Annotated in this window: 203 protein-coding genes, 1 tRNA gene, 1 rRNA gene and 1 other annotated feature (1 of these 206 only partly in view); of the genes, 62 read left to right on the top strand and 143 right to left on the bottom strand. The window is 57.3% G+C overall.

The window, feature by feature from the left end:
* Positions 1-206: 206 nt before the first annotated feature.
* From MITSMUL_RS05765 to cysK, 6 genes are all read right to left on the bottom strand, one after another.
* Positions 207-1,001, bottom strand: coding sequence for a MurR/RpiR family transcriptional regulator (locus MITSMUL_RS05765; RefSeq protein WP_005840830.1), 795 nt, complete (start codon positions 999-1,001; stop codon positions 207-209).
* 90 nt (positions 1,002-1,091) lie between these two features.
* Positions 1,092-2,033, bottom strand: coding sequence for an AEC family transporter (locus MITSMUL_RS05760; RefSeq protein ID WP_040635593.1), 942 nt, complete (start codon positions 2,031-2,033; stop codon positions 1,092-1,094).
* A gap of 764 nt (positions 2,034-2,797) precedes the next feature.
* Positions 2,798-4,249 (bottom strand): TrkH family potassium uptake protein, encoded by a 1,452-nt coding sequence (locus MITSMUL_RS05755; RefSeq protein ID WP_005840828.1) that lies wholly within the window; start codon positions 4,247-4,249, stop codon positions 2,798-2,800.
* Between the two features lie 42 nt (positions 4,250-4,291).
* The gene (locus MITSMUL_RS05750) at positions 4,292-5,767 is read right to left on the bottom strand and encodes a TrkH family potassium uptake protein (protein WP_005840827.1); all 1,476 of its coding nucleotides are present in this window, start codon (positions 5,765-5,767) and stop codon (positions 4,292-4,294) included.
* 1 nt (position 5,768) lies between these two features.
* Positions 5,769-7,121, bottom strand: coding sequence for a Trk system potassium transporter TrkA (gene trkA / locus MITSMUL_RS05745; protein ID WP_040635592.1), 1,353 nt, complete (start codon positions 7,119-7,121; stop codon positions 5,769-5,771).
* A gap of 154 nt (positions 7,122-7,275) precedes the next feature.
* Positions 7,276-8,208 carry a cysteine synthase A gene (cysK, locus tag MITSMUL_RS05740; protein WP_040635590.1) on the bottom strand — a complete coding sequence of 311 codons (933 nt, stop codon included), beginning with the start codon at positions 8,206-8,208 and terminating at the stop codon, positions 7,276-7,278.
* Positions 8,209-8,400: 192 nt separating this feature from the next.
* On the opposite strand from cysK, the gene MITSMUL_RS05735 reads away from it, so the two are divergent.
* Together MITSMUL_RS05735 and MITSMUL_RS05730 are read left to right on the top strand one after the other, a co-directional pair.
* Positions 8,401-8,847, top strand: coding sequence for an RrF2 family transcriptional regulator (locus MITSMUL_RS05735; RefSeq protein WP_005840824.1), 447 nt, complete (start codon positions 8,401-8,403; stop codon positions 8,845-8,847).
* 358 nt (positions 8,848-9,205) lie between these two features.
* Positions 9,206-9,439: a hypothetical protein gene (locus MITSMUL_RS05730; protein ID WP_040635936.1), complete on the top strand. Its 234-nt coding sequence runs from the start codon at positions 9,206-9,208 to the stop codon at positions 9,437-9,439.
* Positions 9,440-9,512: 73 nt separating this feature from the next.
* On the opposite strand, the gene MITSMUL_RS05725 is transcribed toward MITSMUL_RS05730, so the two are convergent.
* The 20 genes from MITSMUL_RS05725 to MITSMUL_RS05630 form a co-directional block, all read right to left on the bottom strand.
* Complete coding sequence (locus MITSMUL_RS05725; RefSeq protein WP_005840822.1) at positions 9,513-10,964, bottom strand: glycoside hydrolase family 32 protein; 1,452 nt, start codon at positions 10,962-10,964, stop codon at positions 9,513-9,515.
* A 63-nt stretch (positions 10,965-11,027) separates the two neighbouring features.
* A complete protein-coding gene (locus MITSMUL_RS05720) occupies positions 11,028-12,914 on the bottom strand; it encodes a glucose PTS transporter subunit IIA (RefSeq protein WP_040635588.1) in 1,887 nt (628 codons plus the stop codon).
* A 112-nt stretch (positions 12,915-13,026) separates the two neighbouring features.
* Positions 13,027-14,355, bottom strand: a complete 1,329-nt coding sequence (gene dnaB, locus MITSMUL_RS05715; RefSeq protein WP_005840818.1) for a replicative DNA helicase — start codon at positions 14,353-14,355, stop codon at positions 13,027-13,029.
* 2 nt (positions 14,356-14,357) lie between these two features.
* A complete protein-coding gene (gene lonC, locus MITSMUL_RS05710; RefSeq protein ID WP_005840817.1) occupies positions 14,358-16,313 on the bottom strand; it encodes a Lon family ATP-dependent protease in 1,956 nt (651 codons plus the stop codon).
* A gap of 71 nt (positions 16,314-16,384) precedes the next feature.
* Complete coding sequence (gene rplI, locus MITSMUL_RS05705; RefSeq protein WP_005840815.1) at positions 16,385-16,828, bottom strand: 50S ribosomal protein L9; 444 nt, start codon at positions 16,826-16,828, stop codon at positions 16,385-16,387.
* Complete coding sequence (locus MITSMUL_RS05700; RefSeq protein WP_005840813.1) at positions 16,800-18,809, bottom strand: DHH family phosphoesterase; 2,010 nt, start codon at positions 18,807-18,809, stop codon at positions 16,800-16,802. Before MITSMUL_RS05700 ends, rplI begins: the two co-directional genes overlap by 29 nt.
* Positions 18,810-18,880: 71 nt before the next feature.
* On the bottom strand, positions 18,881-19,840 hold the full coding sequence (locus MITSMUL_RS05695; protein WP_005840812.1) for a YybS family protein: 960 nt from the start codon (positions 19,838-19,840) through the stop codon (positions 18,881-18,883).
* A gap of 149 nt (positions 19,841-19,989) precedes the next feature.
* Positions 19,990-20,916: a hypothetical protein gene (locus MITSMUL_RS05690; RefSeq protein WP_040635585.1), complete on the bottom strand. Its 927-nt coding sequence runs from the start codon at positions 20,914-20,916 to the stop codon at positions 19,990-19,992.
* 101 nt (positions 20,917-21,017) lie between these two features.
* Entirely contained in the window at positions 21,018-21,953 is a 936-nt protein-coding gene (locus MITSMUL_RS05685; protein ID WP_005840807.1) for a cation diffusion facilitator family transporter, read from the bottom strand.
* A gap of 289 nt (positions 21,954-22,242) precedes the next feature.
* Positions 22,243-22,656 carry a hypothetical protein gene (locus tag MITSMUL_RS05680; RefSeq protein WP_005840804.1) on the bottom strand — a complete coding sequence of 138 codons (414 nt, stop codon included), beginning with the start codon at positions 22,654-22,656 and terminating at the stop codon, positions 22,243-22,245.
* Positions 22,657-22,759: 103 nt separating this feature from the next.
* Positions 22,760-23,767 carry a hydrogenase expression/formation protein HypE gene (hypE, locus tag MITSMUL_RS05675; RefSeq protein ID WP_005840802.1) on the bottom strand — a complete coding sequence of 336 codons (1,008 nt, stop codon included), beginning with the start codon at positions 23,765-23,767 and terminating at the stop codon, positions 22,760-22,762.
* The gene (hypD, locus tag MITSMUL_RS05670; RefSeq protein WP_084778570.1) at positions 23,757-24,860 is read right to left on the bottom strand and encodes a hydrogenase formation protein HypD; all 1,104 of its coding nucleotides are present in this window, start codon (positions 24,858-24,860) and stop codon (positions 23,757-23,759) included. Before hypD ends, hypE begins: the two co-directional genes overlap by 11 nt.
* A gap of 14 nt (positions 24,861-24,874) precedes the next feature.
* Positions 24,875-25,138 carry a HypC/HybG/HupF family hydrogenase formation chaperone gene (locus MITSMUL_RS05665; protein ID WP_005840799.1) on the bottom strand — a complete coding sequence of 88 codons (264 nt, stop codon included), beginning with the start codon at positions 25,136-25,138 and terminating at the stop codon, positions 24,875-24,877.
* A 35-nt stretch (positions 25,139-25,173) separates the two neighbouring features.
* On the bottom strand, positions 25,174-25,782 hold the full coding sequence (locus tag MITSMUL_RS05660) for a HyaD/HybD family hydrogenase maturation endopeptidase (RefSeq protein WP_005840797.1): 609 nt from the start codon (positions 25,780-25,782) through the stop codon (positions 25,174-25,176).
* Complete coding sequence (hypB, locus tag MITSMUL_RS05655) at positions 25,779-26,447, bottom strand: hydrogenase nickel incorporation protein HypB (RefSeq protein WP_005840795.1); 669 nt, start codon at positions 26,445-26,447, stop codon at positions 25,779-25,781. Before hypB ends, MITSMUL_RS05660 begins: the two co-directional genes overlap by 4 nt.
* A complete protein-coding gene (gene hypA, locus MITSMUL_RS05650) occupies positions 26,448-26,789 on the bottom strand; it encodes a hydrogenase maturation nickel metallochaperone HypA (protein ID WP_040635583.1) in 342 nt (113 codons plus the stop codon).
* A gap of 81 nt (positions 26,790-26,870) precedes the next feature.
* Entirely contained in the window at positions 26,871-27,113 is a 243-nt protein-coding gene (locus MITSMUL_RS05645) for a heavy-metal-associated domain-containing protein (protein WP_005840792.1), read from the bottom strand.
* Between the two features lie 18 nt (positions 27,114-27,131).
* The gene (gene cybH / locus MITSMUL_RS05640; RefSeq protein WP_005840790.1) at positions 27,132-27,845 is read right to left on the bottom strand and encodes a Ni/Fe-hydrogenase, b-type cytochrome subunit; all 714 of its coding nucleotides are present in this window, start codon (positions 27,843-27,845) and stop codon (positions 27,132-27,134) included.
* A 35-nt stretch (positions 27,846-27,880) separates the two neighbouring features.
* Complete coding sequence (locus MITSMUL_RS05635; RefSeq protein WP_005840788.1) at positions 27,881-29,794, bottom strand: nickel-dependent hydrogenase large subunit; 1,914 nt, start codon at positions 29,792-29,794, stop codon at positions 27,881-27,883.
* The gene (locus MITSMUL_RS05630) at positions 29,791-30,888 is read right to left on the bottom strand and encodes a hydrogenase small subunit (protein WP_040635581.1); all 1,098 of its coding nucleotides are present in this window, start codon (positions 30,886-30,888) and stop codon (positions 29,791-29,793) included. The genes MITSMUL_RS05635 and MITSMUL_RS05630 overlap by 4 nt, the downstream gene beginning before the upstream one ends.
* 407 nt (positions 30,889-31,295) lie before the next feature.
* On the opposite strand from MITSMUL_RS05630, the gene MITSMUL_RS05625 reads away from it, so the two are divergent.
* Positions 31,296-31,371, top strand: a tRNA-Ala gene (locus MITSMUL_RS05625).
* 145 nt (positions 31,372-31,516) lie between these two features.
* On the top strand, positions 31,517-31,867 hold the full coding sequence (locus MITSMUL_RS05620) for a hypothetical protein (protein ID WP_040635933.1): 351 nt from the start codon (positions 31,517-31,519) through the stop codon (positions 31,865-31,867).
* 379 nt (positions 31,868-32,246) lie between these two features.
* On the opposite strand, the gene MITSMUL_RS05615 is transcribed toward MITSMUL_RS05620, so the two are convergent.
* From MITSMUL_RS05615 to MITSMUL_RS05585, 7 genes are all read right to left on the bottom strand, one after another.
* Positions 32,247-33,755 (bottom strand): phosphohexomutase domain-containing protein, encoded by a 1,509-nt coding sequence (locus tag MITSMUL_RS05615; RefSeq protein WP_005840782.1) that lies wholly within the window; start codon positions 33,753-33,755, stop codon positions 32,247-32,249.
* A gap of 164 nt (positions 33,756-33,919) precedes the next feature.
* Complete coding sequence (locus MITSMUL_RS05610; RefSeq protein WP_005840780.1) at positions 33,920-35,944, bottom strand: OPT family oligopeptide transporter; 2,025 nt, start codon at positions 35,942-35,944, stop codon at positions 33,920-33,922.
* A gap of 118 nt (positions 35,945-36,062) precedes the next feature.
* A complete protein-coding gene (locus MITSMUL_RS05605; protein ID WP_005840778.1) occupies positions 36,063-36,812 on the bottom strand; it encodes a sulfite exporter TauE/SafE family protein in 750 nt (249 codons plus the stop codon).
* Positions 36,813-36,936: 124 nt separating this feature from the next.
* A complete protein-coding gene (locus MITSMUL_RS05600) occupies positions 36,937-37,593 on the bottom strand; it encodes a D-sedoheptulose-7-phosphate isomerase (RefSeq protein ID WP_005840776.1) in 657 nt (218 codons plus the stop codon).
* Positions 37,594-37,659: 66 nt separating this feature from the next.
* Positions 37,660-38,334, bottom strand: a complete 675-nt coding sequence (locus MITSMUL_RS05595) for a hypothetical protein (RefSeq protein WP_005840774.1) — start codon at positions 38,332-38,334, stop codon at positions 37,660-37,662.
* Between the two features lie 41 nt (positions 38,335-38,375).
* Positions 38,376-38,654 (bottom strand): hypothetical protein, encoded by a 279-nt coding sequence (locus MITSMUL_RS05590; protein ID WP_040635579.1) that lies wholly within the window; start codon positions 38,652-38,654, stop codon positions 38,376-38,378.
* 90 nt (positions 38,655-38,744) lie between these two features.
* On the bottom strand, positions 38,745-38,921 hold the full coding sequence (locus tag MITSMUL_RS05585) for a hypothetical protein (RefSeq protein ID WP_005840769.1): 177 nt from the start codon (positions 38,919-38,921) through the stop codon (positions 38,745-38,747).
* Between the two features lie 143 nt (positions 38,922-39,064).
* Between MITSMUL_RS05585 and MITSMUL_RS05580 the strand changes: the two genes are divergently transcribed.
* Positions 39,065-40,831 (top strand): MutS-related protein, encoded by a 1,767-nt coding sequence (locus MITSMUL_RS05580; protein ID WP_005840766.1) that lies wholly within the window; start codon positions 39,065-39,067, stop codon positions 40,829-40,831.
* 717 nt (positions 40,832-41,548) lie between these two features.
* Here MITSMUL_RS05580 and eno read toward each other — a convergent pair.
* Entirely contained in the window at positions 41,549-42,850 is a 1,302-nt protein-coding gene (gene eno / locus MITSMUL_RS05575; protein WP_040635577.1) for a phosphopyruvate hydratase, read from the bottom strand.
* A gap of 337 nt (positions 42,851-43,187) precedes the next feature.
* Here eno and MITSMUL_RS05570 point away from each other — a divergent pair, with 337 nt between their 5' ends.
* Positions 43,188-44,552, top strand: a complete 1,365-nt coding sequence (locus tag MITSMUL_RS05570) for an alanine/glycine:cation symporter family protein (protein WP_005840760.1) — start codon at positions 43,188-43,190, stop codon at positions 44,550-44,552.
* Between the two features lie 118 nt (positions 44,553-44,670).
* Complete coding sequence (locus MITSMUL_RS05565) at positions 44,671-46,770, top strand: BglG family transcription antiterminator (RefSeq protein WP_040635575.1); 2,100 nt, start codon at positions 44,671-44,673, stop codon at positions 46,768-46,770.
* A gap of 64 nt (positions 46,771-46,834) precedes the next feature.
* Here MITSMUL_RS05565 and hxlB read toward each other — a convergent pair whose 3' ends face one another.
* The 5 genes from hxlB to MITSMUL_RS05540 form a co-directional block, all read right to left on the bottom strand.
* Entirely contained in the window at positions 46,835-47,374 is a 540-nt protein-coding gene (gene hxlB / locus MITSMUL_RS05560; RefSeq protein WP_005840756.1) for a 6-phospho-3-hexuloisomerase, read from the bottom strand.
* Positions 47,367-47,822 carry a PTS sugar transporter subunit IIA gene (locus MITSMUL_RS05555; protein ID WP_040635573.1) on the bottom strand — a complete coding sequence of 152 codons (456 nt, stop codon included), beginning with the start codon at positions 47,820-47,822 and terminating at the stop codon, positions 47,367-47,369. The genes hxlB and MITSMUL_RS05555 overlap by 8 nt, the downstream gene beginning before the upstream one ends.
* Positions 47,823-47,842: 20 nt before the next feature.
* Entirely contained in the window at positions 47,843-48,139 is a 297-nt protein-coding gene (locus tag MITSMUL_RS05550) for a PTS sugar transporter subunit IIB (RefSeq protein WP_005840752.1), read from the bottom strand.
* Positions 48,140-48,212: 73 nt separating this feature from the next.
* On the bottom strand, positions 48,213-49,583 hold the full coding sequence (locus tag MITSMUL_RS05545) for a PTS galactitol transporter subunit IIC (protein WP_040635572.1): 1,371 nt from the start codon (positions 49,581-49,583) through the stop codon (positions 48,213-48,215).
* Positions 49,584-49,593: 10 nt separating this feature from the next.
* Positions 49,594-50,112 carry an RpiB/LacA/LacB family sugar-phosphate isomerase gene (locus tag MITSMUL_RS05540; protein ID WP_005840747.1) on the bottom strand — a complete coding sequence of 173 codons (519 nt, stop codon included), beginning with the start codon at positions 50,110-50,112 and terminating at the stop codon, positions 49,594-49,596.
* A 233-nt stretch (positions 50,113-50,345) separates the two neighbouring features.
* On the opposite strand from MITSMUL_RS05540, the gene MITSMUL_RS05535 reads away from it, so the two are divergent.
* The gene (locus MITSMUL_RS05535) at positions 50,346-51,113 is read left to right on the top strand and encodes an AzlC family ABC transporter permease (protein WP_040635569.1); all 768 of its coding nucleotides are present in this window, start codon (positions 50,346-50,348) and stop codon (positions 51,111-51,113) included.
* On the top strand, positions 51,103-51,411 hold the full coding sequence (locus MITSMUL_RS05530; RefSeq protein WP_040635567.1) for an AzlD domain-containing protein: 309 nt from the start codon (positions 51,103-51,105) through the stop codon (positions 51,409-51,411). The genes MITSMUL_RS05535 and MITSMUL_RS05530 overlap by 11 nt, the downstream gene beginning before the upstream one ends.
* A gap of 77 nt (positions 51,412-51,488) precedes the next feature.
* Here MITSMUL_RS05530 and MITSMUL_RS05525 read toward each other — a convergent pair whose 3' ends face one another.
* The 6 genes from MITSMUL_RS05525 to MITSMUL_RS05495 form a co-directional block, all read right to left on the bottom strand.
* Positions 51,489-53,588, bottom strand: coding sequence for a sensor domain-containing diguanylate cyclase (locus MITSMUL_RS05525; RefSeq protein WP_005840741.1), 2,100 nt, complete (start codon positions 53,586-53,588; stop codon positions 51,489-51,491).
* Positions 53,589-53,702: 114 nt separating this feature from the next.
* Positions 53,703-55,265 (bottom strand): sodium/pantothenate symporter, encoded by a 1,563-nt coding sequence (gene panF, locus MITSMUL_RS05520; RefSeq protein ID WP_005840739.1) that lies wholly within the window; start codon positions 55,263-55,265, stop codon positions 53,703-53,705.
* Positions 55,255-55,542 (bottom strand): DUF997 family protein, encoded by a 288-nt coding sequence (locus tag MITSMUL_RS05515; protein ID WP_040635565.1) that lies wholly within the window; start codon positions 55,540-55,542, stop codon positions 55,255-55,257. Before MITSMUL_RS05515 ends, panF begins: the two co-directional genes overlap by 11 nt.
* 144 nt (positions 55,543-55,686) lie before the next feature.
* Entirely contained in the window at positions 55,687-56,982 is a 1,296-nt protein-coding gene (locus MITSMUL_RS05510; protein WP_005840735.1) for an O-acetylhomoserine aminocarboxypropyltransferase/cysteine synthase family protein, read from the bottom strand.
* Positions 56,983-57,089: 107 nt separating this feature from the next.
* Entirely contained in the window at positions 57,090-57,737 is a 648-nt protein-coding gene (locus tag MITSMUL_RS05505) for a hypothetical protein (RefSeq protein ID WP_147653109.1), read from the bottom strand.
* Between the two features lie 667 nt (positions 57,738-58,404).
* Entirely contained in the window at positions 58,405-59,310 is a 906-nt protein-coding gene (locus MITSMUL_RS05495; protein WP_040635562.1) for a YitT family protein, read from the bottom strand.
* Positions 59,311-59,536: 226 nt separating this feature from the next.
* Between MITSMUL_RS05495 and MITSMUL_RS05490 the strand changes: the two genes are divergently transcribed.
* From MITSMUL_RS05490 to MITSMUL_RS05480, 3 genes are read left to right on the top strand one after another with little or no spacing between them, the layout of a single operon-like run.
* Complete coding sequence (locus MITSMUL_RS05490; protein ID WP_248614811.1) at positions 59,537-60,310, top strand: DeoR/GlpR family DNA-binding transcription regulator; 774 nt, start codon at positions 59,537-59,539, stop codon at positions 60,308-60,310.
* 7 nt (positions 60,311-60,317) lie between these two features.
* Positions 60,318-61,226: a 1-phosphofructokinase gene (gene pfkB / locus MITSMUL_RS05485; protein WP_005840723.1), complete on the top strand. Its 909-nt coding sequence runs from the start codon at positions 60,318-60,320 to the stop codon at positions 61,224-61,226.
* Positions 61,227-61,258: 32 nt separating this feature from the next.
* The gene (locus MITSMUL_RS05480) at positions 61,259-63,184 is read left to right on the top strand and encodes a PTS fructose transporter subunit IIABC (RefSeq protein ID WP_005840721.1); all 1,926 of its coding nucleotides are present in this window, start codon (positions 61,259-61,261) and stop codon (positions 63,182-63,184) included.
* Positions 63,185-63,537: 353 nt separating this feature from the next.
* On the opposite strand, the gene MITSMUL_RS05475 is transcribed toward MITSMUL_RS05480, so the two are convergent.
* Entirely contained in the window at positions 63,538-63,999 is a 462-nt protein-coding gene (locus MITSMUL_RS05475; protein ID WP_040635558.1) for a CYTH domain-containing protein, read from the bottom strand.
* 202 nt (positions 64,000-64,201) lie between these two features.
* On the opposite strand from MITSMUL_RS05475, the gene MITSMUL_RS05470 reads away from it, so the two are divergent.
* A complete protein-coding gene (locus tag MITSMUL_RS05470; protein ID WP_040635930.1) occupies positions 64,202-65,479 on the top strand; it encodes an LCP family protein in 1,278 nt (425 codons plus the stop codon).
* Positions 65,480-65,795: 316 nt separating this feature from the next.
* Positions 65,796-67,046 (top strand): NAD(P)-dependent malic enzyme, encoded by a 1,251-nt coding sequence (locus tag MITSMUL_RS05465; protein WP_005840714.1) that lies wholly within the window; start codon positions 65,796-65,798, stop codon positions 67,044-67,046.
* Positions 67,047-67,117: 71 nt separating this feature from the next.
* On the opposite strand, the gene MITSMUL_RS05460 is transcribed toward MITSMUL_RS05465, so the two are convergent.
* The 3 genes from MITSMUL_RS05460 to MITSMUL_RS05450 are packed head-to-tail and all read right to left on the bottom strand — an operon-like array spanning position 67,118 to position 68,922.
* Positions 67,118-67,963, bottom strand: coding sequence for a type 1 glutamine amidotransferase domain-containing protein (locus MITSMUL_RS05460; protein WP_050751641.1), 846 nt, complete (start codon positions 67,961-67,963; stop codon positions 67,118-67,120).
* Positions 67,964-68,004: 41 nt separating this feature from the next.
* Positions 68,005-68,343, bottom strand: a complete 339-nt coding sequence (locus MITSMUL_RS05455) for a winged helix-turn-helix transcriptional regulator (protein WP_005840710.1) — start codon at positions 68,341-68,343, stop codon at positions 68,005-68,007.
* A 60-nt stretch (positions 68,344-68,403) separates the two neighbouring features.
* Complete coding sequence (locus MITSMUL_RS05450) at positions 68,404-68,922, bottom strand: SRPBCC family protein (RefSeq protein ID WP_040635556.1); 519 nt, start codon at positions 68,920-68,922, stop codon at positions 68,404-68,406.
* A gap of 211 nt (positions 68,923-69,133) precedes the next feature.
* Here MITSMUL_RS05450 and MITSMUL_RS05445 point away from each other — a divergent pair, with 211 nt between their 5' ends.
* Together MITSMUL_RS05445 and MITSMUL_RS05440 are read left to right on the top strand one after the other, a co-directional pair.
* The gene (locus tag MITSMUL_RS05445; RefSeq protein WP_005840706.1) at positions 69,134-69,628 is read left to right on the top strand and encodes a nitroreductase family protein; all 495 of its coding nucleotides are present in this window, start codon (positions 69,134-69,136) and stop codon (positions 69,626-69,628) included.
* Positions 69,629-69,679: 51 nt separating this feature from the next.
* The gene (locus MITSMUL_RS05440; RefSeq protein WP_156779534.1) at positions 69,680-70,309 is read left to right on the top strand and encodes a YczE/YyaS/YitT family protein; all 630 of its coding nucleotides are present in this window, start codon (positions 69,680-69,682) and stop codon (positions 70,307-70,309) included.
* 55 nt (positions 70,310-70,364) lie between these two features.
* On the opposite strand, the gene MITSMUL_RS05435 is transcribed toward MITSMUL_RS05440, so the two are convergent.
* Together MITSMUL_RS05435 and MITSMUL_RS05430 are read right to left on the bottom strand one after the other, a co-directional pair.
* On the bottom strand, positions 70,365-71,630 hold the full coding sequence (locus tag MITSMUL_RS05435; RefSeq protein ID WP_005840701.1) for an oligosaccharide MFS transporter: 1,266 nt from the start codon (positions 71,628-71,630) through the stop codon (positions 70,365-70,367).
* A 70-nt stretch (positions 71,631-71,700) separates the two neighbouring features.
* A complete protein-coding gene (locus MITSMUL_RS05430; RefSeq protein WP_005840699.1) occupies positions 71,701-73,182 on the bottom strand; it encodes a glycoside hydrolase family 32 protein in 1,482 nt (493 codons plus the stop codon).
* 273 nt (positions 73,183-73,455) lie between these two features.
* Here MITSMUL_RS05430 and MITSMUL_RS05425 point away from each other — a divergent pair, with 273 nt between their 5' ends.
* Positions 73,456-74,430 carry a LacI family DNA-binding transcriptional regulator gene (locus MITSMUL_RS05425; RefSeq protein WP_005840697.1) on the top strand — a complete coding sequence of 325 codons (975 nt, stop codon included), beginning with the start codon at positions 73,456-73,458 and terminating at the stop codon, positions 74,428-74,430.
* Positions 74,431-74,594: 164 nt separating this feature from the next.
* On the opposite strand, the gene gyrA is transcribed toward MITSMUL_RS05425, so the two are convergent.
* The 4 genes from gyrA to MITSMUL_RS05405 all read right to left on the bottom strand — a co-directional run bounded on the left by gyrA (position 74,595) and on the right by MITSMUL_RS05405 (position 79,671).
* A complete protein-coding gene (gene gyrA / locus MITSMUL_RS05420) occupies positions 74,595-77,021 on the bottom strand; it encodes a DNA gyrase subunit A (RefSeq protein WP_005840691.1) in 2,427 nt (808 codons plus the stop codon).
* Between the two features lie 239 nt (positions 77,022-77,260).
* Positions 77,261-78,154 carry a Ppx/GppA phosphatase family protein gene (locus tag MITSMUL_RS05415; protein ID WP_340139628.1) on the bottom strand — a complete coding sequence of 298 codons (894 nt, stop codon included), beginning with the start codon at positions 78,152-78,154 and terminating at the stop codon, positions 77,261-77,263.
* Between the two features lie 66 nt (positions 78,155-78,220).
* A complete protein-coding gene (locus MITSMUL_RS05410) occupies positions 78,221-79,219 on the bottom strand; it encodes a pyridoxal-phosphate dependent enzyme (protein ID WP_040635552.1) in 999 nt (332 codons plus the stop codon).
* A 260-nt stretch (positions 79,220-79,479) separates the two neighbouring features.
* Positions 79,480-79,671 (bottom strand): hypothetical protein, encoded by a 192-nt coding sequence (locus tag MITSMUL_RS05405; protein ID WP_005840685.1) that lies wholly within the window; start codon positions 79,669-79,671, stop codon positions 79,480-79,482.
* Here MITSMUL_RS05405 and MITSMUL_RS12720 point away from each other — a divergent pair.
* On the top strand, positions 79,670-79,837 hold the full coding sequence (locus MITSMUL_RS12720; RefSeq protein WP_005840683.1) for a hypothetical protein: 168 nt from the start codon (positions 79,670-79,672) through the stop codon (positions 79,835-79,837). The two genes, MITSMUL_RS05405 and MITSMUL_RS12720, sit on opposite strands and share 2 nt — an antisense overlap.
* Before the next feature lie 344 nt (positions 79,838-80,181).
* Here the strand turns inward: MITSMUL_RS12720 and MITSMUL_RS12320 are convergent, their stop codons facing one another.
* Both MITSMUL_RS12320 and MITSMUL_RS05395 read right to left on the bottom strand, forming a co-directional pair.
* Positions 80,182-81,468, bottom strand: coding sequence for a pilus assembly protein TadG-related protein (locus MITSMUL_RS12320; RefSeq protein WP_005840681.1), 1,287 nt, complete (start codon positions 81,466-81,468; stop codon positions 80,182-80,184).
* 138 nt (positions 81,469-81,606) lie between these two features.
* Positions 81,607-82,011 (bottom strand): type II toxin-antitoxin system MqsA family antitoxin, encoded by a 405-nt coding sequence (locus MITSMUL_RS05395; protein WP_005840679.1) that lies wholly within the window; start codon positions 82,009-82,011, stop codon positions 81,607-81,609.
* 188 nt (positions 82,012-82,199) lie between these two features.
* On the opposite strand from MITSMUL_RS05395, the gene MITSMUL_RS05390 reads away from it, so the two are divergent.
* The gene (locus MITSMUL_RS05390) at positions 82,200-82,403 is read left to right on the top strand and encodes a hypothetical protein (protein WP_005840677.1); all 204 of its coding nucleotides are present in this window, start codon (positions 82,200-82,202) and stop codon (positions 82,401-82,403) included.
* Positions 82,404-82,449: 46 nt separating this feature from the next.
* On the opposite strand, the gene MITSMUL_RS05385 is transcribed toward MITSMUL_RS05390, so the two are convergent.
* The 3 genes from MITSMUL_RS05385 to MITSMUL_RS05375 all read right to left on the bottom strand — a co-directional run bounded on the left by MITSMUL_RS05385 (position 82,450) and on the right by MITSMUL_RS05375 (position 86,751).
* Positions 82,450-83,679 carry an RNA-guided endonuclease InsQ/TnpB family protein gene (locus tag MITSMUL_RS05385; protein ID WP_040635549.1) on the bottom strand — a complete coding sequence of 410 codons (1,230 nt, stop codon included), beginning with the start codon at positions 83,677-83,679 and terminating at the stop codon, positions 82,450-82,452.
* Positions 83,648-84,265 (bottom strand): IS607 family transposase, encoded by a 618-nt coding sequence (locus MITSMUL_RS05380; protein WP_005840674.1) that lies wholly within the window; start codon positions 84,263-84,265, stop codon positions 83,648-83,650. Before MITSMUL_RS05380 ends, MITSMUL_RS05385 begins: the two co-directional genes overlap by 32 nt.
* A gap of 374 nt (positions 84,266-84,639) precedes the next feature.
* Positions 84,640-86,751: a BglG family transcription antiterminator gene (locus tag MITSMUL_RS05375; protein WP_005840672.1), complete on the bottom strand. Its 2,112-nt coding sequence runs from the start codon at positions 86,749-86,751 to the stop codon at positions 84,640-84,642.
* Positions 86,752-86,896: 145 nt separating this feature from the next.
* On the opposite strand from MITSMUL_RS05375, the gene MITSMUL_RS05370 reads away from it, so the two are divergent.
* The 5 genes from MITSMUL_RS05370 (at position 86,897) to MITSMUL_RS12120 (ending at position 90,809) form a co-directional block, all read left to right on the top strand.
* Positions 86,897-87,340, top strand: coding sequence for a PTS sugar transporter subunit IIA (locus tag MITSMUL_RS05370; RefSeq protein ID WP_005840671.1), 444 nt, complete (start codon positions 86,897-86,899; stop codon positions 87,338-87,340).
* A gap of 45 nt (positions 87,341-87,385) precedes the next feature.
* Positions 87,386-87,682, top strand: a complete 297-nt coding sequence (locus tag MITSMUL_RS05365; protein ID WP_005840670.1) for a PTS sugar transporter subunit IIB — start codon at positions 87,386-87,388, stop codon at positions 87,680-87,682.
* A 29-nt stretch (positions 87,683-87,711) separates the two neighbouring features.
* Entirely contained in the window at positions 87,712-89,058 is a 1,347-nt protein-coding gene (locus MITSMUL_RS05360) for a PTS ascorbate transporter subunit IIC (RefSeq protein ID WP_005840669.1), read from the top strand.
* 173 nt (positions 89,059-89,231) lie between these two features.
* Complete coding sequence (locus MITSMUL_RS05355; RefSeq protein ID WP_005840667.1) at positions 89,232-89,828, top strand: Flp family type IVb pilin; 597 nt, start codon at positions 89,232-89,234, stop codon at positions 89,826-89,828.
* A 411-nt stretch (positions 89,829-90,239) separates the two neighbouring features.
* Positions 90,240-90,809: a helix-turn-helix domain-containing protein gene (locus tag MITSMUL_RS12120; protein WP_005840666.1), complete on the top strand. Its 570-nt coding sequence runs from the start codon at positions 90,240-90,242 to the stop codon at positions 90,807-90,809.
* A 449-nt stretch (positions 90,810-91,258) separates the two neighbouring features.
* On the opposite strand, the gene MITSMUL_RS05345 is transcribed toward MITSMUL_RS12120, so the two are convergent.
* From MITSMUL_RS05345 to cpaB, 12 genes are all read right to left on the bottom strand, one after another.
* Positions 91,259-91,651, bottom strand: coding sequence for a type II toxin-antitoxin system HicB family antitoxin (locus tag MITSMUL_RS05345; RefSeq protein ID WP_040635925.1), 393 nt, complete (start codon positions 91,649-91,651; stop codon positions 91,259-91,261).
* A gap of 44 nt (positions 91,652-91,695) precedes the next feature.
* Complete coding sequence (locus MITSMUL_RS05340) at positions 91,696-91,887, bottom strand: type II toxin-antitoxin system HicA family toxin (RefSeq protein ID WP_005840664.1); 192 nt, start codon at positions 91,885-91,887, stop codon at positions 91,696-91,698.
* A gap of 273 nt (positions 91,888-92,160) precedes the next feature.
* Positions 92,161-92,514, bottom strand: a complete 354-nt coding sequence (locus tag MITSMUL_RS05335) for a DUF192 domain-containing protein (protein WP_005840661.1) — start codon at positions 92,512-92,514, stop codon at positions 92,161-92,163.
* Positions 92,515-92,526: 12 nt separating this feature from the next.
* On the bottom strand, positions 92,527-93,450 hold the full coding sequence (locus MITSMUL_RS05330; protein ID WP_005840659.1) for a type II secretion system F family protein: 924 nt from the start codon (positions 93,448-93,450) through the stop codon (positions 92,527-92,529).
* Between the two features lie 34 nt (positions 93,451-93,484).
* A complete protein-coding gene (locus MITSMUL_RS05325) occupies positions 93,485-94,891 on the bottom strand; it encodes a TadA family conjugal transfer-associated ATPase (protein ID WP_005840656.1) in 1,407 nt (468 codons plus the stop codon).
* A 16-nt stretch (positions 94,892-94,907) separates the two neighbouring features.
* Positions 94,908-95,372, bottom strand: coding sequence for a TadE/TadG family type IV pilus assembly protein (locus MITSMUL_RS12310; RefSeq protein WP_005840654.1), 465 nt, complete (start codon positions 95,370-95,372; stop codon positions 94,908-94,910).
* Between the two features lie 30 nt (positions 95,373-95,402).
* Complete coding sequence (locus MITSMUL_RS05320) at positions 95,403-95,621, bottom strand: hypothetical protein (protein ID WP_005840652.1); 219 nt, start codon at positions 95,619-95,621, stop codon at positions 95,403-95,405.
* 288 nt (positions 95,622-95,909) lie between these two features.
* Positions 95,910-96,869 carry a type II secretion system F family protein gene (locus MITSMUL_RS05315; RefSeq protein ID WP_005840648.1) on the bottom strand — a complete coding sequence of 320 codons (960 nt, stop codon included), beginning with the start codon at positions 96,867-96,869 and terminating at the stop codon, positions 95,910-95,912.
* A complete protein-coding gene (locus MITSMUL_RS05310; RefSeq protein ID WP_005840646.1) occupies positions 96,866-97,996 on the bottom strand; it encodes a CpaE/TadZ family protein in 1,131 nt (376 codons plus the stop codon). Before MITSMUL_RS05310 ends, MITSMUL_RS05315 begins: the two co-directional genes overlap by 4 nt.
* Positions 97,997-98,014: 18 nt before the next feature.
* Positions 98,015-98,851: a CpaE/TadZ family protein gene (locus MITSMUL_RS05305; RefSeq protein ID WP_040635544.1), complete on the bottom strand. Its 837-nt coding sequence runs from the start codon at positions 98,849-98,851 to the stop codon at positions 98,015-98,017.
* A gap of 35 nt (positions 98,852-98,886) precedes the next feature.
* A complete protein-coding gene (locus tag MITSMUL_RS12115) occupies positions 98,887-100,533 on the bottom strand; it encodes a type II and III secretion system protein family protein (RefSeq protein WP_005840642.1) in 1,647 nt (548 codons plus the stop codon).
* On the bottom strand, positions 100,530-101,606 hold the full coding sequence (cpaB, locus tag MITSMUL_RS05295) for a Flp pilus assembly protein CpaB (protein ID WP_005840640.1): 1,077 nt from the start codon (positions 101,604-101,606) through the stop codon (positions 100,530-100,532). The genes MITSMUL_RS12115 and cpaB overlap by 4 nt, the downstream gene beginning before the upstream one ends.
* 229 nt (positions 101,607-101,835) lie before the next feature.
* Between cpaB and MITSMUL_RS05290 the strand changes: the two genes are divergently transcribed.
* A complete protein-coding gene (locus MITSMUL_RS05290) occupies positions 101,836-102,489 on the top strand; it encodes a prepilin peptidase (RefSeq protein WP_005840638.1) in 654 nt (217 codons plus the stop codon).
* Positions 102,490-102,638: 149 nt separating this feature from the next.
* Here the strand turns inward: MITSMUL_RS05290 and htpX are convergent, their stop codons facing one another.
* The 4 genes from htpX to MITSMUL_RS05270 form a co-directional block, all read right to left on the bottom strand.
* On the bottom strand, positions 102,639-103,499 hold the full coding sequence (htpX, locus tag MITSMUL_RS05285; protein ID WP_040635919.1) for a zinc metalloprotease HtpX: 861 nt from the start codon (positions 103,497-103,499) through the stop codon (positions 102,639-102,641).
* A gap of 49 nt (positions 103,500-103,548) precedes the next feature.
* Positions 103,549-104,265, bottom strand: coding sequence for a YjbE family putative metal transport protein (locus tag MITSMUL_RS05280; RefSeq protein ID WP_310592179.1), 717 nt, complete (start codon positions 104,263-104,265; stop codon positions 103,549-103,551).
* Positions 104,266-104,464: 199 nt separating this feature from the next.
* Positions 104,465-105,673 (bottom strand): RNA-guided endonuclease InsQ/TnpB family protein, encoded by a 1,209-nt coding sequence (locus MITSMUL_RS05275; protein ID WP_005840630.1) that lies wholly within the window; start codon positions 105,671-105,673, stop codon positions 104,465-104,467.
* The gene (locus tag MITSMUL_RS05270; protein WP_147653181.1) at positions 105,612-106,259 is read right to left on the bottom strand and encodes an IS607 family transposase; all 648 of its coding nucleotides are present in this window, start codon (positions 106,257-106,259) and stop codon (positions 105,612-105,614) included. The genes MITSMUL_RS05275 and MITSMUL_RS05270 overlap by 62 nt, the downstream gene beginning before the upstream one ends.
* A 415-nt stretch (positions 106,260-106,674) precedes the next feature.
* On the opposite strand from MITSMUL_RS05270, the gene MITSMUL_RS05265 reads away from it, so the two are divergent.
* Complete coding sequence (locus tag MITSMUL_RS05265) at positions 106,675-108,408, top strand: sensor domain-containing diguanylate cyclase (protein WP_005840628.1); 1,734 nt, start codon at positions 106,675-106,677, stop codon at positions 108,406-108,408.
* A gap of 156 nt (positions 108,409-108,564) precedes the next feature.
* Here MITSMUL_RS05265 and MITSMUL_RS05260 read toward each other — a convergent pair whose 3' ends face one another.
* Positions 108,565-109,755 carry an MFS transporter gene (locus tag MITSMUL_RS05260; protein WP_040635536.1) on the bottom strand — a complete coding sequence of 397 codons (1,191 nt, stop codon included), beginning with the start codon at positions 109,753-109,755 and terminating at the stop codon, positions 108,565-108,567.
* A 1,011-nt stretch (positions 109,756-110,766) separates the two neighbouring features.
* Between MITSMUL_RS05260 and MITSMUL_RS05255 the strand changes: the two genes are divergently transcribed.
* Both MITSMUL_RS05255 and MITSMUL_RS05250 read left to right on the top strand, forming a co-directional pair.
* Positions 110,767-112,152: a replication initiation protein gene (locus MITSMUL_RS05255; RefSeq protein WP_005840625.1), complete on the top strand. Its 1,386-nt coding sequence runs from the start codon at positions 110,767-110,769 to the stop codon at positions 112,150-112,152.
* 366 nt (positions 112,153-112,518) lie between these two features.
* Positions 112,519-115,404, top strand: coding sequence for an EAL domain-containing protein (locus MITSMUL_RS05250; RefSeq protein ID WP_005840624.1), 2,886 nt, complete (start codon positions 112,519-112,521; stop codon positions 115,402-115,404).
* Between the two features lie 27 nt (positions 115,405-115,431).
* On the opposite strand, the gene MITSMUL_RS12850 is transcribed toward MITSMUL_RS05250, so the two are convergent.
* Positions 115,432-115,791 (bottom strand): hypothetical protein, encoded by a 360-nt coding sequence (locus MITSMUL_RS12850; RefSeq protein WP_169627141.1) that lies wholly within the window; start codon positions 115,789-115,791, stop codon positions 115,432-115,434.
* A 3-nt stretch (positions 115,792-115,794) separates the two neighbouring features.
* Positions 115,795-116,922 (bottom strand): ROK family transcriptional regulator, encoded by a 1,128-nt coding sequence (locus tag MITSMUL_RS05240; protein WP_005840622.1) that lies wholly within the window; start codon positions 116,920-116,922, stop codon positions 115,795-115,797.
* 238 nt (positions 116,923-117,160) lie between these two features.
* Here MITSMUL_RS05240 and MITSMUL_RS05235 point away from each other — a divergent pair, with 238 nt between their 5' ends.
* The 4 genes from MITSMUL_RS05235 to MITSMUL_RS05220 all read left to right on the top strand — a co-directional run bounded on the left by MITSMUL_RS05235 (position 117,161) and on the right by MITSMUL_RS05220 (position 121,688).
* On the top strand, positions 117,161-117,937 hold the full coding sequence (locus tag MITSMUL_RS05235) for an SDR family oxidoreductase (RefSeq protein WP_005840620.1): 777 nt from the start codon (positions 117,161-117,163) through the stop codon (positions 117,935-117,937).
* 110 nt (positions 117,938-118,047) lie between these two features.
* Complete coding sequence (locus tag MITSMUL_RS05230) at positions 118,048-119,640, top strand: xylulokinase (RefSeq protein ID WP_005840618.1); 1,593 nt, start codon at positions 118,048-118,050, stop codon at positions 119,638-119,640.
* A 14-nt stretch (positions 119,641-119,654) separates the two neighbouring features.
* Positions 119,655-121,049, top strand: coding sequence for a glycoside-pentoside-hexuronide (GPH):cation symporter (locus tag MITSMUL_RS05225; protein WP_005840616.1), 1,395 nt, complete (start codon positions 119,655-119,657; stop codon positions 121,047-121,049).
* Positions 121,050-121,091: 42 nt separating this feature from the next.
* A complete protein-coding gene (locus MITSMUL_RS05220; protein ID WP_005840615.1) occupies positions 121,092-121,688 on the top strand; it encodes a cytidylate kinase-like family protein in 597 nt (198 codons plus the stop codon).
* Positions 121,689-121,805: 117 nt separating this feature from the next.
* Here MITSMUL_RS05220 and MITSMUL_RS05215 read toward each other — a convergent pair whose 3' ends face one another.
* The gene (locus MITSMUL_RS05215) at positions 121,806-122,687 is read right to left on the bottom strand and encodes a L,D-transpeptidase family protein (RefSeq protein ID WP_147653099.1); all 882 of its coding nucleotides are present in this window, start codon (positions 122,685-122,687) and stop codon (positions 121,806-121,808) included.
* A 220-nt stretch (positions 122,688-122,907) separates the two neighbouring features.
* Between MITSMUL_RS05215 and MITSMUL_RS05210 the strand changes: the two genes are divergently transcribed.
* Entirely contained in the window at positions 122,908-124,833 is a 1,926-nt protein-coding gene (locus MITSMUL_RS05210) for an EAL domain-containing protein (protein ID WP_005840611.1), read from the top strand.
* A gap of 351 nt (positions 124,834-125,184) precedes the next feature.
* On the opposite strand, the gene MITSMUL_RS13205 is transcribed toward MITSMUL_RS05210, so the two are convergent.
* The 9 genes from MITSMUL_RS13205 to MITSMUL_RS05165 all read right to left on the bottom strand — a co-directional run bounded on the left by MITSMUL_RS13205 (position 125,185) and on the right by MITSMUL_RS05165 (position 130,126).
* Positions 125,185-125,307: a type II toxin-antitoxin system mRNA interferase toxin, RelE/StbE family gene (locus MITSMUL_RS13205; RefSeq protein WP_473741712.1), complete on the bottom strand. Its 123-nt coding sequence runs from the start codon at positions 125,305-125,307 to the stop codon at positions 125,185-125,187.
* Positions 125,249-125,470: a type II toxin-antitoxin system YafQ family toxin gene (locus MITSMUL_RS05205; protein ID WP_473741711.1), complete on the bottom strand. Its 222-nt coding sequence runs from the start codon at positions 125,468-125,470 to the stop codon at positions 125,249-125,251. Before MITSMUL_RS05205 ends, MITSMUL_RS13205 begins: the two co-directional genes overlap by 59 nt.
* Positions 125,467-125,727 (bottom strand): type II toxin-antitoxin system RelB/DinJ family antitoxin, encoded by a 261-nt coding sequence (locus MITSMUL_RS05200; protein WP_005840607.1) that lies wholly within the window; start codon positions 125,725-125,727, stop codon positions 125,467-125,469. Before MITSMUL_RS05200 ends, MITSMUL_RS05205 begins: the two co-directional genes overlap by 4 nt.
* Before the next feature lie 153 nt (positions 125,728-125,880).
* Positions 125,881-126,513 carry an NAD(P)-dependent oxidoreductase gene (locus MITSMUL_RS05195; RefSeq protein WP_005840605.1) on the bottom strand — a complete coding sequence of 211 codons (633 nt, stop codon included), beginning with the start codon at positions 126,511-126,513 and terminating at the stop codon, positions 125,881-125,883.
* A 234-nt stretch (positions 126,514-126,747) separates the two neighbouring features.
* A complete protein-coding gene (locus MITSMUL_RS05190) occupies positions 126,748-126,933 on the bottom strand; it encodes a MoaF-related domain-containing protein (protein ID WP_005840603.1) in 186 nt (61 codons plus the stop codon).
* A complete protein-coding gene (locus MITSMUL_RS05185; RefSeq protein WP_005840600.1) occupies positions 126,896-127,258 on the bottom strand; it encodes a hypothetical protein in 363 nt (120 codons plus the stop codon). Before MITSMUL_RS05185 ends, MITSMUL_RS05190 begins: the two co-directional genes overlap by 38 nt.
* A gap of 631 nt (positions 127,259-127,889) precedes the next feature.
* A complete protein-coding gene (locus tag MITSMUL_RS05180; RefSeq protein WP_248614809.1) occupies positions 127,890-128,198 on the bottom strand; it encodes a hypothetical protein in 309 nt (102 codons plus the stop codon).
* Positions 128,199-128,312: 114 nt separating this feature from the next.
* On the bottom strand, positions 128,313-128,858 hold the full coding sequence (locus MITSMUL_RS05175; protein ID WP_040635533.1) for a ferritin family protein: 546 nt from the start codon (positions 128,856-128,858) through the stop codon (positions 128,313-128,315).
* Positions 128,859-129,337: 479 nt separating this feature from the next.
* Complete coding sequence (locus tag MITSMUL_RS05165) at positions 129,338-130,126, bottom strand: ADP-ribosylglycohydrolase family protein (protein ID WP_005840591.1); 789 nt, start codon at positions 130,124-130,126, stop codon at positions 129,338-129,340.
* A 274-nt stretch (positions 130,127-130,400) separates the two neighbouring features.
* Between MITSMUL_RS05165 and MITSMUL_RS05160 the strand changes: the two genes are divergently transcribed.
* Complete coding sequence (locus MITSMUL_RS05160) at positions 130,401-133,172, top strand: zinc-ribbon domain-containing protein (RefSeq protein WP_005840587.1); 2,772 nt, start codon at positions 130,401-130,403, stop codon at positions 133,170-133,172.
* Between the two features lie 81 nt (positions 133,173-133,253).
* On the opposite strand, the gene MITSMUL_RS05155 is transcribed toward MITSMUL_RS05160, so the two are convergent.
* From MITSMUL_RS05155 to MITSMUL_RS05135, 5 genes are all read right to left on the bottom strand, one after another.
* Positions 133,254-133,478, bottom strand: a complete 225-nt coding sequence (locus MITSMUL_RS05155) for a hypothetical protein (protein WP_118176555.1) — start codon at positions 133,476-133,478, stop codon at positions 133,254-133,256.
* Between the two features lie 215 nt (positions 133,479-133,693).
* Positions 133,694-134,407, bottom strand: a complete 714-nt coding sequence (locus tag MITSMUL_RS05150; RefSeq protein ID WP_040635530.1) for an NAD(P)H-dependent oxidoreductase — start codon at positions 134,405-134,407, stop codon at positions 133,694-133,696.
* A gap of 240 nt (positions 134,408-134,647) precedes the next feature.
* A complete protein-coding gene (iadA, locus tag MITSMUL_RS05145; protein ID WP_005840582.1) occupies positions 134,648-135,838 on the bottom strand; it encodes a beta-aspartyl-peptidase in 1,191 nt (396 codons plus the stop codon).
* Positions 135,839-135,918: 80 nt separating this feature from the next.
* Positions 135,919-136,398 (bottom strand): YjiG family protein, encoded by a 480-nt coding sequence (locus tag MITSMUL_RS05140; RefSeq protein WP_005840580.1) that lies wholly within the window; start codon positions 136,396-136,398, stop codon positions 135,919-135,921.
* Entirely contained in the window at positions 136,385-137,074 is a 690-nt protein-coding gene (locus MITSMUL_RS05135) for a nucleoside recognition domain-containing protein (protein ID WP_005840578.1), read from the bottom strand. The genes MITSMUL_RS05140 and MITSMUL_RS05135 overlap by 14 nt, the downstream gene beginning before the upstream one ends.
* Before the next feature lie 290 nt (positions 137,075-137,364).
* On the opposite strand from MITSMUL_RS05135, the gene MITSMUL_RS05130 reads away from it, so the two are divergent.
* Positions 137,365-139,101, top strand: a complete 1,737-nt coding sequence (locus tag MITSMUL_RS05130; RefSeq protein WP_050751640.1) for a sigma-54 interaction domain-containing protein — start codon at positions 137,365-137,367, stop codon at positions 139,099-139,101.
* Positions 139,102-139,280: 179 nt separating this feature from the next.
* Here MITSMUL_RS05130 and arsA read toward each other — a convergent pair whose 3' ends face one another.
* The gene (gene arsA, locus MITSMUL_RS05125) at positions 139,281-141,029 is read right to left on the bottom strand and encodes an arsenical pump-driving ATPase (RefSeq protein WP_005840571.1); all 1,749 of its coding nucleotides are present in this window, start codon (positions 141,027-141,029) and stop codon (positions 139,281-139,283) included.
* Positions 141,020-141,373, bottom strand: coding sequence for an arsenite efflux transporter metallochaperone ArsD (gene arsD, locus MITSMUL_RS05120; RefSeq protein WP_005840570.1), 354 nt, complete (start codon positions 141,371-141,373; stop codon positions 141,020-141,022). Before arsD ends, arsA begins: the two co-directional genes overlap by 10 nt.
* 401 nt (positions 141,374-141,774) lie before the next feature.
* On the opposite strand from arsD, the gene MITSMUL_RS05115 reads away from it, so the two are divergent.
* The 3 genes from MITSMUL_RS05115 (at position 141,775) to MITSMUL_RS05105 (ending at position 143,909) form a co-directional block, all read left to right on the top strand.
* Positions 141,775-142,242 (top strand): hypothetical protein, encoded by a 468-nt coding sequence (locus MITSMUL_RS05115; protein ID WP_336507990.1) that lies wholly within the window; start codon positions 141,775-141,777, stop codon positions 142,240-142,242.
* A gap of 501 nt (positions 142,243-142,743) precedes the next feature.
* Positions 142,744-143,070: a zinc-ribbon domain-containing protein gene (locus MITSMUL_RS05110; protein WP_040635523.1), complete on the top strand. Its 327-nt coding sequence runs from the start codon at positions 142,744-142,746 to the stop codon at positions 143,068-143,070.
* A 212-nt stretch (positions 143,071-143,282) separates the two neighbouring features.
* A complete protein-coding gene (locus MITSMUL_RS05105; protein WP_005840565.1) occupies positions 143,283-143,909 on the top strand; it encodes a recombinase family protein in 627 nt (208 codons plus the stop codon).
* A gap of 51 nt (positions 143,910-143,960) precedes the next feature.
* Here MITSMUL_RS05105 and MITSMUL_RS12715 read toward each other — a convergent pair whose 3' ends face one another.
* Positions 143,961-145,088, bottom strand: coding sequence for a hypothetical protein (locus MITSMUL_RS12715; RefSeq protein WP_147653097.1), 1,128 nt, complete (start codon positions 145,086-145,088; stop codon positions 143,961-143,963).
* A gap of 110 nt (positions 145,089-145,198) precedes the next feature.
* Here MITSMUL_RS12715 and MITSMUL_RS05100 point away from each other — a divergent pair, with 110 nt between their 5' ends.
* The gene (locus MITSMUL_RS05100; protein ID WP_005840561.1) at positions 145,199-146,560 is read left to right on the top strand and encodes an IS701 family transposase; all 1,362 of its coding nucleotides are present in this window, start codon (positions 145,199-145,201) and stop codon (positions 146,558-146,560) included.
* A 35-nt stretch (positions 146,561-146,595) separates the two neighbouring features.
* Here MITSMUL_RS05100 and MITSMUL_RS05095 read toward each other — a convergent pair whose 3' ends face one another.
* The 3 genes from MITSMUL_RS05095 to MITSMUL_RS05085 are packed head-to-tail and all read right to left on the bottom strand — an operon-like array spanning position 146,596 to position 148,609.
* Positions 146,596-146,793, bottom strand: coding sequence for a hypothetical protein (locus tag MITSMUL_RS05095; RefSeq protein WP_005840560.1), 198 nt, complete (start codon positions 146,791-146,793; stop codon positions 146,596-146,598).
* Positions 146,790-148,289: a Y-family DNA polymerase gene (locus MITSMUL_RS05090; RefSeq protein ID WP_005840558.1), complete on the bottom strand. Its 1,500-nt coding sequence runs from the start codon at positions 148,287-148,289 to the stop codon at positions 146,790-146,792. The genes MITSMUL_RS05095 and MITSMUL_RS05090 overlap by 4 nt, the downstream gene beginning before the upstream one ends.
* 38 nt (positions 148,290-148,327) lie before the next feature.
* Positions 148,328-148,609 carry a DUF1294 domain-containing protein gene (locus MITSMUL_RS05085; protein ID WP_005840556.1) on the bottom strand — a complete coding sequence of 94 codons (282 nt, stop codon included), beginning with the start codon at positions 148,607-148,609 and terminating at the stop codon, positions 148,328-148,330.
* Between the two features lie 273 nt (positions 148,610-148,882).
* Here MITSMUL_RS05085 and MITSMUL_RS05080 point away from each other — a divergent pair, with 273 nt between their 5' ends.
* Entirely contained in the window at positions 148,883-149,998 is a 1,116-nt protein-coding gene (locus tag MITSMUL_RS05080) for a metallophosphoesterase (RefSeq protein WP_005840555.1), read from the top strand.
* Positions 149,999-150,076: 78 nt separating this feature from the next.
* Here the strand turns inward: MITSMUL_RS05080 and MITSMUL_RS05075 are convergent, their stop codons facing one another.
* The 3 genes from MITSMUL_RS05075 to dcuC all read right to left on the bottom strand — a co-directional run bounded on the left by MITSMUL_RS05075 (position 150,077) and on the right by dcuC (position 154,045).
* Positions 150,077-151,240 carry an MFS transporter gene (locus MITSMUL_RS05075; protein ID WP_005840553.1) on the bottom strand — a complete coding sequence of 388 codons (1,164 nt, stop codon included), beginning with the start codon at positions 151,238-151,240 and terminating at the stop codon, positions 150,077-150,079.
* Between the two features lie 170 nt (positions 151,241-151,410).
* Positions 151,411-152,724, bottom strand: a complete 1,314-nt coding sequence (locus MITSMUL_RS05070; RefSeq protein ID WP_005840551.1) for an amidohydrolase — start codon at positions 152,722-152,724, stop codon at positions 151,411-151,413.
* A 58-nt stretch (positions 152,725-152,782) separates the two neighbouring features.
* The gene (dcuC, locus tag MITSMUL_RS05065; protein WP_040635519.1) at positions 152,783-154,045 is read right to left on the bottom strand and encodes a C4-dicarboxylate transporter DcuC; all 1,263 of its coding nucleotides are present in this window, start codon (positions 154,043-154,045) and stop codon (positions 152,783-152,785) included.
* Positions 154,046-154,206: 161 nt separating this feature from the next.
* Here dcuC and MITSMUL_RS05060 point away from each other — a divergent pair, with 161 nt between their 5' ends.
* From MITSMUL_RS05060 to MITSMUL_RS12110, 3 genes are all read left to right on the top strand, one after another.
* Positions 154,207-155,436 carry a M20 family metallo-hydrolase gene (locus tag MITSMUL_RS05060; protein ID WP_040635517.1) on the top strand — a complete coding sequence of 410 codons (1,230 nt, stop codon included), beginning with the start codon at positions 154,207-154,209 and terminating at the stop codon, positions 155,434-155,436.
* Positions 155,437-155,679: 243 nt separating this feature from the next.
* The gene (locus MITSMUL_RS05055) at positions 155,680-156,654 is read left to right on the top strand and encodes an AAA family ATPase (protein ID WP_005840544.1); all 975 of its coding nucleotides are present in this window, start codon (positions 155,680-155,682) and stop codon (positions 156,652-156,654) included.
* Positions 156,647-157,735 (top strand): ParB/RepB/Spo0J family partition protein, encoded by a 1,089-nt coding sequence (locus tag MITSMUL_RS12110; RefSeq protein WP_005840542.1) that lies wholly within the window; start codon positions 156,647-156,649, stop codon positions 157,733-157,735. Before MITSMUL_RS05055 ends, MITSMUL_RS12110 begins: the two co-directional genes overlap by 8 nt.
* A 51-nt stretch (positions 157,736-157,786) precedes the next feature.
* Here MITSMUL_RS12110 and MITSMUL_RS05045 read toward each other — a convergent pair whose 3' ends face one another.
* From MITSMUL_RS05045 to MITSMUL_RS05030, 4 genes are all read right to left on the bottom strand, one after another.
* Complete coding sequence (locus tag MITSMUL_RS05045) at positions 157,787-158,575, bottom strand: protein-ADP-ribose hydrolase (protein ID WP_005840541.1); 789 nt, start codon at positions 158,573-158,575, stop codon at positions 157,787-157,789.
* The gene (locus tag MITSMUL_RS05040) at positions 158,572-159,537 is read right to left on the bottom strand and encodes an SIR2 family NAD-dependent protein deacylase (RefSeq protein WP_005840539.1); all 966 of its coding nucleotides are present in this window, start codon (positions 159,535-159,537) and stop codon (positions 158,572-158,574) included. The genes MITSMUL_RS05045 and MITSMUL_RS05040 overlap by 4 nt, the downstream gene beginning before the upstream one ends.
* A gap of 39 nt (positions 159,538-159,576) precedes the next feature.
* On the bottom strand, positions 159,577-159,846 hold the full coding sequence (locus MITSMUL_RS05035) for a hypothetical protein (protein WP_040635515.1): 270 nt from the start codon (positions 159,844-159,846) through the stop codon (positions 159,577-159,579).
* 149 nt (positions 159,847-159,995) lie between these two features.
* On the bottom strand, positions 159,996-160,610 hold the full coding sequence (locus tag MITSMUL_RS05030; protein WP_040635514.1) for a pyridoxamine 5'-phosphate oxidase family protein: 615 nt from the start codon (positions 160,608-160,610) through the stop codon (positions 159,996-159,998).
* A gap of 208 nt (positions 160,611-160,818) precedes the next feature.
* On the opposite strand from MITSMUL_RS05030, the gene MITSMUL_RS05025 reads away from it, so the two are divergent.
* The 3 genes from MITSMUL_RS05025 (at position 160,819) to MITSMUL_RS12105 (ending at position 167,367) form a co-directional block, all read left to right on the top strand.
* On the top strand, positions 160,819-161,799 hold the full coding sequence (locus tag MITSMUL_RS05025; RefSeq protein WP_005840534.1) for a Gfo/Idh/MocA family protein: 981 nt from the start codon (positions 160,819-160,821) through the stop codon (positions 161,797-161,799).
* A 172-nt stretch (positions 161,800-161,971) separates the two neighbouring features.
* Positions 161,972-162,430 (top strand): MarR family winged helix-turn-helix transcriptional regulator, encoded by a 459-nt coding sequence (locus tag MITSMUL_RS05020; RefSeq protein WP_040635512.1) that lies wholly within the window; start codon positions 161,972-161,974, stop codon positions 162,428-162,430.
* Between the two features lie 212 nt (positions 162,431-162,642).
* Positions 162,643-167,367, top strand: coding sequence for an EAL domain-containing protein (locus tag MITSMUL_RS12105; protein ID WP_005840530.1), 4,725 nt, complete (start codon positions 162,643-162,645; stop codon positions 167,365-167,367).
* 949 nt (positions 167,368-168,316) lie between these two features.
* Here the strand turns inward: MITSMUL_RS12105 and MITSMUL_RS05010 are convergent.
* On the bottom strand, positions 168,317-169,354 hold the full coding sequence (locus MITSMUL_RS05010; RefSeq protein WP_005840527.1) for an alpha/beta hydrolase: 1,038 nt from the start codon (positions 169,352-169,354) through the stop codon (positions 168,317-168,319).
* 222 nt (positions 169,355-169,576) lie between these two features.
* Between MITSMUL_RS05010 and MITSMUL_RS05000 the strand changes: the two genes are divergently transcribed.
* Entirely contained in the window at positions 169,577-170,122 is a 546-nt protein-coding gene (locus MITSMUL_RS05000; protein ID WP_040635509.1) for a glutathione peroxidase, read from the top strand.
* 128 nt (positions 170,123-170,250) lie between these two features.
* On the opposite strand, the gene MITSMUL_RS04995 is transcribed toward MITSMUL_RS05000, so the two are convergent.
* Both MITSMUL_RS04995 and MITSMUL_RS04990 read right to left on the bottom strand, forming a co-directional pair.
* Entirely contained in the window at positions 170,251-170,856 is a 606-nt protein-coding gene (locus MITSMUL_RS04995; RefSeq protein ID WP_040635908.1) for a DUF1847 domain-containing protein, read from the bottom strand.
* A 15-nt stretch (positions 170,857-170,871) separates the two neighbouring features.
* A complete protein-coding gene (locus MITSMUL_RS04990; RefSeq protein ID WP_040635507.1) occupies positions 170,872-171,255 on the bottom strand; it encodes a NifB/NifX family molybdenum-iron cluster-binding protein in 384 nt (127 codons plus the stop codon).
* A 323-nt stretch (positions 171,256-171,578) separates the two neighbouring features.
* On the opposite strand from MITSMUL_RS04990, the gene MITSMUL_RS12100 reads away from it, so the two are divergent.
* Positions 171,579-175,898 (top strand): EAL domain-containing protein, encoded by a 4,320-nt coding sequence (locus tag MITSMUL_RS12100; protein ID WP_050751639.1) that lies wholly within the window; start codon positions 171,579-171,581, stop codon positions 175,896-175,898.
* A 204-nt stretch (positions 175,899-176,102) separates the two neighbouring features.
* Positions 176,103-177,359 carry an ATP-binding protein gene (locus MITSMUL_RS04980; RefSeq protein ID WP_005840515.1) on the top strand — a complete coding sequence of 419 codons (1,257 nt, stop codon included), beginning with the start codon at positions 176,103-176,105 and terminating at the stop codon, positions 177,357-177,359.
* A gap of 139 nt (positions 177,360-177,498) precedes the next feature.
* Here MITSMUL_RS04980 and MITSMUL_RS04975 read toward each other — a convergent pair whose 3' ends face one another.
* Positions 177,499-178,107, bottom strand: coding sequence for a methyltransferase family protein (locus tag MITSMUL_RS04975; RefSeq protein WP_005840513.1), 609 nt, complete (start codon positions 178,105-178,107; stop codon positions 177,499-177,501).
* Between the two features lie 304 nt (positions 178,108-178,411).
* Here MITSMUL_RS04975 and MITSMUL_RS04970 point away from each other — a divergent pair, with 304 nt between their 5' ends.
* Both MITSMUL_RS04970 and MITSMUL_RS04965 read left to right on the top strand, forming a co-directional pair.
* The gene (locus MITSMUL_RS04970) at positions 178,412-179,107 is read left to right on the top strand and encodes a DUF542 domain-containing protein (protein WP_040635505.1); all 696 of its coding nucleotides are present in this window, start codon (positions 178,412-178,414) and stop codon (positions 179,105-179,107) included.
* A gap of 248 nt (positions 179,108-179,355) precedes the next feature.
* Positions 179,356-180,486: a S1C family serine protease gene (locus MITSMUL_RS04965; RefSeq protein ID WP_005840509.1), complete on the top strand. Its 1,131-nt coding sequence runs from the start codon at positions 179,356-179,358 to the stop codon at positions 180,484-180,486.
* A 352-nt stretch (positions 180,487-180,838) separates the two neighbouring features.
* On the opposite strand, the gene MITSMUL_RS04960 is transcribed toward MITSMUL_RS04965, so the two are convergent.
* Positions 180,839-182,107 carry an RNA-guided endonuclease InsQ/TnpB family protein gene (locus tag MITSMUL_RS04960; RefSeq protein WP_040635503.1) on the bottom strand — a complete coding sequence of 423 codons (1,269 nt, stop codon included), beginning with the start codon at positions 182,105-182,107 and terminating at the stop codon, positions 180,839-180,841.
* Positions 182,108-182,202: 95 nt separating this feature from the next.
* Here MITSMUL_RS04960 and tnpA point away from each other — a divergent pair, with 95 nt between their 5' ends.
* Positions 182,203-182,628: an IS200/IS605-like element ISMmu1 family transposase gene (gene tnpA, locus MITSMUL_RS04955; RefSeq protein WP_005840505.1), complete on the top strand. Its 426-nt coding sequence runs from the start codon at positions 182,203-182,205 to the stop codon at positions 182,626-182,628.
* A gap of 149 nt (positions 182,629-182,777) precedes the next feature.
* Here the strand turns inward: tnpA and MITSMUL_RS04950 are convergent, their stop codons facing one another.
* A complete protein-coding gene (locus tag MITSMUL_RS04950; protein ID WP_005840503.1) occupies positions 182,778-183,119 on the bottom strand; it encodes a winged helix-turn-helix transcriptional regulator in 342 nt (113 codons plus the stop codon).
* 148 nt (positions 183,120-183,267) lie between these two features.
* Here MITSMUL_RS04950 and ygiD point away from each other — a divergent pair, with 148 nt between their 5' ends.
* Entirely contained in the window at positions 183,268-184,044 is a 777-nt protein-coding gene (ygiD, locus tag MITSMUL_RS04945) for a 4,5-DOPA-extradiol-dioxygenase (RefSeq protein ID WP_005840501.1), read from the top strand.
* A gap of 260 nt (positions 184,045-184,304) precedes the next feature.
* On the opposite strand, the gene MITSMUL_RS12305 is transcribed toward ygiD, so the two are convergent.
* From MITSMUL_RS12305 to MITSMUL_RS04910, 8 genes are all read right to left on the bottom strand, one after another.
* The gene (locus MITSMUL_RS12305) at positions 184,305-185,774 is read right to left on the bottom strand and encodes a restriction endonuclease subunit S (RefSeq protein ID WP_005840499.1); all 1,470 of its coding nucleotides are present in this window, start codon (positions 185,772-185,774) and stop codon (positions 184,305-184,307) included.
* The gene (locus MITSMUL_RS04935) at positions 185,771-187,243 is read right to left on the bottom strand and encodes a class I SAM-dependent DNA methyltransferase (RefSeq protein ID WP_005840498.1); all 1,473 of its coding nucleotides are present in this window, start codon (positions 187,241-187,243) and stop codon (positions 185,771-185,773) included. Before MITSMUL_RS04935 ends, MITSMUL_RS12305 begins: the two co-directional genes overlap by 4 nt.
* A gap of 6 nt (positions 187,244-187,249) precedes the next feature.
* Positions 187,250-189,568: an EcoAI/FtnUII family type I restriction enzme subunit R gene (gene hsdR / locus MITSMUL_RS04930; RefSeq protein ID WP_005840496.1), complete on the bottom strand. Its 2,319-nt coding sequence runs from the start codon at positions 189,566-189,568 to the stop codon at positions 187,250-187,252.
* A 374-nt stretch (positions 189,569-189,942) separates the two neighbouring features.
* The gene (locus tag MITSMUL_RS12710; protein WP_211205214.1) at positions 189,943-190,095 is read right to left on the bottom strand and encodes a hypothetical protein; all 153 of its coding nucleotides are present in this window, start codon (positions 190,093-190,095) and stop codon (positions 189,943-189,945) included.
* Positions 190,096-190,146: 51 nt separating this feature from the next.
* A complete protein-coding gene (locus MITSMUL_RS04925; RefSeq protein ID WP_005840492.1) occupies positions 190,147-190,488 on the bottom strand; it encodes a hypothetical protein in 342 nt (113 codons plus the stop codon).
* A gap of 490 nt (positions 190,489-190,978) precedes the next feature.
* Entirely contained in the window at positions 190,979-191,359 is a 381-nt protein-coding gene (locus tag MITSMUL_RS04920; protein ID WP_005840486.1) for a VOC family protein, read from the bottom strand.
* Complete coding sequence (locus tag MITSMUL_RS04915) at positions 191,356-192,105, bottom strand: class I SAM-dependent methyltransferase (RefSeq protein ID WP_040635501.1); 750 nt, start codon at positions 192,103-192,105, stop codon at positions 191,356-191,358. The genes MITSMUL_RS04920 and MITSMUL_RS04915 overlap by 4 nt, the downstream gene beginning before the upstream one ends.
* Before the next feature lie 19 nt (positions 192,106-192,124).
* Positions 192,125-192,766 carry an MmcQ/YjbR family DNA-binding protein gene (locus MITSMUL_RS04910; protein ID WP_211205213.1) on the bottom strand — a complete coding sequence of 214 codons (642 nt, stop codon included), beginning with the start codon at positions 192,764-192,766 and terminating at the stop codon, positions 192,125-192,127.
* A gap of 1,368 nt (positions 192,767-194,134) precedes the next feature.
* Here MITSMUL_RS04910 and MITSMUL_RS04905 point away from each other — a divergent pair.
* From MITSMUL_RS04905 to MITSMUL_RS04900, 3 genes are all read left to right on the top strand, one after another.
* Entirely contained in the window at positions 194,135-195,760 is a 1,626-nt protein-coding gene (locus MITSMUL_RS04905; protein ID WP_040635499.1) for a hypothetical protein, read from the top strand.
* A gap of 443 nt (positions 195,761-196,203) precedes the next feature.
* Complete coding sequence (locus tag MITSMUL_RS12705) at positions 196,204-196,431, top strand: hypothetical protein (protein ID WP_211205212.1); 228 nt, start codon at positions 196,204-196,206, stop codon at positions 196,429-196,431.
* A 25-nt stretch (positions 196,432-196,456) separates the two neighbouring features.
* Entirely contained in the window at positions 196,457-196,819 is a 363-nt protein-coding gene (locus tag MITSMUL_RS04900; protein WP_005840473.1) for a hypothetical protein, read from the top strand.
* 151 nt (positions 196,820-196,970) lie between these two features.
* Here MITSMUL_RS04900 and MITSMUL_RS04895 read toward each other — a convergent pair whose 3' ends face one another.
* Positions 196,971-197,864 (bottom strand): LysR family transcriptional regulator, encoded by an 894-nt coding sequence (locus MITSMUL_RS04895; protein ID WP_040635497.1) that lies wholly within the window; start codon positions 197,862-197,864, stop codon positions 196,971-196,973.
* 115 nt (positions 197,865-197,979) lie between these two features.
* Positions 197,980-198,984: a carbon-nitrogen hydrolase family protein gene (locus tag MITSMUL_RS04890; protein WP_182406005.1), complete on the bottom strand. Its 1,005-nt coding sequence runs from the start codon at positions 198,982-198,984 to the stop codon at positions 197,980-197,982.
* 284 nt (positions 198,985-199,268) lie between these two features.
* Here MITSMUL_RS04890 and nagB point away from each other — a divergent pair, with 284 nt between their 5' ends.
* Positions 199,269-200,051, top strand: coding sequence for a glucosamine-6-phosphate deaminase (nagB, locus tag MITSMUL_RS04885; RefSeq protein WP_050751638.1), 783 nt, complete (start codon positions 199,269-199,271; stop codon positions 200,049-200,051).
* Positions 200,052-200,269: 218 nt separating this feature from the next.
* Here nagB and MITSMUL_RS04880 read toward each other — a convergent pair whose 3' ends face one another.
* The 4 genes from MITSMUL_RS04880 to MITSMUL_RS04865 form a co-directional block, all read right to left on the bottom strand.
* Positions 200,270-201,670, bottom strand: coding sequence for an MFS transporter (locus MITSMUL_RS04880; RefSeq protein ID WP_005840464.1), 1,401 nt, complete (start codon positions 201,668-201,670; stop codon positions 200,270-200,272).
* Positions 201,671-201,706: 36 nt separating this feature from the next.
* Complete coding sequence (locus tag MITSMUL_RS04875) at positions 201,707-202,486, bottom strand: TIM barrel protein (RefSeq protein WP_005840462.1); 780 nt, start codon at positions 202,484-202,486, stop codon at positions 201,707-201,709.
* A 209-nt stretch (positions 202,487-202,695) separates the two neighbouring features.
* Positions 202,696-203,904 (bottom strand): RNA-guided endonuclease InsQ/TnpB family protein, encoded by a 1,209-nt coding sequence (locus tag MITSMUL_RS04870; protein WP_005840461.1) that lies wholly within the window; start codon positions 203,902-203,904, stop codon positions 202,696-202,698.
* A complete protein-coding gene (locus MITSMUL_RS04865) occupies positions 203,843-204,493 on the bottom strand; it encodes an IS607 family transposase (protein WP_005840460.1) in 651 nt (216 codons plus the stop codon). The genes MITSMUL_RS04870 and MITSMUL_RS04865 overlap by 62 nt, the downstream gene beginning before the upstream one ends.
* A gap of 257 nt (positions 204,494-204,750) precedes the next feature.
* On the opposite strand from MITSMUL_RS04865, the gene MITSMUL_RS04860 reads away from it, so the two are divergent.
* Positions 204,751-205,113, top strand: a complete 363-nt coding sequence (locus MITSMUL_RS04860) for a heavy-metal-associated domain-containing protein (RefSeq protein ID WP_005840458.1) — start codon at positions 204,751-204,753, stop codon at positions 205,111-205,113.
* A gap of 67 nt (positions 205,114-205,180) precedes the next feature.
* Here MITSMUL_RS04860 and MITSMUL_RS04855 read toward each other — a convergent pair whose 3' ends face one another.
* The 8 genes from MITSMUL_RS04855 to thiD all read right to left on the bottom strand — a co-directional run bounded on the left by MITSMUL_RS04855 (position 205,181) and on the right by thiD (position 212,053).
* Positions 205,181-206,569 carry a GDSL-type esterase/lipase family protein gene (locus MITSMUL_RS04855; RefSeq protein ID WP_169627139.1) on the bottom strand — a complete coding sequence of 463 codons (1,389 nt, stop codon included), beginning with the start codon at positions 206,567-206,569 and terminating at the stop codon, positions 205,181-205,183.
* A 164-nt stretch (positions 206,570-206,733) separates the two neighbouring features.
* The gene (locus tag MITSMUL_RS04850; RefSeq protein ID WP_005840456.1) at positions 206,734-207,552 is read right to left on the bottom strand and encodes an SDR family oxidoreductase; all 819 of its coding nucleotides are present in this window, start codon (positions 207,550-207,552) and stop codon (positions 206,734-206,736) included.
* A gap of 69 nt (positions 207,553-207,621) precedes the next feature.
* Positions 207,622-207,990, bottom strand: a complete 369-nt coding sequence (locus MITSMUL_RS04845) for a PTS glucitol/sorbitol transporter subunit IIA (RefSeq protein WP_005840454.1) — start codon at positions 207,988-207,990, stop codon at positions 207,622-207,624.
* A gap of 62 nt (positions 207,991-208,052) precedes the next feature.
* The gene (locus MITSMUL_RS04840; protein WP_040635493.1) at positions 208,053-208,742 is read right to left on the bottom strand and encodes a PTS glucitol/sorbitol transporter subunit IIB; all 690 of its coding nucleotides are present in this window, start codon (positions 208,740-208,742) and stop codon (positions 208,053-208,055) included.
* Between the two features lie 78 nt (positions 208,743-208,820).
* A complete protein-coding gene (srlA, locus tag MITSMUL_RS04835) occupies positions 208,821-209,375 on the bottom strand; it encodes a PTS glucitol/sorbitol transporter subunit IIC (protein ID WP_005840451.1) in 555 nt (184 codons plus the stop codon).
* Positions 209,376-209,408: 33 nt separating this feature from the next.
* Positions 209,409-209,819: a transcriptional regulator GutM gene (locus tag MITSMUL_RS04830; protein WP_005840449.1), complete on the bottom strand. Its 411-nt coding sequence runs from the start codon at positions 209,817-209,819 to the stop codon at positions 209,409-209,411.
* A gap of 37 nt (positions 209,820-209,856) precedes the next feature.
* Positions 209,857-210,795 (bottom strand): sugar-binding transcriptional regulator, encoded by a 939-nt coding sequence (locus MITSMUL_RS04825; protein ID WP_040635491.1) that lies wholly within the window; start codon positions 210,793-210,795, stop codon positions 209,857-209,859.
* A 451-nt stretch (positions 210,796-211,246) separates the two neighbouring features.
* A complete protein-coding gene (gene thiD / locus MITSMUL_RS04820) occupies positions 211,247-212,053 on the bottom strand; it encodes a bifunctional hydroxymethylpyrimidine kinase/phosphomethylpyrimidine kinase (protein ID WP_005840444.1) in 807 nt (268 codons plus the stop codon).
* A 277-nt stretch (positions 212,054-212,330) separates the two neighbouring features.
* Between thiD and MITSMUL_RS04815 the strand changes: the two genes are divergently transcribed.
* Together MITSMUL_RS04815 and MITSMUL_RS04810 are read left to right on the top strand one after the other, a co-directional pair.
* On the top strand, positions 212,331-213,674 hold the full coding sequence (locus MITSMUL_RS04815; protein WP_005840440.1) for an MFS transporter: 1,344 nt from the start codon (positions 212,331-212,333) through the stop codon (positions 213,672-213,674).
* A 175-nt stretch (positions 213,675-213,849) separates the two neighbouring features.
* Positions 213,850-214,479 carry a flavodoxin family protein gene (locus tag MITSMUL_RS04810; protein WP_005840436.1) on the top strand — a complete coding sequence of 210 codons (630 nt, stop codon included), beginning with the start codon at positions 213,850-213,852 and terminating at the stop codon, positions 214,477-214,479.
* 57 nt (positions 214,480-214,536) lie between these two features.
* On the opposite strand, the gene MITSMUL_RS04805 is transcribed toward MITSMUL_RS04810, so the two are convergent.
* From MITSMUL_RS04805 to MITSMUL_RS04795, 3 genes are all read right to left on the bottom strand, one after another.
* Positions 214,537-215,904, bottom strand: a complete 1,368-nt coding sequence (locus MITSMUL_RS04805; RefSeq protein ID WP_005840434.1) for a prolyl oligopeptidase family serine peptidase — start codon at positions 215,902-215,904, stop codon at positions 214,537-214,539.
* 107 nt (positions 215,905-216,011) lie between these two features.
* On the bottom strand, positions 216,012-216,443 hold the full coding sequence (locus MITSMUL_RS04800) for a hypothetical protein (RefSeq protein WP_147653095.1): 432 nt from the start codon (positions 216,441-216,443) through the stop codon (positions 216,012-216,014).
* 73 nt (positions 216,444-216,516) lie between these two features.
* Positions 216,517-218,694, bottom strand: coding sequence for an ATP-dependent helicase (locus MITSMUL_RS04795; protein ID WP_050751637.1), 2,178 nt, complete (start codon positions 218,692-218,694; stop codon positions 216,517-216,519).
* Between the two features lie 183 nt (positions 218,695-218,877).
* On the opposite strand from MITSMUL_RS04795, the gene MITSMUL_RS04790 reads away from it, so the two are divergent.
* Both MITSMUL_RS04790 and MITSMUL_RS04785 read left to right on the top strand, forming a co-directional pair.
* Complete coding sequence (locus tag MITSMUL_RS04790) at positions 218,878-220,422, top strand: purple acid phosphatase family protein (RefSeq protein ID WP_005840428.1); 1,545 nt, start codon at positions 218,878-218,880, stop codon at positions 220,420-220,422.
* Between the two features lie 117 nt (positions 220,423-220,539).
* Positions 220,540-221,694, top strand: coding sequence for a YibE/F family protein (locus MITSMUL_RS04785; protein ID WP_005840426.1), 1,155 nt, complete (start codon positions 220,540-220,542; stop codon positions 221,692-221,694).
* 89 nt (positions 221,695-221,783) lie between these two features.
* Here the strand turns inward: MITSMUL_RS04785 and MITSMUL_RS04780 are convergent, their stop codons facing one another.
* The 5 genes from MITSMUL_RS04780 to rrf form a co-directional block, all read right to left on the bottom strand.
* A complete protein-coding gene (locus MITSMUL_RS04780; protein WP_040635488.1) occupies positions 221,784-222,029 on the bottom strand; it encodes a hypothetical protein in 246 nt (81 codons plus the stop codon).
* Between the two features lie 168 nt (positions 222,030-222,197).
* Positions 222,198-224,420: an SF1B family DNA helicase RecD2 gene (gene recD2, locus MITSMUL_RS04775; protein WP_005840422.1), complete on the bottom strand. Its 2,223-nt coding sequence runs from the start codon at positions 224,418-224,420 to the stop codon at positions 222,198-222,200.
* A gap of 28 nt (positions 224,421-224,448) precedes the next feature.
* The gene (locus MITSMUL_RS04770) at positions 224,449-226,440 is read right to left on the bottom strand and encodes an ABC-F family ATP-binding cassette domain-containing protein (protein ID WP_040635900.1); all 1,992 of its coding nucleotides are present in this window, start codon (positions 226,438-226,440) and stop codon (positions 224,449-224,451) included.
* A gap of 66 nt (positions 226,441-226,506) precedes the next feature.
* Positions 226,507-227,817 carry an LCP family protein gene (locus tag MITSMUL_RS04765; RefSeq protein WP_005840418.1) on the bottom strand — a complete coding sequence of 437 codons (1,311 nt, stop codon included), beginning with the start codon at positions 227,815-227,817 and terminating at the stop codon, positions 226,507-226,509.
* A 149-nt stretch (positions 227,818-227,966) separates the two neighbouring features.
* Positions 227,967-228,083, bottom strand: a 5S ribosomal RNA gene (rrf, locus tag MITSMUL_RS04760).
* A gap of 67 nt (positions 228,084-228,150) precedes the next feature.
* Positions 228,151-230,686 (bottom strand) — a sequence feature (mutual gap in cmsearch alignment for this rRNA model is longer than 100); it runs 1,724 nt beyond the window's last position.

Here is a 230,686-nt window from a genome sequence, read left to right as displayed (position 1 = left end):
GCTTGCTTACCGAGTCAGGTGATTGCAATCCCCCGATCACCCTCTCGGTTATCCTGTACCTAAAGGATACAAAAAAAAGCCCGCGAACGCAATAGTTTCGCGGGCTTCAGGCACAGTGCCCCTTTCGTGTACCATGGTACATTTAGCGTACATCGATACAAGCGAGGCGCTGCAAGGGTTTGCGGGCATTGCCCTTCCTTCTTCCTTTATATTGTTGACTGAATGTTTCTCTCTTTCAAGCGATGCACGTACATGCGGTACTTGACGTACCAGACCTCAATGAGCATGAAGTACGGCATCATCGACTTGAAGGAGATGTGCTTGCCGTCCTCGGCATCGTAGAGCTGGAACTCGGCCGGCGAGATGTAGAGGTTGACGGTCGAGAGGCTCGCGAGCGTGTTGTCGTGGAGCTTCGTGATGGAGATCAGCGGGATGTCGCGCAGCTGCAGCTCGCGGGCAAACTCGACGACGGCCGGCGTCTCGCCCGACAGCGAGACGATGATGAAGAGGTCATCCTTCGTCAGGGTCTCGAGTACGGAGTAGAACTCCTCGCGGGCCGGGATGTCGTAGAGGAAGACGTTGTCGTAGAAGAACAGGCGCTTGAGCTCCTGCAGGACGTTGGCCTGCACGTAGCCTGAAGCATAGGTGAAGACGCGGTTGGCCTCGTGCACGAGGCGGCTCGCGCTGTCGAAGTTGCGCTTGAAGATCTTCTCCCCCGTCTTGAGGTAGAAGTCACTGAGGTCCTCGAGCACATTCGAGCTGTAGCGCGGTGTCTCCTGCTCCTCCATCTTGAGGATGGCCTTGAGCTCGCCGAAGCCGTCTAGGCCGAGCTTCTGCGCAAAGCGCACGATGGTCGTGCTCGAGACGCAGCAGGCCTTCGCAAGCTCGTGGATGGAGATGTGGCGCGCCACTTCCCTGTGCTGCAGGATGTATTTCCAGATGACCATGTCGGTGTCGTTGAGCGACTGGCGGTGGGTATTGATGATTTCATCGAGACGCATGTCCGTTCCCCCTTAACGAATGCATTTCTTACTTCCTTCATTAGATGATACCATCCCTGCGAGGATACGACAAGGTGTTCCCAAAAAGCATCAGAACATGCCGAGCGTCTTGAGCACGAAGACCCAGCCGAAGATGGTGAAGCACGAGAGGCCCGTCGTGTAGACGACGCAGTTGCCGGCGAGGTCGGCATCGCTGCCCATCTGCTGCGCCATGGCGTAGCCGGCGACAGCGCACGGCGTCGCGAAGATGGCCATGAGCGTGACGAGCTCGATGCCGCGGAAGCCGAGGAAGATGGCCAGGCTCAGCATGATGGTCGGCACGATGATGAGCCTGCCGAGAATGCAGCCGATGAGCTGCGGCAAATGCTCGTGGTAGCTGCCGGCCTTGAAAGAAGCGCCGAGGACGATCAGGGCCATCGGCGTCGTCGCCGCGGCGAGCTGGCTGATTGGCTTGAGGATGACCTTCGGCAGCGGGATGCCGAGGACGAGGAAGAGCGTGCCAAAGATGGCACCGAGGATCATCGGGTTCTTGAGCACGCCCAAGAGGATGGTGGGCAGGTAGAAGTGACCGCCGCGGAAGGTCTCGAGGATGAAGACGGAGACGATGTTGTAGATCGGCACGATGATGGCAATCATCATCGTCGGGATGGCTAGCTGGTCGTCGCCGAAAATGTTGCTGATGATCGGGATGCCCATGATGACGAAGTTGCTGCGGAAGATGGCCTGGATCATCGCCCCGCGCCGCTTGTTCGACTTCTCGATGAGGCAGATGATGATGCCGCCGATCAGCGCCGAGGCGAGCACGCCGACAGCGCCAAACAGCATGAGATGCGGCCGGAACGTCTCGGCGAGGTCGGTCGTGTAGATGTTATAGAACATCATGAAGAAGAAGAAGATCTTGAAGACCATGCGGTTGACATGGGCGAGCTCGAGCTCCGTGAGCAGGCGCATCTTCTTGACGGCAAAGCCGACGAGCATCAAGAAAAACAACGGGATGACTGCGCAGATTGCGACAATCAGGTTACTGACCATAATGATTCCACCTTTCATGATGTGTTCAGTATAGCACAAAAAAAGCCGCTCTTGAAAGCGGCGATGTGGGATTTATCATTGACATGACTTGATTTTTATGAATTCTCTACAGCGCGTTCTAGATTTTTCTCGCGTGGCGGGGTGGACCTGTTCCGGCTTCGGACTGGGGTTTCTTCAACGCATTCTGGCATACTGCGTGGCGGTCGGGGGGATGTATTCTGGCTTCGTCGCTCCGCTAAATGTGCCCCATGACCATTCTTACCTCGATGACGATTCGCCGCCTGCCGCGGCGTTCCAACATAGTATCTCTGAAGTCCAGTCCTTCTGGGGGCACAGCCCGTTGGGCAATCGCTGCGCTCCTGCAGGCAGAATACATCCCCCCGCCCCTGAAGTCAGGCTATCCACATCTAGAGTAATTCTATGTTCTCGCCCAAACGGAGCGACGGGACTGTGCGATTCCCCCTTCGCCAAAAGTGGCTGCGTTCCATCTAGACAGCCAACACGAGCCCCGGCCAAGCACTGCTGATATGCCTAACAGGCGGGGGTACCTGTTTCGCCTGCAGGCGTGCAGTGACTGCCCGCAGGGCTGTGTCCCAAGGATGTCTTCCCTAGCGCGCCGATGTCAGAACGATGCGGCAGGCGGCGAAACAGCCTCAAAGGCAGGCGTACCATGGGACACATTAACGGAACGCCGAAGCCGAAACAGGTACCCCCGCCAGACGAGAATGTCACTCGACAACGTTTCGCAGCACCTTTTCCTTCCCTTACCAGCGGTTTCTGATCTTCCAGAATTCGGGGCTCAGCATGACGAGCAAGGTGAAGAGCTCAAGGCGGCCCATGAGCATCTCGATGCAGAGGATGCTCTTGGAGAAGTCGGAGAGGCCGGCGAAGGTGCAGGTGGCGCCGGCGATGCCGAAGGCGGGGCCGACGTTGCCGAGTGTGGTGACGCTAATGCCGAGGGCGTCGAAGGCGCCGATGCCGTCGAAGGTCAGAAGCAGCGCCCAAAAGACAATGCAAAAGATGTAGAGGAAGAAAAACTGCCCGACGCGCAGCAAAGTGTCGCTGCCGACCTCGATGCCGTTCATGTGCGCGCGGATGACGCGGCGCGGGCTGAGTTTCTGGTGCACGACGGCCCAGGCGTTCTTGGCGAGCAGGACGACGCGGGAGATCTTGACGCCGCTGGCCGTCGACCCGGCGCAGCCGCCGCTGATCATGAGCAGCATCAGGACGCCCTTTGCGAAGGCCGGCCACTGGTCGAAGTCGGCGGAGACGAAGCCGGTCGTCGAGAGCGAGCCGACCTGGAAGCTCGCATAGCGGAAGGCCTCGACGGGCTGCATGCCCATCGCATCGACGAGGTTCACGGTGATCAGCAGCATGGCCGCCACGAGGATCACGAGGTAGGCCCGGAACTCCGTGTTGTTCTTCAACACGCGCGGTCCCTTTTTCCAGACGCGGTAGTAGAGGCCGAAGTTGCCGCCCGCGAGAATCATGAAGAAGGTCATCCAGCCCTCGAGCGCGGGGTTGTCGAAGTGCATGGCGTTGTCGTCGTAGAGCGAGAAGCCTCCCGTGCCGAGCGTGCTCATCGCGTGCGCGATGGCGTCGAGGAAGGTGAGGCCGCAGCAGAGGTAGATGACGCAGGCCGTCATCGTGAAGACCATGTACATGAGGAAGAGCGAGCGCGTCATCTCGCGCAGGCGCGGCAGCACGCGGTCGCGCGTCGGGCCCGTCGTCTCGGCGTTGTACATGTAGATCGTGCTCTGGCCGGCCTGCGGCAAGAGCGCGATGAAGATGACGATGATGCCGAGGCCGCCGAACCAGTGCGTCATCATGCGCCAGAACAGGATACTGAACGGCTGTGACTCGATGCTCGTCATGACGGTCGCGCCTGTGCCCGTGAAACCCGAGATGCTCTCGAACAGGCCGTCGAGGAAGCCGAGCGAGCCGCTCAGGAGGTACGGCAGCATGCCGAGGAAGGTCGCGAGCAGCCAGCCGAGCCCCGTGATGGCCGCGCCCTCGCGCATCGTCAGCTGCTCGTTGCCGGAACGGCCGTGCACGCGCAGCGCGAGCCCCATGAGCACGCAGATGCAGATGGAGACGGCAAAGGCCGGCGCACTCCTCTCCCAGCTGTAGAGCGCCATGAGGAAGGGGATGCCGAGGATAACGGCCTCCGCGAGGACGAGGCGGCCGAGTACGTAACATATGATGTTCTGGTTCATGCCGTCAGTCCTTTCCCTTTCATTTTTACCGATAGAATCGCATCACCAATGGCGCCCGACGGAGCGGATGCCGCCATCGAGCAGCACGAAGAACGAGAAGAGCTCGATGCGGCCGATGATCATGATGAAGGTGCAGAAGAGCTTCACCCAGCCGGGCGCCTCCGCGAAGCTCCAGATCCCGAAGAGGTCGGCCGTCGAGCCCGCGCTCGTCAGGCAGCCCGCCGCGACGCCCATCGCCTGCATGAGGCTGATGCCCGAAAGCGAGATGACGAGCGTCGAGATGATGAAGATGCTCAGGAACAGGAAGAAGAACGACAGGATGCGGCCGACGATCTTCATCGGCACGGGCAGCCCGTCGACCTTGATGCTCACGACCATGTGCGGGTGCATCGTATGGCGGATCTCCGTCATGCTCATGCGCATGAGCACGAGCAGGCGCATGACCTTGAGCCCGCCGCCGGCCGAGCCGATGCAGCCGCCGACGAAGACGAGCACGAAGAGCATGAGGCGCGAGAAGTCCGGCCAGTCCCAGCACGGCGCGGAGACGAAGCCGCCCGTCGACAGGAAGGCCGCGACCTGGAACAGCCCGTAGCGCAGGCTCTCCGCCGCATCGTAGGTGCCCGTGCGGCAGAGATTCCAGGCGACGAGCGCGCCGCTCGCGAGGAAGAGCCCCGCGTACGCCTGCAGCTCCGTGTCGCGCAGCATCAGGCGGAAGCTCAGCCTGTCCCAGACCTTCCAGCAGAGCAGCGGGTTGAGCCCCGAGAGGAGCATCGAGACGCCGGCCGCAAGCTCCAAGGGGATGCTGTCGCGCGCGAGGAAGTAGCCCGGTTCGGCCGAGCCGCTTGACGAGAGCGTCACCATCGCCTGCGTCAGCGCCGAGAACGGGTCGAGCCCGGCGGCGAGGTAGAGCAGGCAGGAGAGCGCCGTGAGGCTGGCGTAAACGCCAAAGCCCTGGCGCGCCGACTCAGCCATCTTGTTCCAGACGGGGCTGAAGAAGATGCTCTGGCGCGCGGAGAGCGTCAGGCCAAAGCAACCGCTGACCTGCGGCAGGACCGTCGAGAGGATGATGATGAAATTGAGGCCGCCGAGCCAGTTGAGGATGCTGTGCCAGAGGACGAGGCCCCGCATCATGTCGCCGCGCGCGTAGTTGAGGCACGAGACGCCCGTCGTCGTGACGGCCGCCACGCTCTCGAAGAAGGCATCGACAGGATTCACTAGGATGCCGGAGAGCACGTAGGGCATCATGCCGAGGATGGAGAGCAGCGGCCAGACGAGCACCATGAAGAGCGCACCCTCCCAGACATTGATCTGGCGCTTGTGGTCGCGGCCGAGCCAGCTGAAGGAGAGGCCTAGCGCGATGGCGAGCACGGCGGGCACAAGGAAGATCCAGCCCTCTTCGTGCCAGAGCAGGCTGTCGGCAAACGGCACGAAGAGAGCGAGTCCCATGATCTCCGCGACGCTGCCCATGAGCAGCCAGAAGATGTCCAGCTGGCGTTTTCTCCGTTGGAACTTGATCATCTCATTCCCTGCCCTTGAAATACTGCATGACTTTCTTCGAGAACTGCGTCTGGATGAAGAGGATGGTCCGGTCGCCCGGCTGCAGGACGGTCGCACCGTTCGGGATCACGGCCTCCCCGTCGCGCACGTAGGCGCAGACGAGGCAGGCGCGCGGCAGCTTGGCCTCCATCAGCGGCTTGCCCGCGACGGGTGCGCCCTCCTGCACGATGACCTCGACGGCCTCGGCCTTGGCACCCTCGAGCAGAGAGACCGAGACGACGCCGCCGCGGCGCGCGAAGGCCAAGACCTCGCTCGCTGAGAGCAGGCGGGCCGAGAGAACGATGTCGACGCCGACCTTCTCCATGAGCTCCACGTACTCGTTGCGCGCGACGCGCACGACCGTCTTCGTCTTGTTGTGCGACATGTGGCGCGCGAGCAGTGCCAGCATGAGGTTGAGCTTGTCGTCCTCCGTCAGGCAGACGACGACGTCCGCCTCGGCCACGCCCTCCTCGGTCAGGAGGTCGATGTCCGTGCCGTCACCGCAGATGGCGATGCCGTCGACGAGTTTGTCCGCCATGAGGCGGCAGCGGTCCGGGTCCTTGTCGATGACCTTGACGCGCACGCCCTGCTTCTCGAGCATCGGCGCGAGCGCGCGGCCCGCGCGGCCCGCGCCGATGATGACGACGCGATGCAGCTTGCGGGCGTTGCGCTGCACGAAGGTCTGGCTGAACTTCTCGATCTCCTCCGGGATGCCGATGAAGTAGGCATTGTCGTGCGGCAGCAGGCAGTCGTCGCCGTGCGGGATAATCATGCGGTGGTCGCGGAAGATCATGCCGGCCAGCACGCCCTTCGGGAATTCAATATCCTTGAGCGGGATGTTCGCCAGCGGCGACGAGCGACGCACCTTCGTCTCGAACAGCCGGATCTTGCCGTGCGCGAAGTCCTCGACGTCGAGGGCGGCCGGCGTCATGAGGATGCGGTTGATCTCGTTCGCCGTGATGAGCTCCGGGTTGAGCATGAGGTCGATGTCGAAGTTCTCCTTGAGGTAGTCCTTCGCCTCGCTCATGAACTGCATGTCGCGGATGCGGGCGATCGTGTGGCGGATGCCGTGCTTCTTCGCGAGGATGCAGGCGACCATGTTGACCTCATCGCTGGCCGTCACGGCGATGAGGATGTCGGCCCCGCGGATGTCGGGGTCGTTCATCGTGATGGGGCTCGCGCCGTTAGCGAAGATGGTCAGCACGTCGAGCGTGTTCTTGACCGCCTCCAGCTGGCTTTCATCGTGATCGATGACGATCACATCGAACTGTTCTTTTGAGAGGAGCGCGGCAATGCTGTAGCCCAGCTTGCCCGCCCCGACCACGACAATACGCAAGACGGCGACCTCCTATACACGATACATACACTCAGACTCCCTCATTATACCATCTCTGCCCATATCCAACAAAATTTTGATGCCAGACAAAAAAGACAGGGGCCCTTGGCCCCTGTCTCTGGAGTGAGATATGTGGATCTTTGAGGTATTCTTCTTACTCAGCGAAAAGTTCCGTCGAGAGGTAGCGGTCGCCCGTGTCCGGCAGCAGGGCGACGATGTTCTTGCCCTCGAATTCCGGACGCTTGGCGAGCTCGATGGCTGCTGCGAGAGCTGCGCCCGAGGAGATGCCGATGAGCACGCCCTCGACATGGGAGAACTGGCGGCCATACTTGAAGGCATCGTCATTCGAGATAGCGATGACCTCATCGTAGACCTTCGTGTCGAGCGTCTCCGGCACGAAGCCAGCGCCGATGCCCTGGATCTTGTGCGGGCCAGCCTGACCCTTCGAGAGAACCGGGCTCGTCTCCGGCTCGACTGCGACGACGCGGATGTCCTTGTCCTGCTTCTTGAGGTAGTGGCCGACACCGGAGAGCGTGCCGCCCGTGCCGACACCAGCGATGAAGGCATCGACTTTGCCGTCGAGGTCGTTGTAGATCTCCGGGCCCGTCGTCGCCTCATGGGCAGCCGGGTTGGCCGGATTGGCGAACTGCTCCGGAATGAAGGAGTTCGGCGTTTCCTTGGCGAGTTCTTCTGCCTTGGCAATCGCGCCCTTCATGCCCTTCGAGCCGTCCGTCAGGACAATCTTCGCACCGTATGCCTTGAGCAGGTTGCGGCGCTCGACACTCATCGTCTCCGGCATCGTCAGGATGGCCTTATAACCGCGGGCTGCTGCGACGCTGGCGAGGCCGATACCCGTGTTGCCGGAAGTCGGCTCGATGATCGTTGCGCCCGGCTTGAGCTTACCATCCTTCTCAGCCTGCTCGATCATGGCCTTGGCGATGCGGTCCTTGACGGAGCCAGCCGGATTGAAGTACTCGAGCTTCACGAAGACGTTAGCCTTGAGGCCATTGGCCTTGATGAAGTTGTTGGCCTTTAAGAGCGGCGTGCCGCCAATCAGTTCCGTGACGCTGTTGTAGATTTTACCCATGGTGAATACCTCCATTTATCTGATTATGTTCAATGCTAAGTAAAAACATATATGATTAATATGTTTATATAGTAGCACAGCCCCTGCCGCTTGTCAATAGGGATTGACTTTTTCCTGCATTTTTAATATGATATAGTACACAAGCATGACATATATTTTCAATATGATTATCTGAGAAACGAGGGAATATAGATGAAGATTTCTGCTAAAGGCCGCTATGGCCTCGCTGCCATGACGTATCTCGCGCGCAATTACGCCGCTGGCACGCCGATCACGATTGTCAGCATCTCGGAGAAGCTCGGCATCTCCAAGATCTACCTCGAGCAGGTCTTTTCCCTGCTGAAGCGCGCCCGCCTCGTCAACTCCATCAAGGGCAGCCAGGGCGGCTACCAGCTGGCCCGTCCACCGCGCGAGATCACGCCGTACGACATCCTCTCCTCCATCGAGCTCTCCCTGATGGAAAAGACGGCTCCCGCCGCCCAGGAGAAGATGCCCGAACTCGACCGCGCCCTCGCCTCCTGCGTCTTCACGCCGCTCGACGAGGCCATCCAGAAGGCGCTCTCTGCCATCTCGCTCGACGACATCCTCACGGCCATCGACCAGGAGAAGTCGGCTGAGAGCCTCATGTACTTCATCTGACGTGCCCTGACCACGGGCCAACGGTGAACAATATATGCAAAATACGGCAAGACTTTGACTATTTCAGAGTTCTGCCGCATCTTTTACGCGAAATTATGCCCATTATGCAACAATTCATATAGAAAACGTTATCTGGATGAGATTAATTCCATAAAATGGACCAGTTTTCCAGCTATAGCCGTAAAATACAGGTTAACATCAGATTCAATCTGTAGTATAATAGCCGTAAGTTGTGAAGGAATACGCCCCTATCCCTATCATCGCTTACAACAGTCCGCAAGTTTTCTGTGCATGACAGAAGGAGCCGGTCCGTCCGAGTCCTGCTGTCATGCCGTCGGTTATGTTGGAGGTGTTTCCCATGATGATCGACAATATCCGCGTTATCATCGAACAGGGTCCCTTCTCCGCGGAAGACGCGCAGTATTATATCGAACGTATCAAAGCTACCACGAAATTCACATTGAAGAAAGTTACATTCACACGTTCCGATACTTATCTGGATATCCGCTATGCATTTGCAGAGATTCCATTTGAGCGTATCCGCCGAGTTGCGTTGGCGGCCCCACCAGAAAAACGTGCTGTAAATAACTGATCCCATCAGTTCTGTTTGCAAGAAAGCCCCGAAGCAGTTGCTTCGGGGCTTTTCTGTACGCTGTATCAGGGAATCAGGGATTGAAGTGGAAGGCGTCGAGCTCCCAGACGCGGCCCGTGACGGTCTCGAGCGGGGCGTCTGCCTCGATGCGCAGCTCGGGGCGGATGTTCTTCTCCGGGAAGACGAGCAGGCTCGCCGCTTCTTCGCCGTGCTGGAAGAACGCCTCAACGGCCACGCGGTCGACGAAGAGCTGCAGCGAGAGCACGTTGTCGACGAACATCTTGAAGCGGCGCACGCCGCGGCCGCCGTTCTTCATGCCCGTGCGGTCAATCGTCATGACCTGCGTCGTGCGGTCGTACGCGAAGACCGTCTTCTCGAGGCCATAGGCCAGCGTCATCGTGACCTTCTGCGCTTCGCCCAGCGTGATGTCCATAAGGACCTCCGAGCCATCAAACAGGCGCGTGAGGACCTTGCTCTCCATGTCGGCATCGATGTCGATGGCCGAGCTCTCGATGCGCAGGGCCTTGAGCTCTGCGGCCGGGCGCGAGAAGATGTGCCCCTGGCGCAGGGTCAGCACGCGCGGCAGCGTCAGGCTGTACATCCAGCCCTTCTCACTCGTCGGGTACTCGGCATCCTTGTCGGGCATGCCCATCCAGCCGAGCAGGATGTGGCGGCCTTCATGCTGGACGACCTGCGGTGCGTAGAAGTCGAAGCCGTGGTCAAGCTCCTGGAATTTCGTGTGCTGCATCATGTCCATGCTGTCGAGCGACAAGTGGCCTGCGATGTAGCCGGCCTGGTAGATGTTCTGGCGGTCGAACTCGCGCGCCTCGAGTCCCTGCGGGCAGAAGATCAGCGCATCGTAGCTGCCGAAGTGCAGCATGTTCGGGCACTCCCACATGTAGCCGAAGTCCTTAAGGCGCGTCTTGAGCTCGCCGAGATTCTGCCAGCCCTCTTTCGTCTCCTTGTAGATGAGGACCGTGCCGCGCGGCTTCTCCTCGTCAGCCTGTGCGCCGATGACGAAGTAGCGCTTGCCATGGCGATGGAAGAGATACGGATCGCGGAAGTGGCCCGTGATGCCCTCGGGGCTGTCCGGCACGACGATCGCGCCCTTCTCGACATGGCCGTCCTCCTGCAGCGTACCGAAGCGCTGCGCCGGCGTGCGCACGCCGTCATTCTTGGCGTTGCAGGTGTAGAAGACGTGGACCTTGCCCTTCTCCGTGAAGCCGCAGCCCGAGTAGCAGCCGTCCTTGTCGTGCTCGTCGCTCGGCCAGAGCGAGAGCTCCGGCATCGAGTAGTGGACGAAGTCGCGCGTCCGGACATGCGCCCAGCACTTGTTCTTGTGCTCGCAGCCAAGCGGATTCCACTGGTAGAAGATATGGTATTCGCCATCCGCGAACGTCAGGCCATTCGGGTCGTTGATGAGGCCGAACGGCATCTCGAGATGGAAGCGGTTGTGCCAGCGGTCCGTCAGTGGGAAGCCAGCCGCCACCTTAGCGTCGATGGCCTTCTTATCAAACTTTTCCATTAGAGAATCCTCCTTCTATAACAAGAAAAGGGCTGCCGTAACAGGCAGCCCCATCAGTAGTTCTTACGCTTCGTCCTCTTTTTCCGGGTTAAACAGCGTGAACGTCAGAGCAAACGCTACGGCGAAACCAACGACATTGACGAGGATGTACTGCGGCAGGTGATCGAGGTACAGGAGTGTACCCGGCAGGACCGTGATGCCCATGCCCGTGCCAGCGAGGTGCAGGAAACCGGCAATGCCGCCTGCGCAGGCGCCGCCGACGAGTGCATAGAGGAACGGCTTCATGAGGCGCAGGTTGATACCGAAGATGACCGGCTCCGTGATGCCGAGGAAGGCCGGTACGATCGAGGAAACGTAGAGAGCGCGCTTCTTCTTATTCTTCGTGCGCGCTGCAACAGCGGCAGCGGCACCGCCCTGTGCGATGATAGCGCCCGTGATGATGGCGTTGAACGGATCGACGCCCGTCGTGGCGAGCAGCTGGACCTCAAGGGCATTGAAGACGTGGTGGACACCGAAGACGACGATGACCTGATGGATGCCGCCAACGATGAAGCCGCCGACGCCGTACGGAAGGGCGAGGAACGTCTGGATGGCGCCGAAGACGGCGAGCTCGATCCAGTGCATGATTGGGCCGACGATCAGGAGGCCGAGGATCATGGAGATGAAGAGCGTCAGGAACGGCGTGACGATGAGGTCAATGACGTCCGGAATGAAGGTCTTGAGCCATTTCTGAAGCTTCGCGGCAAAGATGCCGAGGACGAGGGCCGGCAGGACGGAGCCCTGATAGCCGACGACCGGTACGCTGAGGCCGAAGATGTCCATCATGATCGGCTGTGCTTCACCGGCGGCAATCGCATAGGCGTTCGGCAGCTGCGGTGCGACGAGCATGAGGCCGAGGACGATGCCGATGACCGGCGTGCCGCCGAAGCGCTTCGTCGTGGACCAGCAGACGAGGGCTGGCAGGAAGGCGAAGGCCGTATCCGTGAGAATCTGGCTCATGCGCAGGACGTTGTCACTGAACTGGACGCCGAGGCTCAGGCAGGCGCCGCGCAGGCCCATGAAAAGACCGGTCGCGACGAGGACTGGGATAATCGGCACGAAGACGTCGCCGAGCGTGCGAGAGATCTTCTGGGCCATCGACATCTGTGCATATGCCTCAGCCTTGTTGTTGCTGGCACCAGCGAGGCCCGTGCCGGCGACGAAGGCGTCGTACACCTTGTCGACAAAGCCCGTGCCGAGGATGATCTGGTACTGAGCCGCTGCAAAGAACTGGCCCTTGACGCCGTCGATGTTCTCGATGGCCTTCGCGTCGAGCTTCGACTTGTCGTTGATGATCAGGCGCAGGCGCGTCGCGCAGTGCTCGGCGCTGCGGACATTGTCGTGGCCGCCGACGTACTTCCAGATGAGCTTCGCGACGCGTTCTTCCTTCGGCAGGTCGCTGTAGTCTTCCTCCGGCTCCGCCGACGCAGCGGCTGCATCCGCCTCCGGGGCGGCTTCTTCTGCCGGCTCTGCCGTAACCGTCGTGATCTCCTTATCGCCGAGCGCGACCGTGATCTTGTCGTAGTCGAAGGCGTTCGTCACGAGGACCGGCGTCGTCGTGTCGTAGGCGGCCGACTTGATGCCCTCCGGGTCGAACTCCAAGAGCAGCTGGCCCTTCTTGACCGTATCGCCCTGTGCAATCTTGGCGTCGAAGTACTTGCCGCCGAGGTTGACCGTGTCGATGCCGACGTGGATCAGGATGTCCGCACCGTCCTCAGCATGGATGCCGATGGCGTGCTTCGTGCCGAAGAGCACCGTGACCGTGCCGTCGACCGGCGAGTAGACCTTGCCGTCCGGGTCCTTGACGGCAGCACCCTTGCCCATCGCGCCGCTCGCGAAGGCCGGGTCCTTGACATCTTTCAATTCGATGAGCTGTCCGTTCAGCGGACTGTCCAAGCGAATCTCTTTCATGAAGATTTCCCCTTTCTTTATTCCTCTCGTTTGACTCTGATTCTTCGTTATGAGACCGTTTTCATAATCCAAGTGTATAACGAAGCGAGCGTTTTGTCAAGAAAAAAGAGCGTCATTCCTGAATCATATCGCGGAACTTCGTGTACTCCTTCTGGAAGTAGAGACGGACCGTGTCAACAGGGCCATTGCGGTGCTTGGCGATGATGACTTCTGTCTGGTTCTTCTTGTCCGTATCCTTGTCGTAGTAGTCCTCGCGGTAGAGGAACATGACGATGTCGGCGTCCTGCTCGAGGGAGCCGGACTCGCGCAGGTCGGAGAGCATCGGGCGCTTGACCTGGCGCGCCTCGACGGAGCGCGAGAGCTGCGAGAGTGCGATGACCGGCACGTTGAGCTCGCGCGCGAGCGCCTTGAGAGAGCGCGATATCTCGGAGATCTCCTGCTGGCGGTTGTCGCCGTTCTTGCTCGGCCTGCCCTGCATGAGCTGCAGGTAGTCGATGACGATGAGGTCGAGGCCATGCTCCGCCTTGAGGCGGCGCGCCTTCGAGCGCAGGTCCATGACGGTGATGCCCGCCGTGTCGTCGATGTAGATCGGCGCGCGGTTGAGCTTGTCGGCGACGGTGACGAGATGCGACCAGTCCTCGTCATCGAGCTGGCCCGTGCGCAGCATCTGGGAATCGATGTCACCCTCGGAGCAGAGCATGCGCTGCATGAGCTGCTCCTTGCTCATCTCGAGCGAGAAGAAGGCGACCTTGCCGCCGTGCAGGCCGACGTACGAGGCGATGTTCAGCGTGAAGGCCGTCTTGCCCATCGACGGGCGCGCGGCGACGAGGATGAGGTCGGAGGCCTGCAGGCCGCTCGTCAGGCGGTCGAGGTCCTTGAAGCCCGTCGGCAGGCCCGTGATGCCACCCTTCGACTCGTAGAGCACGTTGATATGCTCGAACGTCCGCATGATGATGCTCTTGAGCGACTCGAAGCCATTTGACGCCTGTGCGCCCGCCACGGCGAGGATCTTCTGCTCGGCCGCATCCATGATGTTCTCGACCGGCTGCGTGTCCTCATAGGCAGCGCTGGCAATCTCCGTCGCCGCGTCGATGAGGCGGCGCAGCTCGGCCTTCTCCTTGACAATCTTCGCGTGGTACGCAACATTGGCCGCCGTCGGCACGATGTTGGCGATCGTCGTGATGAACGGGATGCCACCGACCTTCTCGAGCTCGCCGTCCTTGCGCAGCTGCTCGGTCAGCGTGACGAGGTCGACCGCCTCGTCGTTCTCGGCGAGCTTCAGCATCGCATCGTAGACGCGGCGGTGCGCCTCGCGGTAGAAATCTTCCGGCTGCAGGATCTCCTGCGCCTCGACGATCGCCTCTTTCTTGATCATCATCGCACCGAGGACCGCCTGTTCTGCCTCGATGTTCTGAGGCGGCACACGCTCTGGTAATGCCATCTTTATTCCTCCTCGAAAATCAGCTGGAATGCCTCCTCAGCCGTCTCCACCGCATGGATGTCGAGGCCCAGGAGGTCTTCTGGGATGTCGCGCTCGTTCTCCTTCGGGATCACGAGCGTCTTGATGCCGGCCTGGCGTGCACCGTATGCCTTCTCGAAGACGCCGCCCACGGGGCGCACGCGCCCCGCGAGCGAGATCTCGCCCGTCACGGCCACGTCCTGGCGTATCCTGCGGCCCGTCACAGCGCTGACGATGCAGGCGAGGATGGCCGTGCCAGCACTCGGCCCGTCGATGTTGCCGCCGCCGATGACGTTGATGTGCACATCGTAGTCGTGGATGTCCTTGCCGGTCAACTGGCGCATGACCGAAGCGGCGTTGAAGACGGAGTCCTTCGCCATGCTGCCGGCCGTCTCGTTGAAGCGCACCGTGCCCTTGCCCTTCTCACGCGCAGAGAAGGCGACGGCCTCGATCTCGATGACGGAGCCGAGGAAGCCCGCGACGCCGAGGCCGAAGATGTGGCCCTGCACGGCGGTGTGGCGCGCCTTCTTCGTGACGAACTGGTAGAGGCGCGAGACCTGCGCGACCTCGTAGACGGCCGCGCGGCCGATCGTCAGGCCCTCCATCCTGCCATCGGCCTTCTCGAGCGCGAGGCTGTAGGCATCGGCGAGGATGTTGATGGCCTTGCGCCCCTCGACCGTGTACTCGGAAATCAACGCTGCGACGCCGGGCTCGAGCGCGACCTTGAGCTTCGCAGCCGCGTTCTGCACGATGGCCTCGATGTGCTTCGGCGTCAGCGGCTCGAAGTAGATCTCGGCACAGCGCGAGCGCAGCGCCGGATTGATGTGGCCGGCGTCGCGCGTCGTCGCGCCGATCAGCACGAAGTCCGCCGGCGCGCCCTCCTCGAAGAGCTTGCGGATGTAGGGCGGGACCTTCGGGTCCGTCGGATCGTAGTAGGCCGACTCGAAGTAGGCGCGCTTGTCCTCGAGGACCTTCAGGAGCTTGTTCTGCAACATCTCGTCCATCTCGCCGATCTCGTCGATGAAGAGGATGCCGCCGTGTGCCTCCGTGACGAGGCCCGGCTTCGGCTCAGGGATGCCGCTGTCCGCGAGCGTCTTCTGCGCGCCCTGATAAATCGGATCGTGCACCGAGCCCAAGAGCGGATTCGTGATGTCGCGCGGGTCCCAGCGCAGCGTCGTGCCGTCCGTCTCAACAAAAGGCGCGTCCTCGCGGAACGGCGAGGCCGGCTTCTTGCGCGCCGCTTCGAGCACGAGGCGCGCGGCCGTCGTCTTGCCGACGCCCGGCGGGCCGTAGAGCAGCAGGTGCTGCGGGTACGGCGAGGAGAGCTTGGCGAGCAGGGATTTGACGGCGCGCTCCTGGCCGACGATCTCGCTGAAATCGCGCGGGCGCAAGAGCTCCATGACGGACTGCGTCAGGTGGATGCTGTCGAGCTTTTCGAGCTTTGCGCGCTTCTCGGCATCCTGCGGCGTCTCCGCGTCCGGCTTCTCCTCCTTTATGACCTGCTTGCGGATGTCGTCAACGTAGTCCTGGTGCTCCTGCTCAAGCTTCTCGTTGACCTTCTTCTCGATGCGGTCTTCCACGTCCTTGCGCGCGCGCTTCTCGGCGATGCGCTCCGTCAGCTGCTGGAGCACGGCCGGCAGCTCCGCTTCGCGAGGAGCCGGATGCAAGAGCGGGTCCTCGTCGAGGATGCGCTGCAGGGCCAGCACGCGCTCACAGCGCCCCGTGGAGCGCAGAAGGTCCATCGCGTTCATGCGTCCGGCCTGGATGACGAGCGAATCCGCGCCGATGAGGTCGATGAGCGCCTGATAGAGCGCGTCGATCTCGCGGTCGATTGGCAGGACTTCAGGCCGCTGTACACCCTCTTCCTGCTCTGGACGTTCCTTCTGCCCGTCCTGCTTGTCCTGCTTATCCTGATGGAAAAAACGATTGAAAAAGGACATAGTCCCTCCTTTACTCGATGATACTGTGAACCAAAAAGCCCCCTCTTGCGAGGAGGCTTCTTCTTAGTCAATCACTCTGCGACGACGCTGACCTTGATCTTGCTCGTGACAGTCGGATGAACCTTGATGACCGCCTCGTAGACGCCAGTGCCCGTCACTTCACCCTGGATGGTGATCTTGCGCTTGTCGATGTCGATGTGCTGCTTCTTGAGTGCCTCCGACACGTCCTTGCCCGTCACGCTGCCGAAGAGCTTGCCGCCCTCGCCGATGCGGACCGGGATCTTGACCTCGACCTTCTCGAGCTGCTTTGCCATGAGCTTGGCCTCATCTGCGGCCATGGCCTCCTTGCGGGCCTTGGAGCCGGCCTTTGCGTTCGCCACGTTGAGGTTCTGTGCGGTGGCCAGCACTGCTGCCTTGCGCGGCAGCAGGAAATTGCGGCCGTAGCCCTCCGATACCTCGACGATATCGCCTTTTTTACCGAGTTTCTTAACGTCCTGCTGTAAGATTACTTTCATCTTGATCAAACTCCTCTATGTACTTCTTGGCAATCTCGATTGCCTTTTGCTTGATATCTTCGACATTGCCGCCCTTGATCTGGGCGCCGGCGACGTTCTGGTGGCCGCCGCCGCCAAACGCCTCCATGATGACCTGGACATTGAGCTCGCCCGTCGAGCGCGCGCTGATGCCCACCGTGTCCTCCGTGAGCTGGAAGACGACGATGCTCATGCGCACGTTCTCGATGCGCAGCAGCGAGTCTGCGACCTGCGCCGCGATGACCTGGCCGTTCGAGATGAGCTCGGGACAGGTCGAGACGATGAGGCCGCCCTCGTAGAACTCCGAGCGCGCCTCTGCCTTCGCGAGCGCGACTGTCGTCTCGTAGTCCGTGCGGAAGAGATGGCGGACCATGACGGGGTCAGCGCCGCTGCGCCGCAGGTAGGCCGCGGCATCGAAGGTGCGCACGCCCGTCTGCACGGCGAAGTTCTTCGTGTCGACGACGAGGCCCGAGTAGAGCGCCGTGGCCTCGACGCGCGAGAGCACGAGGTTATCGCTGAAGTACATCAAGAGCTCCGTGACGAGCTCACTCGACGAGCTCGAGGCCGGCTCGATGTAGACGAGCAGCGGGTTCTTGATGAAGTGCTCGCTGCGGCGGTGGTGGTCGATGACGATGACGCGGTGGATGCGCTCGAGTAGCGCCGGCGCCGCGACGAGGTGCGGGATGTGCGTGTCGACGACGACGAGCACAGGGTTGAGCGCCGTCATGTTGACGAGGTCACTTGCCCGCACGATGATGTCCTGGTATTCCTCGTTGTCCTTGAGGATATCGGAGAACTTGCCGATGCCCTCGTTCATGTCGGACAGCACAATCTTGACGGGCTTGCCGAGCTGGCGCGCCATCTTGGCCACGCCCATCGAGGCGCCGAAGCAGTCGAAGTCCTCGTTGTGGTGGCCCATGACGAAGACGGCGTCCGCGCCGTCCATGATCTCGCGGATGGCGTGGGCGACGACGCGCGCCTTGACGCGCGTGTGCTTCTCCACGGCCTTCGCGCGGCCGCCGAAGAACTGCGTCTTGCCGCCGATCTGCACGGCGACCTGGTCGCCGCCGCGGCCGAGCGCGAGGTCGAGCCCTGCCTGGGCCTGCGTGCCGAGGTCGGCCATGCTCTGGCAGTCGGCCACCGCCACGCCCATCGACAGCGTGACGGGCAGGCGGTTCGCGCTATGCAGCTGGCGGACCTTGTCGAGGATGTCGAAACGGGCCGCGATGGCCTTGTCGAGTGCCTTGCGCTCGAGGATGACGACGTAGAGGTCATCCGACACGCGCCGCATGAAGCCGCCGAGGCTCTTCATCCAGTTGTCGAGCTGCTGGTTGACCGAGAGCAAGAGCGCTGTGCGCGCCGCCTCGTCGAGGCCCTGGATGACCTCATCGTAATTGTCAATCTGGATGTAGGCGAGGACCGTACGGCTAAGCTTGTACGAATTGCGCAAGGTCTCGAAGCCCGTGATGTCCTGCACGTAGAGCGCCATCAGCGGCGTCTGATGCGGCGGCACGGGGACAGGCCGGTAGCGCACCTGATAGTAGTGGTCCTCATTGGCGAAGACGTACTCGCCGACTGTGCCCCAGACCGGCCCGATGATGATGGCGGGCCAGATATCCTTGACATCCGTATCCTGCTCCGGCTTCGTGCCGGCGTACTCCGCCATGCGCTCATTGCACCACTGGATGCGTCCCTCCTGATTGACGATCAGGATGCCCTGCGGCAGGTCCTCGATGGCGTAATTCATCATCTCATTGAGGTTGCGCACGACATTGCGGCAGTAGCGCTCAAAGCGCCGAGAGCGGTCGTGGCAGCGCTCCTTTGCGAAGAAGGCGAGGCAGAGCCAGACGACGAAGGAGATCGCGGCGATGAAATGATTGTAGCACGACAGGATGCCGATGAGCATCAGTATGACGAACAGATGTATCGAAAGATCGATCCATGCCGAGAGATTCCGCGGCATTGTTTCACCTCATTCCTATTATGTGCGACGACCTTGGCGGTCGCCGCACCCGTTCAGGATGTTCCGTACGTTCAGGACGTCTTCTTGCCGAAGCGGCGTCGATAATCGAACAACATATCGAAAAGGCCTGTGAAGGCCAGGATCTGCACGAGAACGCCGCCGAGCAGCACAAAGGCGTAGAGGCAGACGCGCATGACCTTGCCCACGCGGAAGCGGTCCATGGCATAGCTCATGAGCGAGAGGCCCTGGATGACACCGGCGCCCATCGCCACCATGTTGAGGTTGAAGGCCGCCTGATAGAGCGGCTGTATCTCACGCGAGCCGCCCCAGTAGATGCCGACGAGTGCAAAGCCGAGCAGGTACAGGAAGAACTGCGGCAGGCGCCACTCCGCGAAGGGCGGCAGCTGCGGCACGGACTCGCCGAGGCGACGCAGGACGCGGCTGCCGATGATGTAGGCGACGGCTGCGTCGAGCAGGCCCATGACACCGACGATGAACGGCAAGAGCAGGTTCAGGTAGGTCAGCGCCTCCTGGACCTGCGCGCGGCTCGCATCGATGGCGGCCTTGTCGAGGCCCATCTGCTCGTAGACGGCAAACGTCTGGTCAAAGCTCTGCTGCATGACATCCATCTGCATGTTGAGCGGATTGACAGAAGTCAAGAGGAACAGCAGGCCGAACGTCAGCAGCTTGCCGGCGACCGACGCGACGAGCGTCGTGCCGAAGGCCTGCGCGCCGGACCAGCCGTGCCGGAAGGCATAGCCGAGCATGAGGCCGGTCGGGCCGAAGGACAGGACCATGCGCAATGAGATCGTCGGCTCGATGAGCAGCGCCATGATGACGCCCGAGACGAGCACAGCCATGACGCCCCAGCGCAGGCCGTGGCGCACGACGAGCACGATGATCGGAATGGCCCAGACCAGCGATGCCACGACGCCGACAACTGGCAGATAGACCGCTGCCAGGGCCAGGATGACCGTCAGCGCCGACAAGAGACCGCTCTCCGTGAGTGGCGTGATTCTATGTGAAGTCATGTCTTCATCCTTTCCAAACTAAGACTATCCTTCATTATATCAGAAGAACCGTTCCCTGTCTTGCCAGCTGGTACTAAAGCAGCTGGCCCTGACAGGGAAAAAGAAGGCCCCGCGCCATGCGCGGGACCTTCTCCCATCGTCATCCTCTATCACTGTGCCTGCGTCGTCACGACACCGTAGAGCGTCGTGTCGGCCTTCGTCTGGATGTAGAGCTCCGTGCCTGCCGGCAGGCGAACATCCTTGCCGTGCACGAACGCGCCGGCGACGATACCAATCGGGCCGAGGACGGCAATGCCTGCGAGGCTTGCACCAGCGGCCATCGCGAGGTTCTTCATCTCCTTCTTGGCCTCCTCGCCGACGTAGGTGTCGACGTAGGTGCCATCGATGGACTTCGTCTTATTGAAGTCGATGTTGACCTCCGCATTGCGGCCGAAGTTGCGCGCCTGCTTGACCTTCGTCACCGTACCCTCGCCCGGCAGGCCCTTGGCAAAGACGAGCTTACCGTTGACGATGACGTCATCCGCGATCTTGTAGCGGATGGTATCGCCGACCTTGAGGTTGTCCGAGTCGACCGGCGTGACGAGCGCGACCTTAATGAGCGTCTCAGCCGGGACGCGCACCTGTTCGAGCGGCAGGACGGCCGTGCCGAACGAAGCCTTCGAGAGCGAGGCGAGGCGCTGCTTGTAGGTGCCCGTGCCCGTCTTGCCCGTCATGCTCATCTCGAGGTCCGCCATGCGGGAGTCGACCGGCTCCATGCTGACCTCATGGCCGATGTTCCACTCGACGGCGTTGAGGTCCGCGAGCAGCGACGGCTTCGTGCTGTTCGTGTAGACCTCATCGTAGATGGCGTTAACGCGCGCCATCATGCTGCCACTGCGGTGCGTGCCGTCGTAATCCTTCTCGAGCTTGTTGATGCGGTCGACGAGCGCGCCCGTCTGGACCGTGCCGTACGTGTCCTTCTCGATGGCCCCGAGCTTGTCCTGGACCGTCTCCGGCGTTGCGGCCGCCGTGATGCCCATGGACGAGACGAGGAAGACAGCGCTCATGACGGCGCTGATGAGCTTGCGGAATTTCATGTTCATTCTCCCCTTTAAGCCTGTATTGCAGGTTACGACCTGCCTGCTCATACTATCTGTGTCTATTCTGGCATAGTTTCTTGGAAATAGCAAGAAAGCCTTCAGGCTTTTTGCGGGCCACCGTCCGCCTGCGATTCCTCATAGAGGCTGACCTTCGTCTCGACATCGTGGTAGCCGGCCGGCTCTGGATGGATCATGATGTCGAACGTGCCAAACTCCTTGCGGATGAGCTGCTCGAGCTCGTCGCAGATCGCGTGGACCTGCGAGAGGTGCATCGTGCCGTCGAACAGCACGTGCACATCCAAGAGCTTGTACGAGCCCGAGCGGCGCGTTCTCAGGCAGTGGCAGCCCTTGACCTCCGGCACGCTCTCGATGATCTTGCGGATGCGCATCTCCTCTTCCTCTGGCAGGCTCGCGTCCGTCAGCTGCATCGTCGACTCGACGATCATGCGCCAGCCGGCGCGGAAGATGATGCCGGCGACGAAGATGGCGATGACCGGGTCGAGCCAAGCCCAGCCCGTGACCTGCATGAGCACGAGGCCGGTGAGGACACCGACCGACGTCCAGATGTCGGCGCGCAGGTGGAGGCCGTCGGCCTCGAGTGCCTGCGAGCCCGTCTTCTTCGCCACGACGATCAGGCGGTGCGAGACGAAGAAGTTGATGATGATGGAGAAGACCATGATCGCGATGCCGTAGCTCAGCGTCTCCGGCACGGCCGATTCGTGGAACTTGTCCACGGCCTCGTAGACGATGCCGAGCGCAGCCGCCACGATCAAGACGGCTTCGACAGCCGCCGAGAGGTTCTCGTACTTGCCGTGGCCGTAGTCGTGCTCCATGTCAGGCGGCGTCACCGACTTGCGCACGGCCCAGAAGGCGATGAGTGCAGCGATGAGGTCGACGCCCGAGTGGAGCGCCTCCGAGATCAGGCTGACCGCGCCGACGTAGATGCCGACGATGAGCTTGAGGACGACGAGCGTCGTATTCGAGATAATGGACAAATATGCTGTCCGCTGCTTCAGCGCAGCGTTTTTTGACATAGGAATGCCCCCTAAAAAATGTTCAAGGATTTGCGGCGAAAAGGCTGGACAAAGCCGTCCTGCCTCGCTATAATGAGTTTGTCGAGAGATCGACATACTCAAAAGCACTTATATTTCATATTGGATCTTGCTTTTTGGACGCAGCTGCGTCCTCTTTTTTTGTCTCTTTTCCCTGCCCCTGCGCTATGGCGCAAACAAGAATCCTTTGCAGGACCTCCAACTTGCAGAAAGAGCCTGCCCCATGGGGGCAGGCTCTTGTCATTTCATTGTCATTCCCGGTCATCCTCGGTCATTCGGTGCTCGAAGACTTTGCCGTCATGATGAACTGGACGATCTCATTCATCGGGGAAGTCACGAGGTATGGCCTCGGCGGTTCCGCCTGGTCACTCGACTGCAGCACGTCCTTCGTGTCGTAGCGCTGCACTTCCGAGGCAAAGATCTGGTACATCCGCTTGTCCGGGTCGAACTGCATCAGGTAGATGTAGCGGCGGTTGAGATCAGCCCGTATGACGGCGACGCGCGCCGTCCAGAGCGTCTTCTGCACGTCGTTCTCCACGACCTGGTCCGACGAGATCGAATCCGTATCCACATAATATCCAGTCGAGCCATTCGCATCGACAAACTGCATGTTCTCGGCATAAGCGCGGCTCATGAACACCATCAGGCAGACTGCCAGCAGGCAGCCGATCTTCCGGATTCCCATCCCGTCATCGTCCTTTCCTCGTTCCCATTCCTGTAAGCTCCTTGCAAACAGGATTCACTATCTCTACTATTATAGAAAAATCCCTTTGCAACGTCAAGCGCTGTCAGCAGATGCGCGGCACGAGATTGCCGAGCGGCATGTCGACGATGCGGATGCCGCCGATGGCCGTGCGCAGGCCGACCTGCCCCGGCGCCTCAGCCGTGACCTCGCCGATCAGGCAGGCGTCCTTGCCGTACGGGTTCTCGCGCATGACGGCGAGCACCTTGTCGGCTTCTTCAGCCGGCACGAAGGCGATGCACTTGCCCTCGTTGGCGAGGTAGAGCGGGTCGAAGCCCAGGATGTCGCAGACGCCGCGGACTTCCTCGCGGATGGGCAGGGCGTCCTCATCAATGAGGACGCCGCAGTGCGAGGCCTCCGCAATCTCGTTGAGGACGGCCGCCACGCCGCCGCGCGTCGGGTCGCGCAGCACGGCGATGTCCGGCGCTGCCTCGAGCATGGCGCGCGTCAGTGAATTCAGAGGCGCACAGTCCGTCTTGATGGTGTCCGGTAGCTCGAGCCCGTGGCGTCCGGCGAGCACCGTCGCCGCGTGGTCGCCGATGAAGCCGGAGAGCAGGACCTTCATGCCAGGCGTCACGTGGTGCGGCGAGATGGAAGTGCCCGGGATGATGTCGCCGATGCCGGCCGTGTTGATGAAGATGCCGTCGGCCTTGCCGCGCTCGACGACCTTCGTGTCGCCCGTGACAATGGCGATGCCGGCCTCATCGGCCATCTCGCGCATCGTGTGCGCGATCTTGCGCAGGTCCTCGATGAGGAAGCCCTCCTCAAGGATCATGCCGACCGAGATGTAGCGCGGTACAGCGCCCGTCATCGAGAGGTCGTTGACCGTGCCGCAGACGGCCAGCTTGCCGATATTGCCGCCGTTGAAGAACAGCGGCTGCACGACGTACGAGTCCGTCGTGAAGGCGACGCGGCCGCTCATCGTCACGGATGCGCCGTCGTGCAGTTCATTGAGGTACGGGTTCGCGAACTCCGGCAGGATGACCTCCTGCATGAGCTGCTGGCTCATCTTGCCACCGGCGCCGTGCGCCATCGTAATGCGTTCATCTGCCATATGAAAATCTCCCCTGACCGTATTTATACCAAGCCGCGCAGACGCCTTCGACCGAGACCATGCAGGGGCCGACGGCGTGCGTCGGCACGCAGGCCTTGCCGAAGAGCGGGCACTCCTTCGGCGTCACGATGCCGCGCAGCACCTCGCCGCAACGGCAGCCCGGCTTGTTCTTGCCCATCGGCACGTCGAGCGGCAGCAGCCGCTCGATGTCATAAGCCGCGAACGAGTCGCGCATGCGCAGGCCCGACATCGGGATGATGCCGATGCCACGCCAGGCCGCATCGGCCGGCTCGTAGACGAGGTCCGTCGCGCGCTGGGCGGCAGGGCTGCCGCCCTCGTGCACGACGCTGCCGTACTCGTTCTCGATGCGCGCCTCGCCCTTCGTCACCTGCTGCATCAGGCGGTAGAGCGAGCGCAGGATCTGCAGCGGCTCAAAGCCCGTGACGACGCCCGGCATGTGATACTCTTCCGTGAGGAATGAGAAGACATCCGTGCCCGTGATGACGGAGACGTGTCCCGGCAGGATGAAGCCGTCGACGCGCACTTCCGGGTCATTGAGCAGTGCCCGCAGAGCGGGCGGCACGAGCTTCTGGGCCGACAGCATGTAGAGGTTCTCGATGCCCTGCTGCTTGGCCGCGAGGACCGTCGCAGCAGCCGTCGGAGCCGTCGTCTCAAAGCCGACCGCGAGGAAGATGACCTTCTTGTCGGGGTTATCCTTTGCCACCTGGATGCTGTCGAGCGGCGAGTAGACGATGCGGATATCCGCCCCCTCTGCCTTCGCCTCCATGAGGCTCGACTTCGAGCCCGGCACCTTGAGCATGTCGCCGAACGTCGTGATGATGGTATCCTCGCGCAGGGCGTAGGTGATGGCCTTATCCATGTAGTCGTCCGGCGTCACACAGACGGGGCAGCCCGGCCCCGAGACGAGCTCGACGTTCTCCGGCAGCATCTGGCGCAGGCCCGCGCGGAAGATGGCCACCGTATGGGTGCCGCAGACCTCCATGAAGCGCAGCTTGCGGCCGGCCGTCTCGGCCATGCGGCCGATCTCCGCCACGAGGCGCTTGGCGAGCTCGCGCTCTTCCTGTTTCGTCATACCTGTCATATCCGTCATACCTGCATACCACCCGCTTCTTCCGGGATGTCCGTGACCGTGCGCGGCGCGCCGTTCATCTCGGCGAGCAGCGCATTCGTCTCGGCGACTTCCTCTTCCGTGACCTTCTGGATGGCAAAGCCGGCATGCACGAGCACGTAGTCGCCGACCTGCGTCTCCGGCAGCAGCATCAGGCTGATATCGCGCGTCACGCCCGAGATATCGACCTTGCCCACTGCATCATGGATTTCCTTTACCTTAGCAGGAACTGCCAAACACATAGCTATACCTCCGTGTCATTCCATCTCATCTAGTTTTATTTCATCTCTTCGCGGACACATTCCTCGGCGACGACGCCGTAGTCGAGCGAACGTTCCTCTGCTTTTTCCTTGACTTCAATGCCCCATTCCTTGAGGACATCGATGGCCTCCTGCGCGACGAGTGGCAGGAGCGCTTTCATCTCGGGGCTGAGCTCCACGCCGGCCTCGAGGTCGTACGGCTGCGCGCCGAGCACGACGACTTCCGGGATCTTGCGGCCCGTGACCGTCAAGAGCGCGAGGACATCCTGGATGCCGACCTCGTGCGCGCTGAGCTTATCCTGGAAATGCGTCATGATATCGTCATTGTGGAAGTGGAAGCGCGTGCCCGGCTCCTGCCCGCCGTTGATGGAGTCGATGACGAGCAGTTTCTTCGTGCCCGTCACGTATTGCGTGAGCTCGATGCCGAGCGTGCCGCCATCGACGACCTGCACCGACTCGGGGAAATCGTAATGCGCATCGAGGTATTCCGCGGCGCGCACGCCGAAGCCCTCGTCGCGCAGGATGACGTTGCCGACGCCGAGAATCGTCACGTCTGCCGGATGGAGCACATCGTCCATGCGAGGGTCTACCGCGCTGTCATTGCCGAATACGTCTGCCATGCTCATTCCCCTTTCTTCTGTTTTGCCGCGACGCGGCTGAGCAGCCACTCACACCACTCGTCGAGGCCCTGGTCCTTCGTGCACGAGACCTCGATGACATCCATGCCCGGATGCAGCGTCGTGATGTCTTCTTTGGCCGCCGCCATGTCGAAGTTGCAGTACGGCAGCAGGTCCGCCTTGTTCAAGAGCGCAATGGCCGACTCCTTGAAGATCAGCGGGTACTTCATCGGCTTGTCGTCGCCCTCCGTGATGGAGAGCACGACGCCCTTGTCGTCCTCACCGACGGCGAACTCCGCCGGGCAGACGAGGTTGCCGACATTCTCGACGACGAGCAGGTCGAGACCATCGAGGTCGAGCTTCTGCGCGACCTTCTGGACCATCGGCGCATCGAGATGGCAGCCGCCGGCCGTGTTGATCTGGATGACCGGCACGCCGTGCTTCTCGATGCGGTCTGCATCCTTGCTCGTGAAGAGGTCACCCTCGATGACAGCCATCTTGAGCTTGTCCTTGAGCTTCTCCATCGTCTTTTCGAGCACCGACGTCTTGCCGGCTCCCGGCGAGCCCATGAGATTGATGACGTAGACATTCTTCTCCGCGAACAGCGCCTGATTCTCAGCCGCCACGCGGTCATTCTCTCCCAGGATATTCTTCATGACCTGTATCTCAGCCATTTAATCCACCTCCAGATATTCAACTTGCATCTCGCGTCCCGATATCGTCTTGAGGACGCCGTCCTTGCACTCCGGGCACCAGAAATCGTAGTGCTCGATGTGGAATTCCTTCCCGCACTTCGTGCAGCGGCCGACGAGCGGCACGTGCTTGACCTTGATCTTCGCGCCTTCCGCGATCGTCCCCTTGGCAATCATGTCGAATGAGAACGTCAGGGAGTCGACGACGACGCCCGACATCTCGCCGATCAGCAGCCCGATCTCGCGGATGCACGTCGCATCGTTCTTCTTTGCGTAGTCGAGGGCAATGTCGAGCACGCCCTCGGCAATCGCCATTTCATGCATGGGATTCCCTCCACAGAAAAACGCCTTCCCCGCCATCTTACCTGACAGCCGGGAAGGCGTTCCATCAAATTACCGGTTCAATCACAGTGCGGCTTCGAGGTTACGAGCCTGCAGGACACCGAGGATGTCCATGAGTTTCGTCTTGGCAGGGCTGTAATCCACCGTCGTCTCACCGTCGTGCGCGTGGATGTGGACGAAGAGCACGCCCGGCAGGCCGAGCAGCGCCTTCTCTACTTCCTTCGCACTCTCTTCTGTATAGCCTTTGACTGTGAACTGGAGACGCGTATTGCCGTTCGTCTCGCCGCAGCCACATTCTTTACACATGAGTCTAAGTCTCCTTTGTCAATCCTTCTTCTTGGGCTTCGGGCCCTCTTCATTGATCTCCGGAGCATCGAGCGGTACATGCTCGAGGAACTTCACGCCGGAGAACATCGAGGATGCCTCGCCCTCGGCTTCCATGAGGTCTGCGCGCAGGACCATGTAGACATGGCCGATGGCGAAGACGATGATGAGCCAAGCGACGATGTGGTGCACCCAATGCGTGACCATCTCACCGCCGAGCACGACATTGACCCAGCCAAAGAGCATGCCGCCGATGTTGTTCGGCTCCGTCATGTAGTACATCGCAAAGCCCGTGAGGATCTCGATGAGGACCATCACGTAGAGGCCGACGTACGACGTGCGTGCCAGCGGATTGCGCAGGTACGGGTCGTGGCCCGGCTTCAGCAGCATGTAGTGCAGGGCGACGTCAATCGTATCGCGGTAGAAGTGGCCCTTCCAGACGCGCGGGAAGAGTCGGTCACCCGGATAGCGGATGTAGCCGTAGATGCGCAGGATGAAGGCTGCGCAGAACGTGAAGGCCGCGATGAAGTGGATATTCCTTACCCAGTCCATGGACATGGAAGTGTACGTCGGCTCAATGCCCATCACAGTCACCGGCTTCGTGATCAGGAGGCCGGTGATGAACAGCGTGACGATCGACAGCACCATGATCCAATGGAAGATCCGCAGAAACGGACTGAACAGGTAGTAGACTTTCCGTTTTTCTTCTTTCATTCTACTATTCCTTTCCTTTCCACCAGAACCCTGGCTCACTTCTCAACGTGCGTGCCAGAGTACGGGTCCGTCGTGATGACATTGATCTTCTCGCCCTTCGCATTGAACATGTGCGTAGCGCAGGCCATGCACGGGTCGAAGGAGCGGACGACCTTGACGATCTCGAGCGGCTTGTCTGCGATCTTGACCTGCGTGTCCATCATGGCCTTCTCGTAAGCGCCATGGCCGGCTTCGTCGTCGCGCGGGCATGCATTCCAGGTCGTCGGGACGACAGCCTGATAGTTGTCCGTCTTGCCGTCCTTGATGACGATGTAGTGCGAGAGCGCGCCGCGTGGAGCCTCGTAGAGGCCGACGCCCTTGGCCGTCTTCGGCCACGTCGACGGATCCCATTTCTCCATGTTGGCCGTCTTCGTGTCGCCCGACTTGATGTTGGCGATGAGCTTGTCAAAGAAGAACTTGTTGATCTCTGCGTTGAGCTGGCAGTCGAGGCCGCGGGCAGCCGTGCGGCCGACCATCGTCGGCAGCCAGACTTCCGGTGCAAGATTGAGGACCTTCGATACCGCGTCGATCTGGTCGAGCATCATCTTCTCAGCCCAGGTCGGCTCGCCGAGCATGCCCTTCTTGGCCTTCGTGTAGATGATGATGTAGCGTGCGAGAGGACCGACCTCGCAGAGCTTGCCGCGCCATTTCGGCGTCTTGAGCCAGGAGTACTTGCCCTGCTCGTTGAGCGCCTTCCAGTCCGTCGGCGTGCCTTCCTTCGGTGCCGTGAACTTCGGTGCCGTCACGCCGTCCCACGGATTGAGGTCGTGATCGCTGTTTGCGGGGTACTCATACCACGAGTGCTCGACGCCTTCCGTGAAGACTTCCGGCTGTGTGATATCTTCTGCATCGATCTCGTAGACCTTTGCCGCATCGATGCCCTTGCCGAAGTCCTCGACAACGCCGTTCGTGCGGATCAGCAGGTTCTTGAAGAAGTCGCCGTTCGACGTGCCGGAGAACGGCTCAATCGGATAGGAGCCGTAGCCGAGCACGCGCTCCTTGGCGAGACCGCCGCCGTCGACGCGGCCAGCCTTGACGTAGGCGGCGCCGATTGCGAGGACATCGGGGATGTAGAAGTTGTTGACGAGCGTGCGGCCGAGGTTGATCGCGCGGTCAACGATGCCGAGGCGGGCCGTGTTGACCGGCGCATTGCCATCCTCCAGCGAGATGGAGCACGGCATGCCGCCGACGCAGTAATGCGGATGCGGGTTCTTGCCGCCGAAGATGACCTGCGGCGTGACGAGATCGCGGTGCTTGTCGAGCATCTCGAGGTAATGTGCGATGGCCATGAGATGGACCTCAGGCGGCAGCAGCTTGTAATCCGGATGATCCCACCAGTTGGCCGAGAAGATGCCGAGCTGGCCGCTCTCGACGATGGCCTGGACCTTGCCCTTGATCTCTGCGAAGTACTGCGGCGTAGCAGCCGGGAATGCGTGGTCGTACGCTTCCGTCACCGACGTGCCCGGTGCGCTGAACGGCAGCTTGTAGGCGTTGAGTGCAGCGACCTGCAGGTTGGCCGTCGCGACAGGGTCAGCGGCGAGTGCCTCGACCGGGCTGACCCAGTCGAGTGCATGCAGGTGGTAGAAGTGGACGATGTGGTCCTGGACCGTCAGCGTCGCTGCCATGATGTTGCGGATGTAGTTGGCGTTCTTCGGGATCTTGATGCCGAGGGCATCCTCGACAGCGCGAAGGGAACCCAGAGCGTGTGCGCTCGTGCAGACGCCGCAGATGCGCTGGATGTAAGCCCAGGCGTCGCGCGGGTCGCGGTCCTTCATGACGAGCTCGAGGCCGCGCCATGCCGTACCGGACGAGATGGCGTCCGTGACCTTGCCCGAACCTTCATCGACCTGCACCTCAACGCGCAGATGGCCTTCAATTCTTGTGATTGGATCTACTACTACGTGTTTCATTTATTCACCTGCTCCCCGTTCTCTTCTTCCTTAGCGGCATCGCGTTTCTTCTTCTGTACGACACTGGCAACGCCATGTGCGGCGACACCGACAGCCGTGACACCGGCGATGGCTGCGCCGATCTTATCGACGTCGCCGATCGGCTGGCCGAACTTCGGCAGGCGCTCGCTCATCTTGCCCTCATCCCAGAAATGCGCATTCGAGCAGCCGATGCACGGTGCACCAGACTGAATCGGGTAGCTCATGCCCTGGAACCAGCGCAGGTTGCCGCAGGAGTTGTAGGTCTCCGGTCCGCGGCAGCCGAGCTTGTAGAGGCACCAGCCAGCCTTCGAACCCTCATCATCGTAGCTCTCGGCGAACATGCCGGCATCGAAGAACGGACGGCGATAGCACGTATCGTGGATGCGGTTGCCGTAGAACTGCTTCGGACGGCCCTGGCCATCGAGCGGCGGCACTGTGCCAAAGAGAGCGACGTGCATGATGACGCCCGTCATGACCTCTGGAATCGGCGGGCAACCCGGAACGTTGACGACCGGCGTCTTGCCCGTGAAGTTCGTGATGCCCGAGGACCCCGTCGGGTTCGGGTTGGCAGCCTGGATGCCGCCCGAGACGGCGCAAGTGCCGTAAGCGATGACAGCAGCAGCATTCTCTGCAGCGCGCTGCAGCGTATGCGTGAACGGATGACCGCCGCTCATGCAGTAGACGCCGTTGTCCTTCGTGCAGGCAGCGCCTTCGACGGCCAGGATGTACTGGCCCTTGTACTTCTGGATTGTCTCCTCGAGATGTGCCTCGAACGGCTCGCCGCTGGCAGCGGAAAGCAGATGATCGTATTCGAGCGCAACCTGGCTCAGGATGACGTCCGAAGCGTACGGAGAACCGGAACGGATGAAGGACTCATCGCAGCCCGTGCATTCGTGTCCGTGAATCCAGATGACGACTGGAAGCGGCTTCTTCTCGGCAGCCTCGACGACTTTGCTGAGCTTATCCGTGCTCAGTCCCATCAGAGACGTCAGTGCAACGCAGCCCTTGACAAAGCTGCGGCGGCTCATGCCTTTTCTGAGATATACATCCCACATACTCTCCCGTTTGTCCACTTTGTTACCTCCTCATGTAATCCTTGCGGATCCTGTGCGACTCCCCTGGCAACGGCGGCTCGTTTCCATTGCAGGCAGAAGGCAGACGCGTTATTGTGGCTTCTCATTTTATTATACGCTGAATGGCGTAAAATATCTATATCTATTCCCCCATCGATTCATTATAAATTCCGTTGATGGTTATCTAGAATAGTCCAGATGAATCAATAGATAAACAGGGATTATCCAATAGAAACTCGCTGGGGCGACTACGTTCTTGTTCGTCAGACGGGCAGTGTTTTCCTGCTCAACAGACCGGCTCCGTGCTATTCTTTCATTCCTTTTTTGCATTATATCAATATGTATTTTGAATCGTTTTAAAAAGACTTGAAATGCAGGACAAAACGCGCTATACTGTAACTTGTCTTGGGGACGTAGCTCAGCTGGGAGAGCGTTCGGTTCGCATCCGAGAGGTCGAGGGTTCAATCCCCTTCGTCTCCACCAAGCAGAATATCGAGCAGGCATGGCCTGCTTTTTTTATGTCCATTTTAAGATTTCTTTTGTAACTATTGACTTTACAATAATGGCGTGCTATCCTTGACATGTAAGATTTCCACGAAATCAGGCAATATCAGAAAGGATGGTCATCATGACGAAAGAAGAAGTATTGCAGCACGTACAGGGTGTCATCGACGCGCCGAGCGCCTATGCTGGCCTCAAGGACGTCGCCAAGGATTACCTCGCTTCTGTCGGCAAGGCGGATGAGAATGCCAAGGCCGAGAAGCTCATCGCCGCACTGAACGAGTGCGTCGAGAGCATCGACGATGTCCTGCCGTTCTTCGCCTCCGACAAGGCCAAGGAGCTCTTCGGCGAGGAGCAGGCAGCCGCCATGCTCAAGAAGGGCCAGGAGGTCAAAGCCGCCGGCGGCGACACCTGCTTCTGCCCGGCCTGCACCAACGGCAAATTCGTGCTCGACCATCGGGATCTGCTACTGGGATGAGTTAAGGGAAACGTGCAACGAGGGCAAGTGTGTTTACATCTCAGAAGGAGCGGGGGCATGTATTTCGGCTTCGTCGCTCCGTTGAATGCAGCCCCAGATCATCTGTGCTTTCAAGATGCTTCGCCGCCTGCCGCGGCGCTTTGACATCGATACATCAAGGAACTAGCGGAGTGGGACGCAGCCCTGCGGGCGGTCACTTCGCTCCTGCAGGCGAAATACATGCCCCCGCTCTCAGGTACGCTTCGGAGATGAGCCGCACGAGAGACCGCCTCTTGGCCCCCGCCCCTTTGCCTACCGTTCCTACACTGTCCCGAACTTCATACGAAAAAAGCTGCTGCACCATCGGATGCAGCAGCTTTTTTATGCTGATATGACGTTGTCAGTCCTTGAAGACGCTCATGTCGAGGCTCGTGAAGCCCTTGAGGAATTCCTGGACTTTCGCGGCGATCTCGGCGACGCCGCCCTTCTTGCGGCTCTCGATGTTGAGCGGCATCTGCGGGTCGTGCAGGCTCATGCGCAGCAATGCCCAGCCATCGGGGAAGACGAGGCGAACGCCCTCGTACGACGGCTTGGCCGCGCGGATGCCGGCCTCGGCAGCGCGCTCTTCGAAGACTTTGAGGACGTTCGCACCGTAGCTGCGGAAGTCGTCCTCGCCCATGATCTTCATGCGGTATTCGCGGCTCTCGACTGGTTCGCCGAGCTTCTTGACGAGGTCTGCGAGGTGACGGCCCTGTGCCTTTGCCTTGGCGGCGGCAATCAGCAGCTTGACGGCCAGATAAGCGCCGTCATCGAGGTAGTAGTTCTCCGAGAGGGCGCCGTGGCCGCTCGTCTCGATGGCCAGCGGCGAGACGGTGCCTTCTTTGTTGAGGCGGATGCACTCATCGATGACGTTCTTGTAGCCGCGCTTGAAGCGCAGGTGGCGCAGGCCGAGCTCGCCCTGCAGGAATTCGGTGAGCTCGTCGCTCGTGACCGAGTCCGTGACGATCGTGCTGCCCGGATAATCCGGCGCGAGGATGGCGGCCATCATGGCAATCAGGGCATTGCGGCTGATCTCCTTGCCGTTCTTGAGGACGGCGCTCATGCGGTCGACATCCGTGTCGAAGATCAGGCCGAGGTCGGCATGGCTGTCGAGCACGGCCTTGCGGATGGCGGCCATGGCCTGCTTGTTCTCCGGGTTCGGGATGTGGTTCGGGAAGTGGCCGTCCGGCTCGAGGAAGATGCTGCCCGACGTGTCGGCACCGAGGCGGCCGAGCACCTGCGTCGCAAAGAAGCCGCCCGCACCATTGCCGGCGTCGACGACGACGTGCATGCCGCGGAGCGGCGTGTCGCCCATGTTGAGCGCTGCGCGGATCTTCTTGCGCAGATGATGGCAGTAGCGGTCGATGAGGTTGTACTTCTGGACCTTCGCGAGGTCGCCCTTGACCTCCGGGCTGCGGGCTGCTGCCTCGAGGATGGCGATGATGTCCTCATGCTCGACGCCGCCGTCCTTCGTGAAGAACTTGAGGCCGTTGCGGTTGAACGGCAGATGGCTGGCCGTGATCATGATAGAGCCGTCCATCTTCGTCTCGGGGAGGACGATGGACATGAACATCGACGGCGTGGACGCAAGGCCGCAGTCGACCGTCACAGCGCCGGCATACGTCAGCGCTTCGAGCACTGCTTCCTTGAGCATCGGCGCCGAGAGGCGCGAGTCGTGGCCGACCGCGATGCGCAGGTCCTTGACCTTCTTGCCCGTCTTCTGCGAAAGGAAGTCGAGGAAACCGCTCGTGATGCGGTTGGCCGCCTCGGCATTGAGCGTCACCGGCTCGTCCGCCACGCCCTCAATCGAGACGCCGCGCACATCACTGCCATTGGCGAGTTTGAGCAGATTCTTTTCCGATATCGGCATATGATTACCCCCCTGCAAGACTCATTCTTGCTGTTTTCATGATATTGCTACTTCTTCTATTCCATAACTGCACCACAAAATCCTGCCTGTAGTGCACAACAAAAAGAGACATTGCCGGAGCAATGTCTCTTGAATGTGTCTTGATGGAAGCCGCAATCCGTCAATCAGGCCTTCTTGCTGCCGAGGACGATCTTGCTGAAGACGAGCAGGGCGAGCACGAAGACGGCGAGGCCGAGGTACTCGGCCGTGCCGGCGAAATCCTTGCCGACGATGGCCAGCGGGGCCTCAGAGCCGCCGTTCGTGACGGAGGCGACGATGACACCGGCGAGCACGACGCCGACGATGGACTCGCCGACAATCAGGCCAGAAGCGAACAGCGTGCCGCGGCGGAAGCCAGCTTTGGCCTCTTCCTCACCGTACTTGGCCTTCATGTGCTTGCGCAGGAAGTAGCCGAGCACGGCGCCGACGACGAGCGGCGTCTGCACGGAAGGCGGCAGGTAGATGCCCATGCCGACGGCGAGCGGCGGCAGGCAGAGATTGCGCGTATTTCGCTTGAGCAGCTGGTCGACGACGACGAGCACGACGCCGAGACCGAGGCCGATGTAGATGTAGTCCCAAGCCAGCGTGCTCGAGAAGATGCCCTGTGCAATCGTCGTCATCAGGGCTGCCTGCGGTGCGGCGAGCGCCTGCGACGGGTCCATGTCCGGACGCGGCAGAGCACCCGGGAAGCCGTACGCCTCGTAGAGCAGGTTCAGGACCGGTGCGATGACGAGCGCGCCGACGACGCAGCCGAGCAGCAGGGCGACCTGCTGGCGCCACGGCGTAGCGCCGACGAGATAGCCCGTCTTGAGGTCCTGCATGTTATCGTTCGAGATGCAGGCAATCGCCATGATGATGGACGTAGTGAAGATGGCCGTCGCTGTCGCGAACTTCTCACCGCCTGGCATGGAGAAGATGCCGAAGGACGAGCAGAGCGCGTACATGACGAGTGAAGCCACGATGATGGCGAGGATGCCGATGCCCGAGATTGGGCTCGAGCTCGTGCCGACGAGGCCGGCCATGTAGGCGCAGGCCGCGGCGACGAAGAAGCCCATGAGGACAGCGACGCCGACGCCGACAAAGGTGAACGTCAGGTTCTCCGAGACCGGCAGGCCCTCCGGGCTGACAAAGGCGTAGAAGATGCCCAAGAGGCCGACGACCGTCAGACTGAAGACCATGGCAATGCTCTGGATGCTCATGTCGATATCCATGCGATGCTTGCCCTTCTCCGAGTCCGGCGTGTGGAGCGCAGCCAGCGATTCCTTGACGCCGTCGACGACCGGTTTTGCGAGCATGATCAGCGTCCAGACGGCTGCGACGCCCATGGCGCCAGCGCCGATCAGGCGGACGCGCTCCTGGTAGACCGAGCCGGCGAACTTCTGCAGCGTCATGCCGTCCGGCAGCGGGCTCGTGATCGTGTAGTACGGCACGAAGCCAGCCCAGGCGATCAGGATGCCGACGAGCATCGAGAGGCCCGCCGCGATGCCGATGAGGTAGCCGGCGCCGACGAGCGCCGTCGAGTAGCCGAGCGGCAGCTGCGTCATACCGCGGCCGACCGGGATCCAGCAGGAAAGCTCAGAGCCGAGCACCTGCAGCGCGTTCGTGCAGAACGCGACGACGCCTGCAAAGATGCCGCCTGCGCCGATCTCCTTGACGCCCGAGCCGCCCTTCTCATCCGACTTATCGTGACTGCCGACCTTGAGGATCTCAGCAGCCGCAACGCCCTCCGGGTAGGCGAGGTCGCTGTGCACGACCATCGCGCGGCGCAGCGGGATGGTGAAGAGGACACCGAGGCAGCCGCCGCAGGCCGAGACGAGCAGCGTCTGCCAGAACTCGAAGCCCTGCCAGTAACCGATCATCAGCATGCCCGGGATGATGAAGATGATGGCAGACAGCGTGCCCGCGGCCGATGCCTGCGTCTGGACCATGTTGTTCTCGAGGATGTTCGAATCCTTGGCCATCTTGAGGATGGCCATCGAGATGACAGCCGCCGGGATGGCCGACGAGAAGGTCAGTCCGACCTTGAGTCCGAGGTATACGTTCGATGCCGTAAAGATAACCGTCAGGATGGCACCCAGGATCATACCGCGGACCGTGAGCTCAGGCAGCCGCAACTCGTGCCGCATGAACTCATTCTCTTCCTGTTTCATGATGATTACTCCTTATCCAGAAATTATCTTTGTGCACTATAGGTGCACAAACACAGAGTCTATTATATCATAATATTTGACAATGTAAATCACTTTTTCTAATAAGAAGCAAATCCACTCAGTGCAGCAGCACCGAAACAATCGTGTAGATGCAGGTGACATAGAGCAGGACGAAGATCAGGCGGCGGATGAGGGCCTTGGGCACGTAGGCGAAGGCGGCGTGGCCGATGAGGATGCCCAGCACGAGGGCCGGCAGCAGGTAAACGAACTCGCCGAGTGCCGGCGCGATTGGCAGGCCGCCGAGCTCATAGCTCGTCAGCGACGTGATGTTGCAGAGGAAGAAGAAGACGAAGCACGTCGCGCGCATGACCTCAACCGTCATCCTGCTGTGGGCGAGGTAGATGAGGAACGGCGGGCCGCCCATGCCGGCCGTGATGGACGTGAAGCCCGAGAAGATACCCGTGATGTAGGAATTGCGCGGGCATTCGCGGATGCGCAGATGCAGGGCCTGCATCGTGCCGAGCGAGAACAGCACGATGGCGCTGATGAAGACCTTGAGCATTGCGCTCGACGCATGGTCGAAGGCCCAGAAACCGATTGGCTGACCGCAGAGCACGCCGAGGTAGAGCCAGAAGACCAGCTTGAGGTTCGCCGTGCGCAGCGCGAAGAGACCCTGGAAGAAGTTGGCACAGCAGGCCAAGAGCAGCATGACCGGCACCGTGAGCTTCGGGTCGTAGAAGATCATCAAGAGCGGCGCGGCGACAATGACGAGGCCGAATCCCGTGATGGACTGCAGGATTGCCGAGAAAAAAATGACGAGAGCCGGCGCCAGATGGCCCTCTACGCCTGCCAGATACGCGGTCAGCATAGATATTCCCCCTGAAAAGACGCGATAACGACACGACAGAATGAACTGTCTCTATCATAGCATCACACCTACGGAATAGCAAAAGGGCCTGCTCCTTTGGAGCAGGCCCCGAAAATATCTGAGTTCAATCGCCGAAGAATTCGTTCTCTGCGGCGATGCAGAGCATGTGGTAGACCGGCAGGTGGAGTTCCTGGATGCGGAACGTCTCATCGTCCGGCACGCAGATCGTGATGTCCGCAAGATTGCGGCTCTTGATCTTGCCGCCCGACTTGCCCGTCAGCGCGATCGTGCGGACGCCCTTGACCTTTGCCATCTGTAGGGCGTAGATGACGTTCGTCGAGTTGCCCGAAGTCGAGATGGCGAGCAGGACATCGCCCTCGTCGCCCATGCCGAGGAGCTGCTGGGCAAACGAGAGGTCCGGTGCCTGGTCGTTGGCGAAGGCCGTGTTGAGTGCGACCTGATTGACCATCGAGAGCGCCGGCAGGGCGCCCTGCAGATTCTCCATGAAGTAGTCGGCCTCCTCCGGGCAGACGGCGCGCATCTTCTTCTCCATATCCGCACCGAGCTTGCGCGGCAGCAGGAAGCCCTTCATGAGCTCGCCGACGATGTGCTCGGCATCCGAGGCACTGCCGCCATTGCCGCAGGCGATGAGCTTGTGGCCGCCTGCATAGCTCTCGCAGATAGCCTTGACCGCCGCGATGAGGTCATCGCGGCAGACGGAGAGGACGGGGTAACGCGCGATGAGGTCGTCGACCTTCGCGAGCGTAGATGTTTTTGCCATTGGGTACACTTCTTTCTGAATGTGGGATACCGGCCTACAGGCTCAGCATCGTGATTGAGGAAATCATCAGCGGTTGCGGTAGCGGTCCGCCGTGGACTTCGGCTCATAGTCGTTACCGCGCGGCTTGATATCGTGGATTGGCGTGCGCATCTGCGGCTGACTGTCCATCGGCTGCTGGCGCATCTCGAGGTCCTGGCGGTAGTCACTCGGACGGCTGGCATTTGGCTTATTGCCGCGGAACTTATTCCAGAGCCAGCGCACGGCCATGATGGCGACGACGATCAGCAGGCCGTTTATCAAGAGGCCCATGATGTCGGCGAACATGCCGCTGCCCATGCCGAAGAGATGCGAGAGCATCGAGCCGAGCAGCATGCCGCCCGCAAAGATGCCGATGCCGCGCATGATGCTGCCGAGGCGGCTCGAACTCTGCGTGTTCGCATTTGCAGCAGCCGTATTCGACTTCGCATTCGCAGCCGGCGCGTTCTTCTCGAGGCTCTTGGCATCCTTAGACGGCGCATACGAAGAGCCATTGCCCGAGACGGACTTGCTCGTATTCGCGTTGCTCGTCGCGCCGGCAGCCGGTGCCTTCGGCGCCGGAGCCGACTTCGGGATGCTCATCTTCGCACCGCCCTTGGCCGCATAGGCCGTGCTCACAAAGGAGGCAGAGGCGGGTAGTACCGGTGCTGCGGAAAGAACCATGGCACCGACCATGAGGGCTGACAGTGTCTTCTTGATATTCATCAATGATTCTCCTTTATCTATAGAAACAAAATGTTTTAACGTCACTCTTCCCGATACGACTTGATATCCTCCGGGAACGCGTAGATCTCACCGATCGTGTCGAGCTCGCCCGACAGATAGCGGTCGATGTCATCGACATCGATGTAGAGCTTGCAGTCGATATCGAGATAGCCCTGCTCCTTGCCTGCAGACAGGTCACGGATTGCCATGAGCTTCTCGCGGAGCTTCAGGAGTTCACTGCGCGTCGCATGTATATCGAGCTTGATCTGCGGGACACCGTACTCCTTGAGCACTTCATCCATCGTCATGCGCTTTGACATATTGGTCATCCTCTCTTTGACTTTTTGATGTTTGTATTGTATCGAGCTTGGCTGAATACTTCCTGAAAAAATGAAAAGATCCTAAGGATTTCAGAGCGGCTTCTTCTCGTCCGCTTCCTTGGCCAGCAGGCGGTCCAGGATGCGCTGCAGCTGGCGCTTCTGGCGCAGGTGCGACTCGTACTCGAGGTCGTTCGAGTCGATGCGCATGCGTTCCTTGAGCATGTCGATGCTCGCCTGCAGGCGCCGGATGGCTTCATTCTCTGCCATAGTATGACTTCCTTTCGTGATTTGCTCTTATTCTTTATTATACAGGAAAACGAAGGCGCCGACAATCGAGCAGCACCATCAGCTTTTCCCCAGCCAGCCGTGGTATACTGATAGTCAGATTACGACACACTTGAGGTGATACGATGATTGATTTCCACGAATGGCAGCAACGCGACCTGCAGGCCATCAGGCGGCAAAAACAGCGCCTGCAGCGCCTCGTACTGCTTCGCACCGTCTCCTTCCTCGCCATGGTCTTCACCTTTGCCGCGGGCTTTGACGGCCATGTGCTCGGCACCATCTGCGGCGTCCTGCTGCTCGCCGCCTTCCTGCTGCTCGTCCGGCGCCACCAGAAGGCCAGCTTCGCGAAGCTGCTGACGGAAAGCCATCTCGGCTGCGTGCAGGCTTTCCTCGACCGAAAGTCGGGCAAGTGGCGCGACTTCTCCGATCACGGCCATGATCTCATGCGCGAAGACCGGCCGCAGGAAGCCGATCTGCCGATCTTCGGCAGGGCTTCGCTCTACCAGTACCTCTCGGCTGCGCGCACCAAGGCCGGCCGCGAGCGGCTCGCCGCCCTGCTCTCCCCCTTCCCCGATGCAGCCGACGCCATCCGCCTGCGCCAGCAGGCCGTCCGCGAGCTCAGCGGGAAGCCGCAGGAGCTCCTAGACCTCGAGGCCATGAGTCACCTGCTGCCGCTCGGCACCGACCTCTCGGATTTCTGCACGATGCTCGAGCAGGCGAGCATCAAGAAGAGCAAAGCACTGCGCCTGCTCTCCTTCCTGCTGCCAGTGCTCTCCCTCGCCACGCTCGCACTGGCCATCGCCGGACGGCTCGATGTCACCATACCGGGGCTGCTCCTCTCCTTGCAGCTCCTGCTCTCCTTCCTGCTGCTGCGGCGCAGCCAGGCCCTGCTCGCCCCACTCATGGCCCTACCGCAGGAGCTCAGCGTCTACGAGCAGCTGCTCGCCAGACTCGAGGAGGCCGACTACAGGAGCCCGCTCTTGCTCGCCATCCAGAAGGACCTGCGCGAGCAACGCTCCTCAGAGGGGCTGCGCGGCCTCGCAAAGCTCGCCGACCTCGCCGCCATGCGGCGCAATGTCTTCTTCTTCCTCGTCGCCAACACCGCCTGCCTCTGGGACCTCCACTGCACAGCGCGCCTCTTCGCCTGGAAGGAAGCAAACGGCCGCAGCCTGCGCCGCCACCTCACGGCCTGGGCCGAAGTCGAGGCCCTGCTCTCCCTCGCCACGCCGGCGCTCACGCGCCAAGCCGTCTGCTGGCCAGAGCTCTGCACGGGCGGGCCGGAGCTCACCGGCAAGGCCGTGACGCCATTGCTCATCGAAGAAGCGAAAGCCGTGCCGAATGACGCCTCCTTCACAGCTGGCACCTGCATCATCACCGGCTCGAACATGAGCGGCAAGACGACGTACATGCGCACACTCGCGACCTCCGCCATCCTCGCCTACGCCGGTGCCCCCGTCTGCGCCGAGCACTTCGCACTGACGCCGATGGCCGTCTACACTTCGATTCACGTCAGCGACGACCTCTCGCGCGGTATCTCGACCTTCTACGCCGAGATCCTGCGCATCCGCCAGATGGTCGAGGCAAGCCAAGAGGAGCGGCCGCTCTTGCTCTGCATCGACGAGATCTTCAAGGGCACGAACTCCGCCGACCGCATCACCGGCGCCGCCGAAGCCATCAAGCGCCTCACGCGCCCCTCCTGCATCACCCTCGTCACCACCCACGACTTCGAGCTCTGCGACCTCCAGTCGCCAAACGACCTGCCGATCAAGAACTTCCACTTCGAAGAATCCTACCCCGATGATAAGATCCACTTCGACTTCAAGATCCGCCCCGGCCGCTGCCACACCACCAACGCACGCTACCTGCTCAAGATGGCCGGCATACTCTCCTGAAACACATGAGAATCGCATCACAAAAGCGGTAAACTGCAAGTTTCTATGACTTGCGGCTTACCGCTTTTTCGTGAAATTGAGCGCGCAGGGAGATATTTCGGCTTCATCGCTCCGCTGAATGTGCCCTATGACAAGCCTTCCATAGAGGCCACCTCGCCGCCTGCCACGGCGTTCCGACATCGCATGCTAAGCTGCTCCGCGTCAGGGCACAGCCCTTCGGGCAAATCGCTCCGCTCTTGCAGGCGAAATACCTCCCTCCGCTCGAACGCCAGAGCAGCGCCGCAAGACGATACTGCCTGCGCAACCGCCATACCAGTAACTTACTATCGCGAGAATCGGATACCGTCACTTCCGCATGGAGGGGCAGGGTGGGCATAAACGGAGCGTTCGGCGGTCTGCGTGAAGAATCGATTTTTTCCCCACCAAGACCCTGACAAAAGAGCATCGTCCAAGCGAAGCGCGTTTCGCTCTTTTGTCAGGATGCATTGAAAGGGAAAAAATCGATTTAGCAGCCCGCCGTCGCGCAGTGTTGCCCGCCCTGCCCCTCCAGCCTGCGGGCGTGAGAATCCAAATCCATTTAGCGGAGCGCCGAAGCCAAAATACATACCTCCGCGCTCGCAACGGAGAAGTCCTCAACATGCTGGCACCAAAAAGACGCCACAAATCAATGTGACGTCTTTTGTCCACCCCGCCCCTTCGTGCGAGTAATACTACACCTTACTTCTGGAATCTAAAAGCCGCCTTGCCCGGATATACCGCGCTTGCGCCGAGCTCTTCCTCGATGCGCAGCAGCTGGTTGTACTTGGCAACGCGCTCGGAACGCGAGGGCGCGCCCGTCTTGATCTGGTTCGTATTGAGCGCAACGGCGAGGTCCGCGATTGTCGTGTCCTCCGTCTCGCCCGAGCGATGCGAGACGATAGCCGTGTAACCCGCCTCGTGTGCCATCTTGATGGCCTCGAGCGTCTCCGACAGCGTGCCGATCTGGTTGAGCTTGATGAGGATGCTGTTGCCGCAGCCGAGCTCGATGCCCTTCTTGAGGCGCTTCGTGTTCGTGACGAAGAGGTCGTCGCCGACGAGCTGGACCTTGTCGCCGAGCTCCTTCGTCATCTTCTGCCAGCCTTCCCAGTCCTCCTCATCGAGGCCGTCCTCGATGGAGTAAATCGGGTACTTCTCGATGAGGCTCTTCCAGTGCGCGATGAGCTCATCCGACGTGAATTCCTTGCCCGACTTCGGCTGCTTGTAGAAGCCCTTGCCCTTCTCGCTCTTCCACTCCGAAGAAGCCGCATCCATCGCCAGCACGAAGTCGCGGCCCGGCTCGTAGCCCGCATTGCGGATGGCCGTGAGGATGTGCTCGATCGTGTCCTCATCGCTCTTGAGATTCGGCGCGAAGCCGCCCTCATCGCCGACAGCCGTCGTCTGGCCTTCCTTCTTGAGCAGTGCCTGCAGTGCGTGGAAGACCTCCGTTGCCCAGCGCAGGCCCTCGCGGAACGACGGTGCGCCGGCCGGCATGATCATGAACTCCTGCGTGTCGACCGAGTTCGTCGCATGTGCGCCACCATTGAGGATGTTCATCATCGGCACCGGCAGGTGATTGCCGCTGATGCCGCCGAGGAAACGGTAGAGCGGGATGTCCTGCGACTTCGCCGCTGCCTTGGCCGCTGCGAGCGAGACCGCGAGGATGGCGTTTGCACCGAGGTTCGACTTGTCTTCCGTGCCGTCAAGCTTGAGCATGATGGCATCGACCGCATAGATGTCCGAAGCATCCGCGCCGACGAGCGCCGGTGCGATCTTCTCGTTGATGTTCGCAACCGCCTTCGAGACGCCCTTGCCGCCGAACTTCGACTTGTCGCCGTCGCGGAGCTCCAGTGCCTCGAACTCACCCGTCGAAGCGCCCGACGGAGCGGCTGCGCGGCCGACGGAACCATCCTCGAGCGTGACCTCCGCCTCGACCGTCGGATTGCCGCGCGAATCGATGATTTCACGGCCGATGACCTGCATGATCTGTAAATATGCCTTCATGGTGATTACCTCCTGATATTCATTCTCATTCATGTACTCAGTATAACATAGACGAGATTCATTTTCAACAACAGTTGCAAGCTTTTTGCTGCAACATCTTTTCTTTTTCCTTTCGACTTTATTATAGGAAACAGGCACAGCTGCCGCTGTCACAATTGCGACAAAATGCTATCCAAAATCACACAGTATGCAATTCGTTTAAATTTTTTCCTCGTTCTATGTATTTTTTCGCGAAAACGCGAGACAAATGTCCTTTTCTATGGTATTATAGAACCTATCACATACATGTGTACATCTATCAAGGACAAAAAGAACAAATGGACACTAGGAGGCTATCATGGAATCATTCATCCCTATACTCAATGCCATCGACTCCTTCATGTGGGGCCCGCCGCTCATCACGCTGCTCGTCGGCACGGGTATCTACCTGACCATCCGCCTGAAGCTCCTGCAGGTCTTCCGCCTGCCGAAGGCGCTCAAGCTGATCTTCAAGGCTCAGAACAACGGCCGCGGTGACGTCTCGAGCTTCAAGGCTCTCTGCGTCGCCCTCGCCGCCACGGTCGGCACGGGCAACATCGTCGGCGTCGCCACGGCCGTCAAGGTCGGCGGCCCCGGCGCCATCTTCTGGATGTGGGTCGCTGCCTTCTTCGGCATGGCTACGAAGTATTCGGAAGGCCTCCTGGCCGTCAAATTCCGCTCCATCGACGAGAAGGGCGAGATTGCCGGCGGCCCGATGTTCTACATCCGCAACGGCATGGGCGAGAAGTGGAAGCCGCTCGCGACGTTCTTCGCGCTCGCCTGCATTGGCGTCGCCTACTTCGGCATCGGCACCTTCCCGCAGGTCAACGCCATCGTCGACAGCATGCAGATTGCCTTCGGCTTCCCGAAACTCGCCACGGACGTCATCCTGACCGTCTTCATCGCCGCCATCACGCTCGGCGGCTTGCAGAGCATCGCCAAAGTCGCCTCGGGCATCGTGCCGTTCATGGCTCTGACCTACGTCGCCATCAGCCTCGGTCTGATCATCCTCAACCTCGACCAGGTCCCGGCCGCCATCGCCATGATCATCAGCGACGCCTTCACGGGTGCCGCAGCCGCCGGCGGCTTCGCCGGCTCCACAGTCATGATGGCCATGCAGAACGGCGTCGCGCGCGGCGTCTTCTCCAACGAGTCCGGCCTTGGCTCCGCGCCGATTGCCGCCGCTGCCGCCAAGACGAAGTGGCCAGCTGAGCAGGGTCTGATCTCGATGACGGGTACCTTCATCGACACGATCATCATCTGCTCCATGACGGGCCTCGCACTCGTGCTCACGGGCGTCTGGCAGGGTGACACCGCCGGTGCCGCGATGACGAGCGCTGCCTTCGCCAGTGCCTATGGCTTCTTCGGCAGCCAGCTGCTGACGATCGCGCTCGTGCTCTTCGCCTTCACGACGATCCTCGGCTGGAACTACTACGGCGAGCGCGCCTGCATCTACCTCTTCGGCAACAAGGGTGTGCTTCCCTATCGCCTGATCTTCATCGCGCTGATCGCCTCCGGTGCCTTCCTCAAACTCGAAGCCATCTGGATTCTCGCCGATATCGTCAACGGACTCATGGCCATCCCGAACCTCATCGCGCTGATTGCGCTCTCGGGCGTCATCGTCGCCGAGACGAACAAGTATATGAACCGCCATAAAGATGCAAAGCGCATCAACAGGAATTGATCCATCCCGAAAGAGCCTTTCCTCCCGGAAAGGCTCTTTTTATCGCAAAAATAGCGGCACATGGTATACTAGAACCAATGTAATGAACGAAAAAATACCGGAAGGAGCGATTCCTCACATGAATAAGCGCGTACTGGCCATCCTCGATGAGCTCATCACCCCCAAAGGTCCTCTGACACTGGCCGATCTCGCCTCCCGCAACCATGTCTCAGAGCGCAGCGTGCGCAACTATCTTGCGGAAATCGAGGCCCTGAGCCAATGTGAAGGTGTCGGCAAGGTCAATCTGCTCAATCGCACGGGGCAGGTCACTGTCCCCGATGGTTTTCCTCTGGCAGAACTTCGCAAAAAGGCCACCGACGATTATTACCATTACCATCTCAGTGCCAAAGAACGCCGTGCCATTGCCGCATCTCTGCTAGTAAACTCTACTGGATATGTCACACTGCAACAGATTGCCGATTACCTCTACGTGAGCCGCGTGACCATCATCAATGATCTCGATGCAATCCGCTCCATCATCGAAGCTGACGGACTCCTGCTGCATTCTCAGCCCAACAAAGGCCTAACTATAGAGGGCAGCGAGTCTGACAAGCGCCAGTTCCTGCTCGCGCATAAGCTCATCAATGCATCTTTTATCACAGGCGGCCATCTTGAACAGCACGACAATACCTCACTCGAGCACATCCTGTGCAAGATTGTCAATGAGCAGGAGCATGTCCACAATCGCACGTTGTCCGAAGCCGCTTTTACCCGCACCGTGCACTACCTCCTGATCTGCGTCAACCGCTGCCACTGCGGTGCTTATATCGAAGCTCCGACCGACGAGAATCCCTCACCCAATTATCTGGAATTGTCCCAGGAAATCATGAAATACGTGAGCCAGTACTGCCATTTGACCGTCACCCGAAACGAGCAGCAGGCTTTCGCTTCCTTTCTCGCCCGCCAGCGATTTTCCCGCGGTACACGAAGCGAAAAAGATTCCTTGCGTCTCCAACTGCTGACGCGCCAGTTCATTGAAGCCATCTCATCAGAGCTCACGCCATCCTTGAATTCTGATTTCGAATTCTTCGATAACCTCTCCAGCCATCTGATATCGACACTGAGTCAAGCAGGCACAGAAAGTGAATCAGCGCTCCATACCGTCGAAGACATCGCCTCCCGACATCCCAAAGCATTTCAATCTGTACAACGCCATGCTCCGCTTTTCGAAAGTTTCTCTCACCGTCCCTTGACCAGGATTGAGCTAGATTACATCACCGTTCATGTCTGTGCAGCGCTCGAGCGCGTCCGCAATGACTACATGGCGTTCCGCATTGTCGTCGCCTGTCACGCCGGTCTAGGTACATCCAAGCTTCTGATGGCCAAGCTTCACGAACACTTCAATTTCCACATTGTCGATGTTGTTGCCGCCCATGACCGCAAGGCGATGGAAGATGCATCTGCCGATCTCGTCATCGCCACAACGCCGCTTGACAGATGCCCACTCCCCTCCATCGTCGTCTCCCCGATCCTGACCGATGAAGATTACGTCCGTCTCGGTGAGAAGATTGACGAACTGCGCCTGCACCACCATGTACCGCCACGCAACACGCCCGAAAGGGACATAAACGCCGAAGCAATCATGCAGATCATCTCGCCTATCGCGGAAGAGATGCTGCCAGAAGAAACATCTGCGCCCATGCTGCAGCGCATGCATCGCGCAATCCGACGCCACTTCCTGGAAGCCAATGGCGGTGAACAGGCCGTCTTCCTGCCAGAACTCCATCATCTGCTCCCCGCAGCCCATATCCTGCTCGATGCTGAGGCGCACAATTGGCGCGAAGCCATTGAAGTCGGCTCCGCCTTACTGCTTCGCGACAGGAACATCGAGGACACCTACATCCGGGCGATGATCCAGACCGTCGAGCAATTCGGTCCTTACATTGTCATGGCCCCAAACTTTGCCCTGCCCCATGCCACGCCTGGCGCCGGAAGCAAGCGCCTCGCCATGCAATTCACCAGACTCAAGGAGCCGGTCTCCTTTGGGCACCCTAAGTTCGATCCTGTTTCCTTTCTCTGTGTCCTGAGCCCCATCGATACCAACACCCATCTCAAAGCAATGTTCAACTTGATAAGCCTCATGAAGAATGCGGCCTTCCGCAAGGACATCCTTGCCGCAGCGACCGCACAGGACGCCTATACTCGTATCCTTCAGCACGAATACCTGCTCGAGCCCTGATGCCCCAAGGCAGCAATCCCCTCCGCACAGCGTGGAGGGGATTGTCTTCATTCCAGATTCAATTTCATTCCAGGCTGGCGTGACGTCTTGCCATCTCGCCATCACCACCAGAGTCTCGGCTCATCCGGAGCACCACAGCGTCAAAATATACCAGCAGCATCTGTTCAAACAGACTACCGAGCGGCTGAACACTCGCCTCAGAATGGGCGAACTTCGTCCCTGCATCGAGTAGCAGAAAAGGCGGTACGATGGCAGACAAGCTGCTCTTTTCAGAAGCCGTCAGCGAGATGACAGTGACGCCAGTAGCCCTGGCCTTCTCTGCCGCTTGAACAACGCTGCCCGTCTCACCGGAAGCCGAGGCTACGAGCAGGAGGTCCCCCTTCTGCACAGAAGGCGTCGTCGTCTCGCCGACCACAAAGGACGTGAAGCCAAGCTGCATGAGGCGCATGGCAAATGTCTTGAGCATCAGTCCAGAGCGTCCTGTGCCACAAACAAAGATACGGGGATGCGTCTGGAGCAGCTGGATGAGAGACGTGATCTTATCTTCCGGGACCTTTGCCGCAGAACGCTGGATTTCCTCAACCACCGAAAGAATCTCAGTCATCCTGTGCCTCCTCTAGGCATTTGCCCACATATACAGCAGCCTTCTCAGGGCAAAGCGTCATGCATTCGTTCAGGAAGTTCTCATCCTGGAACAGTTGCATGAGGCGGCGCAGCATCACGAGGTGATTCTTGCCGCTCGATATCGCCAGATTGAAGACAAGCTGTACGGGGACGGTCTGTGTCGCATCCTCCATGCGACCAAAGGCGATGGGGGCCTTCGTGCGCAGCACGCTCACGCTGTCCTGCTGGACAAAATCGGCTCCGCCGTGCGGCATCGCGATTGCCTTGCCACCTCCGAGCGCCAATCCCGTCGGATATTTCGTCTCTCGCTTCAAGCAGGCATGGATGAAGCGCTCATCTACACATTGATGCTCCTTCAGGACGTTGCCTGCCGCATAGATTGCATCGACATCCGTCTCCGGATTCGCTTCTGTAAAATAAACCTTCATGACCATTCTCCTATCCGAATTCACGCTTTGAGGACCTTGTCGACATCCGCCAGGACGTCTTCTTCACCGATGCCCGTCAAGAGGCCGATGCCGACGATGACTGGGATTGTCACGTCTGGATTATCGATAACAGTAGAGGACAGCAGCAGGTCATAGCTGTTGATGCGCGCTGCACCAGCCGCACCACTGAGATCGATCAAGGATGCTTTATCAATCTGAGCTTCCAGGCCGATTTCCGAGAGATGGTCGCTGAGGACCGAGACCATGATGGACGAAGAGGCAATGCCGTTGCCGCAGACTACGAGTACACGTTTCATTTTGAATTTCTCCTTCCAATTTTTTCAACTTTCAAGTCCTAACTGATTTGATGCTTCCAAATGATGAAAATGGTCATTTCACTTCCTGATGTTCAGCAGCTATCGCCTGGCGCTGATGCTTCTTGAGCAGATAGCCGACGGCGACGAGCACCACAGCAATGGCGAGATACGCAAGGATACCGACTTCAGAGGCCGCCGCAAACAGTCCCGTGAATGGATTCGCCGATGGATTCAGGGAAGAGTAAATGACACCCTCCTTGCCGCCAGCACCGAATTTCAGGAAGACTTCGGTCGTCGGTGCAGCCATCCAAGAGGCAATCCAGAGACCGCCGCCAAAGCAGATGGCACTGGCCAGCCAGGTGTGGATGATGTTGCCGCGGAAGACCGGCACCATGCAGGCGATGAAAAAGACGAACTGTGACAGGTCGCCGAGCGGCATGACTGTGTTGCCCGGCAGGAACATCGCGATGACGACGATGGTCGGGATCAGGAGCAGAGCTGGCGCGATGACAGAAGGATGGCCGATGATCAAGGCTGTATCCATGCCCACCGTGATGTTACGGTTCGGAAAGCGCTTGACGAGCATCTTGCGCGCCGCATTCGAGAGCGGTACAAGGCCTTCCATCATGATGGAAGTCATCTTCGGCAGCAGCAGCATGACCGCTGCGAGATACATGCCAAGGCGCAGGCTCGCGATGATCGTGTGATATGGGTCATCCCAGCCATAGCCGAGGAAGCCGAGCAGGACACCCATGATGAAGCCGACGATGGTCGGATCGCCGAGCACGCCGAAACGCTTCTGGATGGTCTCTGTCGTCACATTCCAGTCACGCAGGCCCGGGATATGGCTGAAGAGCCAATGGAAGGGGTAGGCAAAAATCAAGTAGGTATTGGCGACTGGATGCGAGATGGAAACACCCGGCGGCAGGTGGAAAAACTGGTTGTTGTTCTTCGCACCGAGATCTGCCGCAATGAGCGCCCAGACGTGGAAGAGTCCAGCCGTCAGGACGCCGTAGAGGAAATTCCCCGAGAATGCATAGACAATTGCGCCCATTGAGGCATTTTGGTGCAAATTGAAGACGTCGACATTAACACAGTCGGTCAAGCGCAGCATCAGCATGACGACATTGATGATGACACAGAGCGGGATGATGATGGCACCGAGGCTGGATCCAAATCCCATGACAGCCGTAGCAGCACCGCCGACATCAATGGCATTGAGCTGCGTTCCCATATGAGAGGCCATGCCCTTGATGGCCGGAGCCATCGTATCGAGCATCAGGCCAATGGTCATCGTCAGCGCGATGAAGCCGATTCCGACTTTCATGGCCGAGCGGATGCACTCCGCGAGCGGGCGACCGAGCAATTTCATGAGAATCAGGAAGATGAGCGGGATGAAGATGAAATTGCCGAGGTCGTTGATGAACTGAGTAATAATCTCCATGATACCCTCCTCATTCTGCCTCAAAGCCCATATTCCAAGCAATGTAATCCGGCTTTTTCAAGAGCAGGTCATCGTTCTTCTTCGCCTCGAGCAGATTCTTCTTGGAATTCTCGCGCGCCGTGGCAAAGTCAAAGGGATTGTCGAGCCAGGCATCCAGGACCATTTTCGTGTACTCCATGCCGAGCACACGGCAGCCAAGGCCGATGATCTGCGCATTATTGCTGAGTCTTGCTCGCTGCGCCGTATAAGGATTGCTGACAGCCACCGCACGGATGCCCCAATGCTTGTTGGCCTGACAAGTAAAGCCGATGCCTGTGCCACAGATATAGATGCCCAGGCGGAATTCATCCTTTTGGATACGTGTCGCCATATCGTCAGCCAGTACAGCAAAGGTATTCTGCCCATCAGCAGGAACTTTGACAGGATCGTAAACGACTTCCATACCCTTCACTTCTTCGAGATAGTGGCGGACTTCTTCCTTGCGTTCAAAACCAATATCGTCACAAGCGATGCCGATTTTTACTTTCATGATGTGATGACCTCCTATTGGAATGGACTGTTTCCATTTATCTTTTGCTACCGGTCAGCTTTTGCTTACATCATGATGATACCATTCCAATCGATACAAAAACAGTCAAAAGGCTTTCCATGAAAATGCAAGCGTTTTTCAAGAAACAATCCGCGCTCTCGTCTCTTGCTTTCCCTTATTTTCGTAGTAGAATAAAAGTAATACGCATTCAGAAAGGGGTTCTTCCTACGGATATGACGGAATCATTTGAACCAGAGCTCACGCGGTCCACGCGCGAGGTCTTCCTCGAGGGTGTCCACGACGGCATGCCGATCGCACTCGGCTACTTCGTCGTCTCCTTCACGCTCGGCATCGCCGCCCGCAATGCGGGACTCGACCCGCTGCAGGGCTTTCTCGCCAGCTTCTTCAACAACGCATCGGCCGGCGAGTACGCGGGCTTCACGGTCATCGCGGCCGATGCGCCCTACCTCGAGATCATCCTCATCACACTCGTTGCCAACGCACGCTACATGCTCATGAGCTGTGCCCTCTCGCAGAAGTTCCCGCCCGGCACCTCCATCTGGCACCGCATCTTCGTCGGCTTCGACGTGACCGACGAGATCTTCGGCATCACGATTGCGCGCAAGGGTCCGCTCAATCCCTACTACAACTACGGGGCCATGGCGCTCGCGCTGCCGGGCTGGGCGTTCGGCACAGCCTTTGGCGTCGTCGCGGGCAACATCCTGCCGCCCGCCGTCGTCAGCGCCCTCTCCGTCGCGCTCTATGGCATGTTCCTCTGGGTCATCATCCCGCCGGCCCGCAAGAACCGCATCGTCGGCGCACTCGTGCTCGCGAGCTTTGCGCTGAGCTATCTCGCCTCCATACTGCCGGGACTTGCTGCGCTGTCCGCCGGCACGCGCACGATCATCCTGACCGTCCTGATCGCGGGCGTCGGCGCCGCCCTCTTCCCCGTCCCCGAGCATTGCCAGCAGCAGGAAGGAGATGACGGCCATGCAGCATGACATCTACATCTATCTGCTGCTCATGAGCGCCGTGACGTTCGCGATACGCATCGTGCCGCTGACGCTCATACGCGGCCAGATCCAGAATCCATTTCTGCGCTCCTTCCTCTTTTACGTGCCCTACGTGACGCTGGCCGTCATGACCTTCCCTGCCATCACCGAGGCCACGCAGACGCCCGCGAGCGGCGCCCTGGCCCTCGTCTTCGGCATCGGCCTCGCCTGGTACGGCGCGAGCCTCTTCAAAGTCGCCTCCGCCTGCTGCCTCGTCGTCTTCCTCACAGAGCTCGCACTGCTCTGATACAACAACACAAACACAAGCAAAAGTCCCGCTGCCGCGATTTCTCGCAGCAGCGGGACTTTTTTATCGATTCAACTTCACGCTTTGCACTCTCCATCGTCAGACGTCAGCTCCCGCAGGAAGCTGGCCTCCATGAGCGTCGCGTAGAAGACCTCGCCGTAGTTGGGATTGTCCGCCATGCGCCAGATGGCGAAGACCCGCTTGTCGAGCCCTTTCGCCGTGTGGATGCTGTACGACATGCAGTGCGGACGGTCCGGCTCGCGGGCAGACTGCTCCCAGACCATTTTCGTCATGCGCTCCCGGTCGCAGGTACAGACGACATTCGGCGCGTATTCCTGCGTGAACTCCATGAACTCGCGGATATTGCGGCATTCGAGCATCTCGACCATCGTCTTGTTGACGAACAGGATCTTGCCATCCGGCTTCGCCTCCGAGACGAGCAAGGCTATCGGCAGGTTCTTCGTGATCGTCTCGAGGTTGAAGCCGAGCGACGTGCGGTTGAGGTTCTCCATCGTGGGCTCGTAGGCGCGGTAATGATTGCGCCCGCGGAGCTTGACCGCGTAGAGCGCCGTATCCGACTGATGGAAGAGGCGCGAGAGCGACGTGCCGTCGCCCTTATAGAGCGTGTAGCCGATGGAAACCGAGAAAGCATGCGTCTCGCCGTCATACGTGAAGGTCTTCACCTTGCTGGAGAACGCCTTGATGACCTTCTCTGCCTGCTCCGGCTCCGTGTCCTTCATGAAGACGACGAACTCGTCGCCGCCGTTGCGTCCGATGATCTGGTCGTGGCCGAAGCTCTCGACGAGATCCCGCGCCAGGGTGCGCAGGGCCTCATCGCCCGCCATGTGGCCGTGCAGGTCATTGATGAACTTGAAGCCGTCGAGGTCGAGGCTGACGAGCGCGCCATGCGAAGCAGGATGCGCCATGAGCCAGTCCGCGACCTCCTTGTCGAGGCCCATGCGGTTGAGGATGCCCGTCAGCACATCGTGCTGGGACATGTAGGTGAGATTGCCCTGTGCGGCCGCGACCTTCTCTGCCATCGCCTGGAAGTTGCGGCTGAGCTCGCCAATGTCATCGGGCTGTGTGTCGTGCAGCTTGACATCGTAGTTGCCCTCGCCGACTTCCTTGGCCGCCTCGATGACGAGCTGCAAGCGCTCCGACAGGCGGCTGATCATGTAGAGCGGCAAGAGCGACGCGAGAATGCAGACCGCGATGAGTCCAAAGCCCATCTGCATGAACGCCTTGCGCGTGCGGTCGTAGATCTGCGGGATCTGGCGCAGGTCGATGAAGTTCATGCCGTTGCGCAGAGTCTTGATGCCCGCGATGCTCGGCTCGCCCGCCCAGGTGTACGTGAGCATTGTCCGATCCGTCTGCCCTGCCTCCGTGACCTTGCTCGGCGTATCCTTGAGATGGATGTCCTTGTCCACGAGCGGCACGCCGAGCGGTTTCTTCGGCGAATACTCCACGGTGCCCGTGGCATCGCTCAAGATGATCATACCGTGCTCCTCTCCCTCGGACGGTTTGGCGTAGAGCCGGTCGATGAAGGCCTGGAAGTCCAGGTCGACACCGATGATCGCGACCATGACGCCGTCCTTATAGACAGGGCTCAGGTACGAGATGATGTAGCGCTTGAGATACGTCGAGTAGTACGGCTGCGTCCACGACGCTTGCCCCTCATCCATCAGATAGGCAAATGAAAGCACATGGCGCGGGATGACGCGGCTGTTCTCATCCCGCTGCCGCTCCAGGACATCGTAGAAATGCTCATCGCGGTCATCCGAGGCCTTCCAGAGCGCCGAGACGTTCGCAGACGGGTAGTAGAGATAGTACGAGCAGATGATGTTGAGGTCCGTCTTGGCATTCTGGAAGTCGTTGTCGACGAACTCCGCCATGCGCTGCTGGAACTCCGGGTCGCGGAGCTTCGCGGGGTCCTTGATCTCGCGCGAGACAGAGTTTGCCGCATAGTCCACGACATTCTCCGAGCGCAGCAGCTCATCGTTGATGATTGTCGCCTTCGTGTCGACGATGTGGTTCATATTCTGGATTTCGTAGTCATAGGTCAAGTGTGAGATGGTCCAGAGGCTGATGCCTCCCACACAGAGAGCCATCAGGATCATACCAGCCAGACACACCGCCAGCACCTTTCGCTTGAGCGAGTAAAACAGCTTGAGCTTCATCAAGGATCCTTCCTGCCTGTCAAATATCAAATCTATGGATACAGATTATTCTTTCCAAACTTTTGTCCATAACATACTGTTTATAGTATTCTCCACACTGCATCAGGATTCCTGTCACTTTGTCAAGTATTTTTGCCCCCCCCCAAGCGGACACGGCTCTTTCTCCATGCCCCAATCCTTTGGATTGGGGTCATGGCTCTCGGGAAAGAACACCTGCAGCACCTTCGCTTCCTGCGGCTTGCCGAGATAGGCGCCGAGCAGGAAGAAGGCGAGCGAGACCGTGATGCCGATCGTGATCTGGTGGAGCCCCATGAACTTGAAGCCGAGCCCCTGCGTCAGGCAGTAGGCAATCGTGCCACCGCCCATCGAGAGGATAGCGCCGAGCTTGTTCGCCCTGCGCCAGAAGAGGCCCAAGAGCAGCGTCCAGAAGAAGGCCGTCTCGAGGCCGCCAAAGGCGAACATGTTGATGAGCCAGATGAGGCTCGGCGGCGTCAGCGCGATGCAGAAGACGATGACGCCGATGACGGCCGTCGCCGCCGTCGAGAGGCGGCGCAGCTGACGCCCCGTGACCGTGCGGCCATGCTTCTGCGCATGGTGCAGGTAGACATCCTTGACGATGGCCGACGAAGCGACGATCAAGAGGCCCGAGATGGTCGAGATCGACGCGGCGAGCGGCCCGATGATGGCAAAGCCGACGAGTGCGGGCGGCAGCGCCGCGACGATTGTCTTCGGGATGATGTAGTCGACGCCGCCGTAGCTCTCAAGCGGCCCCGTCAGCACGCCGTGCGCGAGGATGCCCGTGAAGTTGACGCCGATGTTCATGAAGCCGACGACGACCGTGCCAATCAGCATGGCCTTGTGCAGGCTCTTCGTGTCCTTGTAGCTGATGCCGCGCACGACCGACTGCGGCAGCGCGATCGTGCAGATGCCAACGAGAATCCACTGCGTCAGGTAGAGGCCAACCGGCATGTGGCCTCCCGAGAGCGGCTCGAGCATCTCCGGATGGTTCAGATGGATGTTCTCCATGATGGCCGCATAGCCGCCGCCCGCCTCGAGCACGTAGTAGAGCAAGAGCGCGATGCCGACCATCATCATGATGGCGCAGCACGTGTCCGTGATGGCCACGGCGCGGAAGCCGCCGATGCTCGTGTAGAGCACGACGACGAGGCCGAAGAGCAAGAGGCCCATCTCATAGCTGTAGCCCGTGACCGTCGCGAAGAGTTTCGCGCCGCCGACGAACTGTGCTGTCATCGTGCCGCAGAAGAACAGCACGATGATGAAGGCTGCCATCGCCGCGAGGCCGTCCGACTGGAACCGTTCACGGATAATGTCGACGACCGTGACCGCATCGAAGCGCCGTGAGAGCATGGCCACGCGCTTGCCGAAGATGCCGAGCACGAGAAAGATGGCCGTGACCTGCACGACCGCCATGTAGACCCAGCCGAAGCCAATCTGCCAGGCCATGCCCGGCCCGCCGACGAATGAGCTGACCGAGCTGTAGGTCGCCACTGTCGTCATCGCGAGCACAAAGCCGCCGAGGTCGTGATTGCCGATAAAATACGACTGGACGAAATTCTTGCCGGCGTTCTGCCGGCGTACCCAGAAGCCGATGGCCACCATGAATCCCATAAAGATAAGCAATGGCAGTAGCGCAGAAAGATTCCCCTCATTTATCATGATAGGCCTCCTCTCCCGCATCGACCGCATTCTCTTCATCCTCTTCCAGGCTCATGTCCACAAACACGGTCGCCGTCAGAAGCTTGACGCCGAGTATGGCAAAGAGCCAGAAGCCGATGGTCGCCGTCCATACCCAGAGCGGCAGATGGAAGAATTCCACCCGCACATCTGCCAGCCCAAAGCCAGCAGCAATCCAGGCCGCGATCAGGATCAGGAGCAGCAGCCCCGTGGCCGCCGCCTCTTTTCGTACCTGCCGGTACTTCTCGTAGTTGTTCATTCTGTTTTCCTCCTTGTACAGTCGCACCCCCATGGTGCGTACCGTCATCCCCTATGATGACACGAAGCCGAGGCTTTGTCAAAAAAAGAGAGGCCGCGGAAAAATTCCGCGACCCCTTTGGGTAGAGAAAAGTATATCAAACGGTCAGTCAAGGGCCTTGAAGGCCTGATCGAGATCGTAAATGATATCATCGATGTGCTCCGTGCCGATGGACAGGCGAATCGTCGACGGCGTGATGCCAGAAGCGGCGAGTTCCTGCTCGTTCATCTGGGAGTGCGTCGTCGAAGCCGGATGGATGACGAGCGACTTGACGTCCGCGACATTGGCCAGCAGGCTGAAGACCTTGAGGTGGTCGATGAACTTCTTGGCCGCCTCAGCGCCGCCCTTGATCTCGAACGTGAAGATGGAGATACCGCCGTTCGGGAAGTACTTCTTGTAGAGCTCGTGATCCGGATGGTTCGGCAGGGACGGATGGTTGACCTTATCGACATGCGGGTTCTTGGCGAGGTAGTCGACGACCTTGAGGGCGTTCTCGACATGGCGCTCGACGCGCAGCGACAGCGTCTCCGTGCCCTGCAGCAGCAGGAACGCATTGAACGGCGAGAGCGTTGCGCCCTCATCGCGCAAGATCAGCGTGCGGACGTACGTAGCGAAGGCCGCTGCGCCGACATCCTTGGCAAAGCTGATGCCGTGGTAGCTCGGGTTCGGGTCAACGAACTGCGGGAACTTGCCCGAAGCGATCCAGTCAAACTTGCCGCCATCGACGAGGACACCGCCGAGCGTCGTGCCGTGGCCGCCGATAAACTTCGTAGCCGAATGGACGACGATGTCGGCGCCGTACTCGAACGGGCGCAGCTGATACGGCGTTGCGAACGTGCTGTCGACGACGAGCGGAATCTTGTGCTTATGCGCGATATCGGCGACAGCCTGGATGTCGATGAGGTTGGCGTTCGGGTTGCCGACAGACTCGATGTAGACGGCACGCGTATTCTCCTTGATGGCCTCCTCGAAGACCTCGACGCCCTTCGTCGGATCGACGAACGTCGTCTCGATGCCGTAGTTCGGGAACGTGTGCTCAAAGAGGTTGTAGGTGCCGCCGTAGATCGTCGTAGCTGCGACGATGTGCTGGCCGTGATGGACGAGTGCCTCGAGCGTGTACGTGACAGCAGCTGCACCAGATGCGACAGCAACAGCAGCGACGCCGCCTTCGAGTGCGGCAATGCGCTTGGAGAAGACATCCTCCGTCGGGTTCGTCAGGCGGCCGTAGACGTTGCCGGCATCCTTCAGTGCGAAGCGGTCAGCAGCGTGCTGCGCGTTGTGGAACACGAAGGACGTCGTCTGGTAGATTGGCACAGCGCGCGCGTCCGTAGCGGGATCAGCCTGCTCCTGACCAACATGCAGCTGCAGTGTCTCAAAATGGTACTTTCTCTCTTCACTCATGAATAACGGCCCCTTTCTATCGGCAAACGTAGCTTAAACATATCTGATTAATATGTTTACATTATAGATGTAACTCTGTAACTTGTCAAGCCAGAAACCTGAAAAAATCAGGACTTTGTCGATACTTTTTTCGCATCATCCGCGACAGGCGTACTCCTGTCCAAAGGCCAGAGGAAGCCGTGCAGGTTAGCATCGTTGACGACACGCTCCATGCAATTGAGGGCGAGATACGAGGCCGTGCCGGCCGAGGAGTACTCATCGTCGAAGAAGTCGGATGCCTTCTTGTGGACGAGCTTGTCCTTCGTGCGGTCGTAGACGATGAGCTGTACTTCCGCGTGGCTGTGCAGGATCATGCCGCGGTCCCAGTACCAGCTCATGGTCGTGTACTGCTCGTACTCGGCGAGGACCGGGATGACGACGAGGTCCGCATTGAGCTTCTCGGCAATCGGCTTGGCAAGGTCCTTGATGCGGACCTTGCCCGTCAGCTGTCCCTCCGCCTCATCCCAGGCCGCGAGACAGTCTTTCTCGGGGATGAACTCGACCGCCTTGAGCGTGTCATTGAGCGGCACGTGCAGCGCGCGGTCAATCTTAGTCTCCAGCTGGTCCTGCACCGAAGCGTCCGGCTGCTGCCAGCTCTCGATGACGAGCGGGAACTGCGCAATGCGCTGCGGCTGCCGCCCCGCGGCAAGAGCCGGGACCGCGAGCAGGAGGAGCATCAGCATGGTGATGCAGGAACGAGTGATGATGTTTCGCATAAAGATACCTCCTTTGTTTTTGGCGATGAAGTTACGTTCGGCAATGGATGGGGATGACATCGGGGATGGAGGCGGGGATAGTGCGGCCGGGAAGGGCAGAGACAACGCTTCGTGGCGCAGCTGGCTAAAAGATTTTTCAGCCTTTAATTGAGCCTTGAAAAGGAACGAAAACGCGCTGCGCTTGGACGATCGTTCTTTTCAAGGAAAGTAGTGTAGGCTGAAAAATCTTTCTTGACGCCAGCTGCGAACACTCCGCTCCTGTCCCCGCCCCTCCCGGCATGCCACGCCGCACGGTCTCCTGCCTCGGGGGCGACCTTCGGATTGTCACTTGCCCCCGCCCCAGACAGGACGAGTTTCAGCCTGCGTTCCTAGACAGAGATATTTCCTCGGCCATGCTAAGTGGCGCAATAGATGCTCTCCAAGGAAATTTTCGGGAGAAAAAGGAGCCAAAGGCCGTGGCCGAGGCGCTGACGTAAGCGAAGCTTTGGCAATGGCCGTCAAGAAAATTTTTTCAGGCTACAAGCTGCCCTTGACGAGAATCGTCGTCCAAGCGCAGCGCGTTTAGATTCTCGGCAAGGATTGATTAAAAGCCTGAAAAAATTTTTAGGCCATTGCCCAGCGAAGCGTCGGCAGTGCCTCGGCCACGAGCCGCCTCACCTCGCAAAACTCAGTGAATCGCCTTCTTCTTGAAGCGCCCGCCGACGATGTCATGGACGGCGTTGATCGTGACGAAGGCGTTCTCATCTTTCTCGAGCACGATTTCCTTGAGCTTGTCGACCTCGAGGCGCGTGACGACGCAGTAGAGCACTTCCTTGGCCTCGCCCGTGTAACCGCCCTGCCCGTGCAACAGCGTGACACCACGGCCGAGTCGGTCATTGAGGGCCGAGGTGATCTCATCGTGCTCGTTCGTGACGATCATGACGGCGTACGACTCGTCGAGGCCCTTGATGACGACATCGATCATCTTCGAGATGACGAAGTATGCGACGAGCGAGTACATCGCCTTGTCCCAGCCGTAGAGCAGGCCCGCACTCGACAGGATGAAGAGGTTGATGAACATGACAACCTCGCCGACCGAGAAGACCGACCGGCGGTCCATGATGATGGCGACAATCTCCGTGCCGTCGAGCGAGCCGCCCGCGCGGATGATCAGGCCGACGCCGAGACCGTCGATGATGCCGCCGAAGATTGCCGCGAGGAACGGGTCATCCGTCACTTTCGGGATTGGCGCAAACACCGCCGACCAGACCGACAGGATACAGATGGCAATCGTCGTCGCAATCGCGAAGTTCTTGCCGATCTGCTTGTAGCCCAGATAGAGGAACGGGATGTTCAAGAGGACCAGGAACACGCCGAGAGACAGCCCTGTGATCGACGACATCATGATTGAGATACCGACGATACCGCCGTCGATGACATTGTTCGGGATCAGGAACAGCTCGAGGCCAATGGCCGCAATCAATGCGCCCATGAAGATCATCAGATACTTCTTGACGTAAAATGACGCCTTGCGGTGCTGGCGGATGACGGCCTTCGCCTCCGCTTTGCCGGGCAGGTGGTGGATATCGTTCATATGATTCTCTCCTACTTTCTCTTTCACTTTCTTCCTATTTATAACTTTATTATAGCGAAAAAGGATACAATCAGCCATGAAATTCTTATGAAAATGGCCAATTCTGTTACAGAAATCTTTTTGTATTGCTCATCCGTGAGAACCTCGTCGGGTTCTCGCTTCTTTCTCCGTATTTCTTCATATTGTTTGACGAGTATGATTGACTTTGATTGACTTTGATGATATTATGGAAGTACAGAAAGGTGTGAACGCCATGCTTACGGAAGAACGATATGCGACCATCCTGCGCATCCTCAAAGAGAAACAGGCGGTGACGGTCCCGGAACTCACCCGGGCGCTCTGCACATCGGAATCCACCATCCGACGCGACCTGACCGCGCTCCACAAGCGCGGCATGCTCTACAAAGTCTACGGCGGCGCGACTTCCATCGACAGCAACTACACCGCGATGGAAGAAGACATGCCGACCAAGAGCAGCCGCTGCACCGAGGAGAAGATTGCCATCGCGCGGCGGGCGGCCAGCCTCGTGACCCGCAAGGATTTCGTCTACATCGATGCCGGGTCGACGACGCTGCACATGGTGGACTTCCTGCAGGAGCGCCAGGCCGTCTATGTGACGAACGGGCTGCCGCATGCCTCGCGCCTGTCCCTCAAAGGCTTCAAAGTCTTCCTGCTCGGGGGGCGCCTCAAGGCCGTCACCGAAGCCGTCATCGGCACGGAGGCCCTGCGCAACCTGGAGCTCTACAATTTCACCAAGGGATTTTTCGGTGCCAATGGCATCAGCATCAAGTCCGGCTTCTCCACGCCGGACTCTAGTGAAGGGCTCGTCAAGAGCGAGGCCCTCTCGCGCTGTGAGCACGCCTACGTGTTGGCCGATCAGTCGAAGTTCAACAAGATCTCGCCGATCACCTTCGCCAACATCTCGAGTGCGACCATCATCACCGGACATCTAAGAGACAAGAAGTATCGGGATTGCACGACAATCCTGGAAGGAGAGTAAGAGAAGAATGATCTACACCGTAACTTTCAACCCGTCGCTCGACTACATCGTCCGCCTCGATTCCTTCACCGCGGGTGAGATCAACCGCGTGAACTACGAGCAGGTCCTCGGCGGCGGCAAGGGCATCAACGTCTCCATCGTCCTCGGCAACCTCGGCCATGAGAGCACCGCGCTCGGCTTCACGGCAGGCTTCACGGGCGAAGAGATCAAGCGCCAGCTCGACGGCTTCGGCGTCAAGCACGACTTCGTCCATCTGCCAGAAGGCTTCACGCGCATCAACGTCAAGGTCAAGGCCGAGAAAGAGACCGAGATCAATGGCCAGGGCCCGGACATCAGCGAGGCAAAGCGCGAAGAGCTCTTCGCCAAGCTCGACAAGCTCACCGAGGGCGACACCCTCGTGCTCGCCGGCTCCATCCCGAAGACGCTGCCGGATGACATCTACGAGAAGATCATGGCCCGCCTCGAGGGCCGCGGCATCCGCATCATCGTCGATGCCGAGAAGAAGCTCCTTCTCAACGTCCTCAAGTACCATCCGTTCCTCATCAAGCCAAACAACCACGAGCTCGGCGACATGTTCGGCGTCAAGCTCACGACGGACGAGGAGATCATCACCTACGCCAAGAAGCTCCAGGAGAAGGGCGCACAGAACGTCCTCATCTCGATGGCCGGCGACGGTGCCATCCTGTTGACGGCAGATGGCCAGCACTACAAGAGCCCGGCCCCGAAGGGCAAGCTCATCAACTCCGTCGGCGCTGGCGATTCGATGGTCGCAGGCTTCATCACGGGCTACACGGAGTCGCAGGGCGACTTCAAGACCGCCTTCCACATGGGCGTCGCTACGGGCTCGGCTTCCGCGTTCAGCGAAAACCTCGCCACGCGCCCGGAAGTTGAGGCACTCTTAAAGACAATCATCTGATTCATTCTATATATAGTTAAGGGGAGAAATCTATGCGTATCACTGACTTGCTCAAGAGCGAGAGCATCGCCCTTGGCCAAAAGCCTGCTGACAAGCAGTCAGCAATCCGTCAGCTCGCTGACCTCATGGCAGCCTCTGGCAATCTTTCCGACAAAGAACAGTACCTCAAAGACGTCTTCGCCCGCGAAGCTTCGGGCACGACGGGCCTCGGCGACGGCATCGCGACGCCGCATGCCAAGAGCACGGGCGTCAAAGAAGCCGGCCTCGCCGCCATGACGGTGCCTGCAGGCATGGACTTTGAGTCCATGGATGGCAAACCGGCCCGCCTGTTCTTCATGATCGCGGCACCGGATTCCGCCAACGACGCACACATCCAGATCCTGCAGCAGCTCGCCATGATGATCATGGACCCGGACTTCAAGGAAGCCCTGATCGCCGCCAAGACGAAAGAAGAGTTCCTGCACCTCATCGACCTCAAGGAAGATGGCAAGTTCGAAGCGCCGAAGGCAGAAGCTGAGGCAGCTGAGGGCGAAGCCGTCGAAGCTGCACCGGCAAGCGACCACATCCAGATCCTCGCCGTCACGGCCTGCCCGACGGGCATCGCCCACACCTTCATGGCAGCCGAGAGCCTCGAGCAGCACGCCAAGAAGCGCGGCATTTCTATCAAGGTCGAGACGAACGGCTCTGGCGGTGCCAAGAACATCCTGACAGATGCTGAGATCGCCGCTGCCGACGGCATCATCGTCGCAGCCGACAAGAACGTCGCCATGGCCCGCTTCAACGGCAAGAAAGTCGTCATCACGAAGGTCGCCGACGGCATCAACAAGGCCGATGAGCTCATCGACCGCGCCCTCAAGGGCGATGCGCCGGTCTACCACGCATCGGGCAGCGACACGGAAGAGAGCGCTGCTGACGTCCAGGGCGAGAGCCTCGGCCGCCAGATCTACAAGCACCTGATGAACGGTGTCTCGCACATGCTGCCGTTCGTCGTCGGCGGTGGTATCCTCATCGCCCTGGCCTTCCTGTTCGATGATTACTCCATCGACCCGAAGAACTTCGGTTCCAACACGCCGCTCGCAAAATTCTTCAAGGACATCGGCGGTGCCTCCTTCGGCTTCATGCTGCCGGTCCTCGCCGGTTTCATCTCCATGTCGATTGCTGACCGCCCGGGTCTCGCCGTCGGTTTCGTCGGCGGTGCACTCGCTGGCACGACGGGCTCCGGCTTCCTCGGCGCCCTGATCGCCGGCTTCCTCGGCGGCTACATCGTCAACTTCCTCAAGAAGGCCTCGAAGTGCCTGCCGGAGTCCCTCGAGGGCATCAAGCCGATGCTCATCTATCCGTTCTTCGGCATCCTGATCATGGGCTTCATCAGCCTCTTCATCATCGCGCCGCCGGTCTCCGCCATCAACGGCTGGATGGTCGACACGCTGAAGAACATGGACCCGTCGGCCCGCATCTTCATGGGCATGATCGTCGCTGGCATGATGGCCGTCGATATGGGTGGCCCGATCAACAAGGCTGCTTACGTCACGGGCACGGGCCTCTTGGCTTCCGGTGAGTTCCACGTCATGGCTGCCGTCATGGCAGGCGGCATGGTCCCGCCGCTCGCGATTGCCCTCTGCACGACGTTCTTCAAGAACCGTTTCACGGAGAGCGAGCGCAAAGCCGGTATCACGAACTACGTCATGGGCCTCTCCTTCATCACTGAGGGCGCCATCCCGTTCGCCGCAGCTGACCCGCTGCGCGTCATCCCGTCCTGCGTCGTCGGCTCGGCCGTCACGGGTGCCCTGACGATGGCCTTCGATTGCACGCTGCGCGCACCGCACGGCGGCATCTTCGTCGTCCCGACCATCGGCAACCCGCTGATGTACCTCGTCTCGATCCTCGTCGGCGCCGTCGTCGGCTGCGTAATCCTTTCGATCCTCAAGAAGCCGCTCAAGAATGGTGAAGACAAATAAACACATCCCGCTATAAGTAAAGAGCGCTGGACCGCGTCAGCCACGGTCCAGCGCTCTTTTTTGCTTTATTCTGTTTATCCACAAAGAAATCCACAGCTGTGGATAAATCTCATTTTCCTCGGTTTTAATCCGATTTCCTACTATAATATATACAGGCAGTTGTGCATATTGTGGTTAAAATCAACGACTCTTGTCCACAAATTCTGTGGATAATGTGGATAAATCCGTGGATAACCCCATATATACACCGTACTCCTGCCCGCAGCCCCATATATTGGGTTTCAGCCGCGCGATTTTCCCACGTCTGCCTGTGGATATCTAGCGAAGCGCCGAGACGACTTATACACAGCCTCTTACTTCCACTCCCGATACGGATGGTGAATCAGGCTCGAATTGTAGTAACGCACATCGCCCGAGACCTCCGCCCCAATCCAGTGGGGCTTTATGAACGCAGCATCTTCTGTGGGCAGCTCAATTTCCGCCACAACGAGCCCCTCATTGGCACCCGCGAACACATCGACCTCCCATGTAAAGCCGCCGTACGACTCGAGGAAGCGCCGCTTCTCGATCAGTGGCTGCTCGCAAAGAGCGAGCATGGCCTCCGCATCAAGAAGCGGGATCTCGTACTCGAACTCCGCACGTCGTGTGCCCTCGTTTCGCCCCTTGACCGTAAGGAAGCCCTTCTCCCCCTTGATGCGCACGCGCACCGTGCGCTCTGGCACCGAAGAGAGGTAGCCCTGCGCGATGCGCATCCCTTCTGTCTGCGGCTGCCAGCCCTCCTTGACAAGGAACTTGCGTTCAATCTCTGCTGCCATATCCATCATCCTTTCTGCCATCTTGTTTCATTCCTGTCCTTATTCTACCATCTATCCATCGATTTTTCAGGCTTGCCCGCTACGATATGGTGTGGATACGAATAAAGTAATTGCACATCCCACGCGCTTTCCTTATAATGTAACTATAAATGTGCCCTGCTAGAATAGCAGGGATTTATGCTTGATTTTGAGAAAAGAAGGTATCATTTTGCAAACGAATCCGATCCCGCCTCGCCAGCCGCGCCGTTCACGCCGCCGGCATCGAGGTCTCTTTTGGGGGCTCCTGATTGTCGCCTTTATCGCGGCGGCTGCCATGGGCGCGCTCTTCGCGTCGAACAGCCTGCTCGACAAGTCGGCCGATGACGTCGTTGAGGAGGGCCTGCTGACTTCCAAGGACAAGACGACCATCATGATCATGGGCGTCGACGAGCGCGATGACGACGTCGGCCGCAGCGACACGCTGATGGTCGCGACGCTCGACCCGAAGAAAGACCAGGCCGCGCTGATGTCCATCCCGCGCGATACCCGCGTCAAGATCAAGGGACACGGCTGGGATAAGATCAATGCCGCCTACGCCTACGGCAGCGCCAAGGGCGGCCCTGAGGCGGGCGAGAAGCTCGCACAGCGCACCGTCGAGGACTTCCTCGGCGTCAACATGGACCACTACGTTGTCGTCAACATCCAGGCCTTCCAGAAAATCATCGATGCCATTGGCGGCATCGACATCGATGTCGAGAAGCGCATGTACTACGAAGACCCGTGGGACGACGACGGCGGCCTGATCATCGACCTGCAGCCGGGCATGCAGCACATGGACGGTAAGACGGCCGTCACCTACGTGCGCTACCGCGACGAAGAGGGCGACATCGGCCGCATCAAGCGCCAGCAGAAATTCATGAAAGCCTGCATGGACAAGATCACGTCCCCGGCCATCATCCCGAAGCTGCCGAGCGTCATCGGCGAAGTTATGTCCTCCGTCAAGACCGACCTCTCCTTCCGCCAGCTGCTCGAGTTCGCCGGCACGCTCAAGGAAGCCCAGAAGAACGGGCTCAAGACCGAGATGGTCCCGGGCAAGCCGCTCTATATCGACGGCGTCAGCTACTGGATCCCGGACCTCCAGAAGCTGCGCACGACGCTGGCCGAGACACTCGGCATCACGCTGAACGCCAGCGAGAAGGCCCAGCTTGAACGCACGCAGCACGAGTACGAGAGCTCCATCCCGGCGGGTGCCACCTCTGCCCCGTCGACGACGAAGGCGAAGAGCAGCTCGAGCACGAGCAGTTCCAAGAATTCTAGCTCGAGCAAGAGCAGTTCGAGCAGCAGCTCCAGTTCGAGGAGCACGAGCCGCTCGAGCTCCGAGGGGACGAGCGACCACTCTACGAGCAGCTCGCATGCGGGCAGCACGCACACGACAGCAGCCCCGGCCGAGACGGCGCCAGCCGCTCCGACGCGCAGCAGCAACACAGCAAAGACACATTAAGACACCGTCTTTCGACAAGCATACCAATATGAGCCTTTCCTGCCAAACAAATTGTAGGAAAGGCTCATATTATTATGGCAACTTATTTCACTATTAACAAATTATATTTGTATTTTTATTTCAACAACAATATAATAATATGCAACACGTTTTTACAGTTTGAACATGGTTGTAACTAAAGTTTACTGTAAAATGTAACGTTTATCACAAGTATAACTCAATAACCCTATCATAAACGTCAGCCTTGCTTTCCCCATCGCCTGACGAGCGCGATTCTGCGCAGACAAGAAGCAAAGCAAGAAAGGAAGTATCCCCCATGAGCAAATTGACGGACCAGGCATTAGCCTTGCACAAGGAACACCACGGCAAGATCGAGATGCACAGCAAAGTCCCCCTCCAGAAGGCCAAGGACCTGACGCTGGCTTATTCGCCTGGTGTCGCTGCACCGTGCCTCGAGATCAAGAAGGACTACAATAAGATCTACGACTACACCAACAAGGGCAACACGGTTGCCGTCGTGACGAATGGCAGTGCCGTCCTCGGTCTCGGCAACATCGGCGCCGGCGCCGGCCTGCCGGTCATGGAGGGCAAGTCCATCCTGTTCAAGGGCTTTGCTGGCGTTGACTCCGTCCCCATCTGCCTCGACACGCAGGACGTCGACGAGATTGTCCGCGCCGTCGAGCTCATGGCTCCGACCTTCGGCGGCATCAACCTCGAAGACATCAAGGCACCGCAGTGCTTTGACGTCGAGCGCCGCCTGCGCGAGAAGCTCGACATCCCCGTCTTCCACGATGACCAGCACGGTACGGCCATCGTCGTCGTCTCAGCGCTGATCAACGCCTTCAAGCTCACGGGCCGCAAGTTCGAGGAGTCGAAGTTCGTCCTCAACGGTGCCGGCGCTGCCGGCCAGGCCATCACGCGCCTGATCCACAGCATGGGCGGCCGCGACATCATCCTCTGCGACCGCATGGGCGCCATCTACGAGGGTCGTCAGGAAGACATGAACCCCTACAAGGATGATATCGCCAAGATCACGAACCCGCAGCACGAGAAGGGCCAGCTCGCCGATGTCATCAAGGGTGCCGACGTCTTCATCGGCGTCTCCATCGCCGGTGCCGTCACGCAGGACATGGTCCGCTCCATGAAGAAGGACCCGATTGTCATGGGCATGGCCAACCCGACGCCGGAGATCATGCCGGACGAGGCCTATGCTGCCGGTGCCCGCATCGTCTGCACGGGCCGCAGCGATTACCCGAACCAGGTCAACAACCTGCTGGCCTTCCCGGGTATCTTCCGCGGCGCCCTCGACGTACGCGCCAAGGCAATCAATGAAGAGATGAAGATGGCCGCAGCAGAGGCCATCGCCGATCTCATCGACGAGAAGGAGCTCGACGAGCAGCACGTCATCACAAGCCCGTTCGACCCGCGCGTCGCCCCACAGGTCGCAGCAGCCGTAGCAGGTGCCGCCATCAAGACCGGCGTCGCCCGCCTCACCGACATCACGCCCGAACAGGTCGCCGAGCACACCCGCCAGCTCCTCGCAGACGAGCACGCCAGCGAGGCCTGAGCCTGACAGCATAAATACACAAAAGAGCCGGATACCAACAAGGGTATCCGGCTCTTTTTATAGGCTTGGCATCACTCAGCCTGCAAGGTCTTGTCCAGCTCTTTGGCCAGTTCGATGTCCGAGGACGGATTCTGGCCTGTGATGAGCTCGCGGTCATGGACGACGTGGCTACCGTACATGCCGTCGACGCGCATCTTGCCGCCCGCAATCTGCAGAGCTTGCTCGACGTGAAACGGCATCTCCGTGCCTTTTGCGACTTCACCCGGCCATTCCTCGGCATCTGAGAGAACCGTCATCTCGTAGCCGCTGTAGATCCAGCCCTTGGCAGCAGCCATGGCTCCCTTCGCATCATGCGAGACAAGCGCCTGACGGTAAGCTGCGGCATCCGGCAGAGCTGCAAGCATCGCAGACGGGCCATGACAGATGAACGCCGTCGGCTTCTGCTTCTCGTGGAAGTAGCGCAAGATTGTGCCGAGATCCTTATCCTGCATGAGGTCCGTCATCGGCGCATGGCCGCCCGGCACAAAGATGGCTGCATACTGGTCGAGGCCGCCCTTGATGGCGTCCTGCAGCGAGATGGGCTTGAGACCATTGACGAACGCCACAGCCTTGGCGCGCGCTGCTTCATCGCCGCCAAAGAACTTCTTGTCGTTCGACCCCTTGTCCATGACGGGCATCTCGCCGCTCGGCGTGGCAAGCACGATCTCATAGCCGCGCTCTGCCAGATACTCCGTCGGCACGGCGAATTCATTTAGGAAGAAGCCGACATTCATGATGCTCTTATCGGCGAGCTCCATCTGAGACTGGCTCGAAGCCACGACGAGAATCTTGCCCTTGCTGGCAGCAGCCTCCGAATGGCCGCCAAAGAATGGCAGCATCAGCAGCGCGGCCAAGCACAAGAAAAGAAGACGCTTCATAAAAATCCCTCCTGTTGATCTCATCTCCTGCCAGAGAGCCGTCATTCCTCAGCCCCGGGCAGTATTCTCTGCTTCATATTCACCTTGCCCCATTCGCACATCGCCTCGATGATGGGAGACAAGCTCTGGCCGAACTCGGTCAGGCTGTACTCCGTGCGCGGCGGCACGACGGGGTAGACCTCGCGGTGTATGACGCCGTCTGCCTCGAGCTCGCGGAGCTGCTGTGTCAGCATCTTCGGCGTCGCTTGCGGAATCAGGCGGTGCAGTTCGCCATAGCGGTGCGTCCGCTGCATCAGGTGCCAGAGGATGATGCATTTGTATTTGCCGCCAATCAGGCTCAGCGCTGCCTCAACCGGGCAATGGAACATTGCTTCCTTCATCAAACGCTCACTCCCATCTGCCAACACCTTCTACAACCATCCGGCCAGCTCCAGCAACATTCATGCCTGATGTGCCGCCAATACCGTAGCAGCGAGGCCGCGAACCCATTCCTGATGACCGATATTCATCGGGTCCTTCGGATCTTCATGGAGCTCAGCCGCCGGCTTGCCCTTCTGCGACTCCTGCGTCAGGATGCGCACGCGACCCTCCGATAGATCCTCGATGAGCCAGGCGTGGATGACATCAAGGCGATGCTCTGCGTCGCCTTCAGCCCAGCCATGCCATGCCAGGCGGCCCGGCTGACCGTCATGCGGTGCCTCAAACTCCGTAATCTCTGCCTCAATCGGGAAACCGAACGTCTTGAAGCGGAAGCGCGTATCCGGTGCCAATTTCGTGCCCTCCGTATTGTCGAACTCGACATCAGCGACATTGCTGTAGTACGTCGGCCAGATGCTTGTATCGATGAGGTTCGCGAACGTCTCCTCTGCGTTGATGCCTCTGACGATGACCTCATTCGAGGCGAAGTTGTCCGTGAAGCCCGGCAGGTAGTCATGCGGCCAATTGATTTCGTTTAACATAAATATCCTCCATCTATTTCGTCGTATCTCATAGGTTTTCCTTTTGCCGTAGCGGCTCATTTCAGCTGATGTGTTCATTGTATCCGCAATCGCATCCTTTGTGAAGAATGCACTTTATTGTATGATAGTAACCAAAAGGATAGTATTGAGGAGAGAGCCACATCTGCTATAATGAAAATAGATAACGACAACAGAGAAAGGATATGATATCATGAACGCCATCTTCACCCGTACGAGCGTCCGCAAGTTCGAGGACCGTCCCGTCGAGAAAGAGAAGATCGAGAAGCTGCTGCAGGCCGGTTTTGTCGCGCCGTCGGCGGGCAACCAGCAGCCCTGGGAATTCTATGTCGTGACGAAGCGCGAGACGATTGAAGCGCTTGCCAAGACGAGCCCCTATGCCGTATCGGCCGCTAAAGCTCCCGTCGTGCTCGTCATCGCCGCCCGCAAGGACGTCATCTTCCCGGGCATCACCGACATCGACTGCGCCATTGCCACGGAGAACCTCTGGCTTGAGCTCGAAGAACTCGGCCTCGGCGGCATCATGATGGCCGTTTCCCCCGTCCCGGACCGCATTGAGAAAGTCGGCAAGATCCTCAACCTGCCCGACAACCAGTACACCTTCGCCCTGCTGCCCTTCGGCTACCCCGTCGGCAAGAAACCACAGGTCGACCGCTACGACGCCAAGAAGATCCACTGGGTCGAGTAAATACATCCTCATGAAAGAAGGAATTGTTTGTCTACCTCAAAACGCTATCTATTGCTGGTCATAGCCGTCATGATCCAGTCAGCTGGCATTGCTCTCGTGGTCAAAAGCCTCTTGGGCACATCGCCAATCTCGAGCCTGCCGTATGTCCTGAGCCTGATCTCGCCGTTCACCTTTGGCCAGACGACGTTTGCCGTCAACATGGTCTTCGTCGTCTTTGAGCTCTTGATGCTGCGGCGCGATTTCCCGGCTGTCTTCTGGCTGCAGATCCCCGTGACGATCCTCTTCGGCTTCTGCATCGACTTCTTCATGCAGCTCTTCGCCATCGTACCGGAGGCCTACGCGCTCAAGCTGCTGCTCTGCCTGCTCGGCACGGCGCTCGTCGCGCTCGGCGTCGCGGGGCAGGGCATCGCCGATGTCCTCATGCTCGCCGGCGAGGGTGCCGTCTACGTCTTCGCGCGCAAAACAGGCATCGACTTCGGCAAGGTCAAGGTCGGCAACGACATCAGCCTCGTCGTGCTCGCCGCCATCGTCTCCGTGCTGACCATGGGCACCATCGAGGGCATCCGCGAAGGCACGCTGATTTCCGCGCTCTTGACCGGCATCATCGCCCGCTTCTACCTGCGCCACCTGAGCCGCATCGACGCCCACGGCCGCATCTATCTCGCGCCGCATAAATCATAAAAAAGACTCCGCTTCTGATGAACGCGGAGTCTTTTTCCTGTCAATATGTCGTATCTCAAAGCGGCTGGCCGTCGACCTGCTGGTCGTCTTTCTTGAGGATGACGAAAGCGTAGAGGCTGGCCACACAGACGATGCCGGAGATGACGAGGAAAGTGCTCTGGTAGCCGATGCTGTCATGCAGGGCGCCGAGCGGCGTCGAGAAGATAATCTGGCCGACCTGTGCAGCGATCTGGAAACCGACCATGTAGAGCGTCGCCGAGATGCGCGTGTCAAAGTGCAGCGTGAAGTAGCGGAAGACAGCGAGGATGAAGAGCGCCGTTTCCGGTGCGTGCAAGAGCTTGATGACGGCGACGCCAAGAGGATTCGTGACGAGGCCGCAGCCGCCGATGCGGACGATCATGATGGCGCAGCCGAGCAGGATGGCCTTGCGAACGCCGATACGGCGCATGAGGATCGGCACGAGGCCCATCATGAGGAATTCGAGGAAGACTTCGATGGAGTTGAGCACGCCGTAAGCCTGCTGGCCTGCTTCTGGCGTCGCGAAGAAGCGCGTGAAGAACTCCGGGAACATCTGCTGGTCAAAGACGGTGTAGAACGTCCAGCTCATGATGACGAAGACGATCATCTTCCAGACCTCGATGAGCTTGAACACGCCGACGATCTCGCCGAACGACGGCGTCTTGCTCTCCTTGATGCTCTCTGCCTTGACCTCGTACTGCGCCGTAAGCGAAGCGTCGTTCTCCGGCGTCATCGAGACCAAGACGATAAGCTGCACCGCCGCCACAGCGGAGCCCGTCCAGAAGATCAGGTTCGGGTTCATCGTGAAGAGGAAGCCTGCGCAGAGCGCTGCCACGGCATAGCCGAACGAGCCCCAGGCTCTGGCCTGGCCGTACTCAAAGGAGTAGCGGCGGCTCAGGCGCTCTGTGACCGCCTCAAAGACAGGGCAGGCCGCGAGGAACGCCACCGCGAGGTAGACGGCACCGACGACAGCGCCGACGTAGAAGTTCGCGGCGAGCATCGGCACGTAGACCCAGGTGAAGAACGGGCCGACGAGGATCTGGCAGACGGCGAAGAACTTCAGCATCGTCTTCTTCATGCCGAGCTTGTCCTGCAGGGAGCCGTAGACGAACATCAGGACGAGCGCGACCGCGCTGCCGAAGGAGTAAATCGTGCCGACCTGCGCGCCCGTGAAGCCCTGCTTCGTCGTCAGCCAGATCTGAAAGAACGACCACCAGATGCCCCAGCCCGCGAAGAACAGCAGGATCTCAAGCGAGCTCGTCCTGTAGAACGGATTCGAAAATGCCTTCAAGAGATTTCCCATGATGTGTTTCCCCTTTCCCCAAAAACACAAATCAGAAAAGCTAGATAAATGAGATTGACATCAGCAAGACTCAGGCGAAGATGTCGTCGAGCTCATAGAAGACGCCATCCGTCATGCGCACCGTGCCTTCCTGCGGCTCGAGCACGACGACGCGTTCCTCCGTCTTCGGGTAGAAGCGCGTGCTCATGACGATATCGCCGTCATTGAGGAAGAACTCCAGCGAGGAGCGGTCCTCGTAGACGCGCAGCGAGAGGTGCTCCTCGCCCGCCGGCAGCTGCGCGTAGCGCTCTTCCTTGCGCCCCGTTGCCGCCGACTTGCGCGAGAGCGTCACGAGGCCGCTCTCCTTCTCGACCATGAGCGATACGGTATCTTCAAAGCCGGCCGTGAAATGGAGGGCCACGCCCTTGGCATCGGTGAGATCGAGATCTGCGCAGAGCTCGCCCGTCTCATACGACCAATCGCCGAGGCTCGTCTCCTCGCTCAGGATGCATTCCGGCATCGTGTGCGCGGCCTTGCGCAGAGCCGTGAGCTCGCGTGCTGGCGGCGTCACGAGTCTGTCCTTGCGGTAGTGCAGCTCGCGCGGCACCGTCATCTGGCACGACCAGCCGTCGGCCTGCTCCGGCATCGCGCTCTCCCACATCGCGAGCCAGCCGATCATCACGCAGCGGCCGTCCGGCGTCTGCGTGACCTGCGGCGCGTAGAAGTCGAAGCCGTGGTCGAGGATGTGGAAGGCATCGTGGTAGAAGATGCCCGACTCGTAGTCCATTTTGCCGAGCATCGAGACCGACTGATGCAGGTTGAGGTAGCGCTTGCCCTCCGGATTGACGCCCTGCGGCGAGAGGATCAGCGCCTCGTGACCGTCGAACTCCGCGAAGTTCGGGCACTCCCACATGAAGCCCTGGTTGCCGTGTGCCTTGGCCATGACGTGCTTGAACTGCCAGTTCTCGAGGTCCTCCGACTCGAAGACGAGCACCTGGCCCACCTCGTCCGCCGTCTGCGCGCCGACGACCGCGTAGTAGCGGCCCTCGTGCTGCCAGACCTTCGGATCGCGGAAGTGATGGTCCTCGCCCGTCGAGACGCCCTCCGGCAGCGTGATGACCGGATTCTTTTCCGACTTCTCGAAGTGGATGCCATCGACGCTGACCGCGAGGTTCTGCGTCTCGATGCGGTCCGGCTGGCCTGGCTTCTTCAGCAGGTCGACATGGCCCGTGTAGAGCAGATAGAGCTTGCCGTCCTTCTCGATGCCGCTGCCCGTGAAGCAGCCATCTGCATCGTACGGATGGTCTGGGAAGAGGGCGACCGGTTGGCGCTGCCAATGCACGAGATCCTTGCTCGTCGCATGCGCCCAGTGCATCGGCCCCCATTTTGGCTCGTACGGGTAGTACTGATAGAAGAAATGGTACTGGCCGCCAAAGTAGGCAAAGCCATTCGGGTCATTGCACCAGCCGACGCGCGGCGCGATGTGGAAGCGCGGATACCAGCGCTTGTTGACCTCCGCCTCATGTGCCGCGATGAATGCATCCGGCGTGATCTCTTGCTGTTCGTCTGTCATCGTCTTCACCTCGTGTAGTTCTTATATCGAACCGATTCGATAAATACGTCTGGAAAATCGAAGCAGTCTTCTCGCATTCAGTCGCATGTCGAACCGCTTCGATGCTTTTATTATATTCACTTTCATCGTACATGTCAATCATTTCATCGTATTTATTTTTCTTGTCATTGTCATTCAATTTATCTGAAAATACTGTTTCTATAAGTAAAAGATATGCAACAAAACCGAGATTGTGATAGACTAAACACAAGACCAGATGAAAGGACTGCTCCTATGGCAAGAATCAAAGATGTCGCCAAGCTCGCTGGCGTCAGCACCAGCACGGTTTCTCTCGTGCTCAACAACAAGGGATACGTCTCAGCCGCCACGCGGGCCAAGGTCGAGGCCGCCGTCCAAGAGCTCCACTACGTGCCGAGCGAAGTCGGGCGCAACCTCTCGCTCAACCGCACGAACCTCATCGGCGTCATCATCCCGGACGTCGCTCACCCCTTTTTCGCCGCCCTGCTGCACGAGATTGAGATAGCTCTCTACGATTACGGCTACAAGACGATGATCTGCTCGACGGGCGAGAAGAAGAACGCCGAGCTCGCCTTCCTCGACATGCTGCGCCGCCATACGATGGACGGCCTGATCATCGGCGCCCATGCCCTGCACATCGAGAACTACCAGCACATCGAGCTGCCCGTCATCGCCTTCGACCGCTACCTCTGCGACGAAATCCCGATCATCCGCGCTGACCACCATCAGGGCGGCCAGCTGGCCGCCAATGCGCTGCTGAAGCGCCATCCGCACCATGTCGTGCAGATCACCGGAGCTCCAACCGTCCACACGACGGCCCACGAACACGAGGACATCTTCGCGCAAGTCATCAAGCAGGCCAGCGTCCCGCTCGACACGATCGTCATGCCGGCCAACGCCCTGCAGCCCAAGGATTTCTCCATAGCCGCCCGCGAGGTCTTTGAGCGCTACCCCGACGTCGACGCCATCTCCGGCACGGACCTCGGCGCCATCTGCGCGTTGCGTGAGGCCAGCCGACGCGGCCGCCGCTGCCCCGACGACCTCTCCATCGTCGCCTACGACGGCACCTACCTGACGCGCCTCGGCCCGCAGACCATGACTGCCGTCGTCCAGCCCATCCCCACCCTTGGCCGGCGTGCCGCCGAAGCCATCGTGCGCCGCATCCGCCACAAAGAGCTCCCCTCGCTCCAGCCGCTCCCGATGGGTTTCCAGCAGGGCGAGACCTGCTGATTCACCAATACGAATAGAGAACATCCTGATACAGAAAAGGGCTATCCCCGAGCAATCTTGCTCGAAGGGATAGCCTTTTCTATACTTGATTCATTTACTGAGCATCCTGAACATCTTGAACATCCTGTATACTGAGATACTGAGCATCCAAGAGCGGAGCGCACTCAGTTCTTCTGGTCCATGACGGCCATCGAGGCGACGATGTCGTTCTCGCCAGTCGACATGAGCTTGACGCCCTGGGTATTGCGGCTGATGACGGAGATGTCGGAGATGTTCGTGCGGATGACGATGCCCTCCGTCGTGATGAGCATGAGCTCCTGGTCCGGATGGACGACGCGCAGTCCGATGACATCGCCCGTCTTCTCCGTGACCTTGAGGTTGATGAGGCCCTTGCCGCCGCGGTTCTGGGCGCGGTACTCGCTCGTCTCCGTGCGCTTGCCGTAGCCCTCAGCCGTGACCGTCAGCACCTCGGCGTTTGGCGAGAGCGTATCCATGCCGATGACCTCATCGCCGTCGTTAAGGCTGATGCCCTTGACGCCGCGGGCCGCGCGGCCCATCGCGCGCACATCGTCCTCACCGAAGACGATGGCCATACCCCACTTCGTGCCGAGGATCATGTCGCGCTCGCCGTCCGTGAACTTGACGCCGATGAGCTCGTCATCGTCGTCGAGGTTGATGGCATTGAGGCCACCCTTGTGCAGGTTCTTGAACTCGACGAGGCTCGTCTTCTTGACGATGCCCTTCTTCGTCGCCATGAACAGGTAGGCGTCCGGATTAAAGCCCTTGACCTGGATGACGGCCGTGATCTTCTCGTCCTTCTCAAGCTGCAGCAGGTTGATGATGGCCGTGCCCTTCGCCGCGCGGCTTGCCTCTGCGATCTCGTACGCCTTGAGATGGTAGACGCGGCCGCGATTCGTGAAGAACAGGATTGTGTGGTGCGTCGTCGTGATCAAGAGGTTCTCGACGAAATCCTTCTCCTTCGTCGGCATGCCCTTGATGCCCTTACCACCGCGATTCTGGCGGCGGTAGGTGTCGAGCGCCATGCGCTTGATGTAGTTGTTGTGCGTCAGCGTGATGACGACATCTTCCTCGGCAATGAGGTCCTCGACGTCGATCTCGCTCGTGTCGACCGTCAGGCGCGTACGGCGCGCATCACCGAACTTCGCCTTGACTGCCTTGAGCTCATCCTTGATGATGGCGAGGATGCGGCCCTCGTCCGCGAGGATGGCCTTGTACTCCTCGATGGCCTTCAGGACTTCCTGATACTCCTCCTCGATCTTCTCGCGCTCGAGGCCCGTCAGGCGCTGCAGGCGAAGGTCGAGGATGGCCTGAGCCTGCTTCTCCGAGAGCTTGAAGCCCGAGATCAGGGCTGCGCGCGCGATGTCAGCCGTGCGGCTCTCGCGGATCGTCGTGATGACGGCATCGAGGTGGTCGAGGGCAATCGTCAAGCCCTCCAAGATGTGGGCGCGCGCCTCTGCCTTCTTGAGGTCGTAGCGCGTGCGCCGCGTGATGACATCTTCCTGATGCGCGATGTAGTAGTGCAGGACTTCCTTGAGGTTCAGGATCTTCGGCTTGCCGTCGACGAGCGCCAGCATGATGACGCCGAAGCTGTCCTGCAGCTGCGTGTGCTTGTAGAGCTGATTGAGGATGACGTTCGCGTTCGCGTCGCGGCGCAGGTCGATGACGATGCGCATGCCGCCGCGGTCCGACTCATCGTTGAGCGCCGTGATGCCCTCGATCTGCTTGTCGCGCACGAGCTGCGCGATCTTCTCGACGAGGCGCGCCTTGTTGACCTGATACGGCAGCTCCGTGACGATGATGCGCGGCTTGCCGTTCGACAGCGTCTCGATGCGGGCGTTCGCGCGCATCTTGATGACGCCGCGGCCTGTCGTGTACGCCTGGCGGATGCCGTCCTGACCTAGGATCAGGCCAGCCGTCGGGAAATCCGGTCCCTTGATGACCTTCATGAGGTCGTCAATCGTCGCATCCGGATGGTCTATGAGCATCAGCGTGCCATCGATGACCTCGCACATGTTGTGCGGCGGGATGTTCGTCGCCATGCCGACCGCGATGCCCGACGTGCCGTTGACGAGCAGCTGCGGGAACTTCGCCGGCAGTACCTCCGGCTCCTTCAGCGACTCATCGTAGTTCGGCGTGAAGTCGACCGTTTCCTTGTCGATGTCCTGCAGCATGAGCTCCGCAATCTTCGACATGCGGACCTCGGTGTAACGCATGGCAGCCGCCGGGTCGCCATCGACCGAGCCGAAGTTGCCGTGACCATCTGCGAGCATGTAGCGCATGGAGAAATCCTGCGCCATGCGCACGATTGCATCGTAGACCGACGAATCGCCGTGCGGATGATATTTACCGAGGACTTCACCGACGATACGGGCCGATTTCTTGTAGGGCTTGTTCGAGCCCATGCCCGCCTCCTGCATCGCGTAAAGGATGCGGCGGTGTACTGGTTTCAAGCCGTCCCGGACATCCGGCAGAGCACGCGCGACGATGACACTCATAGCGTAGTCGATGTACGAGTTCTTCATCTCGTGTTCCAGGTTGACCGGCACGATCTTTCCCTGACCAAAATCCACAATCTCACCTCAAAATCTCAAAACAAAAACATGTATTCTAGCAAAATCATTTAGCATTTAATTATACCATTTTTCTAGGAGAAAGTCCATCAGAGCGCATGATACACGGGACTTTCAAGATCTTCCCGGAAATAGCGAGGCCCATCGGTCAGTCACACCGATGGGCCTTTGTGTTTCATGATGTTGTCCGACATCACTCTATTAATATCCTAGGTTAATATGGATATTTCGTCAATATTTTACTTCAATACCTCCGAATAGATGTAGCCCTCGCGCACGCCGGAATCGCTGTAGGTGATCTCCTTGCAGTGGAAGCGCGCGGCGAGCACCTCGGCGATGATGAGCCCCGGAATGACTGTGTGGATGCGGTCCGGCACCGTCTTCATCAACATCGCCGTCATCGCCTCATTGATGCCGTGTTCGTCCGTGAAGCGCTCGATGAGCGCCTCGAGGCGGGCGGCTTCCATCTTCACATTGTCGATGGGCTTCTCGTACAGCGCATTGTAGAGCGCCGTCGCGCCCTTGAACGTGCCGCCGATGCCCGCGATCGACGCCTCGCGGACGTCCGCGAAGGCCGTGGCCGCTCTGAGCGTCGCCTCCGCCTCCTCGCGCATCGCCTCGCATTCCGCCTTCGTCGGCAGCATGCCGTGCACGTACTTCGTGCGGAAGGCCAGCGAGCCGATTGGCAGGCTGATCTTCTGCTCGATCTTGCCCGCGCTGTAGGAGACGATCTCCGTGCTCGCGCCGCCGATATCGATGAGCAGGCCTGCGTCCTCATTGAGGTCGTGCGTCGCGCCGATGAAGTCGTACGTCGCCTCCTCGTCGCCCGTGATCACGCGGATCGGCAGCCCCGTGCGCCGCTCGATCTCGCCGACCGCCGCCGCGCTGTTCTTCGCATTGCGCAGCGCCGCCGTCGTGAACGCCACGACATGCGTGATGTTGAAGGCGAGCAGGAAGGCCCGAAACTCCTTGAGGATCTCCACCGCCTTGTCGATGCCCTGCTGCTGCATGACGCCGTCCCTAAGATACGCCGCCAGCCCGACCGTGTGCTTCTTCTTCATGAGCATCTCGACATGCGTGCCTTCGATGCGATAAATCGCCATGCGGACCGTGTTCGATCCGATATCAATCATTCCGTATAACATGGTACTCCCCTCGGCTCACTGCCCAATCCTCTCAATCCCAGATGCCCAAGCGACTCAACGCTTCAGGCCATTGCCCGTCAGCGGGATGACGACCTTGTAGTTGTCCGGCTTGCCGTTCTCGAAGAACTGCACCGCGCCCGCGAGCGCCGCCGCCGACGTCATCTCGACGTAGATGCCGCGATGGCTCAGGTATTTCTGCGCCTTGAGGATGTCCTTGTCCGGCACCGTGATGACATCGCCGCCCGAATCGCGGATGGCCTTTACCATCTCCTTGAGGCGCTTCGGCTTCGTGATGCGGATGGCCTCCGCGATCGTCGTGCGCTTCGGCGAAGCCGGCACCTCATGGTACGCCTCGTAGAGCGGCGCGCACTTCGACGACTGCACCGCGACGAAGTGCGGCAGCCGCCCGATCTCCATGAAGCCGAGGAACAGCCCGATGAGCATCGTGCCATTGCCGACCGGCATGAAGATGTAATCCGGCACATGGTGGCCGAGCTGGTCGTAGAGCTCATGCGCCATCGACTTGATGCCCTCAAAGAACAGAGGGTTGTAGACGTGCGACGCGTAGTACGCATCGCCGAGGTTCTGCTTGACCGCCGCGCACGCCTTCATGCGGCCATTGGCCACCTTCACGATCTTCGCGCCGTACGCCTCAATCTGCTTGACCTTCTCCTGCGAGATGTCGTCCGGCGTGTAGACCGTGCACTCCATATCCGCAGCCGCCGCATACGCCGCCATCGAAGCGCCCGCATTGCCCGACGAGTCCAGCGCGATCTTCTTGATGCCGAGGTCGTGCAGCGCATTGATCATGCCGCAGGCCCCGCGGTCCTTGAACGACCCCGTCGGCAGCAGATGCTCCATCTTGAGCAGGAAGTCGAGCTTGCCGACCTGGAATGGCACGAGCGGCGTCACGAACTCGCCGAGCGAGATCTCGTGCTTCACCACCGCCTCATGCGGGTCCTTGTGCAGGCGGAACATGCCGCCGCAGTCACATTTGTACGAATGCGTATTCAATGGGTATTCTTTCTTGCAGTCTTCACAGTAGAAGTACATGCGGATCGCTTCCTTTCCCTTGACGAACATGTACGATGAATTGACGTTCCACGTCCGGCCATTCGTCTTGCCTATACCTAAAGAGATTCGTCACGCGGGCCCCCATCCCCTCTAAAATCTTGTGCATCTTGTTAAAAATCTTTGCCGGCCGCTGAGATTAACCGACTTCTCATCCTGCCTCTAATTTTTGCTTGAGAATCATTTGCTATCAACGAGACGGGCACCGGTGTCAAGCAGGACTACACCAAGGCGCGACAGCTCTATGAGAAAGCCGCCGCGCTCTCCGGCACCAACGAGACGAGCACCATCTCCGAGGAATCCGGCCGCAAGATCACGACGCGCGTCAGCCCCGGCAGCGCCCTCGACATCCAGGACGGTGTCACGAAGATCGACACCTCCACCATCTGGACACCCGTCACCGCCATCGACTTCTCCGCCCAGCACGACACCATGATCGAGAACGCCGACGGCAAGACCCTCTACCAGCGCGGCCGCGTCCGCCCCGGTGACGAGACCAAGAACGCCCCCGAGACCATCCCCACCGGCCAGCGCATGGTTTACACCATCGACGGCTTCCCCGTCACCTACATCGAGCCCACATCAACCAGCAGCAAATAACAAAATTTCTCAGCCCCTATTGAAATGCTCCCCCATTTGTTGTAATATAGTCATGGGAGACCTACTACATCTAGTATGTGGTAGGTGGCAGAAGGTATAGAGGCGGCAAAAGCGGGAACGTTCGGTTGTTCCCGCTTTTGTATTGCACAAAATAAGTCCAATGGGCCATCCCAGATAAAACACTTGCCCTAGCAAGCAGATATGATATACTAGAGACTGTAGGATATGCACGAGAACACCATTATACTAAAAAGGCACCTCCAAGGACGGTAACCCAGGAGGTGCCTTTTTGCATCCTTATAAAAAAGGATTTTAGAAATTCCGTACAGAAATACAATGCCTGATTATTTAATTAACGACACCTTTTTCTCTCCGCTAGTTCCAGGTAATCCAGATTCTTCTTTAAAAAAATTATATCCAGTAATTTTCTGTCCCCCGGATGACATGTACAGTGTTTGTGCAACAATACTACCACGCACATGAGCTGCATTACCATTAATTGTAACAGTTCCTTCCGGAGCATAAATCATAGCATTAAGTGGGATATCATTAGGAACGGTAATACTTCCGTGCAATGATATAAGTACTAAATACTCATTATCTTTAGGTGGTGGAGAATGCTCAAAGCTAGCACTAATATTTCCACTTACGATTATCACTCTATAATACCTATTTTCAGGAGGTATTCCTCCTGCATCATCGATGCTTACTATTGTATCACCCTGAGGACATAAATCCGGATAAACTCCTGCATGTGATGAAGAAAAATTGTAATCTTTATTAGGTCTATCATCGTAATATATGTGTTCTTTTTCTCTATCTTTTATAGCCATATCACGATAATTACGAATCATTTTTTCAATTCCGCTATTAGAGTCTATCCTAATATCAGCGATTCCGTTATTTTTATTATAATCATGGATATCTGTAAATGTTTTTCCATCTGGCGTAGCAAAAGCTAATGGTTTGTTATCCCATGCTTTATTAGACCAAACCTGTTTATTTAATGGTACAGCAGAATAAATCTTCCCATCTAAAGTATTGACTCTATCATTCCAAAATAATATTGATCCATTAGTTAATATATTTCCTTTAATATTCATTCCTGATGACACCATAAATATGCTAGGATTACCAGTTTCATAAGATTTATTAGCAACAGTTATTGCATAATTAAACATATCATCAGTAGGTAATGATTCTTTTTCCTTTGAGACTTTAGCCTTTGCTGTAGCATATACTGGTATCGTATCGATATCAAACAACTTCAAGAAGGATGCTTCTACACTGCTCCGCAATGTTACATCCAATTCATCTTTCTGTTTATCCGTATGATAATTCAGCGTTTCGAACTTATCTGGGAAGTCATCGCCTGTCTGATACGAATAACTAGTAAAATGTGGATCAAGATTCGTCTTCAGATACTTAAGGACGACATCATCGGCCTGGTTGTCGTCAAGGTGATATGCTCCGGCCAAAGCAGCTGCATCTGCTGCGTTCTGCAGCTGCGAGCGGCGCACATAGGCGCTGCCAAAGTCAACGGCCATCCCCGTGAACGCGATGATAAAAGGCAGCAGAAAAGCCGTCAGTACCAGGATTGCCCCCTGCTGTCCTCTGCGATGTCCCTTCATCTCTGCGCCCTTCTTTCCTAAAACCGATTGTTCTCTTCTAGTATAGCAGTCCGCCCGCCCCGCCGCAACGAAAAAAGGACTGCTCCATCGAAGCACTCCTTCATCCGCCCGCACACTGACATACCGAGTACCTCGTCATCACATGATGGTCTGCAACAACGACGGCTGGACAGCTAAGACACGCAACAGGTTCGAGATAGCACGGCTCGGCAGGATCTCATCGCTTTCGTACTTCTGGAAAGCCTTCTTTCCGCCGCCAAGAATCGTACCGGCCTGCACCTGCGTCAACTTCAATTTCTTGCGGATGGCACGGATCTCCATCGGCTTCAAGAGATGCTCTGATTCCGCTTTCAACTGATTCAGCGCCTTGTCATAGACCTTCATGTCATCATCCGTAAAAGTCCCCTCATCATTATCCTTCGGATACCAGCCTGGCATCGAGAAGGTCATCTGATGCCCTGCATACGAGATAGTCATGGGCCGCACATCTCTCACAAGCTCCTCGCCAGTCTCAACATCGTACTTCTTTTCCTTATCATCCATCAGTATCACCTCATTTTTCCATAATGCTCTTTTCAGGTACTGCGCATCCTACTCGAGCAGAAAGCGCTGTTGTCAATCCCCACGAATCCTAGTAGAATGGAGATAGAAAGGCAGGTGGGAGAATGAGTTTATCGGAAGAAGCGCTGTACGGCAACCGCAATGCTGCCTACGATTAGGCGGCGAAGAAGGTGCTTTCCCAGAAGAAGATTCTCGCATTCATCCTGAAGCGCATGGTCGAGGAATTCAAGGACGAATCAGTACAGGACATCATGACGAAGTACATCGAAGATACACCGCGCATCAGTCAGGTGCCGGTTCACCCGGATGAGACGAATCAGGAAATCGAGCGCATCCAAGGCAACAACGTTATATTTATTATAAATAACAAATAATGATATTCGTATTTTTAATAAATTTTACTGTTCACTCTTTCTCGCATCAGGCGCAGCCGGAGCTGCAACAAGTGCTCATCGAAAGGGCTACTACAGTTGGGCGTAACGCTACGCCCTCTATCCCGTCTGCGTTCACGTTCGGGAATACTTTTCGCATGATCTGGTAGGCACCATTGATGTCGGCATTGATTTTCCGGCCATCGTTTGCTTGGAACAGTCCGCGATGAACACGGCGTGACTTGTCATAGCGGTCTTTGGCCGGAGCCTCGCCATCCAAAAACGACGTGCCGCTCGTATAGCTTTCCTCAGTCAGCACGACCTTCATACCGATTGCCTCAGCCTTGTACTGGAGCATCTGGATGAAGCGGGCGAAAGGCAACTGCACGAAGTTCTGGTTGACTTTGCGGCCAAGATTTGCTTTCTGTTTCCAGCCCTTATTCTTGCCGACGACCAGTACCGACACATCCTGCTCTGCGCACAAGTCAATGACCTTGCGGCTTGCTTTATGCAGGTAATCCTCGACCTTGCGATTCCGCTTCGCTGTGAGCCGCGCGATTCGCTTGGATGAATGGCGTCCATTCATCAGCTCACAGATGCTCCTGCGCTTGGCCATCTGCTTGTTGTAGTACTGATTGACTGACTTGAGCGGCGTCCCCTTGAGCAGGACAGGTCGCTCGCCTGTGTTCCAAGCCAGCGCCGCGAGATTGTCGACGCCGATATCGATGGCGGCATACTTTCCATTGTCGGCTTTCTCCTCGACTTTCGGCAACTCATAGACGAGCGCCAGATCAATCTCCCCACCATGCGGGATAATGCGTGCCTGCTTGAACACAGCTTCTGGCTGACTGGCGAAGATGGCCTTTACCGTGAATCCTTGGAAGGTTCGAGGAAAACGGATGACTCCGTCCTTGAGCTTGCAGTTCTGATTTGTCAGCACCAGCGGGAAATAGCCGTCTTTCGGCTTGTACTTCTCGGGATGCGCTTTCCAGTCCTTGATGGCCGCGAAGAAGGAGGTCCAGTTCTTGTCTAGCAGTCGAAGCGTCTGCTGTGCCGTCTGCGCAGTCGGCATCTCCCGATAGTCGGGGTAGTCTTTATCAGCCTTCAGCAAACGGTCGACTTCGCCATAGCGCAGCCATTTGCCATCTTCAATGAATGTTTGACGAATCAGGAAATTTCCGTGATTGTACAGATTCTTAGAACGATGACAGAATTCGCGCAGCATGGCGTAGAACGGTGAAGAAGGTTTAAGCCGGTGGCGTTCCACTCGTTTCATCATCCTCTATCGCCTCCTTGTTCTTCTTCGGCTTCCTATGGCTGGAATCCAGCTTCATGGAGTAACAATGCAGAAGACTCACCATATCCTCGAACACTTCTTGAGAGTCAAGTTTTTCAGAGCCGACCTCACTCATGACGACCAGCTCACAGTTGTATTTCTGGAACAGATAGTCGAGCAAGTCATATGCATCGCGTGAAAGCCTATCCTTGTAGGTTACGACTATACGCTCGACACGCCCAGCAAGGACATCATCCAAAAGGTCGAACAAGCCCTTCCGCTTCTCGAAGTTGATGCCACTGGCAATATCCGAGAATACGCCATTGACGGTGTAGCCCTTCGTGAGACAGAACTGTTTGAGCTGCTGGATCTGGTTCTTGAGGTCAAGTTTCTGCTTGGGCGTAGCGACACGGGCATAGATGTAGGTCTTGCGCTTTTCCTTCTTGTTGAGGAACTTGTAGACATCTTCCTCGTTGTAGTCATAATGGCCATTGGGCATGACATGGACACGGATAATCCCTGTCTTGACATACTTCGTGAGTGTCGGTCTGGTAACTTGCAAGATGCGAAGAACATCTTTAGAAAACATATGGACTCACCTCCTTATAGATAATTATAACATATTTTAATATAATTATCTATAGATTTGGTGTGGTTGATTTTATATCTTTACTATATAATAAAGCCGTTAGAAGGAATGTCTAACAAGACGTATACCAACTGAAAAGACCTCAGCCGGAGTGATAACCGGCTGAGGTCTTTTTGCATTTGGCTCCTCTTGCAGCAATGTTTAGGTAGAGGCCGATTTTCTTTGCGCGGACCTGTAGTGATTTTTGGCAAAGGCTCGGGTAGGCGCACTTCCGCATTTCAGCACCTGAAATGCCCTCTGAACCCAGACGTGGTCTGGCTTCGCAGGCCTTGAAAATACTGTCGGCGACCTTCGTCCCCTGAACCTGCCGTTGGCTATTGATTTGCGTTTGCGTCTACGGTCGCCCAGATAAAGGATTCTAGTTCCTGCTGGCTGTTTCTGGTGAACAGGGTCTTGCACCACTCTGTGTCGTTCAGCTTTTGGAGCAGCAGTGCCAAGAAATCGAGATGATCGTTCTGGTTCTGTGGGGCCAGGCAGATGATGCAGCGGATTTCTTTGCCGCTCTGCATCGTGATGGGCTTCTCGAATAAGGTGAGTGCAGCGGAGCTGGCGAGGACGCCGTCTTTTGTCTTGGCATGTGCGAGCAGGACGCCTTTGCCGAGCACCATGTAATCGCCGTAACGGGCGAGCAGCGCAATGATGCGGTCGATGTAACTTTGGACGATGAAGTGGCCCTGCAGGAGCGGCTGGCATGCGTACTGGATGGCATTTTGCCAGGCTGGTTTCGCATGTTTCGCGGCGGCAGGAATCTCGCCGCTGCAGTAGGTTACGTACTTCAGCAGGGAGTCCGACTGACTCTGTCGACTGCGGATTTTCATCTGATGGTTCTTCCGGTAGAAGTAGTCGTTCAGTCCTCTTAGCAGGCCATTCATGTCTTCGATCTTTGCATAGTCCGAGATGATAGCGACGATTTCTCGCACGTTCTCGCGCAGGCCGGTATCGATGGGAAAATCCAATTCGGCCAGGCGATTGTGAAGTTCCTCCCATTCCTGTGTTGTCGGCAATGGCGATATCGACAGCACGGGGCAAGGGATGTTTTGGAAATACTGCCGTGATGTTGTCGTGATCACGAGGCCGACGTCATCGAGTGGGAACTGCAGGCATTCGGCGGTGCTGAGCGGACCGGTGAAGTGCACCTGCGGATAGCGGCTGCGCAGCTGCAGCAGCAGGAACTGTGATGTGCCGATGCCACTGGAACAGACGACGAGGATTTGGCGCTGTTGGAGTTCTTCGGTTTGCTGGACAACTGCGCCACCGAAGTAGGTCGCAATCAGGGCAATCTCATCATCTGAGAAGTCGGCGTGCCAAAGGTATTCCTGTGATTTGACCGCTGTTTTGGTCAGATAGAACAGGCTCTGGTAGTCCTGCTTGATTTTAGACAGCATCGGATTGTGGTAGCGGATTCCGTTCTGCAGACGATGATAGGCCGAGATGAGATGGACCGTCAGACGGTCTACGAGGACCTTTTGCTCCTGCGTGATGTCCAGACCGGAAAGCGAGGCAAAGCGGCTGGCCAGATGGTCGGCAAAGTGATGCAGACTGTCGTAAAGTGCATCCTTCTGTGAGACGGAGGTCACTGCCTGTTGGCGCATGAGGCGACACAAGTATTGGCACTCATCCGTGTCATTTATGTCGTGGCGAGCGAGAAAGGCTTCGGCCCAATCGCGTATCCGGTCCTCTTCTTCGGACCATGTTGTCTGCGTCAGGGATACCCGATCTCCGTTCACCAGCCGCTGGTCGTACCAGGTGAGGAAGTACATCATGAAATGATGGGCGTCGTCGGTCAGGCTGCTGCCCACGAGGTCTTCGTACGACTGCAGCAAGGCAGGAAGATCGGGCGAATAACTCAAAGTATAATATTTTTCAAGCAAGTGCAAGATGGCGGCGAAGTTCTCGATGATCCATCGCCTTTTTGCCAGCTCACTTCCTTCTATGATGCGTCCGCGCGGTGTGACGCGGACTTGGAAGGAAGCTTTTTTGTTGTAGACTTCCAGACGGCGCAGTTCCTGCAGGACGGTGTTCCGCGCGACTTGGAAGATGTCCATGAAGTCTTGGAGCGAGATGCCGGGTTCTGTGATCAGCATGTAGTCCAGCAGTCGGTTGCGGTCGTCTAGATGAAGGTCTTTCAACGGAATCCGCATCTCCTGCGGATGCGTCAGGACGTTGCAGACGACGGGCTCTTGCTCATAGCTGCGCAAGGCGTTCTTCCCCTGCTCTTCCAGATAATACCCCTGTCCCTTCTTGTTCTGGATGATGGGGATACCCTGCTCGGACAGGGCGTGATTGACTTTCTTGATCAGGTAGAGGATGCTGCGCCTGGACAGCTGCAGCGCCTCCTGAAGCCCCTCGATGGATATAGCATGGTCATTTTGCTGCAGCAGATTCAGCAGCTTATCACCGTTCTTGAACGGACAAAAGGATAACATGATTTGGCCCCCTGTAGGTTGATAGCATCATCATAGTTCAGTTATTGCACTTTTGTCAAATCCTTATTGCACTTGTTTGAGCCTGCGGTTGCGTCTAAAATAGGCACTGTAATAAGGAACAAGCCACAGTGAAAGGAGGAAATGCATGATGGAGCTATTCAGTGAACAATATGTTCAGTACATCGATCAGGAGCATGTATCTTGGCAGAACATGATCCAGATGGCTGGTCAGCCGCTCCTGGACGATGGCTTGATTGCACAGGAGTACGTCGATGAGATCATCACGACGTGCACGGAAAAAGGGCCGTACATGAACATCGGGCCGAACATCGTGTTGGCACATGCAAGGCCGCTGCCTTCCACCAAGAAAGCCGTGATGGCACTGCTGCTAAGCAAGCAGCCGGCAGCCCTGCTGGATGACCCAGCCCATACGGCGCGCCTCTGGATTTTCCTGGCGACTCCGGATGATCGGAGCCACATCGAGTTGATCCAGAAACTGGCTACCTTGTTGATGGACGCCGATCGTGTTCAGCGTGTTTTAGCAGCAAACTCGCAGGAAGAACTGCTCGGCAGTCTTCGTGCTGAATAAAGAAATCATTTACCATCTGTCATTCATAGTTTAGGAGGAATTACAATGAAATTCTTATGCATTTGCCAGTCTGGTCTCGGTAGCAGCTTTATGGTCCAGATGAACATCCAGAACCTGCTCAATTCTGAAGGCGTGACAGAGGAAATCTCCGTCGAACATGCAGATGTTGGTAGCACGACGGCGGATATGGCGGATTACTTCTTTGTCGAAAAGACGCTTGGTGACGCTGTGTCCGGCCTGCCGCAGGATCGCGTTGTCCTGCTCAACAGTCTAATCGACCAGAATGAAGTTAAGGCAGCCGTCAATAAGATTCTCGACGACAATAACATTGCCCACGACTAAGGGATAAATCCCAAAGGAGGAATTTGTCTATGGTACAGAATCTTTTTGTCAGTATCGTCCAGACACCAGCCTTGCTCGTCGGCTTGCTGGCCGTCTTGGGACTTATCTTACAGCATAAAAAGACGACACAGGTCATTCAGGGGGGTATCAAGACCTTTGCAGGATTCCTGATCCTGACTGGTGGTGCTGGCATCCTTGTCAATTCGCTAGATCCATTTGCAAAGATGTTCCAGTTCTCGCTCGGTGTTCAGGGTGTTGTGCCGAGCAATGAGGCCGTAGTCGCCATTGCTCTGGTGGATTATGGCTCTGTAACGGCGATGATCATGTTCGTCGGCATGCTGGTCAACATCGCGCTGGCCCGCTTCACGAAGTTTAAGTACATCTTCTTGACTGGCCAGGCTATGCTCTATGTATCCTGCTTGACCGCCGTCATCCTCGTATCCGCTGGTTTCGGCAATGGCCTCTTCACCATCCTGCTCGGCGGTCTGTTTGAAGGCACGCTGCTCACCGTTACCCCGGCACTCTGTCAGCCGTTCATGCGTGTGATCACCGGCGGCGATACCGTCGCCATGGGCCATACGGGCAACATCGGCTACGCTCTGGCTGGCTGGTGCGGCAAGTGGTTCGGCAACAAAGAGCACAGCACGGAAGACATCAATGTCCCGAAGAGCATGTCGTTCCTGCGTGACTCGACGGTCTCCATCACAATCGTCATGGCTATCGTTTACATCATCCTCGCTCTGATGACGGGCCAGCAGTTCGTCGAAGAAAACCTCAGCAAAGGGACGAATTACATCATCTATGCCATCGTGCAGGCCGGTACGTTTGCTGCAGGTTTTGCAGTCGTCCTGCAGGGCGTTCGCATGATCTTGGCAGAAATCGTCCCAGCTTTCCAGGGCATTGCCATGAAGCTCGTGCCGAATTCGAAACCGGCACTGGATGTTCCAATCATCTTCCCGTACGCCCCGAACGCTGTTCTGCTTGGCTTCTTCGTCAGCTTCATTGTCGGTACGATCTCGATGTTCGGCATGGTTGCCCTTGGCACGGTCGTCATCATCCCAGGCGTTGTCGGTCACTTCTTCTGCGGTGCCGCAGCTGCCATCTACGGTAATGCAAAAGGCGGTCGCCGCGGTGCGATCATCGGCGCTGCCGTTAACAGTCTGCTCATCAGCTGGCTGCCGCTGTTCATCCTGCCGGTCCTCGGCAACCTGAGCCTTGCAAGTTCGACCTTCGCAGATACCGATTACCTCATCCCGGGCATCATCCTCGGCAACATCGGTGCGCTCGGCGAAACGGCCCTGCTCGTCGGCATCATCGGCTTCACGGCCCTTGTCTGCCTGGCAAGCAAGCTCATGAAAGAGCCGGAGAAAGCTTAACCACATTGCATATAGAATCAGCCTTGATCTCGCAGGTCAAGGCTGATTTTTCTTTTGCCTCTTTGTAACAGTCCACCAGTACCATGACTGGTATTGCAGATTGTTTTCGAGTATAATAGAAGATGATGTGTTTGACGTTCAAAAGACAACAATGAGTTAGGAGATGAAAATAGATGTGGAAGCAGAAAGGGCAAGGTATTGTTGAATATGCGTTGATACTGGCTTTCGTTGTAGGTATTGGGGGCGTGCTCTTTGCCAATGGGAACTTGGCAGACTCCATCCGCTCTGTTTTCAGCAATGTCAATATTCAGCTTAGTGCGGCCACTACAGCACAGAACATCATTGAACGGCTTCGGCAGGGGCGGTATGAAGGACTGGCTGATGAGCTGCAGGGGAAACCTAGCAAAACGTTGGAAATTACATCAGATAGCGCAGAAGGAGAGAAACTGGCCAAGGAGCTGAATATCCAGGCTAAACCGGGAGATGCCTGGTTTGTCAGGGTCACTACCACTGGGCACACGGTGTTCACTTATTATTCGGCAGATGCTAATGGCGGTACGACCTACGATGCATTGAAAGCGTCTTACAAGAATAATCCCGGCTATTATTATACGAAGAAGGATGGGAATTCTCACCCCGTTAAGATTTATGAAGGAAATTACAATGGAACTGGATCAGGAACATACTATCCTAACGCCACAGGCTGGGTGGGTCCTTCGCCAAGTGGAAACGGGATAATCATTGACCCAACCCCAATAAACAGGCTGTAAACAACCTTCAAGCAGTTCTTAGGAATGGAGAAACGTCAGTCTTGGTCAACGAGATTAAGGCTGATTTTTTTGGAAAAAAATTCGACGGGTGAATTTCCTTTACCATGATGAAGGAAATTCACCCGTCGAATTTTTAATACCGTATCGTATCGGCTCAGCCCTGATTCGGATTCCAGCTGCTGGCACCTAACGGCTCGATCGGATGCGAGTCGCTGAACGGAGCCCCGCAGTTCGGGCAGCCCGTATTCTCACCGCAGCTGTCTCAATATAGCGTGCCGAAGTTGCTATACTCGTATAAGTTCGCACCATCCACATCGTCTAAAAAGCACAATTTGTGAATAAAACATCATTGTTCGTTGTCACAAAATGTGGTAATATTAAAAAAAGTTACCGCAAAAGGAGTGGATCAAGATGGTATTTGCCGATAGACTGAGGGCCCTGCGCAAGAAAAGTGGGCTGACGCAGGACGAATTCTCAAAGCAGACTGGCATCGGTCGGAGTGCTGTTGGCATGTATGAATCGGGGAAGCGCGAGCCCAACTATACAACGCTTTCGAAGGTGGCACGCTTCTACCATGTCTCGACCGACTACCTGCTGGGCCGCACGGATACGCCCGCAGAGCCACCCACACGCAAGACAGAGCCCTCCGCCCGCAAGCCGCACGACGTCCAGCAGCAGCTCCGCTCCTTGCTTGCCGACCTAGCCCCAGACAGCAGCTGCACTTTCTGCAACGGCCACGAGCCCTTGGACGATGTCACACGCGACTTCCTGCGCCGCTCACTTGAGAACATCCTGCTTACCGCCCAGCAGCTGTCCAAATCCCAGGCCACATCACACGCCAAACCCGGGGAAGATGACACCGCCACCCGCATCGGCAAGAAGATTCTCGCCGCCACCCCCGCTGCCCAGATTGCCATCAGCCAGATCATCAGCGCAGATAACAACAATCACGCAAATGCACATAAAGGTCAAAACATCTAAAAGCGTCGAATTCGACACGTTTAGAACCCCGATGCACGAGGAAATATCCGCGATGCCGCCAATCTCGTCGAGCTCATCGTCCTGTCTAATCTAGAAAACCTCAATGCAGAATTCATCAAGACAGGCCTGCCTCAAGCTGAACGCTTGAAGCGCCTCCATGATACTGCCATCTCCCAGCTGCGCTCTATCGCTGCTACAGCCAGTATCCAGCGACTCAAAGACCGTTTTGACGAAGAGTAATCCTATTGCAGCAAGCCATCCACGCTCACGGGGATGGTGCCGAGCTTGCGAGGCGGACGAGATCCATCCTTCTTGTTTAGCATCTGCTCTCGTGGTATGATAGAGCTAGGATTTGAGGTGGACATCGCTCTACCAAAAGGAAGTGCCCTCCGCGGTTTGGTCACCGTGGAGGGTACTTTTGCGCAGCCAGTTCCGTAATCAATCATGAATCATGCGATATTCAATTCTCTGCGGATAGCGTTCTGCAAAACGTTCGACAAGTTCAGATTATGATCTTTTGCCAGAGCATCCATCCATGCTGGAATAGAGACGCTCTTGCGGACAGCTCTTGTATCAACTTTCCGGCTGTATGCCAGCGTATCGGCACGTACAAGAGCTGTTGTAGATCCTTCTGGAATCCTAAGCGATGCGAGCGGCGTCGGTGGATGAATTTCTTTATGCTGTTCTTCCATCGTAAGCAGCATTACATTCAGGACATCTTCCGCGTTGTCGAGCGCTTCCTCGATGGTAGCCCCATCCGCATAAGCTCCCTCTACATCAGGAAAAGATACGATGACACCATCATCTTCTGGCGTCAAGATTGCTGGATATACATATTTCATGATAATGACCTCCTTGTTCTCGTGGTTATTATGAAAGCAGTCCATTATTTCAATGGGATTCCCGCATCCTTGAGAATCTTCTTGAGCGTCCCAGTTCGGACTTCTTCTTTTGAGTGACGTCCCACGGAAAACAGTTTCCCCGTGACGGGACTTTGATAGATGTCGTGGTTTGCTCCGTTCCGCACCATGTAACATCCATGCTTCTTGAGCAATCGTATAAGCTCAGCCGTTGTCATGTCATCACCTCTACGACTATTTTATATAATATTACATAATATGTCAACGTTTTATGTAATATTATATAAAAAGTCCTCGTCGCTATCGCTAGCATCCAACGGCTCAAGGGATGTTTTGACGAGGAATGAGTAAAATAGGCACTTTTCTGACATCACACGATTATATATAATTATGTGGTGGGAATCACACAATTATGTAGAATCATGTGCGCACATGCACGTAATGATATAGGACAGCGAAAAAGTCAGGCACGATATTTTCGGGCCTGACTTTTATTTTGCTTCTTGAATTGTAAACTTTTGCCCTGTATGAAGTCCTAGGGCGTCTGCCTGTCCTGCTGTCATTTCGAGGACGCTGTGAGCGCGCCAGCAGGCGGAGAGGCCGATCCAGGGGCGCAGGTGGCTGGCAATCTTGAGGATCTTGCCCTGTTTGTCGAGGTAGACGGCGTCGATGGCGAAGCACATGAAACACATGTGGATGCTGTTGCACGGCGCGATGAGCAAGGCCGTGGCGGGCGGCAGGGTGCTTCTCAGCATGAGGCCGCGGAAGCGCTGCCAGAAGTTGGTCGCTAGATGGACGGTGAGGGTGGTGTCGGCCCCTTCTACCTGAAATGTTTTTGTCTGCATGATTATTTCTTTCTAGAGGTTCTTGAGCAGGTACAGCAAGCTCGGCACGAGGGTGACAACGAAGATGGCTGGGAAGATGAAGAGGACGAGCGGGAAGACGATCTTGACCGGGGCTTTCATGGCTTGGGCCTTAACGTATTGGCGGCGGCGTTCGCGGATGTTGTCGGCCTGGTTCTTGAGAGTCTTGCCCATGCTGGTGCCGAGGCGCTCGGCCTGGATGATGGAGGTCATGAAGAGCGAGACGTCCTCGAGTCCACAGCGGTCGGCCATACTGCGCATGGCGGTGCGGCGCACGACGCCCATGCGGATATCATCCTGCATGCGGCGGCATTCGTCGATAAAGGGGCCCTTCATACGCGCCGTGATCTTCGAGAGCGCGGCGTCGAAGGAAAGTCCCGCCTGCACGCTGACGCAGAGCAGGTCGAGCACCTCTGGCAGCTGGTGCTCGATCTGCTTCTGGCGGCGCTGGATGGTCGTATTGAGGAATACGACGGGCATGAGGCCGCCTAGGAGCCCGAGCAGGAAGACCATCATGGCCTTCTGTACGGGCGCATATGTAGCCGTGCGGACCATCACCAGCGCAAACAGCCACATGACAACGGCGCCGAGCAGGCAGCTGCCGAAGAACTCGGCGACGCCCCACTCGCGCGACTTGCCTGCGAGCATGATGCGCTTCTGGATGATGGGGCGCAGCCGCAACGGTGTCAAGGTCGTCGCCAATGCGCCGAGCATCTGCTTGATGCCGCCCGCTGGCTTCCTGGCCTCGGGCTGTGCCGCTTGCGGCTGTCCAAAGGCCCCCGGCTGCACGTCGAGTGTCTCCAGACTCTCGATACGCTGGCGCATCGTCGACTTCGGCTGGACCTTGCTGCGAATCAGGCCGAGCAAAATCAAGAACAACACAGCCGTCAGGGAGAGGACAAACAGCAGCTTCAGCATCGTCTCAATCCTTTCTCAAATCGTAAATTACGCCTCAGAAGTGGCCGCCCTCGAAGGCGATGTCATTTGTACCGGCGGCGGTGAAGAAGCCGTCGGGCAGCTTGATGCCGCTGATCTCGAATTTCTCGAGGAAGCTCGGCTGCAAGCCGGTCGGCACGAAGTGACCAAGGATCTTGCCGTTGCTGTCGAAGCCAGTCTGATCGAAGCGGAAGATATCCTGCGTCGTGATAGTCGTGCCCTCCATCTTCTGCACCTCGGTGATGTAGGTGATCTTGCGGCTGCCGTCGCGCAGGCGCGCCTGATGGATGATCAGGTCGATAGCCGACGAGATCTGCTCGCGGATGGCACGCTCTGGCAGCTCGAGGCCGGACATCATGACCATCGTCTCGAGTCGCGAGAGGACGTCGCGCGGGCTGTTGGCATGGGCCGTCGTCAGCGAGCCATCGTGGCCCGTGTTCATGGCCTGCAGCATGTCGAGCGCCTCGCCCGTGCGGACCTCGCCGACGATGATGCGGTCGGGGCGCATGCGCAGGGCATTGCGCACGAGGTCGCGGATGGTGATGGCACCCTTGCCCTCGAGGTTGGCCGGGCGCGCCTCGAGCGTCACGACGTGCTGCTGCTGAAGGCGCAGCTCGGCGGCATCCTCGATGGTGACGATGCGCTCGCCCTCGGGGATGAACGACGAGATGACGTTGAGCGTCGTCGTCTTACCGGAGCCAGTACCGCCCGAGACGAGGATGTTGATGCGCGCCTTGACACAGGCGCGCAGGAACGTCGCCATCTTCTCGTCCATCGTGCCGAAGGAAATCAGGTTGTCGACGCTAAGCGGCGTCTTGGAGAACTTGCGAATGGTCAGGCACGGACCGACGAGCGAGAGCGGCGGAATGATGATGTTGACACGCGAGCCGTCCTCGAGGCGCGCATCGACGAGCGGCGACGATTCATCGACGCGGCGGCCAAGCGGTGTCAGGATACGCTCGATGATGTTCATGAGATGCGCCGTGTCGTGGAACTTCGCATCCGTCAGCTCGAGCTTGCCCATGCGCTCGACGAAGACCTGACGCGGGCCATTGACCATGATCTCGGTGATGGCGTCGTCCTTGCGCAGCGCCTCGATAGGACCGAGGCCGAGCACCTCGTCGCGGATGTCCGCGATGAGGCGCGGCTTCTCGCCCTGCGGGATGGCAAACGGATTCTCGTCGAGCACGCGCTGGCAGTAATCCGTGATGAGCGTCTCGACCTGATGCGGGTCCTGATGCACCGAAGTCAGCATCAGCTGCTCCTCCGGCGTCATCTCATCGACAATGCGCTGATGGATACGCTGCTTGACTTCCTGATACGAGCGCTCCGCCGCCATATCCTGGCTGTCCTCACGGGCACCAAAAATATTGACCTGACGATTCTCACCAGCCGCCCGTCCCAGGCGCGTCAATAACGACATCGTACCTCACCTCTCATTATTCTTGTTTGTTCTCACTACGCATTTCGTACGTTATTTTTAAATCAAAACTTTCTGTGATATCTTTATCACTACCAATAAGTTTTCCCAAACCATTTACAATATGAACAAAAGTAGAACCGCTTGTATTTTCTGTTATTTTTGCCCAAGCTTTTACTTGTACATTTCCAGATGATTTTACATAACTGACATTAAAATCATTGCGATTATCGGGCGACCATTCATAAAAATTTAACGGTAACTTTGCATCACTATAGTTTTTGTATACATCACTGTATCCTATCTTTTGATAATCTTCAGTAGTTATAACAGATGCTGAACGAGCACTATCACGAACAATAGAACTAAGATATAAATAATCGGCAAAATAAGAGCATAAATAAAAAACAAAATAGAGAACAAAAAGAAAAAAAGGCAGGATAAATGCAAATTCCAAAATGGATTGTCCTTTCTGGAATTTCATAAATCCCGCCCCCTTACATACAGTACCCTATCAGCTTCCACTTACAACAGTGTGTGTTCCTGTAAGCTCTTTTACTACATTCCCAAATGCATCTTTGAGCCCCTGAGCTAAGCTTGTACCAGTCGTAGTATTGAACAGTACCGCTGCCGCTACAGCTACGACAAAAACCAGCAACAAGGCATACTCCGTAATGCCCTGAGCTTTTTCATTAAGATAGCGGACTTTCATGTACTTAAGAATTTCTAACATAAATACTCCTCCTTAATATTATATTATTTATTTATTATGCAACTCCTTATGGAGAATACATACATGTAAATATAAAATAAAATTTAACTTACTATTTTATTTATTTCTCCTATTATTTGTAAATAAATCAAGCGATACCGCAACCTAAAATATGGACTCATGAAAAAAGCAAAGATTCCTATCAAAAAAATTAATAACAGAGCATATTCAACTATTCCCTGTCCTCGTTCGGATAAGTAACGTCGCTTCATGTACGATAAAAGTGATATCAATGACAATATCTATACCTCAATAACGAATATCTGTGATTTTCTTGATAAAAAAGATGCCAATGAGTTCTGAAACTATGGCTATGCCGATAATGATGCGGCCCACCTCATCTTCAAGCAATGGCTTCAGATAATCCGGCTTGATGAAGGTCAGGATACCTGCCATCGCAAATGGCAAGATAGCCAAGACAATACCGGAGAGTCTTCCCTGAGCCGTCAATGTCATGACCTCTCTGCGCATCCTAACTCGCTCCGCAATCGTCTCGCTGATCGTATCGAGGATGCTGGCGAGGTCGCCGCCAACTTGTCTCTGGATGAGCACGGCGGTGACGACGAGCTCGAAGTCGGGGCTGGCGACGCGGCGCTGCATGTTGTCGAGCGCGGACTCGAGGGTGTTGCCAAGGTTGACCTCATTGACGACGAGCTGGACTTCGCGGCCCATCGGGGCGTCCATCTCGCGGGAGATGAGCTCGAAGGCCTGCATGAAGCTGAAACCGGCGCGCAGGGCGTTCGCGACCATGGTCAGCATGTCGCCGAGCTGGTTCGTGAATTTCTTGCGCCGTCTGCGGATGCGCAGGCCCAGTAGAGCAAAGCCCATCAGGATGCCCACGAAGGCACCGACGAAGAACATCGCGCCCTTGAGCGTCACGAGGAAGGTGACGAGTCCGACGAGCCCGCCCCAGAGCAGCAGGATGGCTTCGAACTCGGTGCCGCGTATCGGCCAGTCCGCCTGCTGCATCATGAGCTCGATGCGCTTGCCCTGCTGCAGCCGCCCGAGGCCATTGGCGATGCCCTCAATGCAGTTATAGAGCAAGGCTTTCGGCGTGAGCTTCTGCTTCTGGCGCTGCGCCTGTTCGCCGCCGGCGAAGTAGTTGAGGCGCTCCGTCATGACGCGGTCTTCGCGCGAGCGGATGGATAGCAGCCCGAGGAGCAGGGCAAAGCAGAAGACGGTGATCAGAATGGCGAGAAGTGCCTTCATGACGACCACCTCGCTGCCTGCGGGGCGCGGCTGCCGATAATCTGCTCGGCGAGCCGGTCGACGCTCTTGGCGAGCGGATTGTCCGGCTGCAACTCCGTCGCCATCTGGCCGTTGTCGGCGGCCTGCGAGACGACGAGGTACTCATTCGGGATGATGGCCGCGACGGGGTGGCCGAGCTCATTCTCGAGCTCGCGCCGCTTCTGCTCCGTGCATGGCGAGACGCGCGTGAAGATGACCCTGGCGCGCTCGTCGGCGTCATCCCAGTCCTGGAAGATCGCCAGCGCCCGGCGCATGTGGTCCATCTCGAAAGCGCCGTTGATCATCGCGCAGAGGTACGTCACGCTGGAGTTCTCCGCGGCGGCAATCGACGTCGGGTTGAAGCCCGGCGGCACGTCGATGAGCAGGTAGCGGAAGAGGCTCTTGGACATGCGGATGATGTTCTCGAGCTGCGGGATGGAGACCTTGTCGATGTAGTTCGGCTTCGTCGTACCGCAGAGCACGTGGACGCGCTCGGAGACGGGCACGTAGTAGCGCTTGAGCGTCACGGGGGAGAGGAACCTGACATCGCGGGCCGCCTCGACGATCGTCGACTTCGGCGCGAGGTTGAAAAAGACGGCCATGTCGCCGAACTGCAGGTCTGCGTCGATGATGCCGACCTGCTCGTGCGAGCGGCGCGCCAGAGCCTCGGCGAGGTTGGCTATGAGCGTCGTCTTGCCACTCTTGCCCTTGGGGCTGAAGAAGACGAGCGTCTCGCAGTCCTTCTCGCTGCCCTCCGTGACGAATTCGCGCACAGCCTCCTGCAGCTCGACGCCGGTGAACGGCTTGATGAGGCAGCCGCGCGCACCCGCACCGATGAGGTGTGTCGCGCTCTCGGGGCGCCACTCAGCCGCCATGCCGAGGATGTCGGCATTGGGGTAGGACTGGTGGAAGGACTCGATGAGTGGGATGGCATTCTCGTTGTCGATATCGAGCAGGATGAGGTTCGGGTCGAACATGCGGCCCTGGCCCAGTGCGTCCTGCTTGCTCTGATAGCGTACAGCCATCGTGAAGCCCGGCGTGCGCTCGATGACGGCGCTGAGCTTGGAGAGCATCAGGCGGTCTTTCTCGACCAGCATGACACGGTACATCGGGAATGCCTCCTTTCTTTAACCGAAGATGCGGCTGAGCCAGGATGACTCTTGCTGCTTGGCCTCTGTCTCGGCTGGGGTGCTGCTGTGGTTGGTGTAGCGGTCGACGAGGGCCCGGAGGGCATCGCCAAGGGCCGTCCTCTGCGGCGCCAGGACGAGCGGGATGCCGTCTCGTATCGAAGTGCTCGCGGCGCGGAAATCATTCGGCAGGACGTGGTAGAAGGGCTCGCCGAGGAGCTTCTGCACGTCCGCGAGGCTGATGCGCGTCTTGGCATCACTGCGATTGAGCACGAGGCGGATCTTGTTCTTATCATAACCCAGTGTTTTAAGGGTGTCCATACCTATTTTCATGTTTTTTATCGTCGGCAAGAAGTCGACGATACCGAGGAAAGTCACGATGGTCGACTGGTCGAGCATGGCAAGATTCAGCGTGCTGAACATCGAGGCCATGTCGATGAGGATGTAGTCGAACTGGCGCTGCAGCGCGCGCACTGCGCGCACGGCGTAGTCGTGGTGGATGTTGTAGGCTTCCTCGAGCAGCTTCGGCGCGGCCAGCACGGAGAAGTGCACGCCCTCGCGTTCATACGGCGTCAGGAATTCCTGGACGCGGCACGAGTCGCCCTCGACCTGCATCGTGCGCTGGAGGTCGGCCAGTGTCTTCGTCGGCTGGAGCTGCAGGTAGTGGCAGACGTCACCGAACTGGAGATCGAAATCGACGAGGCAGACGCGGTAGCCCTCGCGGGCCAGCTCGGACGCCATGTTGCAGGCGACGAGCGTCTTGCCGACGGCCGAAGCCGTGCTGAAAAAGGTGATGACAATGCCGTTGGCAGACGTCGGCCGGGGTTCCGTTGACATGGGCATCACTCCTTTCGGTAATTCAGGGATTCATCTTACTTATCCATGCGGTCGAGGATGTCGCGGGCAGTGGCTTTAATGCGGTTGCCCGGCAGGTCGGCCGTTGGCTCGGCGGACTGGTCGATGGCAGGGGCTTTGGCCTGTGCTTTGGCAGCTTTCTTCGCGGCCTTGGCGGCGTCTTTGGCTTCCTTGGCCAGCTGCTCGTTCGACTTCTCGGGAATCTCGCCGTTGACGTCGACCTGCTTCATATCGCGTACCTCGCGGCGGCTGTCGTTGTAGGCATCCTCCATGTCCGGCGACATGCGCGCCGGCGTCTCTTCGCTGACGACACGCGGCGTGATCAGGACGACGATTTCGGTCTTCTGACGCGACTTGTTGTGATACTTGAAGAGCTCGCCTAAGATAGGGATGTTGCCGAGGAGTGGCACCTTCTGGATGGTGTTGGCATCGTTGGAATTCAGCAGGCCGCCAATGACCATCGTCATGCCCGAAGGGATGTTGACGGTCGTGTAGGCAGAGCGCGTCGCGATGCCCGGCATGCGGTAGCCGTCCTTGGTGACGGCGTTGTTCCAGTCGAGGCGGCTGACCTGTGTCTCGAGTTCGGTCGTGATGTTGCCGTCCTGATCAACCGTCGGTTTCCAAAGTTGGATTCCTATTCCATATGTCTTATAAGATGTTGTGGTCGAACCAAAACCATTAGATTCTTGATAAGGAACCTCGCCACCAATAAGAATGCTTGCATTTTTACCACTCATGGTAGTGACATTAGGGCGTGAAATGACGCGGGCCTTACCATTCTCAATTAATGCGTGGATTTCAGCATTAATTTTCGAAAAATGTGTGAAAAGCCAATTACTGTTATACCAATGGTTGCCTCCGCTACGTTGACGGCCATATGACTCCCCGGCATAATAAGTGCCAACATCATTCATTTTGATGCCACTACTATCTGTATCGCTCATATCCTGTGATGCATAATTGATACCGAGATTTTTGGCATCCGATGTCCCCAACTCAACAAACATCGCTTCAATGTTGATTTGGTCCGGATTCGTCATTTCTAGTAGATTAACCACAGAATCGCCAGTACTGCCGCTAGTATCTCTGGGCGTACGTTGATACGAATCATTAGTTACTGTTTTATTCTCATATCGACCATCTGGGGTCATACTACTTTTACTCTCTGTAGTCGAAACATATTGACCCTGATCCTGACTAGGACTAGAATTAGAACCCTTTGCATAAAGTTTAGCAATAGTGTACGCCAAATTGCGCTCATACTGGTTCTTTACCGTACCGCGCAGCAATATCTTGCCGCCAATCATCTGGACGCGCACATCTGGCAGGCCGATGGCGTCTTGGACGATCTTGGCGAGGCCGGAGTCCTGATCGGAGACGGTGATGCGGTACTCGTAGCGGTAGCCGTTCGACGCCCAGACGTTGAGCGTCGTCGTGCCCGGCGAGATGCCGATGACGTTTAAGGACGTGCCGTCCAAGAGGCTCACGTCGGCAATCTTTGGATTGGCGATGGCAACGCGCGTGATATTGCGGCCCGTGTTGAGGTAGTACGACTGGTTGAGGTCGATGGAGAGCGGCGTGAACTGCGCGTAGGCGGGGGCCGGGGAGAGGATGGCTGCTGCTGCAATGACAGTGGCCGTCAGGCCGTAGATGGCGTTTTTCATTGGACTCCCTCCCTCGTCGATGTCACACCGCGGATGACCTCGATGGTCCGCCCGAGGACGGGCATCGAGCTGGCCGAATCGCCAGAGCTAGAGCTGCTCGGCGCGCTGTAGCTGGAGCCGCCACCCGAATAGCTTGGGGCACTCGGCGCGCTCTGCGGTGCGCTGTAGGCCGGTGCCGGAGCTGGCTGCGGCGCACTCGGTGCGCTCGAGCTCGATGCGGCCTGACCGTTGCCCTGTGGCACGCCGGCGTAGTCGGTGTCGAACGTGTACATGTCGCGCGGCTTGAACGGGCGCAGGACGAGGTACAGCGTGCCTTCCTGCGACTCGGCGGCGAGCTTGAGTGCGTCGGCTGGCTTCAATGCGACGGTGGCGGTGGCCATCGTGTCGCTCGAGGCCTTGGTGTTGACGCTGCCGACATTGGCCGTGCCGGAGCTTGCGTCCTGCTTGTCGCTCTGTGAGCCGTCTTTCTTGCTGCTGTCGCCGGTCGGCGTGTTCGGCAAGTCAGCCGTGCGGTTGATGCCGAGCAAGAGGACGTCCTGCAGGATGATGCGACCGTTGATGCCGTTCTCCTTCGTGCCGGTGATGACCATGATGTCGACGTAGTCGCCCGGATGCGCGAAGCCCGAAACGCCGGTGACGTCGTTTATCGGGATGGTCACGGCACGGCAGTCGGGCGGAATGATGCCCGTGAAGCCCGCCATGCGGATGTCGACGTAGACTTTGCGCGAGGTCATGATGTCGCCCTGCTGTATCGCGGTGCTCGTCGGATGGTCAATTGCATCGGCGACGTCGTGGAAGGCGCCCTCGGGCACGAGCTCACTCGGGACCTCTACGACCTTGAGCATGTCCTCTTTGACGACGGTGCGCTCGGGGATGTCCTGCTTGGCGGCGACGACCTGCACGAGGTTGGTCTGCGGCTTCTCGGCCGCTTTCTGGTCATCGCCGGACATCGCGAGGTAGACCATGAGGCCGAGCAGGATGCTGACGACGCCTGCCGCCACCACCCATTGACGATATGTGATTTTGTCGAGGAACTCACGGATGCGCTCCATGGGTTTCAGCTGATTTGCCATACTGCCATTCCCTTACTTATCTTTTCATGAATCCCTAATATGGGGTTCAACTGCAACGGCTGCTGCGACCTGCCCTGCCTTTTATAACAAGGCGTTCTGCAATCTTTATCTTATGCCAATAAGTATACCATATCTAACGCAATTTGTTCTTAGAAATTTTGACGTATCGCTACGTTTTTGCTAGGATAAGGTCAGCATGTAACTCTTTTTTATAAAAGGGGTGTTTGGAATGATATTTACCATAATGAAATGCCTGCTCTCGGTACTGCTGGCGGTGGGCGGCGGGCTGCTCGGCAGCCGCTGGATCGCGGCGAGCTACCGCCAGGCGAAGGGCACGGAGGGGCTGCTGAGCTTCCCGGAGCGCATCGAGGAGCAGGAGAAGAAGCGGCCGGGGCGCTTTGCGGTCTGCATCGGGTTCTTGTTCTGCTTCACGATGCTCACGCTTCCGTACGTGCATCTGACAAAGCTGGTGTTCTTGATGATCTTCCAGTACTTCATGGTGCTCTACACGTGGACAGACTTAGAGCAGCGCGTGATCTTTGACCGCATGCTCATACCGTTCGCGGTGATGGGGATCATCTCGATCCCGCTGCTCGACCGCGTGCTGACGGACCATCTGATGGCGGCGGCTGTGGGCGGCGTCGTTTTCCTCGCGCTGGCGGTGCTGACGAAGGGCGGCATCGGCGGCGGGGACATCAAGCTCGTGGCGGCGCTCGGGCTCTGGCTCGGGTCGGATATGCTCATGACCGTCGTGATTGCGGGCATCGTGCTCGGCGGGATGGCGGCGCTGATCATGCTCGCGACGGGGAAGCGCAAGAAGGGGGATTACTTCGCCTACGGGCCTTACTTCACGATCAGTGCGCTGCTGTTTACGCTGCTGTGAGCGGCGAGATACGGTCAGCAAGGGGGCCGGGGGATGTATTTCGGCTTCGTCGCTGCGCTCCTGCAGGCGAAATACATCCCCCGGCCCCTAGACACAAATCAAAAACGAGGTACCGTTGCGGTACCTCGTTTTTTATGCTCGTCATTCGATTAGCGGACGCGCATCTCTCTGGCCTGTTCGCGCAGGCGGGCAATGCGTTCGGCTGTATCGGGGTGGGTGCTGAAGAGTTTGGTCAGGGCTTTGCCGGTGCCTTCGAAGGGGTTGACGATGTACATGTTGGCGGTAGCGGGCTTGGCGCTCGGCAGGGTCTCCTGAGAATGGGTCACGTAGTACTCGATTTTCTCGAGGCCGTCGGCGAGGTAGTTGGGGTTGCCGCAGATCTCGCCGCCGTCGTGGTCGGCTTCGTACTCGCGGGAGCGGGAGATGGCCATCTGGATGAGCATGGCGGCGATCGGGGCGAGGATCATCATGGCGATGGCGGCAATCGGGTTGACGCCGTCGTCGTCGTCGCTAGAGCCGCCGAAGAACATGAAGAACTGGGCGGCGTAGGAGATGACGGTGGCCATCATGGAGGCGATGGTGGAGGTCAGGATGTCGCGGTTCTTGACGTGTGCGAGCTCGTGGGCGAGGACGCCAGAGATCTCGTTGTAGTCGAGGACGCGCATGATACCGGTGGTGACGGCGACGGCTGCGTGGTTGGGGTTGCGGCCGGTGGCGAAGGCGTTGGGCTCGTCGGCGTCGATGATGCAGACTTTGGGCATCGGCAGTCCGGCGCGGTTCGCGAGGTTCTCGACGAGGGCGTAGAGCTGCGGGGCTTCTTCGCGCGTGACTTCCTGGGCGCCGCTCCAGCGCAGGACGAGGGAGTCGCTGCACCAGTAGCTGTAGAGGTTCATGGCGATTGAGAAGAAGAGCATGATGGTCAGGCCGGTCCGCCCGCCGACGAGTCCGCCGATGAGCATCATGATGACGGCCATGAGGACCATGAGCATCACGGTTTTGATATTATTCATGTTCATGATTATTCCTCCTAGGATATATCTCATTTATCTTGTATATGCTTCAGCCTTCGTGCTGCCGTTCGCGGCGACGGTTGATGGTGTAGCCGATGAGCAGGACGGCGGCAACGAAGAGGACTTTGAGCTCGAGTGAGTAGGGGGCGAAGTAGACGCCGAGGGCCTTGTCCTCGGTCATGAGCTCGGCGGCGGTCATGCCGAGGATGCCGGCGCCGAGGTAGATGAGGGCGGGGACCTTGAGCATGATCATCAGGAAGATCTGGGCGCCGAACAGGACGATGGGGATGGAGATCATGAGGCCGCAGATGATGAGACTCCACTTGCCCTCTGGCACGGTGTTGGCGACGCCGGCGAGCGAGAGGATGTTGTCGATGCTCATGATGAAGTCGGCGATAAGGATCGTGCGCACGGCCTGGCCGAAGGTGGTCGGATGATTGCCGCTGTCGTCGACGCGTCCGTCGCTGTGGTCGGTGACGAGCTTGATGGCGATGAAGACGAGCGCGGCACCGCCGATGAACTCGATGTACGGCGAGGCGAGCAGCCCGGTCGCGAAGAGCGTGCAGACGATGCGCACGAAGACGGCGCCGAGGCCGCCGACGATGATGGCCTTGCGGCGCATCTCATGCGGCAGGTTCTTGCAGGCCAGGGCGATGAGGATGGCGTTATCGCCGGAGAGCAGCAGGTCGAGCAGCAAGATGCCCGAGAGCGCTGCAAGCCATTCCGGCGAGAACATCCCCGCAAAGAATTGTTCCAATCGATTCACTGCTACTAAAAACATAGACAAAAATGTGCATGTCTTAGAAAAATTCCTTATTCATCGTGTATGCTTTTATCCAGGCAAGCCTGAGACTACTCACAAGTTCTTGTACACTCCAAAGGCGTTGGCCGTGTTCCTTGCCTCGCAAGGCAACGGCCTGTTCCCGACTAGCCATCGGTACATTTATCGAGATGTGAAACGTGAATCAGGCGATGCGATAATTCTTCGTATCGCGCAGATTCAACGCTGCATTCAAATCGCGGTCCTCCGTGAAGCCACATGCGGGGCAGACGTAGACGCGGTCTTTGAGTTTCAGGCCGCTATGCACATGTCCGCAGGCGTGGCAGGTCTTGGAACTCGGGTAAAAGCGGTCCGCGATGCGAACCTCAATCCCGATGATCTCTGCCTTGCGCCGCAGCTTTTCACGGAAGGAATAGAAGCGCTGATCTGACACTGCCTTCGAGAGATGACGATTCTTTATCATGCCGGTCACGTTGAGGTCTTCCACCGTGATGAAGCGTGGTTTTTGCTCCACCAGTGCGTGGATGACCTGATTCTCGTGATTGCGGCGGAGATTCGCCAGCCGCTGATGCAGTCTCTGTACCGATAATTTCTTTTTCTCTATATTTGCAGAGGCAGTAGCAGTACTACCACCTTTCTTCTTTCGCATCTCGTACTTGCGGCTGAGACGCCTCTGCTCTCTTCTCAGCCGCCTCTCGAGCCGTCTGGCCCGGGAAGTCCTATTGATATTCTCAAAAATCCTGCCGTCGCTGACAATGGCAAGCGATTTGACACCAAGGTCCACACCGATGCCATCCGACCGCGGATGGTACGATGCCTCTAGGTCATTGTTATAGCGGCTCATCTCCTCAATCTCGGCTGTGACCGAGACGTAGTAACGACCCGCTTTATAGGAGACATGCCCATTCTTGATGGTCACGCCCTGCGGCAGATAGCCAAATTCTTTCAGGCGCGCTTTGCCGATAGTCGGAATCTGTATCTTGTGACGCCAGATGGTCCAATCGCCCTTATTGTTCTTCGGGAAGTAGAGCTTCACGTTCTGCTGGTTTTTCCGCTTGAAGCGCGGGAAGTGCGCCTGTCCTTTGAAGAAACGCCTGAACGCCTGCTCCGCATTGACGAGGATTTTCTTGCGCGCTTTGGACCCGCACTGGTCTATCCAGGGGAATTTCTTCTTCAGCACATGGTTGACGTACTTGTCGAAGTCATTGGCGGTAACGAAACGGCGCTGTTTTTCATCGAGGACGCCGCGCTGATACAGGCGGTACAGCCAGATGTTGCGGGCGATGTACTGGTTCGCGAGAAAGCGGCAGATGCCGAGTGAACGGCGAACTTTATCCTTCTGCCGTTCGGTGAGACGGAGCTCTGTCTTGAATGCCTTCAGCAAGTTCCTCATCTCCTTCAATCTGCTTCTTGTACTTACGTAACCCATAAAGCCGACAAGAAAATACATGAAGTATACTGACGATATCCTGCACCAGCTCTTCCTGCGGGGACAGCTTCTCGTTCTTCACGACCACGATCTCCACGTTGAACTTCTTGCAGAACCGCTCAAACCAATCGAACCCGAATCGGACAAAACGATCGCGGTGTGACACGAGGATTATCCTGACCTGATTTTCCATGACAGCATCTAGGAGCTGATTCCATTTCTTACGGTTATAATTCAGACCACTGCCATAATCTCGGACGATGGTATCGACAATCAAGCCTTTAGCATTCGCGTATTGCTGGAGGAAATCCACCTGGTTCTCTAGATCATCTGCCTGCTTCCGGCTCGATACCCTGGCATATAGAACAATCTTACGCGAATCCGTATCTTTCTCGATGCCCTTGAATTGCAAGTACTGGTCGTAGGTATAATATCTTCGATTCGTGGGCGTCCTATTTGCAACCAATATCTTCTCACGATCCCAGCGTTGAAGCGTTTTGACCGTGACATTCAATAATGCGGCAAATTCTTTCGGTTTGTAATTCGTGATATTGGGTATGCGCATAGCCATATCCCTCCTCTGTTTATATAATATCACGAATATACATGTTTGTCTATATAATTAATAACCTAAGAAAACTCCTTCTCAACTGAACAACTATAATTAGTTGTTCTACCATGCAAGAGAAAATCCTGCCAGCCATCTTTCCTAGCAGTCCAACTCTTAGAGAATCCCCCTCGACTGACTGGGGCTGTTCCAGTCGGTCGAGGGGGGGATTTTTTTTGGCCGAAGCAGCGAATATGGGATGGTCGAAACAATTCGCTTGTACGTTCTATGCCATAGCATGGTATAATAAAACCATAAGTGTTACTATCGATGCCCGGCGCGGTGGCGGGACCGCTGGCTGCTCTCGGCATTGTACGGGGCACGGTGTCACAGGGGCACCGCGGAGAGGGGGCTGTCTATGCGACGCAGCATCATCACCACCATCGTCTTTGTCGTAGGCATGACGGTGTACCTATTGCTTCTCGGGCATGTTGTGGAGAACCAGCAGGCCATGCAGCGCGAAGAGTGCGCGCAGGCCGCTCAGATCTATGCAGACGAGCTGGAGAAGGACTTCAACACGAGCAGCTCGGTGACCGAGACCTTGGCCTACATGATCGCCGACACGGGGACGGTCCCCGAGCACTTCGCGGACGTCGCCAAAGAGATGATGGCGACGCGGCCCTATGTCGCAAGCATCCAGCTGGCGCCGCAGGGGCGCGTGACGGACATCTATCCCAGCGATGCGGCAGGAGCGGGGAAAGTGGACCTCTACTCCCTGCCCGACCGTCTGGATAGCCTCCATTACAGCCGCGACACGGGCATAGCGACCATGCAGGGTCCATTCAACCTGACGGATGACTATCAGGCGATTGCCCTGCGCCAGCCAATCTACCTGACGGATGCCGCGGGCAATCGCACATTCTGGGGCTTCGCGATTGCCGTCCTCAAGGTACCGGATGTCTTTGACTCGACGGTGACCGACCTCCAAGAGACGCGCCACGCCTACCGCATCTCCAAGACGGCGCCGGGCCGCGACGACTACCATATCGTCCTCGCCTCCAACAATCTCCCCGACCAGATGGAGAAACAGGTCTTCTCCTATGGTGGCTGCCAGTGGAAGCTCGAAGTCGCCCCGGCAGATGGTTGGCACATCCCGCTTCCGCTGGCCGTCACGCTCGCCGTCGGATTGCTGCTCGTCTTCGTCCTGACCTTCCTGACGCATGTGCTCGTCACACTGCAGAACCGCCGCCGCTACCTGCGCCAGCTGGCCGACACCGACGTCCTGACCGGCCTCTACAACCGCCAGGGCTTTGATACCGCCGTGGACGCCTACCTTGACCGCTACCCGAAGGCCAAGGCCGTCGGCATCATGATCGACATCGACGACTTCAAGCGCATCAACGACCTCTACAGCCACGACGCCGGCGACGCTGCTTTGCGCAGCATGGCCTGCAGTCTCAGCGAGACCTTCCAGCATCCCGCCATTCTCGGGCGCAACGGCGGCGACGAGTTCTGCATCTTCCTGCCGGACTGCACGGCCGCAGAAGCCGACCCATTGCTGCGCAAGTTCTCGGCACGCCTGCAGGGCTTCAGCTATGAGGGCCACTCGCACACCTACACGATCTCGATGGGATACGCCGCCTACCCCGAGCAGGGCAGCTCCCACGCCGAGCTCTTCCGCTGTGCCGATGCCGCGCTCTACGCCGTGAAACTCCGCGGCAAGAACGGCGTCCTGCCGTACACGATGCACATCAGCAAGGAGGACCGCAGCCAGCTGGCCTTCGGCCTCAAGGACATCATCCTGAATTTCCCCGGCGCCATCCTCATCTACAAGGCCACGGGCAAAGAAGAGATCCTCTTCTCCAACCTCGAGCTCATCCAGCTCTTCGACTGCACGACCCTCGAAGAGTTCCAGCAGCATACCGGCGGCACCTTCCGCGGCATCGTCCACCCTGACGAATACGACGCCGTCGAGCAGAGCATCTGGGAGCAGGTCAAGAAGCCCGGCAGCGAGGGCAACGACGCCGTCCGCTACCGCATCCTCACCAAGACCGGCAAAGTCAAGAACATCCTCGACAAAGGCCGCCTCGTCGACACCGACGTCTACGGGCAGATCTTCTACGTGCTGCTGATCGACGAGAGCAATTGGTGACCGCATTTTTTTCATAGGTTCAGTTCCGCGCTGAAACGGCCGCGTCTCCCTTCCGAGACTCGCAGCACCGCAAATTTTTCAGAGGTACAGATTGCAAGAAAGGCTCTGGAGGCCACGCATCATGCGTGGTTCCAGAGCCTTTCTCGCGTGGAGCCGCTATCCGCGCCGCTCCATGCGATGGCACCAGATGGCGTCGACGAGCAATAGGATGGCGACGAGGAAGAACATATGCCGCAGTCCGAAGAAGGCAGCGAGATGCCCGCCGAGGAACGCGCCCGAGAACATGCCAATGAACTGGAACGACTGGTTAAAGCCGTAGATGCGCCCCATGCAAGAAGACGGTGCAAGCTGGCGGATGAGGTTGTTGATGGAGGGCATGAGGCCCGCGACAGCGATACCATGCACGAAGCGCAGCAGGGCGAGCTGCCACGGTGCCGTCACGAAGCCTTGCGGGATGGAGACAAGCCCTGCGAGCAGCAGGCAGGCCGGCAGCACGCGGTTCGAGCCGACACGGTCGGAGATGTGGCCGAGCCGCGAGGCAAACAGCATGCTCGCAAAGCCCGCGCTCGAGAAAACGGCACCTGCAATCACAGCGAGGTGATCCGTCGTCGGCGCAAGTTCCTTGACATAGACCGTCAGGATTGGCTGGATACAGGTCAGCGAGAACTGCATGATGAGCGTCGTCAGGAAGAGTCCGACGATCGCGCCGCGATGTGGCAGAGCAGCAAACAGCTCGCGCAATCCGACACTTGCCGTTTGCTTAACCGGTCGATGTGTCTCGCGGACACGCGTCAGTGCAAGGCAGCCGAGCAGGCAGAGCGCGCCGATGAGCAGGAAGCTCTGGCGGATGCCGATGCACTCCGCGAGGAAACCGCCGAGCAGAGGCCCCAGGAGGCCGCCTGTGACCTGTGCCGAGAAGAACATACCCATCGCCCAGCCCGAGTGCTCCTTCGGCGTCTCCTGCGCAATCAGCGGCACGACAGCCGCCTGGAAGCCCGACAGGCATCCCTGCATCAGGCGCAGCGCCACGAGATGCCAGACCGACTGCGCAAACGCCATGCCGATCATGATGACACCGAGCCAGCACGACGCGCGCAAGATCATCGGCTTGCGTCCATAGCGGTCCGCCAAGCGCCCCCATATCGGCGAGAAGATCGCGAGGCTGATGAAATTACAGCCAAAGACAATGCCCGACCACCGCGCAATCTCCCCTACGCCCTCCACACCGAGCTGTGCGATGTAGAGCGGCAGAATCGGCGCCATTTGGCTCATCCCTACCGACACCACAAACGAAGCAACGCAGCAGATGTAAAGATTCCGCCGCCATACCTGTAGATTCGATTCCATTCCATCACCTGTACTTCCCTTTTCCATAAAACACCTTCACGGCCATTCGATACACCATTCGGCAACCGCAAATTTTTCATAGGTTCGCCACCTCAGCCATCCAGCCAACGAAAAGGGTCCGAGCGGTGACCGCATTTCTTTCATAGGTTCATCATCCCGCCAATCAGTATTCTCAAGGTCTCTGCGGGCAACCGCAAATTTTTCATAGGTTCGATACCTCGGTCATCCAGCCAACGAAAAGGATCCGAGAGGCAGCCGCAACTTCTTCGTATGTTCATTTCCCACCAACCAGCGTTCTCAGGGCCTCTGACGGGCAACCGCAAATTTTTCATAGGTTCATCAACTCGGCCATCCAGCTCATGAAAAGGCCTGAGCAGTCACCGCATTTTCTTCACAAGTTCAGCACCATTCTTCAGGATAATTTCCTGTTGATAACTATGTGGATATCCTGTGCATAACTAAAGGCAGCTTGTGGATAAAACAACCGAACGCGACACCTTTCTCAACCAAACGCGACACCTTTGCAAAAATCCTCAACCAAACGCGACACCTTTAGGCTGTCGTTTTTTTTGTTACATCAAAGAAAAAAGTGAGCAATATCAAGGCTTCGCGGAGTTGTCAGAATTGTGCCAGGTCCTCACGTTTTCCCGTAACAACCGAACACGACACCTTTCAATCCTGTATTTTGGGCCAAAAATCAAGTAATATCAAGGGTTTGCGGGCATTTTCCTGCAACAACCAAACCCGACACCTTTCAACCAAACTAGACACCTTTCCGTTCTGCTTCCGGCAGGTAAATGTGCAAGAATCTAGATTTTATGCGGCTTCGCGGCAACAACCAAACCCGACACCTTTGCCACTACTATACTATACTCTATATATATAATACTGTAATACGCATATTGCAAAGGTGTCTAGAAAAGTTGTTGCGTCGTCTTCTTTTTCCGAGTAAGGCCCTGTATAATATTCATAGAAAGAGAAGTCAGGCATGCATGAAAGGGGCACGATTCCATGTCGGCACAAGAAGAGACGCAGTTGGTCCATCGCCCGGTGTTCCTGATCCCCAAGGATACAGGCCCGATGACAATTGCACAGGAATTCGCTACGGCAAAGTACACACTGAGCAAGAACCAGCTCAAGGCTTGGTATCTCTTCATTGCTTCGATGGATGAGAATCATGTACCAGAACAGAGCACGACATACGTCTTCGATGCGCTCCGCTTTGCCGATAAGCTCAATATCGATGCACGCAAGGCGCGCGGTATGATGGTCGCGGAGATCTTCACCAAGCTCTCCCAGAACTATATAGACCTTCGGTCGCGAGGGGATGACAATGGAGAACAAGACATCTACCACGCCAATTTCATCTCAGAGCTCTCGTACAATCGCAAGACCCACATCCTTGAGGTCAGCATCCCTCCACGACTCAACCAGTATCTGTTCAATCTCCGCGAGGGAACGTACCTCTCGATGGACATCGAAGACATCCTGGCACTCGATACGATTGTCTCCATGCGCCTCTTTATTTATCTGCGCAATCTCGATTGTCTGAACATCCATGAACTTTCAATCGAGCGGTTTCGCAGTGAAATCGGAATCTATCCTGAATCATCTTACAAAGAATTCAAGCGGAAAGTTCTCACGGGTTCCATCGAGGAAATCCGGAACCGTACGAAGTACAAAGACTTCTTCATCGATGACGACGGCGGGCCTGGCCGCAAGGCCACGACGATTGTCTTCGGCTTTACCAAACAGGCCATTGCGGATACCTACTTCCCCAATCTCGCACCGGCACTTGTCAAGCAGCTGCGGGAGAAGTTCAGCGAGCGCATCCTCGTCCTCTTCAGTATGGCCTGTGAAGAAGGCTTTGAGCCAAGCTACATCAAGGACAACTTCGACGGAATCCCGGAAGACCGCATCGTCAGCAACTTCCACCTCGTCTTTGACCGCATCACCAAGGACGAGCGCATGGGCAAGAAGAAGGAGCTGGATGTATACGGCCGCTATTTCATCGCAGCCGTCAAGCAGGATTGGGCTGGCGCATCGCATCAGACGAAGACAGCCTTGAAGAAAGGCATGGCTCGCATCGAGAATAAGCAGCTCGAGGAACGCATGCGCGAAGTGCAGGAGCAGGAAGAGAATCAGGACCGTGCAAATTTCTACCTGAAGCACGCTAAGGACTATGTCGCTGCCATGACGCTGTCGGATCTCCTCTCCTTCATGAAGCGCAATGCTTCTCAGCTCGACTATCTGGCCGGCCGCAGGGGCTTCAACCGCGAGCATGCCTGCTCACGCAAGAAGACGTACCGCGAATACCGCCTGCTGACACAGGTCGTGCTCGGAAAGATGATGGCAGGCGAGATTCCCACTCCGAAGACCAACTCGCTCTTTGAATGAACACCACCCTATATCTAAACGAATCCCAAAGCAGCCTCTACCGTTCATCACGGTGAAGGCTGCTTCTTTTTATCTATCGCCTGATCTTGCTTCATGAGCATCAGGAAGCCGATGATGTCAGCCCCAGCATAGGTCCTGCACGAAAGTTTTTGCACTTATACTGTAAAAACTTTCACATCTCAGTGCGCTGCCCTTGCCCTTCGCACTGTGCCATCCTCCTGTAGCTCTATAAAGCAATTTGCTCTGAGAAAGTTGTCCTCCCATCTTCTTTTTCCAAGAGACTCACTGTATAATAGAGATAGAATACGATTGTGAAAGTCTACTGGGGGGGACAAGGAGACTCCCCTGCTTGAATGAGGCATATTTATGACAGAATCAACAGAATCGGAGAAACACACGATTGATTTACGGCAGTTCCCTGGTGTCATGGAGAACCTGCCCTGCTGTTTCTATATTGCGGAAGGCAAGGAACCGTATCGCCTGCTCTATGCGAATGAGCAGACGATACGGCTGCTTGACTGCCGCGATCTTGAGGACCTCTACCGCCATACGGCGGGCATGGCATTCCATTTCATCGCGATGGACGACCGTGCGCGCATCAAGCAGGACATCCTGCATGCGCTGGCGAAAACGCCGGAGGGCTTCAACCATGCCCGCGGCCATCTCTTCACGCGCACGAGCCGCATCCGCTATGCGGATGTCTCGGGACGCCGTGTCCAGACGGAGGCGTACGGGCCGGTCTACTATTGCACAATACAGGAAATCGATATCCCGCGCCCGGGTGTCGTGGTCGACCGCGATATCCGCGATCGCGTCATCGCGCACCTCGATGAGGCCATCGAGAAGCATTGGATCCAGGTTTATTACCAGCCGGTCATCCGCACGATGACGGGCGAGCTCTGCGGCATGGAGGCCCTGGCTCGCTGGATTGACCCAGAGATCGGCTTCCTCTCGCCCGGGTCCTTCATCCCGGTCCTCGAGCAGGTGCGCCTCATCCACCGCCTCGATGGTTTCGTGTTTGAGGAGGTATGCCGCATGCTGCGCCAGCGGCTCGACGAGAACCTGCCCATCACGCCGGTCTCGTTCAACCTTTCGCGCTACGACTTCGACATGATGGATGTCTTTGCCTTCATCGAGAACACGCGCAGGAAGTACGCTGTGCCGCGCGATTTCCTGCATGTTGAGATCACGGAGAGCGTCCTGGCGCAGGATTCGCATGTCATCCAGCAGGCCCTCACGCACCTGCGCCAGGAGGGCTATGAGATCTGGCTCGACGACTTCGGCAGCGTCTACTCCTCGCTGAACATCCTCAAGGATTACACGGTCGACCTCATCAAGCTCGACATGGGCTTTTTGCGCAACTTCACCGAGAAGTCGCGCAGCATCATCAGCTCGGTCATCGCCATGGCCAAGGATCTCGGCATTAAGACACTCGCCGAGGGCGTGGAGACACAGGAACACGCCGACTTCCTCGCTTCGATTGGCTGCGGACGCCAGCAGGGCTTCTTCTACGGCAAGCCACGCCCGCTGGCGGGGACGCTCGCACATATCCGGGAAGAGCGGCGCGGCATCGAGCAACGCAAGTGGTGCCATTACTATGACGTCGCGAGTATGGTCATCCGCCAGACGGACCGGACGAGTGCACTCTTCGATGCGCTGGAGAGCGGCCACATCCGCTTCCTCTACACCAACAGGGCTTACCGCGAGCAACTCCAGGCGCTCGGCTACCGACTGCAGGATGTTGAAGAAAATCTCAGCATCAAGGGAAAAACCGAGGTCTATGATTTCTTCTGGGAAGGCATCAACCGCTCGCGCCAGAGCCATAAGGAGGAGGCCTTCTACTACATCGACAGCGGCAACTACGTCAATACTCGACTGCGCGTCGTCTACGCGATGAATCACCATCTGCTTGTCCATGTCGAATTCCAGAACATCTCGCGCAGCATCGAGGGCCTGCAGCAGGGCAAGCTTGACGCCCATCTGCGCTACCTCTACAGCATCTTCGAGCATGTCTGCATCGTGGACTTCCAGCAGGACACGATCGACCCGCTCTACGTACAGGGAGGCATGATGGGCAATGACGGCAAACCCGGTGTTACCCACGATATCCGAAAGGCCCTTCAGGAGGTCGCGCAGGAATTCGTCTACGAAGAAGACCGCGCGCGCTACCTTGCGTTCTGTGACACAGAGACGGTCGTCGAGCGCATCCGCAAGAGCCCATACGGCCGCATCTCCTGCCGGTTCCGCGTGCGCGACCGCCAGGGCAAATACGAATGGCGCGAGTGCATTGCCATCCTGCTTTCTAGTGGTACGCATCCGCTCATGCTGACGGCCACCTGGGTGGTCGAAGCGCCGACGCTGCTGCCGGAAGGCACTGCTGCCACCAGCAAGGATTTCGCGGCTCTGCTCTGGCAGAGTTTCCAGCGCAATACGCGCTTCCGCTATTTCTGGAAAGACAAGGAGCGCCGTTTCCTCGGTGCGACGAAGTCCTTCCTGAAGTATTATGGCTTCCAGTCCGTGGACGAGATTGTGGGCAAGACCGACGAGGACATGAACTGGCACGTCGACAACAACGCTTACCGCCTCGACGAGCTCGATGTCCTGCATAAGGGCAAGACCATCGAGAACGTCGTCGGCGAGTGCATCATCCAGGGCGAGTTGCACCACATCACCTGCTACAAATGGCCCCTCTACCAGAATGGCGAGATCATCGGGCTCATGGGCGTCTTCGTCGACGTAGATGCGATGTACCGCGACCTTCATCAGAAACTGCCGTCGCCATTCGAGGACACCATCACGGGGCTTCACAACCGCCAGGGCTTCCTCAGCGACCTGACCCGCTACCAAGAGGCCTATACGATGGACAAGCAGGATTACGCGTTGATCCTGCTCGAGAGCCGCTTCGACAAGCACATCCAGGACTCGTATGACTCCTCGTTCCTGCGCGTGCTCGTCCGTGAGGAGGCGGACATCCTGCGCCGCCACACGGGCAAGGGTGCGGCCATCTCGCGCATCCAGAACGCGACCTTCGCCATCCTGCGCCGCGAGACAAGCCACAAGGAGTCGGAGGAGCTCGCACGCGAGCTCCAGTATCGGCTGCAGGCCATCCACGAGGTCGCAGGTAACCCCGTCACCATCACCTACGGTTACAGCATCGTCCACTCCGACGAACCGGCTATCCACCACCTCTCCGATACCAGCATCAGCCACATCTACCGCCTCGCGCTGGAACGGCTGCGCCATAAGGACTGAAAAAAATTTGGCGTTCTCAGGTAAAAATCAGGATTGCCCGGTAGAATACAGCCAATCAAGCATTTGACATGAAAACCAGACAACTAGAAAGGATTTGATTTCTTCCCGATCCCGCCCCGCCTGACAGCGGCCATGCTGTTCCTCGCACTCGTCGTCTTCCCCTACCTCGACGCCGTCCGCACGCTCGCGACCAACGCGGCCGTCACCTTGTACGCCACCGCCGTTGTCGCGGCTCAGCAGCAGGAGGCCCCACAGCCCCCGCGCCTTAGAGGGCCCTTGCGCCGCTTCGTCATCCCGGACAGGCGAGCCTTCGAAGAAACGAATCCGTCGATACGAATCTAAGATAAAAAAACGAGAGACCATCGTGTCTCTCGTTTTTTTGTGCACAGGTCAGACTTGTTCCAGAAACTGCTGTACATAGGGGAGTGCCGCGCCAATGGTGATGTTGTGCTTTGGCATGCGGCTGATCTCCAGGAAGTCGTGTGCTTCTGGGAAAGGCGTTTGCTCGGCAATCTCCTGGTAGAGATAGTCGATGTCGGTCTGTTGTAGATACGGAGCGAGGTAGCCACCGAGGATGAACGTCTTGTCGTAGACAAGATGGAGCATGTTGATGGCCCGTGCGAGGTTCTTGAGATACGTGATCCAGATTTCCTGTGCGCGCCGGTCTGCGGAACGCACTTTCTCGAAGAATGTATCGAGGTCCTCGAGGTCACATTGGAGCGTACGCAGCGAGCAGAGCGTCTCAAGACAGCCACGTCTGCCGCAATAGCAGCGCTCGCCGTCAGGGTCCATCTGGATGTGCTCAATCGTGGCACTGTGGCCATGGCGCCCCGTGATGATCTTGCGGTCTAAAATCAGTGCGGCGGCGAGATGGCGGCTCAACGAGAGGTAGAATGCATCTTTGAGGTTGGGCGCAGCCCAGAGCTCTGCGATGGCCGCGCTGTTTGCATCATGGATGAAGCGGCAGGGATACGGCAGGTACTTCTTGACAACAGAGACATGCAGCCCCGTGCAGCCGAGGATCTTCCCGTAGATGACGCGCTGACCGTCGGGCGAAATCAGGCCCTGCATGGCAAAACCGACGCCGAGGATCTGCTCATCGCGGATCTGGCAGGTGTCCTTGAACTGCAGGATATGGGAACAGACATCCTGGAAGTACGCATCCGTTGGATGGAAGTCCACTTCGAAGACTGAGCGATGGATCTTCTGCCCGTAGAGGTCGATGGCGATGATCTTGATCAGGTGGCTCAGGAGCTCCACGCCAATGCTGACGCGGTACTGCGGCTGGATGGCATAGGCGCTCGGCTTTCGTCCGACGACTTCGCTCTCGAGTTGGCCTGCCTCATGGATGAGACCTTCTTCCTTCAAGGCATTGAGGTTTGTCGTGATGGTCGGACGACTCAGATGAAGGTCATAGGCAATATCCTGTTGCGAGACAGTCTGCTTCTGATAGATGTATTGGTAGATTCGCTGGCGATTCGTCTGGCGGATCTCAGATGGTGTGATACTCTTCTTCATTGGAAATGAGGACCCTCTCTTTTTACAAAATGGCTTTTCTTAATCACTGTTATCATTATAGCACAAGCCCCTTGATAACGCCATATTGCACTCTTTTCTTGGAAAACAATCCAATTCCTATCGTATTGTCTATGATTTTTTCATTTTCTCTCTTGACAATGTGCTGGTATACGGTTATTATATAAGCAGATTTGAAAAATGATTTTACAAAATAGCTAAACAGAAAGGAAGTTGTATCATGGGTATCCTTGAGAAAATGGCATTGACGGGCAAGAAGGGGTTCGTTACGGGCGCTGCGCGCGGCATCGGTAAATGCACGGCTACAGCGTTTGCTGAGGCAGGTGCAGATGTGGCTATCGTTGATCTCGACATCGAGACGGCGAAGAAGACGGCTGCGGAGCTGGCAGAGAAGACGGGCCGCAAGGTCATCGCCATCCAGACGGACTGCACCAGCAAGGAGCAGGTCGACGCCATGGTCGAGGAAGTCGTCGCGAAACTCGGCGGCCTGGACTTCTGCCACAACAACGCAGGCATTTGCATCAATGCACCGGCAGAGGAGATGAGGTATGAACAGTGGCTGAAGGTCATCAACATCAATCTCAACGGTATCTTCCTGACGGATATTGCGGCTGGCAAATACATGCTGGCACACGGCGGCGGCTCCATCATCAACACGGCTTCGATGTCGGCTCACATCGTCAATGTTCCACAGCCGCAGTGCGCTTACAATGCCTCGAAGGCGGGTGTCATCCAGCTCACGAAATCCCTGGCCATCGAGTGGGCCAAGAAAGGCGTCCGCGTCAACTGCATCAGCCCGGGCTACATGGCAACGGAACTCACGATGAACTCCCCGACGCTGATTCCGTTGATCGAGAAGTGGAATGCGATGGCACCAATGGGACGCATGGGCAAGCCGGAAGAGCTCGAGTCCATCTGCGTTTACCTGGCTGGTGATACGAGCACGTTCACGACGGGCACGGATGTCATCGTCGATGGTGCATTCACCTGTTTCTGAGCAGTGTTCCAGGACATCCCTGATATACGGATGCAAGATGAGCCAGCAGTCTGCTGCTGGCTCATCGTATCCTCGCATTGTATCGCATCGCTTAGAAAAGGAGGACCATCATGAAAACGAAAGAAGCAATCCGCCAAGGGAAGACTGCTCTGGGCATCGAGCTCGGCTCGACGCGTATCAAGGCGGTCCTGATTGATGGCGCGGGAAAGGTGCTGGCCGTCGGCATCTACGACTGGGAGAATTCCTTCGAGAACGGGATCTGGACGTATCATCTGGATGAGATCTACAATGGCCTGCACCATTGCTACCATGTGTTGAAGCAGTCCGTCAAAGAGCGGTACGGCCTCACACTCACGCGTGTCGGCTCCATCGGCGTCAGCGCCATGATGCATGGCTACATGGCCTTTGATGCAAAGGGACAGCTCTTGGCACCGTTCCAGACCTGGCGCAATACGAACACACAGGAAGCGGCAGACTGCCTGACCGAGTGCTTTGACTTCAATATTCCGCTCCGCTGGACCGTCGCGCATCTCTATCAGCGCATCTTGGACGGCGAAGACCATGTGAAGCACCTCGCCTACGTCTCTACGCTGGCCGGCTTCATCCACTGGCAATTGACGGGGGAGAAAGTCATCGGCATTGGCGATGCCTCGGGTATGTTCCCTGTCGATCCTCTGACAAATGACTATGTAGAGCCGATGGTCACAAAATTTGATCAGCTGTTGCAGCCCTATGGCTTCTCGTGGCACCTGCGCGATGTCTTCCCGCGTGTCCTAGTCGCCGGCCAGCCGGCTGGTCGACTGACAGAGCAGGGCAGCCACCTCTTAGATGAGGAAGGCGATCTCCAGCAGGGCATCCCGTTCTGCCCGCCAGAAGGCGATGCGGGGACAGGCATGGCGGCGACGAACGCCGTTGCGCCGCGTACGGGCAATGTGTCAGCAGGAACGAGCACCTTTGCCATGATTGTCCTAGAGCGTCCGCTGAAGAAACTTCATCGCGAGATTGACATGGTCGCGACGCCGACAGGAGCTCCTTGTGCAATGTCACATGCCAATAACGGCACGACGGATCTCAATGCCTGGGTCCGCCTCTTTGGTGAGTTTGCCAGCCTTATGGGGATTCCTGCCAGCACGGGAGACCTGTTCAACAAGCTGTATACAAACTCTCTGCAGGGCGACCCGGACTGCGGGGGGTTGCTTCCGTACGGCTACTACTCCGGCGAGAACATCACGATGATCAATGAAGGACGCCCCATCTTTCTGCGGACGACGACGAGCCGCTTCAATCTCGCCAACCTCATGCGGGCGCATCTTTACACCTCGCTGGGCGCCGTCAAGATTGGCTTGGACATCCTGAAAGAAGAAGGCGTCGAAGTCGACCGCATCATGGGGCATGGCGGTTTCTTCAAGACAAAGGGCGTCGGTCAGCGCTATCTGTCGGCAGCCTGCCATGCACCTGTGACCGTTATGAATACGGCCAGTGAAGGCGGTGCCTGGGGCATTGCGCTCTTGGCGGCCTATTTGATTGACCAGCAGCCCGGCGAATCCCTCGCTGCGTATCTGGAGCAGCGCATCTTCGCGCATCTCGATGGTGAGACGCTGATGGCAACGGACGAGGAGATGAAAGGCTTTGAGTCGTTCATGCAGCATTATCGGGCTGGGCTCTGTGTCGAGAAGGCTGCGATTGCAGCCTTAGATTGGTAAGGGAGGTTCAAATCATGATGAGTAAGTGGCGGGTTCGCATCGGGTACGGCATGGGCGACCTGGGCTGTAATCTGGTGTTCAGTACGATGGCCTCGTATCTGATGGTATTCTACACCGACGTATTCGGCATTGCAGCGGCAGCCGCTGGCACGATGATGCTGGTGACGAAGTTTATCGATGCCATGACGGATACGATGATGGGCATCATCGTCGATCATACCCATACCCGCTGGGGGCAGGGGCGTCCGTATTTCCTGATTGGCGCCATCCCCTTTGCAATCTTTACGTTCCTGACGTTCTATATCCCAGATTTTGATGCGACAGGCAAGCTGATATGGGCGTATGTCACTTACTGCCTGCTCTGCACAGCGTACACCGTCGTGAATATCCCACTCAATACCATTGTCCCGCGGCTGACCTCGGACATCCATGAACGCGACATTCTCGTGTCTACCCGCATGATCTGTGCCATGATCGGTACAGCCATCGTCATGTCCATTACGGCACCGCTCGTCGATTTCTTTGGCGCAGGGGATGAGGCGCAGGGGTATCTCGTCACGATGACGCTTTACGGCATCGTCGCCATGTTCATTTTCTTCTTCACCTTCTCGAGCACGAAGGAAGTCGTCCCCCCGACGGTCAACAATGCGCATATGAGCCTGAAAGACAGCTTCAAGGGACTCACGGGACAGGCATGGATCCTGTTCTTCCTGAACCTCTTCTACTTCTCGCTCTACGTCGTCCGCAACACGACGGTCATCTACTACTTCAAGTATAATCTGGACCGCTCGGATCTGCTGGCACTCGTCGGCCTCCTCGGCATTCTCTCCGGCCTGCCGATGCTCCTGGCACTGCCGTCGCTCGAGACGCGCTTCAAGAAGCGCAGCCTGATGTTCTTCAGCGTTGCGCTCTATATAGCAGGCGACCTGCTGATTTACTTCGGCCAGTCTTCCATCTTCTGCCTGCTGGCCGGCCTCGTCATCACGGGCCTCGGCATCTACGGCATCTTCGGTGTCACCTTTGCAATGCAGCCGGATGTCATCGACTACTCCGAGTACAAGAAGAACCAGAGTGTCGCCGGCCTCATCGCCGCTTTCCAAGGCTTCTTTGTCAAAGGCGGCATGGGCCTGACGAGCTTTGTCGTTGGTCTGTTCCTCAACATGGGTGGCTATGTCCCGAATGCCGTGCAGAGTGCCTCGGCGCTCTCAGCGATCGAGACGTGCTTCATCTGGATCCCGATTGCGCTCTGCGCCATCATTGCGGCCCTGATCTACTTCTACAAGCTCGACTACATCCGCACCGATATGACCGCTGAACTTGATCTGCGCCGCCAGATTCTGGCAGGGCAATCCGAGACGCCGGACATCATCCAGGCTATGCCGCAGTATGACCCCGAGGCAAGGCGCTGATGTTTGGCGAGACCTGTACAGAATCAATACGGAGGAATACCTATGGAAAAGACACTGATCACGATTTCCCGCCAGTTCGGCAGCGGCGGCAGAGAGATTGCTGAGCTTTTGACCAAGAAACTGCACTGCCATCATTTCAACAGCAAGATCGTCGAGATGGCTGCTGCGAACTTGCACGATGGTGTATCTATCAACGAAGCGATTGCACGCTCATATCACACTCCTGAGGAGGCGCAGGGGAATCTCGATAAATACGAGGGCTTCGAGCGCATGGTCGAGAATAACCGCATGTATGTGGAACAGGCCAAAGTCATCCTGAATGTGGCTGAACGGCCAGAGAGTGCCATCTTTCTCGGGCGCTGCGCGGACTACATCCTGCGGAACCGCAAGGATGTGTTCTCCTTCTTCATCTATGCCGACGATGATTTTCGCGCAGAGCGCGGCAAACTCAAGTACCATGGCATGAGCCTCAAAGAGCTCAACCGCGAAGAGAATCGCCGCAAGCAGTACTACGAATTCTACACCGGCCAGCGATGGGGCGACCCGACGAACTACGACATGATGATCAACACGAGCGGAATCTCTCTGGAGACTGCTGCCAATACAATCCTGGCGTATATCCAGTTCTGCCGGAGCTGAAACACAAAGAGAACAAGCAAAAAGCAAAGAGACCGCTGAAGCGCAATGCAGTGTTTCAGCGGTCTCTTGTATATTACCGGTATAGGATGTTGACTGATCGTCTGGTTAGCAGGTGGGTCAGTAGACGATGACCGGCGTGTTCTTGTCGACGTTCTCGTAGATCTTGGCGGCATTGGCTGGCGGCAGGTTGATGCAGCCGTGGGAGCCGTTATTCTTGTAGATCTGGCCGCCGAAGGTCTTGCGCCATGGGGCGTCGTGGAGGCCGACGTTGCAGTTGAACGGCATCCAGTACTTGACCTTGGAGTCGTAGCCCTCGCCGCTCAGCGTCGCGTCGCGCGTCTTGTAGGTCAGGCCGTAGATGCCTTTCGGCGTGGCATGGCCGCGGGTCGGGTTGCCCGAGACGAAGTAGCTCTCGAGGATGCAATGGCCGTCCTTGTAGAGCCAGAGGTACTGGTCCGTCAGGCTGACTTCGACATAGGTCGTGCCCCAGTCGTTCTTGGCGTGGACCGCGGCGGTCTGTGCGTAGATCGGCTCACAGACCGCACTCTGTTTGGCGGCGAGCAGCTCCAGGAGGTGCTTCGTCTCGGCCTCCTGGTCGATGCGCCAGCCGTAATCGCCCTGCGCGATCTGGATGTCGCGGCCCCCCGTCGTGTGGAAGGTACGCGTTGTGTAGGCCGTGTCGTACTTCTCGGCGAGCTCCTTGACAAAAGCCTTGGCCTGCTGCTCGTCGATGGCGACGCTGCCGTCCTCCTGTTCCTTGAGCCACGAGAGGATGCGGTCATTGTCTAAGACCTCACTCTGATCGCCGAATTGGTAGGTGACCGTGACGCCTGCCAAGTCCTTCTGGGCCTGCTCCATCGGCGTCAGCGGCACGGGCTTGGCGCTGCGCGCGGCGAACGCATCCAGAGGGGATCTCCCAATGCATCCCAGCACCCCCGTGACCAGCAGGGCAATCACGCAGAAGGCGCCGAGAAGCATATAACATTGCTTTCGTTCCATCAAAAATCCGTCCCTTTTCCAGCAGGCGAACCAATCACCTGCATCTTTAAAGCACTATGAAAAAACGATTCTTCCAACAATGTACCACATTCTACGAGGAAACGCAAAATTTAAGGCACGGAGACGGCCTTGGGAATGGTCTCCCTTTCTATACTGTGGTAAAATGTAAAAGCAATATGTTTTGCACACAATAGTTTTATCTTATTTTGGGAGAATTTTCATGATCTACCATTATGAATTCGCGCTGTCGTCCTTCGTGGTGCTCATCCTCCTCTGCATCCTGTCGTTGCGGCGCGAGTATCTGCCAATCCGGCGGAACCGCTTCTTCCGCGCGCTGCTCGGCATGGAGGGGCTGACGCTCATCTTCGACATCGTGTCGAGCGAGATGGATGCGCATTACCCGCAATTCTCGAGTGGGGCGCTCTATCTCGCCAACATGCTCTTCTTTCTCGGCTTCATCTGGCGCACCTACCTCGACTTCTCGTACATCGAGTCGCTCATGCGCGAGCGCGGCGTCATCGCACTCTTCCCGCGCTGGCTCGTCGACCTGCCCGCCATCCTCTCGACGCTCGTGCTCCTCAGCGCGCCGCTGACGGGGCTCGTCTTCTCGATCGACGCGCAGGGCTACCACAGCGGGCCGCTCTACCGCATCATCTACGCGAACGCCTACTTCTACCTGCTGCTCATGATCACGCTGTCCATCATCGGTCTGCGGCGCTTCTCCTGGACGCGCATCGAGCAATTCTCGCTGGTCGGGGCTTGGCTCGTGCTCTGCGTCGGCTATGTCGTGCGCATGTACGCCTCGCCCTACCTCGTCATGGACTCCTTCTACATGCTGGGCATCCTCATCCAGTACTTCGCGTTCCAGAACCCCGACATCTTCCTGGACCGCAGGACGGGAGCTCTGAGCCACGCGACAGCAGTGCCCTATCTGCAGGAGCTCAATGACCGGGGGCCGTTCTTCGCGTTTGCCATCGGGATCAACGACTACATGGAGAGCTGCTCGCTCTACGGCGAGCGGCAGATGACGAAGGGACTGCGCGCCATCACGCGCTACCTCAAGGCAGTGTTTCCCGACTGTCAGGTCATCTACGCGGCCATGGGGCGCTTCGTCCTGCTTTCAACGAAAGAAACACCGTTCACGAAAGTCCATGAGGAAGTCAATGCGCACATGCAGGCCCCGTGGGTCGACAAGCACGCGCACCTCTACCTGACGGCCAGCTACGCGATGTTCCAGGGGCAGCTGAAGCGCCGCAAAGACATCGAGCTCTTCTTCGACTACACGGCCACGGCCCTGCACCGCGCCGAGGAGCAGCACGACGTCATCGTCATGGAGCAGTCGCTCTTCGACCAGGCCCGCATGAATGCCAGAGTCCGTCTGGCCGTCGACCGTGCCATCGAGACGAACGCCGTCGAGATCTACTTCCAGCCGCTCTACGGCACGCAGCAGCACCGCATCATCGGCGCGGAGGTGCTCGCGCGCCTCCACGACGAGGAGCTCGGTTTCATCCGGCCCGACATCTTCATCACCGTCGCCGAGCGCAGCGGCAGCATCACCCAGCTCGGCGAGCAGGTCTTCGAGAAAGCCTGCCTGTTCCTCGCCGAGCATCCGCTCCGCGAGCTCGGCCTCGAGCGCCTGAATCTCAACCTCTCGCCCATCCAGTGCCGCGACAGCCACATGGCTGAGCGGCTCTGCCGCATCGCGCAGCGCCACAAGGTGCCCATCCACAGCTTCCGCTTCGAGATCACCGAGTCGGCGCTCTCCTATGAGCAGCGCCTGCAGCAGAACATGGACATGCTCATCGCGCAGGGCGCCGTCCTCTCGCTCGACGACTTCGGCACCGGCTACTCCAACCTCATGCGCGTGCTGAAGTTCCCGTTCGAGGACGTTAAGCTCGACATGAGCTTCGTCCGCGCCTACTTCGACCAGACCAACAAACTGCTGCCCGCCATCATCGAGGGCTTCCAGTCCTTCGGCGTCCAGATCACCGCCGAGGGCATCGAGAACAAGCAGATGGCCGAGACCCTCACACGCCTCGGCTGCCGCATCCTGCAGGGCTTCTACTTCGCAAGGCCCCTGCCCATGGACGAGTTCCTGCACTACCTCAAGACCACCGCTCCAACCGTCCGCACCAATACCGACTGAATAACAGAACCCTCCCGACCGTCAGCAGTCCGACCGTCCGACCATCCCCCCATCCGATAGTCGGCACGCCGACAGTCGGACTCCCGACCACCACCCAAAAGTCCAGCACCAGCAAAAAGTCCGGTGCTGGACTTTTTCATAGAGAGACGCATTTTAACCGTACCAACCGCACCTGCTCTAAAGGTAGCCGCATTTTAACCAAAAGGCCGCCTAAAGGTAGAAATCCCCTGCTCGTGACGTCTACATTTCCCCAAGATTGCCTCAGATAACAGGAAAGGTAGCCGCATTTTACCTCAGTCCGCTCGTTTCAGAGTCGGTGGAGGTTAAAATAGGGCTACCTTTGGAAGTTCGTCAATAACCTTTGAAAACATCGTCATGTGTTCCGGTCCTGGCCAACACCAGGATCAGGCGGTCCTCAATGATCTTGTAGATCAAGAGCCAATTTGAGAGAATATGGCATTCGCGATACCCCATGTATTCCCCACTCAATGCATGATCTCGATATTTTTGCATCGAGTGGTTTACGAGCCTGTAAGGTGTTAATGACCTCTTTCAGCAGGGCCATGTCGAGACGACGCTTCTTAGCTCGTTTGATATCACGCTTGAACTGCGTATAATATTGGATTTTTAGTGTCATATCCCTAAATCCTTGTAAAGCTCGTCAGTATCCTGATACACCTTGCTCAGTCCGACACCTGCCTCGATATCCTGGACTGCATGATGTAGATCATTGGGCCGGTCGACAATCTCGAAGGGAATCTTCCCCTGGATGTCAATCTGATGGAGCAGTAGGTTCACTGCGCTGCTAGTGGTCAAGCCCATACGTTTCAGCTTCTTATCCACACGATGCTTCAATTCTTCATCGACACGTACCTGTAATAACGCTGTGGACATTAGCGTCACCTCCTCTTTTATCTGTAGTATATCGCAATTACATTGTAATTACAATATACCTTCGAATAGTAAACACCCCCGGTCGACTGGTGGGGAATCCAGTCGACCGGGGGTATCTTTGTCTTTTAGGGAAATTTTTTGGAGAAGAGGGAATCAGGCGCGGACGACGGAGATGCGCTGCTGGATGTGGTGGCCCTTCTCAATCTCGTCGACCATGGCGATGGCGTAGTCGGCGTAGGAGATGACGGACTCGTTCTTGCTGTTGAGCGTGAACTCCTCACCAGCGAGGATGTACTTGCCCGTGCGCTCACCGTCAGCCTGGAAGTCGGCTGCCGGGCTGATGTGCGTCCACTTGACGTCTTTGCGTTCGCGCAGTTCGTCGAGGGATTTGGCCATTGCCTTGGACAGCGGCAGATAGTCGGCCGGGAAATCCGGTGCATCGAACAGCTGCATCGTATGCTCTGGATTGAGGTAAAGGGAGCCGGCACCGCCGACGATCAGCAGGCGCGTATCCGTGCCCGAGAGGATATCGGCGAGGTGCTGCGTTGTCGTGGAATAAAGCGGCAGCGTCTCTTCCTTCCAAGCACCGAATCCATCAACGACGGCGTCAAAGCCGGCGAGATCTTCCTTCGTGAGGTCGAGGATGTCCTTCTGGCGGTAGTCCTTTGCCTGCGTGTTGTTCTCCGCATGGCGTCCAAAGGCGACGACCTCATGGCCACGGCTCAGCGCCTCGGCGATGACTTTTCTAGCGACACGGCCATTTGCTGCTACAACTGCGATTTTCATAGTGATTTCTCCTTTTCGTATACGGGCCAGCGCCCTCAATCATTATTGGTTTTGTAACTATCGTTATTTCATCTGACAGCTCATACTATACCATAGGGGTGTTTTAGTGTCAATATCTTTATTACAACAATGGCAAAATTTTTTCTGAAAGAGAAATCCCCAGCGGACCTGCTTCATGCCGGTCGGCTGGGGATGGCTCACCCTTTGGACGCAGCAAGGGGCGTTTCTGTATGCTTACTTGTTGGCTTCGTGGATGGTGAAGGTGCCGCGATGGAAGATCGAGGCACGGTTGCCGCGCTCGCCTTCCTTGTTCCAGGTCATGTAGGCGAAGACCTTATGGGTCTTGAAGTTGATGACCTGCGAGATGACGACACCCTTCTGCTCAATCCAGTTGACCTGATAGACGTCCTTGCCGATCATACTGCTCGTTGTCGGACGGCGCGAGGGAGAGGCCAGTCGTCGGCGTCCATCTCAGCACGCCGACTTCTGGATAGTCGATGTTGAACTTGAAGCCGCTGTCATAGCTCACAGAGATGGTCTTGCCCTGGACATGCTTGAAAAAGGCTTCTTTTTCCTTCTCGGCCGTCGCAGCCGTGGCGATCTTGCTCTTCTCCGCCGCAGCCTGTGCCGCTGCAACCTGCTCAGCCGTCGGTACGACGCTCTTGGCATTCGTGTCCGCTGCCGAGCAGATGCTAGCAAAGGAAAGCGCGGCAAGCATGGTGACAAGTACTTTTTTCATTTTCATGATAAAACCTCCCGATGGATGTGAAGTGATTGATTTAATTAGTACGATATGGTATTATCATAAGCCCTTTTTGTCCGTTCATCAAGAAGGATTTTTTGCTTGCGTCGGTATGGAATGCTTGCGTATCGGTGCAATGTCGCTCAAATAGCAAACACCCCCGGTCGATTGGTCTGGTTCCCAGTCGGTCGGGGGTGTTCACTCACTTTTTAGGAAAGGGATTCTTGACACTCCCCATGCGTAAACGCAGGGGATTCTTAATTCAACGACCGTTGCGAATCGACCTAGGCCTATTCGTCTTACACAATCTCCAAAAGCGTAAATTCCCGTGTGTCCCACGGTATTTGTGTATGTGAATGCTTGTTATCTTTACAGCCGCAAGGTCTTTAAATTACGACAGGTTGATACACGCAACCTCAACCCGCTAAGAACTGGTTGCCCGTAGGCCTTGGTTTTCGATTCGTCCAGTATCTATTATGGCGAGGCTTCTCCTTTCTCTCGTATTCTTTAGGTTAAGCTTATCATACCACGAAAGTTAGCAGTTGTCCGCCTCCAACACTTACGTGAAGTCGGCAGACGCGCCTTATATCCCCAGCCCTGAAGGAACGGGGTTTTACGGCGCATTTTGATAAGATTAACGTGCGCCAGCCTTGGGGTATTCGAACGTGTAGCCTACGCCGAAGTGGAGCAGGTACTCTTCGTGACCGGCAACGGGGATCCAGTAACCATAGGCCTGACCTAAGGGAGTCTCATAGGTGATGTAGACGGCCTTCTTCTCGTCAGCTGCCTTATTGCAGAGGCAGCCGTGATGCGGCTCTGTGCCAATCTGGGAGCATTTCATCTCGGTGTTGAGGCCCATCGACGCTGCCTTCTTGTTGACAGCGTAGATTTGGCGGCTCTTCTGGATGAGCATGACGGGTTCGGGGAAATTGTCCCACATCATGTGAAATGCATCGATTACGTTCTGGTTATCCATTGCTTTTGCACCTCAATCTGCTTTTATTGGGAGTTTTGCAGCCGAGGGGGATCGGCTGCATGATGTGTTATTCTGTAGGGGTTACTTCTTCAGGACGAAAGCGCTCTTCGGCTGGCCGCAGAGCGGGCAGACGTAGGAGTCGTCCTCGTCGTTGATGTCGCCGACGTATTCGTAGCCGCAGACGGGGCAGACATAGACTTTCTTGCCGGTCGTATCCGCTTTCTTCGGCTGGTACTTGTCGAGCATGGCCTGCAGGCGGACGCCGTGGCCGCCTTCCTGACGTGCGAAGACGTCCATCTGATCGGCTGCTTCTGCAAAACCGGCGGCGCGGACTTTGTCGGCAATCGCCTTGACCTGTGCTTCGCCGTTCGCTTCTGCTTTCTGTACCGTGCGCACGAGGCCCCAGAAATCGGACGGGTATTTGCCATTGAGCACGGCATAGAAGCCAGCGTGGACAGCCTCTTCATTGGCTGCAGCAATGAAACCCTCTGCCACATCTTCGAGGCCCTGCTCGCGTGCGAGCTGCGCTAGTGCGTAGTACATCATGACGCCATTGGCCTCTGCCTGCATCAGGCTCTTCATCATGCTCTCAAATTCCGTACCTTTCGTGATCCCGTTCAAGCTCATCATCATGTCCTCCTAAAATACATACACATATCGGTTGTTTATAGTATGACTTTATTATATTGCACAAAATCAATTTTGTCAAATATAAAATGGCAAATTAATAAAAACTGTATATCTATGCAGGATTGTTCGATAAAATAGTATGTTGCATTACAGAAAAGCCAAAATATTTCGCGAAAATACTTGACAATGTTACGCAATCCTGCTACAATAAAATCAAGCAAAAGGAAGAAAGCCATACGAAAACCAAGGATGACTTCTTACCGGACGCGAATAGCTTAGCCCACTGGGGCGGGCAAGTGGTTTCTCCAAATTCTCCAGAAGGAGGGGAGTCCGATGGGCCAGTAAAGGTTCCATGCGGTAGACATTAACATGGACAATCAAACAGAAAGCAAATAGCCGTTCAGTCGAAACAGATTGAGCGGCTTTTGCTTTATAAGAAAGACCTCCACGATCAATAAGCGTGGAGGTCTTTTGATTCAGTTTGGATAGGCCGACTCGAACTCGGTCACGATCTGCTGCAGTGGCGCGTCGAGGAGCTGCATGGCGGCTTCGCGCAGGTCAGCGGGGATGCCGTAGTGGGCTTCAGCAATGCTGCCGGCAATGGCGGCGATGGTATCGCTGTCGCCGCCAATCGAGATGGCGTTGCGGATGGCGTCTTCAAAGCCCGTCGAGGAGAAGAAGGCGACGAGCGCCTGCGGCACGGAGCCCTGGCAGGCAGAGCTGAACTCATAGGTCGGCCGGATCTCGTCGAGCGTGAAGTCCAGCGGGTAGTAGCGGTCCTGCGCGAGCTCATGCAGATCCTCCATCGCCATGCCCTGGCGCGCATGGTAAATCAGGACGGCTACAGCTTCTGCGCCTTTGATGCCCTCTGGATGGTTGTGGGTCACGGCTGTGACGGCAAGGGAGAGCTTCTGGGCTTCTTCTTCCGTGCGCGCCGCAAAGCCGGCTGGGCTCACGCGCATAGCCGAGCCATTGCCGAAGCTGTTGTAGGGCTCCGGGTGGTCACACTGCAGCCAGGCGCGAAAGCCGCGGCCATAGCCGGCCCTCGGATAGGCGCGCCCGAGCTCCTGCATCGCCGCCACTGCCTTAGCGGGCAGATCCTCATAATCCGGTCGCGCCGCTAAGATGGCCTTCGCCACCGCCAACGTCATGATGCTGTCGTCCGTCGGACGGCACTTCGGATGGAAGAGTGTGAAGTCCTTGTGACGGTAGTTGTGCCACTCGAAGCGCGAGCCGACAATGTCACCAATGATAGCTCCCATCATATCGATCACCAATCCTTTCTGCTGCTGTTTGTCTTAGTCGGATGCCTCAGAATGCATATGAGGCACAGGAGCGAAAAAGTCCAGTGCTGGACTTTTTCGGGTTAGATTCAGTTACTGCAGGGATTCGTCGGGCTGCTGCCTGAATCCTGCTGTGTCTTTTTCATTCACGGCAGGCAGCGTCGGCGAAGCGCAGCGTGAGAGGAGGATTTCCGGCGGCAGACGGCGAACCCCTTCTTATCATAAAACGGACTTTTGGACGGAAGAGGTGGAGACGATGTTTTGCATGAACTGCGGCACGAAGCTGCCGGATCACGCTAAATTCTGTTTTAACTGCGGGGCCAAGGTCCCGGATGGTCTCGGCGATGGCGAGGCGGCATCTGTTGCTCCGGAAGAGCAGGTGCCAGATACGAAGACTCCTGTGACAGAGCCGCAGGAGGAATCTGTTCCGGGCAGCCATTTCACAATTCTCGGAAAATACAAGGTAGAGCTGCCGCGCGGCACGGCGGTATACAATCAGCTCTGGGCGCCGTTCAACCGGGAGGGGACGCGGCTTGCCCTGCTGGCCCGTCATGAGATCCGCAAGCACCTGAAGGAACACACGGTGGAGAATCCCGTCGAGTTCTCGGCACAGGTGCTCGCGTACTGCATGAGCGCCTGCGGGCCGCTGTTTGAGCAGGCCGTGGACCTCCTGATCGACCACGATATCGACTATGTGACGAAGAAGGACCTCTGGGACCGGCTCGATGATTCCGTCAAGTCGACGGACCTCGTCCAGGCCATGCTGGCGGACCAGGCGGCCATCGAGGACTATGAGAAGGACCTGGCCGTGGAGAAGCAGGCCGACAAGGCGAGCTGGCGGGGTGGCGGCTTCGGCATCATGGGAGCCATCACGGGCACGATCAAGGCGTCGATGATGAACACGGCGCAGGATGCCCTGAGCTCTCTTGGACGCAGCATCACGGGCAATTCCTATTCGGACCGGCTCGAGAACTTCATCCGCGACCGCAGTGCAAAGCGGAACTATCCGGCCATGGCCTGCGATTTCATCAGCACCATTTGCCGGTTTGACCTCTTTACCGAGGTGCATCGGCTGCTGGTCGCAGAGTGCGATCTGCCGGAAGCGTCATTTGAAACGGATAAGGCCGACAGCCGGCGCAAGAACCTCTTGGAGCGCTTTGCCAATGGCAAGATCGAGGAAGAGGATGTGTTCAAAGGGCTTTGCAGCTGTCTGGAAATCACGGGGAACACGCTGCCGGTCTACAAGGCGCTGCTGGAGCTGGAGCCTTCTGCCGCAAGGGATGTGTTCCAGATGGCAGAGGCCGAAGGCGAGGAGCTCGATCTGGCCAGGTCGGTCTGGCAAACGTACATGAAGAACAAGAATGTCGGAAAGGTGTTCCATTTCCCCGACTGGGTGCCGAACTTCCTTTCCCGACCGTTTTATCCGGTGGCCGGTCCGGCTATGCTGCTGGCACTGCTGATCGAGCTCCGCGACCTGCCCCAGATGTTCCGCAGAGAGGAAAGCCCTCATGTGGACATCGCTCTGGCGGCCGGCACGTATTGGATTCCGGCGGATGCCGCTGATGTGAGCTTTTGGGGCATGGACAGCGAAGTACTGCTGGAGCTTGAGAAGCCAGAGCAGACCGACTGGGCTGCGCATGATGTCCACTTCCATCTCGTGCAGTTCACCGGTGCCGCAGAGGCATGGTCTAATGGCATCCGCGAGAAGAAACTCCGAGAGGCGCAGGAGGCCCTCGAAGCCGGTGACAAGGCGCATGCGCTGCTGGCGTTCCAGCTTGCTGCAGAGATGGGCAGTGCCGAAGCGGCCTGGCAGGCGGGAATCCTGCAGGCGAGAAGCGGCCAGCAGGATGAAGCGCAGTGGTCCGCTGTGGAAGCGGCCGTGCTGGGCAAGAAAGATGCTGCTTGGGTGCTGTACCAGTATCTGAAGAAGAAACAGAACGAGCAGTGCGCTGCTTACCGGAGACTGGCCGCCAAGGACGCGCAGGAGCTGGTCGCGCAGGGGAAATTCGCCGAGGCGCTGGACTGGTACGAGAAACTCGTGGCCGAAGGCGATGGCACGGCCTGCTTCTACATCGGCCAGATGGCCGAGCAGGGTCAGGGCATGGAAGAAGATAAAGACAAGGCCATGGCGTGGTACGAGAAAGCCAAGTCCCTTGATTGCGAAGAAGCGGGGACTGCCATCGGCGCGCTTGCCTTTGCGCAAGGCCAGCAATGGGAAGAAAGAGCCAGTGCAGAGACGGGCGAACAGGCCATGGCCGACTGGCAGCAGGCATGGCAGTCGTATCAGCAGGCTCTGGCGGAGCAGCATCCGGGGGCAGACGAGAAGATCCGGACAATTGGGCTCCAGCTCGGCAAGGCGATGGAAGCGCAGGGCGAATCGGTAAAAGCACTGGATTACTATCAGGCGGCGCTGGCGCAGGGCAGTCAGGAAGCGCTGCTGGAGGCGGCCCGCCTGTGTGTCGACCCGCGCAACGAAACGTTTGACTTCCAAGAGGCATGGCATCTCTACCAGAAGGCCGCTGAGGATGCTGAGACCGAGGCGGATGAGGAAGCCGTCCAAGCAGAATGGGACAGCCGCAAGGCGCTCGTGCCGCTGGAGGAGCGCGTGGCCTGCCTGACGGAAGCCGTGGCAGACCAGATGGCAGATGCCGCTTACTACTATTGGGGCGAGAAGCTGTCCAATCCGCTGGAAAATGCCATGAAGTCCTACGGATCGCAGGCCGGTGTCGAGGCGGATGAAGTCGTCGTGCTCGGTGACTCGACCCATTCCCTGTTCTGGGGCAAGGGCGAGGAAGGCTTCCTGATCACCGAGGACGGCCAGCTCATCAGCTCGCTCGGCACCAAGATCTCGCTTGACGAACTGGGCCCTGTAGCATACCGCGAAGAAGAGCTCGTGGCAACCATCTCCGGCACCGTGCTGGCCCGCTTCAAGGGGCAGTCGGATGAAGACCCGGTGTTCTGCGGGCTCCTAAACGAGATCGTGCTGCTGTTGCATCCGAGAAGAGGCGATACAGGCCAGATACTTTAACACATGATACTGAAAAAGCTCCGTGGCCACGGACATCTCTCTGAGGAAGATGTTCGTGGTCACGGAGCTTTTCTGGTAAAATCAGCCCTGATTCGGATTCCAGCTGCTGGCACCCAACGGCTCGATTGGATGCGCGTCGCTGAACGGAGCCCCGCAGTTTGGGCAGCCTTTATCTTCGCCGCAGCTGTCGCAGTAGAGCGTGCCGCAATTGCTGCATTCGTATAAGAGTTCTTGCTGTTCTTCCTTCTCCTGTGCACCGCAGTAGCTGCAGTCATCCTGCAGGACAAATGCATTCTTGTCAGCCATGGTCATCACATTCCTTTCTTTGCTCAGGGTAGTTCTGTTTCGGTTATCCCTTCAGCTTTCGTCTCGGTGGGCCGGGTTCGTTTGCTCTTTACGGTTATCAGTATACAGATTTGCCGCTGCTAGTTCTGTAACGTTAGCTACACAATCCGATTTCCTTACGGTATCAGTACGCTGGGTACGGTACCGTCTTTATAGGGAAGGCGTTAAAAAACGGCTCATTTCCAGATGATGGATTCTTCGAGGGGACGACGGCGCTTGTCGCGATGCGGTACTTCGCCGCGATATCCGAGAGCAGTCATGCAGGCGACACCGAAGTGCTCGGAATCGTAGAGATGGTAGGTATTCGCTAAAACCGTCTCGATCTTATCCTTCGTGAAGCCTTCGACCGGGCAGGAGTCGATGCCGAGGTAGGCTGCTGCAAAGAGGACGTTGGCCATGACGATATAGGCCTGCTTTGCTGACCAGTCGAAGGCTGCACGATCGGACTCGAGAATCTTATGCTGGTCGCGGCAGAATCCCGTATAGGCCTTCTCGAACATGTTGTATGCCTGCTCGGGCAGTTCCATGATGTCGTGCGTGATGTGCTCAAGGTAGGGCGAGCCGAAGGTGATATCCGCCTTTTTCCGTGCCAGGAACACCAGAAAATGGCTGGCATCCTGCAGCGCGGCATCTGCACCCCAGGCATATGGCCGGATGGCCTGACGGATTTCCGGGTCCTGCAGGACGATGATCTTCCAAGGCTCAAAGCCGAACGATGTCGGCGCAAGGCGTGCCGCCTCTAGAATCGTCTGCATGTCCTCGTCGCTGATCTTCTTGTCCCTATCCCATGCCTTTGTCGCATAGCGGTACTTCAGGACATGCAGCAAATCCTCGCGGCGCAGCTTTGGCTGTGCCACCTTTACCGTTTCGATGATTGCTTTCTCGTTCATATCACGCGTCCCCTTCCTTTTATCGTGTTCGCTAGATTTCATTCTATCATGAAGATCGTCATTCGTATGTGATTCAGTATCTTTTGGGGCATCTTGCTGACGAGTGGGATACCGGATTGTCTCAGCATAGCAACTAGAAAAAATTCGACGGGTGAATTTCCTTTAATACAATGAAGGAAATTCACCCATCGAATTTATTACTGATGCAGGTGTGAAGGGGGCGACTTGCACCAAGCAGGATTAGGACTCGAAGGTACCCTTGACGATGGCTTTGCCAGCTTCTACCATCTGCTGGCCTCTTGCCCAGACGTGCTGGAGCTTGAAGTCGTCGGTGATGACGATGAAGTCGGCATCACTCTGTGGAGCTAGGATGCCTTTCTTCGGATAGATATGGAGTGCCTTGGCGACGTTGGTGCTGAGAATCTGGACGGCCTGGTCGATGGCGATGCCTTCTTCTTCGACCATATCGCGGAATTCTGTGAACATAGAATGCTGATCGCCGACGCCGACGCCAATCGGGTTACCGGCTTCATCGAACACCGGCATGCTGCCGTTGCCATCGGAGCTCATGGTGATATGGGAAAGAGGAACACCGGCATCGAGAGCTGCTTTTGCGGCTTTGCTCGGTTTCACAGCATTTTCGGAGCCCGGATGGCTCGGGTCGATGCCGGAAGTGATGTCCATGTAGCCACCTTGTTTCGCCCATTCAATGCTTTCAGCAAAGAGGTGCTTATTGCGGTTGACATGCGTCGGCAGGAACTGTGTCTTAGGGATCTCGCCATCTTCTGTGATCTCGAAGAGGTATTTCATGCCGTTGCGGCCATCGCCCATATGCATATTGATGATGCCGGCTTTGCCGCTGATCATGCCGCCGACGCGCGTCTCGGCAGCGAGACGGCGGTAATCCTGTGCCGTTGGCTGACCGGAACGATGATCGCTCATGGCAATCTCGCCAGCACCGATGATCTTGTCGATCATGACGATATCCTTGCGGACACTGCCTGTGATGGTCGGTGTGGGCAGCTCGTAAGCACCCGTGTAAATATAGGTGGACAGGCCCTCGTATTCCAGACCACGCGCTTTGGCGAGCAGGCTCTCGACGTGGCGTGTCGTACCATCGGTACCGAGCAGGCCGCAGACGGTCGTGACGCCAGAGGTCGTTACTTTCGAGAGCAGTAGCTCCGGTGTGCGCGTATGGTAGCCGCCTTCACCGCCGCCGCCAATCATGTGGACATGGCCGTCAATGAAGCCTGGCAGTACACGTGCGCCCTTGAGGTCGATCTCGCGGCATTCGATGCCTTTCGGTGCTTCGATACCTTTGCCGATGCCGGCAATCTTCTCTCCGGCAATCAACAGATCTTGGATCCCTTGGTCTTCAGACGCGTAGAGATGCGCATTGCGCAGCATCGTGAAAAATGGCTGGTTCGACATAAAGTCATCATCCTCTCATAAAAGTGCTTATGCATGTACCATGTACTTGGATATGTTGTTGAGATGCCCTGCTGCGGTCCTCAGATGAACAGCAGGATAAGGCGCATTGCCCAGATCGAGAGCAGTGCATTGATGAAGCAGATGCTGATGATTGCAACGTAGTGCTTAGTGTTGACACCAGAGATACCGAGGCAGCGGCCGACGTTCTGTACCGGATTGCCAATCAAGTAGATTGCCGGGACAAGGATGGTGAGCTGTGTCGGATCCAGTATGCCGCTCGTGAAGAGGCTCATCGCAACACCGATGCCACCACCCATGCTCATGATTGCCGTGACGAGCACGGTTGCAGCTTCTCCGGGTAGTCCCCAGAGTGCCATGATTGGAGCGCAGATCACGCCGATGATGTGCAGGAGGCCTGTGACATCGAGAATGCGGATGATGACGAAAGCCATGATGACATTCGGCAGCAGGCTCGTCGTGCCAATCGTAAAGCCATTGCGCGCACCGTCGATGAAGAGGTCAAGGACATTTTTCTTTTTTGCAGTTTCAGGCGTTGCCATTTGCATTCCCTCCAGTCGTATCTTTCCGGTAGAACATCTTCAAGTACATGCGCATCAAATTGCCGCCGATGATCTTGAAGACGAACATGACGATGATTGGCACGATGATTGGTGCGACCATGTAACTGAATACGGCTGCGCCAGATGAGAAGTAGTTGGTGATAAAAGCGGAAGCACTGGTTTGATAGGCAATCAGGATGGAGCGCTCATTGTCTGTAATCTCGCCTTGGTCGTAAAGTTCCTTGACCATGCCGGCTGCGGCGTCTGTGCTCTGCATGTTGGCGATACTGGCAAGAGCCGTGATGCCCGGGATGCCGAGCAGAGGCTTCAGGATTGGCGTCATGAGCTTCTGTGCTGCACGCAGGCCGCCGAGGCCATCAATGACATTGACGATACCGAGAGCCAAGATGACAGCTGGAATGAGCTCAATGGCGAACAAGAAGCCATCGCGGGCACCTGTACCGCCAGCACCACGGAAGTCCAGAGCCTTTTCGGCTCCCGGCGGAATCGTGCCGAACTTACCGTTCAGCACATTGAAGTCGAATACCTTGAGCCAGCTATCCGATGATGAGAAAATACCAGAGAAGATGATGATGGCAAAGATGAAAGCAGCGTAGCCTACCCATCCAACCTTGATTTTCGGCGTTTCGTCCTTGGGTGTCTTATTCTCTCCCATAAGAATCTCTCCCTTGCTGATGTTGCTTGATGCATATACGTTCTAAGATATGGCCACGTCTATTTATAATGCAAGATAGGTGCCAACTTTTGAACGATGGACATTTTTCGCGAAAAAAATGGGCTTTAGTCGAAATTTGGGATGTAAAACAATATTTGTGCGTTGTGTGAGTACATATAATGATGTTTTGAATCAATATGTATACACAGTGACAATAAAAAGCAGTATAATAATGGGAATGGGATAACATTTTATGGGATATACCCCATTTTATAAGGAGAAAGTCATTCATGAAACATATTGCTTTAATCGCTCTCGGCAGGGATACCTCATATTGTTGCCGTGAGCAGCTCCATAGGCTGCTGGATAATCGCATCAATATCAGCAACTATTATGTAGAGGGCAACCTTCCGCAACGGATCAAAGCGGACTTCGCCATTTTTACGAGCCGTCTGGCCTATCAGAAAGCCCATACGCATCTGTCGCAGGGCGTCCCCTATCTGATTTCGCGGCGCTCCATCAACTATCATGAGGTCGACAAGCTGTTCGAACTGCCTGCTGGTACGAATGTCCTGCTCGTCAATGACTGCCTCCAGAGTGCTAACGATACCATATCCTTGTTGCAGACCCTTGGCATCGATCATCTCAACTACTATGCGTTTGCGCCTGGGATGGATGATCCGAAGGTGGCAAAGGTAGCGATAACACCCGGGGAGTCTCGCTTTGTGCCGCCTGCCATTGAGAAGATCGTTGATATCAAGACACGGCTCATCGATATCACTTCGCTGGGTGAAATGCTGTCACGCATGAGGATCTTGGACCATTATGCCGATTTCCTCTCGGCACAGTATGTCCGCGATATCATTCAGCTCATCGATAAGAATCAGCGTTACAAGAATCGAGCTGCGCAGCTTGAACAGGAACTCAGTCGTGTCGAGTCCTCCCGAAGCCATCAATCCCCCGATGTCAACCTGCAGGCAGTCTATCACTTCGATGATGTTCTGGGAAGTGCTCCTTCGCTACTGTCAGCGATTCGCATCGCCAAGCGCTTTGCTGATTCGGTCTCCACCGTGCTCATCCAGGCGCAGAGTGGTACGGGAAAGGAACTGATGGCGCAGAGTATCCATAATGCTTCTGGTCGTGCAAACGGTCCCTTCGTAGCCGTTAATTTTGCTGCTATCACCGAGTCCCTGCTGGATTCGGAGCTTTTCGGCTATGTGGAGGGAGCCTTCACAGGAGCATCGAGACATGGTGCGAGCGGACTGTTCGAACGGGCCAATCATGGGACGATCTTCCTCGATGAGATTGGCGATGCCCCGCTTTCTTTTCAGGTGAAGCTCTTGCGCGTCTTGCAGGAGCGTGAAATCCGTCGTGTGGGCAGCGCCGTTCCCATCCATATCGATGTGCGCATCATTGCAGCGACAAATCAGGATCTTAAGGAACTCGTCCGTCAGGGAAAATTCCGTGAGGACCTTTACTATCGCCTAAGCGTCCTGCCGCTGACGCTTCCACCACTCGCCGAACGGAAAGAGGATATCCCCGTGCTGGTCTCTACCTTTCTCCAATCGTTCTTCCTGGACATGGGCGTGCGAGAGACACGGGCGTGGATGGAGGGAATCCTGCCGATTTTACTCCAGTACAGCTGGCCGGGCAATATCCGCGAATTGCAGAATGTCGTCGAATATCTGGCTAATGTCTGTGACAGCAATCCGCGCCCGGAAGATTTGCCACCGAACTTTTCTGCTGCCATTGCATCCGTGCGGAATCGGCAGGGGAAACAAACTGCCGGTGGAGAGACATTGAAGACGGCTGTCCTGCGGGAGCTAGCAATAGCCGCGCGCATTGGCCAGCACTTGGGACGCCGTTCCTTAGCACGAAATCTGGAGGTCCCAGAAAGTCAGATCCGCCATGTCTGTCAGGAGCTCGTGACAGAGGGCGAGATTGTCCTCAAACCTGGACGCGGCGGCATTCAGCTCAAGAGAAGCTGGTCAGAGATCTTGGCTGCGGATGAGGATGCTTTGCAGTAGAAGGGTCTATTCGATAAGATTGTGCCAAAAGTGGGGCTTTTTGCACGATGACGGTGGAGATGCACGACGATGACAAAACGGAAGGATGTTTGATGATAAACAAAAATTCGACGGGCGAATTTCCTTTACCATGATGAAGGAAATTCACCCGTCGAATTTTTTGCTGTGGCATACAGCGATTACAGGGATAAGAGCTTATCGCCTTTGACTTTTTCTGGATGCCAGGGCAGCAGCACGGTCTTACCGTGTGTATGCTGATCTACCTTGTTGATCCATTCTGCCTCATTATTGGCTTTGACTGCCAGTGTTCGGTTGCTGCTGCCAGTAAGCGCGAAGGATTGGTTGATGACCCACCAGTTTGCTGAAAGGCCGGCTCGCTTCAGGTCGTCTTCCAAGCGCATTGCCTCATAGACTGGCGTTGCTTCGGGGAGGGTCACGATGATGACTTCGGTTTCTTTGCCCTTCAATCTCGGTAGCAGATGCTTGACGGATTCGGGCGTCTCTCCCTTTGTGCGACGGATTTCGCGATCATAGTTTTCCGTGGACTCCAGCAGTAGCAGCGTATGGCCCGTGGGTGCGGTGTCGATCACGATGATTTCATCATCTGCTTTCTCCACCACTTCGGCAAAGGCGCGGAACACGGCAATCTCTTGCGTACAGGGAGAGCGCAGGTCTTCCTCGATATAGGCGATATCCTCGCCGGATAGGCCGTTTTGCCGCGCTTTTGACAGCACTTCTTCCTGATACTTTTTCAGTTCGGCAGCTTCGTCGATGTGGCTCATGGTGATACCATCCTGTTCGGACAGGACGAATTTCAGATGTGCGGCGGGGTCGGTGGTCGTCAAATGGACTTTCTTGCCGCGCTTTGCAAGTCCCAGCGCGATCGCGGCGGCAATCGTTGTCTTGCCGACGCCGCCTTTGCCCATGGTAAAGATGACTTTTTTGTTCTCTGCGTCCAGCGTGTTCACGAGGTCGTTCAGCCGATGCAGCTTTGTCCGATCAATCTCAGCCTGCTGTTGCTGCTCGAAGCAGTCCTCTGTCAGCATGGCGCGGATGTTGGCAATGCCGGTGATGGGATACGCGCGAAGCGGTACGGCGTATTGTGTCAGCTTTTTCAGTTCCGCAGGCATATCGGCAAGCGCGGCTTGCTGCTTTCGGTACAGCTCAGAGGACAGCGCATCATCATGCTGCATGAGCACGCCGTTGACGATCAGCAGCTGATTCTGGATGCCAAGTTCCCGCAGTTCGCAGGAGGCGCGATTGGCTTCCTGCAGCGGCGCGGTTTCCGGTCGTGTCACTAAAAGCAGCATGGTCTTGCCGCCATCTGCCAGGGTATCAACTGCCGTTTTATAGACGGCTTTCTTTTCTTCCAGACCGGACAGCTGCCCAAGGCAGGAGGCACCATGGGTGCTCTCGTTGATGAAATTACTCCATGCGGACGGCAGCTGCAGTATCCGCAGCGTGTGCCCTGTGGGAGCCGTATCAAAGATGATGTGATCGTAGCTTTTTTGGATGGCTTCATCCGTGATGAAGTTGGCAAATGCGTTGAACGTTGCGATCTCGATGGTGCAGGAGCCGGAAAGCTGTTCTTCCATGTTGGCAATCGCCGCATCCGGTAAAACCCCGCGATAGGGGGCAATCACGCTTTCGCGGTACTCTGCCGCCGCTTCGATGGGATCCAGATTGGCCGCAGAAAGTCCCCGCACTTCTGTGATCGGCGTCGGTTTGCTATGAAGCTCCATGGCGAAGACGTCCTGCAAGTTGGAGGCAGGGTCGGTGCTGACGAGCAGCACGCGCTTGCCACTGTCTGCAAGGCTGGTGGCCACTGCACAGGCGGTAGAGGTCTTGCCGACACCACCCTTGCCGGTGAAGAACAGGTACTGCGTCAGATGGAGCTTGCTCAGTGCAAATGGTTCCATCAGCAGCATCCTCCATCACAGCAGCACTCCTGCTTGCCGAGCAGATCCTGCGGCAGGGACAGCCATTCGGTAAATTCTTCGTTGGTCGGGTAGCGGCCGGAAATGGCAAGCTCGCTATCCACAACGGTAACAGGCAGGCGATCTGCTCCATAGACTTTGACGAATTCACTGACCACCTTATTTTTGACGAACTCCATCGGGGCATTGGTGAGATTGTAGCGCTTGACCTCGATGCCTCTCTCCTTCAGTGTGTTGAGCACCGTGGAGATCCGCAGCAACTCTGGATCAACACTCACGCCGCAAAGTCCGGTAGAGCAGCACATAGCAGGTTCAAAAATCTCGATGTTCTTCATGAGAATCCCTCCGTTAATCCGTATTATTCATAAATTCAAATACATCAATATATAAGTTAGAAGAAAAATCAGGCGTCTTATTCCTGATTGTCTGGCTATGTCATATTGATAAATTTCTATGCGTCTATTATAGGATACACATAGATGATTGTCAATATGATTTCTGCTAATATGTCAGCGTTGGCGCTATGAAAGATGTCTACCGTCAGATGCAAGCGAAATCTTTCGCAGGTATTTCCGACATGATTGGCAAGAGAAAGCAGTTCTTCCGCTATTGTAGCCGTGCTGGAACGGTATCATTTTTGAGCGCAGTCGCTGTTTCATGTAGATTCCATATAGATAATGTATATTGAATAAAAAGAGATTATTTTATTAAATGCATGAAAAGGGAGATGATCTTGATGAAAAAATGGATTCCTTCACTGGCTGTTGGTGCTGCCTTGACGATGAGCACGACAATCTGCGCGGCTGCTGTCCCGTCGTCAGCGCTTGTTGCTGGCGGGATTGAGTACGGCGCTTCTGCGGATTATGTCCAGCAGGTATACGGCACGCCGACAGAGGTAGAGACGAAACACCATTCGCTGTGGAATGGCGAGGTCACGGAATACGAGTACGGTGATTCCTTCGAATTGAAGTTCGTAGACGGCTATGTGCGCCACATCGAGATTTCCCGCCACAATGGCATTAAGACAGCTGCCGGCATCGAAGTCGGCTCCACCCTTGATGCCGTGAAGGTAGCCTACGGTGAGCCCGACAAGATTCGCGGCGACAAGTACATCTACTACTGCGATGAAGACAAGAGTATCGGCCTAGTCTTCGAGATCGAGAACAACAAGGTCGACGAGATCGAGATGGGCTATCTGGATTGACGTCTTCTTAGATAGCAGTGCTTGCAGGTCCGAATGGCTTGTGTTACCATCAGACATAGAAAGGCCAGCTCCGCCGGTGCATCTAGTATGCCGCGGAGCTGGCTTATTTCTTTCTGAAGAGATCTTGAGGCGCTACACGAGCAGGATAAAAATTCACCGGGTGAATTCCCTTTACCTAAATGAAGGATGTCATCCGCAGTGATACAGAATAGCTATATATATTGCGATAATTTGTAAGATTATCAGCAATTTGCCCGCTGGTTGGACTCATATGTCTATTTCCTGGGTAACATGACTAGCCTTGCCAGCTTTTTTCGGGTATAATAAAGAGGACACGTCCCTCAGTAGGTTTTCACGAGTGATGGATTACATCCTAGCAATAGCTAAGGGCAATCCCTTTCGCTCTTGTATCCGTGCTGGAACGATCTGCTGCTGGACCTAGAGAATTCACCGGGTGAATTTTCTTTGCCGAGTGAAAGGATTTCCGGAAGGGAGATGTATATGATGTATTGTAAGAACTGCGGTACCAAGATGCCGGATCACGCTAAATTCTGCTCGAATTGCGGGGCGGGGCTCTCGGACTCGATGCAAGAAGCGCATCGAGTCGCAATCGCATCTGAACAACCTATCGATACCTCCGAGCCATTGGAAAGCGATATTTCGGCCTTAGAGGCTTCTGAGGACGAACTGGATATCAAAGAACTGCCTGCCCTTGCGGATCAACGATTCACGTTTTTTGGATCGTACCAAGTGAACTTATCCCATACTTCGAAGGAAAAAAAGAGGTTGAAGGAGGCCACCTCAAAGGATGAGAAGAAATTGATGTGAGCACCGAAGGCATCGAAATTATAAGGAATAGCAAAAGGCACGTGCTACAGAACTGTAGTACGTGCCTTTTTGCGTAGTATAAAATTAGCGCGTGCCCTATTTTGATAGGTACAAAATGCATTTACAGTGCGAATCAAATTGTAAAATATGCTATAATGAACAATATATCATAGTATGTCTAGAAGTTCTTTTATACTATAGAGGGAATATTCATGAAAATTGGCTATGTCAGGGTCTCAACAGTTGAGCAGCACGAAGAACGGCAGATCATCGAGTTGAAGGAGAAGGCAAATGTAGAACGTATTTATAAAGATAAATTGTCTGGCAAAAATACCGAGCGACCACAATTGAGAGCTATGATCGATTTTGCGCGTGAAGGCGATACCATCTATGTATCGGAATTTTCACGCTTGGCTCGCAGCACGAAGGACTTGCTCGATATCATCCAGGACCTTCGCGAGAAAGGTGTGCAGGTCATCTCGCTCAAAGAGAATTTTGATACATCCACCCCTGCCGGCGAATTGGCGATGACGGTCTTTGCGGCCATTGCCACCTTCGAGCGCAAGATCATGCTGCAGCGTCAGGCCGAGGGCATCGCCGTCGCCAAGGCTAAGGGCATCTACAAGGGCAGGCAGAAAAAGAAAAAGCCCGCCGACTGGGACGAGCTTGTCAAAAAGTACCAGAACCGCGAGATCCACTCCGTATCCGAGCTCATGCGCATCTGCCATGCTTCACGGCCTACCGTGTACATGTGGCTGAAGGAAAGCGGTGTGGTCTTCCATGAGTTGGATTGGCAGAGACGGTCGAGTCGATTAAAGATAAGGGGCCAAAAAGATTGACAGTTCCTTCGATTCGTTCCAATCTGCTCACCACTTTTTTAACGAAACGTTTTACTCCATACCAATAATTGTGATACGCGTGATAGTATGTTGCTGATTTGTAGTAAATACTACTTTAGGTGAATACTGCGTGCGATACACATAGTTCCGCTCAATACTTTTTGCGGAATTTATTCGCCATGGCATGCCAAAGTTCTTATAGACTTCCCCGATAGATGAGCCGACTTTTATTCCACATGGCATTGCTAATCCGTTATTGGCAGTGGAAGCAATATCAATGACTTCTTCTGTGCCATCCGAATTCTCGACTACACTGAGCTTAAAGGAATCACCGTATGTCATGTCGTAAGCGTATAAGCCATCATAAAGGTAATTCTTTCCTCTTTGGCCTACATATGTAGGCTCACCATAAATGGATTTTACGTAGTCTATTGAGTCACCAATGCCGATGCCACCAATTCTAGCTTGATCCATCGGCATACGCGGCGAGTACTGATTAATCCGTGATGACGATGCAGAGCCGGTACTCGATGATGTAGCACTAGAGGATGAATTCTCGGATAAAGAATATACATTGAAGTTATGTTTTGAATCATCCCAACGAATGCCGGCTCGGAAAACAGTTGTTAACGGGGCCTGTGCCATACTTTGATCTGGTCGCGGCATCCCTTCATGCTTACTGGTTAGATAGATTGCTTCATCACCTGTCGCAACAATACTCAGACGCTGAGGCAAACTAAGGTCATAACCTGCACGGCCTAATGTTTCACGCGTTACAAATGGTTTCCATTTACCACCTTCCTCGCCTATAATCCAAAAGCCAGTATTCATAGGATGAACGCCGATGGTTACATTTATGACGAAAAAAGTTCGAGTTGGATCCTGCATATCCAATTTTGTAATTTCATAAACAGCGTCATGGTCTGTTGATGTTAGATTTCCTTGGAATGCCATCAATTGATTTCCACCTGCATCAGATAGATACAGTATGCCATTTTGTGAACGTGTAAAGGAAATACTCCCACTTGTACTATCGAAATATTGCGTACCTTTATTAACCATATAAATAGGTTTAGATGGTGCTGTTATTTCTGTGGCATATCCTATAGGTTGCACAACACAGGTTGTCAGAATAAATGTACTTCCTAGTGCGATAAATCCTTTCGTCCCTATTTTCATAAGAATCACTCCTGACAGCAGTTTACAGCTTTTGAGACATAATAAAATCACGTAGCCCCTGCTGGTGTATAATAGATTCACCACAAACCAAACACGAGAGGTGCTACGTGATGTCTCAATTATACACCAGTCAGTCGACAGTTGACAAACTCTTGACGATTTTTTCTTCCTTGTTTCTCGCTGCAACGAGACCGACGCGCCATCTGCTGGCGTGGCTCCTCATCGCTCAGCTGGCTCTGGAGTCGGCTCCGTCGGTGCGCTGCCTGTTCCGGCAGTTCCTGTCGAAGCAAACGGACGCATCGCTTAACAGCTATTACCGTGCCCTCAGCAACGGGCTTGTCACAGATGCATCCATTCGCCAGGCCTTGGCGCTGCGGGCGCTTGCCATAGTGCCAGAGGCACTGCGGCAGGAGCCTATCCTGCTCAGCGTGGACGACACGTCCATTGCCAAGTGGGGCAAGCACTTCGACGGTGTAGGCATCCTGTACGACCACGCCAAACACGATGGCAAGTCCTATTTCAATGGCCATGCCTTCGTCAGCCTGACGATGAGCGTGCCGGTCCTCCATGAGAACGCAGGCAAGCAGCAGATTCGTTATATCGCGGTACCGATTGGCTACGTCATGAGCAACGGCGAAGCCTCGAAGTTGACACTTGCCTGCCAGCTTCTCGATGAAGTCATGCCAATCCTTGAAAAACGCCAGGTCATCCTGCTCTTCGACAGCTGGTATGCCAAGCGTGAGCTGCTCGCGCTTGCACTCCGCTACCCGAATCTCAACATGATTTGCAATGCACGTCGCGATACGGCCATCTTTGAGCTGCCAACTTCGACGGCAGGCCGCCGCGGCCGTCCGCCAAAGTACGGCAGGCGCTTGAAGCTGGACGAGATTCCCGTTGCGCCCGAGAACTACCCTTACAAAATGGATGGTTATCTTGTCTCCCACCGGCTGGTGAAGACACACATCTTTGGCGACCGAACCGTCCATACCTATGTGACGCTGAGCAAGAGCGGTTCTTGCCGTCTCTTTTTCAGCACCGTGGACCCGATGGCCCTGCACATGAGCATTGCATGGCAGGAGAGCAAGACCCTCCGTGACACCAGTTCCAAGCTCATGACGTTTTACCCGCTCAAGCTTTACAAGCTTCGCTGGGGCATTGAGACGAATTACTACGAGCAGAAGATGTTTTGGGAGCTTGGCAGCTACAAAGTTCGCACAAAGACTGCGATTGAGCGTCTACTGAACCTTACGAATGCCGGGCACGCTCTCATGAAGATCCTACCGTACGAGGACGAGAAGTTAAGCACCTACCGGGACAAGAGCCCGCAAGAGCTGCGGCACGCGCTGAGTCAACAGATCCACAAGGAAGTATTTTTCGCCACTTTGGTGTCCAAAGCCCAAAGTAGCATAAATTCAAGCGCTCTGCTCAAAGCCTTGCAGGTCTTGGCCTGGGGCGATGGGCAAGCGGCTTAAAAGCTGTAAACTGCTGACTCCTGAATGAAACAACATTATATCTTGCGCGTAATCTCGTCTTCATGCCTTTGTATCGTCTCTTTGACGACTTCTTCGTAGCCGGTCAGGGCTGCGAAGGGGGCGAACTGTACGGCTCGTTTTTCTATGGGCATGCGTGGGTGGCATCTTGTCTCTGGTCGCGGCAGGTTGATAATGTCGCTGTACTGCTCTATTTTTCGCTCGATTTTCCTCATGCCTTATGACCTCCAATTTCGCTATTGCGGGCAATGGTGCGGGCTTCTTCTTTGAGATTGGTGGCTTTCAGGATGGCGTTCTTACCGAACTTGTTCTTGATGGCGATCATGGCGTGTTGCAGGGATTTTTCCTTTTGCTCTGCATGTTCGGCCGCTTCGCTCTCCTTGGCCTCTTTCTCTGTATCGCTGAAGAGATCGAATTGGACAATATCTTCGTTTTTCTTGGTAGCGCTGTCTTCGTCTATGAGTTTCCCCATTGTGATGGTGATGCGGCGCACCATCAACGTGGGACTTACGATGCGGTCGTAAAGAGCCAGTGTCTCATGAAGCAACTGCTTTGTCGAAGAGCTATGCTTCTTCAGGCTTACCGTGCCATGGGCTGGCTTGGGCACCCTTCTACCGTAATGGTCGATATGTACGGGGCCAGTGTAGCCCTTGGCGATGTTTTCGATATCGTAGCCTATGTCCAAGACAATCTGACTTGTCATGAGCTTCTTGGCAACGAGGTCCAGTATCATCTGGTCGGCCATCTCCCAGACGATGAGCCTTGCCTGCTCATTCGTGTAGGGGCAGTGAAGTACCTGGCCACTGCTGACGCTTGTGGAGGCGGGGCGATACGCCTTGATGGCTTCCATCGTGCAGGGCTCATAGCCCCAGGCATGGTCGATCAAGAGTTCGGCATTGACGCCGAAGACGCGGTAGAGTTCCTTCTCTCCCTGCGCATCTAAGGAACGGCGGGCAATATCGCCCATGGAATAAAGGCCCATGTTGGCAAGCTTTTCGGCATAGCCCTTGCCCACGCGCCAGAAGTCCGTTAGCGGGGTATGCGCCCAGAGCTTCCGCCGATAGCTTATTTCATCGAGTGCGGCAATCCGCACGCCATCCGGATCTGGCGGCATGTGCTTTGCGACGATATCCATGGCGATTTTTGCTAAGTACAGATTCGTGCCAATGCCTGCGGTAGCGGTGATGTCCGTCTCTTTCAGCACCTCTCGCATGAGCTTCATGCCTAGATCATGCGCCGTCATCTCATAGGTGCCGAGATACGGCGCGGCGTTGATGAACACTTCATCGATGGAATAGGTATGTATGTCCTGCGGCGCGATGTAGCGCAGGTACACCTTGTAGATGCGTGCACTGTAGTCCATGTAAAACGCCATGCGAGGCGGTGCCACGATGTAGTCTATGGCGAGATTTGGATTGTTGGCCAGTTCGGTCGCGTCATGCGACGTTCCTGTGAGCTTCCTGCCCGGTGCGTAGAAGCGGCGCATGCTGTTAGCTGCTTTGACTTTCTGTATGACTTCGAAAAGCCGTGCCCGTCCTGGCACACCATATGATTTGATGGCCGGTGTGGCGGCAAGGCATATGGTCTTTTCCGTACGACTCTCATCGGCTACCACCAGATTAGTAGTCAGCGGATCAAGCCCACGCTCCACACATTCCACTGATGCGTAGAATGACTTAAGGTCAATCGCGATGAAACAGTTTTTCTTCATATATGTCCTTCAACACCACTTCACGCTTCTGTATCGCATTATCTCGGCATGTGCAGATAGACAAGGGCCGCTACCTGCAGCACCAGTATCAGCGGCACGCCGTACTTGAATTTCAGATGCAGTGTCTTGTGGTGAAACAGCTTCATCGCCAGCAGAGCCCCCACGCTGCCGCCAATGGCTGCTATGCCGAGCAGCGTTAGCTCCGGTACACGCCACCACTTGCGGATGGCGCACAGTTTGTCCCAGCCATAGGCAGCTATGGCTGCTGCATTTATGATGGTAAAGTACCAGGCAACAGTATCATGTAGATTTATGTCCATCGCATCCTCCGATAGTTACAATTCCGTATCATTCTGTATGGATACGATTCGCCATGCTGCTCAAAGTTTCCTGCCATAACAGCTGTTGTGTATCCAGTAAGGTTGAATTTGGCGCCCGAAACGTCCAGCACTGGACTTTTTGATGGAACATCGTTGGGGTTCTCTGTAGCAGCTGTCAGCAGGATTTTGCGGCATTCTGTCGAATCAAGACGGAGATGAGCGTGTGAATCGCTCTCATCGTTCTGTTGCATACATAAAGTCTGGAGAATTGTATTGAAACATCGCTATACCTTTTATTGGATTCTCTGGGGGCTCGGCGAGCTCTCGGGACTGGGGCAGTGGCTTCTCTTGCGCTGGGCGCTGCCGGTCCTGGCGCACGGCCTGCTCCTGATTTTCCTCTTGCTGCCGTTCATCTATCTCGTGCCGAACATTCTTGCGAATCACCTGCCCCTGCAGGTGTCGCGGCTGCTGGCGCGGATCGGCGGCTATTGGTTTGTCTACGGCTACTATATGACGATGCTGCTCGTGCCCGCCTTCATCGTCTGGCTTGTCTGCCTTGCTGAGCCGTTGGGCTTCGGGGTTGACTGGTGGCAGTCGGTCTTTGCCGTTCATTACGGCAGGGCTGCACTGCTGGGCCTTGCCCTGTTGCTCGCAGCCGGCAGCTGGCGCGCGCGCCAGCCGGTGGTGCGCATCGTCGAGGTGAAGACGGCGAAGCCCATTGAGCGGGAATTCTCGGTGGCTTTTGCGAGCGACATCCACCTCGGCGCGGTGCTCGGGCGCTCGTTCGCGGTAGAGCTGCGCCGCGACATGATGAAGCTGCGGCCGGACCTCATCCTGCTCGGCGGCGACATCATCGACGGCAACCTCGACTATGTGCTGCGCGACCGCAGCTTCAAAGGCTTCGAGGGGCTAAAGGCGCCGTGGGGCGTCTACGCGGTCTTCGGCAACCACGACACGTACGGGCTGAACCTCCATAAAGAACAGCGCCGGCTGCAGCGGAGCGGCGTGCGCTGCCTGCGCGGCGGCACGGTGCATCTGGCGGCCGGCGTCTCGCTCGTCGGCTTGGAGGACTATAGGATCGCCCCGCATGCGGAGTTTCCGCAGGCGGAGCCGGACGCTTTCACGATCGCGATGGAGCACGAGCCCCTGCGCATCGAGCAGGCATCCTCCTGCGGCATGGACCTCTACTTCGCCGGCCACACGCACGCCGGCCAGTTCTGGCCGAACCGCTTCGTGACGAAGCGCGTCTTCCCCCTCGATTACGGTGCCCGCCACTTCGGCCATCTGCTGGCCATTGTCTCCAGCGGCTACGGCGCTTGGGGCCAGCGCTTCCGCATCGGCCCGGCACCGGAGATCGTGCTGGTGAAGGTCGTGAAACCATCTGCGTAAACAAAGAGAACGCCTTGGAAGGCAGATCTTCCGAGGCGTTCTCTTTTTGTATGCGTTTATGATAGGCAGACTATATCATCAATCTAAGATATGACGATAGACATAGGCGGCGATGATGGACTGCAGCAGCACGAGGAAAGCGAGCAGGCCGAAGGCGGTGTAGAGGCTGGTCTGATGGGCGATGAAGCCGATGACGGCGGGGCCCATGAGAATGCCGAGGTAGCCGAGCGTGCTGACGGCTGGCACGGCGAGGCTGACGGGCATGACGCGCTGCTTGCCGAGCAGGGAGAAGAAGACGGGCACGACGTTGGCGCAGCCGATACCGATGGCGAAGAAGCCGAGGTAGAGCAGCGCAGGCTCAGCGGCGAAGATGACGAGCAGGAAGCCGGCGACGGCCAGCAGGCTGCCACCGATGACGACGCGCTCCTGGCCGAGTTTCTGCACGGTCCAGTCGCCGAGCAGGCGCATCGTCAGCATGGCCGCCGAGAAGACGGTGAAGGCCGTTCCGGCGAGGGACATGTCGAAATGGCGCACAGTCGTCAGGAAGACACCGCTCCAGTCCATGATGGCGCCCTCGACGAGGAAGGCGATGCAGGCGATGATGCCGACGAAGGTCACGATGCCCTTCGGCAGCGCGAGCAGCTTGCCGCCGGCATCGCCGCCGTAGGGCAGCAGATGGCGCGAGGCCGCGAGCGTCACGAGCACCATGATGGCGGCCGCGATGATGGTCGAGAGCAGCGGCGTCAGCGAGAAGGTGCCGACCCAGATGCCGAAGAGCCCGGCCCCCGCAAAGCCGCCGACACTCCAGAGCGCATGCATGCCGCTCATGAGGCGGCGCCCCGCTGCGTTCTCGACGATGACGGCCTGGATGTTGACGACGACATCGATACAGCCCATCGTCGCGCCGAAGATCAGCAGCAGCGGCACGGCCATGCCGAACGACGATACTGTGCAGAGCAAGAGCAGCAGAGCAGCGTAGACGATCCCCGCCGCTGTCAGCACCTTGCGGCAGCCGAGTCGGACTGCCGCCGCACCCGACAGCGGCATTGTCAGCAGCGAGCCGATGCCGATGCATAAGAGCAGCATGCCGAGCACGTCCTCTGCGATGCCGAGCCGCGCCTTGAGGAGCGGCACGAGCGGCGCCCATGAAGCCGCACCAAATCCCCCGACAAAAAAGATGGCCCGCGTTGCATGCTGCTCGGGCACACCTGGTTGTCTCTTTTCGGATATCACGAAATACATTCCCCTTTCTGTTGTCTGAACAGGGATATTATATCATGGATGAAGTCTTTTTCCTATGAAAAAAGTCCAGCACTGGACTTTTTAGGTCGGACTGGACTTTTGAGATGACGAAGGAGTCGGCTGGTAGTCGGACGGTTCGCCTCGTGATGCGGTTGTGGTGATGGCAGGTATCACTTGCTCAGCAGCAGTTTGCAGACGGCGCAGCCCATGAGCTTGAGCGAGTAGCCAAGGGCGCGCTCATCGAAGTCGAAGTGGGAATCGTGGTGGCCTGCCGCTAGGTCGGCGCCGACCATCATGTAGGCTGCCTGGCCGCCATGCGACTGGACGCGTTCCATGAAGTAGGAGAAGTCTTCACTGGCACCGAACGGGCACTCGCCGACGACTTTATCGAAGATGCCGAGGGCGTTGGCCTCTTTCTCGAGGAAGGCCGCGAGCTCTGGCGAGTTGCTGCCGCCAGCTGCACCGCCGACCTTCTCGATATCGACTTTGACATCGTACATCATGGCCGCAGCCTTGAGGATGCGCTGGGCCTCGGTCTCCATGAACGCATTGATCGCGCTCGTCGCACCGCGCGTCTCGAGGCACACAAGGGCCTTGTCGCCGATGACGTTGCGGCCGCTGCCTGCGTCGAGCCGGCCGACATTGATGCGCGAAGCGCCGGCGGAGTGGCGCGAGATGGCGTGCAGGTTGAGCGCGGCGCAGGCAGCGGCCAGCAGCGCGTTCTTGCCCTGTTCTGGCGCAGCGCCGGCGTGTGCCGGGACGCCCTGGAAGTGCGCGTCGTACTTGCTCGTCGCAAGGAAACCCGTGACGTTGCAGGCGACGGTGCCCGTCTTGCGCATCTTGAAGCCGAAGTGCGCGCCGAGCATGTAGTCGACATCGTCGACGATGCCGCTCTCGACCATCGCATGCGCACCGCGCACGCCTTCCTCTGCGGGCTGGAAGCAGAGCTTGATCGTGCCGCGCAGCTCCGACTTGAGGCTGGCCAGCAGTTTGGCAAGCGCCAGCCCGACGGTCGTATGGCCGTCGTGGCCGCAGGCGTGCATGGCCCCCGCATGGCAGGAGGCAAAGCCCTCTTTGTTGGCGCGGTGCGCGGCTTCCGTCGTCTCCGTCACATCATTGGAGTCCATGTCAAAGCGCACGGCGACGACTGGACCGTCTTCGGAGAACTTCATGACGCCGAGCACGCCCGTGCGGCCGCCGTCCATCTTCTTGACCCAGTCGGGGTCGGCCCCCTCTGCGATGGCGCGCTGCTGCTCCTTGGCGAGCTTCTCAGCCGACGGCACGCCCATCATGGCATCCTCGCGGATGGTGTCGGCTCCCGTCTTGACCGTGTAGCCGAGCTCGGCGAGCGTCTTGGCGACTTTGGCTGCCGTGCGGAATTCCGTCCAGCCCGGCTCTGGATGCGCGTGCAGGTCACGGCGGCAGGCCACCATATCGTCCTGCACATCATCGGCGAATTTCAGGATTGTCTCTTTCAAGTCCATAATGATTCCTCCTTATAAAAAGAGGTGCCGCTCCGCAGCACCTCGTCTTGTCTGTATATCAGAAGAGCAGGATCAGCATGCCGACCGTCAATGCGCAGAGCATCGGGATGGCATTGCGTTTTGTGATCTCCATCGGGTTGACACCAGCGATACCGGCGCAGATGATGGTCGCGCCGGCAATCGGCGACATCGTGCGGCCCAGCGTGCCGCCGAGCGTCGCCATACTGCCCATCTGGACCTGCGACATACCGAAGTCTGGTGCGTACGGCGTGATAGCCTCATTGAAGGCGAAGGTCGCCGCATCGCCGGAGCCTGTCAGCAAGCCGAGCAGGAACGGTCCAAAAGCGGCGCAGATCTTGACGATGGCCGGGTTGTTGAGCATCGCATCGATGAACCATTTGACGAGGCCAATTGAGGTGAGGCCGGCAACAAAGACGCCAGCTGAGATGATGATACCGATGATGCTGCCGTACGCCTTGCCCATGCCCTCAAAGAACGCATCGCAGAGCGCTTTCGGCTTCGTGCGCGTGACGACGAGCGTCAGCAGAGCACCGATGATCATGGCCTGCGGCACGCCCATCTTGAAGAGGGGGACAATCTTGGTCGAGCCGAGCAGCAGGATGACGATCGGGACGACTGGCATCAGCGCGTAGAGGTAATTGACCTTGAAGTTCTTGTCCACCTGCAGATGCTCGGGGACATGGCCTTTATCTTCCTTGAGCACATGCGCGATGACCGTGATGCAGATGGTCGCGACGACGAGGGAGGCGAGATTGGCCTTGTAGTGGAATCCGATGACATCCATGACATCGACACCGGCAATCTTAGCGACGAACGGGTTGTGCGCAAGGCCCGGATTCAGCATGCTGCCGTACGTGCCGCATTTGACGGCGGCTGCCGCGAGCGCCGGGCCGACACCTGCTGCCATGAGCAGCGGGATGAAGATGGCGCCGGCAGCAGCGGCCGTGCCGGCGGCACTCGGCAGCGCGATGTTGACGAGATACGTGCAGATGACGACGCCCGGAATCAGGAAGAAACGGACGCGCGAAATCACGGAGGCCATGGCATTGATCAGGTGCTTATCGCATTCCGTGAAGCGGACCGCCAGCGCAAAGCCCATGACCGAACATACGGCCTGTATCAGACCGCTGTTCGTCATGCTCTTTGCGAAAGCGTCGAGAGCAGCCATTGGCACACCGCCGATGGCCGCCATGAGGATGCCGGAACCAATCAGCGTGATGCGCGCATCCGCACCCTTGACGAGTGCGTAGACGACACCACAGACAATGATGGCACCGACAATCAGCATGAGTGTTAGCATGCAGATTCCACCTTTCATAATTAAAAGTAATTATACCATTTGGTTTATTATAGGATTGCGGTATAATGATTGTCAAGAAAGGCGAAAGGAGATTCGAAGAAGTATACAATATATAGAGAAGATCGAGATAGGAGTTTCATTGTAAGATGGGAGGTATTTTTATGATTTCAAGAACGCGCTTGCAGCAGCAACTCGCAGATCTGCAGGACATCACGGCGCCGGGGAAGGGCATCAACCGGCTGGCGTTCACGGATGCGGATTGGCAGGGGCGCGCGTATCTGATGGGCTTGATGCGCGAGGCGGGCATGGAGCTGCGTGAGGATGCCTTCGGCAATGTCATCGGCCATGTGAAGGGCGCAGATGAGAGCTTGCCCGCTGTTATGTTCGGTTCGCATGGCGACAGTGTGCCGGAAGGCGGCAACTTCGACGGCATTGTCGGTATCCTTGCGGCGATCGAGACGGTCCGCTCGATGCAGGAGGACGGCTTCACGCCGCAGAGGCCGCTTGAGGTCGTCTTGTTCCTCTGTGAGGAGTCGAGCCGCTTCTCGGCGGCGACGCTCGGCAGTCGGGCCATGCGCGGCGAGCTCTCGCACGATGACCTGTTGCGATTGCACGACAAGGAAGGCCATACGCTCTACGAGGTGCTCAAGAGCCGTCATCTTGCCCCTGACCATATCGAGTCGGCCCGGTACACGAGGCCCCTGCGCGCCTTCCTCGAGCTCCACATCGAGCAGGGCAAAGTCCTCGAGCATGAGGGCCTGCCCATCGGCCTCGTCACGGGCATTGCAGCGCCGACGCGCTTCTACGTCAACTTCCACGGCAGTGCCGATCACAGCGGTGCGACACCAATGAACCTGCGCCACGATGGGCTCTGCGCGGCGTCAGAAGCCGTGCTAGCCGTTGAGCGCGAGGCCTCGTCTTACACAGAAGCGCCTGTTGTCGGCACGGTCGGCATCCTGCAAGTCACGCCGGGCGTCATGAATGTCATCCCGGGTGAAGTCCGGATTGGCGTCGACATCCGCAGTATCTCCGCAGAGGCCAAGGATGCCGTCGAGCAGGCAGTCCGCCAAGATATCGAGGCCATCGCTGAGCGGCGTCAGCTGACCTACGACATCGAACCAGTCAGCAAGGAGCAGCCAGCCCGCATGGACGCGGCACTCGTCGATCTGCTCGAGGAGACGGCCAAGGAGCTCGCCATTCCCTGCCGCCGGATGATGAGCGGCGCGGGCCACGACAGCATGCACTGGGCCGACTATGCGCCAACGGCTATGCTGTTCATCCCGTGCCGCGCGGGCATCAGTCACAACCCAGCAGAATTTGCCAAGCTCGAGGACATCGTGCGCGGTACCGAGCTGCTCTCTGCCGCCGTGCGCAAGCTCGCAAGCGACTGAGCCACGACCATCGGAGTTCGGCAAAAGTCCGACAGTCGTCCGACGATAGTCTGACCACAGTCCGACAGTCCGACCATACGAACCTCAAAAAGTTCAGTCCGACAAAAAAGTCCAGCACTGGACTTTTTTGCATCTGCATTGTCTTTCCCCCGCGAAGATGGTATAATTTTTGTATGAAGGTTTTGTACTGTAATAATGCAGAGCCGTACACGAACTCGAAGATTTTCAGGAAGCAGGGGGAGTATGTCGCGAAACAATCCCCGGACCCGGTTCTCGACGTCGGTGTCGAAGGTGCTGTACGAGAAGCTCGACCGCATTGCGGAGGTGACGGGCACACAGAAGACGGCACTCGTCGACGAGGCGCTCGAGCTCTTGGTCCAGAAGTACAGAGGCCGCGTTCTCGCGAGCGGCGGAGAAGGAGTATCTATCTTTATGGCTAAGACTATCGCATTCTGTTCACACAAAGGCGGCGTCGGCAAGACGACTTCGGCGGCGGCCTTTGCGGACCTCTTGGGGCGCCGGGACTACAAGGTCCTGCTCATCGACGCGGACCCGCAGGGCAATCTCTCGAAGCGCTTTGGCTACCATCCGAAGGAATACCGCGGCGCGGTCCAGCTGAGCGCGGCGGTGCTCAACATCCTGTCGGACGACCCGAAGCCGCTCCGCGATTTCGTGCTCGCCACGCAGAACAAGAATGTCGACATCATCCCGAACGACGACCGCTACACGGCCACGACGAAGACGCTTCTCGAGGCGGTCATGCTCGGCATCAATGCCTACAAGGTGCTCATACAGGAGCTCGATGGCCTCTACGACTACATCATCTTCGACTGCCGTCCGGCCGTCGACAATGAGATTGCCCAGATCATGCGCGCCGTGCAGTACCTCATGATCCCGGTCAATGCGGCCGACGACTCCGTCGATGGCGTCGACACGGTGCTCGGCTACGCTTCGAAAATCCGTCATGCGAATCCCGACCTCTGTGTCGCGGGCATCTTCTTCGAGGCCGTCAACATGCGCACAGCTGTCGCGCACGACTACGTGCCGCAGATCCGTGCGAAGTACGCGCCGTTGATTCTCGAGACCATCGTCCCCCATTCCGAGGACGCCCACAAGGCCGAGAGCCGCCATCTGCCCGTCACGGAAGCCTATCCGTCGGGCAAGGCGACGCGCGCCTATTCCAAACTCGTAGAGGAGGTATTGACTCGAATTGGCTAAGCGAAAATCATTCTTCATCTCCACCAAGAAGACGCCGGACTTTGCTGACGTCGGCGCCATGTCCAGCGCGCCGTCGGCCGCGAGCGCGATGTCGCCGGAGCGCATCGCCGCGCTCAAGGAACTGATGGCTAAGCCCGCCGCAGCCGTCGCGCCGCAGCACGCGGAGGAGCCCGCCCGCGTCGACACGCTGCTGCCCGCACATCACGAGCAGCTCATCGACCTTGATAAGCTTCACCCCGCGCCGGATGATTGGAATTTCTTCAGCCGTCCGCAGCCGGACCAGTACGCGCTGATCTTCCAGTCCATCTACAAGTACGGCCTCTGGCATCCCTGCACCGTCTGGGAGCAGGAGGACGGCAGCTACATGATCCTCGGGGGCCACACGCGCACGCTCGTCTACCATGAGCTCTACGAAGTCACGCACGACGAGAAATACCTGCGCATTCCCTGCAAGGTCTACCAGCACGGGCAGATCACAGCGCCGACGGCGCGCCGAATCGTCATCCTGACGAACATCGCCCAGCGTGCCAAGGAGGACTCCGCCATCCGCGTCCGCTGCTACAGCGAGATGGCCCGCCTCGAGAAGGAAGAGTCCTTCTACGGCTCCGGCGTCGACGTCAACACGGCCGTCTCGAAGCTCTTCGGCGTCAGCCGCTCGACCGTCTTCTTTTACCGCCGCCTCGAGAAGCTCATCGCGCCGCTGCTCGACGCCTACGACAAGCGCCAGATCACGCAGGCCGTCGCCAACATGCTCTGCGACCTCCCGCAGGAGCTGCAGGAGTACATCTACGAGCAGCGCTACCACCTGCTCATGGATCCAGCCATGCGCTACGTGATGAAGAAAGTCACGACAAAAGAGGAAATCGACGCCATCATCAAGGGCCGCCGCAAGCCGCGCGAGAAGTTCGAGTACCTCGTCGCGACGAAGATCGCGAAGCCGAGTAACTTCGACCTCGTGCCACTGGCCGTCGACCACAAAGAAGTCGACGCCTTCAAGGAATTCCTGAACCAGGCCCTCGACCTCGCCGACGGACTGTCCGACCATACGAAGCAGGTCATCCGCAAGATGCTCCAGCAGTAAAAATCATACAAAAACGCCTGACTCGAAACGGTCAGGCGTTTTTTATTGACATTATGCGTTCAGTAAATTTTCGTAAATCCGACGGTCGGCATCCTCGAAGACATCGAAGATGACGCGTTTGATGGAGGCTGCGGGATGCACGTCAAGCCAGTGTTGCACGGTGCGGACGGCGATATGGGCCGCCGCGTCTTTCGGGAAGCGGAAGACGCCCGTCGAGATGCAGCAGAAGGCGACGCCTTTGAGACCATGCTCTGCTGCAAGCGTGAGACAGGACTCGTAGCACGAGGCCAGAAGCCTGCGGTGCTCATCTGTCAGGCTGCCCTGCACGATGGGACCTACCGTGTGCAGGACGAAGCGCGCGGGAAGATGGTAGCCAGACGTGATCTTGACCTTGCCTGTCGGCTCATCGTGGCCCTGTGCCTGCATGAGTTTGTAGCAGTTGTAGCGCATCTCGACGCCTGCCATCGTCTGCTCGATGTTGTCGATGCAGTTATGGTTTGGCAGGAAGCAGCCGAGCATCTGCCTGTTGGCCGCATTGACGATGGCATCGATGCGCAGTCGCGTGATGTCGCCCTGCCAGAGCACCAGACGAGGGTCTAGGCTAGATGCGGACAGCCCCATGCCATTGACGATGCCCTTGGCCGCCGTCATTGCCTCCAAGAGCGCTCCTTCGATGCGCTGGAACTCCATTGGCACCGGCGCAGGCGGCCGGACGTTGAAGAGTGCGCGCAGGAGATGCCACTCCCCTTCTTCATCGTCGGGGATACGGTAATGCGCATATTCCGGCATTTCCTGCTGCAGATAGCGGATGAGCCAGAGGCGCTGTTCCTCCTGTGTCATACGATCACCCCTTCTCCAGACGGCACCTTCCCCATGCGGGAGAGGTCGTGCAGGACCTTGCCGATATCGGCCTCGATGCAGAGGCTGCGCTTGCGGATGGAAGATGAACACGCTGCGCCGCTAAGGTTGATGCTAGTGTAGAATGCGTTCGGATTCATCTTCGTGTAGTACCAGAACGGATACTTGATGATGACCGGCGTGTTGAGTCCGACGCCGAGCTCCAGATAGAGGATGGCATCGTCTTCATGCGCGGCGAGGAACGCCTTGTAGCGCGCCTGCGCCGCATGCCAGCCATCGTCCTCGACGAAGCGCCCGTCGCAGCGGACGCTGACCATCATCGCACGGCCATCGTCCGGACAGACCGGCACGAGCTCTTTCGGCACGACCATCTTGAGCTTGCCCGATGACGGCACCTCAAAGATGCTGTCTGCCCCACGGACGAAGCCCTGCGCCTCGAGCATGGCCTCGACCATCTCGCGGTTGTCGTACGTCTTTGCCACTTCCGGCTGTACACTCTGCAGCAGTCCATAGTCGCCCTGCGTGTAGAAGAGCCGCCGCTTGTCGAAGCCGCTGCGCTGGAACTGGTGGTCGACATTTGTCGTCAGCACGAAGTAGTCCTTGTCCTCGACAAGATGCCGCAAGGTCGGATAGACATCGCTCGGTGCATCGACATAGCGATTGAAATAGATGTGGCGGCTCCACCACGCCCAGTAGATCTCCGGGCTCGAGAAGGGGTAGAACCCACCCGTGTACATGTCGCGGATGCCGTACTTCTCGGCAAAATCCGCAAAGTACTTCTGGAAGCGCGCACCGCCGTACGATAGTCCGGCTGCTGTCGAGAGGCCCGCCCCGGCCCCCACGAGCAGAGCATCCGCCTGCGCGAGCTTCTCCCGCAGCACCGCCAGCTGTTCCTCATAGGGAGCGGCTTCTGGATATATGACTTTATCGGAAAAACCAAACATGGTTACCACCTCTTCTTCTCTCTAGTTCTTGGGTCGACATCAGAATCCCTGCTTTGCTCCCGTGATCGGCATCTGCGAATAGTGGACATGGACAATCTTCCAGCCGTACTCATTGCCGCGCGGTTGGATGAACATCGTGCGATCGTCCGTCTGCCAGATGCGCTCCGCTTCCTTCAGGTTGTAATTCGTGATGGAATCCGCATATTGGCCGATGACTTTCTTGATGGCCGCGATGTCCTGAGCCGAGCCCGTATTCGGGATCGCTGCTTCCTGCTTTTCCGGGAACAGGGCTGCTGCCGTCATCTCCAAGTCGTTCTTACCCGCGTAATATTCCTCCTATCGGCCGCCGGTCAAGCCGCCGTTCTTTTATCGTAAATCTCTTTTTGTAATTAATGATATTACATCTTGTAGTTTTACTATAACACGCCCTGTCTTTGATGTCAACGCAAATATTACATTTATCTTTCAGGACGATGAATCGCCTGTACCGGGCAAACTTCGGCACAGCGGCCGCAGCTCAGGCAGTGCGAGTCCTCGATGTGAGCGCAATCATTCTCTCCCATGGTAATGCAGGCTTGCGGGCAGACGGACAAGCAGCGCCGACAGCCGACGCAGGCTTTGCTGACCTGATAGCCTGTCGCGACTTCTGCCGCCTTGCCAATGACAAAGCTGCCGCGCTTGATATGCGCGGGATTCGAGATATCAAAGAACTCGCCTGTCCCCTCGTAGAGCTGGAAGACCTCGAGTACTTCGCACGTATCGCCCGGATAGATCTTCCCCATGTAGGGATTGTGGGCGAAAATCTCCGCCAGCTTCTTGTGGCCGATGTTCCGGACTTTGCCGTCGACGCGCACGGCCCGCTTTGCTTTCGTGCCCGATAGGCTGACATAGCCCTGCTGCATCAGCTGACGGTAGAACGATTTGCCGCGGGCCGTCAGGAAGTAGAGCCCCTGCTCATCGTAGAGCATCATGTCAATGACGCGCGTCTCCGGGCGTCCTTCTTCGTTGAGTGTTGCCACGACGACCGAGTGAATCTCTTCGGTCAAAATCTGTAAATACTTCACTGTCTCCATCTCCATTATCTGAATCGTATCGTTTATAAATGTAATAATATTAATTACACCAATAGATTCATCGTATCATCTGGGAAAATATCTGTCAACATTTCAGTGGCAACCAATAGGAATGGCGGCTTTGGCACAGCCAGGCAGGGAAGGAGCTGCGGACCGTCGAATGAAAATATGATATAGTTAGACCGCCAATCTGGTAGGAGGGATTCTCATGAAATTAGCTATGCTTGGCACGGGGAAGATCGTGCAGGACGCGCTCCTGGCGCTGCGCGAGGTGCCGGAGATTACCGTGGACAGTGTGTTTGCACGGCCGCAGAGCCGCGCGAAGGCGGAGAAGCTTGCGGCAGAGTGGCAGATTCCGCATGTCTACACGGATATGCAGGCGCTGCTTGCAAGCGACTGCGTCATCTACGTCGGGCTGGCCAATCGCGTGCATGTGCCCTATGCGGAACTGGCTTTGCGTGGCGGCCATGATGTCATCATGGAGAAGCCCTTTGCGCCGTGCGGCAGCGATGTTGCCGCTATCCGCGCGCTGGCCAAGAAGCAGGGACAGCTCATCATCGAGGCGGTCACGCCGTTCTTCCTGCCGAACTTCGCCGTCATCCGCGAATCCCTGCCGAAGCTCGGCCGCATCCGCGCCGTGCAGGCCAACTACTCGCAGTACTCGAGCCGCTACGATGCCTACCGCGCAGGCACGGTCCTGCCCGCCTTCGACCCCGCACGCTTTGGCGGTGCGCTCTACGACATCAACATCTATAACCTCAACCTGATCATCGCGCTGTTTGGCAAGCCGCAGGAGGCCCGTTACACGGCGAACTGCGGCTTCAACGGCATCGACACCTCAGGCGTCGCAACGCTGCGCTACAAGGACTTCTTCGCTACGGCCGTCGGCGCGAAGGACAGCGCGAGCCCCGGCTTCTTCACCGTGCAGGGTGAGGACGGCTGGCTGCGCGTCGACGGCGCGCCCAACGAGCTGCCGAGCGTCACGGTCGCTCAAGACGGCAAAGAGAAGACCTTCCGTGAGAACCGCTACGCACACCGCATGGTCCACGAGTTCCAAGCCATCGCGCGCCTCTTTGCCGAGCGAGACACACAGACCATCGACGAACATCTCGCCATCTCTCAAGCCGTCATGGAAACCGTCGATGCCCTGCGCGCGAGCGCTGCACTGCCCTTCCCCGACACTCACTGAAAGAGTCGGACTCTGCACAAAGCCGCTCTGCGGCTTTTCCTGCTCCATCCATTTTGCTAAACTTTGTTGAGAAAATCTATTTTGCAACGCCAAGAAAATTTGATACAATAGAATCAAAGAATCGATGCAACCCACGAGAAATACACGCATGACACGCATGAAAGGAATACATATGGCAACTGAAAACGAAAAAGAAGATCTCCTGCTGCTCGATAAGCAGCTCTGCTTCCCGCTCTACGCCTGCGCGCGCAAGATTGTCGCGGCCTACCATCCCTTCCTCAAAGCCCTTGGCCTGACCTACACCCAGTACGTCACGATGATGGTCATCTGGGAGAAGAAAGAAATCTCCGTGCACGAACTCGGCGACATCCTCTACCTCGACTCCGGCACCCTGACGCCCGTGCTCAAGAAGCTCGAAAGCTTCGGCTACATCGAGCGTCACCGCAGCACCATCGACGAGCGCGTCGTCGAGGCCCGCCTGACCGAGAAGGGGCAGGCCTTCAAAGAGGAAGTCAGCAAAGTCCCCGAGCAGATGCGCTGCTACCTCAGTGAACGGAATTTGAACTTCACCCCCGATGAAATCACTGCCTTCAAGGGCGAACTCTACAAGATGCTGGACCACCTGGTCTAAACCAAAAAGTCCAGCGCTGGACTTTTTGCCGTACCGTCAAAGAGAGCCTGTCTGCAAGCGATGCATTGCAGACAGGCTCTCTTAGCAGAATCGAACTTTCTTGAGCAGACGGCAGGGATTTGGTCTTATTAAAGCGAACTGTTATCACCATATAGAAAACATGTGGCGCGTCTTGCCGGGGGATTCGGGGCGCGCGAAAGGGAGACATCGGCATGGACGCGGAGCCAATCAAGAAAAAACTGCATCGCTATTACGATATGATCGCGGGAGGGGTGTGCCTGGTCCGGCAGAGCGCGGAGGAGCAGATTCTCTTTGTCAACAAGGAGATGCTGAAGCTCTACCAGTGCAAGACGGAGCAGGAGTTCTACCAGCTGACGAAGGGGCGCTTCGCGGGGCTCATGGAAGCGGATGACTACATGCCCCTCGAGGCCCGCATGAACAGCCGGCACGGGGAGGCTGCAGAGGGATATGCGTTCCTCGCCTTCCGCTGCTACACGAAGGAGGGCGTCTACCTCCACGTCGAGGGGACGTTCCAGAATGGCACGGTGCCGGGCTTTGGCAAAGTCTGGATGCTGAACCTCGTCAACAAGGAGCGCAGCATGGCCGTCAGTGACCTCGACCCGGTCACGGGCCTTCTGAACATGCACGCGTTCTATCAACGCGTGGAGAAGAAGATCGATGCGCAGCGCGCCAAGCGGCAGCCAGACGACACGGGCATGCTCTACTGCCCGATCTACCTGAATCTCACAAACTTCAAGGTCTACAACGAGACGCACGGCCTCTACGAGGGCGACCGCATGCTGCGCAAGATCGGGCAGATACTGAAGAGCAAGTTCCCCTCGTCGTATATCACGCGCCTCTCAGGAGACAACTTCGCGCTCTTCGTGCCGCGTCAGGGGCTCGAGATCAAGATCCGCGACCTCTGCCAGGCGGTCAACAATGAGATTCACCTCCCCAATATCACGATGAAAGCTGGTATCGGTTCGTTTGACGAGGAAGCCGGCACGCGCCGCCGCGCCATCACGGCGTATTTCGACCAGGCGAAGCTCGCCTGCGACAGCATCAAGAAGGATGCGACGCGCTTTGCCGCCTTCTACCACGACTCCATGCGCCGGAGCATGGCGGACCGCATCTTCATCCTCGACAACCTCGACCGGGCCATCGAGCAGGGCCACATCCAGGTCTACTACCAGCCGGTCATCCGCACGATGACCGGCAAACTCTGCGGCTGCGAGGCGCTGGCCCGCTGGATCGACCCGGTCAAGGGGACGATCTCGCCCGCCAGCTTCATCCCCGTGCTCGAGGAATCGCGCCTGATCTCGCGGCTCGACCGCTACGTCATCGAGAAGGTGGCCCAGCTCCTGCGCTATCAGCTCGAGAACAATCTCCCGATGGTCCCCATCTCTGTGAACCTCTCTCGTTACGACTTCATCCTGATGGACCCGCTCGCCTTTGTCGAACACATCGTCGAGCAATACCACATCCCGCGCTACTACCTGCGCATCGAGGTCACGGAGTCGGTGCTCGTCAAGAACCGCCACCTGCTCATCGACAAGCTGCGCCAGTTCCACCAGTCGGGCTATCAGGTCTGGCTCGACGACTTCGGCAGCGCCTATTCCTCGCTCAACGTCCTGCAGAACTATGAGTTCGACGAGCTCAAGATCGACCAGGGCCTCCTGCGCTACTTCAACGAGGATAGCCGTAAGATCATCCGCTCCATCGTCCTGATGGCCAAGGAGATGGGCATCCACGTGCTGGCCGAGGGTGCGGAGACGAAGGAGCATGTCGACTTCCTGCGCTCCATCGGCTGCGAGAAGATCCAGGGCTACTACTACGGACGCCCCATGCCGTATGAGCTCCTGCGCGAGCACTGCAAGAAAAAGGGCTGGCTCCTCGAGACGCTGTCAGAAGAACAGGCCTGCGATTCAGCAGGCCTCGTCAATCTCATCACAGATGCTCCGGTCGCCATCTTCCAGTACCGTGAAGACGATGCCCAGATCATCAGCGCGAACGATGCCTATCAGAAGGTCCTCGCGACATCTGGCACGAGCAGCCGCGAGGAATTCAACGAGAACATGCGGACGGCAAGCTACCCCATGCGCGAGAAATTCATGACGCTGCTCGCCAGCGCAGCCCACAGCGTCCGCGAAGAGCACATGACCTTTGTCGAGAATGGCCAGTACCTGCGCCTGAACGCCCAGAAGATTGCCGCTACGCCGGATTTCACGCTCATGCTCGCACGCCTCGCCAACATCACCTACGACCAGGACCTCACGGCCTTCCACCAGTACGAGAACGTCTTCCGCAACCTCATGCTCGTCTACGACGGCATCTACTTCATCGACCGCCAGCGGAAAGCGCTCTACGTCATCGAGAGCATGACGTCCCTCTGGCAGGCAGGCGATGTCGTCGACGACCTCAAGAAGATGGCCGACACCTATGCCCGCCACTACATCCACCCCGAAGACCGCGCCCGCTTCCGCCGCTTCCTGGATCCGGCCGTCATCTACCAGCAGGCCGAGCGGTCGGGCCGCTCTGAGGCAATCGAGATGTTCCGAGTCAAGCGGCCCGATGGGCGCTTTGTCTGGATGATCTTCGATGCAATCGTCATCTACAAGAGCACGGCCAAGGACATCCTGATCTGCGTGCGCGAAAACATCTGGGAACGCCAGGAGAACCTTCACGCCCTGCTGCCAAAATTCCTGCCCTACCTGCAGCCGTCCGAGCAGTCGTCCCTGCACGAGGCCGCTATGCTCTGGCAGGCCGCCTGCAACTTCTCATCCATCCCCTTCTACTGGAAAGACAATGAGCGGCGTTACCGCGGCGTCAATCCTGCCTTTCTCGACTATTTCGGCTTAGCGGATGCCGAAGCCATCCTCGGCAAGACCGACGCGGAACTCGGCTGGTGCCTGCAGGACGAAGAGGAAGAGCAGGCCGAAAAGGAGATCCTGCAAAAGGGCAAGACCTGCCGTGACTACCGCACCTTCGTCCTCGTGCACGGCATCCCACAGCGCATCTCTCTATCCGCCTTTCCCGTCTACCAAGGCGGGAAGATCACAGGGCTGCTCGGCTCCATCAACGTCAGAGACACCGTCACAGAGAAGCGCGAGCTGGAGAGCCTCGGCATCCTCGACCACGATACGGGCTTCCTCGGGTTCCGCGGCATGACGATGGCTGGCATGCGCCTCGAGGACGACCGCGTCCGGCGTGGGGAGGACTATCTGGCCACAATCCTGCAGGTCCCCGAGATCAAGGCACTCGTCCACCAGTACAGCCGCGAGACACAGCAGCAGATCCTTTCGGAGATCTGTACGGCCATCCGGGGCCATGCGCCAAAGTCGGCCATCTTCTGCTACATCGGCAGCGGCGTCTTCTGCATCTTCAGCAAGGCCAAGTACACCGATGCCCTGACGGAGCGCCTCAATGCACTCAAGAGCACCGTCGAGAGCATCACCTCAGTCGCGGGCTACAGCTGCACCCTGACGCTGACCGCCACGACCATCCGCGGCTCAGAGGCCAAGGGATTCAACACGCTGCTCTACCTGCTCGCCAAGCGCCTCAACGACGCCATCTGCCAGCGCTGGCCATTTGAGCGCCCCAGCGGCGACAGCATCCAGATCAGTATGGCCCAGCTCAAGGAGGCAGAGGATGGCATCTCCCTCATCGACATCGATACCTACGACATCCTCTATTTCAATCCCGCACTGCTGCACATGCTGAAATTGCCGGTCAGCCCCGATTCGTATCGCAGCAGGAAGTGCTATGAGCTGCTGGCAGGGCGCGCTGCCCCCTGCACGAACTGCATCAATCACACCCTGCAGCGCTATCACCTCCACACCTGGAAGCGCAGCGCGTACTTCACGAGCGGAACGATCCTGCAGCGCGACATGCTCGTGCCATGGAAGGGCAAGAATGCGCGCTTCTCCATCATGACAAACCTCCAGCACTACCAGAAGGACCTCGAATCCGAGAAGAACACCTTGCTGCGGCGCGAGGAAGTCATCAACGACATCATCACCATCGGCATCCAGGAGCCCGACCCCGAGGAAGGCATCCGCAAGATGATGGCAAGGATTGGCGAGACGCTGCAGGCCGAGCGCTTCCTGATCCTCGAGGAGAACGGACGCGGGACTGTCAGCAGCACCTACGAATGGCGCCGCGACACCGCAGAATCCGTCATGAAGGACACGCAGGAAATCCCGCTCTCCCGCCTTCAGGCACTCTACGACCACTTTGAGCACAGCCACGTGCTGATCATCCACGACGTCGACCAGTTCCTGCAGCTCCATCCGGGGTTCCATCCCGTGCTGCAGGGGCTCACGAGCCTCGTCTCCGGCCATCTGACCCAGTCCGGCCGCTCCATCGGCTTCACCGAAGTCGTCAATCCGGCATCAGAGACTTTCTCCTCCGCGACCTTCCTGCTGAGCTCCCTGACGAGCGTCCTCGCCATCATGCTGCGCAACCGCGATATGATCCGCCGGCTCGAGACCTACAGCTACCGCGATCAGCTCACCGGTGTCGGCAACCGCCGCGCCCTCTTGTCCTTCATCCGCACGATACCCGACGGCACCTCGCTCGCCTTCTTCTTCGGCGACATTAACGGCCTCAAGGTCGAGAACGATACAAAAGGCCATGAGGCCGGCGACCTGCTCATCAAGAAAGCCGCGACCGTCCTCGTCGCCGCCGCAGGCCCCGAGCGCGTCTTCCGCATGGGAGGCGACGAATTCCTGCTGGTCGTCGAGAACATCACCAAACAGGAAGCCGACGCCATGCTCAAAGAGCTGCGCGCTACCTACGCCCGCCAGCACGTCAGCGTCGCCATCGGCTGCACCGTCCAAGTCTCGCCCCTCCGCAGCATCGACACCATCCTCTCCGAAGCAGACGCCCTCATGTACGAGAACAAGCGCCAGATGCACGCGCACCACAAAGAATCCTGAAGTGCGTTTTAGGTACATCCAGACAAGCAAACAAGCAAAAAGGAACGGCATAGCACCGCAGATAACGCGTGCTATGCCGTTCCTTTTTCTGCCTTACGCAGAGTCACTTCCCACCAAAAAGTCCAGCACTGGACTTTTTCACGCCTTGCAGTAGAGCTCGATGAACCGCGCGACCGACATGCCATGCTCTTCCAAGAAGGTCGATATGTGACCTGGCTTCTATGCTGAATACAGCCTTGCTCTTCATACTATTTCGTTACAGCATGGATAAAGGGACATGAAAACAACCTATTTCCACCTTTTATAAATCTTTGGGCACAATTCGTCCCTCTATAGGGCACAATCTGTCCCTTTTAACGGCGTAAATTGGGCACAAATTGTCCCCCTGTAGGTCACATCTGGTCCCCATATTTCCCCGCAAAGCCTTGTGCCGCAAGGCTTCCAGAAGCCGAAAGCAATAGAAAGCATTTATATATAAAGCAAGCAAAGCAGTGGGCTGTTATCCACAGCCGATTGCTTGCTTGCCTTTTCTTATCCCTAGCCCTATCTTCTTATCCGAGGGATGTCGTTCTCACTTCGATGCACGCTTAAAGGATTTATGGTATAATAAAGATAGCGTTGATCTTGTAAGGAAAAGCGGCTGATGATTCGAACCGTCAGACTTCTCTTTCTTACCAAGATTGAAGAAAGCGCCGTGTTCCGTTGCAAGACCTTGTGCGCTGAACTACTTCAGCAACGCGATAATGCTAACGACTAGTTGAAGAAATGCCAGCAACAATGCGAGCTCTTCGTTCGTCATGAGCACCACCCCCTTTAGAAGGGAAGGCCAACTCATCGACCGCCGATATGAGTATATCATGTTGCTGGCATTTCTGCTACTGATGACAGGCATGACAGAAGTCCCCTGACTGATCAGAATGATTCCTATCAATCAGGGGACAGTGAAACATTATTTGAGATAGCGGTCGAAGAAGTCGGTGATGATGTTGAGCACGGGTTCTTGGACCCAGTATTTGCCGCCGTGTGCGGCGCCGGTGACGAGGTAACGCTCGCTCGGGATGCCGTTCTGCTGCAGGGCCTGATAGAGCAGGTCGGTCTGGCTCGGGGAGACGATGGTGTCGGCGGTGCCGTGCATCAAGAGCATCGGGGCGCTCGTCTTGCTGATGTAGTGGATGGGGTTGGCTGCCTCGGCTGCCTGTTTGTCGGCGAGGATGCCGCCGTCACGGCCGCCGAAGACAGGCGAGCCGTTGACCCAGAGGGCTTCCGTCGCGCCGGCGGAGCGGTGCTTTGCCTGGACTTCCTCGGAGTAGTCGGAGCCGACCTGCGTGAGGTCCGACAGTCCGTAGAGGTCGACGGCTGCCTTGACGTCGCTCGTGACCTGGAGGTTCTCGCCCTTGTCGAAGGTCTTCGTGCCACTCGTCGTGCCGGCCATGGCGGTCAGGTAGCCGCCAGCGCTGCCGCCGACGATGCCGACGCGTGCGGGATCGATGCCGAAGCGGTCGGCATTCGCCTTGAGGAAGCGGATGGCCGCCTTGACGTCTTCAAGCGGCTCTGGGAACTTCGCCGTCGGCGCGACGCGGTAGTTGATGCTGCCGACCACATAGCCGTGCTCCGCGAGGTGCATGCGGAGCTGGATGCCATTGTCCTTGTTGGCGTTGATGAAGCCGCCACCCGTCACGAAGAGGATGGCCGGTTTCTTCGCCTGCGTCTTCGGCTGCAGGATGTCCATCTGCATCGGCACATTCGCATAGCCGCGGCTCGGCACCTGCTCATAGACGACGTTCGAGATCAGTCCGACTTCTGTCTTATCGGCCTTGACATCGAGCACCTTGCTCGCGACATGGTTCGGCATGTCCTTCGTCGCCGCATCCACGTTGACCGTCGGCTGCGCAGGCGCGGCCATGCCCGTCTGTCCTGCAAGCATCAGCCCGCCGGTCATCATCGTCGTCATCAGCAGTCTGGCCAGTTTTTTGTAGGTCTGTTTCATTTGTATCCCTCCGACTAAATAATACGATATGTTAATATTATACCATATCCATCCGACGATGATTCAGATTTATTCTTGCATTGCAAAATTTGATTTGACAAAATATAAATCATCCCGTATACTGGAACCATAGCAATGAGAAAGACATGCGGCAGGCCGAGCGCCGCCGTGAACGCAAAGACATAGAAGCGCATGGCGCACACAAGAGAAAGGAAGATCATCATGAGTATCTATGATTTCACCGTCAAGACGAGCCAGGGCAAGGAGAAGTCACTGGCTGACTACAAGGGCAAGGTCCTGCTGATCGTCAATACGGCCAGCAAGTGCGGCTTCACACCGCAGTTCGAGGCCTTGCAGAAGCTCTACCTCGCCTACAAGGACAAGGGTCTCGAGATCCTCGGCTTCCCGTGCAATCAGTTCGCTGCACAGGACCCGGGCAGCGACGCGGAGATCCAGCAGTTCTGCCGCTACAACTACGGCGTGACGTTCCAGATCTTCGAGAAGGGCGACGTGCGCGGCGAGACGGCACAGCCGCTCTTCCAGTACCTCACGAAGGAAAAGGGCTTCGAGGGCTTTGATAAAGAGCATCCGAACGCTGCTATCCTCGAGGACGTCCTCAAGAAGAACTTCCCCGAGTACCTCGAAGGCGACGGCATCAAGTGGAACTTCACGAAGTTCCTCATTGACCGCGAGGGTAACGTCGTCAAGCGCTTCGAGCCGACGAAAGAGCCGGCTGCCATCGCAGCAGACATCGAGGCACTGCTCTGACCACTGCTTTGCCAACCACAGACCGATAGACCGTGCGAAAGGCCATGCATCGTATGATGCATGGCCTTTCTTATCCTATGCGGGCAGTTTCCTGCGAAAATGTCCAGCGCTGGACTTTTTGTTGGCGCTTAGACTTCATCTTCATCCATGATGCCGAGCTTGCGCTTCCAGTAGCGCGAGTAGATGGCTCCGAGGGGATTGTGGGCCAGCAGGCGGTCTTTGACGACGAGCGTCGTGACGGGGCCGGGGCAGGCGGCGTTGAAGAGCGCGTCATGTCCGACGCAGAGCCCGCAGGAGATGAAGAGCTCCACGCCCTTATCGGCAAGGAACTTTGCCTGGAACTTCGGGTTGCACATGGCTTCATACTCCAGCTCCGGCTTGACCTGCTTGAGACCGAGCTCTTTCTTGGCGAAGCTGCAGTTCTTGCAGCAGACGCTGTAGCACTCGAAGCCCTGCTTCGTGTAGAAACGCGCGATGTAGCGCGCCTCGGCATTGAGTCCGATGCAGAAGGCCAGGCCGAGCCGGTGATAGCCCATCGCCTTGGCAAACTCCGCCGTCTCCTCCAACCGCGTGATGTTGCTGTAGAAGGTACCCTCGACATAGGCCGCCGCCTTCATGATCCGGCGCTCTTCCTCTGAGTACGCCGCGAGGATGTCTGCCTCATCCACGCCCGTGCAGTTGACGCCCTTGGTGTAGCACGCATGCATCCTGCAGTTGGCACAATCTGCTTTCATGCCCATACACCCCTCTCAATCCTGATGGTGGCAGTTGTGGCCATGACCATGGTCGTGGCCTTCGCCGTGGTGCTCGCAGTGGACGGCGGGGTCATAGGCAAGGCGTCCCGCTGCAAAGTCGGCTGCTGCCTTGTCGGCCTCGCCTTGTACGCCGCCGTAGAAGCGGATGCCCGCTTCCTTCAGGGCATTCTGTGCGCCTGCGCCGATGCCGCCGCAGATCAGCACATCGACGTGTTCCTGCGCGAGTAGCGTGACCAGAGCGCCGTGGCCGGCCCCGTTGTTCTCGATGATGCGAGACCGTCCGACTGTCCCGTCGTTCACCTCATAGAGTTTGAATTGCTCACTGCGGCCAAAGTGCTGGAAGACCTGACCGTCATCGTAAGGGATTGCTAGTCGCATCGTAATCCTTCCTTTCTCCATTCTTTGCGTTTCTTCTCTGCTTTCATGCCGACTTCCAATCTTTCGGTAAGTCATGATAGATTCTTTATAACGTCTTTGCCAATAGATGTCAATCCTTTTCTCATCGCTCCGGTATGCTCAGGCTGTCACGTATCCGATGGCGAAACCGTCCAGCGCTGGACTTTTTTCCGCAAAAAGAACAGTGTGATAGCGTTTTGTTTTCTATTTGTGTTAAAATAAATTGAGAACGATATTTACGAAATGATTTAGGAACGTACGAACACATGGATGGTAAGGCAAGACAAGGACGCGGTGACACGACTATGAGAAGAACTCAGCAGAGCCGGCAGGAATTCCTGCGGGATGCGGCGGACATCCTGCAGCGGGAGTGGCGGGAGTACCACCTGCTCAAATCCTGTCCGGTCTTTTTCAATATCACGAACTTCCACCTCTACAACGCCACGCATGGCTTCCGGCAGGGCGACCTCTGCCTGCAGCACATCGAGGGTATCCTGCGGGAGGTGTTCCCGGAGCGTCCGGTCATCCACCTCGGCGCGGACAACTTTGCGGTCCTGGCGGAGGAGGCCAATGTGCAGGCGCGCATCGACAAGGCCTGCCAGCGCGTGCAGGCCTATATCGGCAACCCCAACATCGCGCTGAAGGCGGGCATCCGCTTTCTCTCGGGACCGCGCTCGCTGAAGGACCTCAATGTCGCGTTCGACAGCGAGGCCAAGATTGCCTGCGACACCATCAAGAAGGATGCCTCGCGCCACTGGGCCATCTACACGCAGGAGCTCGGCCTGCGCCACAAGATGCAGAACTACGTGCGCGAGTACCTGGACCAGGCGCTCGAGAAAGGCTTCATCCGCCTCTACCTGCAGCCCATCATCCGCACGCTGACGGGCAAGCTCGTCGGTGCGGAGGCGCTCGCGCGCTGGGAGTCGCCGCAGTACGGCATGATCTCGCCGGCTATCTTCATCCCCGTGCTCGAGGAGGCCCACCTCATCCACAAGCTCGACGCCTACATCCTCAACGCCGTCGCCAAGATGACGCGCCAGGGCCTCGACAATGGCCTGCCCGCGCTGCCCGTCTCGGTTAATCTCTCGCGCCTCGACTTCATCCTGCAGGACCCGTTCGCCACGACGGAGGCCATCCGCGAGAAATACGATCTGCCGCTCGGCCTCCTGCAGGTCGAGGTCACGGAGAACGCACTCGTCGACAAAATGGAGCCGGTACTTGACGGCATCCGCCGCTTCCAGCAGGGGGGCTATCCCGTGCTGCTCGACGATTTTGGCAGCGGCTATTCCTCGCTCAATGTGCTCAAGGACTACGACTTCGACACGATAAAGTTCGACATGAAGTTCCTGCATCCGTTCACGGAGAAGAGCCGCAAGATCCTCAAGTCCCTCGTCAGCATGGTCAAGGACCTCCACATCCACACGCTGGCCGAGGGGGCAGAGACAAAGGAGCAGTGCGACTTCCTGCGTGAGATCGGCTGCGAGAAAATCCAGGGCTACTACTATGGCAAGCCCATCCCGTGCGAGGACTTCCACCAGTACGCGCTTGACCAGGGGCTGCAGGTGGAGACCCGTGCGGAGGCAAAGCTCTTTGACCAGGCGGGCCTCATCGACCTCAACCAGCCCATCCCGATTTCCATCGTCCGCGATGATACGCAGGAGATGACGATGCTGCAGGCCAACGGACTCTACCTCGAGTCGCTGCACAGCATCGGTACGAGGGATGTCCAGCGCGTCAACGTCAACCTGCGCTCAGCCTACTTCCCGATGAACGAGAAGTTCCGCCGCTTCGCTGACCGCCTCAAGATGACGGGCCAGTGGGAGACGATGACGTACGTCGATGACGGCCAGTACATGCGCATCAAGGCCAAGGAGATTGCCACGGTGGACAAAGAATCGATCTACCAGGTCGGGCTCTACAACATCAGCGCGGAGGAGGCGCTCGACGATGCCAACGCGCACCGTTTCGACAGGCTCCTGCGCAATGTGGTGCTGACCTACGATGCCATCTGGTATCTGAGCCTCGACGAGAATCTCGTGGAGATCATCGAGACGCTGACGAGCATCCGCGTCGGCACGCAGTTCCACAATATCGCCTCTGCCCTGCGCCAGTTCGCCGGCCATTACGTGCATCCATCCGACCGCGAGCGCTTCCTCGCCTTTACGGACCCCAAGACCTTCTACGAGCGGGCCGCTAGCAATCCGCAGTCCTTCATCTCGGCGCCGTTCCGCATCCTGCTCGCCGACGGCCGCTACGGCTGGATGTACTTCACGAGCATGGCGCTCGTCCAGTCGACCTCGCACGAGATGCTCGTCTGCCTCTGCCGGGATTTCATGAGCCGCCAGCCCGACCGTCAGACCATCATCCGGCAGATGCTCGACTCGTACGGCATCTCGAAGGATTTCTTCGCCGCAGGGCCGGACACGCTGACGGCCTCCATCTGGCATGTCCTCATGGACGACCTGGGCATCGAGTTCTTCTGGAAGGACCGCCAGCACCGCTTCCGCGGGGCGAGCAGGGCCTTCCTCAAGGGGCGCGGCGTCAAGGATGTCGCAGAGATCCTCGGCAAGACGGACGCCGAGCTCGGCTGGCTGCTGCACACGACGCACGCACAGGAGACCGAGGAGAAGGTCATGCAGACCGGCGAGCCGCAGCTCGACGTGCAGGAATACCTGAGCATCGGACACCTCATCCAGGAGATCCGCACCTTCGAATACCCCATCCGCGAGAGCGGGCAGGTCGTCGGCGTCTTCATCCGCATCAACTCCCTCGAGGATGCGCCCGAACGCCGCAAGCAGGACCTCTCGCTCGGCCTCATCGACGAGGAGACGGGCCTTTTGAGCTACAGCGGCATGCTCATGGACGGCCTACAGTACGCCGACGAGTTCCGGCTGCACGGCGACGACTACACGGCGCTGCTGCTCGACGTGCCGGAGTATGATGCCATCGGCATGAAGTACGGCAAGGCGTTCCGCCAGCACCTGCTGCAGGAGATCGTCGCGCTGGTGCGGCAGGCAATCCCCACGGCCTGCAGCCTTGCCCGCATCGGCAACTGCTGTTTCCTCATCCTCGCCAAGGCGGCACAGGATGTGCGCCTGCAGCAGGCCATCCTGAACCTCACGCAGAAGATCCACGCCATCGAGAAGGTCGACGGGAACGACTGCACGCTCTTCCTGCACCACGCACAGGCCCACGGCTCAGAGGTCCGCAGCATCGACAGCCTGCTGCAGCTCTTGGTCAAGCGCCTGCACCGTGCGGAAGAGAAGCTCTACGGCGTGACGCTCTACAGCAACGATAACCTCATCTTCCCGCGCGAGCTCTTCGACAAGATTGAGTTTGGCGTGAGCATCACCGATCCCGAGACGCACGACGTCCTCTACCTCAACAAGGCCCAGCGCGACGAGCTCGGCATGCTCCCCGACACGCCGCTCACGGGCAAGAAGTGCTACTCGCTCATGGCGGGCAACAATGCTCCCTGCGAGGACTGCTATCTCGATAGGCTCGACCACACGAGCTGCATCACCGACATCTTCCACAGCCAGGTCCTGAATGCCGACATGCTGCTCTGTCACACGCTCGTCCCGTGGAACGGCAAGTCCCGCCGTTTCTGCATGAGCATCAACCTCGACCGCTACCTGCAGCGCCATGCGGCACACGAGAAGGTCCTCTATCAGGAGCTTTCCGTCAACGACATCATCCGCGCGGGCATGTACGAGCTCGACGCCGAGAACGGCATCCGCAAGATGATGCACCGCCTCGGCAGTCTGCTCGATGCCGACTACGTCCTGATCGCCGAAGAGGACGAGACGCTGCTGCGCTTCTCCTACTTCTGGGAGGCGCGCACGGCGCAGCCGATCTCGCGCACCATCAAGCCATTCCCGCGCGAGGACATCCGGCTGATCTACGAGCAGTTCGCCAAGGCCCCCGTCTTCACCATCGATGACGTCGAGCAGTTCTGCCGCGAGTCGGGCTATGCGCCGCGCCTGCCGAACCTCCATCGCCTGATCTTCGCGCGCCTGCGCCTCGACGACCACATCTACGGCTACCTCGAGGTCGTCAATCCAGCCCCCGAGCAGATGGAGAAAGCCCTGCCGCTGCTGCGCGCGCTCGCCCGCTTCTTCTCCATCCTGCTGCGCAACCGCAATCTCATGCAGCGCATCGACCGCCTGAGCAAAGTCGACCCGCTGACCGGCGTCATGAACCGCCGCGGCCTGCTCGACTCCCTCAAGGACCTGCCGAGTGGGATGTACGCCTTCTTCTTCGGCGACCTCAACGGCCTCAAGGAGACGAACGACAAACTCGGCCACGATGCAGGCGACCGCCTGATCCAGTCGGCAGCAAGCGTCTTTGTGCACAGCTGCCCGACGAACGCCGTCTTCCACATGGGTGGCGACGAATTCCTCATGATCCAGGCCGTGCAGGATGAGCAGGAGGCCAGCGCCATCAACGACAGGCTCCACGACCGCTTCCACACCGCCGGCATCAGCATCTCCCTCGGCTTCTCCATGGCAGCTCTGCCCGCCATCAACATCGACGCCGTCCTCGCCGAAGCCGACTGCCACATGTACAAAGAGAAAGTAGAGCACCATAAGACACGCCATCAGCATCAGGCAACGGATGCATAAAAAAGCAGCGCCCCCGCCGACAGACTTCGGCAGGAGCGCTGCTTTTTCTGACGCATTGCTTGAGAAAAATTGAATAAAACCTGCCATCTGCCACATTTTATTCAATTTTTCCGTGGTACATAGACAGGATGCGTGCTAAAATATTGAATAAAAGTTGCCATTTGCCACAGTTTATTCAATATTTTAGAAAGAAGGCTTCGAACTATGCTGATTCGACGAGACATTTACCTGCAAAAGCTCATTGATCGCAGGAGCAGCGGTCTGATCAAGGTCATCACAGGGATACGACGCTGTGGGAAGTCCTACCTATTATTCGAACTATTCAGGAAATATCTATTGGAACACGGCATTGATGAAAAACACATTGTCAGTATGGCGTTTGATACGTTCCAGAATCGACGCTATCGCAATCCTGAGCAGCTGATGGACTACCTCCGTCAACATATCGGGACGGAAGGTACCTATTATGTGCTGCTTGACGAGGTACAGCTCCTGAAGGACTTTCCAGAGGTTCTCAATTCATTATTGCACCAAAGTAATGTCGACATCTATGTGACCGGCAGTAATTCCAAATTCTTATCGAGTGATGTCATCACAGAGCTGCGCGGTCGCGGCGATGAAATCCATATCTTTCCCTTGTCTTTTGCTGAGTTTATGCAAGCATATCAAGGCGATATCTATCATGGATGGGCAGAATATCTCCGATATGGGGGGCTTCCATTGACGGTCAATATGAAAACTGCCGAGCAAAAGTCACAATATCTCATCCAGCTCTTCCAAGAAACCTATCTCAAAGATATCCAAGAGCGCAATCGTTTAGATCGAGAAAGTGAAATGGAGTCCTTGCTCGATGTGCTGGCTTCATCCATCGGTTCCCTGACCAATCCGAGCAAAATACAAGCGACATTCCAGAGCAAACTGAAATCCAGCATCAGCGTCAACACAATCCATCGCTATATCTCATTCTTGGAGGATGCATTCCTCATCCATGAAGCAAAGCGCTATGACGTTAAAGGGCGCAAGTACATCGGGACGCCTGTCAAATACTATTTCGAAGACGTCGGCCTGCGCAATGCCAGACTTAACTTCCGGCAGGTCGAAGAAACACATCTTATGGAGAATATCCTCTACAATGAGTTGCGGATGCGCGGCTACAATGTCGATGTCGGCTCTATCACTAAGCGTTATACCGATACGGTATCGCAGAAACGCGTATCCAAACAGCTTGAGGTAGATTTTGTGGCCAATCTGGGCAGCAAGCGATATTACATCCAGTCAGCCTATCGTTTGCCCGATGAAGAAAAGATGCAACAAGAAAAGGCATCGCTATTGGCACTGGATGACTCGTTCAAGAAAATCATCGTTGTGTCCGACATCACGACCCCCGTGCATGATGATGATGGCATCTTGACCATCAACATCCTCGACTTCTTGTTGAATCCAGACAGTCTAGAAGCATGATCCATGCAATTGGAACATCTGCGCAACAATCGATGATGCCACGACAAATGAACATGAAAAGAGCGAGCACCTCTGTTGCCTTGCGGCAGGGGTGCTCGCTTTTTCTGGAGTAAGGTTCTTGCCTTACGGGCAAGCGATGTCAGTAGATGGAGAACATCATAGGCAGCAGGCCGCTCTCTTGCAGGGCCTCGATGAGCTCCATGATGCCGATGGCGATGACAAACCAGATGGCGTCACCGACGGCGTGGCGGAAGACGCTCGGCACGACTTCATAATGCTTCGGCTCGTGGAACAGGCTGAGTCTCGGCCAGAAGCGCGGCACGGTCTTGAGGTAGTTCTCATACGGCGCGCCGAAGATCCGCTTGAGCTTCATTTCCTCCGTGTGGATGATGGAGCGGTAGAGGATGCCGAACGAGATGATGAGGAAGAGCGTCAGGTACAGAGACTCCGTACAGAGCCCCACACCGACAGCGCCGAGGAAGCTGAAGAAATAGAGCGGATTGCGGCACATCGAGTACGGGCCCTCCGCGACGAGCGTATTATCCTTGTAGCCCGCGATGTACTGCGCGCACCAGAGTCGTCCGATGACCGCGATGCCTGCCAGCGCACAGCCAATCAGGAAAAGAATCCCCGTCAGCTCCGGCGCCACAAGACCAAGTTGCTTCTCCGAGACCATGACAACCCCCAAGAATAAGAGGCCAAACACCTGCGACAGGCGCGTGCGATAGTATGCGACAAAACGGCTCATCCATCATTCCTCCAAGCTTCTCTATCAATCAAAGGAACATTCTCTATCGAACTGACTACAGTCTACCAGCCATGCATAACAACCGGTGAAACAAAGATAACGATTGGATAAACAATCTGTGTCTCGCCGAAGAAAGGCCACAAAATCCGCACACTTTTTTATCCTGTACCAGATGTTACAGAAGAAGGTCCCCTTCTCCCCTTATACTGAAGATGTTCCAAGAACAGAGAACAAGAATCAAATGGGATTGATAGAAAAACACACACGAGAACAAAGACACAGCGAAGAAAAAGGAGCGATAACCATGATCACGAAAGATATGACACTGGCCGACGTCGTCAAGGCGCACCCGAACACGATCGGCTTCCTCAATAACCTCCACCTCGACTACTGCTGCGGCGGTCACGACGCCATCTCCATCGCCGTCCGCGAGAAGGGGCTCGATGTCGAGAAGTTCCTCGCTGACCTCAATGCAGTCGCTGCCCGTCCGACGAAGTCGAAGGACGTGCACGCCGACATCGAGTCGTTCAAGGACCTGACGGTCCTCGAGATGCTCGATGACCTCGAGGCTACGCACCACGTCACGGACCGCCAGCTCATGGCCGAGACGGAGCAGCTGCTCAACAAGATCCTCATCGTCCACTACCCGCACCACGGCGAGATGCTCACGCGCCTCCACCACCTCTATGCAGGCCTCAAGGCAGAGCTCGAGGAGCACTTCGCCAAGGAAGAGCAGCTCGTCTTCCCGCTGATGCGCCAGCATCCGCACCCGGACGAGAAGACGCTCGCCCTCGTGCAGGAGCTCGAGAATGAACACACGGGCGCCGGCGACATCATCAAGGAGATCCAGGAACTCACGGACAACTTCACGCCGCCGGCTGATGCTTGCCCGACCTTCCGCCGCACCTACACGGTCATGGAAGAGCTCTTCGACGATGTCTTCATCCACATCTTCAAAGAGAACTCCATCGCCTTCCCCGAATACGCAGAACAGCAGTAAAAGCGTCGCCCGTCCAAAAAGTCCAGCACTGGACTTTTTCGATGGGCGATTCACATAAAAGGCGTGTCGTCGGACCGTTGGACTGTCGACACATCGGATTCTGAGAAAAAAATCGCGCCTTTTCAGCTGATTTCCTTCTGCGCGTCGTATCCTCAAGATAACAAAAAGATGCCGTAAGGCTCGACTAGCACCAATCGCCAATCCCCCGACTCTTCCGTCCGATTGCCCGATTGATTGGAGGGAATACCATGAAATCGTTCTTTCAGAAACTGAATGCCAATAAATCCAAGAAGCTCGCCATCGCGCTGGCCGTCGCACTGTCGGCCACGGCGTTCGCCGGCTGCGGCTCGTCACAGACGCCGTCGAAGAGCAGCGCCTCGAGCAGCACACAGCAGACGCAACAGGCCAACCTCGACAACCTGTCGGATGCGCGCAACACGCCGACCGTCCGCGCCGCGGCCGCCGTCGGCCCGTCCGTCGTCGGCATCACCAACAAGGCCGTCGCACGCGACTTCTTCAACAATCCGGTCGAGAGTCAGGGCGTCGGCTCCGGCGTCATCTTCAAGAACGACGGCGGCAAGAGCTACATCGTGACGAACAACCACGTCGTCGACGGTGCAAACGAGCTCATCGTTTCGCTCGCCGACGGCCGCAGCCTGCCGGGCAAGCTCGTCGGCGCCGATGCGCTGACGGACCTCGCGGTCGTCGAGGTCGATGACGGCAACCTGCCGACGGCCGACTTCGGCGACTCCGATGCGACCGTCGTCGGCGAGTCCGTCATCGCCATCGGCAACCCGATGGGCCTTGAGTTCCAGGGCAGCGTGACGAGCGGCGTCGTCAGCGCCCTCAACCGCACGCTCGGCGACGGCGACGCGCGCATCAAGCTCCTGCAGACGGATGCCGCCATCAACCCGGGCAACTCCGGCGGCGCGCTCGTCAACATGGACGGCAAGGTCATCGGCATCAACAGTGCCAAGATCGTCGCCAATGGCGTCGAGGGCATCGGCCTCGCCATCCCGTCAAACGCCGTGCAGAACATCATCTCTGCCATCATGGAGAAAGGCTACGTGCCGCGCCCCTACCTCGGCGTCTCCATCTTTGACCAGCAGAGCGCCGCGCGCTACGGCTACCAGCTGAACCTCAAGAAGGGCGTCTACCTCTTCCAGGTCGTCCCCGGCGGCCCGGCCGACAAGGCAGGCCTGCGCAAGGGTGATGTCATCACCGCCATCGACGGCGCAGAGATCAAGGGCGTCTCCGACCTGCGCGCCAAGATTGCCGAGCACAACGTCGGCGACAAAGTCGAGCTGACCATCCAGCGCGGCAACCAGGAGCGCAAGGCAAGCCTGACGCTCGAAGAGATGCCGAAAGACAACAACTGACCATACATCCCTTTGTCCATACCGAATCAATAGACACACCTCATGGAAGCAGCGGGATCCCCCTCCCGACTGCTCCCCCGACAAAAACATGGCTCAAACGGGTGCAGCGAATCCCCCTCGGTGCCCCGACAAACCAAGAAAGGCCCGACTCGCCATCTCTCCCGGCAAGTCGGGCCTCTTTGTCAACTACCCGCGACTGAAGTCGCGAGCTTGAGGGAATCTTTCGATACCTCAATTTGCTTAGATAGGCCAGGCTTACTGCATTCGCAGTCTTGCGAGGTACAGCAGAGGTCCGGTAATTACCAAAGCCATTAGCGTCCGCAAGTTGCCAAACGGACAAGGTAGGTTCGCATCAATGCATGGATACGAGCTTTGCTTTGGCTCGCGCTAGGATGTTCTTGGCCGCATTCACATCGCGAAGGTGGTGTATCCCACATTTCGGGCAGATCCACTCGCGGTCCTTGAGCGTCAGTTTCTCTTTACCGCTCATGATATGGCCACAAGCGTGGCAGGTTTGCGTCGTATTCCGCGGGTCGACGGTGACGAAGTTCTTGCCGTACAGTGCTGCCTTATAAGTCAGCATACTAAGGAACATCCGCCAGCCATTGTCTTGGATGCTCATAGCCAGGGCATGGTTCTTCAGCAGATTCTTGCTCCGTAGTTCTTCTGCTGCGACCAGATCGTGGTTCTTGATCAGTGTCGCGGAAGTGCGGTGCAGGAAATCTTTGCGGCGCTGCATGACTTGTGCCGTGAGCCTGGCGACGAGCAAGCGCTGTTTTTCGACGTTCTTTGCCTCACGGAGCGAGCGATGCTCTTTCTTGGCACGGACAATCCGACGGCTCAGCTTGCGCTGTGCGTTGGCCAGCCGTCGTTTCTGCCTGCGGTAATAACGAGGATTGGCCACAATCTCGCCATTCGAGTCGGCATAGAAGTTCTCGATGTTCAGGTCGATGCCAATCTCTGCCTTTGTTTTCGGGCTGGCTTTCACGAATGGTTCATCGGAGCCGAGTTGGAATGACGCAAAGTAGCGGTGCAGGCTGTCTTTCGTGATGGTAATCGTTCCGATGCGGACTTCCTTCATGGCAAAAAGTCGGTCCAGTATTTTACGCGAACCTTGGAAGCGGATGCGTTTGAGCTTGGGCAGCATCAGATGATGCTTGTCGAGGAAGCGGGCGTTACTGGTAAACAGCGAAATCACCGTACCCTTGCTGTAATGCGGATTCGTCTGATACGACTCGACGGACGTTTTCTTGTGGAAGTTCGGCACACCAGCATGATGGACGGCACGGAACTGCTTCCAAGCATGCTGGTAGTTCTGCCGTGCATTGGCAATGGACTGCGCATCGATATCGGGATGCCGGAGCCATGGATAGCGGTCTTTCAATGCTGTTACCGTGCGGATTCGCTCGCGCAGTGCCTCGATGCGCTTCTCAATGAAGTCGATGTAGATGCTCCGTCTGCCGAATCGTGCGATCTCCTTGTTCACAGCGACATGTTCATTGTAGATGCAGCGTGCCGCATCCGCATTGCGTCGAATCATCTCTTTCTGTTGCCGGCTGGGGTAGATGCGGACTTTCAGACCGTAATGATAGGCATAATCCGCCATCTTCTTATGTTCCATTTTATTCGCCTCCTTCCTACTTCTATTATACAGCATATGAGATTGCCTAACAAGCAATATATCGCTATAATAAAAAAGAAAGGAGTGTGATACACATGAAACGAAAAGAGCGCATCCCAGGTGCAATCTATGAGCGTGGATACGTCTACAATTTCCACTTTCATCTGATCTGGGTGACGAAGTATCGGAACCCAGCCTTCACGACACCGGAGCTCGTGCAGGAGATGAAGGATATCTTGCTGCGCATCGCGCAGCTGAACGATGTGACCGTCGAAGAGCTGGAAGTCATGCCAGAGCATGTGCACATGCTCATCAGCTTCAAGCCAAAGTATACGCCGACAAACATCGTCAAGGCACTCAAAGGCGGCAGTGCCAGACTGTTCCTAAAAAAACATCCCGAGATCAAGCATGATAAATTCTGGGGTGGTCATATCTGGTCACGCAGCTACTATATGAGCACACTTGGCAACATGAGCAAGGAAGTAGTCGCAAAATACATTCAGAACCAGTATTCCAAGTGACTACCGTTGCGGCCATTCCTCTCCTGACTGAAGTGAGAAGATTCCTGGCCGCATTTTAATTGAGAACAGAATCTATGGACCAAATGGATAGGGCAGCAGTCGGACCGCTGCCCATCGGTCGGCAGTCGGACGGTCCGACCGTCCGACCATCAGCCGACTTTTGGTCGGTTGGCATGCAGGTAGTCGATGTAGTCCGTCCCCCATGCCCGGATGCTCTCGAGCACCGGCGCGAACTTCCTCCCGATGTCCGTCAGGCTGTACTCGACGCGCGGCGGCACCTCCGCATAGACCTTGCGGCGCACGATGCCCTCGCGCTCGAGCGACTTGAGCTGCGAGGACAGCGTCGCATGCGTGATCTGCAGCCCGCGCTCGAGCTCATTGAAGCGCCGCGTGCCCTGACTCAGCTCGTGCAGCACAAGGATTGCCCACTTCCCCTGCAAGATCTTCTGCGACGTCACAAACGGGCAGATGCCAAACAAATCTTTCCCCATATGAATCCTCCAATACGCAAGCACTTGATACCTAGTCAAGCAAAATTACCTTCTTGTCAACATTCTACACGATTCCTATAATATAGACAAGGTAGTTAGTACAGAAACGATACTTTTGTTGAAATACAACGAGAAAAGAGGAATCCCCATGAAAAAGATGCCCGCTATTTTCGTCGGCCACGGCAGCCCGATGATCGCACTCGACCACAACGAATTGACCGAAACCTACCGCCGCCTCGGCAAGCGCATCCTCGAGGAATTCGGCAAGCCCAAGGCCATCCTGATGGTCTCCGCGCACTGGTACACGCGCGGCACGCTCGTCCAGAGCGCCGCAAAGCCGCGCCAGGTCTACGACATGTACGGCTTCCCCAAGGAGCTCTACGAGCTCAAGTACGAGCCGGCAGGCTGCGCCGACCTGACGCGCGCGGTCACCGACCTACTCGGCGCCGATGTCGAAGTCGACGACAGCTGGGGCATCGACCACGGCGCCTGGAGCATCCTCGTCCACATCTTCCCTAAGGCCGACATCCCCGTCGTCCAGCTCTCCGTCAACGGCCTCATCGACGCGCGCCAGTCGTACGAGCTCGGCCAAAAGCTCGCCAGCCTTCGCGAGAAGGGCTATCTCATCATGGGCAGCGGCAACGTCGTCCACAACCTGCGCCTCGTCGAATGGGAGAATAAATACGGCAATCCCGCCGCCGACCGCTTCGACAAGGCCATCAAGTCGGCCATCGAAGCGCGCGATGACGAAGCCGTCATCGACTTCCACCGCTACCCCGACGCCGACTACGCCGTCCCGACGCCCGACCACTTCCTGCCCCTGTTCTACATCCTCGGCGCCTCCCAAGGCGAATCCCCCTACACCTTCAACAATGTCCGTAACCTCGGCTCCATGGCCCTGACCGGCTACGCCTTTGGCCTCTAAAAGCCTTCCCCGCGCACGGGGAAGGGAGACCGCGCAGCGGTGGATGAGGTCCACTTCTTGTCATCTCCACAAAAAAAATGTATACTAAAGATGCCAGATGAGTGTCTAACATGGCATCAAGCAAAACCCCCGTCCGGAGTGATGACCGGACGGGGGTTTTGTATTCATCGGAATGATTGTGTTCCGGTGGCGTTTTTTTGTGCTATGTATGGACGTTGTCACTTCTGCCTGAGATGCGGGGCAGTTGGCTATAGTGGCGATTAGGATTGGCTGGCCAGCTGCTGGCAGAGCGGCAGGAGTTCTTCGAGCTTGGCGACGATGCGGTATTGCTCGGCAAGCGGGGGCAAAGGCATAACTGTGTTAGTAATTTTTGCTTTTGATATATTTGGTTGTGCTCCACCAGCTCCCTTTTTAATAAAATATTTTCGGTTTGCAAATAAAAAATAAAAAAGATATTTATTGTACATTTCATGAACTAATTCACAAGCACAGCATGCCTGATTTGTTGTAGCCGGAATCTTAAGAATCCCAAGTTTACCTATTGTAGCACCATACATGGCGATAAGTACACTTCCGATAGGATTTATTTTAGTCGATGAATTTTTAAATCCATCATCTGTGATATATTCTGGTACTTCTTTTATGTACCCATCATTCAAATCTCCTGTTTTCAACCATGGAATTTTCCCTCCAAAGTATTCTGGATGTTGTCGAGATGGTGTTGCTCCTGAGCACCATTCCCCCAGTTCTCCGAGTCGCACCCACTCCCAACTATCGGGGATGTCGAAGGGCTTTTCGTCGTCGGTAATAGCGGGCAGGGGCTTGGATTTCTTGATTTTTTTCTCTTTGACGAGCCTTGCTTTCTCGGCGCGGATCTTGGCGAGCAGGTCTTTGGCCGTGCCTTCTTCCTTGCGCTGTGGCACGAGCTTGCCTTCGATAGCGTATTGGAGCAGGCTCTTTTTCATGGCGTCGGGGAAGCTCTGCTCAATAGATTGCAGCTTGGTCTGGGCTTTGTCGTAGGCATCGATATCGGGCTGGAGTTCTTCAATCTTGGCAACAATACGGTGCTGCTCGGCAAGTGGAGGAAGAGGTACAATAGTATTGGCTATATCCGTAAGAACCCAATTCTTATTTCCTATACCACGAGTGTGCGTTCGACATTGTTCTTGTACCAAAGGTGATTCTAGCAAAAACAATAGATACTTTGCATCGATTGAAGAAGAAAATTTTAATAGCGCTACACTAACAAAGATACTAAACTCTTTTTCTGTATCAATGATAACAGGAATACCTGTTGTCCCAACTTTACTAAGAAGTATATCTCCTTTTTTAGGATAGCAACGCTCACATAATTTTTTATGCTCGTCTATAGAAATATACTTTATGTTGGAAAAATCTATTTTGTGGTTAGATATATTTTTTACGGATAGGAAGGGAATACCTTCATTTTTATATACGGGTGTTTTATGAGTTCCATCAGTCAAACTCAATAAGATTTCTTCTAACCTTGTCCACACCCAATTTTCTGGTATATCAAACGGTAGATCATCCATCGAAATTGGTATTAACTTGCGTTGCTTCTTGATTTTCTTCTCTTTGATGAGCCGTGCCTTTTCGGCGCGGATTTCGGCGAGCAGTTCTTTGGCTGTGCCCTCTTCTTTGCGCTGTGGCACGAGCTTTCCTTCGATGGCGCGCTGGAGGATGCTGTTCTTTAGGTCTTGTGCGTTCATGCGTTGTCCTCCAGTTTGGCGGTGATGCGGGCGAGGATTTTATCGATATCGTCATTGAGGGATTTGCGCTGTTCCTGATACTTCTGGATGAGCTCCATGGGCTCGAGGATCTCTTCTTCTTCGTGCGGGAAGCCGCAGAGGTCGAGGTTGTAGCCGCCTGCGGCGATCTCGTCTATGGTGTAGCACTTGGCTTTGGGGAAGTCGCCCTCGAGGATTTCCTGACGGTCGTCCCACCATGCTTTGACGGGGTCGAAGTGCTCGAGGCGCATGGGCTTTGTCTTGCTGAAGTGCTTGTAGCCCTCGGGCATGTCGAGGCGGTAGAACCAGATCTTCTCGGTCGGGTGCGTGCGGTCGAAGAAGAGGATGTTCGTCGTGATGCTCGTGTAGGGTGCGAAGACGCTGCCGGGCAGCCTTACAATGGTGTGCAGGTCGCACTCGGCCATGAGCTTTTTCTTGATATTGACTTTCGTGTTGTCGGTGCCGAAGAGGAAGCCGTCGGGCAGGACGACGGCGGCGCGGCCTCCCTGCTTGAGCCGATAGAGGATGACGCTCATGAAGAGGTCGGCCGTCTCGCTGTCCGCGAGGTCGTCGGGGAAGTGGCTCATGACGTCTTTTTTCTCGCTGCCGCCGTACGGCGGGTTCATGAGAATCTTGTCGAATTTGTCTTTCTCTGTGTAGTCGAGGACGTCGTGGAGCAGGCTGTTGCCGTGGTCGATGTCAGGGTTGTCGACGCCGTGCAGCAGGAGGTTCGTGATGGCGAGCATGTAGGGGAACTGCTTCTTCTCGATGCCGTAGACGGAGTGGTTCCAGAGGGCGCGGTCGTCGGGCGCCGCGATCTGCTTCTCGAGTTCGCGCAACCAGCTGACGAGGAATCCGCCGGTGCCGCAGGCGAAGTCGGCCATGCGCTCGCCGAGGTGCGGCTCAATGCGGTCGGCCATGAAGTCGGTGACGGCGCGCGGCGTGTAGAATTCACCAGCGCGGCCGGCCGACTGGAGCTCTTTGAGGATGGTCTCGTAGATGTCGCCGAGGGCGTGCATGTTGTCGTAGCTCTCGAGATCGATATCGTCGATGACGTTGATGACCTGACGCAGCAGGACGCCGTCCTTCATGTACTGGTTCGTCTCCTCAAACATCGTCTTGACGATGCGCTTCTTCTTGGGCATGTCGGGCGTGATGGAGAGGTTCTTGAGCACGGTGAAGAGGTCGTTGACGAATTCGAGAAGCTCTTCACCCGTGTAGGCCGTGCCCGTGCCGTCGTCGTGGGCCCAGTTCTGCCAGCGGTAGGGCTCGGGGATGATGGAGTGGTAGTCGTCTTCATCCATCTCCCAGTCCTCTTCTTTGGCATCGTAGACCTTGAGGAAGAGTGCCCAGATGATCTGCTCGATGCGCTGGGCGTCGCCGTTGATGCCGGGGTCGTTGCGCATGATGTCTTGGAGCCGTTTGACGAGTCCGCCTAGATTTGTTGCCATATTGTCTTAACCTGCCTTGTATAGTTCTTGTTCGAGGGCGCGCACAGCTTCTTCGTAGCCTTTCTTGCCGTTGAAGAGCTTGCCGATGTGCTCGGGGGTGCCAAATTTCTGGAAGTCCTTCATGCGCAGCACGTCGGTCTTCTCGATGTTCTTGATGCCGAGGTCCTTGTAGCTCTCGAGCAGCGTCTCGAGGACGGCGCGCGCGGCGCCGCTGTAGCGGCTCAGGAAGTCGCGCCTCCGGACGCCCTCGGCGCGCTCGCGGCGCGTCAGGGGCTTCTGGTCGTAGGCGACGTGACAGATGAAGTCGAAGTCGTCGACATCGTCCATCTTCATCGCGTGCTTGAGCTTGTCGAGGTCGACGCCGCGCGTCGCGAGGGCATCGGCAATGGCCTGCTTCTTCTCGGCGGCGTTCCACTCGTGGATGAAGCGGTGGAGGTCGCCGAACTGCTCGAGGATGTTCTCCTTCGTGTAGTCGATGACGTTCTCCTGCTTCAGCAGCTTGCCATCCGTATCGTAGACGGCGATCGTCTCCTGCACGGTGTAGACCTTGCAGCCGTCGGCGCGCACGAAAGGCTTGACGGCGGGCTCGCCGCCTCTTCCGCCGCCTTTCCCGCCGCCGCCAGTCGGCTTGCCCTCCCCCTCGCCCGACTCGAAGCCGGGGTCCTCGATGATGGGACCGTCCCAGTCGGGGTCGGCGAAGAGGCGCGTGACACCGCGGAAGTCCATGATGACGAAGCTGCGCTTGCCCTCGTCGTAGCGCAGGCGCGTGCCGCGGCCGATGATCTGCTTGAACATCGTCATCGAGGTGATGTTCTCGTCGAGAACGATGAGCCGGACCATCTTGCAGTCGACGCCGGTCGAGAGCAGCTGCGACGTCGTCGCGATGACGGGCGTCGGCGAGGCGACGGAGATGAAGTAGCCGAGCTGACTCTTGCCGTAGGGGTCACTACCCGTGATGCGCACGACGTAGTTGGGATATTTCTTCATCATGTCGGCGTTCTGCTGGGCGAGCGCGTGGCGCATGCGCTCTGCGGCAGCCTCGTCGGCACAGAAGACGATGGTCTTGGCCATGCGGTCGGTGTGGAGCAGATAGTTGGTGATGCGCGCCGCGACCTCGCGGATGCGGTCCTCAAGCACGATATTGTAGTCGTAGTCCGTGTTGTTGTAGACGCGGTCCTCGATTTCCCTGCCGAAGAAATCGCGCTGGCCCTTGCACGGGCGCCAGCCCTCGCCGATGTTCATCTGCACATTGATGACGCGGAACGGCGCGAGGAAGCCGTCGTCGATGCCCTGCCGCAGGCTGTAGGTGTAGACGGGCTCGCCGAAGTAGTCGATGTTCGAGACGTAGGCCGTCTCCTTCGGCGTGGCCGTCATGCCGATCTGGATGGCCGTGTCGAAGTAGTCGAGGATCTTGCGCCACCGACTGTCGGCCTTGGCAGAGCCGCGGTGACACTCGTCGACGACGATGAGGTCGAAGAAGTCGGGCCGGAAGAGCTCGCGGAAACGCTCCTCATCGTTCTCGCCGAAGAGCTGCTGGTAGAGCGAGAAGTAGACTTCGTACGACGTGATCGTCGTGCGGTCGTCGGATGCGTAGTTGACCTTGTGGATGACACTTGCGAGCGGTCGGAAATCCTGCTGGATCGACTGGTCGACGAGGATGTTGCGGTCGGCGAGGTAGAGGATTTTCTTCCCGAGCCCCGCCTTGCGCAGCCGGTAGATGATCTGGAAAGCCGTGTACGTCTTGCCCGTGCCCGTCGCCATGACGAGCAGCAGGCGCTTCTGTCCGCGGGCAATCGCATCGAGCGTGCGGTCGACGGCAACACGCTGATAGTAGCGCGGCGCAAACGTGCCCTCCGACACATAGAAAGGCTGCTCGATGACTCTGACCTGCTCCTCCGTCAGATGGCCTTCCTCCTTGAACCGTGCGATGAGCTCGGCAGGCGTCGGGAACGCATCGAGCGAGAGCTCGCACTCGATGCCCGTCAGGAAGTCGTACTCGACAAAGCCGTCACCGTTCGAGCTGTAGGCGAACGGAAGGTCCATCATCTGGGCATACGCCTTGGCCTGCTGCATGCCAAAAGAGATGGTATGGTTGTTGTCCTTCGCCTCAACGACGGCCAGCGGATGGCCCGACTCTGTATAGAGCACATAGTCGGCGAATTTCGGCCGCTCACGCGCCTCCATATTGCCCTTGATGTTGACCCGCCCCGCCGTGATCGCCAGCTCCATGCGGATGTCCGACGCCGGCCAGACCCGCTCCAGCGCCGGCGTGATGTAGCGATGCTTGATATCTTCCTCCGATAAGAGAGACTTGTCCGTTTCCATATGATCACCACCAAACCATTCGTAATTTCTTAGATTATTATACCATTCTAGGGCCAGCTGTAATAGTCGGGAGTATTTTGTTTTCCCGGACAGACTGTAGTATAATGATCGTAGGCTAAGAAGAAGTCAACAAGCGTATCACACGCAAACGAAACGCCCCAGAGTTAGGCCCTCTGGGGCGTTTTGGGGTTGTTGAGAAAAGTTTTCAAGTTTCAACTTGATATTCATTCTCAAGTGTGCTATATTATATACATGCTTTCGTTAGCAGCTTCTTTTTAGAGGCGCGAAGCTCTCCTAAAATATAATACACATAGCAAAGATCCCGGCGTACTGCTCATGCGCCGGGATTTTTGTGCCTATCGAGAAGCATCTTCTCATCTATGACTCTTGAAAGACTCATTCTTTTGCACAGGCTTGAGCCCCTCACGATAGACGATAGTCTTTTTTATCCCCTCTACGGGGAGTCCTTTTGCATCGCTCAATGATTCTTGCAGCCCGTTTAGGATTTCGGCGGCTTCAATGGACATACTATCTTTCATGGCGCTCATCACCTTTCCGTTGAAATTATCGTTTACACATCACGGCACATACCGTATCGGTATCTGACATCCTTTCGGAAAGAAGTGCGCGACGTTTTTCAGGCGGTATTTCTGGCGGACGGTCTCGTCGGCAATCCGACCGACGAATTCGTAGCGGTCCTTGGCCCATGCTCCATCTTCTTCTCGCTGCATGAACGTCGTCCCACCGGGGAACCAGTCGGCGACTTGGTAGACTTCGCGGACGATGCCCTGATAGACGGCCAGGACATAGTCGGCCTGCCGTGCGTGCTCCACATCGACGCGCCAGAACCCGCGCGTCATCTCGTAAAGCTCCAGAGGCGACAGGGCATCGCTGTAGGTAGCGCTAATCCGGATCATCATGAGCTTGTCCGTGATTTCCTCTTCACGCAGGGCTGTGGAATGTTTTCACAGCTATCTTTTACCAAACGATAGAATTCGATACATTGCTGTGAAATCCTGCCAAACATACGCTGTAATAGTCGGAAATGCCCCAGAGTTAGATCTCCGGGGAGGTTTTACAATGGCAACTGAGTCACAAGACAAGCGCGGCAAAGTGTGATAGAATACAATGCAGGAGAGATTTCACTGCTAACGATGAAATCGAAAAGTCGCCCCGGTTGAGCAGAACCGGGGCGATTTTTGATCGTTGAGAAAAATTTTCAAATTTACACTTGATATTCATTCTCAAGTGTGCTATATTCTATGTAGGCTTTCGTTAGCAGCTTCTTTCAAGAGGCGCAAAGCTCTCCTAAGATATAATACACAGCAAAGATCCCGGCGTACTGCTCATGCGCCGGGATTTTTGTGTCTGCGAGCATAGTCGGACTGACTTCACAAGGGAATGCCTGCTTCACTCGTGATATTCTGCGAGCTCGACTAGATTCCCGTCGGGGTCTCTTAGGTAGATGCTCCGCATCGCGCCGCAAGCGCCATGCCGTCGCACTGGCCCGAGCTCGATTGGATAGCCCTTGCGCTCGATTTCCGCTTTCGCCTTGTCCAGGCTCCCGTCGAGGATCAGGCATAGGTCGAGGCTGCCATAAGTCGGATGCTCTGCGGCCGGAAGGAACTCGGCCTTTCTCGTGTGGATGTTGAATTTCTGACTGCCGAAGCGGACGGCATAACGCCCATTCCTCTGGTCGAGCTCCATGCCGAGGATGTCGACATAGAAGTGCAGGCAGGCATCTACGTCCTGTGTCGTGATGACGATGTGGTCGATATTCTTGAATCTCATAGTTTCCTCGCTCTCAAGCGGATACGAACGTAATCTACATACCATGTACCGTCGATGAACAGTCGGCTGCGCAGTCGCTCTTCCGCTTCGTTGATGATTTCGTCGGTCTCTTCCTCTGGAATCCCGTCAAACGGCTTCAGATCGAACATTCGGATCCAGTCTTTTATCGTCCCTTTTTGCGGAGTCGGTCGGTCAAAGAGTATCGCGTACTCCACGCGCATCCCGCATTTCTCAATCAGCGGCGCATATTGCCCGATCGTCGGGAAAAAGACAATTTTCTTATAGGTTCGCTTATGCTCACGGAACAATTCTTCCAATGTGCTGTGAACCGCCTCTCCACAGCCGTAACCACCGAATTCACACACAAGTTCGCCGCCAGGTCTGAGGTTCCGAGAGACATTGCGCAGCAGCGTTTCCTGTTTATCGGCGTCAATCCAATGGAAGACGGCGTTCGAGAATATGGCATCCGCCGGCGTGTCCAGCTGGAAGCTGAGTGCGTCCGCCTGCTGGAAGGAAATGTTGGGATATTCTTTCCGCGCGATCTCCAGCATGGCCGGAGAGGCATCGATGCCCATCACTTGGTAGCCCAACGATTGAAGTCGGTCGGTCAGGCTGCCATTGCCGCAGCCTAAATCGACCACCTTGCTTCCCGGGCCGACTGTCAAGAGTTTCAGCACGTCTTCCCCGTATTTTGGCACAAAAGAAAAATTGTCACGATAGCTGTCCGCATCCCATGTGTTGTTCATCTTCATCACACTCCTGCATTCATTCTGTGAGCCGGTAGCTGCCCTCTATCCAAGCCATAATGGCTTCATCCGTCTGGGTGTCGTCCAGTACGACGGAGATCCAGGTCTTGTGGTTCATGTGGTAGGCGGGATAGACGCCGGGCAACTGGAGGAGGGCTTCTCCGTGCTCGGGTGGTATCTTCAGGTTGATGACGTCGACGAGCGCGGGGTTGCCGTCTTTGTCAAGCACGGCGCGCTTCACGCGCATGATCAGGGCGAACCACTTGCGGTTGGATGCATGACGGAATGTCCCATAGGACTGGTAGCGCTCTGCTCTCTCCCACGGGAAGTCCGGCTCGACCTGAAAGCGCTCGAGGATGCACTGCGTCAGGCGGTTGGCCTGGTCGGACGCGAACAGCACGTCCTGACAGCAGGCCGCCGCAACGTCTTCCAGAAGCTGCTCGTAGGCCGCACGGACCGTGTTGACGTACGCGCCCGTGGCATTCTTCTGGCGCAGCTGGTAGTAGTCATCCTGAGAAATCGCGTCGATCACGCGCCCCGTGACCGCGCCCTTCTCCGTCACCGACAGAACCGCCTTGAAGTCGCCATCGAGAAAACTCCGCTCGAGCACATAGCCATCCCCGACTGGACGGAAGCCAAAAGCACGCATCTTTTCCAGCACCCACCGCTTCCGCGCAAAAACGCTTTCTTCGATTGTTTCCATGATGGCTTCACTCCCTACGACAAAATCCTAACATAGAATTCGATGCGCTGCTGTGAAATCCTGCAAGACATACGATGCATCCCGCAGTTTAGTGACGCGATAATACAAAGCATTCAGATTCATTCACTGTCCTGTAGCTCCTCTTATCCGATTGGCCTCGATTTCACTCTTCCTTGATTTTCAGTGTCATCTGTACTATACTGAGATTGTAAAGAGATGGTAGTCATCTTCTACCGAACGACAAAGAACCTCCCGCCGGAGTGATGACCGGTGGGAGGTTCTTTGTCGTTCACGTACTGATGATTGTACGGCGGAACATGGCGCATTGTCGCATTACCGTGGGTGGCGGTGCAACCAGTGTTTCACAAGTTCGACGAGCAGTCCACTGATGGTTCCTGCAAGGATCCCTGCTAACACAGTAACCCCGAAAGAGATGATAGTCATGTGCCTCTCCCCTCCCTCTGTGCCAGATTGGCTTGATGGGAGCCGCGACAACGATACCATTCTAGCATATAAGCAAAGGAAAGCAAATATCCCACCTTTAAACGCTGATCCGTCCGACTCAGTCTACTACAACAGTCCGACTGAAAAAAGTCCAGCGCTGGACTTTTTTCAACGTATCAGAAGATGATATATTATGGAAATAGCCCCCCCAGAGATTGCCACTCTGGGGGGGCTATAGTCGATGCAAAGATGCTTGTATCCTTTTGCCTACGTATATCATAACGCAATGATTGCTGGCACGTCAAGCGCCTCTCTCCGTCATCTGCGTCTGATTCCTTTAGATAACGACACTTCTGTCAAGCGAAGTGTCAAAATGAGTGTCAAAATTTTTCCATTTGTCAAAGCCGAACTTCTGTTGATTTTATTCGGTTCCTATGCTATCATTAAAAGCAACAGAACAATTCGCATGAAGATATGCGAGACATGAAGATATAGAAAGAGCCCCGCAGTACTGCAAATACTACGGAGCTCACTATATCACAGCTCGTATCGAGTTTGGCGACTCGGTATGACGCGCTAGTCGGACAACCCTCCGATAAGCTGACTGTAACTTTCATATCTCTATTGTATCAAAGATATTTCCGGATATCAAGAGATAGTCGGTATGAATTTTTTCCCCAGCCCTCTGGCTCGCATCTAGGAGTCGGGTGGCTCGGGATGGGATGGCATCCTCTCGGTTTTGCTCACGTTTTCGCGAGCGGACGAGGCGAAGTCACTTCCCGCAGCATCTTATCTGAATACGAGGGTCTGCCCGATGAGGGCAGGCCTTTTTTGATGCGCCATAAGGCGTGGTATTTGGATGAGCAGTCGGGAGGTGATCGCATGGGGAAGTCGGCTCAGCAGTATTTCAGTAACAAGGAGGACAGTCAGGCGAAGTCTGCCTATCTGCGGGCGCAGTATGCAGAAGTCAAGCCGCTCGCCTTCTACGATGCGGTCCTTGGCGCGGCGGATACCGATTTCCCGCTCTGCGTGGCGCACACTGAGTCCGCTGAGGGGCATCGTCTGGCAAATTATGAGAATGTGCTGGAGATGCTCGTCGCTTCGGGAGGACGGTCGGACTCGTTCGTCTATCCGGCAAAGTATTACAACGCCTATCCGAAGCAGAAGCTCATGCACGAGCTGCGCTGCCTCTACATCGACCTCGACAAGGTCGACGCCAAGAGCCTGCGCCGCCTCTGCCAGAAGGGGTTCTACGGCCAGCGACCGACGTATCTCGTCAACTCGGGCAATGGCGTGCATCTCGTCTACGTGCTGACGCAGCCGCTCGCGGCCTACCACTGGGCCAAAGACCTGCTGCGCGAGATGCACAGCAGCCTGCTCCGCTTCTTCCGCAAGCATCGCTTCGCGGCAGATCTCGGCACGGGCCTCTCGCATGCCTACCGCATCGTCGGCAGCCTGACGAAACTCGGGCAGACGTGCCGCGCCTATCGCGTCGGCAAGTGCGTGGAAGTCGGACAGCTGGCCGCATCGCTCGGCATCTGCTGGCAACGCCCCGTAAGCAAGTCCGGCAAAGTGTCGTACAACCATAAAGAAAAACAGCCGCGCAAGGGCAGTCCAGCCCGCCGTGGCTTCTACGATTATCTCGTGCACACGATTGAGGCGCGCACGCAGGAAGGCCACCGCTACAGTTCGCTCTTCGCGCTCGCCTGCGTCGGCCACAAGTGCCATCGGGCCGTCGAGGGCATCCTCGAGGATGCCGTGCGCCTTGCCGCCAAGCTCGGCCTTCCCAAACACGAGGCGGAGCACGCCGTCGCAGCCTGCAACCCCGAGAAGGCGCAAACCGTGCGCGCGGCGACGCTCGAAGGCTGGCTCGGCTGGTCCTTCGACCACAAGACGAAGCGCAACGGCCGCACGCGCGCCGAGCACCTCGCCGAGATTGCCGAGCGCCGCACGGCGGCAAGCCGCCGCCGCGTCACGGACTACCTCGAACGCCACCCCAAGGCCACCATCTCCGAGATTGCCCGCACCCTCGCCATGGGCCGCAAGACCGTCGCCAAGTACTTCCACGAGTGGCTCGAGGCCCTGCGCGACAAAGTCGTCCAGCAGGCAAAGGCTATGCTTGGCGCGAGCCCTGCCGCCAAACCGTCCGACTGTACAACCGACTGTACGGCCGTTTCAATCGAATCAGTCGGACCATCACCGACCGTCATCACCTCCGACTATCCATCGACCGCCACCAATCCCGACAGTCGGCCGACCATCAGCACAGCCCCCTCCGCTACAATCGATACGCCTGTCGACACTTCAAGAGAAGAAGGCCCCGGCCGCCGCGCGTTCCTCGCCTATTTTGCTCGCATGCGTCATTCATTGCGTCATTACCTGCCCCTAAGGGCGAGCTCTGCTCCGCGCAGTGCGCAGGAAGAGGAGAAGGGCATAAAGAAAGCCGACTTCTGGAGACCAGCAAGCCCACTCGAAGATGCCCATCCATGCTCTCTGCAGCCAGACTAGGAACCCCCGCCTCCCTGTGAGAAAAAGCAGCTCCGCGGCGGGCCGCTTCGCATGCGCAAAATTATCATGACTGCCGAGATGCTTCTCTGTGTCGCTAGAAAAAACAGAGAAGATGTGATACAATCGAGATAGAAAAGCGGCCGATGTTCGCGCGTCGGATCCGCCGTTCGTTAAAAACTTGGGACGTTCCGATTTTGCAAAGTGTCAGTCAGCTGCTATTTCAGCATAGCCAGGAGCGCCGCGAGCAACTGCAAAAAAGCCAGCACAAGGGCTACTTTCTCGTAAGTCGTCATGGCATCACCTCCCCGTGAACGGGGAACCAACCATCGACCGCCGAGAACAGTATACCATGTCGCTGGCCTTTTTGCATCCACCGACTACGATCACTAACATGCACGAAGCCCCCGAGGAGAACCATTCCCCGGGGGCTTCGTTTGTGCTGGATGAACCCAACTCTTTTCTTATTACATATAATACCATGCCTCATGGCAAAAAGACAGGTCGTCTGCGGCAGCGTGATGCCGGAGGCCCCGGCCTCCATCCTCCAGCTGCACCGCGATGTGACGGTCATCCTCGACCGCGCCGGTGTTGCGGTCGTTCCCGTTGTAGTAGAAGCGCATCGGCAGGATTTTCTTTCATCTCGTCGAAGCGAAATGATAGGGAAAGATTGATCAAAACATCGAAGGAGATAAAACTATGGAATCAGGGAAGACTCGTTGGACGATTGACATCTCGGACCGGGATAGCGATGCTGCGGTAGCACGCATCAATGCGGAGCTGGCCGACATCTTTGCACGGCGTGGGGATACGCAGGCGGTCTATGTGACGTTTGACTTTGAGTTCTCGGCGTACTTCTACAACGTCGCGAAGATGACGCTGCTGCCGCATCGCGGCCTTGGCTTAGAGGACAAGGCGGGCAAGCCGGTCGGTGTCATCTTCATCGAGGCGGATATGGACGTGATGAAGCTCCACGAGTACCAGGGGGCCGAAGGCATCGCCATTGATTTCTTCAAGCCGAAAGAAGTAGAAGCAGGTGTAGAGGCAATGCCTTTGAGATAGAGCAGATTCGCTAGTCCGACTGTCGGACAGTCGGCAGTACAACAACTGCCCGACTGAAAAAGTCCAGCACTGGATTTTTTGACATACAGCAACGCCCCGACTGACAGAAGGATGATCCGTGGGGCGTTGCTTTTCGCATTTCACGTTCGTTCTATGCTTGCATCATCTTCTTGCACCACGTCTTTGAATGACGGATGAAGCACTGCAGGTTGTCGGACAGCGGGATGTCTTTCTTGTAGATGAGGGCGACGTTCCAGTGCGGATGCTCGTGAAAGGGGATGCAATGCAAGGTCGGGTTGCTCATGTCGTGGAAGATGAAGTCCATCGAGGCAGTGTTGCCTTTGTGCTCCTTGCATAGCTTGTAACAGAGGCTGAAGCCGCTCGTGTTGAAATAGACATCGAGATTGGTGTTTTCTCGGCGACAGGTCTCAGCCATGATGTGGTGGATGAGGAAGTTGCCGTTCTCGATGATCATGGGCTCGGCGGCGATGTCGCGAACAGACACTTCAGAACAGTCGTAGAAGCGGCTGCCGGGATGTGTGATGAAGAAAATCTCGCGCGAGAAGAGTGGAATGTAGGCAAGCTCATCCCGTTCATGCAAGTACGGCATGAGTCCGACATCATATTTCTCGTTGAGGACGTTCTCCTCGATGTAACTGTCGGGGAACTCCATGTAGTCGAGGTGAACCGTCGGACAGTGTTTGACGAAGGTACGGATGAACTCCGGTGACAGGAAGCGCAGGATGCCGTAGGCCGACACCATGCGCAAGAAGCCTTCATTCTGCAGGCGCATCTCAGTAATCTCGCGAGAGGTGTCATCGAACTCTGCCACCATACGTTGGGCATGCTCGTAAAAGACTTTGCCGTACTCCGTCGGCACGACGCCCTTCTGCGAGCGGAAGAGCAATGGCGCGCCGAGCTCCTCCTCCATGCGCTTGACCTCCTTGCTGACGGCCTGCGGTGTCATGAAGAACGACTGCGCCGCCGCTGAGATGCTGTGCTGTTCGCAGATTTTCAAGAAACATGCCATATCGCGGATATTCACGATTACACCTCCCAATTAAGTCCCTGACCACAAAAGAGGCGACCTTCTCCAAGGCCGCCTCTTTGCTATCTCCATGATAGGAGAGGAGCATGTGTTTTGTCAAGCAGGACAGGCATCATTTGTCGTCTTCTGCTGCAAACGGCTGCATCTCCTCGTAGGAAATCGTCTTCTGCTTGCCGTCACCGAAGAAGCGCACAACCGGATTCGGATTGCGGTTGAAGTTCATGCTGAGGCTCTGGTTGCTGTAATGGCCAGCCGGGTCCATCAGGTACTTGTAGTCGATGATCTTCTCTAGGTCAATCTCGGCAATAGCGAGCCCTTCCTTGCCGGACGGGACGTAATCGCTGATGGGATTGCCGTCCGGTCCAATGATGGCGGTATGGCCCTGCTTGAGGGTCTTGAAGTAAGCGAGGCGGTCTTCCTCGAGGTTGCCGTTCTCATCGGTGCAGAGCATCGTGTAGGTGCGGTCATCGTAGACGGAGCTCGTCATGAGCACGAATGTCTGCGTCTGGATGGCGTAGGCACGGCTGGCGATGTCATCGTCGTAGTAGCCCGGCCACGAAGCGACATGGACCTGCTCGTTCTGCCCATTCATCGCGCAGATGTCGAGCGGCACATCGTGCTCCCAGCACTGGCAGCCACCGAGGTTACCGAGCTCCGTCTCGAAGACCGGCATCATGCTGCCCTGACCGTCGCCCCAGACAAGGCGCTCTGCCACAGAGACGCGCATCTTGCGGTGCTTGCCCATGAAATTGCCTTTGTTGTCAAACCAGAACTGTGTCAGATAAAGCGAGCCGCCATCTTTCTCGGAGCCACCCATGCAGACGAAGATGTCATTGTCGCGGGCTGCCTGGCTGATCTTTGCCATGGCACTGCTCGGGCATTCGACTGCATTGAGATAGAGCTTGTGGTAAAAGCGTGGCACATAGTCGAGCGCGCGCCCCAGGAAAGCGAACCAAGGGTAGCCTGGCAGGTAGCCTTCCGGGAAGCCGATGAGCTTGACGCCCTGATCTGCAGCCTCCTTGATAAAGCCGATGGCCTTGTCCACCGATGCATCGAGATCAAGATAAACAGGGGCTGCCTGTACAGCCGCAACTTTATACTTTGGATACTTCGCCATGATGAATTCCTCCTTCACCAACTCCACGACTTGTCAGACTCCCGGGAAACGAAAAAGGCACCAAGGAGATTTATCATCTCTTTGGCGCCTTTGCCTTTCGTTGCTTTTATGATACTGCTGATAGGTCTAGAAGAAAAGCAACGAGTTCTTGACGGGTATCAACTGCATGTTGAAGGAAGCAAGCGTTTCCACAAGGGATTTTCCTCCCCCCCCCCCCCCCGCCATATCCTTTGATTTTTGCTGTCATCATGGTGGTAAGATAGAGAATGAAAGGAGATGTTATGATGCGTATCATCATCACGGATTCGTACCGTCAGATGGGACGGGAGGCGGCGAATATGGTGGCGGGGCAGCTCTATCTGAAGCCGGACAGTGTGCTGGGGCTGGCGACGGGCAGCACGCCGCTGCCGATGTATCGGAGGCTCATTGCCCTACATCGGAGCCTTGGGCTGGACTTCTCAGAAGTCACGACGTTCAATCTCGATGAGTATGTTGGCATGGCGCCGGACAATCCGCAGAGCTACCACTATTTCATGAACGAGAACTTCTTCAGCAAAGTGAACATACGGCCAGACCACACGTATCTGCCCGACGGGATGGCAGAGGACCTCGAGGCGGAAGGCCATCGCTACGATGCGCTGATTCAGCAGAAAGGTGGCATCGACCTGCAGGTCCTCGGTATCGGGCAGAACGCACACATCGGGTTCAACGAGCCGGATGTAAAGTTTGAGGCCATCACGCACTGCGTGGAGCTCGACGAGGAGACCATCCGCGCGAATTCGCGCTTCTTCCAGCGCTTAGAGGATGTGCCGCGCTATGCCATCAGCATGGGCATCAAGACCATCATGATGGCCCGGCGCATCCTCTTGCTGGCCAATGGCGCGAACAAGGCCGAGGCTGTACGCAAAGCCGTCTGCGGCAGCGTGATGCCAGAGGCTCCGGCCTCCATCCTCCAGCTGCACCGCGATGTGACCGTCATCCTCGACCGCGCCGCCGCCGCACGCCTGCCCGCGCACCTCGAGGGGACAAAGATCCTTTACAAGGGCAGGATGGACCACGCAGAATAATCCATCCGAATGTCCAACAGTAAGTCCAATAGTCCGACGGTCGGACTGTCTTTGAAAAAGTCCAGCGCTGGACTTTTTTGGTGCTAGATGAAAAGCTGAGATGGGGACGGCTCTTTCGGCAAAAAAAGTCTGGCTGTCGAAGGGGTTGGACAGCCAGAAAAAGTAGGAAAAGTCGGTTTCAAGAATCCTGTGATGTGAGAGACTCTGGTCTAGATGGCTTACAGCTCTCCGCGTGCCTCGCGTGCGACGAGATCGCGCATGATCTTTGGGTAGAGCTTGTCGAGCTTATAGCAGAGCAGGACGACGAGCAGGATGACCCAGATGATGATCATGCCATACATGTACATGTTGACGATCATGTCGATTGCGGACTGCGGCTGTACTGCGTCGGCCGTCGAAGAAGAGATGTAGCCCGACCAGGACATCAGGACAGTGATGAATGCGCCGGTGATGCCAGTGCCGACTTTGTAGCCGACCGAGCCACCGGAGAAGATCAGGCCTTCCTGACGAACGTGGAATTTCCACTGGCCGTATTCGACGACGTCGCCGAGGAATCCGAAGATGACGGAGTTCAGCGGGGCAAAGCCGATGCCGCGGATGATGCAGCTGAAGACGACCCAGGAGAAGCTCGTCGGGTTGAGACAGTAGATCAAGTGGCCGACGAGTGCGACGACGACGCCAATCAAGGACATGTTCCGCTTGCCGAAGCGTTTGAGGAGCTTCGGGCAGAACAGGATCGTGCAGACGATCGTCGTGATGACCTCACAGAGCAGCAGGATGCTGAACAGGGAATCATCGTGGAAGATGTACTTGCAGTAATACGGTAGGATGGTGCCGGTCACCATCTGGATGATGCACTGCATCATCCAGATCGTCATGGCCATCCAGAAGTACTTGTTGCCGAACAGGCATTTCAGGGATTTGATGATCGGGACCTTGCTGACCTTCTTGCGTGCCTCGATGACGACGGTCTCCTTGCACTGCGTGAAGCAGAGCATCAGCAGGATGAAGGCGAGTACCGCCCAGATGCTCATGACCTTGATCCAGGCAGCCTGATTGTCGCCCAGCACCTTGATGAGCGGCAGGGTTGCCGAGATGGAGATAATCTTGCCGATTGGCGAGAGGGCCATTCGCGTGATGGAGAGCATGTCGCGCTCACGCGAGATGCGCGTCATCATGGCGGAAAGGCTGCCATAGGGCAGGTTCAGTGCGGTGTAGCAGATGGTATTGCAGAAGTTGTAGGTGATGAAGAGGTAGACAAACTTCATGAAGTCTGACCCCTGCGGCACGGTATAGATCAGGACAATCGAAACGCAGAACGGTATGCTGGACCAAAGGATCCAGGGGCGTGACTTGCCCCATTTAGAGTTCGTGCGCTCGACGATGAAGCCCATGATGAGATCGGAAACACCATCAAAGATACGGGAAATCAAGAAGACAAGGCCGACGGTTGTCGGCTCGACGCCAGCATAGTCGGTGTAGAAGAACGTCAGAATGGTCATGGCGCCGGCGACGATGTTCATCGCCGTGTCGCCGAGACCATAGGAAATCCTGGTGAACCAGGACAGGCGTCCGTTCTGTGGATCCGGCGCCGCAGCTGCCGGTTGTGCTGTGTCCATGAGGGACCCTCCTTTCAGCGCGATGCGGATGACCGGTCAGTCCTGCATGATGGCAGCAACAGCAGTCTTCGTATCCGTCTCCGGGAAGAGCTCATAGCCGACGCGGTACTTGTAGCCGAGGCGCTTCAGCGTCTCGTAGACATTGTGGTAGCAGATCTCGCCAGTGCCGGGCTCGTGGCGGCCCGGGCAGTCGGCGACATGGATGTGGCCGATCTGGTCGATGTACTTCTCGAGGTTGTAGCAGAGCGCTCCCTCGTTGTACTGCATATGGTAGGCGTCAAAGAGGACCATGAGGTAGGGCGAGCCAATCAGGCGCGTGATTTCTGCGGCCATCTGCGTCGTCTGCAGGAAGTTGCCGACATGGTCGACCTTGATGTTGAGTGCCTCAAGGTTCATGCGGATCTTGTACTGTTCTGCCAGCTTGACGCTCTCCGTCAGCGTGCGGTACATGGAGCAGAGCTTTACTGTATCGGAGAGTTCATCGTAATGGTTGACGACGATGCCGCCATCGCCCAAAGCGTTGGAATGGATGGTGACCGTCTCGGCGCCGACCGCTTGAGCTGCTTCCAGCGAAGCCTTGAGGGCATCGAGGTAGGCAGCCTCCTGCTCAGGGTCTACGAGCGAGAAGTCATTGTCGCCATTGAAGCCGCTGATGGCGATGCCAGCCGCCTCGGCTGCCGCACGGACCTTCTTGAGGTCGCGGATGCGCCAATCCCAGAACTCGACCGACTCAAAGCCATCTTTCTTGGCCGCGGCAAAGCGCTCTTCAAAAGGAAGTTCTGTATAGAGTGTATCGATGCAGGCACAGCGTTTCATGAGATATTCCTGCTACTAAAAACATAGACAAAAATGTGCATGTCTTAGAAAAATTCCTTATTCATCGTGTATGCTTTTGCCCAGGCAAGCCTGAGACTACTCACAAGTTCTTGTACACTCCAAAGGCGTTGGCCGTGTTCCCTGCCTCGCAAGGCAACGGCCTGTTCCCGACTAGCCATCGGTACATTTAGCAAACGTGAAAACGTGAATCAGGCAATGCGATAGTTTTTCGTATCGCGCAGATTCAGCGCTGCATTCAAATCGCGATCTTCCGTGTATCCGCATGCGGGGCAGACGTAGACGCGGTCTTTGAGTTTCAGGCCGCTATGCACATGCCCGCAGGCGTGGCATGTCTTGGAACTCGGGTAGAAGCGGTCCGCGATGCGGAACTCGATTCCGATGATCTCTGCCTTGCGCCGCAACTTCTCACGGAAGGAGTAGAAGCGCTGCTGCACCACGGCCTTCGAGAGATGGCGGTTCTTCATCATGCCGGTCACGTTGAGGTCTTCCACCGTGATGAAGCGTGGTTTTTGCTCGACCAGTGCGTGGATGACCTGATTCTCGTGATTGCGGCGGAGATTCGCCAGCCGCTGATGCAGTTTCTGTACCGATGATTTCTTTTTCTCTATGTTTGCAGAGGCAGTAGCAGTACTACCACCTTTCCTCTTTCGCATCTCGTACTTGCGGCTGAGACGCCTCTGCTCTCTTCTCAGCCGCTTCTCGAGCCGTCTGGCTCGGGAAGACGTATTGATATTCTCAAAAATCCTGCCGTCGCTGACGATGGCAAGCGATTTGACACCAAGGTCTACACCAATGCCATCCGACTGCGGATGGTACGATGCCTCTAGGTCATTATTATAGCGGCTCGTTTCCTCAATCTCGGCCGTGACCGAGACGTAGTAGCGGCCCGCTTCATAGGAGACGTGCCCGTTCTTGATGGTCACGCTCTGCGGTAGGTAGCCAAATTCTTTCAGGCGCACCTTGCCGATGGTCGGGATCTGGATTTTGTGTCGCCAGATCGTCCAGTCGCCCTTGTTGTTCTTCGGGAAGTAGAGCTTTACATTCTGCTGATTCTTCCGCTTGAAGCGCGGGAAGTGCGCCTGTCCTTTGAAGAAACGCCTGAACGCCTGCTCCGCATTGATGAGGATTTTCTTGCGCGCCTTGGAGCCGCACTGGTCAATCCAGGGAAATTTCTTCTTCAGCACATGGTTGACGTACTTGTCGAAGTCATTGGCGGTGACGAAACGGCGCTGCTTCTCATCGAGGACGCCGCGCTGATACAGGCGGTACAGCCAGATGTTGCGGGCGATGTACTGATTTACGAGAAAGCGGCAGATACCGAGAGATCGACGTACCTTATCCTTTTGGCTTTCGGTGAGCCGGAGTTCGGTCTTGAAGGATTTGAGCAACGGTTTCATCTCCTTTCAGCTCTCCCTTATACTTCCGCAATCCATAAATACGACAGGAAAATACATGGATGATGCTGATAAGGTCTTGGATCATCTCGCGTTCCGGACTGAGGTCCTCGTTGTTAACGACAATGATCTTTGCCCCGTGCTCGGCCAGATGGCGCTCGAACCAGTCAAAGCCGAAGCGGACGAACCGGTCCTTATGTGTGATATAGATTTCGGCCACCTTGCCTTCCTCTGCCATCTTGATGAGTTCATTCCATTGTTTCCGCTTGAGATTCAGGCCACTGCCGATATCCGTCATGACACGGTCGACAATGACACCGCGCGCATTGACAAACTCGCGCAAGAATGACACTTGGTTCTTCAAGTCGTCACGCCGCTTTGCCATTGACACTCTGGCGTATAGGATCACTTTCTTCTGATTCTGCACTCTCGTGCTGTTCCCCATATACACATCCAACTGCTCCTGTGTGTAAAACCTCCGATTCGTCGGGGTTCTGAAAGCTTTCAACTTGCCCGCAACATCCCACTTTTGGAGCGTCCGGACCGTCACACCGAGCATCTTGGCAAAATCTTTCGGTTTATAGGTATTCATGCTTATATTATACCATATATACCTATTATATTCTATGGTTTAATTAACAGTTATATGCTCCTAAAAATCAAGCAAAAAATAGATAGAATTCCCCGATTGTACGAAGCCATTCTAGCAGTTTTCTCTGATTATTGTCTGGAATCATCTGGAATCGTCTAGAACGGCTTGACAGATACCCCCAACTGGTATATAAATAAAGATGAAGTTGATTTTCAATTACATAATACAGACTCATCACGATACAGGAGGAATCCATCATGGCTACAGCAATCGTCGGCATACTCGTCCTCGTGGCATTGTTCTTCGCACTCAAAGGCGTCGTCAAGCATTGGCGTGGAGAGAGCAGCTGCTGCGGCGGCGGAGATATCAAAGTGCCGAAGAAGAAACTCACGGGCACAATCGTCGAGACAAAGATCGTCGACATCGAGGGCATGACCTGCGGCCACTGCAAGGCCCGCGTCGAGCAGGCGCTTGACACGATCGACGGCGCTGCCGCCGAGGTCAACCTGCATCGCAATCACGCCGTCGTCAAGATGACGCGCGAGGTCAGCGACGACGAGATCCGCCGCGCGCTCGCCGGCAGCGGCTACACGATCACGGGCATCCACATCAAGGGCTGAACAGGCACGAAAAAGCCGCATTCCACGAAAGGGAATGCGGCTTTTTGCATATGGCGATAAAACTCGGTCAGGAGTTCGTCTTCTTCGTCAGGCTCTGCGTGACCCATGGGAAGGTCGACTCGAGGTACTGGCCAATCTTCTCGCCCATCGACTTCTTGGCGAGGTAGTCGGGGTGCAGACCGTCCGTCGTGTAGTCGGACCGCAGCCAGCCGCGCTCGTCTGCGAGGGCGCTGGCGACATCGACGGAATACGGCTGCTTCTTGACCCAAGCGCAGACGTACTGCTGGTGCGTGAGCCAGTCGGGCGTCGGATGCTCGATGCCGGCGCGGTGGATCATGAGGCTCGGGTTAATCGGCGTCGGCGTCACGAAGACGGGGATGATGCCGTAGGCCGCGCATTTCTCCTTGAGCGCCTTGAGGTGCTGCACGACGGTCCAGCCATACGTGCCGGCGCGGTAGTCGTTGACGCCGCCCATGATGACGAGGATGCGCGGCGAGAACGGCAGGACATCGTGCTCGAAGCGGTCGATCATGTCCTGCGTCGTATTGCCGCTGACGCCGAGGTTCTTGATGGGCACCGGGGAATACGTCTCCCAGTTGTAGAGCGGGTCCGATGGCGGCACGCTCATGACGCCGCCGCCATGCGTGATGCTGTCGCCGAGCGCAGCAATCGGCGTCGGCGTAGTCACCGTGAAGCCGTTCTTCGCCGACCAGTCGCTCAGCGGTGCGCCGTCCGCATCTACGGAGCGCACGCGCCAGTAGTAGCGGCCCGGCGTCGTGTAGGCATCCCAGTCGTAGACGTCGTACTCACCGGCCTGCAGCGTCTTGAGGTACATGTCCTGCGAGCCCTCCTCGCGATAGACCTGCACTTCGTGGTGCTTGGCGCCCGGCATCGGGATCCAGGCGTAGACGGGGTACTCAGCCGCATAGTCCATCTTGTCGTACGCCGACGTCGCGAGCGGCGCCGTCGGGTTCAGCGTGCCAGCGGCAATCAGCTGCGGCGTGGAGTACGAGTTGACGGGATTGCCGTTGTAGTCGAGTCCGCGGACTTTCCAGTAGAAATTCGCCGCGGCCTTGCCGTAGCGGCTCACATCGATGTCGACGCCGTTGGCGAAGATCTGGTTTTGCGTCATGATGACATTCGTCAGCGTGTCATCGGCTGAGCCGAGCAGTTCGACCTGGTACTTGACGGCTCCCGGCACGTGGTCCCAGACGAGCCGGACGCTGCGGATATCGACCGACGGCCCCTTGGCAGCGTCGGCCTTGGCAGCAGCCTCGAGCTGCTGCGCCGCCTGCGTCTCCGTGACAGCCGGCTGCTGTCCTGCCTTCTCCGCGAGCACCGACGTCGCCGTGACATGGCCGTTGTCGCCCGTCGCAGCCTGCGTATTGGTCGGCAGTGCTAAGCCCGCCGTCAGGCAGCAGAAGCCCAGCAGCTTCGCGATTCTCTTTATCTTCATCGTATCTCTTCCTTTCTGACATTGCCTTTTCATCTTATCACGCCTGACACTGTCAGGCAAATTTTTCGGCGCGACCATAAAAAAAGAGATGCACTCAGCCACAGAGTGCATCCCAAGACAAAAAGGATATGTAAGGATTGTATGGGGATAGATGTGAACGGGTATCAGCCTCTCGTCTTGCCGCCCGCGACGTTGTAGGTGACGCCGTGGATGTAGGAGGCGCGGTCGCTCGCGAGGAAGAGCACGAGGTTGGCGACTTCGGTGAGTTTGCCGCTGCGGCCGAGCGGCGTCGTCTTCGTGTTCTTGTAGCCCTTGCGCAGGTCCTCGACCGTGATGCCGCGCGTGTAGGAGAGCGCCTCCTCATAGGCCAGCGTGCGCAGGCCCGTGGCCTCGAGGATGCCCGGCGCCACGCCGACGACACGGACATTGTAGCGGCCGAGTTCCTTCGACCAGGAGCGCGTGAAGGAGTTGACGGCGTTCTTCGTCGCCGCGTAGATGCTCTGTCCTTCCGAGCCCTCAAGGCCGCTCTCGGAGCTCATGTTGATGATGACGCCCTTGCCATTCTTGACGAACTCATGGCCGAGGGCCTGCGCCATGAGGTAGACGCCGCGGATGTTGACATTCGTGACCTTGTCGTAGACACGCTCATTGAGCTCGTACTTGCCGTACGGGTCCTTGGGGTCGACGAGCAGGCACGGGATGTTGATGCCGGCGTTGTTGACGAGGATGTCGAGCTTGCCGAACTTCGCCTTGGCCTTCTCGACCATCGCGCGGACGCTCTCGGCCTTCGTCACATCCGTCACGACGTAGAGCACGTCGCCGCTGCCCTCGCCGCGCTCGAATTCCGGCTCTTTGGGGTTCATATCGCAGACGACGACATTCGCGCCGTTGTCGAGGAACGACTGGACCACCGTCTTGCCGATGCCCGAAGCACCGCCCGTAACCACTGCTGTTTTACCTTCCAGATTCAACCATGAAGCCATGACTATCTCTCCTATCTTGCTTGTCTTTTGTCTTGCTTTACTTGTTCTAGCCGGACTTTCCCCGGGCACTCAGGGCTTATAGATGGCGATCTCCTCGCCCGGCTCGATGTCGCCGACCTCTTTGTTCTCGAGGTAGAGGCTGCCCTCCAGATTCTCGCCTTCCTCATTGGCATTGAAGCGCAGCGTGATGTGGCCGAGGTCGCGCAGGTTCTTCTGGACCTGGCTGCCAACGTAGACGATCTTGTAGTCCGTCTTGCCGAGCCGGAAGATGTCGCCTGGCTCTACCGTGTCCTCGAGCTTGTTGCCGCGATGCAGGACGCAGTACTCGCGGAGTTCCTGCGGCGCGTTCTCATTGAACAGGATGAGCATGCGCGCGCCTTTAAACGCGTGGACCTGTGTGCCGAGTTCCTGCACGATGGTGCTGTAATACTTTTTCATGAGATTACCTCCTGTTTATATGCAATCAAATGGTGTAAGAGTTCGTATATTCGCTCGCGCTCTCAGCCCTCATAGAGTCCAAAACTGGCCAGCCAGGCGAGGATGACGGAAAGCGGGCCCGTGATGAAGCGGGAGTAGAGCACGGACGGCACGCCGACTTCGACGGTCTTGGCGTCGGCTTCTGCGAGGCCGAGGCCGACCGGGATGAAGTCGCAGGCGCACTGTGCGTTGATGGCGAAGAGTGCCGGCAGCGCGAGGTGCGGCGGGATGGCCCCCTTGCCGATCTCAACACCGATGAGCACGCCGATGACCTGTGCAATGACAGCGCCCGGTCCGAGGAACGGAGAAAGGAACGGGAAGGAGCAGATCAGAGACAGGATGATGAGGCCGCCGACGTTGCCGGCCAGTGGCACGAGCAGATGCGCGATGATGTCGCCGATACCGGTCGAGAGGATGATGCCGATGAGCATGGAGACGAATGCCATGAACGGCAGGATTGTCTTGATCATCGTGTTGATGGTCTCGCGGCCGGCCTGGTAGAAGACGGCGACGATGCCGCCCATGAACTGCCCGACCTTCGCCATGAAGCCGGCCTGCTGCTCCGAGATCTTCTTCGACGTGTCGTAGTGGCGGCCGCTGACGCCGCCCGTGATATTGACGATCTTGTTCTGCTTTACGTCAGGGTGCAGCTTGAGCGGGCCGCCGAAGCCGCCGGAACCAGCCGTGACGATGACGTCTTTATACTCTGCCATGATGCTCTTCTCCCTTTTCATATGTCACATATGTTCATATAATGTACTATCATTGAAAATTTTTTACGCAGCCGCGCTTCAGTCCTTCGTCGCGACGAGCTCCTTGCTGAGCTTCACGCCCTGCTGCTTCTGCACGTAGGCCGTCATGAAGTCGGTGATCCAGCCGCGCAGGAAGTTGATGACGATGCCGATGAGGAAGTAGCGCAGCGCGAGGTCGACGGTCGGCAGGCCGAGTGCCGAGATGCCGTTGGCAATGCCGAGGAAGACGAAGAGCTCCGCTGGGTCGACGTGCGGGAACAGGCCGTTGAGCGTGTGGCAGGAGGCCGAAGCCGCTGCGTAGTACGAGGGCTTGTAGTACTCCGGCAGGAATTTGCCGAGCGACAAGGTCATCGGATTGCAGAAGAAGAACGTGCCGACGACTGGCAAGAGGATGTAACGCGTGACGACGTTGCCACCGCAGATGCGCGCGAATTTCTCGATCTTCTCGTGGCCGACGAAGGCGATGATCGAGTTCATCGCGACGAGCAGGCAGACGAGCGTCGGGATGATGCCGCTGACCCAGCCGACGAAGGTCTCACCGCCCTTGTTGAACATGCCGATGAAGCCCTGTGCCAAGAAAACCATTGTGTCCATCAAAATCTCTCCTTTTTCTTTTTCCCTTATTTTTTATCTTCTAGCGGGAGTAAGTTGTTGCTCCCGCTGGAGTTCCTGGTACGAAAGATAATCCTGACGCGCGCTCAGGGCCGCCTTGACCTGTTGGCGTGTGAGCCCCTGCTCTTCGCAGAGCGCCTCGCTGAGGTCGAGCAGGTTCAGGCCATCCAGCGCTGGGAAGGGACGGCACTTGGCAAAGACGGTGACGCCCTCCATGATCTCCCCTTTGACGATGCGGCAGTCTGCATCGATGCAGAGCAGCACGATAGCACCTGCTAGAAAGCGCCCTTTCACCTTGCCGATGGCCACTGGACCGAGTTGGCGGAGCTCCTTTAGACGGCGGTTAAAGCGGCGGAACTGCCAGAGCGTCAGCGCCGTCTGCAGCACCCAGATAGCGATGGCCGCGATGAATAAGGTCCACATCATGGATATCTCTCCTCTCTCCTATCATTTCCTCTTCTCATCATTCATGCAGCAGGATGGTCGCCGTCGACTCATCGGTGATCAGCACGTTGATGAGGTGGCCGCGCAGCGCGCCCATGATGGCCGGCACCTTTTCGCGCGAGGCAGCCATGCCGATGCAGTACGGCAGATTCCGCAGGGTATCGAGCGGCACAGCGATCGTGCGGTCTGTGAACGGGGTCTGTACGGGATTGCCGTCCTTGTCGTAAAAGACCGAGCAGATCTCCCCGACGGCTCCGGTCCGCCGCATCGAGTCGATGGCGTCGCGGCCGAAGTAACCGGCCCAGACGAGGTTCGATGACTTGACCGGCGCGCCGATGCCGACAATCGCGATGTCGAGCTGCTGCCAGAGCTGCGAGATTTTCTCGTAATTCGCATCCTGCAGGATGGCATCACGTATCTCCGACGTGCGCGTGATGGCCGGCGCGTAGATGAAATGACTGCGGCCGCCGACAGTCTTGGCCATCTCGTAACAGATGGTATTGACGTGGTGGTCACTGTCGATGCTCTCCGGACCGCCGTCGATCGGCACGAAGTCGATGTCGAGCTGCGGCATCTTCTCGCGGTGCGCATACTTCGTGAGTTCCTGTATCGTGGAGCCCCAAGCCATGCCGATGACCTGGCCGTCGGCCATGATGCGGCGCAGCAGGTTGAGTCCGGCATGCGCCATGCTCTGCTTGATGGCGAGCATGTCGTAGCTCTTGGGCACGACGTACGCCTCACGCAGGCCGAAGCGCCGCTCCAGCGCCGCTTCGATTTCCTCGTACGAATCGCTCTCGACCTCGATCTTGACGATGCCGTTGTTCATCGCCTTCTTGAGGTACTTGCTGACCGTCGTGCGATCGACACCCATGCGCCTCGCTATCTCACTCTGCTTCATGTGATCGAGATAGTACATGCTGGCCGCCTTGATCAGGATGCGTTTCTCCACTGGCATCATGGCAATCTCCCCTCCTCTGTATCCGCCCCACATCGACTTTCACATTCGTGAAGTTCTTTCTCGTTTGCTCTCTTGTTGAGTCTTATACTAGCAGGACAGCGCCATATTTACAATCATTTTGCCGCTTTTTCCAACGTATTTTCTGCTATTCTCAATGAATTTCTCAATTACTTTCACATATGTTTTAACTCTGTCACTTTTGTGCGCAAACAAAAAAAGCCCCTTGTGGGGCTTTTATCGATAACGAGACGATAGGCGGGGGCATCTGTTTCGCCTGCAGAAGCGAAGCGACCGCCCGAAGGGCTGAGCCCCGAGCAGAACCAAGCTAAGCAGGCGATGTCAGAACGCCGCGGCAGGCGGCGAAGTCTCGGCAGGGCCCCCAAGTGACCTGGGGCTCATTCAGCTGAGCGCCGAAGCCGAAATAGATGCCCCCGCCTTACTACGCAGTTACTCAGTTCTCAAAGAAATCGCCATGAAGGTTCCAGCCGTGGTCGACGGGGCCGTTGCCCCTGCCGAGGTCCATCTTGGCGAGCAGCGCTCCGAACAGGTACGACTTCGCGCGGCCGATCGACTCGTCGAGGTCGAAGCCCTTCGCGAGGTTGGCGGCAATGGCACTCGACAGCGTGCAGCCCGTGCCATGCGTGTTGGGATTCGCGACACGCGTGCCGCGATACCACTGCTCCCCCTCGCCGCCTGCGAGGACGAGCAGGTCGCTCGCGTCGTCCGCGAAGTGACCGCCCTTGGCGAGTACATTGACCTCGGCCTCTGCGGCGAGCTTCTTCGCCGCCTGCTCGAAGGCAAACTCATCCGCAATCTCTGCCCCCGTCAGGACGCTGAGTTCGGGAATGTTCGGCGTGATGACCTCGGCGAGCGGGAAGAGCTCCTGCACGAGCACCTCGATGGCCTCGTCCACGAGCAGCTTGGCGCCACTCGTCGCGACCATGACGGGGTCCACGACGACATGCTCGGCCTTATAGGCCTTCAATTTATCCGCGATGACATGGATCAGCGCGGGCGAGGCGACCATGCCGACCTTGACGGCATCGGGCCGTATGTCCTCGAAGACCGCATCGAGCTCTGCCGCCAGGAACTCCGGCGTGGCTTCCTGCACCATGCGGACGCCCTGCGTGTTCTGCGCCGTCAGCGCTGTGATGGCGCTCATGCCGTAGACACCGTTGGCCAGCATCGTCTTGAGATCCGCCTGCACGCCGGCGCCGCCGCTCGAATCGCTGCCCGCGATCGTCAGTACTTTCTTCATATGAATCCCTCCTGCATGTCACGAAAAAATTTAACACATCCATCTTACAACGCAAGCCCCTGCTCTGTAAAGGAAATCCGTCGGTTCCCTTCGGTTTCACTCGGTTTCGCTCGACTCATCGATGAGTTCATCCGACTTCGCGGAGGCCTCTTGCATTTTGCCCAAAATCGACTACAATAACAGTAATGTAATCATCTGTCATGACAGCTGATTAAAAGATATCATCTTTATTTTTCGTTCAGGGATTTCAGGGATTTTGGGGAAAGAGGTTATTTGCATGATTCTCGAACGCTTAGAAGCGCTGCCTGTCGGATCCTTCCAGTACAAGCTGCTCATGGTCACGGGCCTCGGCTGGCTCTTTGACTCGATGGACACGGGCCTGATTGCCTTTGTTCTGCCTGTCTTGACAAAGGACTGGGGGCTCTCGCCCGCGCAGGCCGGCTGGATTGGCTCGATTGGTCTCATCGGCATGGCGCTCGGCGCTGTGCTCGCCGGCACGGTCGCCGACCGCATCGGCCGCAAGAAGGTCTTCACCATCACGGTGCTGCTCTACAGCATCTCGACAGGGCTCTGCGCTCTTGCTTGGAGCTATGAGTCGCTGCTCGTCTTCCGCTTCCTCGTCGGCTTCGGCCTCGGCGGTGAGCTTCCTGTCGCCGCGACGCTCATGAGCGAGTACGCACCGAGCCATCTGCGCGGCCGCTTCATCGTGCTGCTCGAAAGCTTCTGGGGCGTCGGCTGGCTCGTCGCAGCTTGCATCGCCTACCTGCTGATCCCGCACTTCGGCTGGCAGATTGCCTTCGTCATCGGCACGATCCCAGCACTTTACGTCTTCCTGATCCGCTTGCACATGCCAGAGTCCGTGCGCTACCTGATCTCGCACGGCCGCATCGATGAGGCCAAGGACATCATCCTCGACCTCGAGCGCAAGCTCCACGTCGAGAGCCGCCCGTTCGACAGCAAGCTGAGCCCCGCGGAGCTCGAGCAGCCGAAGGCTGCGGCGACAAGCTTTGCGACGCTCTGGACGAAGCCCTTCCGCACGCGCACGGCTATGCTCTGGCTCGCCTGGTTCGGCATCGTCTTCAGCTACTACGGCATCTTCATGTGGCTGCCGTCCATCGTCTTTGCGCAGGGCTTTGCCGTCATCAAGACGTTCGAATACGTGCTGATCATGACGCTCGCTCAGCTGCCGGGCTACTACGCCGCCGCCTGGCTCGTCGATGTCATCGGGCGCAAGTACACGCTCTCGCTGTTCCTGCTGATGTCGGGCATCTGCAGCTTCTTCTTCGGCAACGCCGCGAGCGCTTCCTCGCTGCTCGCCTGGGGCGCGGCCATGAGCTTCTTCAATCTCGGCGCCTGGGGCGTCATCTACACCTACACGCCGGAACAGTACCCGACGACGATTCGCGCGCTCGGCTCTGGCTGGGCCGCCGGCTTCGGCCGCATCGGCGGCATGATCGCCCCAATGCTCGTCGGCCTCATGCTCGCCAATGCCTTTGGCATGAGCACGATCTTCCTGATGTTCGCCTCCGTCTTCGTCATCATCTCCGCCGTCGTCCTGACGCTCGGCAAGGAGAGCAAGCAGAAGACGCTCGAAGAGCTCGAGGAAGCTTACGATAACTGATTCTCACCACATGTTGCAGTTCCCATCTCACATTTCACATCTCATAAAAAAGAAAAAGAGCTTGGCCGCCAAGCTCTTTTTTTCATGATTATTTACATCGTGAACAGGACTTTCGGGCAGGGAGCGCGAAAAAGATAGGTAAACAATCATCATCTTATTTGCAGAGGTAATCACTATGAGCAAAATCCTTTTGATCAACGGAAGCCCCAATGAGAAGGGTTGTACCTACACCGCCCTGGCAGAGATTGCCGCCACGCTCCACGAGCAGGGCGTCGAGACGGAGATGATCTGGCTCGGCAAGAAACCCGTGCAGGACTGCATCGCCTGCCACAGCTGCATGAAGACCGGCCGCTGTGTCTTTACGGACATCGTCAATGAGACGGCCGACAAGCTCGCCGCTGCCGACGGCCTCGTCGTCGGTTCCCCCGTCTACTACGGCGGCCCGACGGGATTCATCACGAGCTTCCTCGACCGCCTGACCTTCAGCTGCACAAAGGATGCCAGGATGTGCGGCAAAGTGTCCGCTTCCATTGTCTCCTGCCGCCGTGGCGGCGCGACGGCAGCCTTTGACCGCCTGAACAAGTACTTCCAGATGTCCAACATGGTCGTCGTCGGCTCTCAGTACTGGAACCAGGTACACGGCTTCACGCCGGACGAAGTCCGCAAGGATCTCGAAGGGTTGCAGACGATGCGCACGCTCGCGCGCAACATCGCCTGGATCACAAAGTGCATCGAGGCAGGCAAACAGGCTGGCATCGACTACCCCACACATGAACCCGTCATCATGACGAATTTCATCGATTGATTCCTTGCAAAAAGATTGCCATAGAAGAGCAGGAAAACCGCTCCTCTATGGCAATCTTTATTTCTTCTGGGCAAAGAGCCAGTCGCGGATGGCGTCGATGCCGTAGGCGAACGACCAGGTGTACATGTGGTTGCCACCAGCGAAGACCGTGTAGTTGATCTTCTTGCCCTGGGCGGCGAGCTCACGGACCTGCTTGTCGAGCTCGGCGACTGGAGACTTGCTGTTCCACCACGGCGAGGCGTTGCGCGCGACGGAGCTGCCGAGCGACTCCCAGAGGGCCGTCGCTTCGTTCATGCCCGGGAAGGCCTTGTTATCGCCCTCACAGACCGTGATCCAGAGTTTCTTGTCCTTCATCGCGGCCATCTCCTGCACGTTCCACTGGCAGGCGACGAGCCACTGCGCGGCAAAGAGGTCCGGATAGCGGTCGCTGATGGCGATGTTCGTCATGCCGCCCTGCGACTGGCCCGTGCCGTAGATGCGCGTCTTGTCGACGGCGTAGTTCTTGATCGTGTCCTGCAACAGGTGCGTGACGAGCGTGAGGCCCGGCGTCCAGACGTTCTCGTCCGTCGTCATCATGCCGATGCTCTGGACGATGTCCTGCGTATACTGCGGTGCAAGGACGATGCACGGATGCTTGGCCTGCTCCTCCGGCTCCGTCCAGACCGTCGCGCCGTTGCCCTGGAACAGCGGCGTCTTGGTATTGTTGATGTTCGCGCTGGCATCGGCCACAAAGAAGACGAGCGGATACGACTTATTGGGGTCATAGTCCTTCGGCAGGTAGAGGTTGTAGGGCATCTCATAGCCCGTCTCCGGATCCTTGTAGACGTGCTGCGTGAAGCGGTCGACATCCTGTTCGACGACGCCTGAATCGCTGTGCGCCTGCGATGAGGCCGCGTAGACCGTGCCGTCCTGTGCCTTCACGTCCTTGACCTGGCTGACCTTGACCGTGAGGTCAGGCGGCTGGCGGTCGGCAATCCACGGTGCATCGACGCCCTTGCCGCCCTTATCGTCTCCTGCCGCATCTGCCTGACCGGCCTGGGCTGCATCCTGCTTGGCTCGTGCGGCCAGGTCGCCATCAAATGAAGTATTCGAGTGCGCGAGGTGCAGCACGACATAACAGCCCGGCACATCCTTCTCGGCCGTGGGCTCCGTATTCGTCGTGACCTTCTCGACCGTGCGGCCCTCGACTGTGTAGTCCGCTGCCGCGAGCTGCTTGCTGTCGAGCGAATGCGGGTACTTGAGGACGACGTAAGCCGGCAACTCGCCGTCGCCATAGCTCTTGGAGATGACCGTCACCTGCTCAATGCCCTGGACGCTCGCCACGGCAGCTGCCTGCGGCGCCTCAGCGGCCGCTGCATAGAGTCCCCCGTGAAAGATCGTGCCGGCAGCAATGCCGGCCAGTAAAATCGCTTTTTGCCAACGCAAAAAAATCCCCCCTGTACCGAACTGAAAAATAAAATCAAGCTCAGTATAGAGGGGCGTGCTTACAGGACAATTACAGTTTGCCGGGATTTTCTATGAAAAATCAAGGATCAGTTGAGCACGACGTAGCCGATGACGAAGCTGATGATGAAGATCATGAAGTAGATGACAATGGCCTTGTTGCTGAGCCAATCGCTCGAGAGATCGACCTCGGGCATCTCGATGTGCGGCTTTTCGAGATGCGGCATCGCGACGTGCGGGACCTCAATGTGTGGGGCCTCGAGATGTGGCTTCTCGATGTGTGGCAACGTGACATGCGGCGCCTCAAGGTGCGGCTTCCCGACGGAGGGCGCCGAAGGCATCTGCGGCAGCCTACCTTGTTTTACGCGCGCGCGCAGCTCCGGCACGAGCGGGACGAGGAAGGCGAGCGCGGCGAGGACCACGGCGCCGCGCGCCCCCACCAGCTTCATCGCGATGACGCCGAGCAAGATGCCGATGGCCATGCCAAAGCACAGGACTTTCTTTTCTCTATCATTCATCATGATTTGATTCACATCCTTTTCCTGAATGAAGTATAACACTGCGGCCACATTCCGGCAAGGATGCAAGTCGCCATCAAATCTTTTGCAGCTTGACGCGGAAGGCGATGCTGCGGTTCGTCGCGAGCTCGTCGAAATGAATGACGTAGGCGCCCTTCTCGTGGTCGATGGCGACGATGGTGCCGTCACCGAAGACGCGGTGCGTCACGCGGTCACCCTCATGGAGGGCAGGCGGCTCTGCCTGGCGCGAGAGGCGGCGCGCAGAGGCCCGGACGAAGTCGCGCGCCGCGCGCACGAGGCGCTCGGGCAGCGGTGCGGTGAAATCAAGAAGGGCCGGGTCGATGTCGAGGATGAAGCGCGAGGGATAGCGCATCGAGCCGTCGATGTTGAGCCCCTCGGCATCCGAGAGGTAGAGCCCCTTCTCCGCCCGCGTCATCGCGACGAAGGCGAGGCGCCGCTCCTCCTCCATCGCCTCGGGCGTGCGCGTCTTGCGCGAGGGGAAGACGCCCTCATTGAGCGCCACGAGGAAGACGTAGGGGAACTCCAGCCCCTTGGCCGTGTGCACCGTCATGAGCCGGACCTTGTCGCCGGGGTCGCCGGCATCCTGATTCGTGAAGAGCGCGGCATGCGCGAGGTAATCCGTGAGCCCCGCTTCCTCGCCGCAGCTGACCTCGTACTCGCGCACGGACTGCTTGAGCTCCGCGAGGTTATCGAGGCGCGCCTGACTGCCCTCCGTGCGCAGCATGGCCTCGTAGCCGCTCCGGTCGAGCACTTCGGCCAGCACCTCCGAGACCGACGCGCCTGTACTGACCTCTGCGAGGTCATCGACGAGCTTCAGGAACGCCCTCGCCTGTGTTCCCTTCCAGATGGGGTCCTCGATGCTCGCCTGCATGGCTTCGTAGAACGTGAGACCATGCTCTTCTGCGTATTCCGTCAGGAACTTGCGCCGCCGCTGGCCGATGTTGCGCTTCGGCACGTTGACGACGCGCAAGAGCGAGAGGTCATCGCGGTAGGCGAGCAAACGCAGGTACGAGAGCGCGTCCTTGATCTCGCGCCGCGCGAAGAACTGGACGCCGCTGTAGATGGTATAGGGAATCTCCGCTTTGAGGAGTTGTTCCTCGATGCTGCGCGTGATGTAATGCGCACGGTAGAGCACCGTCATCTCGCGATAAGCGACGCCCTCTGCGTGAAGCCTTGCCATCTCGCCAGCCAGCCAGCTGGCCTCCTCGCTCGCCGCGCCCGCATGATGGCAGACGACCTTCCTGCCATGCTCTTTCACGGGCACGAGATCCTTCTCGATGCGGCTCGTGTTCTTGGTGATCAGCGAATTGACGACAGAGAGGATTTCCGGTGTCGAACGGTAGTTCTCGAGCATGAAGATGGTCTTCGTCCCCGGGAAGTGGGTATCAAAGTCCAGGAGATAGCGCCCCGAGGCCCCACGCCACGTGTAGATGGTCTGGTCGGGGTCGCCGACGACGAAGAGGTTCTTGTGCCAGCCGCAAAGCACGTTCATGAGCCGGTACTGCGGCTCGTCGATATCCTGGAACTCGTCGATCATGATGTACTCGAGGCGCTGCTGCCACTTCTTACGGATCGCCTCGTGCTCGGCGAAGATGTGCAGCGAGAACTTGATGAGGTCATTGTAGTCGAGCCCGAAGCACTTCTTCTCTTCATATAAGTAGCCGTAGAAGAGGATATCCTGCTTCGACTGCGCCCGGTCGTACTTCTCCTTGAGCGAAGCGAGCGGCAGAGCGATGAGCTCCTTGTAGTAGTCGGGCTGCTGCACGAGCTTGCGCATCTCGAACATATCGCGCGCCTGGCCGTACGTCATGTCGCGCAGGGTCAGGCCGCGCTCCTCGTAGATCTTCGCGAGCATGTCGTCGATGTCGGCGTTGTCGAGCACGAGGAAGCTCTTCGGGTAGCCGACGGCATGGCTGTCCTCCTGCAGGATGGAGACGCAGAAGCCATGGAATGTGTTGATGTAGCCCGTGTCATTGTCGCCGGTCAGCGCGTGAATGCGGCTGCGCATCTCCGTCGCCGCCTTGTTGGTGAACGTCACGCAGAGGATGTTGCCCGGCAGGATTCCGAGCTCCTCGACGAGGTAGGCAAAGCGGTGCGTGAGCGCCCGCGTCTTGCCAGAGCCAGCGCCCGCCAGCACGCGCACGAAGCCCTCTGTCGTCGTCACCGCCTCACGCTGTGCATCATTGAGCCCCGCCAGCAAGTCCTGCTCTTCATCCCATCCTCGATCTGCCATATCCGTCCCGCCTTTCTTCTCTCTTTCTCTCCATTCTACCACAGCTCTTTCCCAACGCATCCCCAGAATAACAAAAACTTTACACAGCGGTAACAACGGCCATGCGGCCCAGTGATAGAGTGAGGATAGGAAAGGAAAGAAAAGAAAGCATCCGAATCTGTGTATGAATTAGGAGGAACTGGTATGTTGTTGAAGAGCAAGAAACGTCTCACCGCCTACGTTGTCGCCGCACTCTGCGTCGCTTCGACGGGCTTTGCAGCCACGGAGCACTGGAACGACGCATCGACGACGCCGACGACCGTCGTCGCCACGCAGGCAGGCGATGCGAACTGGGAGCAGTGGAAGTCGAGCTGGAAGGATATCCAGGATGATTATGAGCAGGTTTCCCTTGCACCGGGCAAAGATGCCACGCAGATGAATCTCGCCTGGTACTCGAAGGACAAGGCCAAGGCCGCCGAGGTCCGCATCTCCACGAATGAGGATATGAGCCATGCGCGCTCCTTCCTTGGCACGTCCAAGACGGGCACGGTCATCGATGACACGCAGTACTACACCAACAAGGTGTCCGTAAAGGATCTCAAGCCCGATACGACGTACTACTATCAGGTCAAGATCGACGGTCAGTGGAGGGATGCTCAGTCCTTCAAGACGGGCAATCCGGATAATTTCACCTTCATGTACGTCGGCGATCCGCAGATCGGTGCATCCAAGGGCCAGACCTCGTCGGAAGGCAATAAGCAGGACGGCGAGCTCGCGACGCGCAACGATGCCTACAACTGGAACAAGACGCTCAACAGCGCCCTCTCCCAGCATCCAGAGATCAACTTCCTCGTCTCCCCTGGCGACCAGATCAACGAGCCGGCCGAGGATCAGTCGGCTGCCAAGATCAAGCTGCAGGAGCAGCAGTACGCAGGCTACCTTTCGGCCAAGGCTCTGCGCAGCCTGCCAGAGGCCACGAGCATCGGCAACCACGACAGCATGACGACGGGCTACCAGAACCACTTCAACGTGCCGAATCCGTTCACAGAGGAAGCCAATCCGACGAAGGCAGGCCATGGCTACTACTACACGTACGGCAATGCCCTCTTCATCGTCATCAACGCCAACAACTACAACGCAGCTGACCACGAGGCCCTGATCAAGAAGGCCATCAAGGCCAACCCGAACACGAAGTGGCGCATTGTCGTCATGCATCAGGACATCTACGGTAGCGGCCTCGATCACTCCGACTCCGACGGCATCCTGATGCGCACGCAGCTCACGCCGATCTACGACGCCAACAAGATCGACGTCGTCCTGCAGGGCCACGACCACACGTACGCTCGCACCTACCAGCTCTCGAGCGATGGCCAGCAGCATGCAACCTTTGACGAGTACCGCGTGAAGGGCCAGCAGGGGCAGAGCCACGGCATCCTCAACGAAGCCCTCAAGGACAGCACGAAGAAAGAGGCCTATGAGAGCCAGAACCGCTGCTACACGATTGCCGACATGCAGCAGGGCACGCTCCACAATCCGAAGGGCGTCTTCTACATGTCCTCGAACTCGGCAACGGGCTCCAAGTTCTACGAGCTGATCCCGCAGCAGCAGGATTACATCGCTGCGCGCAGCCAGAACTGGAGGCCGACGTACTCCGTCGTCCACATCACGAAGGACACGTTCAGCATCGACACGTACGACGCTGAGACGGGCACCCCGATCGACCAGACGTACAGCATCGTCAAGGACTGAGTATAGACTCCCTCTGATTTCTCTATTTTCCCTTTTCTCTCAATACGCGAAAGAGATCTCTGAACCATGAAGAGATCTCTTTTGCATATACACGTCGCTGACTAGAAAGGAAGTCCCATGAATCTCATGCACACATGGCCGAGACGCCTAGCCGCCGTGCTCGTCGTCTTTGCCCTCCTCGCTGCCCTCGTGCAGCTCAACAACGTCACCAAGCCAGCGCTCGTCAACACAGACGGCCGCGTCTTCGCGAAAGCCGTCGTCGCTGACGTCTTGCGCGACAATGTACAGGAAAACGGCAGCCGCATCGGCGACCAGATAGTATCCCTGAAGCTCGAGGACGGCTCTCTCGTGCAGGCCAACAGTCCGAACGGACTGCTCTTCGGCACGGTCTGTGAGCCCGGTATGTCCGTCGTCGTCATCGCGAGCAAGACGGGCACGCTCTCTTCGTACACCGTCTACAGCTACGACCGCATGACGGCCGTCATCGCCTTTCTCGCCTTCTTCGCCCTTCTCTTGATGCTCGTCGGCGGCAAGAAGGGCGTCAAGTCGGTCGTCGCCCTGACGGCGACGTTCGCCTGCTTCCTGTTCTTCTTCTTCCCGCTGCTGCTGCACGGCCTCTCGCCGATCGTCGCCGCTGTCATCACCGCGACAATCGTGCTCGCGCTGACGGTCTGGCTCATCTGCGGACCGACGCGGCAAGCACTCGCCGCAGGCATCGCCTCATTTGGCGGCGTGCTCTCCGCTGGCATCGCCGCAGAGGTCTTCGGCCGCATGGCACACCTCTCCGGCTACAACGTCCCGAATATCGAATCACTGCTCTTCATCAGCCAGAACTCCAAGATCGACGTCGGCGAGCTCCTCTTCGCCGGCATCCTCTTCGCTAGCCTCGGCGCCGTGCTCGACATCGCCATGGACGTATCGGCCGCCACAGCTGAGATCCGCAGCCAGAGCGCGGAGGTCTCCGCGCAGTCGCTCTTCAAGAGCGGCATGCGCGTCGGCCAGGATGTCATGGGCACGATGGCCGCCACGCTGATCCTCGCCGTCTTCGGCGGCAGCCTCGGCACCTGGGTGCTCGACTACGTCTACGACCTGCCATTCCTGCAACTGCTGAACTCCAACAGCCTCGACATCGTCATCATGCAGGGCCTGTCGGGCGGCATCGGCGTCATCCTGACCGTGCCTATCGCCGCCGGCTTCTCGGCCGTCCTGCTCAGCCGTCACCGTCAGCAGCAAGCAGACGAGCCGGAACAAGCAAAGGCATCTCAGACTTGATACAGCCAGTCACAAAAGAAGGGCTTCGCTTTGAGCGAAGCCCTTCTTTTTCCCCTTTTTTCTTTCTCTTGTCGAGCAGCATCACCGGCTCAGTGCATGAGCTGGCCGTTCTCCGATACGGCTACGACACCGGCCTTGCCGCCCTCGTAGTAGGCGACTCTATAGGCTCTGTCGCTGCCGACGGTCGTGTCCGTCACGTTCTCGACCTCAGCCTGCGGGTGCAGGGTCTGCACGACGTCTGCCGCGATCTCCTCGCTGACTTTCGGCGTGCCCTGCAGCATGAGCAGGCCGCCCCAGACACACAGACCGATGATTGCCAGAATCCCGTTCTTCATAATACCAATCCCTTTCCATAGAACCATAAGATGATTTCTTCTTTCCAGGGACTAGTATACTCTATTTTGCATCAATTGTTTACACTTCAGTAGTAAGTATTATGTATTCTTGCAAAGTTGTGTTACAATTATGATTAATATCTGCGCTTATACTGTATGCAGGATGATTCAGCGCTCAAATCCATAGTAGAGCCGCTCGGCAAGCAGTGTGTAGCGCTTGCTCGTGCGGTTATTGCCGACGGCCGTGTTGAGCGCGGCCTTGGAGCCGAGCAGGACGACCTCGCGCTTGGCGCGCGTCACGGCCGTGTAGAGCAGGTTGCGCTGCATCATGATCGTGTGCGAGCGGACGAGCGGCAGGATGACGACGGGGTACTCGCTGCCCTGGCTCTTGTGGACGGTCAGCGCATAGGCGAGCGCGAGCTCGCCGAACTCACCATTCTCGTAATCGACCTCGAGTTCATCGCTGAAGTGGACTGTCATGCGGCCCGGCTCGATGGCCATGACGAAGCCGATGTCGCCGTTGAAGACCTGCTTCGTGTAGTTGTTCTTCGTCTGGATGACCTTGTCGCCGAGGCGGAAGGTCTGGGCCGCGTTCGTGAGTTCCGGCCGCTGCGGAGACTTCGGGTTCAGCGCGGCCTGCAGGACCTTGTTGAGGTTGTCCGTGCCGCAGGACAGCCGGTGCATCGGTGCGAGCACCTGGATGTCCGTCAGTGGCGAGAATCCCTGCTGCGGCAGGACCTTCGTGCAGAGCTCGACAATCTGCGCGGCCACCGCCTCCTCATCGTCGATCTCCCAGAACTGGAAGTCGCCCTGCGGCGAGCAGACGGGCAGCCGGCCCGCGTTGATGGCGTGGGCGTTCATGACGATGCTGCTCTCGCCCTTCTGGCGGAAGATATCCGTGAGGCAGACACTCGGGATGACGCCGGAGCGCAGGATGTCCCGAAGGACTGTGCCGGGTCCGACGGACGGCAGCTGGTCGACATCACCGACAAAGATGACATGCGCGCCGTCGGGCACGGCCGCGAGGAAGTGCTGCATGAGCGAGATGTCCATCATCGAGACCTCGTCGAGGATGATGACGTCAGCCTCGAGCTGCTCGTCCTCGTTCTTGCCGAACGTCGGCGCGCCTGAACCGCCTGCGCCCTGCGCCTCGAGCATGCGATGGACGGTCACAGCCTTCTGGCCTGTCGCCTCGGCGAGCCGCTTGGCGGCGCGTCCCGTCGGCGCGCCGAGCAGCACCGTGAGGCCCTGCAGGTGCAGGAGGTCGATCATGCCGCGCACGACCGTCGTCTTGCCTGTGCCGGGGCCGCCGGTCAGCACGAAAACGCCGTACTGCAATACGTCCTCGAGCGCCTCTTTCTGCTTGTCAGCCAGCCGGATGCCCGCAATCTGCTCCCAGCGCGCGACGAGCGTCGTCGGGTCAGCCTCCATCGCGATGGGGTCGGCATACTTCTGCAGGTAGAGCAGTTTGCGCGCCGCCTTGATCTCCGCGCGGTAGAGGTAAGGCGGGTAGATGAGCGTCTCTGACCCGACGTATTCCACGGCGAGCTGCTTGTCCTGCAACAGGTCCTGGAGGACCTTGCGCACGGATGCCTGCTCGACTTTCAAGAGGTCAGATGCCTGCTTCTCGAGCGCCGCCTCTGGGATGCAGCAGTGGCCCTGCTGCGCAATCTTCTGCAGGGCAAAGTCGATGCCCGCGGCGATGCGGCTGCGGTCGTCAGCGGCGATGCCGAGGCTCATCGCGATGGAGTCCGCGATGACGAAGCCGATGCCCTCGACCTCGCTGGCCAGTTGGTACGGGTGATTCTCGAGCGTATCAATGGAGAACGAGCCGTACTTCTTGAAGATGCGCGCCGCATACGTCCCTGAGATGCGATGCGTCTCGAGCCAGAGCATGATGTCGCGGAGCTCCGACTGCGCGGCGTACGAGGCCGTGATCTTCTCGATGGTCTTCTTGCCGATGCCCGCGACCTCGCCGAGCCGGTGCGGCGTCTGCTCGATGACGGTCAGCGTCTTCTTGCCGAATTTCTGCACGATGCGTTTGGCCAGCGCGGGCCCGATGCCGTCGACGATGCCGGAGGCCAGGAAGCGCTCGATGCCCTCGGCGCTCGACGGCGCCTCTATGCAGAGGCCCGTGACCTGGAACTGCTGTCCGAAGCGCTTATGTGTCGTCCAGTGGCCGCGCAGGCGCAGCTGCTGGCCGACGAGGGGCGCCTCGACATTGGCGACGGCCGTGATGCGGCTGTTCTTGCGCAAGGGCTTGAAGGAAAAGACGGTGAACGGAGTCGCTTCATTCGTAAAGACGATGCGCTCGACGACCCCCTCGATCTCCTCCTCCATCTGCAGCCCTGGCAGGGACGGCTGGACTGGTCTGCTTTTTTCGTTCTTCATCTTGCTGCCTCCTCTCACAGGGGATGTCTCAGGCCTCGGTCAGGCGCTCCCACTTCTCGTAGCGCATCTCGATCTCCTTTTCCTTTGCCGCATAGGCCTCAGCAATCGCCTGGCTCTGCTGCGGGTCCGCCTGTATGGCGGGGTTGTTCATCTGGAACTCGAGTCCCTTGAGCTCTGCCTCAGCCATCGCGATCTCGGCTTCGGCACGCTGCACCATCTCCTCGCGCTTTGCGTCACTCATGCTCTGGATGCGGCCGATCTCCGCGCGCTTCTTCTCCTCTTCGCGGCGCTTCTCAGCGGCCTCATGGGCAGCAGCTGCCTGCTTTGCATCCACGGCAGCATGCTGCGCCTCTTTCGCCGAATGGCGCTTTGCCTGTGCCTCTTTCTCGCGCTCGTGCTCTTTCTCGGCCGCCTCGCGCTCTTCGCGCGCCTCCTCCTCGGCAATCTCCTTCTTCATGAGATAGTAGCTGTAGTTGCCGAGGTACTCGGTGAGCTTGCCGTTCTCGAGCTCCAGGGTGCAGTTCGCGACCTTGTCGAGGAAGTAGCGGTCATGCGAGACGGCTAAGAATGTGCCGGGAAACGCCATGAGCGCTTCCTCGACGGCCTCGCGCGCCGGGATGTCGAGGTGGTTCGTCGGCTCATCGAGCACGAGGAAATTCGCGCCCGTAAGCATGAGCTTGAGGAAGGCCACGCGCGACTGCTCGCCGCCGGAGAGGTCGCCGATGCGGCGCAGGACCTCGTCGCCATGGAACAGGAAGGCGCCGAGGTAGCGGCGCGCCTGCTCCTCGTTGATGCCGTACTCGTAGATGAGCTCATCGAGGATGGTGTTGTCCATGTGCAGGCCCTCGTGCTGCTGCGAGAAGTAGCCGATCTTGACGCGGCTGCCGATCTTGACGCGGCCCGTCGGAGACTCGAGCTCGCCGACGAGGACGCGCAACAGCGTCGTCTTGCCCGCACCGTTGGGGCCGACGAGCGCGACGCCGTCGCCACGGCGTATGAGCATCGAGATATGGTCAAAAATCTTGTGGCTACCGAACGCCATCGAGACGTCCTCGAGCTCGGCCACGCGCTCCGCGCACTCGGGCGGCTTGTTGAGCGCAAAGTAATTGAAGGATGCATCCTCCGGCGGCAGCACGATGCGCTCGAGCCGGTTGAGCTGGCTCTGGCGCCCGCGCGCCTGCTTGCTCTTGATGCCCGCCTTGTACTTGCGGATGTACTCCTCGGTCTTCTTGATATGCTCCTGCTGCTTCTCGTAGGCCGACTGCAGGGCCGCACGGCGCTCCGTCTTGACCTTCATGTAGTAGGTGTAGTTGCCGTCGTAATTCGTGACCGTGCGGCCCGCAAGCTCGAGGATGCGCGTGGCCACACGGTCGAGGAAGTAGCGGTCGTGCGAGATGATCAGCACGCCGCCGGAGTAATTCTTCAAGAAGCCCTCGAGCCACTCGATCATATGGATGTCGAGGTGATTCGTCGGCTCGTCGAGGAACAGGAAGTCCGGTTCACGCAACAGTGCCTTCGTCAGGCAGATGCGCGTCTTCTGACCGCCGGAGAAATGTGCGACATTCTTCTCGAAGTCCTCTTCGGTGAAACCGAGGCCGAAGGCCACGCGGCGGATGCGGCTCTCGTAATCGTAGCCGCCGAGCATTTCGAATCGTTCGACGACCTTGCTGTAGGCCTTCATCGTCTCTTCCGCATGGTCGACGGCAATCTTCTTCTCGAGCGCCTTCTTGCGCTCGCCGAGCGCGATGACATCGTCAAAGGCGCGCAGGAATTCCTCGTAGAGCGTGCCAGTACCGAAGTCGGCCTGCTGTTCGACATAGCCGATGGTCGCGGCCTCGTCGAGCTGGATCGTACCGCCGTCCGTCTCTTCCTGACCGAGCAGGCAGCGCATGAGCGTCGTCTTGCCGGCACCATTCGCCCCGACAAAGCCGACCTTATCGCCGCGCGCGACCTCGAAACTGACATCGTGGAAGAGCTCATCGATGCCGAACGATTTCTTGAGCCCCGTTACTCGTAGCATTGCCAAAGTATTCACTCCTAAATTATTGCGAGAAAGACGGAGCATCTGCTCCGTCTCCTTCATCCGTCATTTCCCTTTTTTGTGGTAATCGCGGCCGATATTGACCACGGCCTGATTCGAGCTGCCGCCATCACGGATGACGCAGGCAAACGGCAGGCCGTAGAAGACATCCGTATTGCGCGTCGAAGTCGTGATGGTCGTCGTCGGATTCGAGCTCGTCTTGCCCGTCTCCACGCCCGAGATGATGAAGCCCTTGCGCTGCAGGACGGCGGCGACCTCTACGCCGGCGCCGTCGATGCCGCTCGAGTTGATGACCATGACCGAGATCTCCTCCGGCTTCATCGGCTCATCGTCTTCATCCTTCTTGTCCTTCTCCGTGAGTTTCGTGCCGCCGCTCGTCTTATGGGCGAGCATCTTGAGGTCCTTCGGCAGGTCGGCATCGTACTTGTCCTCAGCCGCCTGCGCCTCCTGTTTCGCCGCATCCGTCAGCGTGAGCCCGAGCTCCGAAGCCAGCAGATCGCGCACATCTGTGATATCCGGGATCCAGTAGCTGATGTCCTTATGGTAAGCCGGCTGGCCCGGTACCATCTGTGCCTCGAGGCCATTGGCCTGGAGCGTCTTCATCATCTTCGTGAAGCTCAGGAGCTCCGTCACGGACATATCCGTCTTGACTGCCGAGCTGACTTCCTTGACGATGTCCGGCAGGCGCGGCAGGATCTCTGGCGAGAGGACCTGTGCCACGACGGCCTTCATGAACTTCTGCTGGCGCCCGATGCGCCCGATGTCGCCCTCGCCGTCGCGGTAGCGCACGTACTGGATGGCCTTCTTGCCATCCATGTGCTGCTCGCCCGGATAGAGGTCGATGACGAGGCCGCCATTGTCATCCCAGGGGTCTTCGTAATGCATGCGCTTCTCGACATCGATGTCGACGCCGCCGATGGCGTCGATGATGCGCTCAAAGGACTTCGTATCGATGATGACATAGTGGTCCATCGGCACGCCGAGCAGGTCCTCGACGGACTTCTGCGTGAGCTCATGACCGCCGTACGCATAGGCGTGATTGATCTTATCGTAGCCATGCCCATCGATTGCCACGCGCGTATCGCGCGGGATTGACAAGAGCGCCGCTTTCTCGGCTGTCTTATCGATAGAGGTGACCATCAAGGTGTCACTCCTGCCCACATCATCCTTGCGGCTGTCCACCCCCATGATCATGACATGGACGATCTCATGGTCTGTATCGCCGATCTCATGGGCCGGAGTCTTGCGGCTTATCCCAGCGTAGCAGCCGAGTACGACAGCTATAATGACGACGAGGATGAATCCAAGCCACTTGACTCGTCGCAAGCTGCGTTTCTGTTTGCGCACTTCAGGCATCCAATTTCGCCCCTTATATCTAAAATGAAACGTTACAACTTATTCAGTATATCAAATATCATATCTATCTGCAAATACGAAAGCCATCTCCGATGGATAGCAGATGCGAATACAAGAAAAAGAGCTCCGCCTCAGCGGAGCTCCTGCTTAACCGGCAACTTCCTATCCTCCCAGTCCGTCTCCAGACAAGTACTTTCGGCCTCTGAATGCTTAACTACTGTGTTCGGTATGGGAACAGGTGGAACCATTCAGGCATCATCACCGGATATTCTATTGAATGCTTGCACATTCAAAACTATACAGAAGAAACTACTTTGCGAACATTTCAGTTCTCTAGTTAAGCCCTCGACATATTAGTAGTAGTCAGCTTCATGCCTTGCGGCACTCCCACATCTACCCTATCAACCTTGTCTTCTTCAAGGTGTCTTACTAGCTTGTGCTATGAGATACTTCATCTCGGGACGGGCTTCACGCTTAGATGCTTTCAGCGTTTATCCCTTCCGGACGCAGCTACCCAGCTGTGCTTCTGGCGAAACAACTGGTACACCGGCGGTCCGTCCACTCCGGTCCTCTCGTACTAGGAGCAGTCTCCCTCATGTATCTTACGCCCGCGATGGATATGGACCGAACTGTCTCACGACGTTCTGAACCCAGCTCACGTACCACTTTAATGGGCGAACAGCCCAACCCTTGGGACCTGCTTCAGCCCCAGGATGTGATGAGCCGACATCGAGGTGCCAAACCTCCCCGTCGATATGGACTCTTGGGAGAGATTAGCCTGTTATCCCCAGGGTAGCTTTTATCCGTTGAGCGATGGCAATTCCACTCTCATTCCACCGGATCACTAAGCCCTACTTTCGTACCTGCTCGACCTGTATGTCTCGCAGTCAAGCTCCCTTCTGCCTTTATACTCTTCGCGCGATTTCTGTCCGCGCTGAGGGAACCTTTGGACGCCTCCGTTACTCTTTCGGAGGCGACCGCCCCAGTCAAACTGCCCACCTGATACTGTCCTCAGCTTCGTTACTTCTCGAGTTAGATCCCTAGCACATAAAGGTTGGTATCCCAACAGCGACTCCGATAAGCCTGGGGGCCTATCTTCTCCGTCTCCCAACTATCCTGTACGTTACATGCCAAAAATCAATGTCAGGCTGCAGTAAAGCTCCATGGGGTCTTTCTGTCCAGTCGCGGGTAACCTGCATCTTCACAGGTATTTCAATTTCACCGGGTCCCTCGTTGAGACAGTGCCCAAGTCGTTACACCTTTCGTGCGGGTCGGAACTTACCCGACAAGGAATTTCGCTACCTTAGGACCGTTATAGTTACGGCCGCCGTTTACTGGGGCTTCAATTCAAAGCTTCTTCTTGCGAATAACCTCTCCTCTTAACCTTCCAGCACCGGGCAGGTGTCAGCACCTATACGTCAGATTTCTCTTTAGCAGGCACCTGTGTTTGTGGTAAACAGTCGCTTGGGCTTCTCTTCTGCCGCCGGCTCCAGCTCCAACCGCAAGGGTCTTCACCAGCTCCGGCCATCCTTCTCCCGAAGTTACGGATGCATTTTGCCGAGTTCCTTAACGAGGGTTTTCCCGCGCACCTTAGGATTCTCTCCCCGCCTACCTGTGTCGGTTTTGGTACGGGTACATGATGTCTCGTTAGAAGCTTTTCTCGACAGTGTAGTACGCTTGAATTCGGATTGTACCGAAGTACGCTCCTATCTATCAGTTCTCGGCCTTGGTACAGGGATTTGCCTCTATACCAGCCTACCGCCTTCGACGCGCATTTCCAATCGCGCGCTCAAGCTCCTTGCTGTGTCACTCCATCCTCAAACAACATCATGCAGTACAGGAATTTTCGCCTGTTGTCCATCGCCTATGCTTTATGCCTCGGCTTAGGTCCCGACTTACCCTGAGACGACGAGCGTTGCTCAGGATCCCTTAGGCTTTCGGTGGATCCGATTCTCACGGATCGTTTCGCTACTCATACCAGCATTCTCACTTCCAAGCTGTCCAGCCGTCCTTTCGGTCTGCCTTCAACCTGCTTGGAACGCTCCCCTACCGATGCTTGCGCATCCCGCGACTTCGGTTCTGTACTTGAGCCCCGGATATTTTCGGCGCAGGGCCTCTCGACCAGTGAGCTATTACGCACTCTTTGAATGGTGGCTGCTTCTGAGCCAACATCCTGGTTGTTTTGGAAGTCCTACATCCTTTTCCACTTAGTACAGCATTTGGGACCTTAGTCGGCGATCTGGGCTGTTTCCCTTTTGAATACGGGTCTTATCACTCGCATTCTGACTCCCAGGCTCTTCTCATGAAGCCATTCGCAGTTTGACTAGGCTCGGTAAGCTTTACGCTCCCTTACCCGATCAGTGCTCTACCGTCTCCATGTGTTACCTGAGGCTAGCCCTAAAGCTATTTCGGGGAGAACCAGCTATCTCCACGTTCGATTGGCATTTCACCCCTATGCACAGCTCATCCCAAAGTTTTTCAACACTCACGGGTTCGGTCCTCCACTCATTTTTACCTGAGCTTCAACCTGGCCATGCATAGATCACTGTGGTTTCGGGTCTAATCCCAGAGACTTGCGCCCTATTCAGACTCGCTCTCGCTTCGGCTCCGCGTCTCCCGCTTAACCTCGCCTCTAAAATTAACTCGCCGGTTCATTCTTCAATAGGCACGCCGTCGCACATATAAAGTGCTTCGACTGCTTGTAGACATACGGTTTCAGGTTCTATTTCACTCCGCTCCCGCGGTTCTTTTCACCTTTCCCTCACGGTACTATGCGCTATCGGTCGTTCCGTAGTATTTTGCCTTGGATGGTGGTCCACCCTGCTTCCCACAAGGTTTCACGTGTCTCGTGGTACTCTGGATACCAGCC

The sequence above is a fragment of the Mitsuokella multacida DSM 20544 genome (assembly GCF_000155955.1).
Lineage (GTDB): Bacteria > Bacillota > Negativicutes > Selenomonadales > Selenomonadaceae > Mitsuokella > Mitsuokella multacida.
This window is presented reverse-complemented; position numbering and strand designations above follow the sequence as displayed.

Coding starts and splice junctions, on each gene's coding strand:
- MITSMUL_RS05765 (WP_005840830.1), bottom strand. CDS start 1,001: ATGCGTCTCGATGAAATCATCAATACCCACCGCCAGTCGCTCAACGAC.
- MITSMUL_RS05760 (WP_040635593.1), bottom strand. CDS start 2,033: ATGGTCAGTAACCTGATTGTCGCAATCTGCGCAGTCATCCCGTTGTTT.
- MITSMUL_RS05755 (WP_005840828.1), bottom strand. CDS start 4,249: ATGAACCAGAACATCATATGTTACGTACTCGGCCGCCTCGTCCTCGCG.
- MITSMUL_RS05750 (WP_005840827.1), bottom strand. CDS start 5,767: ATGATCAAGTTCCAACGGAGAAAACGCCAGCTGGACATCTTCTGGCTG.
- cysK (WP_040635590.1), bottom strand. CDS start 8,208: ATGGGTAAAATCTACAACAGCGTCACGGAACTGATTGGCGGCACGCCG.
- MITSMUL_RS05735 (WP_005840824.1), top strand. CDS start 8,401: ATGAAGATTTCTGCTAAAGGCCGCTATGGCCTCGCTGCCATGACGTAT.
- MITSMUL_RS05730 (WP_040635936.1), top strand. CDS start 9,206: ATGATGATCGACAATATCCGCGTTATCATCGAACAGGGTCCCTTCTCC.
- MITSMUL_RS05725 (WP_005840822.1), bottom strand. CDS start 10,964: ATGGAAAAGTTTGATAAGAAGGCCATCGACGCTAAGGTGGCGGCTGGC.
- MITSMUL_RS05720 (WP_040635588.1), bottom strand. CDS start 12,914: ATGAAAGAGATTCGCTTGGACAGTCCGCTGAACGGACAGCTCATCGAA.
- dnaB (WP_005840818.1), bottom strand. CDS start 14,355: ATGGCATTACCAGAGCGTGTGCCGCCTCAGAACATCGAGGCAGAACAG.
- lonC (WP_005840817.1), bottom strand. CDS start 16,313: ATGTCCTTTTTCAATCGTTTTTTCCATCAGGATAAGCAGGACAAGCAG.
- rplI (WP_005840815.1), bottom strand. CDS start 16,828: ATGAAAGTAATCTTACAGCAGGACGTTAAGAAACTCGGTAAAAAAGGC.
- MITSMUL_RS05700 (WP_005840813.1), bottom strand. CDS start 18,809: ATGCCGCGGAATCTCTCGGCATGGATCGATCTTTCGATACATCTGTTC.
- MITSMUL_RS05695 (WP_005840812.1), bottom strand. CDS start 19,840: ATGACTTCACATAGAATCACGCCACTCACGGAGAGCGGTCTCTTGTCG.
- MITSMUL_RS05690 (WP_040635585.1), bottom strand. CDS start 20,916: ATGAAATTCCGCAAGCTCATCAGCGCCGTCATGAGCGCTGTCTTCCTC.
- MITSMUL_RS05685 (WP_005840807.1), bottom strand. CDS start 21,953: ATGTCAAAAAACGCTGCGCTGAAGCAGCGGACAGCATATTTGTCCATT.
- MITSMUL_RS05680 (WP_005840804.1), bottom strand. CDS start 22,656: ATGGGAATCCGGAAGATCGGCTGCCTGCTGGCAGTCTGCCTGATGGTG.
- hypE (WP_005840802.1), bottom strand. CDS start 23,767: ATGGCAGATGAACGCATTACGATGGCGCACGGCGCCGGTGGCAAGATG.
- hypD (WP_084778570.1), bottom strand. CDS start 24,860: ATGACGAAACAGGAAGAGCGCGAGCTCGCCAAGCGCCTCGTGGCGGAG.
- MITSMUL_RS05665 (WP_005840799.1), bottom strand. CDS start 25,138: ATGTGTTTGGCAGTTCCTGCTAAGGTAAAGGAAATCCATGATGCAGTG.
- MITSMUL_RS05660 (WP_005840797.1), bottom strand. CDS start 25,782: ATGAGCATGGCAGACGTATTCGGCAATGACAGCGCGGTAGACCCTCGC.
- hypB (WP_005840795.1), bottom strand. CDS start 26,447: ATGGCTGAGATACAGGTCATGAAGAATATCCTGGGAGAGAATGACCGC.
- hypA (WP_040635583.1), bottom strand. CDS start 26,789: ATGCATGAAATGGCGATTGCCGAGGGCGTGCTCGACATTGCCCTCGAC.
- MITSMUL_RS05645 (WP_005840792.1), bottom strand. CDS start 27,113: ATGTGTAAAGAATGTGGCTGCGGCGAGACGAACGGCAATACGCGTCTC.
- cybH (WP_005840790.1), bottom strand. CDS start 27,845: ATGAAAGAAGAAAAACGGAAAGTCTACTACCTGTTCAGTCCGTTTCTG.
- MITSMUL_RS05635 (WP_005840788.1), bottom strand. CDS start 29,794: ATGAAACACGTAGTAGTAGATCCAATCACAAGAATTGAAGGCCATCTG.
- MITSMUL_RS05620 (WP_040635933.1), top strand. CDS start 31,517: ATGACGAAAGAAGAAGTATTGCAGCACGTACAGGGTGTCATCGACGCG.
- MITSMUL_RS05615 (WP_005840782.1), bottom strand. CDS start 33,755: ATGCCGATATCGGAAAAGAATCTGCTCAAACTCGCCAATGGCAGTGAT.
- MITSMUL_RS05610 (WP_005840780.1), bottom strand. CDS start 35,944: ATGAAACAGGAAGAGAATGAGTTCATGCGGCACGAGTTGCGGCTGCCT.
- MITSMUL_RS05605 (WP_005840778.1), bottom strand. CDS start 36,812: ATGCTGACCGCGTATCTGGCAGGCGTAGAGGGCCATCTGGCGCCGGCT.
- MITSMUL_RS05600 (WP_005840776.1), bottom strand. CDS start 37,593: ATGGCAAAAACATCTACGCTCGCGAAGGTCGACGACCTCATCGCGCGT.
- MITSMUL_RS05595 (WP_005840774.1), bottom strand. CDS start 38,334: ATGAATATCAAGAAGACACTGTCAGCCCTCATGGTCGGTGCCATGGTT.
- MITSMUL_RS05590 (WP_040635579.1), bottom strand. CDS start 38,654: ATGTCAAAGCGCATGACGATGGATGAAGTGCTCAAGGAGTACGGTGTC.
- MITSMUL_RS05585 (WP_005840769.1), bottom strand. CDS start 38,921: ATGGCAGAGAATGAAGCCATCCGGCGCCTGCAGGCGAGCATCGACATG.
- MITSMUL_RS05580 (WP_005840766.1), top strand. CDS start 39,065: ATGATTGATTTCCACGAATGGCAGCAACGCGACCTGCAGGCCATCAGG.
- eno (WP_040635577.1), bottom strand. CDS start 42,850: ATGAAGGCATATTTACAGATCATGCAGGTCATCGGCCGTGAAATCATC.
- MITSMUL_RS05570 (WP_005840760.1), top strand. CDS start 43,188: ATGGAATCATTCATCCCTATACTCAATGCCATCGACTCCTTCATGTGG.
- MITSMUL_RS05565 (WP_040635575.1), top strand. CDS start 44,671: ATGAATAAGCGCGTACTGGCCATCCTCGATGAGCTCATCACCCCCAAA.
- hxlB (WP_005840756.1), bottom strand. CDS start 47,374: ATGACTGAGATTCTTTCGGTGGTTGAGGAAATCCAGCGTTCTGCGGCA.
- MITSMUL_RS05555 (WP_040635573.1), bottom strand. CDS start 47,822: ATGAAGGTTTATTTTACAGAAGCGAATCCGGAGACGGATGTCGATGCA.
- MITSMUL_RS05550 (WP_005840752.1), bottom strand. CDS start 48,139: ATGAAACGTGTACTCGTAGTCTGCGGCAACGGCATTGCCTCTTCGTCC.
- MITSMUL_RS05545 (WP_040635572.1), bottom strand. CDS start 49,583: ATGGAGATTATTACTCAGTTCATCAACGACCTCGGCAATTTCATCTTC.
- MITSMUL_RS05540 (WP_005840747.1), bottom strand. CDS start 50,112: ATGAAAGTAAAAATCGGCATCGCTTGTGACGATATTGGTTTTGAACGC.
- MITSMUL_RS05535 (WP_040635569.1), top strand. CDS start 50,346: ATGACGGAATCATTTGAACCAGAGCTCACGCGGTCCACGCGCGAGGTC.
- MITSMUL_RS05530 (WP_040635567.1), top strand. CDS start 51,103: ATGCAGCATGACATCTACATCTATCTGCTGCTCATGAGCGCCGTGACG.
- MITSMUL_RS05525 (WP_005840741.1), bottom strand. CDS start 53,588: ATGAAGCTCAAGCTGTTTTACTCGCTCAAGCGAAAGGTGCTGGCGGTG.
- panF (WP_005840739.1), bottom strand. CDS start 55,265: ATGATAAATGAGGGGAATCTTTCTGCGCTACTGCCATTGCTTATCTTT.
- MITSMUL_RS05515 (WP_040635565.1), bottom strand. CDS start 55,542: ATGAACAACTACGAGAAGTACCGGCAGGTACGAAAAGAGGCGGCGGCC.
- MITSMUL_RS05510 (WP_005840735.1), bottom strand. CDS start 56,982: ATGAGTGAAGAGAGAAAGTACCATTTTGAGACACTGCAGCTGCATGTT.
- MITSMUL_RS05505 (WP_147653109.1), bottom strand. CDS start 57,737: ATGCGAAACATCATCACTCGTTCCTGCATCACCATGCTGATGCTCCTC.
- MITSMUL_RS05495 (WP_040635562.1), bottom strand. CDS start 59,310: ATGAACGATATCCACCACCTGCCCGGCAAAGCGGAGGCGAAGGCCGTC.
- MITSMUL_RS05490 (WP_248614811.1), top strand. CDS start 59,537: ATGGAAGTACAGAAAGGTGTGAACGCCATGCTTACGGAAGAACGATAT.
- pfkB (WP_005840723.1), top strand. CDS start 60,318: ATGATCTACACCGTAACTTTCAACCCGTCGCTCGACTACATCGTCCGC.
- MITSMUL_RS05480 (WP_005840721.1), top strand. CDS start 61,259: ATGCGTATCACTGACTTGCTCAAGAGCGAGAGCATCGCCCTTGGCCAA.
- MITSMUL_RS05475 (WP_040635558.1), bottom strand. CDS start 63,999: ATGGCAGCAGAGATTGAACGCAAGTTCCTTGTCAAGGAGGGCTGGCAG.
- MITSMUL_RS05465 (WP_005840714.1), top strand. CDS start 65,796: ATGAGCAAATTGACGGACCAGGCATTAGCCTTGCACAAGGAACACCAC.
- MITSMUL_RS05460 (WP_050751641.1), bottom strand. CDS start 67,963: ATGAAGCGTCTTCTTTTCTTGTGCTTGGCCGCGCTGCTGATGCTGCCA.
- MITSMUL_RS05455 (WP_005840710.1), bottom strand. CDS start 68,343: ATGAAGGAAGCAATGTTCCATTGCCCGGTTGAGGCAGCGCTGAGCCTG.
- MITSMUL_RS05450 (WP_040635556.1), bottom strand. CDS start 68,922: ATGTTAAACGAAATCAATTGGCCGCATGACTACCTGCCGGGCTTCACG.
- MITSMUL_RS05445 (WP_005840706.1), top strand. CDS start 69,134: ATGAACGCCATCTTCACCCGTACGAGCGTCCGCAAGTTCGAGGACCGT.
- MITSMUL_RS05435 (WP_005840701.1), bottom strand. CDS start 71,630: ATGGGAAATCTCTTGAAGGCATTTTCGAATCCGTTCTACAGGACGAGC.
- MITSMUL_RS05430 (WP_005840699.1), bottom strand. CDS start 73,182: ATGACAGACGAACAGCAAGAGATCACGCCGGATGCATTCATCGCGGCA.
- MITSMUL_RS05425 (WP_005840697.1), top strand. CDS start 73,456: ATGGCAAGAATCAAAGATGTCGCCAAGCTCGCTGGCGTCAGCACCAGC.
- MITSMUL_RS05415 (WP_340139628.1), bottom strand. CDS start 78,154: ATGATTGATATCGGATCGAACACGGTCCGCATGGCGATTTATCGCATC.
- MITSMUL_RS05410 (WP_040635552.1), bottom strand. CDS start 79,219: ATGTACTTCTACTGTGAAGACTGCAAGAAAGAATACCCATTGAATACG.
- MITSMUL_RS12720 (WP_005840683.1), top strand. CDS start 79,670: ATGATCGAGAACGCCGACGGCAAGACCCTCTACCAGCGCGGCCGCGTC.
- MITSMUL_RS05405 (WP_005840685.1), bottom strand. CDS start 79,671: ATGGTGTCGTGCTGGGCGGAGAAGTCGATGGCGGTGACGGGTGTCCAG.
- MITSMUL_RS12320 (WP_005840681.1), bottom strand. CDS start 81,468: ATGAAGGGACATCGCAGAGGACAGCAGGGGGCAATCCTGGTACTGACG.
- MITSMUL_RS05395 (WP_005840679.1), bottom strand. CDS start 82,011: ATGGATGATAAGGAAAAGAAGTACGATGTTGAGACTGGCGAGGAGCTT.
- MITSMUL_RS05385 (WP_040635549.1), bottom strand. CDS start 83,679: ATGATGAAACGAGTGGAACGCCACCGGCTTAAACCTTCTTCACCGTTC.
- MITSMUL_RS05380 (WP_005840674.1), bottom strand. CDS start 84,265: ATGTTTTCTAAAGATGTTCTTCGCATCTTGCAAGTTACCAGACCGACA.
- MITSMUL_RS05375 (WP_005840672.1), bottom strand. CDS start 86,751: ATGTTATCCTTTTGTCCGTTCAAGAACGGTGATAAGCTGCTGAATCTG.
- MITSMUL_RS05370 (WP_005840671.1), top strand. CDS start 86,897: ATGATGGAGCTATTCAGTGAACAATATGTTCAGTACATCGATCAGGAG.
- MITSMUL_RS05365 (WP_005840670.1), top strand. CDS start 87,386: ATGAAATTCTTATGCATTTGCCAGTCTGGTCTCGGTAGCAGCTTTATG.
- MITSMUL_RS05360 (WP_005840669.1), top strand. CDS start 87,712: ATGGTACAGAATCTTTTTGTCAGTATCGTCCAGACACCAGCCTTGCTC.
- MITSMUL_RS05355 (WP_005840667.1), top strand. CDS start 89,232: ATGTGGAAGCAGAAAGGGCAAGGTATTGTTGAATATGCGTTGATACTG.
- MITSMUL_RS12120 (WP_005840666.1), top strand. CDS start 90,240: ATGGTATTTGCCGATAGACTGAGGGCCCTGCGCAAGAAAAGTGGGCTG.
- MITSMUL_RS05345 (WP_040635925.1), bottom strand. CDS start 91,651: ATGAAATATGTATATCCAGCAATCTTGACGCCAGAAGATGATGGTGTC.
- MITSMUL_RS05340 (WP_005840664.1), bottom strand. CDS start 91,887: ATGACAACGGCTGAGCTTATACGATTGCTCAAGAAGCATGGATGTTAC.
- MITSMUL_RS05335 (WP_005840661.1), bottom strand. CDS start 92,514: ATGCAGACAAAAACATTTCAGGTAGAAGGGGCCGACACCACCCTCACC.
- MITSMUL_RS05330 (WP_005840659.1), bottom strand. CDS start 93,450: ATGCTGAAGCTGCTGTTTGTCCTCTCCCTGACGGCTGTGTTGTTCTTG.
- MITSMUL_RS05325 (WP_005840656.1), bottom strand. CDS start 94,891: ATGTCGTTATTGACGCGCCTGGGACGGGCGGCTGGTGAGAATCGTCAG.
- MITSMUL_RS12310 (WP_005840654.1), bottom strand. CDS start 95,372: ATGAAATTCCAGAAAGGACAATCCATTTTGGAATTTGCATTTATCCTG.
- MITSMUL_RS05320 (WP_005840652.1), bottom strand. CDS start 95,621: ATGTTAGAAATTCTTAAGTACATGAAAGTCCGCTATCTTAATGAAAAA.
- MITSMUL_RS05315 (WP_005840648.1), bottom strand. CDS start 96,869: ATGAAGGCACTTCTCGCCATTCTGATCACCGTCTTCTGCTTTGCCCTG.
- MITSMUL_RS05310 (WP_005840646.1), bottom strand. CDS start 97,996: ATGTACCGTGTCATGCTGGTCGAGAAAGACCGCCTGATGCTCTCCAAG.
- MITSMUL_RS05305 (WP_040635544.1), bottom strand. CDS start 98,851: ATGTCAACGGAACCCCGGCCGACGTCTGCCAACGGCATTGTCATCACC.
- MITSMUL_RS12115 (WP_005840642.1), bottom strand. CDS start 100,533: ATGAAAAACGCCATCTACGGCCTGACGGCCACTGTCATTGCAGCAGCA.
- cpaB (WP_005840640.1), bottom strand. CDS start 101,606: ATGGCAAATCAGCTGAAACCCATGGAGCGCATCCGTGAGTTCCTCGAC.
- MITSMUL_RS05290 (WP_005840638.1), top strand. CDS start 101,836: ATGATATTTACCATAATGAAATGCCTGCTCTCGGTACTGCTGGCGGTG.
- htpX (WP_040635919.1), bottom strand. CDS start 103,499: ATGAATAATATCAAAACCGTGATGCTCATGGTCCTCATGGCCGTCATC.
- MITSMUL_RS05275 (WP_005840630.1), bottom strand. CDS start 105,673: ATGAGGAACTTGCTGAAGGCATTCAAGACAGAGCTCCGTCTCACCGAA.
- MITSMUL_RS05265 (WP_005840628.1), top strand. CDS start 106,675: ATGCGACGCAGCATCATCACCACCATCGTCTTTGTCGTAGGCATGACG.
- MITSMUL_RS05260 (WP_040635536.1), bottom strand. CDS start 109,755: ATGGAATCGAATCTACAGGTATGGCGGCGGAATCTTTACATCTGCTGC.
- MITSMUL_RS05255 (WP_005840625.1), top strand. CDS start 110,767: ATGTCGGCACAAGAAGAGACGCAGTTGGTCCATCGCCCGGTGTTCCTG.
- MITSMUL_RS05250 (WP_005840624.1), top strand. CDS start 112,519: ATGACAGAATCAACAGAATCGGAGAAACACACGATTGATTTACGGCAG.
- MITSMUL_RS05240 (WP_005840622.1), bottom strand. CDS start 116,922: ATGAAGAAGAGTATCACACCATCTGAGATCCGCCAGACGAATCGCCAG.
- MITSMUL_RS05235 (WP_005840620.1), top strand. CDS start 117,161: ATGGGTATCCTTGAGAAAATGGCATTGACGGGCAAGAAGGGGTTCGTT.
- MITSMUL_RS05230 (WP_005840618.1), top strand. CDS start 118,048: ATGAAAACGAAAGAAGCAATCCGCCAAGGGAAGACTGCTCTGGGCATC.
- MITSMUL_RS05225 (WP_005840616.1), top strand. CDS start 119,655: ATGATGAGTAAGTGGCGGGTTCGCATCGGGTACGGCATGGGCGACCTG.
- MITSMUL_RS05220 (WP_005840615.1), top strand. CDS start 121,092: ATGGAAAAGACACTGATCACGATTTCCCGCCAGTTCGGCAGCGGCGGC.
- MITSMUL_RS05215 (WP_147653099.1), bottom strand. CDS start 122,687: ATGGAACGAAAGCAATGTTATATGCTTCTCGGCGCCTTCTGCGTGATT.
- MITSMUL_RS05210 (WP_005840611.1), top strand. CDS start 122,908: ATGATCTACCATTATGAATTCGCGCTGTCGTCCTTCGTGGTGCTCATC.
- MITSMUL_RS13205 (WP_473741712.1), bottom strand. CDS start 125,307: ATGGGGTATCGCGAATGCCATATTCTCTCAAATTGGCTCTTGATCTAC.
- MITSMUL_RS05205 (WP_473741711.1), bottom strand. CDS start 125,470: ATGACACTAAAAATCCAATATTATACGCAGTTCAAGCGTGATATCAAA.
- MITSMUL_RS05200 (WP_005840607.1), bottom strand. CDS start 125,727: ATGTCCACAGCGTTATTACAGGTACGTGTCGATGAAGAATTGAAGCAT.
- MITSMUL_RS05195 (WP_005840605.1), bottom strand. CDS start 126,513: ATGAAAATCGCAGTTGTAGCAGCAAATGGCCGTGTCGCTAGAAAAGTC.
- MITSMUL_RS05190 (WP_005840603.1), bottom strand. CDS start 126,933: ATGATCGGCAAGGACGTCTATCAGGTCAACTGGATTGAGCAGAAGGGT.
- MITSMUL_RS05185 (WP_005840600.1), bottom strand. CDS start 127,258: ATGAAAATGAAAAAAGTACTTGTCACCATGCTTGCCGCGCTTTCCTTT.
- MITSMUL_RS05180 (WP_248614809.1), bottom strand. CDS start 128,198: ATGATGTGGGACAATTTCCCCGAACCCGTCATGCTCATCCAGAAGAGC.
- MITSMUL_RS05175 (WP_040635533.1), bottom strand. CDS start 128,858: ATGAGCTTGAACGGGATCACGAAAGGTACGGAATTTGAGAGCATGATG.
- MITSMUL_RS05165 (WP_005840591.1), bottom strand. CDS start 130,126: ATGATGGGAGCTATCATTGGTGACATTGTCGGCTCGCGCTTCGAGTGG.
- MITSMUL_RS05160 (WP_005840587.1), top strand. CDS start 130,401: ATGTTTTGCATGAACTGCGGCACGAAGCTGCCGGATCACGCTAAATTC.
- MITSMUL_RS05155 (WP_118176555.1), bottom strand. CDS start 133,478: ATGGCTGACAAGAATGCATTTGTCCTGCAGGATGACTGCAGCTACTGC.
- MITSMUL_RS05150 (WP_040635530.1), bottom strand. CDS start 134,407: ATGAACGAGAAAGCAATCATCGAAACGGTAAAGGTGGCACAGCCAAAG.
- iadA (WP_005840582.1), bottom strand. CDS start 135,838: ATGTCGAACCAGCCATTTTTCACGATGCTGCGCAATGCGCATCTCTAC.
- MITSMUL_RS05140 (WP_005840580.1), bottom strand. CDS start 136,398: ATGGCAACGCCTGAAACTGCAAAAAAGAAAAATGTCCTTGACCTCTTC.
- MITSMUL_RS05135 (WP_005840578.1), bottom strand. CDS start 137,074: ATGGGAGAGAATAAGACACCCAAGGACGAAACGCCGAAAATCAAGGTT.
- MITSMUL_RS05130 (WP_050751640.1), top strand. CDS start 137,365: ATGAAACATATTGCTTTAATCGCTCTCGGCAGGGATACCTCATATTGT.
- arsA (WP_005840571.1), bottom strand. CDS start 141,029: ATGCTGCTGATGGAACCATTTGCACTGAGCAAGCTCCATCTGACGCAG.
- arsD (WP_005840570.1), bottom strand. CDS start 141,373: ATGAAGAACATCGAGATTTTTGAACCTGCTATGTGCTGCTCTACCGGA.
- MITSMUL_RS05115 (WP_336507990.1), top strand. CDS start 141,775: ATGAAAAAATGGATTCCTTCACTGGCTGTTGGTGCTGCCTTGACGATG.
- MITSMUL_RS05110 (WP_040635523.1), top strand. CDS start 142,744: ATGATGTATTGTAAGAACTGCGGTACCAAGATGCCGGATCACGCTAAA.
- MITSMUL_RS05105 (WP_005840565.1), top strand. CDS start 143,283: ATGAAAATTGGCTATGTCAGGGTCTCAACAGTTGAGCAGCACGAAGAA.
- MITSMUL_RS12715 (WP_147653097.1), bottom strand. CDS start 145,088: ATGAAAATAGGGACGAAAGGATTTATCGCACTAGGAAGTACATTTATT.
- MITSMUL_RS05100 (WP_005840561.1), top strand. CDS start 145,199: ATGTCTCAATTATACACCAGTCAGTCGACAGTTGACAAACTCTTGACG.
- MITSMUL_RS05095 (WP_005840560.1), bottom strand. CDS start 146,793: ATGAGGAAAATCGAGCGAAAAATAGAGCAGTACAGCGACATTATCAAC.
- MITSMUL_RS05090 (WP_005840558.1), bottom strand. CDS start 148,289: ATGAAGAAAAACTGTTTCATCGCGATTGACCTTAAGTCATTCTACGCA.
- MITSMUL_RS05085 (WP_005840556.1), bottom strand. CDS start 148,609: ATGGACATAAATCTACATGATACTGTTGCCTGGTACTTTACCATCATA.
- MITSMUL_RS05075 (WP_005840553.1), bottom strand. CDS start 151,240: ATGTATTTCGTGATATCCGAAAAGAGACAACCAGGTGTGCCCGAGCAG.
- MITSMUL_RS05070 (WP_005840551.1), bottom strand. CDS start 152,724: ATGGACTTGAAAGAGACAATCCTGAAATTCGCCGATGATGTGCAGGAC.
- dcuC (WP_040635519.1), bottom strand. CDS start 154,045: ATGCTAACACTCATGCTGATTGTCGGTGCCATCATTGTCTGTGGTGTC.
- MITSMUL_RS05060 (WP_040635517.1), top strand. CDS start 154,207: ATGATTTCAAGAACGCGCTTGCAGCAGCAACTCGCAGATCTGCAGGAC.
- MITSMUL_RS05055 (WP_005840544.1), top strand. CDS start 155,680: ATGTCGCGAAACAATCCCCGGACCCGGTTCTCGACGTCGGTGTCGAAG.
- MITSMUL_RS05045 (WP_005840541.1), bottom strand. CDS start 158,575: ATGACACAGGAGGAACAGCGCCTCTGGCTCATCCGCTATCTGCAGCAG.
- MITSMUL_RS05040 (WP_005840539.1), bottom strand. CDS start 159,537: ATGTTTGGTTTTTCCGATAAAGTCATATATCCAGAAGCCGCTCCCTAT.
- MITSMUL_RS05030 (WP_040635514.1), bottom strand. CDS start 160,610: ATGGAGACAGTGAAGTATTTACAGATTTTGACCGAAGAGATTCACTCG.
- MITSMUL_RS05025 (WP_005840534.1), top strand. CDS start 160,819: ATGAAATTAGCTATGCTTGGCACGGGGAAGATCGTGCAGGACGCGCTC.
- MITSMUL_RS05020 (WP_040635512.1), top strand. CDS start 161,972: ATGGCAACTGAAAACGAAAAAGAAGATCTCCTGCTGCTCGATAAGCAG.
- MITSMUL_RS12105 (WP_005840530.1), top strand. CDS start 162,643: ATGGACGCGGAGCCAATCAAGAAAAAACTGCATCGCTATTACGATATG.
- MITSMUL_RS05010 (WP_005840527.1), bottom strand. CDS start 169,354: ATGAAACAGACCTACAAAAAACTGGCCAGACTGCTGATGACGACGATG.
- MITSMUL_RS05000 (WP_040635509.1), top strand. CDS start 169,577: ATGAGTATCTATGATTTCACCGTCAAGACGAGCCAGGGCAAGGAGAAG.
- MITSMUL_RS04995 (WP_040635908.1), bottom strand. CDS start 170,856: ATGAAAGCAGATTGTGCCAACTGCAGGATGCATGCGTGCTACACCAAG.
- MITSMUL_RS04990 (WP_040635507.1), bottom strand. CDS start 171,255: ATGCGACTAGCAATCCCTTACGATGACGGTCAGGTCTTCCAGCACTTT.
- MITSMUL_RS12100 (WP_050751639.1), top strand. CDS start 171,579: ATGAGAAGAACTCAGCAGAGCCGGCAGGAATTCCTGCGGGATGCGGCG.
- MITSMUL_RS04980 (WP_005840515.1), top strand. CDS start 176,103: ATGCTGATTCGACGAGACATTTACCTGCAAAAGCTCATTGATCGCAGG.
- MITSMUL_RS04975 (WP_005840513.1), bottom strand. CDS start 178,107: ATGAGCCGTTTTGTCGCATACTATCGCACGCGCCTGTCGCAGGTGTTT.
- MITSMUL_RS04970 (WP_040635505.1), top strand. CDS start 178,412: ATGATCACGAAAGATATGACACTGGCCGACGTCGTCAAGGCGCACCCG.
- MITSMUL_RS04965 (WP_005840509.1), top strand. CDS start 179,356: ATGAAATCGTTCTTTCAGAAACTGAATGCCAATAAATCCAAGAAGCTC.
- MITSMUL_RS04960 (WP_040635503.1), bottom strand. CDS start 182,107: ATGGAACATAAGAAGATGGCGGATTATGCCTATCATTACGGTCTGAAA.
- tnpA (WP_005840505.1), top strand. CDS start 182,203: ATGAAACGAAAAGAGCGCATCCCAGGTGCAATCTATGAGCGTGGATAC.
- MITSMUL_RS04950 (WP_005840503.1), bottom strand. CDS start 183,119: ATGGGGAAAGATTTGTTTGGCATCTGCCCGTTTGTGACGTCGCAGAAG.
- ygiD (WP_005840501.1), top strand. CDS start 183,268: ATGAAAAAGATGCCCGCTATTTTCGTCGGCCACGGCAGCCCGATGATC.
- MITSMUL_RS12305 (WP_005840499.1), bottom strand. CDS start 185,774: ATGAACGCACAAGACCTAAAGAACAGCATCCTCCAGCGCGCCATCGAA.
- MITSMUL_RS04935 (WP_005840498.1), bottom strand. CDS start 187,243: ATGGCAACAAATCTAGGCGGACTCGTCAAACGGCTCCAAGACATCATG.
- hsdR (WP_005840496.1), bottom strand. CDS start 189,568: ATGGAAACGGACAAGTCTCTCTTATCGGAGGAAGATATCAAGCATCGC.
- MITSMUL_RS12710 (WP_211205214.1), bottom strand. CDS start 190,095: ATGTCCATTGAAGCCGCCGAAATCCTAAACGGGCTGCAAGAATCATTG.
- MITSMUL_RS04925 (WP_005840492.1), bottom strand. CDS start 190,488: ATGATGATCCGGATTAGCGCTACCTACAGCGATGCCCTGTCGCCTCTG.
- MITSMUL_RS04920 (WP_005840486.1), bottom strand. CDS start 191,359: ATGAGATTCAAGAATATCGACCACATCGTCATCACGACACAGGACGTA.
- MITSMUL_RS04915 (WP_040635501.1), bottom strand. CDS start 192,105: ATGAACAACACATGGGATGCGGACAGCTATCGTGACAATTTTTCTTTT.
- MITSMUL_RS04905 (WP_040635499.1), top strand. CDS start 194,135: ATGGGGAAGTCGGCTCAGCAGTATTTCAGTAACAAGGAGGACAGTCAG.
- MITSMUL_RS12705 (WP_211205212.1), top strand. CDS start 196,204: ATGAACCCAACTCTTTTCTTATTACATATAATACCATGCCTCATGGCA.
- MITSMUL_RS04900 (WP_005840473.1), top strand. CDS start 196,457: ATGGAATCAGGGAAGACTCGTTGGACGATTGACATCTCGGACCGGGAT.
- MITSMUL_RS04890 (WP_182406005.1), bottom strand. CDS start 198,984: ATGGCGAAGTATCCAAAGTATAAAGTTGCGGCTGTACAGGCAGCCCCT.
- nagB (WP_050751638.1), top strand. CDS start 199,269: ATGCGTATCATCATCACGGATTCGTACCGTCAGATGGGACGGGAGGCG.
- MITSMUL_RS04880 (WP_005840464.1), bottom strand. CDS start 201,670: ATGGACACAGCACAACCGGCAGCTGCGGCGCCGGATCCACAGAACGGA.
- MITSMUL_RS04875 (WP_005840462.1), bottom strand. CDS start 202,486: ATGAAACGCTGTGCCTGCATCGATACACTCTATACAGAACTTCCTTTT.
- MITSMUL_RS04870 (WP_005840461.1), bottom strand. CDS start 203,904: ATGAAACCGTTGCTCAAATCCTTCAAGACCGAACTCCGGCTCACCGAA.
- MITSMUL_RS04865 (WP_005840460.1), bottom strand. CDS start 204,493: ATGAATACCTATAAACCGAAAGATTTTGCCAAGATGCTCGGTGTGACG.
- MITSMUL_RS04860 (WP_005840458.1), top strand. CDS start 204,751: ATGGCTACAGCAATCGTCGGCATACTCGTCCTCGTGGCATTGTTCTTC.
- MITSMUL_RS04855 (WP_169627139.1), bottom strand. CDS start 206,569: ATGAAGATAAAGAGAATCGCGAAGCTGCTGGGCTTCTGCTGCCTGACG.
- MITSMUL_RS04850 (WP_005840456.1), bottom strand. CDS start 207,552: ATGGCTTCATGGTTGAATCTGGAAGGTAAAACAGCAGTGGTTACGGGC.
- MITSMUL_RS04845 (WP_005840454.1), bottom strand. CDS start 207,990: ATGAAAAAGTATTACAGCACCATCGTGCAGGAACTCGGCACACAGGTC.
- MITSMUL_RS04840 (WP_040635493.1), bottom strand. CDS start 208,742: ATGGCAGAGTATAAAGACGTCATCGTCACGGCTGGTTCCGGCGGCTTC.
- srlA (WP_005840451.1), bottom strand. CDS start 209,375: ATGGACACAATGGTTTTCTTGGCACAGGGCTTCATCGGCATGTTCAAC.
- MITSMUL_RS04830 (WP_005840449.1), bottom strand. CDS start 209,819: ATGATGTGGACCTTATTCATCGCGGCCATCGCTATCTGGGTGCTGCAG.
- MITSMUL_RS04825 (WP_040635491.1), bottom strand. CDS start 210,795: ATGATGCCAGTGGAGAAACGCATCCTGATCAAGGCGGCCAGCATGTAC.
- thiD (WP_005840444.1), bottom strand. CDS start 212,053: ATGAAGAAAGTACTGACGATCGCGGGCAGCGATTCGAGCGGCGGCGCC.
- MITSMUL_RS04815 (WP_005840440.1), top strand. CDS start 212,331: ATGATTCTCGAACGCTTAGAAGCGCTGCCTGTCGGATCCTTCCAGTAC.
- MITSMUL_RS04810 (WP_005840436.1), top strand. CDS start 213,850: ATGAGCAAAATCCTTTTGATCAACGGAAGCCCCAATGAGAAGGGTTGT.
- MITSMUL_RS04800 (WP_147653095.1), bottom strand. CDS start 216,443: ATGATGAATGATAGAGAAAAGAAAGTCCTGTGCTTTGGCATGGCCATC.
- MITSMUL_RS04795 (WP_050751637.1), bottom strand. CDS start 218,694: ATGGCAGATCGAGGATGGGATGAAGAGCAGGACTTGCTGGCGGGGCTC.
- MITSMUL_RS04790 (WP_005840428.1), top strand. CDS start 218,878: ATGTTGTTGAAGAGCAAGAAACGTCTCACCGCCTACGTTGTCGCCGCA.
- MITSMUL_RS04785 (WP_005840426.1), top strand. CDS start 220,540: ATGAATCTCATGCACACATGGCCGAGACGCCTAGCCGCCGTGCTCGTC.
- MITSMUL_RS04780 (WP_040635488.1), bottom strand. CDS start 222,029: ATGAAGAACGGGATTCTGGCAATCATCGGTCTGTGTGTCTGGGGCGGC.
- recD2 (WP_005840422.1), bottom strand. CDS start 224,420: ATGAAGAACGAAAAAAGCAGACCAGTCCAGCCGTCCCTGCCAGGGCTG.
- MITSMUL_RS04770 (WP_040635900.1), bottom strand. CDS start 226,440: ATGCTACGAGTAACGGGGCTCAAGAAATCGTTCGGCATCGATGAGCTC.
- MITSMUL_RS04765 (WP_005840418.1), bottom strand. CDS start 227,817: ATGCCTGAAGTGCGCAAACAGAAACGCAGCTTGCGACGAGTCAAGTGG.